Origin of the sequence: Mesobacillus sp. S13 (assembly GCF_020422885.1) — a bacterium.
In the GTDB taxonomy this organism is placed as follows: domain Bacteria; phylum Bacillota; class Bacilli; order Bacillales; family Cytobacillaceae; genus Mesobacillus; species Mesobacillus selenatarsenatis_A.
Genome location: NZ_CP084622.1, coordinates 692,963 through 923,648, shown reverse-complemented (window position 1 = coordinate 923,648; position 230,686 = coordinate 692,963). Strand labels below are relative to the sequence as shown.

Sequence of the window (230,686 nt, the reverse complement as noted above, 5' to 3'; positions counted from 1 at the left end):
CCTTCTGCCTTGCTTTTTCAAAAATCGCCAGCTCTTCAGCGTTTGCATCTTTTACCGGCTTCTGGCCGTCAAAAGCGATGTTCGCAATCCGTTTTACGTAATAATCTTCAGGTGTGTGTATCGCTGATCCGTCAGCCAATGCATTGTCTCCTACACCTGGAAGGCCTAAGCCTTTTAGCAAATCGATGTACACCTGTTCAGTTGGACGTGCGTCAGGAACGACTCTCGTCACCGGCTGGATGACACCTGCAAACTTATGCTTCAGGATTGGGAAGATGTCTTCTGCATTCCAGCTTTCCAGGTACGCAAGATCCGGTAAAATGAAATCTGCATACTTGGAAGTTTCACCGATGATCACGTCAGATGCGACGACAAGTTCAACAACTTTTGAATCCCTGATGAACTTGGCCTGCATTTCTGATCTTGGTGCAGACATGACCGGTGAAGTCCTGTTGATCAGCAATGCCCTGATTTTGTATGGATAGCCTTCAGCCGAGCTAGGCAGGACATCATGAATCAGTTTATTGCCGAACGGATACCATGGGCGTTTCGCTGGATATCCATCTTTAGCAAATAATGATGTTTTTTCATAAGGAACCTTATGCCTTGTGACCGGGATTCCCCAGCCTTTGTTGGCATTTGGCACTGTCGCGAGATCATATCGTCCCTCGGTTGCTTTATACTTAGCGCCAAGTACGGTATCGCCACCCTTCCAGTCATGGTTGCCGACAAGGTGGTTCAGCATATTGATGGCACGAACACTGTAATAGCCATTTGTGTGCATTGCCGGTCCTCGGTAAGAATGGATGCCGACCTTTTTACCATGCGAAGTGAACTCACGGGCAATCTGGACAATCTGGTCAACTGGCACATCTGCCTGCTTGGCGTATTCTTCGATTGATTTTTCCATGACTCTGTCTTTAAAAATACGGAAAACAGATTTCACTTTGATACCATTTATGGTTGTATCTACATCAAGCTCTCCGTTTCTTGCTTTTGCATGTGAGACCGGCTTGCCATTTTCGATGACCACAAACTCCTCGCCGCCGATTCCAAGGTCCTGTGCACGGACGAACGGGCGCTTCTTTTCCCCGACATTGACAAGGAAAGAAGCATCGCTCCAGGTTGTTTCGCCATCCTCATTCGCTGCTTCCTGGTTCGGGTTGCGAAGATAAATATCGTCATAACGGTTGTTCTCGATGATCCAGCGGCACATTGCCATAGCGAGCGCACCGTCACCGCCCGGTTTTACCGGAACCCAGACATGCGCTTTTTCGGCTGTTTTGCTGAACCGCGGATCGATCACCACCATTTTCATACCGCGGTCGATCGCATTTGTGATCTGCGGTGCGAAAGTGGTCGGCCCACGGTTTGCGACCATTGGGTTTGTTCCCCAGACGATGACCATCTCCGCATTGTCATAATCGGGAATCATCCGTTTCTTCGGCTTTTCTGCATCATGTGATCGGACATTTCCCATTACGCTTGTGATACCGCAATAGCCGCCGTGATCATAGTAGTTGGCTGTACCTAGGCTGCTAGCTGCGAGACGTTCGATGAATTCGCGTCTGTGCCCAGCCATGACAGCGATTTGGTTCGCCTTAGGCCCAAGGTCAGGATGGTTTGTATCAATTAGGACATCCTTGTATTTTTTATCGAATTCAGCCTTTGTCATTTCTCCAGCCTTCAGCAGATCCCAATCGGCCATGACCGCTTCTTCCGGTACGTATTTCCACATTTCTTTCAGACCAGGTGTGCGAAGATCCTTGCTGCCCTCGAGGATTTCCTTGTATGCCTCTTCCCAGCTGACCGTTTTCCAGACGCCGCTTCCTCTCTCGCCCACGCGCTTCAATGGCTTTTGGATCCGGAATGCATCATAGTTTGTCTGGATGCCGGCCTGCCCCTTCAAGCAAGTACGTCCGCCGCGAAGTCCGCGTCCCATTTTGGCAACATCTCCGGTTCCTTTTACAGCCTGTGAAACTGGAGTATCATAGTTGATATGGCCGATTTGCACCATATTGATCGGGCTGTACTGGTTGCCGGCAATCTTGCGGACGATGGAAGAATAAGCTCCGCCTGCCGCTCCAGCCGTAATATAAGTTTTGATTGTACACGTTGCATTACATTGCTGACATGACGTGAAGATAACATTTTCCGCTGTATAATCTTGATAATCGGTGCCAGTTCCGTGAGGTTCATCAATCCAGACACCGCCCATTACCTGCTTGACTGGCCCGACGAATGCCGGTCCGACAAATGCGACAGCGCCAAGCGTTCCGAGCGCTTTTAAAAATCCACGCCGTTTCATTGGTTTATTTTCCATTATGGCTCACCTCGTCAGAAGTTTCTTCGATTGGCAGCAGCAGCTCACCGAATGAGTAGATTAATAGCCCCATCGCGACAACGCCGACGCTGACCATCCATTCCTTGATCGTTGGCGCGTAATTGCCCCATGGCAGTTCGTGAAAAACAGGTGTGACTAGCGGCGGGACAACTATATTGAATCGGACTCCGATGATTCCAATGACGATCAGGACAGCAGCCGCAAGCAGTGCATTGATGTTCTGGCTTGTTTTTTTCCAGAAAACAATCGTGATCGGAATGACAGCTCCCAGGAACATTTGCACGAACCAGAATGACCAGGCTTTTTCACTGGCCATCATCGTTGCCAGGGTATCCAAATGTTCTGCCTCAAGACCGTACCACCCGATCAGATATTCATAGAATTGAAGACCAAGGTCGATGATCAGGAACCCGACCATCAATTTTGCGAGGGATACGACCATCCCTTGATCAATAGGCTGTTTCTGGACCTTTTTCTTGATGACATACATCGCTAAAAGCAATGCAGTTCCCGAAACCATCGCAGATACGACGAAAATGATTGGGAATAAAGCGGTATTCCATGCTGGTCTTGCTTTTACAACAGCGAAGATGGTTCCCGTTCCGCCGTGCACTCCAAGGATCGCGAGCGGAATCCCGATGGTGCCGAGGATTTTCATCCACATATGATCGCGCTTCTTCGTAGCTGCATTGATGGTTGCGTTTTTAAATGTGATCAATTTTGCGACAAAGCCTTTCAGCGAATTGGTTTTTGCCGCGCGGACAAGGTCTTCTCTCATCGCGATGTATAACTCGACTGCCAGTAGTCCGATGTATACGAGGTAAAAGTGGACTTCCCAGGCAAGCGGTGACGTGACATTCCAGTAGATGATCGCATTGAGCATGCGCTCCGGACGGCCAAGGTCCATCAGGACGAAGGTCAGTGCTACGATCATACAGACTATCGCGGTAAAAAGCGCCGCCTTTCCGACTCTCTCGTACTCTTCCATTCCGAAAACATAGATCAAGGTTGACAGCAGGAACGATCCCGCACTCAAACCAACGAAGAAGATGTAAAAAGCGATCCATGCTCCCCACGGGGTGATGCTTGATAGATTCGTAGCCGCCAGCCCCGTGAAGAAGCGCTCTACGATAAAATAACCGCCGATCAAAAAGGCAACAGTTAAGGCTGAAACCCATATTTTAAAAGCTTTCGATAAGGTCACATTAATTTTAGCTTTTGATGTGCTTTTCTCTTTTAAATCAACAGCAAGATTGGCCATCGCCAGTCCCTCCTATCTTAGATAAATGACATTCGGATGTGTTCCAAGCTCTTCCTTCAGGCGGAATGCTCTTGGACTTGCAGCAAGCTTCGATACCACGCTGTTCGGGTCGCTGATGTCACCGAAGAAGCGAGCATCGCCAATGCACGTTTCCACACATGCTGGCTCTTCGCCTCTTTGCAGGCGGTGGAAGCAGAAGCTGCATTTTCGGACTGTGCCGATCGGCGTCTTGCCTTTTTCACGATTGCCGCGTTCGACGCCGTATTCAGGACTCGTTACATCATTCGCGCCTTGCATTTCCTGTTCATAGCTTTCGCCGAAATCGAAGGAGCGCGCGCCATAAGGGCAGGCAACGATGCAGTAGCGGCAGCCGATGCAACGGTCATTATCAATCGCGACAATTCCGTTTTCCATTTTATAAGTCGCTCTTGTCGGACAAACCTGGGCACATGCCGGTTTGTCACACTGCATGCACGGCCTAGGCAGGTTGACCGCCTTGATGTTCGGAAACTCACCTTCTAGTGATTCCATGACCACGTTGTAGGAAATTCCCGGCGGCGTCCTGTTCTCGGCCTTGCAGCTGACCGTACATGTATCACAGCCGACGCATTTTTTCAGGTCGATGACCATTGCCCATTTCGGACCGTCACCCTTCCTGATGTCAGGTCCATCGCCAGAAGCATAGTAGTTGCCAAATTCCTTTGTCAGTGATGAAGAATAGACTTTATGGAAGTCTTCAATTTTCAGTTTGCCGCTGATGACCTTCCTTGCATCCCGCGCCATGTTCAGGCCAAGCTCTGTGTCATACTGGGATTCATCCATTTCCTTCTTGGCATCTGGAAGCATCTTGTCGACCATTTTATCGTAATCCACCTTTTTCTCATTTGAAAAAAGACCCATTTTCACTCACCTCTTTTTTATGCGTTTAGATTTCTTTTTTGATTTCCTTGATGTCATCCGCAATGTCATCGGTAATATCACTTGTCAGCTCACGAGTCGATTTCTTGAATTCCTTCAACGTCTGGCCGAACGCCCTGCCGATTTCAGGCAGCTTTTTCGGACCGAAGATGATCAACGCCAAAGTCAGGATTAATATCAAACCAGGAATGCCAATATTGGATAGCATGTCGCCACTTCCTTTTTTAGTTTTCTTGCTTATTTATAATGCAAGCTGCGTGCCAAGTTTTTTGGCATGGTGGATTCTTAGGTGTATGGACTGGTGGAGCGCTTGTGGGAGTAAGGATTGAGGAAATCGTGACACTTTTGTGAACGCGAAAAAGCGGCTGAAATCGAATTTTCGAATTGATCTCGGCCGCTCGTTATGTGACATTTTGGCATGGTGTTGCATTTTTGGCATGTGACATTTTGGCATGGTGGGTAGGAATGGCATGAGACATTTTAGCGTGGTGTGCAGGAATGGCATGAGACATTTTAGCATGAGGCTCCAATTTTGGCCTGTGACATTTCAGCTGGGTATGTTGGATTCTCGTACACTTCGATGAGTAAATTTTGGATTAATCGATCATTCCCATAACTGAAAATTCTTGCCTGGAGTGTAGATCCGTCCTTTTGTGGATCCGGTGCTATCAAGGTCCAGTGCGGATAGCAGCCTTTTTGACTGGTGGATGGATGAAATGTTGAGGAAATCGCTGAATTGCGCGTTGGAAATCGACGGCCCATTGATGAGAAAGAAATCTTTCAATGCTGTAACATGTGTGTCCTTTGATGTATGGCCACATTTCTTGCAACCCCATAGACCATGAAATCTTTCCATGCCGATTGTATGGCATTTGGGACACTCCACTCCTTTCTGGAATTCACTATAAGGAAGTTCCTTTATGTCCGGAAGATATGGTGTATTTTTACGCAATAGAAGCTTGACCATTTTCTTTATATCTTGATTTGTGATTACATCCTTTTGATATTTGTCATGAAAAGGGTTGATTTTATAAAAAATGCCAGGGGACTTGAATACTCTTTGGCTGACTTCTTTATTTTGAGTTGGATTTTTAATCAGGGCTTGTGAATTGGTGATGGCAACGAGCGGTTCAAACGGAGGTGGGGAAAATTGATGACTAGTTAGGAAGGCTTTGAGTTGGCGTCCTTGTATTTTCGTCTGGAGGATTGGATCAGGGTATACCTTTTCAATTCCGTTTAAATATTGGATCATTTGGTTGAATTCAGGGTAAAATTCGAGTGTCCCGGCGTAATACTTGGAGTCAATTGGAATGATGAAGGAATTGGAGATGAATAGAGTGTCAATTTGGAAATGAGTATCATTGTAGGGGATTCTGATATCATGAAGGACTGTGAATTTTGAGTGGTCGATTTGTGAGATATGGTAATCTAATTCTTTTTCACCTTTGTAGCCTGCGCGTTTCCGGGATAATTTGTTCTCGAATTCTGTTTTTCGTGGATGATTTACCGGTAATCGTCTTACGATTGCCTCATAAATCTTTATTTCTTTTGGTATGGATCGATTTTTCGCTATCAACTGTTTCACTCCTTCTATATAATTCTCCTAATCATTCGATATTTTATCTTAAATTACCTTCTGTTTTAATTGTGAAAATTTTTATTGGCGAAGTTCACAACTTTATTGGCGATAATTTCATTTTATTGGCGAAAAAATTATTTTATTGGCGATTTTTCACTGTTTATTGGCGAAAATTAAAATCTATTGGCGAACTGGAAATTCCACTCGTTTTTTTCCAGTTCGCGCACTCCAATTCACTTCTCTTTCAACCCGTATTGATCAATTTTCCGATAAAGATTCCGGACGCTGATGCCCAGCACGTCCGCTGCCTTTGTTTTGTTCCAGTTCATCTGCTTCAAGGCGTTTTCGATGTGTTCTTTTTCGACTTCTTCCAGTGAGCATAGCCTGGTTCCCTCACCAACGATAGCAGCAACAACGGCAACCTGTTTCGGCAAAAGCAAATCGTCCGCTTCTATCAAGCTTCCCTTTGATAGCAGGACGCCGCGTTCGATCAGGTGACTCAGCTCGCGGACATTTCCCGGAAAATCGTATTGCTCTAACGCGGCCTGAGCTTCCGCCGACAACTGCTTCGCCGGGTCTTTGGTCTTCACGATAAAGTGTTCAATCAGCGCGGGTAAATCACCCTTCCGTTCACGAAGCGGCGGAATTGTCAGCTTCACAACATTCAGCCGGTAATAAAGATCTTCGCGAAAACGTCCTTCGGCGACTTCTTTTTCCATGTCGCGATTCGTTGCAGCGATGACGCGGACAGTCACATGGCGCTCGCGGACATCACCGACCCGACGGAATTCGCCAGTCTCGAGGAAGCGCAGCAATTTTACCTGAAGAGCAAGCGGCATTTCGCCGAGCTCATCCAAAAACAGCGTCCCGTCTTTCGCTGCTTCGACCAGCCCCTTCTTCTCCTGGCTTGCTCCGGTAAAAGCACCGCGGGCATGGCCGAACAATTCGCTTTCCAACAGATGTTCAGGGAGTGCACCGGAGTTCACAGGCACGAATGGTTCATCCGCACGGCAGCTCCAATAATGGAGTGCCTTCGCGAACAGCTCCTTCCCGGTGCCGCTTTCTCCCTCAATAAGGACAGGCACATCGCTGTCAGCAATCCGCCTCGTCATCTCGAGCACTTCTTTAAAATTGGCGCTGTCGCCGATGATGTTGAATTCATTATGCTGGGCGATGATTTTTTTCATCGAATCATTTTTCTCTTTGAGCGCTTTATTTTCAACAGCCTTTCCTATCGTCAGTTCCAGTTCTGATAGATTATAAGGCTTGGTGATGTAATCGAAGGCACCCACCTTCATCGCTTCAATCGCGGTATCAATCGTCCCATGCCCTGTCAGGATGAGCACTTCGATATCAGGCTGGATCTTCTTGGTTTCTTTTAACAGCTCGATGCCATCCATACCGGGAAGGCGAATGTCATAGACGCCGATGTCATATTCATTCTTTTTCACAAGTTCGAGGGCGTCCTCTGCCGTACCTGCGCTGTCCACGTCAAAACCCTTCCGCTTCAGCCTCCTCACCAAAAGCTCAAGCAAATCCTGTTCATCATCAACGACCAACAATCTTGTTACTGACATCGTAGCCCACCTCCGTTGTATCTATTACTGTGTTTCCGTAGACATCTGCATGACCTGATTTGGAAAACCTTTGTCCACTCGCTTCTGCTAAGTCTGCCACACCAAGCCCCGCTTTCAGCGAACGCTCTGCCGGCAGCTGGATTTCCACTGTTGTCCCTTCTGCAGGTTTACTGTCAATTGCAATCGTCCCGCCAAATTGCTGGATGATTCCATAACAAACGGACAAACCAAGTCCTGTTCCTTTGCCGATTGGCTTTGTAGTGAAAAATGGATCAAACAGTTTATCCATCGCCTCGGCTGGGATTCCGTGGCCGCTGTCGTTCACTTTGATCAATACTGCTCCGTTAACACTTTCAGTTGCTGAAACGACCAAACTTCCTTCGCTTTCCATCGCATCGATCGCGTTATTGATCAGGTTGACAATGACCTGCATCAGCTTCAAGCCGTCGCCGCTAACGAGCGGAAGCCCATCCGCGATCCGTAACACAAGCTGGATTCGCTGTTTTTTCAGCTGGTGCTCGACAAGGCTGATGCTGTTCTCGATGATTTCCCTGATGCGAATTCGATCTTCTGTCCAATCGTTCTTACGCGAAAAATTAAGCAGGTTCCCGGTGATCCGTTTGCAGCGCTCGGTATTTTCCTTGATTTTACGAAGATAATGTTCCATTTCTTCTTCATCGAGGTCCTCATCACCGGCCTGGATCCTGTCAATCAGATCCTCTGCATACACATTGATCGTCGCCAGCGGATTATTGACTTCATGCGCAAAGCTCGATGCCATGATTCCCAGTGCGCTCAGTTTATCCGTCTGGATCATCGTTTCTTCCATTTGTTTTTGCTCGGTGATATCCTCAAGCACGACGAGGAACTCGCCTTCTTCCTCAATCGCGTGATTCAGCGGGAACACCCTGTGCCTGAAAATCCGCTCGCCATTGGCGCCGTCCTTGAACTTCATGACCTCGTCAGCGATTTTATCTAGGTCCGGGCAGGTAATAGGACAGTTCAGACACGGCGCGTTCTCCCCGCCGATCACCGCGTAACAAGGCAGAGTCAACCGGTCCTCGTTCAGCCACCCTTTTAAAATCGGATTCATCCAGGTGATCCGGTATTCTTTCGTCACGAGCGCTAACCCAGCGCCGATCCCGTTCACCACCACATCGAGCCTTTCCTTCTCCTGCTCTAGCAATCTTGATTTTTCAAGCAGTTCCTTGCTCATGTCGTTGAAGGAATCAGCCAATTTCCCCAGTTCATCGGTGCGCCTCATTTTCACCGGGCTGATTTTCCGTCCCTGCTTCAATTTGTTCATTTCCCGGTCAATCGAAACGATCGGCCTTGTAAAATAAAGCCCAGCCCAAACACTGATCAGGCTGACGGTTAAAATCAGCAGCGCAACCGCACCAATTCCGCTCTGGAGCATCCTGTTAATCGGAGCGAACGCCGTTGCTTTCGGTTGCTCCATCACAAGCACCCAGTCGAGATCTTCGATTTCTGCGGTAACGCCAAGTTCATCCTCGCCTCCAGAAGTCTGCTTTTGCCAGAGCTTGCTGTAATCCTGATGGGCGATGACGCGTTCTTTGTCATCCAGTAGATAAATATAAGAAGAATGATCCTGTCGCATCGAAGAAATTTTCCCGATGATTTTTTGAAGCTGAACAGTCACTCCGATTGCTTTCTTGCTGTCGTCTTCATAAAAAGGGATTGCCAGTTTCATGACAGGCTGACCATATTGGTTGAATGCCACCTGCCCATATACCTTGTCACGCGATTGCAGCTGGAACCACATATCGTCCGTAAACCACCGTTCCATGTCTCCAGCAATATTGAGTTCGTAACGGGATACCCTACTTTCGACAAAGCCTTTCTCATCCGCGATGATGACTTCTTCGATCGATTCGCTTTGCTGCAGGAGGTCATACAAGGCGCTTTGTTCTTTGTCCAATAGATTAAGAGAAGCAAGGACATGGATCCGCTGAAATGTCTGGCTGAATTCGTATTGTATTTCCCGCGATAGATTCTCCAGTACCAGATGCTGTTTTTCAAGGATCCTTGTTTCAAGGTCTGCTTTTACAAAAGAGTAATAATACAGGCTGAGGAGCAGCAACGGGATTGTCGACATGACGACTCCGAACACGAGCACCTTATTGCGGATGGTCTGCGAATGCATGAAATCCATTAGATATTTCATCGCTTGCTCCCTCCCTGCACTTCAGGGTGGATCAGATCGGCGATATGCAGCAAATCCTGATTATAGCTGACTCCAAGTGCGTCCTTCGTCTGCTGGTTGACGACAAAACGGATGCCGTCTGGCAATTCAACAGGTAAATCCCCCGGTTTGTTTCCCTGCAAAATCAAGCTGACAAATCTTGAAGCCTGATATCCTTGCGAGTAAAAGCTGGACCCATAGCTCGCCAACAGTCCTTTTTCCGCTTCAAAGTCATACAGCCCCATGGCCGGAATCTTTTTCTCAGAAGTCAGCCTCACTATTTCATCTGTCAGTGACTCAATCCTGAAGCTCGGCAGGACGAGGATGGCCTCTCTTTTGCCGACCGATTTCCATAAAGTATCCAGGCAGTCCTTTGAAGCATCACAAGGTGCGATTTCCACACCCAATTGAATGGCTGCATTCCTTGTCTCATCAAGGCTTAATTTGCTGACATCAATCTTGCTGTCATAAATCACATGCACCCTTTCAACAGCGGGCACAAGTGAGGTAAGCATCTCGAGACGCTTGCCCGAGATACTCGCATGGTAATTATTGATACCGGTAAAAATTCCACCCGGAGACTTGTAATCTTTTATCAATCCCAGTTCTTTCGGAGCGGCAAGTCCGGCAAAAACAACCGGAATCTTGATACTGGCTTCATCCATTTTTTCCTTTAGTCGAAGTGTTTCAATCCCGCCAAGCGTCACAATAAGGTCAGGTTTCGCACTAAGCAGCTCATGTATTTGCCTGTCAATCAACCCTTCATCATCTTGTGCATTTTTCACGGTAAAATGGATGTTCTTTGTGTTGTAACCCAGATCCTTCAAACCCTCTTCCAGGCCAGTGAATTTCTCATAGCGGTTTTCGCCAATCATCAGGACGCCGATTTCAACAGACTCTTCCCCTTTCACTCCCAGAAAAGCATAAATCATCGCCGAAACGGCAACCGTCGTCAGGAAAAAGAAATACCACTTTGTTTTCACATTCCGCGCCCCCATTTTCCGTATTCACTTCCACTATAACGGAAAAAGCAATGTAGCCATCTTGCAAAAAAGGATAATTTTATGAACAAGAATAGTTATCCACAATCAAAACATTTATTAAATTCTACTAAACAAAAAAGGTCCCCCTCTATTCGAGGAGAACCTGATTTCAAGTTTTATTTCTTTTCGACAGCATGTCCGCCGAATTCGTTTCGCAATGCTGCGACAACTTTTCCTGTGAACGTGTCATCTTCAAGTGAGCGGTAACGCATCATCAGTGACAGTGCGATGACTGGTGCTGCTGTTTGCAGGTCCAGCGCTGTTTCGACTGTCCATTTACCTTCTCCTGATGAATGCATGACGCCTTTGATGCTTTCAAGCTTAGGCTCTTTGGAGAAGGCATTTTCCATCAGTTCCATCAGCCAGCTGCGGATGACGGAGCCGTGGTTCCATACACGTGAAACTTCTTTGTAGTCATAATCGAATGGGCTTTTTTCAAGAATGTCAAAGCCTTCAGCGATTGCCTGCATCATTCCGTACTCAATTCCGTTGTGCACCATTTTCAAGAAGTGGCCGCTTCCGACCTTTCCTGTGTAAAGATAGCCTTTTTCGATTGAGATGTCCTTGAAGATTGGCTCAACATGAGAAAAAACTTCTGCGTCGCCACCGATCATTGTGCAGGCACCATTGCGAGCGCCTTCCATTCCGCCGCTTGTTCCCACATCCATAAAGTGGATGCCCGCTGCAGACAGCTTTTCAGCACGTCTTAACGTATCTTTATAGTTGGAGTTTCCGCCATCAATCAGGATGTCGCCTTCCTCCAAGTATGGTGTGAACTTCTCGATCACCTGGTCGATCAATTCTCCGGCAGGAATCATCAGCCAAACCACGCGCGGCTTTGGCAGCATGTCCGCCATTGCCTGATAATCAGCTGCAATCTCGGCACCCTCTGCTTTGATTTTCTGCATTGCTTCTTCATTAATATCGTTCGCCACAACTTCATGGCCGTTTTCCATCAGATTCAGTACCAAGTTATAGCCCATTTTGCCAAGGCCAACCATTCCTAGTTTCACTTCGATGCACTCCTTTTCGTTGGGGCTCTTCGGATGAATTTTTATCATTCGAGAACTATGTTATAACATGATAGTATCAAATATTTTTTCATATGTATATCTATTATATGAAAATATTTTTCATAAAACTAAAATCTTTTAATCGAAATAGCTTCTCTTATCTTCTGCAGATTCCCTAGCGTTTGTTCCTGCCTCATTACAGATACCGCAACATGAATTACGTCAATAAGACTAAGCTGGACCAGCCTTGAAGCTAAGGCTTCGGACCTGAATAGCGTTTCACGTGATGTGGTATAGAGAACGAAATCCGCTTCTTTCGACAGCGGTGATTTGTAATGTCCGGTAATCGCGATGGTCGCTGCCCCATTAGCTTTTGCAATTTTCAACGCTTCTATGACATCTTTATTACTGCCGCTATGCGAAATGCCGATTGCTGCCTGCCCGGGACCGAGCAGCGCTGCTGAAATGATTTGCTGGTGACCGTCACTATGGGCATTGCAATGAATGCCTGTCCGCAGGAATTTATGGTAAGCATCAAGCGCAATCGCCGATGATCCGCCTGAACCGTAAAAATCAATCCTTGTAGCCTTGCCCAGAACATCGATAATGTTTTCAAGCACTTTGGCATCCAATAGATTCAGCGTTTCCTTCATTGCTTCAATATGTCCGGCGAACACTTTTTGCGCAAGGGTTACGACCTCATCTTCTTCCTTTATTTCTTCATGGATATTCTTGATCGGTTCCACAAGCTCACTCGCCAGGGCGATTTTGAAAGCTTGATATCCTCTGAATCCAAGCCTTTTGCAAAAGCGGAAAATCGTCGCTTCGGCAACAGAAGCATGCTCCGCAAACTCGGTGATCGAAAGATGGATGATTTCCTGCGTGTTTTTCAATATGTAATCTGCGACCGCCTTCTCCTTGGAGGAAAGCGATGAGTAGATAGCGTTAATTTTCACGACGACATTTTGTCCATTTAGTTCACTGGCCATATTTCCTCCCCCTTTTCTGACGACTTTATCTTACCAATAAAATTTCACCTTTATTTGCAGAAGATGAAAATTTTTTTCACCCTGCATAAAAAAGTCGGGCCAAACTTTGGTTCAGCCCGATGCTTATTCTGTCCTGGCAGAATCGTAACTAACTATGATTCGATACAAAGCATTTTTATTAATACAACCAAACTTTTATTCACTGGATGCAGTTATTAATCCTGTTCTGTTAAAATGACGGGACCATCCTTTGTGATCGCAATCGTGTGCTCATACTGGGCAGACAGCTTGCCGTCGACCGTTCTTGCAGTCCAGCCATTGTCATCCATCTTCGTTTTCCACTCCCCAATATTGACCATGGGTTCAATCGTGAACACCATGCCCTCCTTGAGCCGCGGCCCTTTTCCAGGCAGACCATAGTGCGGGATATCCGGCTTTTCATGGATTACAGAACCGATTCCATGTCCGATGAATTCACGTACAACAGAAAATCCCTCGCCTTCCACATAGGACTGGATCGCATGGCCGATATCCCCAACACGATTTCCCGGTACAGAAGCAGCAATCCCGCGATATAAAGCTTCTTTTGTCACATCGAGCAGCTTTTGCGACTGCTCGCTGATATCGCCGACTGCATAGCTCCAGGCAGAATCGGCAAGAGCCCCGTTCAGGTTGACGACCATGTCGATCGTCACAATGTCGCCATCCTTGAGAGCGTCTTTTCGGGGAAAACCGTGACAAACCTCATCATTGATGCTTGCGCATGTAGCATATTGATAGTTCCGATAGCCTTTCTGTTCGGGCGTGGCTCCATGCTTTTTCAAGTAATCCTCAACAAACTGGTCAATTTCCCAGGTCGTAACCCCAGGCATAATCCTTTTGCGCAGCTCTTTATGAACAGAAGCAAGCAATTTTCCAGCTTCCTTCATATTGTCAATCTCTCGTGCCGACTTTAAAACAATCATTCCTTCATCTCCCTGATTCATTTCATCCTCTATATTATCTTATACGTAAAATTTCTCAAAATGAACCAGTTCATCACAAGGTAAAAGAAAATAGCCATTTTCACTGGATTTTTTCATGGGTAATAGATTCTTAATCAAATCTCAGAAAAGATTTTTCAGCTAGTATTTGATTTTATAGCGACTTTTTCGTTTATATAGCGAGTTTTTCATTTATATAGCGACTTTCTCGTTTATATAGCGACTTTTCCTTTTTTAATACCGACTTTCTCGATTTTATAGCGAATTGGAAATTACACTCATTTTTTTCCAGTTTCCGCACACAGTAAAAAACCCTTCTGCCGCAGCAAAAGGGTTCTTACTGTTATTTTTCCAGCACTTTGAGTGACTCGCGGTTGAATGCTGGGATATCTTTCGGCTCTCTGCTTGTTACCAGCTGGTTGCAGCAGACGACGACTTCCTTGTCCTTGTATTTCGTTCCAGCATATTCCATATCGACGGCGATGGATTTGTATCCGGTTGCGCTTCGGCCTTCTAGTGTCTTGGCTGTCAACAACAGCTGTGGACCATGGCAAATCGCTAATACCGGCTTCTTTTCATCCATGAAGTATTTGGCGAATTGCACGAATCGATCATCCCCGCGCAACTGGTCTGGCGAGAAGCCCCCAGGTATGAACAGTGCATCGAAATCCTCAGGCTTGACGTTGTCGATGCTTTCGTCAATCTTGACCTCTGCTTTGCCCTGCTTGCCTTTTACTGTCTTGCCTTTTTCTTTTTCGATTGTCATAACTTCATGCCCCGCTTCTGTAAAAGCGCGTGAAGGCTCTAGATATTCCACATCTTCAAATAGATCGGTTATTAAACAGGCAATTTTTTTACCCATAGAATCAACATCTCCTTTTGTGTGTAAAATTCTACCCTATATAAAATTCCCTGTCTGCTCCTGATGAAACATCTTGTTGACACTTCCATATTTTTGTATAAACGCATGTAATTAGACCTATCTTATAAGGATAATAAAAAAAACATTTTATATTTTCGTCATTCAACTATAATTTAACTTAGGACATCAATAGGGAGAGAGGCATCATGAACTTTAGTTATGTCAATGTAATGGAAGAGGTCGTTTCGACTCTTGTCAATGTGCTGATGCTGAGCCCGGATTACCAGACTTTCTGCAGTTGCCAGAAATGCCGGAACGATATCATCGCCATCAGCCTGAACACTCTTCCAAGTCACTATGTCACGACAGAGGACGGCCGAAAGATGGTATATGAGCAGCTTAATACCCAAGAAAACAGATCCTGGATCAATAAAAGGATCATCAGTGCCATCCATCTCGTCGGGAAGTATCCGAAGCATTAAACCGGAAGAGCACAGAGTCTTCCTGGAACTGGAGTATTTAATCAGAAAAACGAGGCGTCTTTTGATGAGCAATGGGCGGAAATTAAATAAATAAAAGCTGCCATGATATTGCCTGGTTCATCCGGCATCCATAATGGCAGCTTCTTATTTATATAGACTGTGTATCCATACGTCTTGCAAAATCCACGAATCGGAACTTGTCGGGGCGGTGTCTTGACTCAGTATATTGGAATAGGGTGGCATCATCAAAATGAATATAATTTTTCACTATGACGATTGCATGGAACCCTTCCATGTCAAGTAGCTCTCGGTCCTCGGGGCTCGGTTCCTCCACCGTGAATTCTTTCTTCGCAAAGCTGATTTTCTTCTCAAGCTGCCCTTCAATATACTCGAATATCGAGTTCTCGCATTTCTGGCGGGACAGCCCTGGCACATGCCTTTCTACCAGATAATCCTTATCGAGGATCACTCGTTCTTCATCAATGTGCCGGACCCTTTTCACCTTCCAGACCTTCTCATCATTACCAACATTCAATTCCCTGGCGATTTCCTGGCCGGCCAGCTCGAGAGTGAAATCCTCCACTGTCGTTTTCGCCTTTCCACCCATATTCTCTGCCAGTTCTTTAAAACTGATCAATCCGGTGATCGGAAACTGATGCCGTTTCAAATCGAGGACAAGTGAACCTTTGCCGCGGATTTTTTGGATGAAGCCATTTTGGGCAAGCAGATTCAGTGCTTTGCGGATGGTTTCCCTCGAAGTTTGATACATATCCGCAAATTCATTTTCAGATGGCAAAATCGTTTTTGCTGGATAATCTCCTTCCTGGATCTGTTTCGCAATTTCTTCATAGATCAATAAATATTTTTTTTGCATAACACATCACCGTACCTTGTCTGATTGCTACCATTTTACCTTTTTTAAGTCCGTTTGGATACAATAGACAATCGTGTTTGTCTTTTTCAAAAAAACTTCATAAAATCTTCTACAACTTCAAATGCAATCGCCGATATAAAAGCTGCGAGTTTTTTCCCAATAAGTTTTTTTCTAAAAGTGAACCAAAAAATCTTGGTGTTGGTTATAATTGTTCTATAAGGTGTTCTTAATATGGAACTATTTTATCAGATTTGTTATGATATAACTATAAATTGATAAGGTGTGTGGATAACAGTGATTGGTGAACGCGTCAAAAAACTTCGACAAGAGAAACGAATGTCCTTATCCGAATTGGCAGAACAAGCTGGCGTGGCAAAATCATATTTGAGCTCACTCGAGCGAAATCTTCAGACAAATCCTTCAATCCAATTCTTAGAAAAGATCGCTGGAGTACTGAATGTGCCAGTGGACCATCTCATTCATGAACAACCCGATAAAGAAAACATGGATTCAGATTGGGTCAATCTTGTAAAAGAAGCAATGGATTCTGGGATCACAAAGGATCAATTCAAGGAGTTTCTTGAATTCAATAAATGGCGACTTCATAATAAATGATATCCAGGACGGCTAAGATGGCTGTCCTTTTTTGTGCAAAATAAAAAGCACCTCCATAAGAGCTGCCCGATTGCACTTCTAATCTCTATGTATAAATTCCTCAGCTATTTTTCGTCTGCGTTAAAAACTCCCTGATTTCTTCTTTGTTAATTCCCATTTCTAATGCTTCCATTATAAGATGCATCCATTCTGTATCCAGTTCTTCGAAAACTACCTGCTCTTTAATCAAGTTCTTCCCCCCAAAATACAGTTAGTATTCCAGGCAGCCCGGCCATCATAGTACATTGCACCTTAGATCCGTGACTTTGCGTCCTAGTTTTTCAACAAGTTTGCCTTTTTCTGTACCTTTTTACTCACTTTTAAGTCCCAATGTCATTGTACCGTGTTCTATATATTTAACATGTAAGTATTTGTCGCCTGCAATAGAAGGTTTTTTTCTTTTTTCTTCCAAATGATTACAAAATCATAGCTAGTAAGAGTATTTTTCTGAAAATTACAATGATTTTGATAAGACTTTTTGTCAAATAATATCTCTAATTGTTGAACTCTTTTTATTTTTTTACCCCCATAAACTTAAGGGTTGACCATTTTTTTGTACTTTTGCTTTTTCCAGTCCGACATAATGGCCACTTTTTCAAGACTGATGGCATTAAAAAATGGATATCTCGTTAAATCATTTCCGCAAATCGGGCAGATCCATTCTCCTGCCTCACTGCTGCTAAACGAAGGGCGATTGCAACGATCACAATTCTTTCTGTACACGACATCCTGCCTCCTTTTTAAGTGGCTTACTGCCTCATTCCACTGAAGTATAGTTCATTTGTACCAATCTTGAAAAAGTCTAAAATATGGCGAATTTTCTTAAAAAAGAACAAAAATCGTTCTTTTTTAAGAAAATACTCCGTTTATCTCAGTTTCTTGTATTTTTAAAAGAACTAATTTGTTCGTTATAATGAATTAATAGATGAATTTAAAGGAGATTGCCATATGACTGTTGGCGAAAAAATAAAAAACTTAAGGCTGAAGAAGAAGTATTCAATTAGTGAGCTCTCTGAAAAAGCGAAAGTATCCAAATCCTATCTCAGTTACATTGAAAGGGGAATACAGGGTAATCCCTCACTTCAGGTGCTTTCCCGGCTCGCAGACAATCTAGATACAAGTGTTGAGTATTTGATGGGACAACAAAATACGAAAACTTTCCAGAAGCCTGTTGATGAGGAATGGGCTGGACTCGTTGATGAAGCCATAAAAAATGGAATAAGCAAAGAGGACTTTGCTTATTATGTGGATTTCATGAAGTTTCAAAGCAGGAATAAACAGTAAGCTTATATACTAAAATACAAATTAAAATCGCTCTTTAGACCAAATATTTCACGATAGTATCGCTTATCTTTTTTTGAGCCGACAAAATACATAGTCACTCCCCCATGCACTGTGACCTGGCATATTTACGATGCCAGAAAGCTGTCACAAAATATTCATAAAAACAAAGTACTTCTCACGTTTTCCCCATTATTTTTTCGTATTTTAATCACAACTCCTTGATAGGATTAAATTCGATCAAAGGAGGAGAATGGAATGAAGAAACTATTTGCTGTCATGATAGCATTCTTATTAATGATCATTGTTACTGCTTGCGGAGATGAAGCGGCCGAAAACGAACAGAAAGACGGACAGGAAACTGCGGCAACAGAAGTGAAGCACGAGGAGAATGATCACGACCATGGTGATGGCCCTCATCAGCCTGGTGCCGATGATGTTTGTGCCTTCTGCAATATGAAGGTATACGATGAAGCTGACCCAATGGGTGTATTTACAGCCCAGGCTAAAACGAAAGACGGCGAGTATGTATTCTTTGACGACTCCGGATGTCTGTTGAATATCGCACGGCGTGATGATGTGGAATTCGAGGAAAAGTGGGTACGTGATTACATTACATCTGAATGGATTGACGCCGACTCCGCTATTCCAGTAAAAGCAGATCTTAAAACACCTATGAAATACGGCTACGCATTCTTCAAGAATCCAGAAAGTGCCGAAAAATTCATTTCAGAAAACAACGACAAGAACCCTGCTACCGCAACATGGGAGCAGATCGACCAAATCGCAAAAGAACGCTATATGAAAAAAATGAAGATGAACAACGATAGCATGGATAAGGATAGTAATATGGATGGCGACAGTGAAATGCATGACGACAGTGAAGAGGAAAGTGGCCATTAAGTTGTGAAATTATACTTAATAATAGGCTCTGTTAATGCAAAATGTTGTTTACAATCCTGTTGATTGTAGTGGAAGGCGCGTAGACTCCTCCGAAAATGCTAACGCATATTCATCGTACGTGGGCAGGTTCGAGGAAGTAACTCAATGTCCTGCGGACGTTCAGATGAGACCCCGCAGGAACAAAGCGACGAGGAGGCTCATCGCCAGCCAGGAAGAATTTGTACTTTGAAAAAGCCGGCAGTTGGGCTTTTTCATAATTCTTCCCCGCGAAAAGCGAAGCGCCTGGAACGAAAATCAACAGTCTAGTTAAACAGAGCCTAATAATAAAATCCCGGTGCAGATATCAGCACCGGGATTTTTCACATTGTAAGATTTTCATGAACTATGAAAAAAACTTTTTCAAGCGGTGTATAAACACCGTCTTTTTGTACGAGTGATGATACTGAATCACAATACTGCAATTGCCCCTCCTGCATGAACGCTGCCCTGTCTGCCAATTCCTCAACAAGACTAAGGATATGGGTAGTAAAGAAAATCGTCCTGCCCTGCTTTTTCTCTTCCTGGATCATTTCCTTAAACCGATACACCCACAATGGATCCAGTCCATTGGTTGGTTCATCGAGGATTCGCAGCGGAACATCCGGCAACAGTGCCTGTGCCAATGAAAGCCGCTGCTGCATTCCTTTAGAATATTGTTTGATTTGCATGTTTTTCACATCATATAGCCCAACCTGCTGCAGGGTTGCGATTACTTTCTCATTATTTATTCCTCGTAATCTCGCAAAAAAAGTCAAAACTTCCAAACCTGTCAGCTGGCGAGGAAAGAGCATTTCATCAGGCATAAAGGAAAATAAGTTCTTGAAGTCCTGTTTTTGCGGGTCGATGACCTGTCCGTCCATCAAGACCTTGCCAGCAGTCGGTTTCATCATTCCTGTGAGCATCTTGATCAACGTACTCTTCCCCGCTCCATTGCCGCCGCAGAGAGCAAAGATTTCGGGCTTTTCAATGGTAAAGGTTAGGTCAGTAATCTTTTTCGTTTCACTATAATGCTTGGCCAACCCTTCAATCCTGATCCATTCTTTGCTATTCATCACCAACCCCCCGTGTCGTCCTGTACACAGTGTAGAGGACTGGCAGTATCATCCAGAGCAAAACAGCCAGAATAAACATCATTCTTCCTGTCCAGCCATCTGCCCAGATGGTTAAATCATATAATCGCGGCCCGAATACAGAAGCTCCGTCCAGTGACAAAATTGACTGGACGCGGATTAACTCTACCGGATTCAGAAAGATGGACACAGTCAGCATTGGCAGTAGCCATTGCTTCATCAGGAACATGCTTAATCCCATAATGATAAATTCATAGAAAAGCACAAGGAAAGCCCAGACAATCAGGCTTATGCCCAGTGCCTGGAATCGCGTCTTGGCGATTATGCCAATCATAATTGCCAGCGACAGGAAAATCGCCGAGAGAAGGATCGAATACAGATAAAATAATATCAGCAAGGAAACAGAGACTCCTCCGCCGACGAAGAAGATGACGAGCAATGCTGCACCATAGCCAAACGTCAAAACAGACCAGATGGCAGCAAACAGTCCTGCATACTTTCCAAGGATAACGGCCCATGGCGAAAGCGGATAGGTCATCAGCAGCATTAGCCCGTGATCTTCCTTTTCACCTGACAGAAACAAGCTGCCGATCAGCAATGACAACAAGGGAATCAGCAGCAAGTTGATATTCAGCAAGCTGGCCGTCATCCTGTTAAATCCATCGAATCCAGTCCCTCCAGTGTTGCCAAGGAACGCGACCATTACGGCCAGGGATGAGAACAATAAGCCAAATCCGGCTAGCCAATGGCTTCTCATCATCAAGGTCATTTGCTGCCTTGCTATGTGCCTCATTGCTCCCAGCTCCACTCATGTTTCTTTAATGACTCATAATCCAGCACTTCTCCTATTCCTTGTTCTTTTACGTACTTCTCAGCGCTCTCTTTATCCTTGAAGCTGACAACACCATTTGCCATTGGTGTCCAGAAATCAGGGTGGTACGCATGGAAGGCTTTTTCCAGATCGACCCATTCCCCTGTATCCACATCACGAACGTAATGTTTTGCAGTATTTTCTTCCTTGAGTTCTGGCGCCATCTCCACGAATTCATCCATACATTCGATATCATCAAATTTATATACTTCACCATCCGCAGTGACGATCTCAGTGGCATAGTGCTCATGGGCAAGACCCATATTGCACACCTCGCACACATCAATTTCCGGGTTGATTTCCTCTGGTTCCATTGTGCTGTTTTGGCAGCCCGTTATCAACGCGACCGACATTAGCAATAGAGCTCCAAGCTTTTTAATCATGACAGCTTCCTTCCTTTCACAATGACAGTTATTGATAACAAAATGAACAGTATGCCTATTACACCCTGTATTATCCGGTCCTCGCTGCGCTGTTCGGTTTCCTGAAGCATGTCTACTGGTTCTACGAGCGGGCGGGAATCAAACACATCGGCTGTCCCAAATGAAGGAAACAATGCTTCAGCCTTTGTCCACAGCTTGATTGATGGACTTTCAAAAAAGAATTGCCAATACGGCTGTTTGCGCAATAGACGGTCGTACAGTGAACCTGCCTTGTATGCTTCTTCTCCCACACCATCACCTGAAAGGTCAAAACTGCTGTAATCATCCCAGTAATTTCCCTTCACTCCATCATCGAGTCTCATATCCTCTCCTGAAATCTTTGATTGAACGACATTTCCGATAAAATTGTTTTCTGAAAACGTGTTATTTTCGTTCTTGCCCATGAATTCCAGGCCAACTTGATTGGCGGCAATCTGATTCATTTTGATTAAGGTATCGCCCCCATCTTCCAAGGACAATCCGGTGCTGTTCCGAAGAATTTCATTTCCCTCTACGAGTACGTCTTTTGTTTCATAAATCAAGATCCCGTAGCCACGAAAGTGAAAGTGGTCGGTCACTTTGTTTTTAATAAATTCAATACCAGCAGAATCCATCACCATAAACCCTGTCACATTTTTTTCGACATGGTTCCTTTCAGCCTGGATCCCTTTACTGAACATAAAGTGCATGCCATAGCGTGATTCGCTGATGTGATTATCAAGCACCTTGATGCCTTGGGTAAAATCAAAATACAAACCATCCTGGACATTGGCAATCTCATTTTCTTTCAGTGTATGGCCGCCACCTTTGAACATATGGATGCCGTTCCCACGCTTGGAAAAGTGAGATTCATAGCTTGTAATGCTGTTTCCAAGCAGCAGATTTTCATTGCTGTTTGCTATATAAATTCCATTCTGAACATCTTTTACTGTATTGTTCTGGATTACATTTCGGTCAGCTTTATTAATGTAGATTCCACTATCCTCCTGAGCAGAGCCGCTATTCTGGATCGTGAGCCCTTCAATTACCACATTTGAAGCTGTGACCATGATGACATTCCCATTTCCACCGCCATCAATGGTGGTCCCCTCTTCTCCTTTTATCGAAACTTCCTTATTGATTACTAAACTTTCTTTATATACTCCAGGAGCAACAAGGATGGTATCCCCATTTCTGGCACCTTCGACAGCTCTCTGGATTGTTTGGCCGCGCTCCACTTTGAGCTCCTCAGCAAAGGCATTCATAGGAATGAATAATAGAAGCAAAAAGAAAATGATGGCAAGTGGCTTTTTCAGGCTCCACATACAGCTGTCTCCTCCCGGCAATAATCTCTTTTTAAAATTAGCAAAAAAATGTGAGGAAACCTTGAAATATTTGTTGGGAAACCTTGAAGTTAGTGATGAGATTTACTGTGTAAATAGTGGAAAACTCATTAGATTTGTTGAGTTTTCAGAATAATCAAAAGTCATTGTGTCTATTTTGTGACAAATCCAATATAATGTTATTAATATGCAAACCTTATTAAGGTTAAGGGAGGACTTGGACATGACCATTGTTCATCTATTAAACTTCTCCATTCCCATCGCAATGATGCTCGTAATCGGTTTCGGCATCGATAAAATGTGTCAGCCTGATACACCAGAGCAGGAAGCCGAGTAATAATTGCGGCTTCCTTTTTACATATTGGTGGTAATTATTACAGACAATTACCATTTCGCTATAAAAATGAGAAAGTCGCTATAAAAAGTATATTCTCGCTATATAAATGAAAAAGTCGCTATAAAATTACAAAACTCGCTATATAAAAAATAAAGTCGCTATATTAATTTCTTTTTACTTTGTACACCTCACTTTCACTTTAAAAAAAGAATCATAATCTACCCAATTCATCCTCAACTTAATTTTCCGAGGCAATCATACCTAACATTCAGGCGAACCTGCACAAAAAAAGCAAGATTCCACGTGGAATCTTGCTTTTTTCTCATCCTTTAACAACTGTCGGTGCTGTTTTTACGAATATTTTATTTCCTTGAATGAAGAATAGGATACTACCAAGGACTGCCAGGGCGATGAACGAGAATAACACAGTTCCTCCTGCTTCATTCAATAGATAACCTCCTGCAATCGGGCCGAGAAAATGGCCGATTTTCCTGAACTGTGCGGCTCCGAAATAGGTTCCCCGAAGCTCATCTGTTGCGAGCTGGTCGACGAGATAGCTGCTTGATGGGAAGATGAGAATTTCCCCTACTGTGATAAAGACAATGGCCAATATGCCTGTGTACCATCCGGTTACAAACCCGAATGCCAACATGCCCACTGACAGGAAGACGGCACCGGCCATCATGACCTGCATCGTCTTGAATCTTTCTGCAAAGTGGCTGATCGGCATCTGCAGCAAGACGACCATGACTGCATTGATGGACAACATCACGGAATAAACGAATACTCCGTTCGCAATCGAAGACTCGAGATATTGCGGGACATTTGATTCCATTTGGGAATAGCCAAAGTTAATGATGATGGTTCCTAGAATCAAATACCTTAATGCTTTATCTTGGCTAATGATCTTAAGCGAGCTGGCGATCGTTACTTTACTGCTCCCTCCAACTACCTGATTACCCAGGTCGTATTTTTTCATCATCAGTGCCAAAATCAGTACATAAATGAAATACATGATTCCTGTTACCATGAAAGCAGATTTAGCTGAAACCACTGCGAGATAGGCGCCCAGCAAGGGTCCGACCGATGCTCCGATATTGATCGCCGTATACCTAAGAGAGAATGCTCTCATCCGCTTGCTTTTTTCCGTCAGGTCGGCAATCAGCGCCTGGCCGGTCGGTTCGAAAAATGAACCGCTCAAACCATTCAATGCATTCAAAATAATGAACCAGCCTGGTGTCTCTGCGATCATAAAGCCGAAATAGACGAGTGACATCGAAAACAATGAACCGAGCATGACTGGCTTGCGTCCAAATTTGTCAGATAAATGGCCGCCCAGGAAACCGCCGACCACTCCTGATAATGGGCTGATTCCGATTGTCAATCCGATCAATACAGGGTGCAAATCAAGATTCCTTGAAAGATAGATGGCAAGGAATGGCAGTGTGGCAAACGCTGAACCCCTTGCAAGAACAGTTCCGCTTAGCAGAACCCATACAATCGGATGGAATTGCCGGTAATAGTTTTTAAGTTTATTCATTTTGGTTTACCTCGTAATTTTAGATTATTAAATCATAGCAAATATCCAAAATTATGAAAATACCCTATGAAAAATAAATAAACCGCCGCCAAATCTCATTGGCAGCGGTCCATCGTTTATTGTCCCGGATTATTGCTTGTCCGTGGAAGGATCAAAATTTCTACCCGGCGATTCCTTGCCTTGCCTTCTGCTGTGTCGTTCGTAGCAACTGGCTGGAACTCACCAAATCCTTTTGCGCTGAACCAGCGAGGGTCAAGCTGTTCATTTTTCAAGATGATTTTCATGAACTCAACCGCCCTCATGACGCTCAGTTCCCAGTTCGACTCATATCTTGCGGTCCTGATTGGCACATTATCAGTATGGCCGCTGATGATGATATTCCTTGGGGGCTCCATGACCAGCAAGTCGGCTATTTCATTGGCAATGTTGACATCTGTATTACGTACTTCTGCCCTGCCCGATTCAAACAGGACATTGTCGCGGATCGTCAGCAGCAATCCCTCATCCGTAAGCTTTGTATCCAGTTTATCTGTCAGCTTTTTATCTTCTATATAAGAGTTGACCTTCTGCTGGATTGCGAGAAGCTCCATCTGATCTTTGACTGCATCGGTCTTTTCCTCGTCATTCTTTTCAACATCTTCCTTGCGTTCATCAGGCGATTCCATCTGGCCTTCCGGCATCGGACTCTGGAATTCAAAAACTCCTGTCCCTCCGGAAAATACATCATTGAATGCCTTTGAAAGCTGTTGGAATTTGACCGCATCGACCGAACTCATCGCAAACAAAACGATGAATAGTGCCAAAAGGAGGGTGAGCAGATCCGCATACGGAATCAGCCAGGATTCGTCCATATGGTCTTCGTGATGCTTCTTCTTCCTTTTCCTACTCATCTTTCTCCACGCCGCTTTCCTCAAGGATCAGCTTCCGTTCGCCAGCTGGCAAATAAGAAGCAAGCTTTTGCTCGATCACTCTTGGTGCTTCCCCTTCTAGAATGGAAAGGATTCCTTCAATCATCATGTATTTTACTTGTGCTTCTTGCTTTGATTTACGCTTTAATTTATTGGCGAATGGATGCCACAATACGTAACCAGTGAAAATCCCCAATAATGTAGCGACGAATGCCGCACTAATTGCTCTGCCCAGCTCATCAGTATTATCCATATGGCTTAGCGCCGCAATCAAGCCAACTACCGCTCCAAGAACACCAAGTGTCGGTGCATATGTGCCAGCCTGTGTAAAGATGGCTGCTCCAGAAAGGTGGCGTTCCTCCATCGCTTCCACTTCTTCTGTTAAAACATCCCGGATGTAGTCAGCGCTCTGGCCATCGACAGCCAGTGATAATCCATTTTTGAGAAATTCATCATCGATTTCATTTGTTTTCGCTTCAAGAGCAAGCAGCCCCTCTTTACGGGCTAGCTGGGCCCAGTCAGAAAACAGGCGGATCAGAGAGGGTAAATCAGCGCTTTCCTGCTCCTTGAATAGAATTTTGAAAAGCTTCGGTACTTTCTTCAGTTCTTTTGCGGGAAAGGCAATTGTTACCGCCGCAACCGTACCCACCAATATAATCAAGATCGCTGCCGGATTGGCAAGGGCACTTGGGCTGACACCTTTGAACACCATTCCCACTCCTACCGCAATGATCGCTAATATGACACCAATGATCGACGACTTATCCATGTACGACTCCCCTGTCTGCTATACTTCTATTTCTGTCTTTAGTTTTAACTGTCATAATATCTCTTTTTATTTCGACATGTTTTAAAAAATCTTAAGTGATGGGCACGAAAAATAAATTTTCATAAACAATAAAAATTCAGTTTTTTTATGCCGATATAATATATGCAACATTTAAAAAGACAATCTAAGGAGGCTATTTCGTGGAGGCAATTCAAAATCTCCGCAAGCAGGATACGAAAAAGAAGAATATCTTGATGCTCAGTACTTATTCAGTATCCTTGGTTGCGACATCTGCCTATACAATTATTGAAAAAGAACCATTTTATAAAACAATGGTTTATGTAAGTGAATTATCATTTTTTATCCTGTTCTTCCTGATTTTCCAACTCTGGCTTAAGAAGGAGTCATTATTCCCTTATGCCGCTATTGCTGCTATTTTCATCCACCACTTCTTGTATATCGGGATGTTTGGCGGCAACGGGGCCTTCTTGCTCGTCCTGCTGTTCCTGGCCGTTTTTTCAGCCATTCATTTTGATATTAAAATCTTTGTTACCGGGTACAGCCTCGGACTTGTTGCCATTGTCATGAACACCATGTTGGCGACAGAAAACCAAGACTTTTTAAGCAGTACCTTCACCGCAATTTTACTTTGTTATGTTTTAATCGGCGCAGTGCTGTTCGTCTTGATCCGTTTGAACAAAGCTGCATTTAAATCGCTGGAGACCTTCCTGGCGGATTCAGAAACTGAAAAAGTCCGTAAAGAACAGCATAGTGCATTGCTGCATGGTGAACTTCTAGTCGTTACTGAAAGCCTTGGCAAAATCAATGACCAAATCCAAACCCACCTTTCTTCGCAAACGGAAATGAAAATCGCTGTAAATGAAATTTCTGCCGGAAGCCAGGTGCAGACGGAACAGATCAACCAAATTTCCGAAAATGCAGAAATGACAAAGCAGAGAATGGATGAAATGTCCGATATGTCCGTCCTGCTCTCAGACAATACTTTACAGGCTGCCAAGGCGTCTGAAAGCGGCTCAGTAAAAATAGCCGAGCTTCAAGGTGACATGAAGGACCTTGCTTCTTCTATTTCTGAATTGAGCCAGACATTCTCCATGCTGACGAAGAAAATCGAAGAAACGAATGGCTTCATCGTCAACATCCGGAATATCACCGAGCAAACCAACCTGCTCGCATTGAACGCTTCAATCGAAGCAGCACGAGCTGGAGAAGCTGGCAAGGGATTCTCAGTTGTAGCCAATGAAATCCGCAAACTGGCGGAAATGACGAAAGAAACAGCCATCCAGATTACTGAAAACCTTACTTCTGTAAATGAAACGAACTCAGCGGCTCTGGAAAAAATGACCGATAGCAGCGAAAAACTGACCGAAAGCCGTACCGCTGTTGAAGAGGTTTCCGGATTCTTCGCAGAAGTAAGCAGTACATTGCGTGAGCTGACGAACCAATTCGGTCAATTTGAATTGACAGTCAGTGATGTTAAAAATCAGTCAGGCGATGTCGAAGCCTCCACACGTGAGCTTGCAGCCATTATCGAACAGGCAACAGCAGGCCTGGAAGAAATGAACGCCACGATCGAAACCTTGAATGACGATAACCAGACCATCGCAGCGTATGTCAGCCAAACAGCAGCCGCTGCTGAAAAAATTAAAACGCTAGGCGCTTAAGCGTGTGATTTATCCCATAAAAAATGGCCAGGCTGGATTTCTCCGCCTGGCCATTTCCTTTATAACAACTTCTTTTCAATTTTCCGTTCGTAATTCTTAAACAGCGAGGAGTTTGTTTTAGCTCCCCTGCAGGACATCATCTTATTGTATCTGAGAAGCTTCTGGCTTAGTTCCTGGTTCAGTCTGTCTTTTTCTTCCGGATTTTCACACGTGCGGATCAGGCTCTCGACGGTCATCACTTCCTGCCTGAGCTTCTGCTCTTCAGGAGAGAAACCGGCATTCTTCATCATCTTGTAGGCCATTCTCAGTTCTTCTGGAACGGCTGACAGGTCCTCCAGATTCAAAGGCTTCCCGTAGCCAGGCAAATTTTCAAACTCCCCGTCCCTATAGGCTTTTTTAATCCGATCCTCCGACACTACCATTGAAAAATCCATCTGAACCACTCCAGTTCATTATTAGTATTTATACTATCATTATATTACTTTAACCCAGTATTTTCTAATTTTAATATTTGGAAAAGTGATTTTATCACGTTAAAGGTTTAGAGAGTTAGCGAGCAGGTTATTTAGTATGTAAAATAATTACACAACAAGGGGTGTCATAAAATGATTTTTGGGGGTATAGGCTTCACGCTGATTTCAGCCGCCTTTTTCATGGGGCTGGTCGCTTGGTATTCGTATGTAAAAACAAAGGGGGAAGTCAGTGATACTGCAGGGTATTTCCTGGCAGGACGCGGACTGACAGGCGGTTTCATTGCCGGTTCACTGCTGCTTACCAACCTATCTGCAGAGCAGCTTGTCGGTTTGAATGGACAAGCCTATCGCACCAATTTATCGAATATGGCTTGGGAAGTAACCGCTGCTTTTGCCATCATCATCATGGCAATTTATCTGCTTCCAAAGTATCTGCGCGGTAATTTTACAACACTTCCGGAATTTTTGAGCAAGCGATATGATGAAGGTGTCAGACAATATACCGTCCTATTATTCATGCTAGGATACATACTCGTCACAGCCCCGTCTATGCTTTATTCGGGAGCACTTGCTGTATTGCAGCTTTTCAACTTTCCTGAGCTGTTCGGGATTTCCTATGAAGCTTCCGTTTGGATAGTCATTTGGATCATTGGCATCATTGGCGCTATCTATGCTATTTTCGGCGGACTGAAGGCTGTTGCGATTTCCGATACATTGAACGGGATTGGCTTGATTATCATCGGCCTGCTTGTCCCCATCCTGGGCCTGATCACACTTGGTGACGGCAGTATCGGCGATGGAATGAAACAAATTGCAACAACGAACCCTGAAAAAATGAATTCAATTGGAACAAAGCAAGATTCTGTACCATTCGGCACCATTTTTACCGGGATGATTTTCGCGAACTTATTCTACTGGGCTTCAAACCAATATGTCATCCAGCGTACACTTGGGGCAAAAAACCTTGCCGAAGGCCAGAAAGGCGTTTTGATTTCCGGATTTTATAAACTATTAGTGCCATTGACGATGATGATCCCCGGCGTGATTGCCTTCCATATGTATGGAGATGGGCTGAAGTCTGTCGACCTGGCATATCCAGCGCTGATTTCCGATGTATTGCCTTCCTGGATGTCCGGATTCTTCCTGGCCGTCCTGCTTGGCGCCGTCTTAAGCTCCTTCAACTCATTATTAAACAGCGCAGCAACCATGTTCGCGCTTGATATTTATAAAGCACGCTTCAACCCTGGAGCAGATGATCAGAAGTTGATTTCAATCAGCAAAATCGCCGGCACCCTTCTCGCGGTTGTTTCATTGTGCATTGCACCACTGCTAATGAATGCTCCAGAAGGATTATGGGATTTGATCAGAAGGTTCACAGGCTTTTTCAATATTCCCATCATCGTCATACTGCTAGTCGGGATTTTTACAAAACGTGTACCTGCGCTTGCAGCCAAAGTCGTGATCATCTTCCATGTGATCACTTATTATATGCTCGTTTGGGGCACCCAGCATCTATTCGACTTTGTTGTACCGATCCATTTCATCCACATTTACGCCATCTTGTTCGTCGTTGAAGCAGCGATCATGATCGCCATCGGTATGTGGAAACCAACAGCCAAGCCATATACATTCCGGTCTGAGGCAGCAGTCGACATGGTCCCTTGGAAATATTCCCTGCCAGTATCCATTATCCTGCTGGCACTGGTAGCAGTCATATACGTCGTCTTCTCCCCAATCGGGTTAGCGTATGCTGGAGGTTATGTATCAACAGTGTTTTGGCCGGTCATTACCGGAATACTCACTATTACAGCCATACTCTCCTATCTGGCAATCAGAAAATGGAACAAGGCTTATGCAGGTTATATTTTAAAAGAAAATCCCATTAAGAAAAGCAAGGAAATATCAACTGCTAAAACCAAGCTTAAGCCAAGAACCACAGAATACTAAACACTTAATGAGGCGCCTGGAAAACCAGGCGCCTCACATTATTGATACCCCTTCGCGCTTTCTTTTACTATTTTGTCCTTGAAAAGTGTGTAGCTCCAGGACTGGTAAGCGATGATGATTGGCACGAAGATGACGGCCACGACGAACATGATGGTCAGGTTGAGCTTGCTGCCTGCAGCCTCATAAAGTGTCACGCTGTAGGCGTTGTCTATGCTTGATGGCAGCATGTTCGGGAACATCCCGACGAAGCCAAAGGCCATTTTCGTAAAAATCGTCACGCAGACAGCGGTAAAGGCATAACCGATTTTCTTTTTAAAAATAAAGTACACTGCCGTAAGCATCGCAGCTAGTGCGAGCATCGGCACAATCCAAAGGACCGGCTGCTGCGAGTAATTATCGAGCAATGGTGTCCTGTTCACTGTCGCCAAAAAGAACAGCGACAGCATGGCCGGAGTCACACCTGCTAAGATCCTTGATATTCTGTAAGCCCGCACGGCGGTCTGCCCCGCTGTCTTCAACTGAATCCATAGAGAGCCTGACAGCAGGAATAATGATACAAACAGCAATCCTCCCACTATGCCATAGCCATTCAGCAGGCTGAACAAATTGCCTTCATAGCCATTGGTGCCGATCAATAATCCCCGGTACAGATTGGCGAAGGTGACTCCGAATAAGAAAGCGATCAAGAAGCTTCCGGTAAAAAACCCCCATTTACACGCTGCCTGCCATAGCGGGTTGTCGTCCTTATGCATGAATTCAAGTCCAATCGCCCGGATGAACAAAGCGATCAGAACCAGGAATAATGGTGTATACAAAAAGCTGAACATATCGGCATAAACTGCCGGGAAAGCAGCGAATGTCGCTCCGCCTGCGGTGATGAGCCAGACCTCATTCCCTCCCCAGAACGGTCCGACTGCCTCCTGAAGCTGGTTGCGTTCCTGGCGGTTTTTCGCAATGAACGGAAACAGCATTCCAGTACCAAGAGTGTATCCATCGAGGATGAAATACACCGTCCAAATCAATCCCCACAAACCGAACCAAATGATGGCAAGTGTATCATGAGACATGCTTTACGCCTCCTTCAAGGCCATATTTAATCTCTGATTCAGGACCCTTTTTTGCATATTTGATGATTAAATAAACATCCGCGATCAACAGGATCGTATAGAAAATGACGAGAGCTGCCAGGGAAAACACCACCTGGGACATAGCGATTGGCGATACTCCCTCCGATGTTTTCATCAATCCATATACAACCCATGGCTGTCTCCCCGCCTCAGCCACCATCCAGCCGGCATTGATCGCCAGGTACGGCAGCAGCACAGAATATAGTACGAGCTTCAGGTATCTTGGTGAGTTTTCCAGTTTGTTTTTCCGGTAAAGGTACAAGCCGTACCAGGATACAGCCAGAAAAAAGATTCCGAGCGCGACCATTACCCTGAAAGCGTAAAAGACCAGTTCGACATTTGGCCGTTCATCTTTAGGAATATCATTTAATCCGGTCACTTCTCCATCAAAGGAGTTTGTATAGAAGAAGCTGCCCAGCTTCGGTATGCTGATTGCCTCAAAAGCATTGCGCTCATTTTCCTGATCCGGGATCTGGATCAGGTGGAAGGGCATGTCTTTTTGTGTTTCCCAGACAGCCTCCATCGCTGCCCCTTTTGCCGGCTGCATTTTCGCCGCGAACACACCTGACTGGTGCCCAATGAAAGGTGTCAATGTGGCTGAGAACAGGGCCATGGCCAATCCGTATTTGAATGATTTTTTATAAAAAGAAGTTTCATTCTTCCTTAACAGATGGTAAGCACTGATGGCCATCATGAAGAAAGCTCCGACAATATAGGCACTTACAACAGTATGTATAAACATATACCAGGCATAGGGATTGGTGACGAGCTCTGAAAAGCTATTCAATTCTACTCGGCCATTTTTCAGGACATAGCCGACCGGGTTTTGCATGAATCCGTTGGCGGTAATGATCCAAAGAGCCGAAATATTCGTGCCGAGAGCGACCATCCAGATCGAAAAAGCCCTCAGCTTTGGTGACAACTTATCCTTGCCGAACAGCCAGATTCCCATAAAGGTCGATTCTAGGAAAAAGGCGACCAGAGCTTCAATCGCGAGCGGCGATCCGAAAATATCTCCCATATACTTAGAGTACTCAGACCAGTTCGTGCCAAATTGGAATTCCATCGTAATACCTGTAATCACGCCAAGCACAAAATTGATAGCGAACAGTTTTCCCCAATAATCCGCCATACGTTTGTACGTCAGGTCGAGCGTACGCGCATACTTTGTCTCCATGATGGCAACGAGGATGACTAAACCAAGGGTCAATGGAACGAATAAAAAATGATAAAAGACAGTGACAGCAAACTGGATCCGGCTTAATATCAGGACCTCATCCATCTTCAGTTCCTCCTAATTTCGTTTGTGAAATTCTTAACATAATCTCAATTCTATTTTAAAAAAACTTTGTGAGTGATATCGAAGATTTTTGTAGAGAATTTGTGACATTTTTATCCACCAATTGTGATGCTGGTCACAGACAAAAAATAAAGCGGACAAGCCTGGATATAAAAAACAGGCCCTGTTTAACAGAACCTGCTCGCATTTAAATATTTCCTATATTGGATGGGTCCGTACTGACTCCTTGCTGGCCGGGCACCCAGTTCGCCGGCACACCTTTGCCCGTTTGCTTGGCATATTCAAAAGCCTGCAGCATCCTTACATGTTCAGGAAGATTGCGGCCGACATTCCCGGGATAAGTAAGCTTTGCCCTGATAATCCCCCCTGGATCAATGAAAACCGATGTCCTGAAACAGGCCCCTGTTGTTTCATCCAGGACCCGGTAAGCACGGCTGATAACCTGTGTCCTGTCGCTTACCATTGGATACGTTACATTCTTCAAAGATGGAGAGGTTTCCTTAAAAACCTTGTGAGAGTAAACACTATCCGTGCTGATGGCCAGCAACTCAGCTCCCAGCGCCTGGATATAAGGGTAAACAGCGGCGACCGCCGCCAGTTCTGTCGGTCAGACAAAGGTAAAATCGCTTGGATAGAAAAATAAAATGACCCACTTTCCCCGATAATCCTCAAGGTTAATCTTTTGAATGTCACCATTAATCAAGGCATCTGCTGTAAAAAGCGGAGCCTGGTCATCACGATTCGCACAAAAAACAGTCGGGCACTCAACCAAATCTTGAGCGTACAATTTTTCGTCCATTTAAGCCGCCCTTTCTTTCTAAAAAATTTGTATCTATACAATCATATGCAAGAGATTTTTTATATTTCAGGTCCCATCAGGAAAAACTACTTGGGACAAGAAAGGAGGGTTCATGAATGAGCAGAGGCAAAGAATTCAACCACAAGAAAAAGGGCCATCCCGGAGACCTGCCTGCAGGTGCACTGAAAGCAAAGCGACCTGAGACAGAAGCCCAGGAAGATGAGGAATTCCTCGTCGTCCAGGAAGCGTTCAAGAATCGCGTAGAGGAAGACGAAGTGTAATGTTCCAGGACTCGGCTAATAATTGCCGAGTTCTTTTTTGATTGAAACTTTTCCCCAAAAAAATCGTATATGTTGTTATACACAGTTTTTTACTAGCCATAAACTTTCTGAGGAGGAATATGTACATGATCGTAACAACTACTTCAACATTGCAAGGCAGAGAAGTCGAGAGCTATATGGGGATTGTATCCGGTGAAGCAATCATGGGTGCCAATGTGGTGCGTGACTTTTTGGCAAGTGTCACCGATGTGATCGGCGGCAGAAGTTCGGCATATGAGAACAAACTTGCCGAAGGCCGTGAAATCGCGATTCGCGAAATGGAAGATAAAGCACGCCGCATGGGCGCAAATGCCATAATCGGGGTCGACCTCGATTTTGAAACATTGCGAGAAGGCATGATGATGTGCATCGCGACAGGAACGGCTGTTAAAATTAAAGAATAATGCTGAAAGGACCAGGCTTGCTGCCGGGTCCTTTTGTCTGAGATTAAATTTTCACTTTTTTAAAATGGGCAATCACCAGTCCGTCACCCACCACTGAATCATGCTGGCGCTCGAAACCAAGCTTCTCATAAAGCTTCACTGCAGGTGTATTCGCAGCCCCGGTTGAAACGATTATCTCAGAGTAACCAATTTGTTCTAGTTGGGAAATCAACTTGTTAGCAATTCCCCTACGGAAAAAATCAGGATGCACCATCATGCGATGGATATCGATTACTTCTCCTTCTATTTTAAAAGAGATTGTCCCGGCAAGCCTGCCTTCGATATAACAGCCAATGAAAGTCTCGCCACAATCTTGAAGCTCCTCGAATGTTTCTTTTAACGGCGGGATTTCATCTGTACCAATTAGCTCTGCTTCTATTTTGTAGGATTTTCTTTGGAGATCCAGAACTTCGGCACACTTCATGATTTCATTAAGATTAAGTTCCTTCAATTCAGGCAGGATTCCGCTTTCTTTTACCTTTTCAATTATCAGCTCTTGCCTTTCTGTTAGCGAAGGCAGACTGTTTAACGGGAAAAAGCGGAGATCCTTGCTTTCCCCATCATTCACCTTCCAATCCCCTTCCCAATCGTCACACGCATACAAAGCGATCGCATTATGAATTTCATCGCCATTAGGGTATTGGAAATAGTACTCTTCACCAGCAGCCACATCCAAAAACTTCAGAGCCTTGAGATGAAGGCCTGTTTCCTCGAACAATTCCCTGCGAGCACTTTCCTCGAAGCTTTCTCCAGGCTCCATCGCCCCTCCGGGAATTCCCCACCTGCCAGTATCCGTCCTTAGCTGCAGCAGCACTTCATACTCCCTATTAAAAACAAGCACAGCAGAGCCAACCAGAATGAAAGGCCTGCTTCCAATAAGTGCACGAATTTCTTTTATATAATCGCTCATGGTCTCCCCCATTACAAAAAATCACTTATTTCTATTATACTAAGTAAAGCATACGTAAAATTGTTGTGTTTTGAAAGGAGCAAACATGAAATCATTAGTACTTGCAGAAAAACCAAGTGTTGCCCGCGAGCTCGCGCGTGTCCTTGGCTGCAATAAAACGCATAAGAGCTATTTCGAAGGAAATCAATATATTGTCACATGGGCGCTCGGCCACTTGATCGAACTGAAAATGCCGGAGAATTATGACCCAAAATATAAAGTATGGAAGCTTGAGGAGCTGCCGATCATCCCCGATAAAATGGGACTGAAGGTGATCAAGCAAACGAGCCACCAGTTCAAGGCCATTGAGCATCTAGCTGAACGCAAGGATATCGGCGAATTCATCATTGCCACTGACGCTGGGCGTGAAGGTGAACTGGTAGCCAGATGGATTCTCCAGCGCATCAACTGGAAAAAGCCAATAAAGCGACTGTGGATTTCCTCCCAGACCGACCGCGCCATCAAAGACGGCTTTAAGAACCTTAAGCCAGGCAAGCAGTTTGAAGACCTGTATGAATCGGCTGTCTGCCGCGCCGAAGCCGACTGGCTGATTGGATTGAATGTTTCGAGAGCTTTGACAACAAAATTCAAGGATCCTTTATCTGCAGGTCGTGTCCAGACACCAACCCTCGCGATGGTCCTCGAACGCGAGGATGAAATCAATAAGTTCGTGCCGAAGGAATATTGGACCATCCAGGGTAAGGTCGGATCATTGCATGCAGAATGGGAACATAAAGGCGAAAAGCGCATTTTTTCAAAGGAAAAAGCAGAGCAGATTCAAAAAAAGCTTTCCAACAAAAAGGCTGTGCTGAAATCGCTGGATCGCAAGCAAAAATCAGAACCACAGCCGCTGCCTTATGACCTGACAGAACTGCAGCGTGACGCCAACAAACGTTTTGGATTCTCAGCAAAGAAAACATCCAATGTCCTGCAGGGATTATATGAACAGCACAAGCTCGTCACCTACCCAAGAACAGATTCACGATATTTGACGACCGATATGGAAGCGACAATGGCGGACCGCCTTCAGGGAATCATGTCCGGCTATCGTGACGAAGCGAAGCCTGCCCTTGCCCAAAAAGGAAAAGTCCAGGCGCGCCGCGTGTTCAATAACGAAAAAGTCACTGACCACCATGCGATCATCCCGACAGAGGAGCGGCTTCATCTTGCCGATTTGTCACCGGATGAACGAAAGCTGTATGACTTAATCGTCCGCCGATTCCTTGCTTTATTTTACCCGGCTTATCAGTATGAAGTGATTCATGCTAATTTCGATGTCGAAGGAGAATCACTGTCAGCTCGGGAAACGAATGTTCTTGAGCTCGGTTTTAAAAAGGTTCTCGGAAAAGACGATGATGATGCAGCCACCCAGTCTTTGGGTCATCTTGAAAAAGGCAAGAGCTACTCAGTCGGCCAGGTTAACATGAATAAGAAAATGACCGAACCGCCGCTTCGTTTGTCTGAATCCGATATTCTTGCAAAAATGGAGAAATTCGGGCTGGGCACTCCGGCAACGCGTGCTGAGATCATTGAACGGATCATATCATCAGAGGTCGTGGAAAGACAGAACGGCCGCCTGTACCCGACTAAAAAAGGAAAGCAGCTCATCGACCTGGTGAACGATGAATTGACATCCCCTGAATTGACAGCAAAATGGGAAAAAGAACTTGAAGAAATCGCCCGCGGCAAGGGGGATCCGAAGGCCTTCAAGAAACGAATCCGCGAACAGACAGCCCGCCTTGTATCCGAGATCAAGACGAGCGACAAAACCTACCGCGCCCATAACCTGACAGGATCAAAATGCCCTGAATGCGGTGAGTTCATGAAGGAGCGCAAGACAAAGGAAGGACGCATCCTCGTCTGCTCAAGCCCAGAATGCAGCTTCCGCAAGCATAAAGATCCAAAGCTTTCACAAAGACGCTGCCCGCAATGCCATAAGCGAATGGAAATCCACAACGGCAAGGCTGGCGCCTACTTCCAGTGCCGCCGCTGCAATGTTGTGGAAAAAGCCGAGGATAAAAAGAAAAAAGGCGTATCCAAGCGTGAGGAGCGCAAGCTGAAGGAAAAATACTCACCATCCCAGGAGAACTTCGGCACCAGTCTCGGAGACTTGCTGAAAGCTGCGATGGAGGATAAGGATTAAAACAGAACCTAAAGCGGCCCTCGTGCCGCTTTTTTAATTTCCATAGAGATAATTTAACTTGTAAAAAATTCCTATGGAGTAGTATGATATTCGTTGGTGTCATTCAAAGATATAAAAGGAGAAGCATCATGAGGATAAGAGATTGGGATCGAAACTTGAAGATTCGCTTGTTCGGCGAAGCTTTAATGAATATAACATTTTGGATGTTTTTCCCGTTTTTAACGATTTACTTTGCTGAAAGCTTTGGTAAGGACAAAGCTGGATTCCTGCTGATTTTTTCACAGGTGTTCTCGGTGTTTGCCAATTTGCTTGGAGGATATACGGCGGACAGGTTCGGGCGCAAGCGAATGATGGTCATCTCAGCATTTGGCCAGGGCATCGCCTTCCTAGTTTTTGCCTATGCCGTATCACCATGGTTCACCTCGCCGATGCTCGGTTTCATCTGCTTTACCCTCGTTGGGATGTTCGGCTCGATCTATTGGCCTGCCAGCCAGGCGATGGTAGCCGACGTGGTTCCTGAAAAAGACCGAAGCAGCGTGTTCGCTATTTTTTATACACAAATCAATATCGCCGTGGTTGTCGGTCCAATTCTCGGAGCGATTTTTTATGTAAAATACCGGTTTGAACTGATGATTGCCGTCGCGATCATCTCCATTTTGCTTGCACTTGTCCTCGCAAATTGGACGCGTGAAACGGTCCCTGCTTCAGCCAGGCAAGCACGTGCAGAAAATGGCAAATGGTATGACTTTCTTAAAGATCAAATTGCCGATTACAAGGTCATTGTCCAAGATAAAGTATTTCTCATGTTCATCATCGCAGGGATTTTAGCGGCCCAAACATTCATGCAGCTTGATTTGTTATTCCCTGTTTACACAAAGGATACGGTGCATAATCAAACGGTGCTAGAACTCGGCAGCAAGGTATTCACCGTGAATGGAGAGCAGGCTTTTGGATTGATTTTATCCGAAAATGGATTGCTGGTTGCCCTCTTCACTGTAGTTGTTACGAGATGGGTGACCCGCTTCCGGGAACGGAATGTGTTTGTATTGTCATCGCTCATCTATGCAGTGTCGATATTGATGTTCGGTGCGACCAATTGGATTTGGGGCCTGATCGGGGCAATGGCTGTGTTCACACTGGCTGAACTGATGACAGCCGGGCTGCAGCAAACCTTCATTTCCAACCTGGCACCTGAAAAAATGCGCGGCCAGTATTTTGCCGCCGCTTCATTGCGCTATACGATTGGCAGGACGATTGCCCCAATCAGCATTCCGTTGACTGTTTGGATCGGCTATGGCTGGACATTCACCATCCTTAGCATTCTCGCCGTTTTGAGCGCCGTGCTGTTCTGGCTGATGTTCAGGATGTATGAGAGTAAGAAGGCTGCCGGGATTTGAGTGTAATTCTTCTAATTCGCGGATCTTCTAATAGTGGAAATATGAAGTTGGTCGATATATTGGAAAATGTGGTCGATATAATTAAAAATCCGCTGATATATTGGGAAATGTGGGCGATAAAATTAGAAATCCGCTGATATATTTGTATTTTCGCCAATATATTGATTAGAAAGTGAAAATGTTAGGGTGATGAGCATTATTTAAAACCCAAACACACAAAAAAATCCATGCAGAAGCTTGATTCTGCATGGATTTTTCCATTATTTTACCTTCGCATCGCTATATTTAAATGTCATGAATACAAATAGCAGGAAGCTGAGAAGCAAAGTGGATCCGCCAACGATGTAGAACACCATTGTGAAGGTTTCAGGCAGTGGGAATGGCTTCACACTATAAAGCCACATGCCTAAAGTCAATCCGAAGCTGCCGATAATTGCTGTCCAGACATGAAGCAATGCTAGTTTTGAAGTCTTAGGTACCACATAAGAACGGTAGTAGCTGGAGAAGGCAAACAGACTCAGCCAGCCGACAACAAGGATATGTGCATGGACTGGTCGGATAGCATAACTGCCGGCACCTGCCATATGCGAACCGAGGAATGCCCCAATGAAAGCGTAAATCGCTGATAACCGTAATAAAACTACATCATATTTCATCTTTAAAATATCCTCCTATACCCCTTTTTATACCGCTCTATTTTACATTAGGCCGCTGTCATGTGCTAGTTTAATAGGATAGCAAATTTAGACAGATAAGAACTGAACCTGCAGTGCCGCTTGTGTGTCTAGTTTAGTCGAATGTCTTAAGTTTCTTTTTTCCTATAAAATCGTTACAATGTAAAAGAAGATTCTGAAAAGGGGCGAAATAGATGAGTGATTTTCAAACGAATTTAGAAAAATATGCAGACCTTGCTGTCAAGGTTGGCGTGAACATCCAGAAGGACCAGACGCTTGTCGTCAATACGACGATCGACTCTGCTGAATTTGTCCGTCTTGTTGCGAAAAAGGCATACGAAGCCGGCGCTAAAAACGTCGTCGTGAACTGGAATGATGATGTCGTAAACAGAACGAAATACGATCTTGCACCAGATGAGGCGTTCACAGAATACCCTGAATGGCGCGCACGCGAAGTGGAAGACCTAGCTGAAAACGGTGCAGCATTCATGTCAATCGTTTCTTCAAGTCCTGACTTGTTGAAGGGTGTGAAGTCCGAGCGCATCGCAAACTTCCAGAAAGCTGCTGGAACAGCACTTTCAAAGTATCGCAAATACATACAATCCGATAAAGTTAGCTGGACAGTCATTGCTGCTCCTTCTGAAGGCTGGGCAAAAATGGTGTTCCCTGAGGAGACTGCTGAAACAGCTGTGCAGAAGCTTTGGGATGCGATTTTCAAGGCAGTCCGTGTGGACACTCCAGATCCTGTCGCTGCATGGAAAGACCATGACTCTTCCCTTCATGAGAAGGTTGATTACCTGAACGGCAAGCGCTACAAAAAGCTTCACTACAAAGCACCTGGCACTGACCTGACAGTCGAGCTTCCTGAGAAGCATATCTGGGTTGGCGCTGGCAGCGTGAACGAGCAAGGCAATGAATTCATGGCAAACATGCCGACTGAAGAAGTATTCTCTGTTCCGTTGAAAACAGGCGTAAACGGTTATGTTTCAAGCACGAAGCCACTTAGCTATGGCGGAAACATCATCGACAACTTCAAGCTTACTTTTGAAAATGGAAAAATCGTTGGAGTTGAAGCTGAAGAAGGCGAAGAAATCCTGAAGCAGCTTGTGGCTACTGATGAAGGTTCACACTATCTTGGTGAAGTTGCCCTAGTACCATTCAACTCGCCAATTTCCCAATCAAATGTGCTGTTCTTTAACACACTATTTGATGAGAACGCGTCAAACCATTTCGCAATCGGAAGCGCTTATGCATTCTGTGTAGAAGGCGGAAAGACAATGTCTTCAGAAGAACTGGCTGAGAACGGCCTGAACGAAAGCATCACGCACGTCGACTTCATGATCGGCTCCGATAAAATGGACATCGACGGCATCACAGCAGATGGAACTGCTGAGCCAGTATTCCGCAATGGAGACTGGGCTCTATAAGATTGGATATGTTTTTAGCAGCAGCCGGACAATTTGTTCGGCTGTTTTTGATGTGCTGGGAGGACTTCTCTATCAGAAGCTGCTCTGCTTCGGACAGCTTTTGCTCCTCACCCTCAAAGCTGTCTGAACTTGACTCTTCTTCGGACAGTATTTGCTCTCTTCCCTTCAAAGCTGTCTGAACTTGGCCTTACTTCGGACAGCTTTAGCTCACTTCCTCTAACTGAACTTGAATCTTCTTCGGACAGCATTCCTTTTTTCCACTCAAAGCTTTTTTAATTCCGGGCTGAGCCTGTCACTTTACATCCATCTTCATTTAACTTGTCCAGTTTCTGCTTCCTCACCTTTCGTTTCAGCACTGCTGTAAAACAAAATATAAACTCCCATTTCCCTTATGCCCCCTAATCTTGTGTGATATAATGAAGTTACTAAGCAATCATTACATATAACATTAGATATATTGTTAACCTATTTGTTTATCTGGGGGCGACGTCTTGATCCAATTACAAATTATTGTGACTGGTGAGGTTCAGGGTGTGGGGTATCGGTATTATACTCAAATGAAGGCAATCCAATTTGGCATTACAGGCTGGGTGAAGAATCTGCCGGAGGGCGGCGTGGAAATCCTTGCTTCTGGTTCCAGGCCTGACCTTGAAAAATTCACCGATGAAGTACGAAGGGGCAATCCATTCTCTACTGTTAACCATATTGAAGTGAACGAAACAGAGAAAATCGAAACCTATAAGTCATTTGCGATAAAATATTAGAAAGGCAGAGGAATCATCCTCTGCCTTTCTTGTGTTAAATGTTAGAAATTGATGATTGATCCATCCGGTTCTTTTAAAATAGCCTCCCTCATCTTTTTCAGCTGCGCATCCTCGCTTGGTTTCACCCCTAGAATGGACAGAAGTCCGAGAGAATCCATTACCCCTTCTGTCCATTTTTCAAGCTGAGCTGTCAATGTGGAGTCTGTGGGGCATAATTCATCAAGCATTTTGTTTTCGGACAGCGCCTTGTCGATCAGCTCCAGAGCAAGTTCCTTTGTGATCTCACCATTTCCTGCTTCCAGTTTTTCGCACGCTGTTTTGGCTGTTCCATCCACAACTGACTTCACTGGTTCGGTTACCTTCTTTGCTGTGTCTGTCGTATCCTTGACGACCTCTTGTACCGGTTCCGCCACTTCCCCGACCGTTTTTTCAACTGGAGAGACGACCTTGTCGACCGTTTCTTTGACCGGACTGGTGACCTTAGCAACCGTGTCCTTAAGCGGGTCGGTCACCTTTCCGATGGTGTTCTTCAGAGGATCCGTTACCTTCCCAATTGTTTCATCCAGCGGGTCGATCACTTTGCCAATCGTGTCATCAATTGGATCTGTCACTGCGCCAATCGTGTCACCAATCGGATCTGTCACTTCTTCCAGCAGGTCGTCAGCTGGATCTATAATCGTCCCTACTGTATCTTCAACTGGATCTGCCAGTTCTGCATCCTCTTCACCTTCACATGTCAACGGGAGCTGGCCGCTGGTGATTTTCTCGATTTCTGTCTTCATCTGGCCTAGAGGCATATTCCCGAGCTCCTGTAAAATTTCCAGAGTGCCTGGCTTCTGTACTCCGTCAGTGCCATTCACTGTCTGCAATTTTAGCTTGTCGAGACTGCTGTTTTCTGCGTTCATTGAATGAGCAACCATTGTTACACCTTCAAGGGCGGCATTCGGGATGATTTTTGCAGCATAAACGCATGCACCCTTGAAGGAAATCGCGCTGGCGTCGACCTGCATCCCTTGTATAGTAACTGGTCCACTTGCTTTCATCGTTAGGCTGACCGTCCCTCCTGATGTCTGGAACTGTTTTGTCAGCCTCATGCCGTAAATCTTTGCTGAATCGTAGGTGATCCGCAGCATCGGCCTAGCACTGGTTGAGGAAGTTTCGCCAGCAACCAACGTTGCCTTCATATTTTCGCCAACAACCCGGTCAGCCTGGATGATGAATCCTTCTGCCTCATTGCCGGCTGCATCCGCTTTTTCAATAAAAGGGAAGAATGATAATGCAGCTAGCTGAAGGCACATCACTACTAAAAATATCCGATTCTTCATTTTTTCTCCCCTTTATCCTGTTTTAGCTGGGTGCGTAGCGGCATCTGAAACGGGTGCTCCTGCTGACTCTTCTGCAGGCACCATCCGCCATGCTGTCAGCAAGGCCCCGCCGATGATTCCAAATATCGTTCCGAACAGGAAGCCGCCCAGTGCGCCGATGACAGAAAGAATGGACAAAAAGATGACGATGATGCCCAGCGCTTTAGAGGCACTTGGCAAAAAGAAGGACATCAATCCCATCAGCGTGATCAATCCGCCAAAAAGCAAGCCGATGACGGCCACCGATCCTGGAAGAAAGGTGCTCAAATAGAGATTCAATGGCACCCATAAAATCATCAATCCGCTTAACACGGTTAAAATTGCCCCAAAGAATGGCCGTGTATGTCTCCACTTTTTAAATACCATATTTGTCACCTCGATTATTTCTTATCGATTTTTTCCACTGTCAATTTCATGCCAGCCATATTGATTGTTTCCTGGAATAAGTAATGAGTCTTCAATTTGGCATTTTCAAGGATGATCGTGCTTGATGTCTGCTGGAACTGCTTAGTCCAGTCCGTGCTGTTGTTTTCTGCAAGCGCAAGGTTTTGGAACTTGGCGTTTGCCTCAATCAAGCCAGCATCATGCTGCAGTCCGGAAATCTGTACAGGTTTTGATGCCTGTATTTTGACGCGGATCCACTCCCCGCCTACCTGAAAATCCTTGTATAATTGCAGATTGTCGATGGTCAGTTTCTCAATGATATTCGTCCCCTGTGGTGTAGCGTCTGAACTGCTCGTTTCACCAAGTTTTGGATAGAATTTGTAGCCTTCTCCTTCAAGCTTATCGAACTCAACATAAAAATCTCCTACACCGGCAATCGGGACTGCATAGGCCACACCCGATAAACCGAATGACACCAGTAAAATTCCAAGCGCAAGAAGTCCAGCTGCCAGTGCACCCCAAAAAACCTTCTTATTCGTCTTGCTTTCCATTACGACAGCTCCGTTCAATGAAGCCACCTCCGATTAAATATTTTTAAAATTCTAAATTAATTCCTACTTATAACATATCCCCGAAAAATCAAGCATACAACTCCGAAAAATATCGTTAACAGCGTGTTAACCCCGTTAAATGTCGGGTAAAAAGAATAGACGTACATAAATCTGAATTTTTAAACGAATTATATTTTACCAGAATTTGAGAGTGAGGTTGCCTAATGGAACATAAGATTGAGGATTTGGCCTATAGAGGTTTAGTTCTTTTAAAAGATTGCGAGAAACCGTTTCTAAAAGAATGGGGCCATTTAAAAAAAGACATGAAAGCCTGGCAAAGTGATCTTATATCTGACTTTGAGAGTATGATTGTCTATGGCTTCAACCACCTTTCACGGAACACCTTCGAATCTACAAATGATTTCATTCAGCTATTAGTCCATAAGTGGCAGACACGCCACCCCGAATTCGTCAATGATTTTGACGCCATCTTTCTGGTCAGTGCAGTAGAAAATTTATTTCATAAAATCTTAAAGAGAAAGAATGCCGGATTCCTTGAGCACCAGGCGGTACAGGTCTTTTTTACAAGAATCCTTGATAAGGTCCTGCGGACGCAGCAGCTGGAATACCAGGATGACAAATGGCTGAAGACGATGTTGAAACTTCGTGCTGTACCAAGCAATTGGCTTGCTGTAATCCGCAATGATCAAACGCAATACAAAGTAAACAAAGTCGTCTGTGCTGATGGTGTTACCGTTAACGAACAACTGGTCACCATGTGCGAGGGACTACAAGCTCAACATCCAGCAGACCTGGCAATTGGCCTTTCGAGATTATTGTCACCAGGCGAAGCTCAACCACAAATCATCACCATTCCTTGTCTGACTGAAACGTTGTTAATTTGTATCAAGGATAAAGCGGAGGCCGTCACAGACGAGCAAAAAGAGACGCTGCGAAAAATGTATCTGAAGCAAATGAAGCTGAACCACCTGGAAAGCGAGCTTGAATGGAAGGATGCCACCCTACTTTTTCAACAAGTGCTGATTCAATCTCAAAGTGCTTCCGAAGCTGTTAAAATGATTACCCAGGGCTTGGTTGATTACCTGCCATTTTCACGCTGTGCCCTTTTCATCTATTCCCCTGGTGAGCATAGCGGTGTCGGCGTCCATGCACATAATGTCCATACAGGATCGGTGCAGCATATAAAAGAGAGCATTGCCGAGTTTCCGCTGCTCACAAAATACTTAAAGCATTTCAGTCATTCCAAACCAATATTCATTGAAGATGCAGCTGAAATTTTGCCTGGAAAATACGTCCGCGATTACAGCTTGAAATCATTAGTCGTCCTGCCAATCTATGTTCCGGCTGAAAATAAACTCATTGGTCTCGCCTTGCTTGACCGTGGAGAAAACACATCATTTACCGTCAACAATCAAACGCTCACTGCTCTTATCAAGTTCGGGCAGTATGGCGGTGAATTATTAAATCAATATTATGAAGATGCCGTTCAGCTTTTCGGGGTCCAGCGTGCCGTCCTTACCATTCGGGAGCGCGAGGTGCTGAAACTGATTGCCGAAGGTGCTTCCATCAATGAAGCAGCCGATGCCCTTTACCTCAGTTCTTACACAGTACGGGACTATATTTCCGCCATCATTCAGAAACTTGATGCTAAAAATCGAACCGATGCAGCTGTGAAAGCATTAAAAATGAGATTAATTCAATGAGTAAGAACCTTTGGGCCTCGCCTCACCTAGATGGGCAGGCCCTATTGCTTTTTCCCTGACAATCTCGCAGAATATAAGAGATATCATTTTAGGGGGTACATATAAATGTGGAATGAGTTCAAAAAATTCGCCTTTAAAGGAAATGTGCTGGACCTCGCTGTCGGGGTCATCATCGGGGCCGCGTTCGGGAAAATCGTATCATCACTCGTGGCTGATATTATTATGCCCATCGTAGGACTTGCTACATTTGGTGCTGACCTTTCGGATCTTAAATATAAAGTGATTGCATATGGATCGTTTCTCCAGGCTGTCGTTAACTTTTTCATTACCGCTTTTGCTATTTTCGTGTTTGTGAAGATTATCAACCGCTACAGGAAAAAGGAAGAGGCAAAGCCTGCAGCTCCAACACCTGATGTAAAAGAAGAGCTTTTGAAAGAGATTCGCGATCTTTTAAAAGAAAAAAAACATATTTAAAAATTTTTTCGCAGAGGATGAAACCAGTAGTGCCTGTCACCCGTATACATAATCAAATAACTTGATGAGGTGACATATTAGATGTACGCTTACTCAGATCACTCAATGATGCCATCGGTAATGAGAACTTTCGCTTTTTCCCTGGCAATTGCCTTCATTGGCACAATGGCCGGAGTGTTTGTTCCGCCAGCGCTGTTCCTTCCGCTCGTCATCATTGAAATTGGGATGCTGATAGGAGTGTTCTTTTTACGTAAGAAAAAAGCGATCTCCTATGCATTCCTTTATGCTTTTACGTTCATTTCTGGAATGACGATGTATCCGGTGATTGCCCATTACATTGCGGTATCCGGTGCTAATGTCGTGATCAACGCGCTGGGAGCAACTACTGTTGTTTTCACTGGACTCGCGATTTATGCGACAAAAACGAAGCGTGACCTAAGCTTCCTTGGCGGCATGCTGATGGCAGCCTTGCTGGCCCTGATTGCTGTCAGTATTTTCAACTGGTTCTGGCCGCTTAGCTCGACAGGAATGATGGCATATTCCTTTATTGGAATACTCGTTTTCAGCGGGTATGTATTGTTTGATTTTAACAGGATGAAGCATTATGGCGTTAGTCCAGAAGAAGTTCCTTTGATGGCTCTGAACCTGTATCTGGATTTCATCAATCTTTTCCTATATATCCTGCGTTTCTTCGGGATTCTATCCAGCAATGATTAATACAGTTTAAAAGGCAGCCCCTGGAGGCTGCCTTTTCGCTTATACCAATAATTGGATTCAATACCAACTTTTTATTGAGTTTAAGAAGTTTTCTGTCATTTCACCCGGGTATATATATAGTGCAAGGCCAATACAAAACAAAGAAGGGACTGGTTAAGTTGAAAGACTTTACGGCGACTTCGGAAAATGTCATTGGCTTAGCAAATGGAGGAAGATTTGCGTTGCTATCTCAAGGAACGCTGGTCTTGAATCGATGGACTTAACATCGATTGACACCATTGTTTTTGAATAGCTTGAGCAGGACACTCCTCTAAGTTAGTCCGCAGGATAGAGCAAGGCCAATATTAGTAAGGAAGGGACTGGTTAAGTTGAAAGACTTTACGGCGACTTCGGAATACGTCATTGGCTATGCAAGCGGAGGAAGATTCGCGTTGCTGTCTCAAGGCACGCTGGTCTTAAATCGATACATTTAACATCGATTTACCCAATAGCGCAAATTGAATAGCAACAGAGGAAGACTCCTCCCATCGTCCGTATGTCGGACTCAAAAAAGGTGCAGGCCTAGTGGCCCGCACCTTTTTTGATACAAACGAATAGGAACGCTAAGTTTCATACTTTACGTGATTTACGAGTAAGGGAAGAATTTGCAATTGTATTTTTGTCTATCTTTGAATGTGCTCCCTAAGGTTTACTAGATTCAGACTTCAGGGTATTTAAAAGATATCTTTTACAAGGAGGTTTTAACATGGAAAAAGATCATATGATTAATAAAAATGGCGAAGTGGATACTAGTAAGGTGGATGAAACGCTTGAAAGAATTGATACACAGGAAGCAGATGAAATCCTTGGTGACTTCAATGAGTTCAGAACTTATTTAAGCAAGCGTATTCAGTTAGGCAAAACAGCCGGGTTGAGTGAAGAGCAGCTTGCAAAAACAGCGGAAAAGGTTGCCGATTACCTTGCTGATAACGTAACGCCACGCAATAAAGAGGAGCAGCTTCTTCAGGAGCTTTGGAAAGTTGGCACAAAAGAACAACAGCACGGACTGGCACATATGCTGGTGAAATTGGCTGAATAACTCTCCTTTTTCAGAAAAAAATCCAAAAAAACTGCACCTATCAGGAGGGTGCAGTTTTATTTTGGGCACTTCACCTAGAAGAACCTATCTTTCTTTTTCACTCGCAAGATGTCTCCCATCCAGCCCTTGACCTTCAAATAATAATACAATCCTGCTGTTGAAGCGATTATCAGCACACCTGCGAATACATAGCCAAATTTCCATTCCAATTCTGGCATGACTTTGAAATTCATGCCCCACACCGCGCCCCAGGCGGTAACAGGCGTAAACAGGATGGTCATGACCGTCAGCGTCTTCATGATTTCGTTTCCGCGGTGGGTAGAGACGACTTCTTCAAGATTGATCATCGTATCGATTGCCTGCTGGTATTCACTAAGCAGTGTGCGGATTCGATCGACGCGGGTTACCACCCGGCTGAATTCTGCTTTTTCATGAATGGATTTCCCATAAGCTTCCTCAGCTATGAATTTCAATTCCACAATTGGGATGACTAGGTTTTTCCAAATAAGAAGTTCATGACGACTTTCATAGATTCTCTCGAGGATTTCGAGATTATTATGTTCCTTCATTTCCCATAATAGATCATGAAGCCGCTCTTCATATCCATCTATTTTCTGCAAATAGCTTGATAAAATTTCACCCAGCAGAATAAAGAAGCCCTCAATAGCATTTTCTGCCTGGTCCATTTGTTTATGCACACCTATTGAGTTCGTGTTGAGGATGGTAAAATCAAAATCCACAGTGATGAAAAAGTCTTTGCTAATATAAAAATGGAAGATGTTCTTCTCGCCCTTCTCCTCGATATCCTGTTGATATATCAGTGAGCCCCAGATATACTCTTCTCCCCTTTCCTGTGTGTTTAACTCAAGAAGGTTCGATTTATTGTCTTCTATATTTTCGTACCATTTTTCACAGGAAGGTTTTCTTGAGACGAACTCTTTAATCTCCTGCTGGTCTTCTTTCCCAGATTCAAACCAAGTCCATTTTTTATCATTAAATGTATGCCGCAATGGCCTCAGACCTTTCATAGGATAATCAAATATTACTCTTCCCTCTATATACTTGTTTGAAACCGTCACACTAATACTTGCCAGGCTTTCCATATTAAAAATGTTTTTGATTTTTATAGAGCGGGTAAATAAAAGTAGAAGCAATAACAAAGGTGAAAACACTTAGGAGGTTTTAATGATGCAAACCAAAACTAAAAACGCAGTCATGTTGGGAGTAGGAGCCGCTGCATTATGGATGGCCATGAAACCAGAAAATAAAGCGAAACTTACCGAGATGGCAACACAGGTAAAAGAAAAGGTCATGCCATCGAAAACCGATGTGATTCCAGTACAAAAAGCCGGAAATCCTGACCCATTGGACGTTGAAGACAACAAAATGGTCAGCGAAGGCGCAATGTACGGAGTCAACTACTACAACGAGAATCTTCAAGAACAACGATAACCATGTCCGGGGAATGGCTTCCCCGGTCTATTTTTTGTTTAATTCATGTCTTCACAATCAATACTAGATAGTGAGAGGAGGAATGGAGATCATGGGTATTCTCTTTATATTCATCTACCTGTTCATCGTGTTTACGGTCATCGAAATTAACACATCGATATTTGTTGCGACTGGCCTGGAACGTAAAATCGCCCGGTTCCAGGTCATTTCCATGCTCACCGGCACAGGTTTTACCACTGGAGAATCCGAATTGATCATTGACCACCCTGTCAGGAGAAGGCTGGGTGCCTTTTTGATCCTGTTTGGAGCATTCTCGCTTGCGGTAATCATTTCTGCCATCAGCAATCTATTGACAGATAATTTTTATACAATGGAAATCGCCTATATTGCCGTAGGGCTATTGGTCTTGTTGCTAACTTTAAGGGCGCCTGCGGTCCAGCATCTGATGGGCGGGAAGATGAAAAGTGAGTTAAAGGAAAATTATGAGCTGGCAGACCTGCCAATCAGTGATGTACTTCTCATGGATGAAGAAGATGAGGTTAGAGAGATTGTGATAAGTAAAGACTCTTTTTTTGCAGATAAGACATTCGAGGAAATTGTGGAAAAAGAGGATGATATCATTCTTTTATTCATAAAAAGAGGGGAAATCAATATCCGCAACAAAGCTTATGAGACAAAAATTGAGCCTGGTGACAAACTGATTGTCTACGGAAATAACCCTCAAATTGAGGAAAAATTCAAAAAGGCCTGACCTTATGGTTGTTGGTATCAACCACGGGTCAGGCATTTCTTATTTTCGCGAAGCTCCGCAATCCCTTCCTTGCATACTCCATATTGCAGCCATGAACAGTTCTTGCAAAGCTCATCCAAGTCATTGGGTTCAACCTTTGCTGCGGTCCAATTTACCAACTCAGACTTCAAATAACGCTCTCCAGGCACGAGGCCCAAATGGCGGATGACTTTCCCATCCATCGATAGAACATGCTCATTGGATCCTTCGCTTGCCTCACAAATCTCAAGGCCCCGATGAGGACAGGACATGCATGCATCATCGAACGCAGCAACTACCTTTATGTAAAAATCCTGCTCCGGGTCACGTATATGATTTACGATGCTTTCCATCTTCTTCACAAACTCTGGACTGTAGCCCATCCCCCTGAAACCATGCACGCAGAGGAGATGGTGCCCTCTCAAAACTTTTTCCACACCATCACTCCTGAAAAATTAATCTGTTTTATTAATTCTGCAAAAGTCCTTGTAATCCTTTTAATATCTGGAATCTTTGATTGGGCTCTTAGCAAACCAGGTGATGCCGATTTTCTTGCAAATCGTCAGGTAATGCAGCATCAGGATCACCATACTGCCTGTATTCATGCCGACAATGACTCCTTCCATCCCCCAATCCGGCCTTGAGCCAACCAGATAGATCAGCGCAAAGGTAACAATCGTTGCATAGACAGAATGGATAAAGGCATCCTTCACCAAACCGAGGCCGATTAAATAAGCCTGCATTGGGATGGTGAAATAATGAAACAGAAAGTATGGCGCAAGCAGCTGCAAAAAAACGGCCGCTTGTTTCGAATGGAAAAAGGTCATTGTCAATGGCTCGGCCAGAAAATAAAAGGCCGTGACCGCCGGCAATCCATAAAGCAATGTCAAAAGCATCACCTGCTGCAGCAATTTTTGCAGCTTGAAGAATTCTTTTTCTGCATAGGCCTTTGACACAGTTGGAATCAAGATGATCAGGAATGAATGAGCAATGAATGCCGGGAAGAATCCAATCGTCATGGCAATTCCCGCCATCATCCCGAATTGTTCTGTCGCCATTTCAGAAGATAACCCTGCACTGACAATCGCAAATTTTATCAGAAATGGCTGAACGGCATGCGTCAGTGAATGAAAAATCCTCAGTCCTGTCGTCGGCACAGAGACCTCAACAAGACTCTTCCTTACCTCCCGCCCGCTAACATGCTTACCTGGCACACGTTTGATGCTTTGATAGGACATAATGAAGTAGTGTAATAGATATAGAAAGACGACGAGTTCACTTCCGGCCAGTGTGCAAAAAGCAACAAGGAGAGCCGTTTCACTGCCAAACTCAAAGAACTGAAAAAGAGCTGAAAGCAGGATGAGCTGGACAGCTCTTCTCACAAAATGGGATATCGCGATTTTCCCCATATCCTGTTTTCCCATGAAAAATCCCCTGGCGATCGCGGTAATCGTCATCACGGGTATAAGCGACAGCACGACCCATTTGAGCAAAGGATGGTAATCATTGAACACTGGAATGATCGGAAGCACAATCGCCGCGGCAATCAGCAAAACCGTAGTGAATACCACTGCCAGCCTGATGGCATGGCTGATCATGCTCCGGTGGTACGACTCATCCTTCTCCGCGATCATCTTGGAAATCGATACCGGCAGCTCAAAGCTCGCAAGCATCATGATCAAGAAAATCGTCGGCAATATCGTCATGTAATGCCCCATCCCGCTTTCCCCGAGCTCCCTTGCCAGGATCATATTGACGAGGAACTCTACCACCTCTCCAAGAAAAGTAGCAACCACGAGGATCGACATCCCTTTTAAAAAAGTATTCATAGCTTCTCTCCCAATCCGACTCATTTACTCCTATATACATATGAGACAAGTCCGGACAATATGTAGAGGTAAATTTTGAGCTGTTTGTTGAGGCTCCTTCATCATTTGGGGAGTGGAATTTTAAAGCGGGATTTTCTTATTTATGTTGGTAGCAAAATTCCTCTTTATAGTGAGTTTTTCATTTTAAATGTGTAATTCTTATCGTTATATAGCGGGATTTTCAGTTTTATAATGAATTTTCAATTGTTTTAATATGGGGATTTCTTTTTATATAGCGAGTTTTTCATTTTTATAGCGACATTTTTTCTTTTATAGCGAGTTTCTACTTTTTATAGCGACTTTCTCTTTTATATAGCGAGTTTTCAATTTTTATAGCGAATTGGAAAATCCAGCGTGTTTTTCCCAGTAAAATAAAGGAAGAACTGCCTTATAAGCAGTTCTTCAACTTTTATTTATGATATTTCCTCGAGCTTGGAATACAGCTGGTTTCGTTTTGTCTCTAGAGCTTCTTTTTCCGCATGGAGCTCCTGGAGCAATGCGAGATCGGTCATTGCGGACATTTGCTGATCGAGCGCGGCAATGGATTGTTCATGAATTTCAATTTCTTCGAACAAAGCTTCCTCGTTAGGAGCAGCAAAAGGTTCTTTAACTTTTTCCTGTGTAATTGCAGGCTTTACAGGTTGCTGTGGAGCTGGAGCCGCAGCCCCGGAGTACTTCCGTTTCTCCGCCAGCTTCACTCTGGCACGGTCATAATCCCCTTCGACTTCCGTCAACTCTCCGCCCTCCAGCCAGTAAATTTTATCAAACAGCTTATTCAAGAAATAACGGTCATGCGAGACAGCCAGGAGTGTACCTTCGAAACCGTCCAGCGCACTCTCAAGTACTTCTCGTGAATCAATATCGAGATGGTTCGTCGGCTCATCAAGAATCAGGAAATTGAGATCCTGGTGCATCAGCTGGGCAAGGCGCAGCCTCATTCGTTCGCCCCCGCTCAGCTGGGTAACTTTTTTGAAAACAGATGGGCCATAGAACAGGAATCCTGCAAGAACATTCCTGGCCTCTCCCTCATTCATGACCACCTCGTTCCGGAAGGCATCAAGCACTGTCCCATCCTGGCTGGATAGCTCCATATGCTGTGACAGGTACCCAATTTTAACATTGCTGCCTTTTCGGACTTCACCCTGGTCTGGTGCAAGGTCATCTTGGATAAACTTCAGCAATGTCGTCTTGCCTGAACCATTTTCGCCGACTATCGCTGCACGATCCTGATAATGAAGCTGGAGATTGACTTTGGAGAACAGCTCCCTTCCGCCAAATGATTTCTCGACATCCTTGAAGACCAGTACATCTTTACCACTGCGTGCTCCTGTCTCCAGTTCGAAATTCATTTTCTTCCTGTTTAAAACTGGACGGTCCAGCTTTTCCATCCTGGCAAGCGCCCTCTCCATGTTCGTAGCCCTTTTATGGAGAGCAGCACTCGGCGGGTTCGCTCTATTCGCCCAGTCACGCAGACGCTTGATTGCCTCTTTCATTTTCTTGATTTTGCGCTGCTGTTCCTCAAACGCCTGGAATTCACGCAGTAATTTAGCCTCTTTTTCTTTGATGAAACCTGAGTAATTGGCATGATAAAGATCGATCTCGCCATCCTCCAGGTCAAGGATTTTCGTCGCCGTTTCGTCGAGGAAATAACGGTCATGTGAAATAATCACAACAGTACCATCGTATTCCTTCAGAAACTCAGCCAGCCACTCGGCTGCCATAATATCAAGATGGTTGGTCGGTTCATCAAGAAGCAACAATTCTGGATTTCGCAACAAACTCAACCCTAGACCTACCTTGGTTTTCTCGCCGCCGCTAAGGCTGTTGAAGTTCGAGTCGAGCATGCCCTCTATGTTCAAGCCGTTAGCTATGCGGTCAATATTGGCGTCCATTTCATAACCGCCACCGAGAGAAAACTTCTCCTGGAAAACACCATACTTTACAAGCAATTTTTCTAGCTTACTTGAATCTTCGCCCGCTTCTGCCATTTCATTTTCAAGCTGCTTCATCTCAGCCTGAACCTCCAGCAACTCGTCAAAGGCCGTTTGCAGAACATTTCTGGCGGTCATCCTTTCACCATAATTCGGAATCTGAGCAAGATAGCCGATTTTCAAGCCTTTCTTCCAGTGAATCTTTCCTTGATCCGCTTCCTCTATGCCAGCAATCAGCTTTATTAACGTTGTCTTGCCGCACCCATTTGGTCCTACCAGCCCCACCCGGTCCTTCTCGTTTATTTCAAAAGACAAATCCTCAAAAATCAGATTGCCTCCGTACATTTTGCTTATATGGTTAATGCTGCATGCTATCATTATAATTTCCTCCTATTAACGATCCCCCTTTTCAGCTAATGCACCCGGTCTAAAAAAAACACAAAAAAGCCAGGGCAGATGGCTCTGCTCCTGGCTTTTGCAACTTGCATGAATAGAAAAGGAGGGCAAAGAGCCCTCCCCATTCACCGTAGCTTGCAATTAAGCGGGAAAAGAGATGATCCTACCGTTTGTATTTGATATTGAGCTGTTAAAAAAGGGCATACGTGTCCCGTTGGCAGCTGCAATCGCAAATTTTGCACGACAAAAATATAGGAATTCATTCCAAAATCCGCGTACAAAAACAGTCTGGATCATCTCTTCTCACCTCCGTTCAATAATAATTAGTTTTATTTTACAACCATCATTATATTTTAGCAAGTTTTTCCTAATACGATAATTTATCCCTGTTAATCAAACGTTTGATTGTATCCTCTTCAAAACTGCCACAATAGGCTTTTATCAATTTTTCCCATACTGATATTCTTGTGGATAAAGCGTTTAAGCAGGCTTGACCCGCGGGTAATGGATAACTAATGAAGGAGTGGGTGACAAATGCTTAAACAACTGGAACTTTCTGATTACCAGCTCTGGATGTGCAAAAAGATAAAAGAAAAGTTAGCTGAAAAGCATAACTATATAAATAGCGCTTCCCATTATCCAAATGAGTTTGAAGAACGGGAAGTCATATCCATAGCCTTAAGCGAAATGCTTATGAAATTAGATGTAATCGACAAAAAAGCGAATTAGTTTGACCGGGGGCCATTGGCCTCTTTTTTGTTTTATGAATCAAAATGAATCCTTTTTTCTCAACTCCGCAAGGATCTCAGTCAGTAATGCTTCCTGTCGTTTCGTGCTCGTTACAAGCATGACAAATAGCACAATAAGGACGATTGGCAATCCTACCGACAACAAAATACCTACCAATCCAAACACACCAAATAACGGCTCCATGCAGAAAACCTCCCCGTGTTATTTTACGATTGAATGCCTGAATGCATAGATGACTGCCTGGGTGCGGTCCTGCACCTGAAGCTTGCTTAGTATATTGCTGACATGTGTTTTCACGGTCTTCAAGGCGATGAATAGTTCGTCGGCGATTTCCTGATTTGTCTTTCCTTCGGCAATCAGCTTCAATACTTCCATTTCTCGCTCTGTCAGCTCTTCATGCAGCTCAACATTGTTTTTCTGGCGCATTTTCATCATCATTTTGCCTGTCACTTCCGGTTCGAGAACAGGCTGACCAGAGTATGTAACTCTTACCGCATCTGCTATTTCACTGGCTTTCGATGTTTTCAGCATATAACTCGTCGCCCCAGCTTCAAGCGCAGGATATACCTTTTCATCATCAAGGAAGCTCGTTACAATGATGATTCTCGCTTCAGGCCACTGCTCGATGATCTGCTTTGTCGCCTCGATTCCGTCCATCTCTTTCATGACCAGGTCCATCAGGACGATATCAGGCCGCAACTCAAGAACCATTTCGACACCTGTTTTGCCATTATCCGCCTCTCCGATCACTTCAATATCAGGCTGGGCTGATAAATACGACGAAACTCCAATCCGCACCATTTCATGGTCATCCACAAATACAACTTTAATCATTCTTCTCACCCGCCACCATTAAAATTGGAACCTTAACCTCAAGCCTGGTCCCTTTATTTTCTACACTGACAATCTTCAATGTCCCGCCGATTTCCCCGGCACGCTCGTGCATATTCTGGAGGCCATATGATCCTGCTTTTGCTTCTTCTACGTTAAAACCGATACCATCATCGACAACGCGCATGATCACCTTATCATCGCGCTTGATCAACAATACTTCCAACTCTTCTGCCTTACCATGGCGTAGCGTATTAGAGACAGACTCCTGGAGGATGCGGAATAGATGGTCCTCGACCCCCTTATCCAACGGGAATGGCTCCACCTTCCACTTTATATTCATGGTGACTTTCTGTCTTAATTCGATTAATAGTTCCTCGATTCCTTCCTGCAAGCTTTTCCCTTTCAAAGCGACTGGCCTCAGGTGCAGAAGGAGCGCCCTCATTTCAAGCTGCGATTGATGGATCATTTCCTCGACCATTTTCAGCTGCTTTGTTTCACGCTCATTCTCGGAAGGTGCTTTCGTTTCATTGATCGCAGACATCAGCATCGAGGCGGCAAAAAGCTGCTGGCTGACAGAATCATGCAGTTCGCGCGCTAGCCTGTTGCGCTCCTGAGAAATAATTTCCTGAATGCGCGACTCTTGTTCCTCTGCTTTTTCAGTCGCAAGACGCTGTGACAGCATCGCTTTTTCAGAAATCTGCTTATGAAGCTTGCTGACTCTTTTCGAAATCGAAGAGATTTCCGCGTATGCCTGATTGAGTTCAATTTCGGGTTCCTGACCTTCCTCCAGCTGAAAAAGCCAGTTGTCGACAGTCCCGAATTGCTTCCTCCAGTACGTGCCTGACGCCATACCAAAAGCAACGCCCAGCACGACGCTAATGCTGAACGTGAAAATGATGAACGGGATATCCATCAGTTCCCGATACCACAAATCAGAAAGCTTCGCGACCGGAAAAACGAGTACAAAAGACAAAGTCACCGCGATGAATAAAATAATACCGAGTGTTAATCCCCATAAGATTTGGCGCATGGCTGTCGTCATATGCGTTTCACCTCGATATTACCAACAAGCATCGAGGTGAAAATTTTCACTTTTTGCTCTGCCTCTTCATAGCCTGGAGTCTGCACATATAAATTCTGGTTCAGCGCCCTTCCTTCCTCATGCTCAAATACTTCAGCAGACCCTAGTACTGACGAGTGTCTGAGGGTGACTTCCAAATCATATGGGACATACACTTTTACATTCCCAATAACATTTCGGATGAAAATGACGGTTTCATCCTTAGGCAGCACGGTCAGGCTTAGATCGATCACACTATCGCCAACCCCCGTCTGGATATTGACATCATTCCACTCATACACATGTGATGGTGTTTCCTGATGTCCAAACAAACGATTTTTAAAAAGAGGAGTCTTTTCAATCAGCATTTCCTTCCTGTTCTCTATTTCAGGCTCCTGTAAAACTGGCGTGATCACTTCAGGCTTCTTTTTCGACTGTGCGAATTGATAGGCAAGATAAATCAGGACGGCCAATAAGAAAAACCGGAACGTCATCATACTGAAGACACTGCTCAGGAAAAAGAACAAACCTGCCCAAAATAAGAATTTCCCGGATTTCTTCGGCATTAATGAGCGGCCAAAGTAAACCATCGCTCCGCTTGCCAGAAGGGAGAAAATCAGTCCTTCGTTAAAAAATGAAACTTCGAGCAATAGCAATATAAGTCCAGTAATCACAATCCAGCTGACATAATCATTTTTCATGTTGTTCAACATGCTGTTTCCTCCCTTCCTCTAGCTTTTTAAAAATTGGAATACATGATAGAGGATTTTTATTATGAAGTCTTTTCGAGGTGATATCCCAAAAGGCGCAGCTGCCTGCGCCTCTTAAGAATACCATGTTTTGCCTATTAAATAGAATGTGTTTCTTTACTTTTAAATTCTTTTTCCAGCTGGGCAATCCTGCTGTCGATTGTATTGCGGTTGTAAGTGCTGTTCACTTTCTCCTCTAGCTGGTCAAGATAAGTTTCCATCTCTGTGAATCTTGAGTATGCTTTATCGGAGTACGCACCGTTATCCAGTACCTGGTCCATTCGATGATGGGCTCTTGTTACATTCTCACGGCCCATCAATTCAAGACGGCGGATGTGCATATCTTTCAATTTATGCTTCATCTCTTCATATTTCCGCTCGAGCTCGAGCTGCTGTTTCACACCATTTTCCATGGCTTCCTTCAGTCTGGCTGCGCGCTCTTCATACTGTGCCTGCTCCTGCTGAGCAAACTCCTGAAGATCATTTTCACCTGCTCGCATCGCCACCTCTGATTGATACTTCCTTTTTTCAGCCATTTCAAGGGCTTGCTGATGTTCCCGGGCAAACTGTTCCTTTAACTGTCCCTGGCGCTCAAGCAGCTTTCTGACCTTTTCTGTTTCGTTTTCACATTCTCGAAGATATTGATTCAGCAGAGCAATCGGATTTTTCTTTTCCTTCTGATCAAGTGCCTCGTGAAGGTCTGCCATTACTGTGTTTTTGATTCTTGTCAATAGATTTGCCATTTAAGATCTCTCCTTTTTTGATAAGCGCAAGCGCCTTGGTCAGCTCCGACAAGCGCTGGAGGGCCGACCAGTGAAGTCGTTCTTTGACTTCATTGGGCGGACCGAAGCGACTCGAGGGGCTAGGCGCTGGAGCTAGATAGTTTTCAAATTGAAGTACATTCATTTTATTTTTGTGGATTTATTTGTTATTTGTTATTCAATTGTGCCCATTGCTTTTCGAAGTTGACGAAAGGATCGTCGTCTTCGCGAATCACATCTTCTTTTTTATCCCAATTCTTGTATACAAGGTACAGGACATAAGCAGCTGCGATTGCCAGGATGGCTGGTACGTTTGAAGCAGTCGCCATCAGGATGATGAAGCCCGCGATTCCCCAGCCGACTTTCGCGGCAGTTGAATCTGTCTTTAAAAATTGCTTGACGACGAAGTATAGCACCAGCAAGCTGACCCCAAGTCCGACAAGCGGGCCAAGGTTTGATATCAGTACCATGGCAGCAATGAAACCGGCAACCAGTAAACCAAATTTTTTCATGTTCAATTCCTCCTTATCTCTTATGATTACATCTTACCTTTCTGGCTAAAATTCAATAACGTGCCTGAGCTTGATTTTGGAGTAGGACCTGAGGCTTAGCTGCGTACCGGTCCATGGGATTCAACCGCAGCAACAAAAATAACCCGGCGTCCATCGACCGGGTTATTTCCATTCGAACTATTTATTTTGCGATGAACATTTGCGTCCAATAGTGGCCATAATTGCCGCCCGTTGCATGTCCAACACCGATATGTGTGTATGTAGGACTAAGGATATTTTTACGGTGGCCTGGACTATTCATCCATGATTGTACTACTTCATTTGCTGTCCGCTGGCCGGCAGCAATGTTCTCTCCAGCACTGCGATAGTTGATTCCGAAATTCTTCATCATCGTGAACGGGCTGCCGTATGTTGGGCTTGTATGGGAGAAATAATTTTTGTCTCTCATATCAGCAGATTTATATCGTGCAACCCTGGAAAGCTGCCAGTCAGCAGCTAGCGGTTTCAGGCCATTCTTGGCTCGCTCCTGATTAGTCAGCTGGATTACCTGGCTTTCAATACTCTTCGTTGCTCTTATAGTAGGGATATTTACCTTCTGTCCAGGATAAATCAAATCCGGATTTTTAAACTGCGAGTTGGCAGCGATGATTTCAGAAAGGCCAATCTGGTACCTGACTGATATTTTCCATAAAGTATCACCTGGCTGTACTGTGTGGACCTGCTGTGCGGACGAAAGGGTTGGAAGAGCCATTACCATCAATAAAAGAGCTAAAAGTATTTTCTTGAACATATTCAATCCTCCTCACCTGATAGGATGAGAAAAACCCAAGAAATTATACTTTATTAATTTTTCATAAGAAAACATCACAAGAACGCTGCATATAGTTTATTCAAGGGAGGAATGCAAAGTATGGGCTATCTTTGGGTGATGACCATTGGTTTTGTCATTTGTCTCGGTTTAATGGGCGGTACGTTAATGTTCTTTATAAGATCTGCTTTTAATTACGATGATGTGAGCCGGGTTGATTTGCTGGATAGCAAGCGAGAAGAGTAAGTTGTAGAATACCAAAAGGCTGCCAGGATGAACTGGCAGCCTTTTTACAATGGCATGGTTTTTAAAAGTTAAAAGTCGCGTGTGTTATCAAAACGAGTGTTGGCAGGGTTGTCCGAAGTCAGTGGTGCATCGACTGGGTCTACATTCCTTGTGCCGTCAATCGCTGTAGCATTATCATTCAGGCCGACTCTGTTTTCGTCACGTTCGACAACTACAAGAATCTTACCTTCTTTTACATAGCCTTCGTAACGTTCCGCTTCATCTTCCGGAATGCCCATACCGATCAGTGCTCCGGCTAATCCGCCTGCACCTGCGCCTACTGCTGCACCTGTAAGTGTCGCAGCGATTGGACCCGCAGCTACGATTGGACCAATACCAGGAATCGCTAGCGCACCGATGCCTGCCAATAATCCAGTAAGGCCGCCTAGTACGCCGCCTGTTGCTGCACCTGCAGCCAGACCTTCCTCCGTCTTTGTACCGGTTGCTTCATTGACATCGTGAATCTCATCTTCATTCTTGCTGATAACAGAGATGTCATCAGTTGAGTATCCCTGTCTTTTCAGGTCCTCAACAGCCTGGATTGCGTCTTGCTCGTTATCATATACTCCTACAAGATGTTTTTCATGTTCAAACATAATAAAAGCCTCCTTTAGACGAGTAGTCCCTTTAAAAATACCCGCATACAAGAGGCGTAAACCTTATGTCGAACGATAAATTGGACATTCTCTTTCATCATTAAGTTGGTTTTTGTGTAGGCATGAGAAATCATAAGCGGAGTTTTTCCGGCTTTGTCTAAACAAGAGGCTTATAAATGATAAATAAAAGGAGGTATTCCGGTTAACTGCTACAAATAAGAAAGAATCCAGTGTTTTTGGTTAAATAAACAGAAAAACGACCCTTATTCATGTGAAAATAAGAGTCGTTTCCAATTTAAGCGAAAATTTTCCGTTTATTTTTCAGAAACTGTAAAATCATCATTCCATTTACATAGCCTATTATCAACATTATATGGAGCTCATGTTATTTTTCAACTGCCGCAGACAGTGCTGATTCAAATTGCTGAATGATATCCTCGCTATTTTCGATTCCAACTGAAATCCTGACTAGTCGATACGTGATTCCAAGCTCTGCCTGTGCCTCCGGCGGCAGCGCGCGATGGGAAGTTTTCAGTGGATGGGAGACAGTCGTTTCGACTCCCGCAAGTGTTGGTACAATTTTAACCCAACCTAGCGATTTGAAAAATTGATCTGCATCCACATGTTCTGCGAGTTCAATACTTACGATGGCACCGAATCCTTTTTCACCTTCAGTGAATGGATAATAAACCTTTGCGACATTCTTATTTTCTTTCAGACTGTCAGCCAGCTTTCTGGCATTCTCTGATTGAGCCTTCATCCTCAACCCAAGGGTTTTCAGTCCCCTGCAGGTGAGCCACGCTTCAAACGGACTGAGGTTCGCACCGAGGTTCACGATTCTTGCGCGTGCTTCCGCAATCAGTTCCTTCTTGCCAACGACTACACCCGATGTGACATCACTGTGGCCGCCAATGTATTTGGTCGCACTGTGGACAACCAGTTCAGCTCCGAGTGTGAACGGGCGGACATGCAGCGGCGTAGCGAATGTATTATCCACCAAAACAATGAGATTTCTTTGCTTGGCAAGCGAGATGACCTCCTCCAATTTTTCCACACGAAGAAGCGGATTTGTGATGGACTCAGTATATAGAAGCTTCGTATTCGGTCGGATTGCCTGTTCTACATTTTGCAAATCCGCAAACGCTACAAAAGTCGTCTCGATTCCAAAGCGTTCCAGCTCAGCCTTCAGCATATGGAAACTCCCGCCATAAACATCATCAGCCGCCACAATATGGTCACCGCTTTTCACCACTGCCAGGACACCCGCTAAAATGGCAGCCAGCCCTGATGAAGCCGCCACTCCATCTTCTGCATACTCAAGCGCTGCTACAGCTTGACCCAGTTCATCCGTATTCGGGTTGCCAACCCTGGAATACAAATAATTCCCTTCTCCCTGATAAAAGCCCTCCAGCTCATCAAGATCATTGAATGTAAAAGCTGACGTCTGATAAATCGGGGTAGCCTTGCTTTTAATACCCTGTTGCTTCGTATGTACTGAATGCAATACTTCTGTTTCAAACTTTTTAGCCATCTTGTCACCTGCTTTTAGAATTCGTAGTCGTATGGTAAAACATTATAAAAAAACCTCTCCATTTAGGAGAGGTTAAGTTCAATCAGCCTCTCTTATCTTCAGACTGCAATCTTCAGGACTCAGCACTTTTCATCTAAAAAGATGAGGTAGCCGCGCTTCAAAGGGCCTGTCCCTCCGCCGCTCTGGATAAGAGTTATTTCGAGTTTGAAAATAATTTTTTAATAGCTGAAGTATACCAGCATCGCCGGCTTTCCGTCAATGAGGGTTCACACAGTGTGTCTGATGGATTAACCACTGACATTGTATGCTTAACCCTTGCGTTTCAGTTGCACTCAGCTAATCAATCTTCCGGATCGCTGTCAAGCAAGTCCCACGGCGTGATCACGCCAATTGGCTTCCCGTGCCGGTCACCGGTTTCCGTGATGATGACGGCCTGCAGTTTTTTCCCTCTTGTATGGTAACGCTCAAATAACTCTTCAATATGATACAAAGATGCATCCTCATCGACAAAGGTCACAAAGTAATTTTTCCCCTTCGTCAAAAGCTCTTTGACCCTCACGTCCTCAAAATGCACGACGCTATCTGAAAAATGCTTCGCCATCCACTGGATGATTTCCGTTGAAGTCAGCAAGGCAATATATTTATCATCCTTGTCATAGACAGGGAATCTTGTGAAATCAAACTTATTGATCACCTTTAGAACATCTTTAAGATACGCATCTTCATAATAATAAAACACAGGGCTGGTCGCGATCGATAACGCTGTCTGCGGCTTCTCGAACTCCCTGCATATCTCCTCGATCCGTTCAACCACTTCGATATGAGGCTCGGCGATATAATAATCCGCGTTCACCCGCTCATGGACAATCGCATTGCGAAGCTTCGCAAACTGATGAAGCTCACTTTTATATTTACGCACTAATGAATGATTTTTATAGCCTGAATACAGCAGCTCGACAAACGCATCACTGTCCGTTCCCTTCACCATTTCTTTCAACGCTTTATGAATCCTGTTAAAAGCTGTCTCGAACTTTCCGGATTGCTCCTTATGTTTTACCTCATGCTCCTCAGAAGCATTGGTGCCTGATTCGGGATTCCTTCCATCATCATTTCCACGCTTTTTCCCATTCCCATTATTGGATTGTTGAGAAGATGGTTTCCCATTACCGTTTTTGCTTTTGGATTGATTGGAGGATGAGTTACCATTACTGTTTTTTAATTGTTCTTCAGATGAGGAACTCTTCCCGCGGCTGGTCTGCTTGTTGTCTGATTTAGCTTTTGACGGCGAGTTGCCGTTTCCTTTTCCAGCTGAATTGGATGAATCCGCACTTTCGTTGTCTTTTTTACCAGGGTGCTTTTGTTCCTTTTCATCAACTCGCTTCAGCCTATTTTCATCTGACACTTGCTGCTTAGGATTTGTACGAAGATATGACTTTTTATTTTTCCCAGCCTGTTTTTTTGAACCTGACTGATGATTGGATCTATGTTTATTCTGAGTATTTTTAACCAAGATAGCCCCTCCGTAATTTCAAATAACTTCCCCTTCTCCTTACCCCATTTACCACTTTTACTAATCATGGATATATAATGTAAAAATTCCAGATGAACTTTAAGTTTGATACAATAAGTATAGTACATACATTACTAATTCATAGATGTTTATTTTTTATAGAAAAGGGATTGATATTCAGTGGCAGCAACGAAGAAAAAAAGGGTAGTCAAAGAGGTCACACAGCTTGTGACTATTACAATTGGGGCGATTATCGCGGCTTTTGGGCTCGACCTGTTCCTGGTTCCTAATGCGATTCTTGATGGAGGGGTCATCGGGCTTTCCATCATCGCAGCAGAACTGACGAACATTTCGATGAGTATTTTCCTGATTGTGTTCAACCTCCCATTCCTGTATATCGGATATCGGAGGATGGGATTGAAATTCACGCTTCGCACTTTGTATGGAGTCATCATTTTATCAGGCGCGACCGCTTATTTACATCACTTTGAACCAGTTACGGATGATTTGTTTTTGGCAACGATCATCGGCGCAGTTATCTTAGGTACAGGTGTCGGTTTGGTCATCCGCGCAGGCGGAGCACTGGACGGAACGGAAATCATCGCAATCCTTGTCAGCAAAAAGCGCACCGTCTCTGTCGGACAAATCGTCATGATCATGAACCTATTCATCTTCATTTTAGCCGCCCTGCTCGTGTTCAGCTGGGAAACAGCCATGTACTCTATCATCACCTATTTCATCGCCTTCAAGATGATCGATGTCGTCGTCGAGGGCATGGAAGAGCTAAAATCCGTCACGATCATTTCCGATGTTCCTGAAGAAATTGCCGAAGCCTTGCTTAAGCAATTAGGCCGAGGCATGACCTACATCCAGGGCCAGGGCGTTTTTTCAAGTGAGCCTAAGAAAATCATCTACACCATCGTCAGCCGGATTGAATTATCCACACTGCGCTCCGTTGTCGATGATATTGATCCGAATGCTTTAGTCGCGATTGAAAATGTCGCTGATGTTTCCGGAAGCAACTTTGATAAGAGCGGCGGGCATTGATTAAACATGATGGATGAGCGGTTGGTCGATAAAATCTGAAATGTGGTCGATATATCCTTAAAAGTGGTCGATATATCTTAAAATGTGGTCGATATATCTTAAAATGTGGTCAAAATAATTAAAAATCCGCCAATATATTTCGAAATGTGGTCGAAATATCTTCAAATGTCGTCGCATAATTTATTTTTTCGCCAATAAGTTCTTGATTAGTCTTTGTCTACGAGTGTTTCTCATGCAATTGTTAGTATTTCCACCAATATTTGATGTGATTTTATCGATTTTCAATGTAAAAAGTGCCCTGGCGAAGAATCGCCGGGGCACTTTGCTGTTAATCAATCGGATTGTTGAATTTCTTTTCTTTCTGGCCAGTTGTGAATTCTACTAGTTCTTCAGGAGTATTGTTGCCCTTTTTCTTGTTGTTGTTGCGCTGGGCGTTTCCGTTGCCTAGCTTTTGTTTGCCCATTCTACCTCGCTCCTTTTGATGGATTCATGAAGTAGTATGGATTTTTTCCTCGGCGTTTATTCCAAGTTCAGGCGCCCGGCGCACCTTGGTTGCCTGCTCGTATGCATAGGCGAGTTTAATCAGCAATGGTTCGCTGAAGGCCGTACCCGAGAAGGTGATGCCGACCGGCTCTCCTTCTTCTGTGAAAGCAGTTGGGACTGTAACGGATGGGTATCCTGCTTTAGAACCGATCGTTGAGCCATCCATCGGGAAAAGCACCGCATCAGCATCATATTCTTTCAATGCATAGTCAATTCCCTGCTCCCTTGCCATATAAAGATTGTATTCAAGTTCTTCGAGGTACTCAGCCTCGGTCAGGGTCCCGCTTGTTTTTTCCGACTCAAGCAGCACTTCCTGGCCATACTTCAGCATTTTTTCACCATGCTCATTATTGAAAGCAATCACGTCAGCAAGCGTCCTGACCGGTACATTCGGTGCAAGACCGTTCAGATAAGCATTCAGGTCCGCTTTAAATTCATAGCTCAAAACCTTATAACCCCAGGTCGCCTTCGCTGCTGGTACCTCTGCTTCAACTACCTCGGCACCCAGTTCTTTCAATTTCTCAACCGCTTTTTGAAAAATTTGCTCCTGTTCTTGAGTCCACTTGCCAATATACTCTTCTCTTACAACAGCAATTTTCGCTCCATTTAATGCTTTTTCATCGAAAAGAGAGTCATGATTGAACTGTGGTAAATTGACCATCGTTGCCGGGTCTTGCGGATCCTGTCCAGCAATCGCTTCTAAAAGGTAAACGGCGTCCTTCACAATTCTTGCCATCGGACCGGCGGTATCCTGAGTGTGGGCAATCGGGATGATGCCGCTGCGGCTGACAAGGCCGACTGTCGGCTTGATGCCTACCAATGAATTTTGCGAAGCTGGGTTCAAAATAGAGCCATCCGTTTCCGTTCCGACGGCAACTGCAGCCAAGTTAGCGGCAATTGAAGCGCCGGAGCCAGCACTTGAGCCGCCAACATCAAATTTCCCGGGACCGTACGGATTCAGTACCTGGCCTCCGCGCGAACTGTAGCCGCTCTTCATGCCATTTGCCATGAAATTTGCCCACTCGGTCATATTCGTTTTACCAAGGATGACAGCACCAGCTTCCCTGAGCCTTGCCGCGACAAAGGAATCTTTTTGGGCAAAAGAGTCCTTCAATGCGAGCGATCCAGCACTTGTATGCATTTTATCATTGGTATCAATATTATCTTTTACCAGGACCGGAATGCCGTGCAAAGGGCCTCTTGGACCTTTCTGTTTTCGTTCAGCGTCCAAGGAAGCCGCGATGTGCAGAGCATCAGGATTGAGTTCAAGCACAGAGTTGGTTATTGTATCAAAAGCGGCGATACGAGCCTGATACATCATGACTAGGTCATGTGAAGACAGCTCTCCCTTCTCCATTTTCTCCTGCATTTCATCAATCGTCGCTTCCGGCAGCCACTCTTCCATCAATGTATTTAAATGTGGATTTTTCACGTTCAACCATCCCCTTTCAAAAAGGCAACCTCTTTTACAGAGCCTTCAAAAATTAAACTATGGAATATATATTCTGATGTCTTCCTGAAAACTCCTTTATTCACAGGAAAAAAGCTATAGGAAAAGATCCTATAGCTTGGATAGTTGTTATTCAGGGTCGACGATTTTTCCGCCGTAAAATTCTTTTTGCACCGGCGTGATATTAAGGGCATTGCAGAATCTTTTCAAATCGCGTTCTTCACGTTCGTTGACGATTGAGATGACGGTTCCCTCTGCGCCAAAACGGCCTGTACGCCCGGAGCGGTGGATATATTGATCATGCTCCCTTGGCAAGTCATAGTGGACAACGTGAGTGACACCTTTGATATCTAAGCCACGAGCTGCGACTTCAGTCACAAGCAGCATTTCGCTGTTGCCATCGCGGAACTTGTTCAAGTATCGCTGACGATCTTGCTTGTTGAGCTCACTGTGCAGCTGGCCAACGTGGATGTCCTTGAACTTCAATTTTTCAGCGGCGATGATCAGGTTTGGAATGTCCTTGATAAAAACAAGTGACTTCGTTCCATCCAAACGGGCAATCTTCTCAAGGACTTTGATTTTGTCACGCTGCTCGCTGAGGAAATAAATATGCTCAACTTTTGCAGCATCGATCGTTTCGTCCCTCTTTACATTGATAATCTCCGGATCCTTCGCCAATCTCTTGATCGATTTTTCAACAGTCTCTGGTAGAGTTGCTGAAAATAACAGAAGCTGTCTTTGATCAGCAAGTGTCGCTTTGACAATGCTTTTAACCGTTTCATTGTGCTCCGGGGTAAGAAGCTGGTCGCCTTCATCAAGGACGACGGTATGGACCTTATGCATTTTCAGCTTTTTTTGCTTGATTAGTTCATTTGTCCGGCCAGGAGTCCCTACGATGATATGCGGGCTCTTTTTCAGCTTGTCGATCTGGCGCTTCAGATTCGCACCACCGATCAGGCTTGCCGATTTGATGCCGCTGCCTTCTCCCCATTTCTGGATTTCGGACAGGATCTGCATGACAAGCTCCTGTGACGAAGCCAGAATGACAGCCTGTGTATTCTGCATTTTAGGGTCGATTTTATTTAAAACAGGAAGTAGGTACGCCAAAGTTTTACCAGTACCAGTCGGTGATTCTCCGACAACATCTTTTCCTTCTATAATTAGAGGAATGGCTGTCGTCTGGACAGAAGTCATCGTCTCGAATCCAGCCTTCTCCCAGGCCTGCTGCAGGAACGGTTGTAGTTGTGCAATAATTTGTTGAGTTTCAGACATGATTTTCTCCTTCAGTTAAACATTCTAGTATTGATACTAGCTAAAACATGATTATAAGTCCAGTATTCCCTAGAAAATTAGCGTTTTGCACCTTTTATTTGTGATAGTTTTTTGCTCGAATCCGTTTTATTGGCGATTTTGTTTTTTTATTGGCGAAGTTCACAATTTTATTGGCGAAAACTTGATTTTATTGGCGATTTTCACAACTTTATTGGCGAAAATCCGATCTTATTGGCGACTTGGAAATTCTGAACGATTTTTTCCAATTCATAAAAAAGACATCGGACGAGTTACCGCCCGATGTCTCTTGATTCAAACTTATTTACGGATCCAAACTGCGCCAGCAGAGTTATCCTTCGCTTCACCGATGACTTGGAACTTTAATCCGTAGTTAGGCAGCTTTTTGCCTGCATCCGGAATCAATTCGTTGATATACTTTTTAGAATCATCAAACGTTGTCACACCTGGAAGTCCTTCGTATTCGAACACTCCACGAGATGGTGAATCAACAGTCCAGGCAGGTGCCTTGTCTAATGAGAATGCTGCGTCAGCAATTTGGTAACGCGTGCTGCTCTTGACAGAATCCTCTCCATTCAACTCACCGACGATTGCTTCTGGGTGAGAGTCAACAACACCGATGAAGCCTTCACCTGGGTGAACACCTACCCAGTTATCAGTGAAGCTGTCGTCACCGTACCAAACAACCAAACCAGTGTTGTACTTCACGCCGCGGCCTTCAATCAATCCTTTGTCAGCACCAGCGTAGTTTCTCCACTCAAGGTAGTAGTAGTGGTCTTTATCAAACAGACCGTTTGTTGAGATAAATCCATCAAGAGTCACTTGCTGAGTGCCTTCTGCATCATCAGCAAATACTTCTGTGCCGTCAACAGTCAGGCTGAGGTTGTCCATTGCGAAACCTTCCGGAGCAAGACCTCCGTCTGTTACATATTCAAACACAAGCTTCACTTTCTGGCCTGCGAACTGGCTTAAGTCATAAGACTTATCTTTCCATTCGCCTTGAGTAGTTTCCATGCCGCCAGCCGTGTTTTCATCACCAATAACGTCTAGCTCAACTTCTGTGCCATCTTCTGTTACTGCATTTACAAATACATAGTCATAATCGTATTCAACTTCAAAGAATGTTTTGTAATTGAATACCGCTTCAGTTGCAGCTGTCAGGTCGAACACAGGTGTTTCCAATGCAGTGTGCAGGTCATCGCCTTTTGTGCTGTAGTAATATTTTTCACCGAAAGCTGGCTTGATGCCTTCTACCTTTTTCTTAGGAAGGTTCACTTTTACGATACCGTTATTCTTTGACTTCGTGACGCTCTGGTCGATGACTGCTGTCAAACCTTTTCCATCAATTTCGTCGTAGTTAACTTCTGTAATGTTTGCCCAGTTGCCGCCCATGATCTTTTGGAAGTACTCTTTGTTCTGTGGAGAGAAGCTTGTAGGCTCTGTTCCTGCTACTGCTCCATTCCAGCTGCCGCCGCTCATGATTGACCATGATGCAACAGGCTCGCCTTGTCCAGTGTACTGTGTGTCATACTCATCTGGAAGACCTAGGTCATGTCCGAATTCGTGTGCGAATACACCAACCGCTCCATCTTCAGGCTCGATTGTGTAATCGTATGCAGCCATCGATCCGCCCCAGTATGGTACTTGAGCAGTTCCTTCAGTGCCAGGAACTCTATGAACTCCATCCAATACCCAACGGTGTGACCAGATTGCATCGTCACCAAGTGCTCCCCCGCCAGCTTCCTGGCCGACACCAGCATGAAGGACCATCAAGTGGTCAACAAGTCCGTCCGGCTCATTTTGGTTTCCGTCGCCATCCAGGTCGTAAAGGTCAAACTGGTCGAACTCAGATAGATCAAGTCCGCCCTCAACCGCTGCTTTTAATGCATCCTTTACAAAATCACGCGGTCCTTTTGGATTCAAGTTGTCATGCCCGCCTTCTGGATCGTCATCACCATAGTCAGCTGCATTTCCAGGTACTGTCACCCAATCAGTGACATGTCCGTCAACTGTGTAGCTGCCACCAGACTGCTCTTCATAGTACTGCTTGAACGTCTGGACCTTTTCACCATTGAATAATGTGAACTCTTCATCACCGAAAAGCATTTTTTCGTAGTGCTCGCGGCTGAAGTCGTCGGAATACATATAGCCTTCTTCTTGTTCGATGTTATTGTGCTTGAAGTCTGCGAATTCCGCTAAAAGAACAAGAACCTTGTCCTCCCTGACTTCGCCATTGTAAGGTGCCTGTTTCGCAGGATCCACTTTCGCGTAACCTGTTGGCTTTCCTTTTTTATAATTGTCATGGCCTTTTTCAAGCTGTTTTGTCAGCTTGTCCTTCTGCTTTGTCAAAAAGTCCTTGGACTTCTTGGTCATTTCATCTTCAGCAGTGTGCTTGTCAGCCTTGCCCGCTTTACTACCCTGCTTCTTCTTGATATAGTCTGTTACCGCTTTGTTGACTTCTTCCTGTGAAGCACCTTTTGCAATCAGGCCACGCTCCTGCAATGCTTTTGCCAGGCGATCCTGGTCAACGATGTTCAGGTCGATCGGCGCTGATACCGGCGCTGTAGAAGCTTCCACAGACTTAGTTGCTACCGGAGAACCTGCAAATGATCCAGCAAACAATGTTGATGCGAAGACAGCACTAGCTGCCACACTAGAAAGAACCTTTAAAGAATTTTTCTTCTTCAAAAAGATAACCCCCTGCTATATTCTAAGTTTCGAATTTTCATATTTTCTGAAGACTCTGATTGGAATTGTAGCAAGGTTTTTAAATATTGTAAATTTTTATAATATAATAATATTTTCCTATAAAATTACACCCTTTTTAACAAAATCACCCTTTATTAAAAATAAACTGAGTCTATCATCCTGTTTTTATCTCAAAAAGAAGGGTATTTAAAACTATTTTAATAAACCTTTCTATTGGGAAAATTCCTTCGGGTCTCTAAATTTGATTCGAAGGAACTAGCAGAATACAGGGGATTTTTTTAAAAAAATAATGTACGAACTAAATTTGATTGGTACTATTTACATTAATGATTGAACTCGATTGCTAGTGGTAATGTATTGTAGAACCTTTTCAAGGAGTGCATGTACGATGAAGGAATTATTGAAAGAATTGATCTTGATTGACAGCTCCACAAAGGAAGGGGCCAATCAGGCGGTTGAGTTTTGCAGACAGTGGCTGATTGAGCACGAATTGCAGCCTAGTTTGATTGAAAATAATGGATACAAAATGCTGGTCTGCGAGATTGGCGAGGGGGATAAAACAATCGTTTGGAATGGCCATGTAGACGTTGTTAGCGGGAAAAAGGAACAGTTCGTCCCTGTTGAAAAGAATGGCCGGATCTACGCCAGAGGTGCGGCTGATATGAAAGCGGGCGTTGCCGCGATGATGATTGCAATGAAGGAGTTGCGCAATCAAAAAATCGGGGTGAAAATCCAGCTGCAGATCGTTTCCGACGAAGAAATTGGCGGGATGAATTGTACCGGTTATCTTGTGGAAAATGGTTATCGCGGTGACTTTGTGATTGCCTCTGAACCGACCCAGCTAGGCATCGCCCTGCAGGCAAAGGGTGTTTTGAGAATCGAAGTAGAGGTTACTGGAAAATCCGCTCACGGCAGCAGGCCTTGGGAAGGTGAAAACGCGATTGTCAAAGCCTATCAAATTTATGAAAAGCTGCTGGAGTTGCCTTTTACAAAAGAAAGCTCAGAGTTTTATCGGTCACCCTCTATTAATCTAGCGATCATCTCGGGCGGTGAAGTTTTTAACAAGGTTCCTGATCACTGTGTCATGTCTCTGGATATCCGCTACCTTCCTGGACAGGACGCCGATGTGATTGTGCAGCAAATTGAAAGCATCTCAGATGGTAAAGTTACCGTCAGCCTTAAAGGAATCCCTGTGGCGACAAAGCGGGATGATTCATTTATCACTCAGTTGAAACCAGTTTTGGAAAAGCATGTTGCCGGTGAAGCAGTGATGTTCGGCCAGCACGGAGCAGCCGATACCCAGTATTATGCAGCACACGGAATCCCGGCAATTGAGTTCGGGCCGAGCGGAGCAAACTGGCATGGCGATGACGAATTTGTCGAGCTGGAATCGCTTGAAAAGTATAAAGAGATTTTAATCGATTACGTGAAATCGTATTAAAAATTAAAAGACAGCCACTCGGCTGTCTTTTTAACTGCTAAAACGATATTTCTTTGACCAAGAATATAGCAATAATCCTAAAACCAAAACAATTTGCAGCAAAAAGACAACCGAATCCCAAAAACGAATGCTGCTGATTGGTTCCAAGAATCCTGGCAGCATGATTTCATTCACAGCGAACATCATTTGTGGAATGTAGTAGTAAGCGGTGATAAAAAGTGTGAGCAGGATGCCTGCAAGGTAGAAATAGGCGTATCTGCGAACGACCCTCTCTTCCCCAACGAATGTTTCTGTTTCTGGCACCCCTAGAAATGGCAGCCATTTCGCTAAGAAGTTTCGGCCGTTTTCCATTAGATTGTAGCAGCCAGTTTTGTTTTCAAGGACATAGTATAGGTCCGTTTTCATGAATACGGCAGCTTGAAAAACTAGACGAATGAAAGTGTTCAGTACGATTAATTTTAAAAGACCCATTATGATAGTATCCTCGCTCACAAAAACCTGGGCAACCAATGCCAGAAACAATACCAAGATATCAAAATACATCCCAGCAAGAAATAACTTATTGCGCTTTTCAGCCACCAATTTCCAAACTTGGGACATATCCGTCTCCAACACCACAAAAAACAGGCGGTGCCCAACTTCTATTTTTGCCGGTAAACCTTCAGAGCGGACCGCTAGCACATGGCCGAATTCGTGTAGAATCACAAGGAAGAAGCTGATCCCTAGAAACGCCACAACATTTTGGAACATCAGGTCAAAAGCAAATAGATCCGAGTAGCGCGGGAATAGATTCAAATTAAACAAAATCAAAATTGTGCTTACTATGAATAAAAGAATATAAAGCTTTGAACTGAAAGTGTTGAAGAAGAAGCGGCCTAGGGATTCTGGAATCCCGGAGAAGCCGGAATGTTTTTTGTGCACTGAACTACTCGACATTTCTTCTCCATCTAACTCGCTAATTAAGTTGAGTTCCAGGAGTTGAGAGACAAACTTCAATATATCTATATCTTCATCTGGATATCTAACAACCAAAGCTTTTTCCACAACATCAAGTGGCTTTTCTTGATTAATCAGCTCGATGGCGTGAATACATACTTCTGGCATTTCGTAAAAATCGCCATTCAATACGTCTTCTACGATATAATATTTTGCATCCCTTTGAATAATCAATTGTTTTAATACAATTTGGCTTTCATAGGTAATATTCATACCTTCACCTTATCTAGAGAATAGAAAGGGATGCTTAACTGACTTACATCCCTTTTTATAATCATATCGTTATAAAAGCACACCACCAGCAAGTCGTTTTGATTTTTTTCAGTTTACGAACTTTCACGATGGTCACCTCCTCTCAACCAATATAATTATTAACAGGAAGATCATGATTCCATTTATAATTCTTATGGAATGTAGTCCACTCTGGGTAAACCTCTTTAAATTTCCCAACTAATTCCGGGTCGAATTGTGTGCCTTGGCCTTCAATTATTCTATTAAAAGCTTCTTCAACAGACATGGCGGCTCTGTAAGAGCGGGATGATGTCATTGCATCGAATGCATCTGCAATAGAAACTATGCGAGCCAGATAAGGAATTTTGTTAGCTTTAAGCTGTTCTGGGTACCCTTTGCCGTCCCATCTTTCATGGTGAGATTTTATAATTTCGAGTGTGTCTCCTAATCCATGCACTTTAGTTATAGCCTCAGCACCTACTTCTGGATGTGTCTTTATAATTTCATATTCTTCTTTTGACAATTTTCCAGGTTTCATAAGTATCGAGTCAGGGATATTCACTTTTCCAATGTCATGAAGTAAACATGCATTTGTAAAAGACCGAAGTTCATCTTTTGTAAACCTTCCAGTGGCTTCAGCAAGTGAGTTAGCATAATAAGCTACCCTTTCACTGTGCCCTTTAGTATATGGGTCTTTTAGTTCAATAGTGGCTATTACCCCTTTAACAATCCCTGAAAGCTGATTATCATATGAGATTTTAATCGCATTAAGATAGCCTTGATATCTCTTTAAAATAGCAAATCCTAATAAGGAGAGAACTAAAATCACAGCAATAGGGAAGAAAACCACCGTTGTTTTAAGAAGAAGACCAATAAATAAGTATTTGAATACCGTCCCTAATGAGACAGTCCAAAAAAAGGGCGTATTCACAAAAATAGGTGCAAATAAAATCATGAATACTTCAACAATATTGCCACTGCTATAAACTAAATCACTGTTTAAATATGTAACAGAATCATAGAGAATCGTTATAAAAATGATTCCTAGAAAAAAAAGATACTTTACTATGTACAGCTTCCCCCTCTTAATCATCGCTATTACTAGTGGTAATAACAAAAAAATTAATAGGTGATAGTAATACCTCGAATTTTCAAAAATCAAAATATCTCTATTCAAAACAAATTTCGGGTGTAAATAATAGTAAAAGATCTCGAACGAAACAAATAGAATATAGAATAAAGTTATAAACCACTTTATTGCTCTTTTTTCCTCAAGATGCAAAGAAGGGTCTTTGAAAGAATTTTGCATGTTAATACCTCGTTTTTCTGTCTATAAATGAACATTGTTTATTCTTCATATCGCCATTATTTTTTGCAAATTAAGATTTTTGATAAAACAAGAATAAAAATGAATAATTAGACCTAGTTTAAAATGGCAACATTCGACATTTTTCTTCATTATAAATCAAAAGGACTATTATAAAAATAGTCCTTTTGATTTATTTATTATGATATTTTCCAGAGAAAGGCTAATCCTCGAAAGGAACCGATATGGTAACAGTTGTTCCTTTATCCAATTCACTTTGAATGTTAAAGGTACCTTCATGCTCTTCTATAATCTTTTTGGTTACCATCAATCCTAAGCCGTTGCCGTTTTGCTTGGTTGTATAAAAAGGCTCTCCTAACTTTGCGAGTATTTCCGGAGGAATCCCACAACCTTCATCCGTAACAGAAATTAAAGCCAGGCCTCCATCAATTTTAGATTGAACGTACACCGTTCCCCCATTGGGCATTGCCTCCATGGCATTTTTAATTAGATTGATAAACACTTGCTTCATCTGATTTTCGTCACACAATAGCACTGTTGAATCATCTACATCATACTTTATTTGAATTTCCTTCCTTTGTGCATGCGGATCGATAACTGATATAACATACTGGATGATATCAATAAGTTTTTTAGGTGTTTTAACTCCTGTATTAGGTTTTCCAAGTATCAACAGATCATTTACAATCGCATTGATCCGGTCGATTTCATTTAACATAATAGGATAATATTGTTCGTCACCCTTATCCTTTTCTTGCTGTAACTGAGTGAAACCCTTTAATGAAGATAAAGGATTTTTAATTTCATGGGCAATTGCCGTTGCCATCTGGCCTATGACCGCAAGTTTCTCCTTCTGTCTTAAATCTTCAAAGATCGATGTTATTGCTTTAACATAAGATTGGAAACGATTAAGCAGGATCCAGGCAATTGCTGAAATGAATATAATCAATCCCATTGGAACAAGTACTTCTCCAGATTGAAAAATCAGTCCGGTTATAGTGTATTTAAGGAAAAAGCCTATGGTCATTGTCCAAAAGAAACGACTACTTACGAAAATCGGAGAAAACAAAATAAAATAGATTTCGAGAACATGTCCGCTGCCAAACTGCTCTTTAGTTCCCCAATAAATCATAAAGTTGTTCACAACATCCAACATCACAAATGCAATGAAGTAAATATATTTAATTTTTTCAGGCTGACCTTTTTTCACTAAATAGATCGCTAAGGGGATTAGAGCAAATAGGAATATATGAAAGAAAAAACCTAGTCCACCTAAAGGCAAGCCCACTTCTTGCTTATTAAAATAGGGTACTAAATAATAATAGACAAAATCATAGGGTACTAGGATTATATAAAAAGTCCACAAAAAGAACTTTACTGCTTTTACTTCTTCATAAACTAAAACAGAATTTTTTTTGAATGTTTCCATACGGAATCTCCTTAAATCTGAAAACTTGATAGCCTTATTATAGCAGGATGTGTCACATCTTGTTACATTTTGTCTCATTGTGCATTGAATTTTTAAAGAAACTTTTTTATGGATGGAAAGGAATTTTTTATGAAAAGAAAAATGGACCAGGCGATTAGATGCCTGATCCATTTTTTTATGCTGTTTCGCTTAGGTTGTATTCGTTGAGGATTCCTTCGAGTTTGAGTGCGAGTCCCATGCTGCCTTGGATTTTCAGCTTTCCTGTCATGAAGGCGGCTGTTCCATTCAGTTTCCCCATGATCATCTTCTTGAAGTTTTTATCTGACAGTGTCAGGGTACAGTCTGGTGTTGATTCTGTTCCCTCCACAACCTTGGCAGTTCCATTTGTGATCAACAGCTGGAACGTCCCGCTCTCATCTCCCGTGATGTCATATTGATAGACCGTATTCATGCCTTGAATCGGTTCAGGCCTCTCTTTCATGACCCTTTCGATTTCTTGCCATACTTCTCTGACCGACTTATTTTCCAACATCAACGCCACCCCTATCAACCTATTTATTTCCATCATACCCGACGGAAGTCCTATGGGCAATCCGAAAATGAACGTATTATCTGATAATTCCCTATATTCGTCGGGTTCTTTTGATTAACTGCCCGTACTTGCGAAAGCCTTCAAGCCTCTGTTCCAGAATGTATAGGCAAGGACACAGCAAACAATCGCTGCAACAGGGGTCCAGAGCGCAAACTCCTTGTAGCCGGACTTGTCGATAAAATAGGCTGCCGGATAGAATGCCGTGAAACCGTAAGGAATGATCCATGTCAGGAACATGCGGATTCCTTTGTGATAGATGGTCAGCGGGTATCTAGCAAAGTCACTCAGGTTGAAGACTGCCCACACAATCGGCAGGCTATCGATCATCCAGAAGCTGAACGTCGCAAAAAATAAGTTAATCGCCACGAAAATCAATCCGGATGAGATGATCATGACAACCAGCATGGCAATTTCCGCTGCTCCCCAAACAAGGTCAAGCTGTGGAATGGCTGTTCCCAAAATAATTAAGCCTATGATCAGCTGGCCAAAACCGTCTTGATGCAATCTGTCCGCAACGACATGGAATAACGGATTGACCGGCCTGATGAGTAATCGATCTAACTTCCCAGGCCGGATATACTGCCAGCCGAGCGTCCATAAATTATCAAAGAAAATCTGGTGAATCGAGCGGCCCGTTGCCGCGATTCCGTAAATAAACAATATTTCATAAAACGACCAGCCATTGATTTGCTCAATATGGTCGAACACTACTTTCACAAAAAAGATCGAAGCAAACTGCTCAAGCATGACCGAGGCGACACCGATCAAAAAGTCGATACGGTACTCCATCATCACCTTCATATGGCTCTTCGCAAACTCCCAATATAATCTCGTATAGCGACGCATAGAATCGCCTCCTAACCTCCAAAAATCGTAATCTGTTTAATCGCCTGCGACCAGATTACCCTTACCAAAACATATAATGAAACAAGCCAGAACAACTGGATTCCGAGTGCCATGTAAGCTTCTGTGCCGCTGATCAATCCAGAATAAATCGAAACCGGCAGATAAACCATTGCCTGGAAGGGCAGGAACTCAGTGATGGTTCTTAACCAATCCGGAAAAAGCGTGATCGGCACGAGTGCCCCTGAGAAAAAGGTGATCAGTGATTCCTTCAGCACTCTGACACCCCAGACATTGACGGTCCAGAACGCGAGGACACCGACGAGGAAATCGAAGAATGTCCCGATCCAGATTCCCACCAGCGCACTCACTATGAATAGCAAGATGGTCTCAGGTGATTTCGGAAAGCTTAAGTCCATAAAAAAGTAAGCTATCAGTACCATTGGAAGTGTACCCTGGATTAAGTACATGATTTTCTCTCCAATATCCACCGCGAACATTTTAAAAATCATATCGTAAGGACGCATCAGCTCAATCGCTACCTGGCCCTCCTTGATATTTTCCGCAAGCTCATTCCCGACACCGCCGACAAAACCTTGAAGCAGCATCGCAATGACGATATACGTTATCATCGTTTCCAGATTGATATTTTCAATCGTTGTCTGGTTAGCGTAGACCGCCTGCCAGAAGAAATAAATAATCAATAGCTTCATCACCGCAGAAACAGTGCCGGCCCAGTACCAGGCCGAATAGGCCGTGTTCTCCTGCATCCGCCCTTTAGCTATTTGCCAATACTTTTTCATGCTCTCCCCCCTGTTCCTGCTTGTTGTACAGCTCCTCAACGATCTTCTCGATCTTAGGGTCCGCGATATTCAAATCGCCAATTTCATACATGCTCATCATTTCCGAAATGACGAACGAGCTTTTTACCGTCTCATGGTCAAACGATAAGCTAACCTTCGTTTCTTCTTCATTCGGTAAAACTTCTGCCTGACCGATGAGTGACCCAGGCAGTACGAACTTTTCCTTATCTGCCAGTTCAAAATGAATTACCCTTTGCTGGCCGAATTGCTTTTTAATCTGCTCAAGGCCACCATCGTATAAAATCGTACCGCCATCAATGATGATAATCCGGTCGCAGATTTCCTCAATGTCCTGCATGTCATGTGTAGTCAGCAACACTGTTGTGCCCCAGCGCTGATTCATTTCTTTGATAAACTTACGAATCTTTACTTTTACCGCAATATCAAGACCGATCGTCGGCTCATCCAGATAAACTACTTTTGGCCTGTGAAGGAAGGCAGCAGCTAGTTCACAGCGCATTTTTTGCCCGAGCGAAAGCTGTCTGACCGGAATTCCTAGTAATGGTTCCAGGTTCAGCACCTCAGTAAACATCGCGATTGTTTCCTGATACTCCTGCTCCGGAATCTCGTAAATATGTTTTAACAGATTATAAGATTCACGAACCGGAATGTCCCAGAACAGCTGTGTCCGCTGTCCAAAGACCGCTCCAATGTTCACCGCGTTTTTCTGGCGGTTTTCATATGGTACCAATCCATTTACCGTCACCTTCCCTGAAGTAGGTGTCAGGATCCCCGTCAGCATCTTGATCGTCGTCGACTTACCGGCACCATTCGCGCCAATATAGCCAACCGTCTCACCCTGCTCAATGGTAAAATTAACTCCCTTTACCGCATGCTTCGTCTCATACTTCCGGTTAAAAAGCGACTTGATTGCCCCCTTAAGACCTGGATCGCGCTTTACCAATTTATATTCCTTTTTCAAATCCTCAACTGTAATCATCTAAATCATCCTTTCATTAAGAAAAGTACACACTCCCTGTTCAATCCTGACAAACGCTTGCATTAAACAGCACTTCAAAACCCAGGAACATACATTCGCTTTCCAGGCACAAAAAAACCACAGACATCCCAGTCCGTGGTTACGCAGTTATTTTAACCAGACAAAAATAAGCGCTACTACACACAATACAGGCAGGCCGAAGGTATACCATATGAAATTGTTGGTGCTGTTCCATTAGTTGTGTTAATCATTTCGACTGCCTCCTTAGGTTAGTTGAGTACTTTCATATTGTACCTCTATATGAAAATAATGTAAAATGTTTTTTGGGAAAATTGGTAATAAATACTGCACACTCTAATCCATAACACCTGTTTCACTGCTTAATTTAGACGTTATACTCTTAACATCTTTGGGATGTAGCAACCGTTGCCTCAAAGCAGAACTTATCGGTTTTTCAATGTATAAATAGACGATGCTGCACGATCCTGTTGTGAGAAGAATCACCAGGGTCATCATAACTGAAGTATTTATGGTTAAAAATGTTTTCGCCGAATCAAGAACCTTGATATATAACATGAGCAATGGACCATGTGCGATATAGATTGAGTAAGAAGCATCACCTAAAAACGATAACAGCTTAGGCACTTTTATTGGTTTTTTATCTTTCTCTGCGATTCCAAGCATAATTAGAATGGAAAACACACAATAAAACAGCGGGGAATGTATGGCATAGAGTGAATAGATGTTATTCATCCAAATCAGCAGAAATCCCAAACAGCCTAAGGTCAGCCAAAGGGAAGAAAATCTAATGTTATAATGCAAGATAATATAAGCAACCACCGACCCCAGCAAGACTTCCAAACTACTGAAACTGAACAAAAATGAATCATAGAACTGCAGAATTTTTATTTCAAAAAGAATAGTAGTGATCACCCAAACGATAACTATTGGTTTAAAAAATCTTGGTCTATAAATCAAACCTGCAAACAAAATATAGAAAAACAATATATGCTTCAGTGACCATGCGGATCCTATTAAAGGCTCATTCACTAGAAAAAACATTGATTTCATAATATCTGTCGCTGAATAATGCTCTCCAAGAACTGGTACAAAATAAGCCATTAACCCTAATGCAAGTGTGAAAATCCAGTAAAGAGGCAGGATGCGAATGGCCCGTTTCTGCAAAAATTCACTTGCCTTCTTTGGATTTCCAATATGCTTATGATACAGATAATAAATCATAAAGCCTGTTACAATGAAAAAGAAATCTACGCCACCAGTTCTTTCCCATTCCCCCATATTAAACCAATCAAATCCATTCAAAGCATAAAATTCTGTATTAACATGACCTATTAAAACGAGTAAAATTGCGACTGCTCTAGAAATCTGGACGTAAGAAAGTGTTTTTCTATTATTTTGCATTTTTATCCCCCATTTGCGGATATTAAGCCATGTAATACATTTGATATGTTATTAGATTGTTTTAGTATGTTTTTTCAATGCGTTAATGGAATAATGAGCAAAGTACCATAAAGCAGTTGGAATATTGATATGCCTAACTTTTCGGTAAGTATTCCAAGTTTTCTTAGCTGATTTGAATTTATTGCTTGAGAGGGATTTCTCACATTTCCGATAAACAGCTAAGTCTTCGTTTAAGCCATAAGCTACAATTCCGGAAGATAAAATATGCAGCCAAAGACCGTAATCTTCTGAACAATCTCTATAGAGCGGCATTCTGAACTCTCCAACCATATTTTTATCAATTACGACCGTCAATGTGCCAATCATCGTGTTCTTAAGGAGTGACTTATACTCCAATTTATTAGGTACAGAAAAGATGACATCCGTTAACTTCCCATCATCAGTCATCAGGCGGTAGTCCGTATATGAAAAAGCGATTTTATTCCTTTTCATAAAATCCAGCTGTTTCTCAAGTTTTTCCGGCAACCAGATATCATCACTGTCTAAAAATGCCAGATAGGTACCATTCGCACAGCCCAAAGCGGTATTACGGGCTTCAGCAGGGCCGCCGTTTGTCTTAAGTTCGATTAATTTAATCCTAGGTTCAGATGTCATTTCATGTTTAACGATTTCAACGGTACCATCTGTGGATGCATCATCAACAATGATCATCTCCCAGTCCTGATATGTCTGTGCTTTTACAGAATGAATCGTTTCGCGTACATACTTGGCTGCATTGTAAGTTGGGGTGATAATTGAAACAAGGGTGTCACTCGATTTCTTCATACTTCACTCTCCCTCCCAAACCAGGTTCAGCAGCTTAAAATCAGCGACTGATTGCACTTCCCTTTTTCTCCAACTTAACTAACTTCAAATCCCTGTTAGGTTCCGTTATTCCTCGTGCCTTTTTTGGCTGTATGACAACCCTGATTGTTTGAAGCAATATCTTCACATCCAGGATCAATGAGTAGTTTCTAATGTACATCAAGTCATAACGCAGTTTATCTTCAACTGAAGTAGAATAATTTCCCTGAACCTGTGCAAAGCCGGTTATCCCTGGCTTCACGGTCAATCTGAGTGAGTAATCTGGCAATTGTTGTTTAAACATTTCAATGAAAAACTCTCTTTCTGGCCGGGGTCCGACTAAGCTCATATCTCCCTTTAGGACATTTAGGAGCTGCGGAAGTTCATCCAGACGAGTGGCTCTCAAGACCCTTCCCAATATAGTGACCCTTGGGTCTTTTTCAGAAGCTAAGACAGGCCCTGTCTTCATTTCTGCATCCTGGATCATGCTCCTGAACTTATATATCCAAAAAGGTTTACCGTTCCGACCGATCCGTTCCTGTTTAAAGATTGCAGATCCTTTTGATGTAAGTGGTATGCAAATATAAAGGAGAATGATGAATGGGCTTGAAAAGATCAATAAAATAACAGAGATGGCAATATCGAATATCCTTTTTATTACCTTCCCTCCTAAACTTAAACTTGGAGGAGAAAGAGAGATGACTGGCATATCATCAATTTGCTGTGTAATCGCACCATGAACTGTCAAATCAATGACTTCAGGGACAACCATTACTTCTTTTTCCTGTCTTAAACAGTAGCTGATTATTTGAGCTTTTTGGTCTTTATGGATCTCAGAACTTAGGACGAAAATATCATATTGATGAATGGAAAGCTCTATTTCTTTCAAATTTTCAGCAGTCAAGAATCCTTCAATATCAAACCAGCCCTGATTATGATTTTGGAATTTTTCAACTAATACTGCGATAGATTGTTCATGGTCACCTATGATGGCAACTTTTCTCTTGCCGAACATTTTTTTATCAATAAACCAAACACACAACCGTAATAACACAATAAAAACCGTTTCAATTGTAAAAAGAAAAGCGATAGAAATATCATTAATATAAGAGTCGGTAGATAAGAAGGTAAATAAAGTAAAACCTATATAAACAACAAGCATAGATAAAACAATGGAGTAGACCGAGTTTTGAATATCTTTTCGCCGCCAGTCCGTGTATAAGTCAAAAAGCGAAAATACGAACAGGACTGTCACGGCTAATATCAGCAGCAAAATTTCTGTATTCATACGCTGAGCTAGTATGCCGTTAAGATTAAACAGTTCATAACAGAGGATGAATCCTAGTATTAAGGTGGCTAAGTCCATTAACATGACATTCCACTTAAAGACATTCCCTCTCACATTCAAGACAATTCCTCCTTTACTAACCATTCTCTTTCTTTATAAAGAACAAAAGAGTTAAAAAAAATCATTGAAATCTAGTCTCTTAAAATGAGATTCTTTGGATTAGTCCCTTTGATCTTCGTCCTTACACGTTCAATGTCAACTGGTTTAAACTTGTATAGCTTTCGTAAAATGTGCAGAGGATGATAATCAAATCGCTTGCTATCGATAATGGTCATCTCACCTGCAGAAGAAATTGTATGAAGCCCATCAGGATAAGGACTATCCAGGTTTGGCTCAACAAATTTAACAGTTTCTTCATTAAATTTACTTGGAGTAAGCTTATTTATTCTATTAAGGGCTATTCTCCCCCCATACGTTTTGGAGCAATCCTGTGCCGGCCGGTATAGATGCCCCTCATGTAAAAATGGTGTGCCGGCAGACCTTGACGATTGAATATCTGTTTTGACAGGATTCATTAGATGTTGCTTCCACTCTCCCATTAGGTCTGAAGAATAAAATAGATATAGTTCATAATTATGACTTTGAATGGCTGAGTTGGCTTTCGTACAGAACAGCCACCAATAATCTCCATATTGAATGATAGTTGAATCTACCGCAGGAAAATCATTAATTATAGACTTTACCCTATGCCACTTTCCTGAGTCCCGGTTTAGCTTATAAATCGAAACCTCACCTGCTTCTGAAGTTTCAGGGATACAATAAACTTCCCCTTCATGTTCAATTATAAAAGGATAAGACATATGAGCTGGAGAGCTAATAGTAGCCTGTGAAAACTTGAACTCCTGTTTGTTTCCAAGCTGGAGGATGGCTGCTTCGCTGATGAATCCTTTCACTACCTTATAGTTCAGCTCTTCCATAATAATTTTGAGTTCCTCTCCATTTTTATAAACGAAAGGATCCGCTATATACATGTGTTTGTTTTCTGCCAGCCACTGAATCTCCATTTTCCCGCCATTTGTTAAAAAGCTCTCTATTGGCCTCTTCATGACTCCGACATTCCAATATTCATAACAAAATAGTTTTGTATACACTTTCCGAAGTTTATGCTTGAGCATTTTCAGAATCAAAGCCCATTTCTTTATCTTTTGTTCTGTCTCTTTTACTTCATCTCGAGGAACATCAAAAAAGTAATCTGCAGTCCCATTAAGAATATCCCTGCAAACCAGTGCTGGCCAATTCGTGGATGCTTTCATTACATGAGATCGATTTTGGTAGAAAGAATCTTTTAAGGTTGAAAAGTGACCTTGTTTCAAAGTAATGAATCTATTCCCAACAGTGATTCTACGAAGAGAAGCTGATGTAATATGTTCTTCATTCACGATTTCCCAATAAAACGCTGGCTCGTTTTTGCCGAATTTAAAGGACCATACTCCAAACTCAGGAATAGTAAGAATCTCTCCTTCCAACTTTTTTGAACTTAGATTCAAAATCACATCCAATCCCATTTCCTTGATGATGTTAAAGTCCTCTTCAGCAAAACTGTATTCTCCATCTATGAATGATGCTTCACAGTTTATCCTGGTGATGCGTTTATGAAATTGATCCATGACAGAGTGATTCTTATTAAAAACTGAATGTTTTCCTGTAATGTTGATTACTGCACTAAATTCTACATTTTCTTGTTCCTCCATCCTGCTAATAACATCGAGATCCCAATCACTCATCTCGAAATAATTACATATTACCGCGAACCTAAGCGGCTTTTCTCTCATTGTTTCCACTCCTAAACATCACTTCCTGCAAAATGATTGATATGTTGATACCTTACTGGCTGCAGTTCAAGTATTCTTTAAGGGTTTGATGAATCATCTGATTAAGTGAAAAGTCTTTTTCCACTTTTCCCCTAGCGCGTTCAATTAATTGCAGCCGTTGCCTATGGTCTGATTCCAAACGTAAAATTTGCTTACAAAAGTCAGTAGTAGAATGACTTTTTATCAGAAAACCAGTCTCTCCATCAATGACTGCCTCTTTAATTCCACCTTGATTAATTGAAATAATTGGAGTGCCGACAGCCATTGATTCTATGATCACCATCGGAAAAACTTCTCTGTATGAGGTTAATAGCAGTACATCCATCTCTTTGATAAAGGTTTCTGGATTTTGAACTTCTCCTAACATCTTCACTTTATCTGTTAAATTTCTTGCCTTGATTTGATCTGCAATTCGCTGTTTTTCTGGACCATCTCCAGCAATATGAAACAATATATTGGGCCTATCCCTTAAATGATCAGCGATATCAATGAACAGCTCATGATTTTTCTCTTCGGACAGTCTTGCCAGAATTCCTATATGAAACATTTTTCGTTTCTCTTTCAGCTCAAATAAAAACTGCTCCAAGTCTACCCCGTTATAAATTGTCTTGATTTTATTTTGGTCAATACCGGCTTCTTCAAGGTTTTCTTTTTCAAAATCACTGACCGTAATGATCCGGTCTACATGTTTATTCAATAAGTATCGGAACAGATTTGGAACTTTCCTTTCTAAAATGGTTACATTATGTTTCGTATAAACAATTTTCAATGGCCTGTGGATCATTTTTTTCACGCACGTACTATACATCACCATCCGCAAACTATTGGCATGGATAACGCTAATGTTCTTATCATGTATGAGAGAAATCAACCTCTTGAGGTTTTGAAGGTGATTAGACCTGCTCAATTCAATGAAATGCTGTTTATTTTTGATTTTTTTGTATAGGTCACCAGTTCCTGCAGCGTAATAGAATGTTAGACCAGGATGATTTAGATAGTTTTCCAGCTTGCAGAAATACATTTCCGCCCCGCCCATAATCAGTTTATCTGTTAAAATTAACACGTTCATAATATGCGGCAGCTCCCTTTAAAGAGTTGTCTTTCTTCCCCGCTTGAATCTCTAGTTCCTTAACGACGTGGACGTGTTTCTTGTGATACTCTTTATGCAAATAGGCCGACAAGATGGCAATATACATAAAAAACATGTCGTTAATGATGACGGAAAGGAATGCCATCTGAAGTACTAGACCCAAGAATGTTAAGAACAGGTAAGGATTTTTCTTATGGATTCTGCTATTAAGTAATTTAATGAAAACGAGTAAAAGGAACAGCAAGTAGGTGACGATTCCGATTAGTCCTGATTCTGCCAGGATATCCAAATACGTATTATGAGCTGTAAGCGGATCTCCATTTTCAAACATGTTATAATCTGAAAAATTAAAAGCCCCGATCCCGACCAGAATATTGGTATTAAAGTACTCCCAGGCCCTGCCCCATAATGTAAACCTACCGCTTCCGCCATCCTCGGAGAAATCATTGATTCTTGATTGCAAGATCGAATAAACATCAAATTTCATGACAGTAATCGCGATATAGCCGGCAACAGCCAGTGAAGCCGTAAGCCCGAGCAACAGCTTCAGCTTTTTTAATGGGTTATTCAGAAATATATTCAGTACGACCAAACATACAACGACTAACAGACCGCCTCTTGAGAAAGTCAGTAAATTCGTTAAGATTGTCAAACCCAAACCGACTTTATTCTTTGAGGATTGGAAGTTGCTAAGATAATAGCAAAAGAAAATTGTGTTATAAAAAACAAAGAAGTTAGGATCCTGCACTAAACCAATCAGCCTCGGGTAATGACGATCTACCATGACGCCGAATTCAGACACCCTCTCACCTTCAAACATAAATTGAACGCTTTTCAATCCTGCAAAATAAAGGGCCAGACTTACTGAATTGAAAATGATGCCTACATTTGCTACGGCACTATGGACAGCATCTGTTTCAAACTTTTCAATGATATTTTTCACAATAAAATAACATGATACGTAAAGGATGATTCCAAAGATGATTCGAGCGCTGGATGCTGGATATAACGAAAACGCTCCAGTAAAGCTATACATTAGATAAAATATCAGCATGCCCATTTCAAATAGGTACAATCTTTGAAAGTAAAAGGAGCCAATATGGAACATAAAAAATAAAATGCAAAAAAGCATGTAAGGCTTTAATGCAAAGCCGATGTATATATTGAATTTTGCTAACATCAACAATAAGAAAAGCCAAAATACTGTCGAACCATATCTTCCGGATATTGAAGCCACCTTATAGTCCATGATGAACCCCCTGGTTTTTCTCAACCTCCCAAGTTTTCCGCTTACGCTTTGATTGAATAAAGGAAGAAATTTTGCCCCTCAGTTCCTTATCTAAATAGAACAGTGATGACACAAGGAGAATATTTACTGCTCCGGCTAGGAACTGCCATTCGTTTAGAAACAGATCCGTACCGGCAAGGGTCAAGATAAAGAAGATCATATATGGCAAAATCGTTTTTTTTGCAATCACCCATCTGTTTGGGGTGCAAAGCCAAAACCCAAGAAGAGTGATTACTTCAATGATTCCCCCCGTATATGCCGCCCCTATTACTCCGTATGCCCTGCTTAATAAAATATAGAAAACAATTCCGGCGACCAATCCAATTGCCTGGACAACCATCCTGTGAAATTGTCTCCTGCTGGTGGTCAATCCATCTCCAAGTGCGATACTGATCGACTGCAAGAGAAGCAACACGGACAATACTTTAAGAGGCTTGGCGGCATCAGCCCATTCTTCCCCGAAAAGGATCGTGATGAGAAACCCTGAAAGGTGAAAAAAAGGAATGGTCATCATGATTCCAACGATTGCCATCATTTTAATTTGAAAAAGTAAATGCTTTAAATGTTCATCTCTTAAATCGTTATTAAAAGCCTTAAATAATACAGGATAGTAGGCTCCGGCGACAATAAAAGGAATTTGCTGCAACGCTTGTGGAATTCGGTAGGCAATAGCGAAAAGGCCAACTTCCTTCAATGATATGGTCTTTTCCAAAAGGATGGGACCCAAATGAGGGAGCATAACGAACAATAGCCCGCCTACTGTAAAAGAACCAAGGTTTTGCAGCAGACCTTTATGAAATGAATCTTTTAAATTGAGTTTAATATTTTTCATCAATAAAATAATGGCAAAAGCCCCAGCTATTAAATAGGACATCCCATATAAGACAGTGATCAAAAATGGATTCAAATGAAGATAAATACCTAAAGCTAAAGTCGAGACTAAACATACTGCAGATACAATTCGAATAAGTCCAGAAAACTCCATTCTCTCTCTCAGCTGAAAAAAGGTAATTCCGATACTTTGGAGTGCGACCCCAGTGACCATCGGGATAATCAAATAATAAGTCGTCTGAATCAATTCTTTGTTCCCGGAATTTGATAGATGGATAAGGAAAAAACCGCTGACAAACGTGATGACAAGCAGAACTCCTCGCATTTTTATATAAGAGGATATGAGAACAGAGATGTTCACCTCTTTTTTTGAACCTTCCCGAAGCACGATCTCACTAAGCCCTGCATCCGTAAAATATCCCATAATCATCGCTAACGCTAACGCAACACTGAAAAGTCCATAATGATGAGACTGTAAATAAGAAGCCAGGACAATAAGTGCGATTGCATTTAAGGCACTGGATATAGCTGTACTGTAGAATAAATGGATGATATTCTTTGCAATCGAGTTCTTCCTTATTTCCCCCATAAATGTCCCGCCCTTGTTTAGAGAAATGCTCCTGGATTTATCATTAACCCGTCTGATAAATCACTCCCATAATATGGTTATTAGTCCTATTTAAATATTCCTTCGCCTTCAATGCCGCTTCTTTTTTTGTTTTATTGCCTTCGACAACTAGAATAATGCCATCACACTGGTTGGCGAGGACAAGCGGATCTGAAACGGTCAGCAATGCAGGGACCTCGAAAATGACAAGATCAAACTCTTCCCGGCAGGAAGTGGCAATTTTTTTTAGTTTACTGGTCACCCAAAGTTCGGCAGCACTGATTGAAAGTGCCCCTACTGGCAAAACAAATAGCCCAGGGGTAGAGGTCTCTTTACAATTCATCAATAATGGCTCTTCATTTAAAATTACATTTGTCAACCCAGTTGTGTTACTAATGGTAAATAAACGATGCAGTGATGGCTTTGCAGTATTCACATCCACCAATAAGACTTTTTTTCCCTGCTCTGCAAATGCCACTGCAAGGTTGGAAGAAATGGTTGGTTTTTGTTCCATCTCGTCCGGAGATGTGACCATTACCAGCGCAGGACCTTCTTGAAGAACTTGATCCAGGTTCGTACGAATCATCCTGGTTTGTTCGTTACTCACAGATTCAGGAATCAGGTGGGGAGGAATTTTATTTTTGTTCTTTTTCCTAAACACTGAATTCCCCTCCTTTTTCCTGCTTCAAGACTACAACTCGATTGTCCACAGATCTGTGTTTCTTTCGCTTCATATCATTCTTAAGGTTGATGCTTCCCAATACTGGCAAGCCAAGGAAGGCTTCAATTTCATCCATACTCTTGATGGAATCATCCAAGTATTCTCTGATCATTGCCACCCCTATCCCCATGAATAATCCTATAAGCCCGCCGATAGCGATATTCAACGCATTACTTCCCACCCTTTCAACTTCAGAAGAGCCGTCAATGGCTGTAAGAACTTTAAGGTCTGATATTTCAAACAGACTTTTCATTTTCTGTACAGTTGTTCTTACAATGGTTTCCGATATTAACTGTGTCCTCTCCGGATCATGATCCCTAACGATCACGCTGATAATTTGTGAATCCTTATTATTTTGAACAACGATTTTTTCGTCGAGCTTTTTGTCCTTGAATTTTAATTCTTTTTGTACAGCGTTAAGCACTGTAGGACTTTTGATGAAATCTTTTGTCGAGGCCAGCAGCATATATACTTCCTGCGTTTCACCATAATAGCCTTCCTCTTTCTTAAACTTGCCAACAACAATATTCTGGGTAGCCTCATAGGTTGGTTTTATTAAAAAAAACGACCCAATAACAGTCATGATTAAAACACAGAATAAAGTGATGATCACTGTCCACTTTCTTCTATTAATGATGCTGAAGAATTTTTTCAAATCTGTTTTTTCGTCCATGATACCCTCCTAGGAAACATGTTTATTTGATACTCAAGTGTTCTGACTGGCAGTAATCGACCGTTTTTCTCAAACCAGTTGAGAAGGAGTGTTCAGGATTCCAATTCAGGGTTTCTTTTGCTTTGTCATTTGATAGTATGCTGTGTCTTATATCACCGGGTCTCTCATCAAGGTAAACTGGTGAAATGCTGGTTGCCTGTATTAGGCTTAATTCACCTATAATATCCTGAATGGATATTCTCGCCTGAGTACTAATATTAATCGTTTCATTGTCCCCTCGAGTCAGTGCAGCGACATTTGCTCTGGCCACATCTTCGACAAAGATAAAATCCCTCGTCTGCAGTCCATCACCATGGATATTAACCACCTCCCCATTTAACAATTTCTCTATGAAGATCGCGACAACACCCGCCTCCCCATTTGCATCTTGGCGAACGCCATACACATTTGCATATCGTAAAATGGTATAAGGCAAACCATACAGTCTGGAGAAAAGCTGGATATAAAGTTCGGCACAATGCTTTGACAGTCCATAAGGAGAAACAGGAGCTACAGGGTGTGTTTCATCTACAGGCAGAAACTGAGGATTTCCATATAAAGCAGCGGTTGAGGCAAAGATGATTTTTTTCGTTTTATGCCTGACACAAGTTTTTAATAGATTAATTGTACCGACAATATTCTCGTCACCATCATAAACAGGGTCACCGATGGAAGATGAAACGGATACCTGTGCCGCTAGATGAATGACATAATCAGGCTGTTCTTCCATAAAGATCTCACCCAAGTTGTCACGGATATCAGCTTTATACAGTACCGCTTCTCTTGGAACATTTCTTTCCTTGCCTGTAATCAAGTTATCTACGATTACAACTTCTATGTTTTCTTTTAGAAGCTCTTCAGCAATGCTGGATCCGATAAATCCAGCTCCACCCGTAATTAGTACCTTCATGTAATATCAGCCCTTCCCTTCTATATAAAGAACGTTTTCATGAAAATTTTTTACCTAACCGAGTATAGGTAAAGAACGTTCTCCTTAAATAAAGAAACATGGTCTATTAATTTTCATCTCGTGGGGAAGTGTAATAGTTATAAATCCCTTCATCTTTTATATAGGTTGATTCAAGGTTAGAAAATAGAGAATTTCCAGTGGATTGGCTTGTAAATGAAATCAGGTTACGGTTTCGGTCCCCCAATAAATGTACATCCCAAATCATTGCCTCAATCTGATTATCAGATCCATTGACTTTAAAAACGCTTTCAGTATCCTTAGTAGTCTGGACCTGTATCCCTTTAAATTCATTTCCGGAACATTCATTTGGGATTGTAATGGATCCTATGATGTCAATACAATTGATACACCCATCCAGAGTCAGATTGGTAAAACGGTTGCCATTAATAAAGCTGTACCCTTTTTCATCTTTTGGCGGCGGCTTAGCTTCCATTCTTACACCCGTTTTCAATCCAGATATATTAATATCTTGGAAATTCACAAAACTGATGAATTGATCCGCCCCTCCTGAAAAAAGAGAGATTCCTGTCCCCTTTTTTGAACCGCTGGAATTGATAATCGCAACATTGTTGATCCGTGTTCTCTCCCACGACCAGAACTTTTGCTTTCCATCCAAATAAATCACTTCAGAATCAAAATTCTTATTTGTTATTTCGAAAATTCCATTTGTAATAGAAGCATCCTTCTCTACCTCAATCACCCTGAAATCACCATCTATGAATAGTCTAGTACTCTGTCCGAGTTCAAGTTCAACTTCCTCCTTTAAGATTAAGCCCTTTTTTAAGATATAATTTTTATTTCCAACTAATTTCACCTTTCCAATCTTCTCCGTATGACTGTAATCAATCGCCCTTTGGATTGCTTTTGAGTCATCCTTTTGGTCATCTCCATTCGCTCCGAACTGCTCAGCATTTACATATTCTATGAAGTTTTGGTTCTCTGTAGAAGCATTGGAGGATTCAAAATTCAAAAAATAAAGTACACTTATAATCGCGGTGATGATGGCTCCGGTAAAGAGCATACCTTTAAACTTCATTGTGATCTCCTTACAGAATTATTTGTTCTATATAAAGAATATACATTATTTTCAATTTGTGCAACTATAGTTTAAGGTAAAATATTTAATCGGTAATTTACTAAAATTGCAGAAAATTACTTTTACACCAGGCCCATCGTTATGTTTAAACTATTTCCCTTTTAAGGGTATCTAACAAAAGATGCCTGAATCCCACTATTATAAGCCGTGGAAATCAGGCATCCTACTTTAACTTACTGTTTGATCAGCGCCATTCTCTAATGAATAGTTCGAATATCCCTGTGGCGGGTAACATCCATTGCGTCCTATCTTTTCACATACCTTCATTCTGTGAAGGGTCGATTCGACATTAGGTTCAGCCCCAAACAAGTACAACTCTTGATTTCGTTCTCTTAGATATTCATAAAGTTGAAGCAAAATCAAAGCTCCTGAAGCATCAATAACTGTGACCTTTCGCAAGTCGATTGCAATTCGAGGACTATAATCTCCTGTGATCGTTTGTGTGATGAGTTCAACCGCTCCGAAAAACAGCGGTCCTTCAAGTATATAAACCCTAACATCATTTTCCTGCCTGCTAGTAATCTTGAAACCTTCCTCACTCATTATCTTCATAAAAATAATTGCACTCAACAACACGCCTACACCAACCGCAACCATAAGGTCAATTGCAACAGTTAAGACCATAGTTGCTATCATCACGGCAGCGTCCGAACGCGGCTCACTCTTGAGGAGTTTAAAGCTGTTATAATCAAACATTGTGATACCCGTCATTATTAAAATACCCGCTAGCACTGCGAGTGGAATTTCTTCAGCCAGAGGTCCAAACACAAGCATAAACAACAGCAAAGCTAAACTATGAACCATCGCTGATAAAGCAGTCTGTCCCCCGCTGCGTAAATTGACTACTGAACGGACAGTCGCACCAGCACCGGGCATTGCGCCGAATAGTCCAGCTATGGTGTTACCAATCCCCTGGCCAATTAACTCTTTATTGCTCTTGTGCTTCGTACCTGTCATATTATCCATGACAACCGATGTTAGCAACGAGTCAATCGATCCAAGAACAGCGATGCTTAATGCAGCCGGAATCAATTGGATGATGACACTCAGATCAGCAATTGGCAGATGAAGTTGCGGCAGTCCTTTTGGAATCTCGCCAATTCTCTCTGCGGTGTCAAAGAAAATGAAGTCGTTTATAAATGGCATTGTAAAATGAACGGCAGGAACCACTTTTTCAAGAAGGATCACCGCAACTGTTCCTAAAATCAGCGCCATCAAGCTTGGCGGGATGATCTTAATCCACCTCATTGCAACCAGCATAAAAACAATCGTCAACAGCACGACTAAAAAGCTGCCCGTCACATACTGCAGCTGCCCCATGATAATGATGATGGCAATCCCGTTCATAAAACCGCTGACGACCGGCAACGGAATGAACTTTAAATAATTGCCTGCTTTAAGTACCCCAAATACAATCTGAAAAAGGCCTCCCATGAACGCGGCAATAAACGCATACTCCAGCCCCTGAGTTGCCACAATCCCCGTAAAGATAATCGTGATCGGCCCAGTCGGACCCGTCACCTGCCCCTTCGTCCCGCCGAACAAAGCAGCAAAAAAACCAGTAATGATGGCACCATACAACCCAATAATGGCCCCATCCGAATTACCCGTCGCCTGCATCCCAAAAGCCAACGCAAGCGGCAGCGCAACAACCGAAACCGTAATCCCGGCCAGCAACTCACGCTTCAGGGTTTGAAACATGTTTGATACGCCTTCTTTCTTATGTAATATAAGAAAATTAAACTCCTGCTATCACTAATTTTGAATATAGCTTAATATGTTTTAAATGAAATTTTATGGAACCATTCAAATTATCTTTTTTAAAAGATGTGAACCAGCCAGAAACCGTGCATGAAGACGATAGCAGTGTAGGAAACTATGGCAAAAATAGTTAGACCTTTGATTAGTGGAGATTGAGGGACTTTTTTTAAAAGAATGAATAATAGAAGGAATATGGAAAGAGAGGTTTTCGTGAGAACAAAAAGTAACGGATTAATCTCATATATTGCGTACATAAACGGATTCAATTCAGAGATGAAGGCATGTTCTAATCCAAACCATGTAACGCCTGCATCAAATATATTTAAGATTGTTAGGTAAAAGAAAAGTTGTGTCATGAGTATCACCTAAAGAAAATAGAGATATATGATTAATAGTATTCCAAACAGAAAAATAATTAACTAGAAATTAATGAAAAAACCACAAATAAATAAACAACTGACCCTGATCATAGTTCATATCAAGGCCAGTTTTATGTTGATTTTATATCCTGACTTTTCTTTTTCAAGAAGGAAATTAAAGTAAACCCACCTATTATTAGAGCAATCCCTATTGCCATTAGATTAAACATACCAGTTGCTGTATTGGGGAGTTTGGGTCCATCAGCTGGCAAAACTCCGCCTAAGGTTCCTTCTACGTATACTTTAAATTCAAATTGGCACTTTAGACCTTGAAAATCGTTGTTTAGTTCCATTGGAATCTTGATTAGAAAATATAGTTCATCAGTTGTCTTACTCTTCAGCACACTATTACTGGTTTTTTTAAAATCTTTAAGATTTCCTTTAAATACTATATTTTTTTGGGAGTCTTTGATTTCAAGAAGAAGTTCGTTATAAAACTTTTCAGACCCTGACCTAAATGAATTATTTATAACATAGTTAAAATCTTTATTTCCCTTATTCATTACCTTAAAATTTCTGACAACCGAATCACCCGGTTTTACGTTGGTTAGATCGAATAAAACCTTACCTGGTTCAACAGAAAGATCAATACTATTTTCATTACTAGTTACTGCATTTACCGCAATAGGTGTAAGAAATACTAATATAATAATGAAGAATATTATTTTAGTTATTCGCATATTAGGCCTCTATTTATAAGTTTTTTAGAAAGAAAGGTGAGAGAGTCCCACCTTTCTTTTTTTAATATTAGTTTTGGTTAGCTGGTTCTACAACTTCATTATCACCATGTTCACGAAGATCAGCTCCATTCGCATCCGTCTTAATTGAACGCGGATTTGGATCAGATGTTCCATCAGCAGAGCCTTGGACTCCATTGTTAATTTCTCCATTACCATTAGAGCTGTCAAGTGTTCTTCCATCCCACTGAGTTGCTTCTAAGTTAAAGAAGAAGTTAGCAGCATTTCCTTGGTATTTATTCTGTACAAACTCACTGTATGCTCCACCAACTCTTGTGTTATCCTCTTTAAATTTAATTACAAACATTACGGCATCACTGTCTACTGGTGTTACAGGAATCCCTCTATAGGCTTCTTGTCCAGTTGGTACTACAAGTGGGGCAAGATTAATTCTTTGAGTACCATCATCTGTAATGTAATCAGACTTAATTTTGCCTGAGTATGCTGTTGGACCATTTACTAAATCAGCAAGAGTAAGTGTCTGACCTGACACTACTATGCTTGCTCTTGGTTCAAAAATTCCTGTGGTGTTTTCAGAATCAACTTTGAATGCATTAATTTCAAATTGTGACAGGAATGCATTCATGTCAGCATTTGTTCCTACACCACTTGAAAATCCACTAGCTGTAGTGTTTAGTAATACTTCCTTTATAGCCAAAGAACCATTATTATTTAACGTAAATACCCTCTTCACTGAATCTCCAGGCTTCATATTACCCAAGTCAAAGTTAGCAGCTTGATTCACTTTACCCACTACTAGATCCAGTGTACCTGCAGCAAAATGGTTATTAATCGTTGCAGTATCGTTGAATGCTGCCCAAGTTCCTCCACCTACTAGTGATAACCCTAGTGCTGCTGATGCTACGCCTAATCCTAATTTCTTTTTTACTGACATTAGTATTTCCTCCTCATTTTTTGCCTCGTTTAAGAGGTATGTAAATTTTATATATTGAACCCCTTAAGGGATTACAACCACGTTAAGCTGTCTTTTCTTCACTGTTCGTTGTCTTTGGATCAATCTCTTTTAACGCTGACCAAATTGTGATTCCTGAGTAACCTAACAGCAGGATGCCTGGAAGAATCAGTGTGATGGCCATGCCCTTACTTGACTTAGCGAAATCTATAAAATATCCAAGGTAAGGTATTGTGACATCAGTATATTTAGCTACAACATTCTGAGATAGTACTAGTTGTGAATCGAAGTCTTTGTTGTTATCTCCCTTTGTCTGATACATGGTTTGATCTGTTTGTTTAATTACATCTGTAATTCTATGAGTAACTAGATTCCCATCTTGCTGCATATAGGTGATAACATCACCTTTCTTCAAAGCTGTTGCATCCTCTACTGGTTTAACTGCTATAATCGAACCTGTTTTAAAGGTTGGTTCCATTGATCCTGATAACACTGTTTTCAACTGGTAGCCCAAAAACTGTGGCTCTCCCCCTGATGCCTTGGAGGATATGACTACAAAAACCATGAATATGAGCAGCAGGAACAATATGGATGTTACAAGACTACTAAATATATTGAGGACTTTTTTTGCATTCATAGATATCAACCTTTCATTTAGACTGTTATTTATGCCAAGTGACTTCGATAGGTACTCCTGGAGATTCATTTCCGGAAGTGTCAACGGTTGTTATTTTATAACTGTGATTTTTTTCTGAAACCTGATCTGAGTAATTGTTACTTTTCACATTGTCTGCAACTAACTCCTCATCCCTATATATTCTGACATGGCTAAAATCAGAGTCAGATGGAGGAGTCCAGGATAATTCGACATTGCCGCTATTCCCTGTTTCAGAGCCACTTGGACCTATTACCTCTCCCGGAGATTGTGTATCTTGTTCAGGTTCGGTTGGGTTAGCTTCAGCTTCAGTTGGCTTGGCTTCAGATTGAGGTTGCTCACTATCCTGTTCAGGATTCGTAGAAACTTCAAAAATAGCAGTTCCTAAATTGTCACCCTGGTTATTTACTTCTACTATGTAGTAGATATATTTTGTATCAGGTAATAACCCTGTATCTTCAAACTGACTACTTGTGATGTTTTCAGCGATTGGAGCAGGCTCTCCATTTCTATAAACCTTTATGGATTTAAATTTATTGTCACTAGGATTGGTCCAAGTTAAGGTGATGGTGCTGCTAGTTTGGGTAGCGTTTATATTTGATACCCTGCTGCCTTCCGAACATGGGGCACTGGTATGATCACCGCAAGTTTCCCGATTGTGACCAGGGTTATCTTCATCCTCTCCCTTTTCAGAATCACAGTCATCTCCAGGTTCACAACCATTTCCTATTCCCGCATTGTCTTTACAATATTGTTTATGCTCATTCGCCCATTCCTCATCTGCACAAAAGTTATCTGCTATAGTTATTGTTTCGCTAATTGTTTCAACATCATTAAAATAAGCCCCGGTATCTGCCGTAAGGTAAGAACCTGTAAGAACTAATAAGTACCACAGGGCCAGAATCTTTGCTGCAATCAGGAGCCCTCTTCCTTTTTTCTTAAACTTTCTCAGCCTGGTATATCGAATTGTCCTTCCCTCCCAACCAGCCTTTTGTTTAGCAATGGCTATCGTATGTATAAAATTGAGAACGAAGTTGGTGATTGTTTTTCTCACTTTTATCAACTTCCTTAGAGAACTTTTTGTTCTTTTTAACGAACTTTATATTGTGAGTATATTCTAACCAGCTATCTTTGAAAAACCTCAAATTCGGCTGTTTTTTCTTAATAACGCACAACTATCGTTCGTTTTCTCTTTTTATCTCTAGTTTTCATAATTTTTTGTAATTTAAATAGAATATTTCGTTATATATATAGAACGATAAACATATAGAAAACGCCTCCTGCATAGGGAGACGCTTTGATATGGCTATTTTACTAAAGATTTTTCTTGAATTAAGGGTTTGCTGACTATCTCATAAAAATAATCAACTGGCTTTAATTGATTAACGAATTCATGTCTAGATTCCCAGGTTTCTTCTATAAAGACCTCCATCACCTTCTCTGCCCGTTCATCCCCACCAACACCATACTCCAAAGCATTCACACTCTCAAATATCTTCACCATCAATTCAGCCACCCTCTTTGAGTGAAAAGTCTTATGATCGTGTGAAGCCGTTTGTAAAGACAACAGCAGTTTCTCTAACTGCTCAATCCCTCCATGTACTTGGTCTACATACTCACCTTCCATCCCAGCAATACGCTCTTTCATCTCCTCTAAAAACAGTCCTCCTGCATTAAACTTCTCCATCAACCTCAACACTTCAAGCCCAAGGATATTGGCTGTCCCTTCCCAAACAGTCAATACCTGTGCATCTCTCAGTAACCGCGGTGTAACAAAATCTTCGATATACCCATTCCCTCCGTGCATTTCGATGGCTTCGTGCGCAAAGTGGACGGCTTGTTCTGCGGTTTCTTTTTTCAGGAGTGCGATGTAAAGTCTATTGATGACGACGTCTTTTTCTGATACTCCTGATTCGTTCCTCATGACTTTTTCGAATAATGGCAGGTACTTGAAAACGGTTCGGGTTTCAACTTCAAGTTTGACGGCCATTTTAACCAGGGAGTCTTTGATCATTGGAAAATCGGCTAGCTTTTTGCCGAAGGCGTCACGTTTCAATGCATACTCACGTGCTTCGCGATAGGCCCGTCGCATGATGCCGAGTGAGGCGACGGTGTTGCAGACTCGGGAAAGGTTCAGTGCTTCCATCATGTAATAGAAGCCTTTTGCTGGGTCGCCTACTACAAAAGCTTCCGCTCCTTCGAATTCAACTTCGGCGGAGGGGACGGCGCGTACTCCGAGTTTATCTTTGAGCCTGCGGATTTTGATGCCGTTGAGTTTTCCGTCTTCTTTGCGCCATGGGACGGCGAACAATGTCAGTCCTTTTGTGCCGGATGGGGCTCCTTCTTTCCTCGCTAAGACCATGGCGACTCCGCACATTCCTGCGTTGGAAGCGAAGTATTTTTCTCCGTATATCTTGTAGCCATCCGCTGTCTGAACTGCCTTTACCACGTTGGCACCGACGTCGGATCCGCCCTGGCGTTCGGTCAGGAAGGTAGCGCCTTCGTATAATGTTGTTTCTCCTGTTGATAATACATGGGGAAGGAATTTCTCTTTTACCTCTGGTGATGCGTACTGGTCCAATAAATAAGCGGTGGCCATCGTCAATGTGACCGGGCAGTAAAAGCCTGCCTCTGTTTGAGAAAGCAGATAACCCTGAGCATACGAATAGATATAATTCCCGCGGCGTCCTAGTTCAGGAATATCCTTATGAACATAGCCGACAATTCCGGTGTTGTAGGAATCTTCAACTGTTTTCCGATAGCCGTCATTTACCCAGACTTCGGAGATATCATCGCCATAGGCATCGAATTTAATCAGCTTCGGCTGGCCTTCGCGATCTGTGAATCTGGCGCGCTCGTCAATTTCGTTGGCGCATTTTTCACCGAATGCCAGAAGCTCCCGGTCTGCGTATTCGTAAAACTCTTCATCCAATAATTCCTTCAGCAATGCTCGAAACTGCGGTTCTTCACTGTAAAAGTTCATTCAGTTAGCCTCCCTTTAAATTCAGTTAATAGCCTTTCGATTTCCTCCCTGATCTCAACCAGTTCACAAATCCTTTCATTCACTTCTGCGAGCTTTTCCTCTCCATACTGAATTGTTACCTTCAATTGTTTTTCACCAGTTCGATCCTCATTGAAGAGTAATACCATTTCCTTGATTTCATCAAGAGAAAATCCAAACCGCTTCCCGCGAAATACGAGTTTCAAGCGTGTTACATCGCTAGCAGTGTAAATTCTCCGTCCTCCTTCAGTCCGGGATGGCAGCAGCAATCCGAGCTCTTCGTAATAGCGGATGGTACGGGTTGTGACCCCAAACTGCTCTGCCAAGTCAGAAATTGTGTACATCAGCAAAACCTCTTTTTTAACAGAATAATCAGTAAATAAATTATACCATTGACGTTAACGTAAAGAGCAAGCCAGATTTCCAATGGAAACCTGGCTTATTTCTTTACATATTGAAGCGGGTCAACGCTGTTTGATTTCTCATAGTTCCACTGGCCTTCATGGATTTCAAAATGCAAATGCTTTCCCTTGCTGTCACCGGTATTTCCCATATAGCCCAGCAACTCGCCTTTTTTGACAGGCTGACCTGTTGCGACTGTGCTTTTTTCCAGGTGGGCGTAAAGGGTGGTGAAGGTGCTATCGTTGATTTTGTGGGTGATCAGAACACAGTTACCGTAGGTTACGGAATAATAGGAGCGGATGACGGTTCCGGATGCAGCCGCGACCACTTCGGTTTCGGCCGATTCATCAGCAATATCGATGCCTGCGTGCAGCCTACCCCATCTCGGACCATAACCAGAGGTCAGTTCTCCCTTTGTAGGCATGATAAATACGTCCTCAGATTCAGAGAGCTGATGCTCCACTCTCTGATTTTCTTTTAAAATCGCAATTTCCTGGGAGGCGAGGTTGACATAGACCTCATACATATCCATCAGCTGTGATTCACTTTCCTCCTTAGTGGCATGGACAGTTTCAAGCAGGCGCTCCTTCTCCTCCGTCTTCTTCTCCAAGTCAGCTTTCAATAACAGCAGTTCCTGTTGGTCTTTTTCCAGCAGGACCACCTTATCCTTGAGCGCTTCTTGCTGTTCCTTCAGTGACTCCAAATCAGCTTTTTGTTTTGCCAGCAAATCCTTATCAGCCTTAATGATTGTACTAACGGCGATTGCCGCATCAAACAACTGGGACATGTTTTTCGAATCAAAAATCAAATCTACATACATTCCCAATCCATCATTGCTCTGCATCAAACGCAGTCGTTTTTTGATTAATTGCTCCCGGTGTTGGATGTTGAAACTAAGTTTTTGAATTTCCATTTCCATATCCTCTGCAGCCTGTTCGGAATCACTCAGAACTTCTTGCAGATCCCTGATTTTCTGATTCAGCTCTGACATCTCATCATCGAGCGACTTCAGTTCAGTTAGATATTTTTCCTCAGCCTTTTCCAACGTTTGGATTTGATTTTCTTTTTCATTGAAATTCTGCTTTAAATCAAACCGTTTCTGCCGAATTTCTGGCAGACTCTCTGATGATTCGGCGTAGGCTGCATTCATTCCAGTCAGCCCAATCGTCACTGCGAGGAATACACTACGTTTAAGCACCCTTTCCCTCCATTATTCAAGTCTGCATGACTGATTCTATGTATTCTTTAACTCAGTATATAATGCCAAAAATAATAATGTTGTCGAGTTCTGTTGCGAATCGTGGGAGAAATCTATTGCTGTGCTATTATTTCTCAGAAACGAATTAATATTTTTCACTTAACCTTAATTTTAATCACCCTTCTATATACATTAATCAGGAACATCAGTTAATCTCTCAATTATCAGCAATATTCTCCCGAAAGTGTTCAATAATCTCTCGAACTTCAGAAATATTCTCTCCAAACTTACCAATATTCTCTCGCTCAACACCGATAATCTCTCAATCTTCCAAAAAAAGCAAAAAATCCACCCTCAAATTAAGGATGGATTCACATACATTATTTCTGAATCAAATAATCTACCAGCTTTTCCTTTGGCTTACCAAAAATCTCTTCCTCTAATCGCTTGCCTGTTGGTGTTGCCGCGAGTCCGCCTTCTGCTGTTTCCCTTAGTGCGGATGGCATGGTCTGGCCGATGGCGTACATCGCGCCGATGACTTCGTCGCATGGGATTCGGCTTGTGATGCCGGCAAGTGCCATGTCGGCCGCAGTGATGGCGTTCGAAGCACCCATTGCGTTTCTTTTTACACATGGAACTTCAACTAGTCCAGCTACCGGGTCGCAAACCAATCCAAGCATATTTTTCATCGTTATCGCAAATGCTTCAGATGACTGCTGTGGTGTTCCGCCTGCCATTTCGACGATTGCCGCCGCGGCCATACTTGCAGCTGAGCCTACTTCTGCCTGACAGCCACCCGCAGCTCCGGAAATCGACGCATTGTTGGCAACGACAAAACCGAATGCCGCAGTCGTGAACAGATACTCGATCATTTCCATGCGCGTCGGGTTGAGCTTTTCTTTTACTGCAAAAAGTGTTCCCGGAACGACGCCTGCTGATCCAGCGGTTGGAGTCGCGCAGATAATGCCCATCGCTGCGTTCACTTCATTGGTTGCAACTGCCTTGCTGACGGCATCCAATAATAGATTCCCAGCAAGCGATTTCCCGCTGTCGATGTATTTTTGCAATAGGACTGCATCCCCGCCGGTAAGGCCGGTCTGGGATTTAACGCCAGCCAAGCCTCTTTCCACAGCGCGTTCCATGACCTGGAGGTTATTGTCCATCTGGGCAATGATTTCCTCGCGGGAACGGCCTGAAACTTCTATCTCCTGCCGAATCATGATTTCGGCTATTTTCACTTGATTTTTTTCAGCTAATTCAACAAGCTCCGCAACATTACGAAACATGGCTAGCCCTCCTGATGTCACTCATATTTAGTCAACGAGACGGATAACTTGGTCAACGCCATCAAGGGCTGTTAACTCTGCATAGACTCCGTTTTCGATTTTGTGATCCATTTCGATGACCATGACTGCTGTATCTCCCTTATCTTTGCGGGAAACCTCCATATGGCCGATGTTGATTTGGTGCTTTGATAAAACCGTTGTCACGGCTGAAATCAGCCCGAACCGGTCATGATGGACGACGAGGATAGCCGGGTTGCCGCCGGACAGCTTCAGCTTGAACGAATTGATTTCAGTGATCTCAATCGTTCCGCCGCCGATGGATATCCCGACGATTTCAAGCTCCTTGCCCTGTCCATCGTAAAGATTTATTTTTACCGTATTCGGATGCTCTGTGACGGCATCCTCGGTTATGAATTCAACTTCGAGCCCGGATTGCTCCGCGATTTTCAAAGCGTCTGGAATCCGTTCATCAAATGTATCAAAGTCCATGATCCCGGCAACGAGTGCCAGGTCGGTTCCATGTCCTTTGTAAGTTTTAGCAAAAGAACCGTACAGGGAGATGACGGCCTTTGCCGGCTGCTTCTCGAACAATGTGCGCGCCACGCGGCCAATCCTTGCAGCGCCGGCTGTATGCGAACTCGATGGCCCGATCATCACCGGACCTATAATATCAAATGCAGAACGATATTTCATGGTGCACTGCCCCTTTACCTATCTATTGAAAGCGATTTCATATATAAATAATTTACAATAGTCCTAACCATAGTTATCTTACCACATTATCAATATAGTTTAATCATATATTTAATGGAATTTAAAAACCACCCCAATCAATCAGGATGGTTCATTCACGCTCACTTTATTTCTTCCGGAGTTTTTCGACTTATACAATGCTTCATCGGCACGGTTCAGCAACAAATCGATATTGTCACCGTGCTGGAACTCTGTGACCCCGAAACTCGCCGTCAAACTCCCGGCTCCTTTAAAGCAGTGGTTCTCGACGAGTTTCCGGAAATGCTCTGCTTTTTCAAAGGCTTGTCCACCGTTACTGTTGGTGATCAGGATGAATTCCTCTCCGCCCCAGCGGCCGAACTGGTCACCCTCCCCAAGATTTCCAGAGACGATGGCAGATAGCTCCTTCAGCACACAGTCGCCAATTTTATGGCCGTATACATCGTTGACCTTTTTAAAATGGTCGATATCGAAAAAGATGATGGAAAACGGTTTGCCTTCTTTTCCCGCAGACTCGAGCCTTTCTTCGAGCCAGATATCAATCTGGTGCCGGTTGGCTATGCGGGTCAGGGAATCGAGATAGGCGTACTTTTTGAGCAAATCTCTTTCTGTAAAAGCGCGGAACATATTTTGCGCGTAATAGAGCACCAAGATATAAACGATATTCGCCGCATGGAACTGCGTGAGTGAATCGATTGATTCAGAGGTCAACTGCCCGCTGTAAATCATTCCGATCGTCATTGTGACCATGAAAATAAAAATCGAATAGTACAGGCCTTTTTTTATACCGAGCGCTAAAAAGAAAAACATGATGATAAGTGGCATCCAGACAATGAAATCTCCTAATGAGCCGCCTGTTTCTGCAAGATCATTGTATACGACATCAAACATCGTGAAGGTGTGGTACACACTCACCAAAAAGAGAGTGACATATTCCGCTATGCGAATTCCACGGTTTGCATAGGCTATAACCCAGCTGATGGAAAACCAGATAATCAGCGTTGTATTAACGACTGTATCGTACAGGCTGTTATCATTTAAAAAGCTATTGATGATTAGCGCAACCGTAATGATCGGGAGCAGCCACATATATACGCTTCGTTTAAGTTCCTCAATCGTTTCAAATTTATGGAACACTGTTCTCATCTCCCCAGCCGCCATGCATTAGCAACGTGTCTTTAACTGTAAGAACGCATTGCCTGATCCGCAGCTTTTTAGGCTCAAGATTTTCCCTCAAAAATAAATATTTCGAATTTGAAATATATAGCTATGGAAAGGCGACAATTACTGCATGAACAGCGGTCCACCTTCTACTTCCATTGTACTAGAAAACTCTATTTTAGTATATTTCCAAAAGTAAAAGAAGAAGCGAAAGTCCCAGAAAAGACCTTGCTCCTTCAAAATTTTTTATCCCTATGATCCTTTATTCTTCAGACCAGTTCCAATAAGACATATCCCCAAGGTTGGCACCCTGGATTTGTTCGTTTTCCTTCAACTTCAGCAACTCTTTTACCGGACCGGTCACGACAGCACCGTAGACCTGGAAACCTTCCTTCATCAAATAATCATAGCGCTCCTCAAGGTGGGAGAGCCCGAGGAAATTCTCCCTGTAGCTGGTTGATTCATTTTCCAGCAGTTTTTTCATTTGCTTCAGCATCATTTTCTTATTTTGCTCAGTGAATTTCTCGTCGAGGCCATACTTGCTCTGAGAATTATAGTCATCACCAGTATCGCGCCCGCCCGTGAATCCAAAAGGGTCGACAGACATTGAATTACCGCCGCCGCTCCAGCTTCCAGGTTCAAATCTCTTCATCTCTCCTGTATACAACGGCATCCATAGAACATCGAGGTCATATGGCTTCAGAAATTCGAGCATTTCCTCAGGTGTCATATACTTCTTCGTCGAAAAAGACAGTTCGGCAACTGTGCCTTCATGAACTTTATCCAACTTCGTCCAAACTCCTGGATTTTCATTAGCTTCCAGCTTATTTCCTGTCTTCGGATGTTCTGGCAGGTAAAATCGATATTCTTGCTCGTTTTTAGGCTTAAGATATTCCGTCTGATTTGTTGAGTACATTGGAACCAACCGTTTGGCCAATTGCTTGGTGCCTACAAGCTCAGGCTCTTTCCCAACCATCTTGAAGACCGGATAGGAAATTTTCTGCGTTAGGAACGGAGTGATCTCGGCTGAATCGATGCCTCCAAAATCGTCCCACATATTCGGCTGCGTCCAATCCATCGCCACCCGGCTGTAAAATATATGCTTTTTGTCAAGACCAAGAGAGTGGTAGCTGATCGAAACGACCATCATATACAGCCAAAAGAAAAACAGCGTGGCGAGGATGACCCTAATCACCTTCACCGTCAATGCAAATCGATATTTAAAAAGGATTTTCTTTTCCTTGTCCTTAGTCCATTCCATGTTCATCGTCCTTCCATCCTTGTTTTTCCGCTATTTGTGCTAGCCTTTTACGCGCCCGATGAAGCGTGACCTTGACCTGGTTTTCTGACAGTTCTAGCGCTTCCTGTATCTCCTGATAGCTGAACATCTCGACCTCGCGCAGATACAGGATCGACCGGTACTGCTCCGGCAAATAGGCCATCAGCTGCTGCAAGTCATCAGAGGTTTCCGCCTGGATGGCCTCATCCTCCGGCAATCCATATGGACTCGCCATTTCATCCTTCGCAAATAAATAATCAGCAAACGGAACCCATTTCCTCCGCTGACGCCGGCGCCATTCATCCAGATAAGCATTCCGTGCCACCTTGAACAGCCAGGCCCTCACATCCTCATTCTGGTAAAAGGAAAGCGAAATCGTTGCCCGCACAAAGGTTTCCTGCACCAAATCCTCGGCCAGTTGAGGCGACCCCGAAAGCTTCAGCAAAAAATAATAAAGGGGCTTCGTGTACTTTCTATATAAATGTTCGAGTTCATTCCTTCTGCCTTCGTCCATACAACTGCCCCTCATTTTTAAAATCTCGATACTAAAACGATGAACTATGTAAAATGTTACACTCAATCTAACTGTTTTTGTAAAAAAGTTTTCAAAACACTATTTTCACTGTGAACGCCTTGGCTTTCTTTTTTCGAAGTATGGTACATTTATATAGGAGCAAAACGAAGGGAGTTTTTTCAATGACAGAACAGAACAATACTTTACCGCCAAAAACATGTGAAATCGAGCGTCTTGTTACAATGGAAGACGACGTCAATAAGGTACTGGAAGGCAAAAAAACTGCGACTCGCCGTAACGGCCGTTATGCTGATGTAGGCGAAGTCATGGAGTTAAAGGGGAAGAAATTCGTGGTGGATCATGTCTACTCACAATCTCTTGGCGAATTGACAGACGCTGACGCACAGCGTGAAGGCTTTGAAACAGTCGAGGAGTACAAGCAGTCAATCCTGTCTTACCACCCAGGAATGCCATGGCTGCCGCAAATGCGCGTTTGGGTACACGAATTCAGCCCTGTTGAAGAATAAAAAATGAATCTGGCATATCGAATCATTATTTATCTTCACGTCGCAAGCGTGGTCATGTCGATTGGCCCATTCTTCATACTGATGCCAATTGTAAGAAAACTGCCTGATGCAGTGGGAAAAGAACTGGAGGCTTATCTCGCAACATTGAAATCAGCTGTACGGCTGTCAAAGCACGCCGGACATGTACTGATTGGAACAGGAGTGCTGCTCGTGATTCTCGGGCCATGGACATGGCAAACACCGTGGATCATTGCAACCCTGGCCTTGCTGTTTGCCTCACTCTTTTTCCTCGCAAGGGCATTCTCGCCGACACTCCGGAAATTTGCCGAAGAAGGCGCGAATAAACTAGAACTCTCTGCAAAATTGAAGCGCACCATCTGGACATACATCATCCTATTGATGTCGATGCTCTGGTTCATGGTCGTGAAGCCGAATTTGTGGTGAGAAAGCGGAAGCCCGGGCCGTGGTGCCCGGGCTTTTTTACACTTGGTCGATATATTTTGAAATCCGCCGATATATTCAGAAATGTGGTCGATATATTTCAAAATCCGCTGATATATCCGGGAATGTGGTCGATAAAATTTAAAATCCGCCGATAAAATCGAAAATGTGGTCGATATATTTTGATTTTCGCCAATAAAATAATCAGCTTTGATCATTTTAGCCAATGAACTACTAAATCTGCCGGTAAATTTCCTTAACTGAAGCAAAATCCCTTTGCATGTTACTCCATTTCTCAAAATTAAGCAGGTTTTTACCATAAAAAAACTGCCATCCCAAAAATGGCAGCCAAGCGATCATTTCTTCGCTTCCTTCAGTGCTTCTTTTTCCACAGTATCCATAAAATCCGTGACGACTTTTTTGTTATTCTTTTCTCCGCCCAATTTCAGCAAGGTCTTGCCCAGGAAGTTCAGCCCCGTATTCTGGCCCTGGTAAATGAACCTGGTTTCATTGTCTCCGATCTTGATCAGCGTGTACGCTGCTTCAATTTGAAATGCTTTGGCTAGCGTGAAACCGATTTTGTGGTGTTTTTTATCAGGAGTGTTTTCGTGCTCGAGGTCTTCGACGATATACGTCTCGATTCGCTTGCCTTCTTTATATTTCTGCTCATATTTCGACCCGACGACTCCTTCTTTCTTTTCGATCACCTTGTTCTCTATCACATTCGGCATGATTCGCTGGATGTTCTCCAGCTGAAATAATGTCCAGATTGTCTCGCTATTGACCGGAATGATCCGTTCTTCGTGCCACTTAATCATTTTCTGCATCCTCCATTCCAAATTCGAAGAAATCATCCATTTCTTCAATGAGTTCATTCAGTTCCTGCACCTGATTGACGAGTCCCTGTCTTTTCTTCCATAAGATTTGTTCCAGGTTTTCAAAAGATTCATCGTTCACAACGGTCAGCATTTCCTGAATGGTAAAATTGAAGCGTCTCAGATGCACCAATAATCTTGCAACCAAATAGGATCCGTTGTCATAATATCGATACTTATTATTCGGGTCGATGAATACTGGCTCAAGCAGCTTGATCTCCGCATAATACCTGAGCGTCTCCTTGCTGAGCCCCGTCATTTTGGAAAATTCGCTTACCTTGTACATGTCGGCCCCCTTGTACAACCATCATAAACTATGTAGTGCACCACAAAGTCAAACAGATATAGAAAAACAGCCACGAAATAGTTTGTGGCTGCTCTAGCATGATTCTCTATTGCTTCTTGTTAAAATAAAATCATTATTAAAATCTATCGTCAAATCTTTTACTTCATATTCAATCGAAGGATCAACAGCAACTTTGATTCCATAGACCAGCATGATTTCATCATCTTCCTCCGGCTCATCCAGAGCCAGTCCAATCTTGGAGCTCCTTCAGCTAATGCCGGCGAAATATAGCCGGATACCAGGTATCTGGTCATTCATTAATTTTTCGCGTGCTCGCTTTGTAATTTTCATTTCTTTTCAGGAAAAATCCTTTCAAGAGATGTAATCAATTTTGAATCAAGATTCAGCACTTCGCGGACTTCCCTTGCTTTTGTCTTTGCTTCCTCAATGCTATTTGCTTCATTCAGCTTTAGCAAAGTTCCAGCTGCCAGCGTGCCTGTCCGGGTTCTGCCTGTTGAACAGTGGAAGTAAATGTTTTTTCCAGAATCATATGCCGCTGCTACCTCATCCAGAGCCTTTTTGACCGACTCATCCTGCTGGGAATCGTCATCATACATCGGCAAATGGGTTCGAGGATACTCAAAATCCCCCTCTTTGTTTTCCGCACGAAGGTCATAAACCATATCGATTTTTTCATTCTCAAGCAGTTCGGGGATCGCATTTTCGCCTCCGATAAAAATCCTGCCTGAAATCAGAGCCTGATAGTTCTTGCTCATGTACTACTCCTCCTTTTAAAAAGGCCAAGAGTTTCCCCTTGGCTTCGAATTATTTTCCTGTTTCAGCAAAAGTCTTGATTCTGTCGCTGATCTGGTCGCGGACGCGCTGGAACACGGCCCACTTTTCTTCTTCTGTTCCCTCAGCTTTTGCCGGGTCGTCAAAGCCCCAGTGTTCGCGTTTCACATGTGGAGGTGTTACAGGGCAATGCTCGTCTGCGTGCCCGCACAGTGTGACGACAAGCTCTGAATTGTTCAGGATTTCCGGATCGATGACATCTGATGTGTGGCCAGTGATATTGATTCCGACCTCATTCATCGCCTTTATAGCGTTAGGATTCAAGCCGTGCGCTTCAAGACCTGCACTCTTTACTTCCCACTCGTCTCCAAGATATTTTTTTGCCCATCCTTCAGCCATTTGGCTTCTGCAAGAGTTTCCAGTACATAAGAAGTAGATTGTTTTTTTAGCCATAGTCGATTCGCTCCCTTATTAGATAATTAGCAACCAAATATATAGACCTACCAAAGTGATGAATAGAGTAGGAATGGTTAGAATGATTCCTGTTTTAAAATAAGTGCCCCAAGAAATCTTGACACCTTTCAATGAAAGAACGTGAAGCCATAATAGTGTTGCCAGTGATCCAATTGGCGTGATCTTCGGACCTAAATCAGATCCGATGACATTTGCATAAATCAGTGCTTCTCGAACAACACCTGTTGTGTTAGTATCCGCAATCGCTAGTGCATCAATCATGACAGTTGGCATATTGTTCATGATTGAAGAAAGAACCGCGGCAATGAAGCCCATTCCAATCGTTGCGACAAATAATCCCTGATCAGCCGCTGCCTGAATGACATCCGCAAGAACGTTCGTCAAACCAGCGTTACGGAGACCGTAAACGACCACATACATCCCAATCGAGAAGAACACAATCGCCCATGGTGCGCCTTTTACAACGGTGGTCGTATGAACAGCTGGGCTTTTCCTTGCCATCAACAAGAAGAAAATCGCGACAATACCGGCAATGAAAGATACCGGAATGTTCAGGAATTCACTTCCGAAGTAACCAACAAGCAGGACTCCCAACACAATCCAAGATAAGCGGAACATCTTCATATCCTTGATCGCTTCAGCCGGCTTTTTCAAATTAGACATATCATAGTTCTTCGGAATGCTCTTTTTGAAAAATAAATACAACACCAAAATACTTGCACCTAATGAGAAAAAGTTCGGCACGATCATGCGGGATGCATATTCGACGAACCCAATATCGAAGAAGTCGGCAGATACGATATTGACAAGGTTACTGACAATCAGTGGAAGTGATGTCGTATCGGCAATGAACCCGCTCGCGATGATAAAAGGAAAAACCATTTTTTCCTCGAACTTAAGATTGCGTACCATCGCCAGCACGATTGGTGTCAAAATCAGTGCAGCTCCATCGTTTGCGAACAATGCCGCTACCGCTGCACCAAGCAAGGTGACATATATGAACATCTTAACTCCGTTACCCTTTGCGGCCCGTGCCATATGTAAGGCGGACCATTCGAAAAATCCGATTTCATCCAAAATAAGTGAAATGATAATTAGTGCGACAAATGTAAGGGTTGCGTTCCAGACGATACTAGTCACATCAACCACGTCCTGGAAATCGACCACCCCAAAAATCAATGCTAAAACAGCTCCACCAACTGCTGAATAGCCAATGCTCAGCCCTTTAGGCTGCCAGATGACCAGTGTCAGCGTCACAAGAAAAATCAGTGAAGCGATAATCGGTAAAGACAAATCCACACACCTCCGTTATTCACAGGAAATCCGTTTTCCCTGCTTTTCAAGTTCTGTTAATTTTTCTTCCTGGCTTGGCAGTGCCTCCAAGAGCAATTGAACAAATTCAAAATGCTCATACTGCACGTTCAGTGAATAAAATACCCACTGCCCCCTCCTGCTCTCTTTTACCAGACCTGCATCCTTCAGCTTGCGGATATGCTGGCTGATCGCCGGCTGGCTGGCTTCGAAAATCGCTACAAACTCACAGACACAGCAATCGTGGTCCGCAAGAATTCTCATCATCGTCAAACGCGTCTTATCACCAAGCAGCTTAAGTACTGCAGCAGCCTGATCCATTTCAATAGTTTGTTTTATCAATTACCCTCCACCTCCAAATACTGTATTATCATATAATGATTTGCTTATATGTTCAAGAACGATTTATAAAGTTTACATGATCTTAATATTTCTTGTTGCAGGTGATTTTATTAAAAATCAATTTTTTTTGATTTAACAGTTGCATTATGGTTAGGGAGGAAATATAATACAATATATCAAGAAATTTTGATTAAGGAGAGCTGAGAGTGGAAAAATTCATTCCTTTAACAGACCTGACAACTGACACTAAAGCAGCCAAGGAACCGCCGCTTCAAAGCACTTTTGAAAAATACGAAAAGAAATTCAAAGCCCTTGCCGACCAAAAACGCCTGCACATCCTCAATCTTCTTTGCCAGCAAGACTCCAGCTGCGTTTGCGATCTAAGTGAACTGATTGACATGCCCCAATCAAAATTATCGTATCATCTGAAAATTTTGCTTGATGCCAATCTGATCCAGAAAGAAACGAAGGGAACCTGGAGCTACTACACAGTAAACACCGAAGAAATCAACCATCTATTATCTCCAGAGCTTTGCTGCCTTTTCAGACCTAGCAACTGTTGTTAAGCTCTTTTCAAACACTTGTAGATTTTGTTTCCTAATTAATCTAACAACCATTCGAAAAGAGCATATCCAGCAAGGTCTCTTTTTTCAACCAATAAATCAATTTTTTTTGATTAATAAATCAATATATTTTGATTAAGGAGAGGATATACATGTTTTATCACGATTATCAAGCATTTGCACAGTTAAAACAGCAAGACGTTGAAAGGAAAGCTAGACACGCATGGAAGTTTTTTGAACAGCCGGAAACGAAGCGAACCCCTGCAATCGCCCGTAAACAAACTCAGCAGCCTAAATGCTGTCCAATTCCAGCTAGTTGCTAAAGAAAGAAAGAAGGTAGAGGACAATGATTGAATTTCTAAAAAGCTTTTTATGGATAGCTCTAGAGTTAACGGTGCTTTTTATCGGGATTTCCTTTCTGATCAGCTTGCTCCAGGGATATATTCCTTATGAAAAAATCGAAAAGAAACTGACAGGACGCAATAAATTGCTTGCCAGCTTTGCCGCCATTCTGTTTGCGTTTATCACACCTTTTTGCTCCTGCTCCACGATTCCAGTAGTCGTCAATATGCTGAAAAAGAAAATCCCTTTTTCAATCGTCATGGTTTTCCTCTTCGCTTCTCCGGTGCTGGACCCAACGATTTTAACGATCATGGGTGTCGTGATGGGTTGGAAAGTTACCATCATTTACACCATCATCACAAGTGTTTTCTCGATTGTCATTGGCTTTACACTCGATAAGCTGGGATTCCAGCGCTACGTCAAAAATGTCATCATGTCTGGATACGAAGAAAAAAATCAGAAATTCAATTGGAGATTTGCCTTAGAAGAAACCTGGTCGCTGATGAAAAGTGTCTACCCTTACTTGCTGATAGGTGCTGCGATTGGCGCGGTCATTCATGGCCTTGTTCCAACAGAAATCATTACGAAATGGTTCGGGCATGATGCATGGTGGCTGATCCCAGTAGCGGCAATCGCCGGGATTCCTTTGTACATCCGCCTTTCTAGCATGATTCCGATTTCGCAAATGCTGATTCTAAAAGGAATGGCCCTTGGTCCCGTGATGGCGATGATGATCAGCTCAGCCGGCGCCAGCTTGCCGGAAGTCATCTTGTTAAAATCAATCTTCAAAAAGCAGCTCGTGATTGCCTTCATCGCTTCTGTCATCACGATGTCCACTGTATCTGGATTTGTGTTCTATTTCGTCTAATAAATCAAATTTAATTGATGAAAGGAGGTGAAATCAATGGCTAAATTTATCAAAATCCTGATGGGCAGCAACTCGAAGTCTGATTGCTGCAGCGTGGAAATCAAGGAAGTCCAGGAAACAGAAGAGAAAAACGAAGCTTGCTGCGGCGGCGATGCTACTTGCTGTTAGTATTTTCACAATAAAAGGAAGACGGTGCAATTAGCAGAGTTTACCGTTCAATTAGTTTTATTTTCCGTGCAATTACATGACTTCACTGTGCAATTACAGGCCATCTTCGTGCGATTATCGCCCATTGTTAAGAGAATAATTTTTCCAGCAAGCAAAAAAGGTGGAGCCAGGCACCTAAACGCCTGATTCCACCTTCTTTTTTATTCTTCTACCTCAAGAACGGGCATGATTTCCACTTTTATATTACGAATACGGTGATTTTCTACTTCCTTGACGATGATTCGCAAGTTCTGGTAAACGAATGTATCGCCGTTCACCGGGATGCTTTCTAATGTTTCAAAAATCCAGCCGCCGAGGTTATGGTATGATGTGTCCGGCATTGGCACATGGAACAATTCGGAAAAATCATCGAGATCGTAGGCCGCATCGAACTCATACGTGCTCTCATCGATCTTCGTCATGATATTGACCTTTTCATCGTGCTCATCCCAAATCTCACCGACCAGCTCTTCGAGGATGTCTTCAAGCGTAATCAAGCCGCTTGTTCCCCCGAATTCATCAACGACGATCGCCATATGGCTCTTTGTCCTTTGCAGCTCAGGCAGCAAGGTCGCGATTTTCATCGATTTCACGACGAACATCGGCTGGCGCAGCATCTCGCGGACATTCACTTCTTTATTCTGGATCATTTCTGCAAAAAACTCACGTTCGGACAAAAATCCGATGATATTATCTATATTGTCCTCATAAACCGGAACTCGAGAGAAACGTTCTTCTATGAAAATCTGCTTGATTTCCTCGAGTGACTGGCTTACTTCGATTGTAATCATGTCCATTCGATGTGTTAAAATTTCGCCGACAAGAACATCGTTAAATTCCAGGGAACGGTGTACCAGCTCCCTTTCCTCATTATTGATGACACCCTCTTCTTCACTGATGTCGACCATTACCTTGATTTCTTCTTCAGTGACGGACGGTTGAACTTCCCCATCCTTCGAGAACATCCTGGATACGGATGCCTTCAATTTACTGAACACGAAATTGATCGGTGTCAGGATTTTGATCAGCAACAGCAGGATACCGGAAATTTTTAACGAATAAGCTTCTGCATTTTCCTTTGCGATAGACTTCGGCAAAATCTCACCAAAAATCAGGATCAAAATCGTCATACCAAATGTACTTACGATCAGACCTGTGCTCGCTCCGAAGATATCAACAGCTACCTTCGATGAAATACTCGCCGCCGCAATATTGACGATATTGTTACCTACTAGAATGGTAGACAGCGCGTCATCGAAATTCTCGGAAATATACAAAGCATTCTTGCTTCCAACGCGGCCTTCAGACTCATAGTTTCGCAGCCTGATTTTGTTGACGCTGGAAAAAGCGGTTTCTGCCGATGAAAAGAAGGCAGACAAAAGAATTAAAACACCTAATAAAATGACTAAACCTATGGGAACTTCCAAAAAAATTCACTCTCCGAAAAAAAATTTGTCAGAATATATTTTACTGGTCTAGAGTAAATAAATCAAATACTCTATCTCAGCTTCATTTATGTACGATTTACCCGGCACAAAGGTTTCATAATCAGAGATTTTTCATTTCCCTGCCTGTCAATTTATTCTTGTTTAGCATATCGATGTTTGGAATCAGGCGATAGCCTAGGTAGGCAAAACCCGATCCTAGCAATGCACCAACAAGGATATCTGCTGGATAATGCACGCCGGCCCAAATTCGCGAAAAACCAACCATTCCGGCAAGCAGAATCCATAAATATGTATGCTTTCTTTTAAAAAGCCAGAACGTGACCGCCATCGTGAAAAAGATAATACTATGGTCGCTTGGAAATGAGTTGTTCACTTCCATCTCAATCAATTGATTCACATTTTCAAGCGTTGCAAACGGCTGGTGATTGGAGTGGAACATGCCCGCAATTTTCCCGGCCACTTCTGCTAAAATAAGTGACACTAAACCGCTCACTATCATCATTCGGTTTTCCGGCTTACGACTGAACAAGTATATCAGGACGGCCGCCGCTAACAGGTAAATCGCATTGTTGGCGATAAAGACAATGATCGGATTAAAGGCCTCGAATTCCTTTCCAGTGTCATTAATCATTCTGAAAAGCTTAATATTCATTCCTACAAAACACTCTCCCCCAGACAAATTACTTTGATTATACAATAATTTCCGCTGGCAAAATGAAAAAATCGAAGGCTCAGGAAGCCCGCGATTTTTAGACTGGTAAATACTTATTATTTCTATTAAAAGATTCCGCAAATTCGTTGATCGATACCAAGTCGAGATGAGAAATTTCTTCTGTCGACCCGCTTACGCTTTTCGCAATGATCTTCTCGAAGAAATTCATCTTCGAAAAAATGAATTCACCCCCGAATAACCCTTTTGCGATTGCCGCTTCCCTCAGGTTTGAAGGGAATGCATTCTCAAACTGAAGGTGTGCCTCCTGCCCTTCCCTCATGCAGCAAAGAAACAAACCGAGATTTTTTCTTTTGAGCACATCTTCATGCTCCTTCATGAATTTCTTGATTTTCCCCTGGATGCTGCCGGCGTGAATCGACCCGCCGATCATCACCGAATCAAACAGCTCCAAATCCGAATGAAGCTTCGTCTTATCCAGATTGATGGCAATGACATCCCCTTCAATCTTCTTCCGCAAAAGATGTGCCGCTTTAGCTGTCGTACCATGTGTTGAGCAGTAAACAATCAAACTCTTCATTCAATCGCCCCCATCAGCCCTCTGGTATTCCAGACCACCGTGCATAGTCCATTTGGATTCATTATAGCTTTTGGGTAAAGAAAAAGTGTGAAAGATGTATGGCAATTTTCTAACAATTCATGTTTTGCAGGATGAGGTGATTCCCAGATGCATTTTTCCACTGTAACACATCGCATAAATTATTTTATGTGACCCGTTTCCTCTCCACACACCAAAACCGGGAACATTTATCCACTTTATGTCCCCCGTTTCCTCTCCGCACACCAAAACCGGGAACATAAACTCTTTTTATGTGCCCCGTTTCTTCTCCACACACCAAAACCGGGAACATAAATCTACTTTATATGCCCCGTTTCTTCTCCACACACCAAAACCGGGAACATAAATCTACTTTATATGCCCCGTTTCTTCTCCACACACCAAAACCGGGAACATAAATCTACTTTATATGCCCCGTTTCCTCTCCGCACACCAAATCCGGGAACAATATATATGACCAGTTCTCCTTCAATCCATTAGCTTCTACAATGTGTTTTCTCCAATTCCAACAAATGCTGCTTCATGGCAATTCCACCGCGGTAGCCCGTGATCGCTCCGTTTTTTCCAATGACGCGATGGCAGGGTACGGTGATCAGAACTGGATTGGCTCCGATTGCAGTTCCTACTGCCCTCACAGCAGCCGGCTTGCCGATTTTCGCCGCGATATCCGAATATGTATAGGTTTCACCATAAGGTATTTCCCCCAATGCTGCCCAGACCGCTTCCTGGAATGGGGTTCCTTTTACATCGATGGGGAGGGAACATTGTATAAGCTTTCCTTCTATATAATCTAGCAATTCTTGCTTATATGGCTTCATGATTTCTTCATTTTTTTCAAAAACAGCCCCAGGAAAACGTTTAGCCATAACTTCATAGTCTTCTTCCGGCGATCCAACATAGCATAAGCCTTTTTCCGTTGCCGAGATATAAATTTCGTTGTGATTAAAATCAAGAATATCCCAATAGATTTTTTGCTCCACCACTCATCGCTCCTTCTAACCTTCTTTTCCTCATTATACTAAAAAGAAAGCCAACGTTTTAATATGAAAAAACATTAAATTCTAAATTTTCTTTACTCTAGTAAATTTTCCCTTTACGATGGATATGGAGTGCAAAACATTCCCATCAAATCAAAGGAGGTTGAACAAAATGGACAATTCAAAAAAGAAGCTTATTTTAACGAAAAAGGAAGATGGCCCATAGTCAGGGAGGAGAATTGTAATGGCACAATTGAACAAGGTAATTCAAATCGAGAAATACCATGAAGGATTGGCAGCCGGTGTCGCCAGGATGTGGAATTTGAGTCGTGACGGCTGGGGCGGCGATACGCGCGTCATGACGGAGGAACAGGTGAAAAAGAAGGAAGCCAACTCCGATAATATCGAGCTCTATCTGGCGCTGGACGGTGAAGAAGTCGTCGGGTACTGCGGTTTGTCTGAATATAAGGAGGATACTGGATCGCTCTATATCCCGCTCCTCAATGTCAGACCCGATTACCAGGGGCATAAGATTGGCAAAAAGCTTCTTCTTCAGGCGCTGGAAAAAACAGTGGAGCTGGGCTGGCCGCGCCTTGACCTATACACCTGGGCCGGAAACACAAAGGCCGTTCCGCTTTATAAAAAATGCGGCTTTTTCTGGGAGGACCGAGATGACTCCACACATCTGATGAATTTCATCCCCCAGGTCCTGAACACACCTTTGTTAAAACCGGTCTTTGAAAAATTGGATTGGTATGGTGACAGCACTAGATTAATAGAAGTGAAGCCAGACGGCTACAAGGAAAACGGCTTTACTTTCTATGAATATAGCTGGCAGAACGCTGAAACGTCAGCACGAGTACAATTTGAAAGAACAAGCCGCGGCATCAGCTTAATTGAAAATGATGAGTTCATTTTGCAACTGAAAATCGCGGACCATGAAGTGATTCAGGAGGAAGAACGGGAATTCGAAATCAAGCTCGTGAACAAGGGCGCAGCACCGCTCAGCTTCAAGGCAAGCGGCATTGGCAATGAGCGAATTAAGTATGATTTTGCAGCAGAGCAATTGGTAGTTGATGAATCTATTATACCCGCTGCCTTTACCGTTGAAAAAGGAGAAGAACCGAGCAACTGGCATACGCATCCTAGCATCAGTGCGACTGTTTGGATCAACGGTCTTGAATGCGAGTTGAAGCTTGGTGTCTTCCCAATCAATCCGGCAAAAATAGAAGCCAGCTACTCTGGCAATCTCTCTTTCCTGGACAAAGAAACGTCTATTGATGTTGAAATAACCAATAACCTGAGGGAGAACGCTGATTTTCAATTAAGCTTCCCGGAGAATGAACAGGTCGTTTTAGAAAGGAACATGGTCACCACCCACATTCCTGACCGCGGCCGCAAGACGGTATCTTTGCCATTAACGTTAAAAAAGCATGGTTTTTACAAGCCTGAGCTGACGATTACTGCAACAAAAATGGATGGACAAAAGCTAAGCTTCAAACAGGATGTTTCGGTTGCCTTCAAAGGTTCTGGAGCGAAGTTCGGTGGTGAATCGAAGGATTTCTGGCATATTTTCAACGGTCTTGGACAGATCAATGTCCGTAAACGGGATTTGGTGACGAATGTTGCGAAAAGTAAGCAGAACCTTCCTTTTGCCTTCTTGACACCAAAGCTCGGAAAGCCATATTCGCTCGAGTTTACCAAGAAAAAGCCTAATTCCGTTACTTGGGAGGTCCATGATTCCTCGGTTGATTTAAAAATCTGCCTGGATTCAGCCGATATGGAAGGCTTGCGTTTAACACAGACGTTCCGTTTATTTGGTGATGGAATTCTCGAAACACGGGCAGAGGTTGAAAATAAAGGTAAAAGCACCCATCCTGATGTGGCCTTCAGCCAGCCTGTTCACCAGGACCTGGAGCAAGTCTACTTCCCTCTTGATGGCGAGGTTGTTTATTTTTCCGAAAATCGAATCATGGAAATCGGCGAGCTGGATCCAGAGAGAATCACAGGGAACTGGTATTTTTCCGAAGGACATTCCGGCCCGATTGGATTGTCGTGGTCAAAAGACAGCAACGCCGGCCCCGAAAGCTGGCAGTTCATCATTGAGGACCAATTCGGAAGACTGGAGCCAGGCGCTAAAGCTGTATCCGGAACCATTACCCTTTCACTTGGTGCTTTTCAGACTGTCGACGATTTCATCGGCTACGCAGAGCAAGCGCCAGTACTGAAGAAACCTGACAGAACTAGCGAACTGAGTTACCAATCAGACCAGCTTGTGATCAAGCCAGATTCTGATCCGGAATTCACGTTAAAAACCTACCGAAACAGCTATCTGAATGGAACTTTAATCATCGGAAATGAGATTCATGAAATTACGTCAGAAATGGAGAAAACTTCTCATTCCGTGACAGTTCCGGTAACAGCTTCACAGCCCGTGTCTGTTTTCGAGGCTGCATATGAAGGCAATGGAACAGAAGCTAGATTCAAAGAATTGCTGCTCTCTCCTTCTGGAAGGGTAACTAGCAACTGTGAAGATGACCGTTTCATCGTCGATAACGGTGTCATCACCCTGAAGTCAGATCCGGCTTTCTATCCTGGAATCTATTCTATGGAAGTGAATGGCCACGAATGGCTCGCCAACTCCTACCCAGAGTTGACGGCGAAGAGCTGGTGGAACCCTTGGGCCGGCGGAATGAAGACCGCACCAAGAGGAATCAACACCTTCTCACTGTTAAAAGAAAACAGCCATGCTGAAGTGGTTGAAAAGAAAGACTGTGAAGGAAACACGTGGAGCGGACTGGCAATCACTACTGAGTTCGAAGAACATAAGCAGTGGAAAGGCGTCCAGTATGTGCAATATTATTTTATGCTTCCAGGCGTGCCGGTTCTCGCATCTTTTGCAGAAGTTACGGATGCTGGAGGGAAAAATCTTGCTGATGATGTTTGGATTACAGACCTTTTCGTCGGTGGCAATCAGCTGACCGATGTGAAGATTTCAGTCAGTGACAGCCAGCAGGGCCATGCTTATCACGCAGGCAGTGAGGAAATTCCTCTGCTGATGGATGGAGATTCGTATTTTACCTCTAACTGCTCTGACGATAAGTTTTACATGATTCCGAACAATGATGCATATCCAACAGATGCGTATACTAACAAAGAGGTTTTGCAGCTCGTCTCAAGGCACCAAGGCGAATTTGCAAAAAGCGCTCCGCTATTCCTGCTTTTCGATGAGCGAAGGCTGACCGGAGACCTGCTGAAAAAACTGAGAAGAGTCCAATTTTAAAAGGAGAAACTATGAAAATCATCGATGCCCATATTCATCTATCAAACATTAAATCCTTTTATGAAACGGCAGAGAAGCTGTCATTCGTCGACTATTCCACAGCTGGCATCCTAAAAGAGTTCAAGGAAGCTAATGTGGTTCTCGGAATCGGAATGGGCCTGACGGAAACCGATAAAATGGGCTTCCCGGATTATGAAGCCCGGACGCCGATGGGGCTCGATATGGAAACAAAGCTCCCAGCCAACATTTTTTGCTGCGCCGGGGTCAACCCATATGACTTGGATGAGGCAGCCCTTGTCCGACTTGAAGAAGAATTGCAAAAGCCGAAGACTGTCGGGATCAAGATCTATCTGGGGTACTATCCTTTTTATGCGTATGACGAAGTGTACGAACCGGTCTATAAGCTGGCCGCGAAATATCAGCTTCCTGTCGTATTTCATACGGGCGACACCTATTCGGAGCGAGGATATTTGAAATATTCCCATCCGATGGCGATTGACGAGGTTGCCGTCAACTATCGTGATGTGAATTTCATGATGGCCCATTTCGGGGATCCGTGGACATTGACAGGAGCGGAAATCATATACAAAAACCCGAATGTTTTTGCCGATTTATCCGGGCTTATTGTCGGGACAAAGGCCGAGCTGGATAAGCGCAGCCAGGGACGTTTCCTCGACCATCTGCGCCATGCGCTTGAGTTCGCCGATTCCTACGACAAGCTGCTGTTCGGCACAGACTGGCCGCTGATTCCAGTCGGTCCGTATATACAGTTCATCAAGGACCTGATTCCGCCCGAGCACCATGAAGATGTATTTTACAATACCGCTCTGAAGGTGTTCCCGAAGATCAAGCCATTCTTGGAGTAGAGTCGAGTTGTTGTAGAGAAAGGACAAAAAGCGCAAGCGCCTTGTCCAGCCCCGACAAGCGCTGGAGGGCCTGACAGTGAAGTCGTTCTTTGACTTCATTGGCAGGACCGAAGCGTCTCGAGGGGCTAGGCGCTGGAGCTGGATTAACAAGAAGAAGTCCCGTTACCACTATGGTTATGGGACTTCTTCTTTTTAAAATAGTCTATGAAGCCAGGAAGTTATTTTAAAGATATCTCTGAAGCCAGGAAGTCAGATGCTTTGCCGCCTCAGAATGTATCGGCTTTCCGATTGTTTTTAAGTAATCCTTTTTGTAGGATGATGGTCTCAGCGGTGTAAGCTGTTCCTTCAGACCGTGATCCATGTTTTCGACGACGTGGATTTCATATTCTCCCTGGACAAACTGTTCAATGCGCTTCAGCCTTTCAGGGTTGGCCTGAAAATCTTTTGCCCCATTGATGGCCAGTACCGGGCATGTTACTTTGGACAGCGCCTCTTCTACATTGAGCGCAAAATGCTCCCTGAAGTACTTGGCCGGCATTTTGATGAAACCCAGCGTTTTCGTTACATCTTTATCAGAATCAATCATTTTCTGATAGGTACCCTGTGCTTGTTTTTCAGCTTTATCGAGGGTGTTGAACTTATTGATGATAAAGCCCTGAAGTCCCTTCTTTTCTCTCATTTCTTTATAAAGCAGTTGTCTTTGGTGATCCAGTGCTTCTTTCAGTGTTTCACCTCCGCCTGAAAGAAGAACCAAACCTGCTGCCGGCCTGATTGCGTTCAGGGCAGTTCCGACCATGCAGCCTTCGCTATGTCCAATGATGATGAGTTTGCTTCCATCGACTTTTGGATGAGCTGCGAGCAGATCCAGCGCTGCTTCCCCATCTTTTAACGCATCAGAAAGCCCGGCTGAATGGAAATTCCCTTCACTTTCACCCACACCTCTTTTATCATAGCGGAACGTAACAAATCCAAGTGATGTACACAGTTCAGCCAAATCCTTATATAGATCAAATTTAAATTTTCCATTAGGAGTGCTGCCATCACGGTTCAATTCTCCTGACCCTGGAAGGAATATAATCGTCGGGTACCTCTCCTTCCCTTGATCCGGAATCAACAAAGTCCCTCTTAACTGAACATCACTCTTAAAAGAAATCTCCTCTTTAACCATCTGGGCGTTCATCATCCTTATTCCCCTCTTCAATGTTATGGTGAGTTGTCAATATATTGGTAACTGTCCGTTTCTTCCTGTCTGGTGTTTCTTCATTGTGAAGAAGCGGTGTGATCAATTCGACGTACTTCTTGATAAACTCACTATATTCCTCATCACTGGCATATAATGTTGCTGTCCTGAAGCTCGCCATGTCTTTTTGGAAATCGTAGTTGTGCTGGCGGATATATGACTCAAAATCCATCAATACATTGGCCATGAACTTTATAAAGTAATCCAGATGCTCATCAGGTCCAGCCTTAAGCACTTCATCCCTTGAGACGACTTCATTGTTTTTCGGCAAAGCGTAGACTTTTTCAACCGTCCCGCGCACCTGGTTTTCCTCAACCACTTCAATGATCTTTCCATCAAGCAGTTTTTTCAGATGGCGATACAAAGTCGCCTGTGGCACTTCCGGCAGTTTCTCAGCAATCTGCTGTACTGTCTTCCTCCTCCCGCTGGATAACGTGTGAAGAACCTTCATTCGTACCGGGTGTAAAATCAAATCTGCTTTCGTTTCCTTCATCGTGATCACCTGCTGTGTATTAGTTTGTGATTATTATCATTATCAATAATGATAATATAATTCCTTTTGAAAATATTGTCAATGATTATTGGTAAAATTTTTCTTTGGATGGTCACTTTCCTGATTCTGTCCGTCATGACCCTGATGATGGACACTTTTCTTCTTTTCCAGCCAAGTTTTGTCCGTCATAAAAAAACTCCCGCTGGAATTCCTTCCTGCCGGAGTTTTTTATGTTATAAAAAGAAAATTAAAATCTGTGACGCCACGGCAACTGAGATGAGCGCGAATGGGTACGCTGCTGCGTATGCTATGGCGGGGTCTTCGGAATCCATCAGCTGGTTGGTTGCGCCGAGTCCGGGTGTACTGGTCATTCCGCCGCACAATGCTCCTAAAGAGTGAATGATGCTTAATCGGAAAAGCTTTCTTGCGATAAAAAAGCCGGCTACGACTGGCAAAATTGTAATAATCGCGCCGCCGATGACAAGGTTGAATCCTTCCTGCTGAATGACCTGCACGATTCCTTTTCCAGCAGTAGTACCAGCGCCGGCAAGGAATAAAACGAGTCCGATATCTCGGATGACCTGGTTTGATGGCTGGTAATAGCGCGCATGGATGGGACCGAGTTTTCCGAAATGGCCGATGATCAAGGCGATGAACAACGGTCCGCCAGCAACACCAAACGTAATTGTTCCAAGCTTTGGGAAATGGAATGGAATCATACCGGCCAGCACTCCCAGCAGCAACACTAAGCTTAGCGACAGGATATGGATATTCGTGACCGTCAGCTTCTTCCTGCTGAACAGCTTTTCGGCGTCATCCAAACGGTCTTTACTGCTGACGAGTGTCAAAACATCCCCTCGTTCCAGCCGCCATTTCGAGTTCTGGTTGAATTCAAAACCGCCGCGTTCAATCCGCGTAACTGTCACTCCGTATGTCCGCCTTAATTCAAGCTCCCTGATCGTCTTCCCTATCAATTCCAGTGAATCGACTGTGACCTTGCGAAGCTCAACATGATCATGGTTCTCGAAATTAGTATCGACCTCTGTGCCGATATCTTGGCATAAGCGTTCTAAGTCACTCCTCAGACCGACGGCAACGAGCCTGTCCCCCACTAAAATAACCGTATCATTGAGAGCGATGATATTCCGGTCCCCGCGGATGACGCGGCTGATGACAACAGTATTATATTGATTGAACTCCAATTCTTTTAAGGTTCTTTTATTGATAGATGGATTCGTCACCTCGATGGTGATGACTTCAGGTGATTCATCGTTGCGAACTGGGCCAGATTTCTTTTTCAGATCCTCCGCTAAATCCACCTTGAGCACGCGTGGCAAAAGCTGTACGAACAGCACAACCGCTAGCACGCCGAATGGATAGGCAATCCCATAGCCGACCGAAGCGAGCGGATCTCCAGTTGCCTGCAGTGCCGCCGCAAGTCCAGGTGTACTCGTCAACGCCCCGGTCATGATTCCGATGCTTAGGGCCGGAGACAGATTGAACAGCTTGGACACAGCAATCGTCGTGACTGATGCAACGAGAACGATTAACAAGCTGATGATTCCAAAGACGATTCCGCTCGTTTTCATCATCCGGAAGAAGCGCGGTCCAGCGGATAAGCCAACTGCCACGATAAATAAGCCGAGGCCAAGCTGCTGGATGACCGGCGACACCTGGTAGCCGAAATGGCCGAATACCATTGCCGCCAGCAAGACACCTGATGTTCCAAGACTTAGTCCTCGTATTTTAATTTCTCCCAGCGCCGAGCCAAGAAATAATATGACAAATAGTAAAATTAATGGTTCCTCTAGCAAACCAATTATGCCGTCCACAGATGGTTCCTCCAATGATCGTGATTGTGATTGCGATTGCGATAACGATTGTGAAAATCTATACAATCTAGAATATCATGATGCCAAAACTTTTCCTAAACAGTCAGTGACGAATTTAGCACAAAACAACATCAAGCTGATGGAAACGCTCTCATATTCAAGCCTTTATGCGTTTTCCTCAAAAAAGGTATCTGTAAACCGTATTTTGCCGCTTCAACGTTGGAAGATTGGCATTTTCAATGCATAATTTATTAGCGGCGAACTTCAAAAATATAAATTGGTAAGCTAAACCCTCTATTTTTAGAGTAAAATATCCCTTGCAATAGAGACCTTTTAATTAATATAGCGGTTTTTTCGATAATATAGCGAGTTTTCCTTTTATATAGCGACTTTTCTTCTTTTATAGCGAGTTTATCTTTTATATAGCGACTTTTCATTTTATATAGCGAATTGGAAAATATCGCTCTTTTTTCCCAATTGAAAAAGAGACCCATTGCTGAGTCTCTTTCCGTTTACATGACATCATAGATATCTTGGGAGGATTCAAGGATATAACCTGGTTTTGGCTGGCCGATTTTTGCTTTGTGCCCGGCGATATGGTCGGGATGCTTCTCCCAATTCTTCCAGTCTTGCTCTGATTGCCAGCTGATCATGACCATGATTTCTTCATCGCCACGGCGGCTCTTTTTAACGAGAACCTGTTTATCTAAAAATCCGGGCTGCTGCTCGATCAACATGCCTTTTTTCGAAAAGCGTTCAATTACCTGGCTGGAATGTCCTTCTTTGACTAGTATTCTCTTAATTTGATAGAACATTATAGTGCCGACCTCACTTCATCGATCATGGACTTCATAGACTGCAGGCCGCCGCCGCTCAAGTACCAGTTTGTGCCGTCAAGGTAGATGATTTTTCCGTTTTTGAAGGCATCCGTCTTTTTCACTAGTTCATTTTCGATAGTTTCCTTCGCGCCGACTTCGCCACCTACTGCTGCGGTACGGTCGATGACGAACAGGATACCAGGGTTTTTCTCAAGGATATATTCGAAAGTGATGCTCTGACCGTGAGTGGATGCTTCGATCTTTTCATCTGCTGCCTTGAATCCGAATACATCGTGAATGAACCCGTATCGGGAACCGGCACCGTAAGCACTGACCTTACCCTCATTCGCTAGCACAAGCAATGCTTTCTCTTCCGCAGCAGAAGCTTCCTTATTGATTTCATCAATGCTCTTATTGACTTCCGCTAATTTCTCCGTCACGACCTCTTCTTTTTCAAAAATCTCACCAATCAGTTTCATGTTCTTTTCAAAGGATTCCATATACTTTGTATAGTCCATGCCAACAAAAACGGTAGGTGCGATCTCCGCGAACTGGTCGTACAATTCAGCCTGTCTTGCAGAAATGAAGATGACGTCTGGCTTCATCGCGTGAATGGCTTCAAAATCCGGTTCTTTCAAGCTTCCGACATTTGTGTATTCCTTGCCAGCGTATTTTTCCAGGTATTCAGGAACGATGGCCTGTGGCACACCGGTAACCTCTACACCTAGCTCATCAAGAGTATCAAGAACACCAAAATCGAATACGACCACTTTTTCAGGGTTCTTTTTGACCGTTGCTTCTCCGTATTCATGTTTGATGGTCATTTCATTTGCTTCTCCGGCTGATGCAGTTTCTGCTTTTTCCTCTGAGCCACAAGCTGCTAATGCAAAAATCATGGATAAAACTAAAGTAAATAAATAGAGTTTTTTCATGGTATTTCTCCCCTTTTACTAAGAATTAAAATAAACACAGATCCGGCAATTGTTCATTTCCTGGATTGGGATATCCATATCGTAAATTTCTTTTAAGGCGTCAGATTGGATGATTTCCCTCGTTGGGCCATCCTTGACGACTTTTCCATCCTTTAGTGCGACGATGCGGTCCGAATACACGGAGGCAAAGTTGATATCATGCAAGACGATGACGACGGTTTTGCCAAGGTCATCGACAAGCTGGCGGAGGATTTTCATGATCTGGACCGAATGCTTCATATCCAGGTTGTTCAACGGTTCATCGAGCAGGATGTACTCTGTATCCTGGGCAATGACCATCGCGATGAACGCACGCTGCTTCTGACCGCCTGACAGCTCGTCGAGGTAACTGTCCTGCATCTCGGTCAGATGCATGTACTCAATTGCCTGGTCGACGAACCGCTCATCCTCCTCGGTCAGCTTCCCTTTTGAATAAGGGAACCTTCCAAACGAAACGAGCTCTCGGATTGTCAGGCGAACATTCATGTAATTCGACTGCTTCAAGATCGAGACGACCTTGGAAAATTCATTCGACTTCATCTTCCGGACATCGGTTTGGTCAATGAGAACTTCCCCGGAATCGGCATCGAGCAGCCGGCTGACCATCGAAAGCAGCGTTGACTTTCCGGCGCCATTCGGCCCGATGAACGAAGTGATCTGGCCTCTCTGGATGTTGACAGTCACATCTTCAACGACACTCTTTTTTCCGTAATATTTGGACAGTGAACGAACTGAAATCATGAGGATCGACTCTCCTTCAGCAGTAAGTAGATGAAATAGACGCCACCGACGAAGTTGATGATGACACTAAGCGTGGTGGAGAAGGTGAAGACTCTTTCCACGACCCATTGGCCGCCAACTAGGGAAATCACACTGATTAAAATTGCTCCGCTGATCAGGACGCTGTGCTTGTATGTTTTGAAAGCTTGATAGGATAGATTTGCAACAATCAAACCTAAAAAAGTAAGCGGTCCGACAAGGGCGGTGGAAATCGAAATGAATACGGCAACGAGCACGAGCATTTTTTTTACAATAGAATCATAGGAAACTCCCAGATTAATCGCATTCTCCCTGCCGAGCGACAGCACGTCGAGATAGGCTGTGAACCTCCAGGCATAAATGATTAGCAGGACAATCAGGGCAATTGCCAGCCACACCAGGTCGGTGTTGATGTTGTTGAAACTGGCAAACATCCGATCTTGCACAATCTGAAACTCATTTGGATCAATCAGCACCTGTAGGAATGTCGAAATGCTGGAGAAAAAGGTTCCAACGATGATTCCGACTAGCAGCAGAAAGTAGATTGGCTGACTTCCTTTTTTAAAAAGAAGCCGGTAAAGCAGCAAGGCAAACACAACCATGATAGCCACTGTTAAAATGAAGTTCACCTGTTTATTGACGACAGTCACATGGCCGGAACCTAGGAAGAAGATCAGCACAGTCTGCAGCAGCATGTAAAGAGAATCCAGTCCGATGATGCTTGGTGTCAGGATGCGATTGTGGCTGATCGTCTGGAATACGACGGTTGAATAGGCAATTGCTACTCCTGTGATCACCATCGCGGCCACCTTCATCGCCCGCTTAGGCAGGGCATAATCGAAGCTGCCATTCAGGTCATGGAACAAATACAACGCGCTCGCACCCATTGCGATTAAAACTAGGAGGATTAATTTGACTGAATTACGCATATGCCTTCCTCCTAAACAACAGGTACAAGAAAATTCCGCTGCCGATGACGCCGACCATCAAGGAGATTGAAATCTCGTAAGGATAAATCAGCACACGGCCAAGGATGTCTGTGACCAGTAGAAAATTCGCTCCCAACAAAGCCGTATGCGGCAATGTTTTTTGCAAATGGTCGCCTTTGAAAATCGAGATGATATTCGGGATGATCAGCCCGAGGAAAGGAATCATTCCAACCGTCAGCACGACTGTAGCCGTAATCAGCGCGACAAGAATCAATCCGATGTTGACGACCCGTTTGTAGGCGAGTCCCAGGTTCTTCGAAAAATCTTCTCCCATTCCTGCCACCGTGAAGCGATTGGCGAATAAATAGGCAATCACGAGGATCGGAATGCTTATGTACAGCAGCTCATAGCGCCCCTTCATGATCATCGAAAAATCACCCTGCAGCCACGCGGACATGTTCTGGATGACATCGGCTTTGTAAGCAAAGAATGTCGATACGGATGATAGGATATTACCCAGCATCATTCCGACAAGCGGAATGAAAATCGCGTCCTTGAACTTAATCCGGTCAAGGATTTGCATGAACAAAAATGTTCCTGCCAGTGCGAATACGAACGCAATCAGCATTTTCTCCATCGTGGACGCGTTTGCAAAAAACAGCATCGAAACGAGAATGCCCAATCTCGTCGCATCGAGCGTGCCCGCCGTTGTCGGTGATACGAACTTATTACGGCTAAGCTGCTGCATGATCAAACCGGCAATGCTCATCCCCGCACCGGCAAGCAGGATGGCAATCAGCCGCGGTACCCTGCTGATCAGGAAGATTTCCGTTGCTTCCAATTGAAAATCAAGCAGTTCCATCGGCGTTATGCTGCTCACTCCCACAAACAGGGAGAGCAATGAAAGGATAATCAAAGATGTAATCAAGTAACGCTTTTTCATGGCCATGCTCCTAATCTCTATCGATAGATAATGATAATCATTATCAGTTAACCTATTTAAATAATAAATCTTCTTAATAAAAAAAGTCAATAAGTAATTGAGAATTTTTATCATTTAGTTTGGATATTATAACCAATTAAATTAGAAAAGCTCCTCTTATAAACAAGAGGAGCTTCCTAACTATTCAAGGGAACCAACATATTCGGCGATCTTCGTGATCTCCCCTCTCGTTAAACCTGACAACTCTTTCGTGTTGTGGCGAGAAATTGCATCTTCCAATGTTTTCGCACTACCATCATGGAAATAAGGTGCAGTCGCCCACACTCCTCTGAGTGTCGGTGTATCGAAACGCTTCTGATCACGGGGATTTTTCATCGCTGCTCTTGCATCTCCTGCTGATTCTTTATCCAAAGTGTTCGAGGTGCCGATATCGTAGAGAAAATCCTGATTGTCTGTGGTCAGCTGGCCATTTCGGTCCACTGCTTTGACACTATCGGTGAAATTGTTGCCTCCATGGCAGGAAAGGCAGCCTGCTTTGCCTTCGAACAATTCCTTGCCCTCGAGCGCTGCTTCAGACAGCTCTCCATCCTTCAAACGGTATGGACTTTTTGGAGGCGGGAATGACTCCGGGTTATCCAAAAAGGCAAACATCGCGTCATACATATGGGCAATATCTTCAGGAAGCGGGTTGCCTGCATCGTACTTCATCATTCCGCCCATTTCCCCCTGGACCGTCAAAAGATAATCCTCAAAGTCATCACGGCTGCCATCCCACATGAAAAGTCCCGTTTTTGTAGTCAGCACATTGCTCGGAACATTCCGCGGGCCTTTAGGTGTCAGCAGCGTCAGACCATTCATGTCCCCATCTGCATGGCAGGAGGCACAGCTCATCCAGTTATTCCCGGTAATTTCAGCGGCATATTCATCACTGTTTGCACTGTAAAAAATCTTTTTGCCTTCCCGTTCAAGCGGGTCCATTGGGTCGTTAGAGACTAATGCAATATTTTCACCAGCTGCTTTGACTCGTGAATAGGTGCCTCCACCAGCTTTTAGAACAGACATGTCATGACTCATGGCGTTATGGACAAACAGGCTTTCACCATCTGGAGAAACGACCGCTCCCCTTGGGTTGTCCCCGTTGATTCGTCTTACAATCTGTGTTGCATTACCGCCTCGATTAAGATCAAACACTACTAAATCCTCGCTGCCCGACATGACCGCATACGCTTTGCTGCCATCTGGTTTAAACACAATATCATACGGATTGGATACAATGATTGTTTGGTTTTTGCTGTCAGAAACGTTGATTTCATCAAACAGCTCTTTCCTTTTATCAATTATTTCCTCATCACGTTCTAGATCAATGACGGAGATCGCCGGAAAAATGGTTTCCTCAAAGTGGATCGGTGTATCGATATTGGTCAGCATGTGAGGTACCCATGCTGTTTTCCCGTCAGGGCTGATGACGAATTGTTCAAGAGAGTTGGGTATACCCTGGCTCTTTTTGACATCGCTTTTATCAGGAGATTGGGCTAGCTGGATTTCTTTCACCACTTCATTACCAACTGTATCAATGACCGTAATGCTGCCGTTTAAATACTGCGGCACATAAATTTTGCTGCCATCAGCCGTTATTGCCAGCGAACGCGGGCGGTCTCCCACTTCAATCTCTTCAACTTGCTTCTTTTGCTGCAAATCGAAAACTGAAACGGTACCAGAACGGTAATTTGCAACATAAAGAGTTTTACCGTCCTGGCTTGTTACGACGCCAAAGGGTTCTATTCCTGTTTCAAGCGACCCGATCACTTTCTTATCCTTAATCGAAACAATATCTATTTTGTTATCATACATGTTGGCTACATAGAGATAGTTTTCATCCGGACTAAGTGTCATTTGCCTCGGTTCTCTCCCTACCTTGACCTCAGCCACTACCTTTTGTTTCTTCGTGTCAAAGAATGAAACAGTACTTATATCGATGTTAGCCGTATAGATCATCGTGCCTTTTTTATTCATGATGATATTATTGCTGTTCACCGCATAATCACGAGTGATGTCAAACTCCATCGTGCCACTCGCTTTTTTTGTACAGCCTGCGATAGAAACAGCAATCAGCCCGGCTAAAAGGAACAGAATCAGCTTTTTCATAGGAACGCCTCTTTATTTAGTAATCTATTTCTTGATTTCAACCGGCAACAGAACAGGTGAAATACCGTATTTTCCGTGCCCAGCCTGAATTTGCGGAACATGATCTTTATCTGTGTTGCCTAACTTTCCTTTGTTGAAATAAAAATCACCAGTATCCCAGAATTCGCTTGCCTGCATGCCTTCTTCAAGACTTGGACCATCAATGACAGAATCAAAAAACTCGGTGTAACGAGAAGTGATTGTATCGATTTCTAAAGCTTCAGGCTGCTCCTTGTCGCTTTCATTATTGCTTAAATTGTTGATGGCAACCCTGAACACAGCCGCTACTCCTCCGGCAGTATAAGCATCATACTTCATTTCATCCTTGCCGGTTTTATAAGCATTCACATCTTCATCCCAAAGTTTTTCATCCATTGCCACATAGATATTACGCGCAGCATCACGATACTTCTCATCCTTTGTCGCAAGGTACGCTCCGGTCAGGCCGCGGATGGCGCCAAGCTGTGCCTGTAATGATTCTTCGCTGTCTTCACCCTCGCCAATGGTATAACCTTTTGCAGCCAATCCATTTTCCATGATTAGTTCATCGATGATAAAATCTGCCTGGGACTTGATCAATTCAATCGCACGCTGTCCTTCCTCAGTGCCCAGTCCGTCTGCGCTTTCTCCGCTTGCGTAGCCAACCGGCAACCCGTCAATCGCTCTTTGGAAGATTCTTAGAGATTCAATTGTGTATCCCGCCTGGAATGTGTCTACATAGTTCCCCTGCTTGCTTCCATCATGTTCAGTGATAAATGTTCCTTCATCGTTATTGAAGTGCATTGCATCGATGTTTTTAAAGACGTGAAGCAGGACATCCTTATTGACAGAATACGGATCAGTCGACTCTATATCATTTTGATTCTCTTTATCTATGTTTTCTTTTGGAGCTGAAGGATATGGATTGCCATCCAATAGTGCCCTGAATGAAGGGGCAACATTTGGATTCTCTGCCCGCTGGTCCGTCATACCGTAAAATTCAGCTGCAGGCCAGAGCATCAGCCACTGGTCATTCAACAGGCTTCGGCTGTCTGCAAGTTTCATAGACTTGGCATTCGGCATTAGGTCATTTCCATCTTCCTCAACCTCAATTTTATGAGGCAGGTAGACAAAACCTTTAGCAGGATCGTACTGGCTTCCAATGCCCGCTGAAGTCAGCTCTTTTCCATTGTAAAAAAGTCCTTGTTTAATAAAGTTGAGCTTATTCCAGATTCCCTCAACAAGGAACATTCCCTGCATGCCGTCTGGTGAACTTACACCAAGCGCAACATTTTCATCCTTATCGTCATTCGGTGTTTCCCCTTCAAGCTCCTCATCCTGGTCCACTGTATGGAAACCGCCAAGGAAATCCCCTGCCCACAGGGCCTGCTTTAAAAACGTTCCTCCATAGGCAGCCGGATTCAACACTTTATCCATTTTTTCGCGATCCCAGCGAAGAGACTTGAAGTTTACTTGATAGTTAGGAACATATGTATCTCCATCACCAGAAGCATACTCTTCTGTATCCACTTCCGTGATATAATGCGGGTCACCATTCGAATACTCGATCAGAGTCGGAAACATATTCGAGAAAATTTCTTCACGCGGATATCCTACTGCATCAGCAAGCTCATAATAACGCTCCGCCAGAACCTCGTGATTTTCTTGGCCTTTTTCCTTTGCCATTTCACTGACAACCGGACCATTAATCAGGTGCAGCCCCAGCCCTGATTTTTCCGTTACTTCATACATCGCTTCCTCGGAATATTCATAGGCTTCGATACCGGCAGTGTAATCAAATTTTGAAGGCTGATCGACTTCCTTAGGATCCAGGATATCCAAATCCACTCCCAGCCCTTCCAGCAAAGGTTCTCCGGAGAGTTCGAACTCCGCATAGGCAAACATGTTTGCCGCAGTATCGAAATGATAATCGGTTACTTTGACGGAATACTCTTTTTTATCTTCAGCGGCTTTTGGAGACAAACTTTCTTCTTTCGCACTTTCCTCAGTACAGCCAGCAGCAAAAAGCAGACTTCCTGCTATTGAGATTGATGCGATTTTCTTCAATGTTTTCTTTTCCATATGGATAGTACCTCACTGTAGTTGATAATTATTTTCAATGATAACGATTCTCATTATACAGCAGGTTAACAACCTAGACAACTTAATATTGTTTTATTCATAAAGTTGTAACAACTCTAGTTAAATAGAAAAAGCTCCCCATTCCAAGGAAGCTTCAGCTCATTTCCAATGACTTTTCAAGCAATTTTTGATGCCTGATTTCAAACTTGTGAATTTGGTTCAACTCCTCCAGCAGGTCGTGAATCGAGACGAGCTCATAATAGATGACCGTTTCTTCGGAAAACCGGTGAGATTTTGCTTCCCGCTCATCTACCTCATGTCTCAGTAGTTCCAGCAGTTTTTTGACGATGGCATCATGAGATTCATCCATTGCGAAATCAGGATCTTGGAAGGCTGACTTGATCGATTTCACCATATTTTCGACGACCTGAGCTTTGGTCTCGGGCAGGTGCAACGAGGGGAGCGAAACGAGATTTCCAACATGATAATGGACTTGTCTCATAATCGTCAGTTTCTTGAATTCATAATGGATGTTCCGCATATCCTTCCGATCGAATTGGTGCAGCTTCCATTCTTTCTTTTGGTATTTGCATAGTGTTTCAATCGCTTCCATGTCCTTCAGGATTTTCATGAAGTCAGCTCGTGTCTCTCGGTGCAACGGCTGATGCCTCGTAATTTCCGTTCCCCTGCCTTCTATCAAGTCCCCCGTTTCCACAATCAGGCGCTGGATTTTTGCCTTGATTGATTTTGAATAATCAGGTCGTATCACAAGCAGGTTCACCAGGGTCGACACCGTCAATCCGGTCAAAGTTGTTCCAAGCCGGATGAAAAAGCTGGACAGATAGTGGTCATGGACAGTAGAAATCATGGCGACGCCGGTCAGGACTGCTACGAGTGCTCCATCTTGAAGTCTCAGCCTGTGGCAGGCAATAATCGTCGCGACAGCAACGAGCATATAAGTTAGCGGACTGTCGCCGAAGGCAAAGTTGAAGACGACCGAGAAAGCCGCTCCTATCGCTGATGCCGGGAATCTCACATATGCTTTTCTTATCGAATCTGCCGCGGTAGGTTCAATTGTCACGATTGCTGTAATCACGGCGAACATCGGCGGCCAGCCTAAAAGCTCGCAAATCAATGCCGTAATAAACACAGCAATCCCCGTTTTCAGAACCCTTCCTCCGACAAAATTGAATTTTTTCAGTATGGACATTTTGCATTCCTCATTTATCATTACATACACTCATTATACCGTATGGCCAGCAGATGTGAAAAAGAGCCCCATTATGAGAGGGGCTCCTTGATTAATTGACCACATATCCATCTCCACTGACCTCAGTACCAGCCGGGACAGTGATATAGATGAATTCCAATCCTTGCATCATGCCATATCCACTGGTGAATTGTTCTCCATCTTCACTGAATTGGGTAAATGGAAAGGCGTTCGTAAACTTTACGAGTTTTATATTCACATGATCAGTCGGCAAGATTTTTAAAGTTGATTCACTTAGTTCTATAACTGGTGATTTGAAGCGATCGGTTATATCAATATTATCAATATAGGAATAGGTTGAGTAATGAGTCGCTTCGACTTTCCCCTCAAGAGAATCAACCTTCTCGATAAAAATCATGATATTCTGACCCATGAACTCTATGTCCAGTTGCTTGCCGTTGAGCGGAAAATCCCATTTCTCTTTTTTGGTCAGACCTTCAGCCTCTTCAATCCTTCCCGATTCGACTATAGAATAAATATCGCTATTCAACCGATCGTTTTCTGCTAATTCCTCATCAGTCAAATACTCAGCTTCTAAAGTCCCCTCCACAGGAACCATGGATGATAGAATTCCCGCTGCCAGCAGAACAACCAGGTATACAGTAAAAACCTTTGTGATCCCGCTTCCGTTTAGGAATCTTGAACCTGCGAATCCCTTCGAGAAACTTCCAAAACTCACCATAATAAGCAAGACGAAAAATATCAAGATGAAAAAACTCATTTTCTCACCTCCAGGCTATTCGAGATCCAGGCCGCTACGCCATAAAGAAGCGAGGATGCTAGGAGCACTTTGATTAAAAACAGCACAAATGACGTTTCTCTCACAAAAATTTGGCCAATGTCAATCACAAGGGTAGACTCACTTTCTAGTAATACATTCATAAATATACTGCCAAAAAGGAGTGCAGGGAGAATAATCATGAAAATTCTGTTTCTTTGGACTAGCATCCCGACCAGATAACCCAACGCTGTGAACAGGAACAAATATAAGATCGTCGCACCCAGACCCTCTCCCATTTGCAGCACGGTCATTGGCTGGCTTTCAATGAATTCCCGGTTCTGCTGAAATAATATTGCAAGTTTCAGTGATTGGCTTGCTAGTAAAAATGTAACTCCACCGATGATACTTGCCCAGCCTAGGAACAGGATATTCGATAAGTGGCTGCTGAGCCTGTTGGCCACAAAAGAGTAATCATCATAACGATATGCCTGGGTAGTGACGACAATTGCTGAGATGAAAGCCCAGATCATCATAAAAGCAAGGATGAAGTTGCCAGAGTAATAGTTTGTATCATAACTGAAAGTCTCAGATCCTCCTCCGCTGCCTCCTTCTCCTCCTAGCGAAAAAAGAAGTCCGATGACTTGCAGCATCATTAAGGAAGTGAATACCCCACGGTAAGATTTCAATTTAAAGCGAAACTGTTTTTTTACAACATCCCAAAGACTAACCTTTGTTAAATACATCATCGATCCCGCCTTTCTCCTGGCTCGTCAAGTACAGACAGAGGTCTTCGTTAGAAATCGTCGAGAACTCAAGGCCGTTTTTCATCGCTGTGGCGATCTGGTCATCGGATAGATCATTGCGAATCACTGCATAGATCCTTCCGAATTCAGCATTGCTTTTGTGAAATACCTCGTGGCCGCGCAGCCAGTTTTTCATACCTTCCTCTTTTCCGCTGACAACCACCGCATATTCACGCAGTTCTTCAATTGGCATATGCAAAAATTGCTTGCCATCCTTCAGGAGCAGGATGTCTTCGAGGATATCCTCCACCTCGTTCAAGTGATGGCTTGAAATGATGATCGTCCGGGGATTGGCGATATAATCTTTCAAAAGCGCCCGGTAAAAATCCTTCCTGACCCCCGCATCCATGCCGTTCGTCGGTTCATCGAAAATGGTCAACGGGCATCGAGCCGCCAGGCCTATAATTGCATTGAAGGTATTCCTCATACCCTTTGATAACCCGGCATGTGTCTGCTTCGGATCGAGGCGGAAATAATCCAGCAGATTCCGCGCCAATTTCATATCCCAGTTATGATAAAAATCACCCGCTGTTTCCAACAGCTCCCCAAGATTCAATGCAGCAGGCAGATTCATGTCATTATCAACCATGATCATGTTGGCAGACACAGTTAGATTATTGAATGGATTCTCTCCAAACACTCTGACCTCGCCTGAACTCTCAAGCATGAAACCGGCCGCGATTTTCAGCATCGTCGTCTTTCCTGCCCCATTCCTGCCGATCAGGCCAGTAATCTTATTTTCACCGAGGGAAAACGAAAGGTTATCCAAGGCGTTTTTCTTTCCATATGTTTTGGTTACATTTTCGAACTCCAGCACACTCATCACGATTCCCCCTTCATATCCCGTTTGGCTTCCTGGATCATCTGTATCAATTCCTCTTCCGTCACCTTGAGATGTTCCGCTTCCCGCACCAACTCAGCCACCAATGACTTCAATGTCTGGTTCCTCCGTTTCGCCATGATTATCTTCTTCGCATCCTCCGATACGAACATCCCGAGACCACGCTTTTTATAAACAATGTTTTCATCCGCCAAAATATTCAACCCTTTTGCTGCTGTCGCCGGATTGATATTCAGCATTTCCGCAAGCTGATATTGTGAAAAAACCTTTTCATCCCTTTTGATACTCTCGCTGAGAATCTCCGTCTCCAGCCACTCAGCAATTTGGACATAAATCGGCTTCATGCTATCTGAATTAAGGATCAATCCCGCACCTCCTTTAACAGGCTATATAGTGCATTACTGTTGTAATGTACTATATAACATATTATGCAAGATCACAAGGGATATTTAACCAATTCCAAGAAATTTTTCAGATGTGGACTTAATTGGGTGAATAAATGAAGCCGGTAGAAATGGGTAATATCCTTCCGCCAACAAAAAGCTGGTTAAATAAATGCTATTAATCCATTAAGGGTGGTAATTAAGGGAATTAGTTGACGTTCCCCCTCCTATTTGAACGGCCTACGGGTTATTGCACCGATAACTGCGATAATTGCACCTTCAAGTGTGATAATTGCACAGTTGATCGGCGTAATTGCACGGTCACGGATGTTAATTGCACCGTTTAGTAAGATAATTGCACCTTCATCCTAAATTTGGATAAAACGATGACCTCTCCCACATAAAAAAAACCCCCTCGCATTTCACGAGAGGGCAAATTCTATAAAACTTTTTTGTCCAAAGGGCTTTCCATCTTCATCAGTTCCAGCTTCATTTTTTCCGTTTCAAGCAGGTAGTTTTCATGCTTCAATCTTTCAAGCTCGATTTCGTCTTTAATCATGTTGTGTTTGATTTTGGCTACTTTTTGATAATGGCTAGTGATGATTGCGACAAGCGGAATCGAGAATACCATAATGATACCTAAAGCCCCTGTTAAAGCTCCTGTCATGAAACTTCACTCCAACTCTATCATGATTTTACTTTTATCATATCAAATACAGGAAAAATAAACCAACCCTAAATGGATGTTTCGAATTGGACCTTGTGCAGGTTCGCGAAGATGCCTCCCTGTTGAATCAGCTCATCATGGCTTCCTTCTTCGGCAATCCCGTCCTCCGTGACGACGACAATTCTGTCGGCACTTTTGATCGTTGCCAGTCTGTGCGCGATGACTAGCGTTGTCCGGTTCTTCGATAATTCTCCAAGCGCTTTTTGAATGATTCTTTCCGTCTCGGTATCAAGTGCAGATGTCGCTTCATCGAGGATCAAGATCGGCGGATTCTTAAGGAACATACGCGCAATCGCAATTCGCTGCTTCTGTCCACCCGACAGTTTCAGGCCGCGTTCCCCAATCTGCGTCTCATAGCCTTCTGGCAAAGCAGCAATGAAATCCTCCAAGTGCGCTTGTTTCGCAGCTCTGACGATATCCTCGTGCGTTGCCCCCAGTGAGCCGTAAGCAATATTCTCACGCAGCGTTCCTGTAAAAAGGAACACATCCTGCTGGACGATCCCGATTTGCGAGCGCAGCGATTTCTTCGTCATCTCGCGGATATCGATGCCATCGATTGTTATGCTGCCTCTGTTCACATCGTAAAAGCGGGGAATCAATGAACAAATCGTCGTTTTCCCTGCACCAGAAGGGCCGACAAACGCGACTGTTTCCCCATGTTTGATTCTCAGATCGATTCCTTCCAAAACCGGTTTATTTTCATCATAGCTGAAAGTAACATCGCGGAATTCAATATTCCCTTTCAAACTAGTGACCTCAATTGCATCTTCCCTGTCCACCACATCAGGACTCTGATCCATCAGCTCGGTAAACCGTTTGAAACCTGCCATCCCTTTTGGATACAACTCTAGTATTGCACTGATTTTATCGATTGGCTTAAAAAGTACGTTCACATACAAGACGAACCCTACCAGTTCTCCATAACTCAAGGTCCCCTGGAAACTCAGCCACGCACCATACACGAGAACAACAAGGACAATCAGTCTTGTCAGCATATAAATACTGGACGAACTAAAGGACATTACCTTATAGGCACTCAATTTGGCACGGCGGAACTTGCGGTTATTCTTTGTGAATCTCTCAATCTCGAAATCTTCATTTGTAAAAGACTGGACCACTCTGATTCCGGAAACACTGTCCTCCACCCTGGCATTCACATCAGCAATGTCTGTGTACATATTCTTCCACGCTGCGTTCATTTTCAGATTGGAATAGGTAATTAGCCAGATCAGGAATGGCACGATGATCATCGTAGTCAATGCCAGATTGACATTGATTGTCAGCATGATCCAGAACGCGCCGACGAAGGTCATCACTGCAATGAATAAGTCCTCGGGTCCGTGGTGCGCCAACTCTCCCAGGTCAAAAAGATCATTGGTGATCCTGCTCATGATATGTCCGGTTTTCGTATTATCGAAGAAGCGGAATGATTGCTTCTGTACATGCTGGAACAGCTGCTGCCTCATGTCTGTCTCAATGTTGATTCCCAGCTTGTGGCCCCAGTAATTGACGATGAATTGCAGCAAAGTGCTGATGATGTATAACAGTAGCAATCCGACGCTTACACTCACGATCATATTCCAGTTTCCGCCAGGCAATAAGGTATCGATAAACCATTGCACTGCGAGCGGAAAAGCAAGCTCCAACAAAGCAACAATCACCGCACTGCTAAAGTCAATGATGAATAGCCGCCGATGAGGGCGGTAATAAGTAAAAAATCTCCGTATCATTTTCGTTTCTCCTTTAATATCTTCAAGTGATTATATGCCAAACAATGCTACTTTTTCAATAATTACGAAAACTTTCTTTCAGAAGAAAACTCTATCTCGTTTATTTTATTCACGGTTAATTTTACTAATTTATGGATAGTTTATAGATAGAATTGAGTAGTTGAGGTGAGGACATCGGATGATTTCAAAGAGGCACTTCCTTTTCAATCTTGTAATGATTTTTGTCCCATGGCTATCGTTATTGTTCATCGGCAAAAGAAGCTTTAAACGATACTCTGCTGCCGGAGTTTTTATCATTATTTTTGAAATCATCAACCATATGTATGGGCACAAGCGGAACTGGTGGAAATTTTACAATAAACGAAAGTCATTCCTCAGGGATGAACTACCATTCAGCATCGGACCTTATATGCCACTATCAATGTGGCTATTGAAAAATTCTTATGGGGATTTCAAAAAGTTCATCAAACTGAATGCCATTGCAGACGGCATTTTCGCATTCTTTTTCATTGATGTGCTAAAAAAACTCAAGATCGTAAGACTGAAAAAGCTAAGCCATTTCCAATTCTTTTTCTATCTCCATTACAAAGCGTATTTATTGTATGGCTTTCAGTACCTCTACGAAAAATGGCGGGGTTACCGTTTGTATATGTAAAAAGCTCCCGGCTTCATTAGCTGGGAGCTTTTGCTTTATAATTTAAGAATTGATTTGTTATGAAGGAACAAGTACACCTTCGAGTTCTTTATTGATCTCTTTCGAGCGGTTCGCCGCATGGTTGACGGCCTGGGAGATCGCCATACCGCCATTGTATTTCCTTAATGCGTTCAGACCCGAAGCTGTCGTTCCATTCGGGGAGGTGACGTTTTTCCTGAGCACCTCTGGCGTTTCGTCTTTTTCGATGATCATTTTCGCCGCACCAAGGATGGTCTGGGCAATGATTTCACGGGCCATTTTTTCGTCCATGCCGTTTTCCTTGCCGACACGCTCCATATGCTCCATCAAGTAGTAAAAATAAGCAGGTCCGCTTCCGGCAAGGCCTGTGAAGATATCCATCTGCTCCTCATCAATCAGGAACACTTTGCCCATGCTGCTTAAAAGCTCTTTTACATCCTCGATGTTTTCGTCCGTTGTGTGCATTCCTGGCGAAATAGCAGTCGCTGATTCCTGGATCATGCTTGATGTATTCGGCATGACGCGAACAACCTGCTGGCCACTCTTAAGGTTTTCTTCCATGAACCCTGTTGAAATGCCTGCGAGTACCGAAACAACCACCTGGCCGGGCACTAATTGATCCTTCAAAGCCTCAAGAGCTCCTGCTGCTCCTTTTGGCTTCATCGCTAAAATAAACATATCTATATCTGCATATGGCAATTCATTCTGAGGCATCGCATTGATTCCGTATCTGGATTCGAGACGCTCCAGTTTCGCTGCATTGCTCTTGTTCGTCACATAAACATTTTCCGCACGCATCTTGCCTGATTTGACCACACCTGAAATCATTGCTTCCGCCATTGACCCTGCACCTAAAAATGCTACTTTTTTATGTTTTAACAACCGCATTCACCTCAAAATTTTTATTTCCGTTCGTATTTTATCAACGTTACCTATAGTAACATCCTCAGAATCAGATTCAAGGAGATCGAGGTAATTCGGGAGCATACGGGCGAGATAGTGAATGAAAGCGGAAACATTTTAAAGAATTCCACCTTTATATGCTTCTAAAGAGCCCTAATCCCCTCTTATGCTAAAATATGAAGATATATAAGGATTCAGAAATAAGAGATAATTGAGGGATTGGACATGAATATAAAAGAAAAAGTCAAGAACCTTCCTTTGACTCCTGGTGTTTACCTTATGAAAGACTACAAAGGTACAGTGATTTATGTCGGGAAAGCGAAAAGCCTCAAGAAGCGGGTCCAATCATATTTTCAAAACTCTGCAGCCCATCCGCAAAAAATCAAGAAGATGGTCGCTAACATAAATGATTTTCATGTCTTGCATACTGATACGGAATTTGAGGCATTCATGCTTGAATGCAAACTAATCAAAGAATTAAAGCCACTTTTTAACAAGAAAATGAAGAGCCATCTTTCGTACTCATATATTGCCATTAATATGGACGGGCCTTTCCGGAAAATTTCAATCGTATCTGAAAAATCCGTTGATGGCGGAACGATTTATTTTGGACCCTATACCAGTCCCATTTATGTAAAAAAAGCAATTGAAAACTTTAAGGAGTATTTCAAAATAGACTGCCTTCAGCCACTCAAGGGTTCTCCTTGCCTGAACTATACCCTGGGGAAGTGCAGTGGTCTGTGTTTAGGCAGATCAGGGGTTGAGCAATACAATAGGATTGTGGAAAGGTTCATTACATTTCTCCAGGGATCTCATGCAGGGATTTTGGACGAATTAGAGCAGAAGATGAATCATGCCTCCGAAGAATTCCAATTTGAAGAAGCAGCAAAATACAGGAATTACATGAAGTCGTTCTCCATCCTTTTGTATAAGGAAAATATGATTCAATTCACTGGAGGAAATAAGAATATTGTCGTGGTTGAATGGATCAACGAACGCACATTGAAGATTTTTCGGATCAAAGGGCATAAGGTCATTTTTAGTAAGGAATACCGTCCAGAGAAGTTTAGTCAGCTAACAGTGGAGATCAGGGACACCATCTTAGAATCTTTTCAGCAGTGTGAGAAAAGAAAATCTGCCGTCATCGGCAAGGAGGAACTTGATGAAGCCCAAATCATTTATAGTTATTTAAATGGGGGCCATGCCAGATTCATCGTCATTCCAGATGAATGGCTGGATGGCAGTGAGAATGAGAAACTGGATGCATCTATTAATCAATTACTAAAAGCTTAAAAGGGCTGCAAAAATAGTTGCAGCCCTTTTCTATGTTTCTTTTGGCCACAGTATTGAAAATGTCGTACCGCTTGAATTGCTCTCCTTTAAAATCAACTCTGCCCCCAGCGAGCGGGCCAACATTTTGCTGAAAGGCAGGCCGAGGCCGAGACCCCTGACTTTCAGTTTTTTCTTCTCACCTCGGAAGAAACGCTCAAACACCAGCGCCTGCTCTTCTTCCGGAATTCCCGAACCGGTATCTTTCACATCAATCCTTCCCTCTGAAAGAATGAGGGATACGCTGCCATCATGCCCTATTGCCTGGTAGGAGTTATTCAATAAGTTAATCAGGATTTGCTGCAATCGTAAAGGATCCGTTTCAGCATGTATGGAGTGGTCAGGCGTGATGACCTTTAGATCAACAAATTCATTTTGTGTGACCTGCCACTGCCTCCCGATATCCTCAACGAGTTTATTCATATCACAATCTTCTGTACGAATCGTAAAAGCTCCGGCTGCCAATGAGTTGAATTCCAGCAGGTCTGAAATCATCGTTTGCAATCTTTGGATTTCTTTTAGGGTGATATCCAGAAACTCCTGGCGCTCTTCACCAGTCACGACTCCATCCCGCACAGCCTGGACGAGGCCGCTGATCGAGGTTACCGGCGTTTTCAGGTCATGGGTGACTCCCGCGAGCAACTCTGCTCGCATTTGCTCCAGCTGGGTCAGACGGCGGGTCATTTCTTTAAAAGAAGTGACCAGTTCATACATTTCAAGTTCCTTTTGGTTTGAATCCAGCGTGATGTCATAATCACCTTCCCGCACCTGTGCCGCTGCCCTCGCTACATCCTGGATTGGGTTCAGGATTCGTTTGGTAAGAAGATAAATGACAATCCATCCTAGCAAGCCAAGTCCCACCAGTAAAATCAGCAACAAACGGTATTCCTGGTCAACATCCGTCAAATCAGCAGCGTTCTGCATAACGACAACCCATCCGGCCTGAAGCTCATCGATGGTGATTGGCGCTTTAACAACATAAATAGCTGTTCCATTTTCCGTGACCCTTTGAATGCTGTCATCTCTTGTAAGGATTTCCGAGGGAACATTTCTTGAAAGATGACGAGGGCCGCCCCCGCCGTGCATTGGACCTGTATTCAGGACATTCCCATTCAAATCAGTAATGAAAAGCAGTGGCTGACTTTCCATTTCGAAAAATTTAGTCGGGTCTCCCATCCTTTTGTCAAAACCACCGAAATCGTCTGCCTGCGCGACCCGGTCGGCAGTTTCAACAGCCATGTACTCCATTAACTTCAGTCTGTTTTCTAGCGTTGTTTCCTTTATCCACCACATCGAACCGGCACCGAGCAAAAGCAGCCCGCCAATCAGGGTCAGCAGGTATCTGGTTGTCCAATACCTCAACAATGGAACGTGCTTTTTATTTTTCGTAAACACTGAACTGATACCCCAATCCTCTTAATGTCCTGATCTCTCCCTGTGAAGCGGGCCAACCCGCCAATGAATGGCGGATTCTTTTTATCGATAGATCTACTGCGCGATCGCTTCCGTCATAATCCATCCCCCAGACATTCTCAATCAAGTCTTCCCGGGTAAAGGTTCGATTGGGTCTCCCCGCAAGGAAAATCAGCAAGCTGAGATCTTTGGGTGTCAACACTACTTTTTCGCCATTGACGGAGACGACATGCGAATCCATATTGATCTTAAGGCTGCCAAATTGTTTCATGTTTTCCGTTTCAAGAACTTGGGAGGAACGGCGCAGCACGGCATTTACCCTGGCAACCACTTCTTCACCAACGAACGGCTTGGAAATATAATCGTCCGCTCCCTGGTTCAGCCCTTTTAAGCGATAGTCAATGTCCCCCAAGGCAGTCAGCATAATGACGGGACAGGAGCTGATGTTTCGGACTTCCTTCAGAACATCCCAGCCATCCATTTCAGGCAGCATCACATCCAGCAGAACAAGATCAGGCTGGTGCTGAGTAAATAAATGGAGACCTTGTTTGCCATCGTACGCCTGGAGTATCTCATATCCTTCATGCTTCAGGTAAACTGCCAGCACTCTTGAGATCGTTTGTTCATCTTCTACTATTAATATGCTTTTCATCGCCGCCCCTCCCATCATCCTATATATTTGAACTGTTCTACTTCCTATCTTACAGGAAAAACCCCCGCTTGATATCGGGGGACCCTTACTATTTAATGAAATTAAAATCCTCTTCCGCTGCCGCTATGGTGCATGCCGCCACGGCCACCTTCACCACCGAAACCTCCATGTCCCATTCCGCCTTTTCCACCTTTTCCGAAGCCTCCGTCATGTCCAAATCCGCTGCCCATTCCGAAACCTCCGCCATGGCCGAAGCCCATTCCATGGTTCCCGATTCCATCTTCGAACAGCTCATCAAGCTTGTCAGCATCCTTTGCCTGAATTTCTTCCATCAGCTGGCGTGTGTCTTTATCGGTAGTGGATATTCCCAATTCCTTCGCCAAGTTCAGGACTTTCTTTTCCTGCACTTCCTGGGCGATTTCACCTATTGTTTTGCCGTCAATCGTAATGTTCAGTTCTTTGGCATCTGCTTTTACTTTAGCAGACCGCACCTCCTGCGCAATGTCGCGGATATCCTTGCCATCTACTGTAATTCCATACTTTTTAGCCTGTTGATTGATATAAGCTGTATGAACTTCCTGCTGCAATGTCTGCAGGTCTTTGCCCTCAGTAGAAACACCCAGTTCCTTCGCTTTTTTATTCAAGTTCGCTGTCCGGATCTCTTCCATTAAAGTCTGTGCATCCTTGTTATCCGTTGAAACGCCCAGCTCTTTCGCTTCATCCTTAAGGTTCTCTAGACGAATCGCATCGTGGAGGGCTGCGGCATCTTTTCCATCAGCAGAAATACCCAAATCCTTCGCTCTTTGCTTAAGATTCGCCAATTGGACTTCCTCAGCCAGCGTTGAGATATCCTTACCGTCTGTCTTGATCCCAAGTTCCTTTGCTTCATTCTTAATTGTCGCTTCACGAATTTCACCCATTAATGTTTGAGCATCTTTTCCTGATGTACTGATGCCAAGATCCTTTGCTTTTTCGATCAGCGCCTCTGAGTTCCCTCCGTAATATCCTTTATGGCCAAAACCCTTTCCAAAAAAACTTTTAACAGTTGCTGCTGTGCTTGTGGTGCTGTCATCATTCGCCAACGATGTAGTTGCATACCCTCCAAGCAATAATGCACCTGCAATTGTGAAGCCAATAACTGATTTCTTTTTCATATCTGACATCCTCCTGTAATTCTTTCTATTTTTAGGTTCAAATTGGACATGAACCTTATACTCATAATTTACTCTGGTAATATGTCAGCAAAATGTCAGATGAAATATTTTATATAAAAATTTTCTAAACAAAATCTAGTGAACCTACTGGGGAATTCACTGTAAAACAGTGTTTCACATGTCAGGAAGACGTCAAAAGCAGGGAACGGCCAAGCCGCTCCCTTGCTCTCATTGCAAATTCACCTTAACTGTCTTATCCGACCAGAAGCTAGGTGTGTATTGAAGCTGCAGGCCAGGATCTCCTGCTGGCTGTTCAAAAGCGATTGTGCCAGTAACCGTTCCACCGGGTGCGAGTTCTCCGGATTGAAGTGCGGTATTTGTATCTATTGTCGTGAATGCCTGGTCAACGATTTGACCCTGGCTGTTCGACATCTTAAAATCAAAAGGATTATATGAAATGTTTTCATCGCCGGCATTCTCGATCAAAACTGTTACCACAACATACTCATGTCCATCCTTTGGCTGGTCAAATTCACCTCCGGCTGATTTCTCAACTTTGGTGACCGTCAGCACATTGTCTTCTAATTGGACCTTCTCCCCGACTGCGAATTCTTCCTTTACTGGCGGAGCTTTTTCTTCTTCTTTAGCGGTAGTAGAGGTTTCTCCAGCTGCCGAAGCTGAGGTTTCATCTGCTTGATCTACCTTTGTAGCTGTTTCCTCTTCCCCTCCGCCCCCAGCTAAGGCAAAAACGATAATAACTGCAATCAACCAGAACCACCATTTTTTAAAGATTTTCATCTTCAAACATTCCCTTCATTCTTTTCTCGGTAATGGATTCCGATACCATTTCATACATGTTTTCAATTCCTTTTTCAGAGGCTTCGAAGTTAAAGGAGTTCTCCATATTGATTCCGAGGCTGTCTGCTTCTTTGGCTACATCGATGTTGGCACCCATGAAGATGAATTCCCAGCTGTATTTTTCCTGCTGGTGCCGGATCAGTTCCTTCACCTTTCCATATGTGAACTCGCTGCTCGCGTTCTCCATGCCATCTGTCGTGATCACGAAAATGACTTTGCCAGGCCTCTTTTCCTCGCTGGTTCTGCCAAGACGGTAGCCAACATCAAGTATTGTTTTTCCGACTGCATCCAGAAGCGCTGTCATCCCGCGGACATAGTATTCATCTTCAGTGAGCTTCGCCTCCCGTGCATCAATCCCGTTCCAGAGCACTTCATATTGATCATCAAAAAGCACCGTTGTCAGGATTGTCTCGCCTTCCAGTTCGGTCTGTTTTTTTACAAAAGCATTGAAACCGCCAACTGTGTCTCTCTCCAGCCCTTCCATCGAGCCGCTCCGGTCAAGCAAAAAAATGATTTCCGTTAAATTATTCTTCATCACTATCATCCTCCTAAGCTGAATCTGATATAATCATATCTAGATTCATCCATATTTTGGTCGCCTGTTAAGCGACATTTTCAAGGAGGCTGGCCACATGCTGGATCAAAAAATATTGGCAGATTTACAAGAGTATATCGATCTTAATATGAATTTTGTTCTTTATGAAAAGTCCGCTGGACACATAGAGGATTATGTCCTTGAGAGCATTTCACCGCTCGAGATTGAAAGCTTCATAGCCGAGAAGAGAAAGCCGACTCTTCAGAAAGTATTGTTTGGCTTTATAGACAAAAAAGGCTGCAAGGACTCCGAGGTCTATAAGAAAGCTGGCCTTGACCGACGTCTTTTTTCAAAGATCCGCTCTAACCCTGAATACAAACCGAGTAAAAACACGGTCACAGCCCTTGCGCTGGCCCTTGAGCTCAACAAAAAAGAAACCGACAAGCTGTTAAGCTCTGCCGGCTACTCTTTGTCAGACAGTGAAACATCCGATCTTGTGATTCAGTTTTGCATTGAAAGAAAAATCTATGAAATCGACCAGGTCAATTATGCCCTGGATTATTTCAGCCAGAAGCCATTAAGCGGAGTCCTATAAAGCACGATGGTGCTAGCATTAGCTCCAAGATTTTTCCATAAACGAAGCCTGGAGGTACCACCTCCAGGCTTCGTTTATTAGTGAATGGCCTTTCCCCGCTCAAAATGATTCATGCAGGTCAATTCAATTATATAATCGTAGTTTGCAATCGCTCTCTGAAGCTCATTTTTTTCATCTATAGACAGGCTTGGATTCTGCATTTTATTTGCCAGCTGCATCTGCAATGCTTCTAATTGAGATTTGACTTCCTGATAGTTCATGTCCAACACCCTTTCAGAAAAATGAAATCGTTTTCTTTCTTATTTTTATTATATCCTGATAACCCCTTTGGGTATCATTTGAATTATTGATAATTTGTGAAACTTTTAGTGAAAATCCGCCTTTTTACATGTAGCTTTTGATTTCTTTTCAAGGCTCTGTTAAAGCCCAATGTTGTTTTAAAGCACTGTTGATTGTAGTGGAAGGCGCGTAGACTCCTCCGAAAATGCTAACGCATTTCCATCGTGCGTGGGCACATTCGAGGAAGCTCAATCAATGTCCTGCGGGATGAGCAAGTCATGGGGAGACCCCGCAGGCGCATAAAGCGCCGAGGAGGCTCCCCTACTGCAAGGAAGAATTGGTTTATGAAAAAGCCGGCTTTTGGGATTTTTCATTATTCTTCCCCGCGGAAAGCGAAGCGCCTGGAACGAAAATCAACAGCCAGGTTTAACAGAGCCATTTTCTAAAAGCTTCATCAGCTGACTGAAGGAACACCTAGCTTTCCTTTTCAAATAATAAAAGTCGATTAGTCAGACGTTTGCAGTATAATGAATACTATTCAGTTTATGCATATCATGATTCTTTGCGAGAATCCTATATAAATAAGTGGAATAATAAAATAAAAAGAGGTTTTCACATGAGTAAAAGAAGTTTTGACGAGTACAACTTAAGCGATGAAATTAAACGCGCCCTCTCAGTGTTGAAATATGAATCGCCGACAGAGGTCCAGGGAGAAGTCATTCCGTTAGCATTGCAGAAACAGGATCTTGTCGTAAAATCCCAGACTGGAAGCGGCAAAACTGCCTCCTTCGGCATTCCCATTTGCGATATGGTTGATTGGGAGGAAAGAAATCCACAAGCGTTGATTCTTACTCCAACCAGGGAGCTGGCTGTACAGGTTCGTGAAGATATTACAAATATCGGCCGATTCAAAAGAATCAAGGCTATGGCCGTTTATGGGAAGGAACCTTTCGCAAAACAAAAAGAGGAATTGAAACAAAAAATGCATGTTGTTGTTGGTACGCCAGGACGTGTGATCGATCATATCGAAAGAGGAACACTTGTATTAGATGAAATCAAGTACCTGATCATAGATGAAGCGGATGAAATGCTCAATATGGGTTTTATCCATGATGTGGAATTCATTATCGAAGAACTTCCATCAGACAGAGTAACGATGGTATTTTCTGCGACATTACCTAAAGACGTTGAAAATCTCTGTCATAAATATATGAAAGATCCTGTTAATATCGAAATTGCTTCCACTGGGGTCACAACCAATACGATAGACCATTTGCTGATCGAAGTGAAAGAAGAAGATAAGATTTCACTGCTTAAAGACATTACCGTTGTTGAAAACCCGGAGAGCTGCATCATTTTTTGCCGAACGAAGGAAAATGTTGATACTGTGTTTGAACAGCTGGAGGATGCTAATTATTCCTGTGAAAGACTTCATGGCGGATTAGAGCAGGAAGATCGCTTCGCCGTAATGAATGGCTTCAAGATGGGGAATTTCCGTTATCTAGTGGCCACCGATGTTGCTGCACGCGGGATTGACGTCGATAACGTTTCGCTCGTCATTAACTATGACGTTCCGATGGAAAAAGAAGGCTATGTGCACCGGACAGGCCGAACTGGGCGCGCTGGTAATAAAGGAAAAGCGATTACGCTTGCTACACCTTATGAAGATAAATTCATCAGGGCCATCGAACGATACATTGGCTTTGAGATTCCTATGACAGAGGCTCCGAGCAAGCAGGAAGTTACAAGAAACCAGACTGCGTTCGATGAAAAAATCAGTGGACGCCGTGGCGTGAAAAACAACAAGACAGCCCGCATCAACCAGGACATTATGAAGCTTCATTTTAGCGGCGGGAAAAAGAAAAAGCTTCGTGCTGTCGACTTTGTTGGAACGATCGCGAAAATTCCTGGAGTAACCGCAGACGATATCGGCATCATCACGATCCACGACACTATGTCATATGTCGATATCCTGAACGGAAAAGGCTCGCTTGTCATTCAGGCAATGGAGAATGGGACAATTAAAGGAAAGAAGCTTAGAGTGAGCAAGGCAATTAAATAGAACAAAAAGCGCAAGCGCCTCGTACAGCCCCGACAATCGCTGTAGTTGGATTAAGATCTCGAGAAAAAAGGACGATTATGATATGCATAATCGTCCTTAAATTTATCTTATTTTTTACAGACAATGATCTCGCGTTCGAAGGTCCCTTTTTTCACGACACAGCGATCAGCAATGACAAAACCAGCATTAGCGATGATAGAGTCGATTGATTCAATCGTGACGATAACCACTTTATCAGCAAACTCGTATGTGCTTTGAAGCATTTCAAGCTGCTCTTCCGGTGTGATGACCGAGCACAGATTGTACGGCATATCAATAATCGCCACGTCGTAGCTCCCAGTGACTTTGCGGATGTCCTTGAACGTAACTTCCGTTTCATATCCAAAATGTGCGATGTTCTCCCTTGTTCCAGGCAGAATGAGCGGGTTGATATCACTGGCAACAATGTCAATCCCCATCGATAATGCTTCCACCACTACCGTTCCAATTCCGCAGCATGGATCGATCGCTTTAACTCCAGCTGGATTAGGAACTGCGATATTGGCGACCGCTCTTGCGACACGAGTACTCAATGAAGTTGAGTAGCTATGCGGCTTTTGCTGGTGATGCAGCCAGACCTGTTCGCTGCTGTGGTATTCACCAAATACCCAACGCTCATTCACATTCATGATCCCAAACAGCAGATCAGGATTTACGAGCTCCGGCTCCCCGGGAATTTCCAGACCCACTACTCGTTCGATTCTGCGTCTCTCTTCAAAATCCACCTTTTCAGGACCTGTCACTTTTACATACATCACTTTAAAAGTAGCGCCATTCAATTCTAATTTTTTCACTTGCTCAATTAGGTCCTCTAATTGCTCACCGTCAATAATGACATCCATACGTCCCCTTATAAAAGGACTTCGGCTTGGATCGATTTTCAAAGTGCTCTCCAAGACGCTGGATTCTGTATCCTCCCCAAAAAACGAGCGCATTTCCAATGCACACAACTCTTTTTCCTCAGATGGAAATGCGTAATTATATATAAATGACTTAGGCTCAAAGTTAGTGAATTTCACTCAATGTCAAATCCTTCCCTGTGCAAAACAGCATTTCTCCACTCCATATCATATAACTTTCCTTGTGGTAATCGAAATAAAAATGACTTACCCCTTAGGTAAGTCAAGTGATTGGTATGCACTCTGATACTTTCCGCCTTCAGCTACTTCAGAGTGATACAAAGCTTTTAATGCAAAGCTTTTCTCCAGGTCATGTTCTTTTATCAAACTAGATAAGCGCGTTTGCAGCTCTGGATTATCTTTAATCAATTGTTTCATCTGCGATTTTACAAACTTCATGAATCATTACCTGTACCCTTCTAAAATAATTGACCTGCTAAGTATGCATTAACATCTTCAGTCGCTCATATCTTTTTCCTTCTCAATCCGGCTCTACATGGACATGGACGTCATATATATCGTATTCTTCCATAAGTTTCTCTTCGACCATTGTGGAGATATCATGTGCGGTGCTGATGTCGAGGGTCGGATTCACGGTGATGACGCAATCAACGACAATATTGTTGCCGTAGCTCCGCGCCTTTAAATCCTTAATTCCTTTGACACCAGGAATATTACAGATGGTATCGTTATATTCTTTAATTAGGTCTACATCAAAGCCGTCTGTCAGCTGGTGGGATGCTTCGCGGAAGATGTCCCAGCCAGTTTTTAAAATCAGTGCACCAACGATGACTGCGGTTACGGGATCGAGCCATGGCAAACCAAATTGGGAGCCGATGATTCCGACAGCCGTACCGATACTCACCCAAGAATCGGACAGGTTATCTTTAGCCGCGGCCATGACCGAATGGCTTTTTATTTTGTTAGCGAGGTTCCGGTTATAACGATACACAAAATACATAATGAGTGCGGAAAATAAACCTGTCCAGGCAGCAACCAGATCTGGTGCTTCCTGAGTTCCTTCAAAAACGGATGTGAAAGCGCTGGTTAAAACCTGGAATCCGACCACAATGATGATAAAAGATGCCACCATCGAAGCGACCATTTCTGATTTCCAGTGGCCATAAAGATGGTCATCATCAGCAGGTTTTTGCGATAGCCTTAACCCGATAAGGACGGAAAGCGAGGCTAAAATATCGGTCGTGTTGTTCAAACCATCTGCCTTCAATGCTTCGGAATCGCTGATATAACCTACAGAAAGTTTCAAGGCAGAAAGAAGTATATAAGCGAGGATACTTATAATGGCTCCACGTTCGCCTAATTTCAAATTGGAATAACGTTCTTCATTCATGGACTGGCCTCCATTCAAGTGCTAGAACATTTTAACAATCAAGAAGTGAGTAAGTCTATAGCAACCTTTTTACCCTTGTCCATATAATTGACAGGACTCCAAAAAAGTTTCCTATGGCAAAAAAACAAAAGCGCCTGACGGATACGATTATTAGGACAAAGTTAAATGAATATAAAAGACTTGAAGTAATTACCAGAAACTTTTCCCTGCTTTTAAACGTATAATTAATATCGGAAAATTACGCGATTATCGGTACAGCTACAAAACTATTTTCACTTGTGGTAAAATGTAAGCTTCAATAGATTCCTAGGAGGGATTGCATGGGGACTAAAAAGAATATGTCCGTAAGTTTTGTTTTGATTGCCATTGTTCTATTATGGCTAAAAACCTACACCGTTTATAAGTTCAATTTTGATATAGATATTGAAAATAAAATGCAGGAATTCATCCTGTTCATTAATCCATTGAGCTTCCTTATGTTCGCTTTGGGACTAGGGATTTTCATGGCAGGCAGGAAGCAGAAAATTTTTGTCATTGCGACAAGTTTCATCACTTCCTTTATTCTTTACGCCAATGTTGTTTACTATAAGGAGTTCAGTGATTTCATCACGATTCCCCTGTTGACACAGACAAGCAATATGGGCGATTTAAAGAGCAGTGTCGGGGAATTGATTAGCTGGACTGATATCATTTATTTTGCCGATACCTTGTTGATTCTAGCGCTAGCTTTTGTAAAAAGTTCTAAGATTTCTTTTAAAAAGTACAAAAACGTATATGCAGCAGCGTTTTACTTCAGCGCGATTGGTCTTGCCTTTTTCAACCTTGGGCTTTCTGAGTCTGAACGTCCTGAATTATTGACTCGTACGTTCGACAGGGAAATCCTAGTAAAGAATATCGGGACGTACAATCACCATATCTATGATGCGTACCTACAGACAAAGACAACAGCACAAAGAGCCATGGCAGATGGCAACCAGTTGACCGAAATCGAGAACTATACTCGTGCTCAATATAAAGAACCATCTAAAGAAATGTTCGGTGCGGCAAAGGGCAAGAACCTTATTGTCATCTCAATGGAATCTACCCAGAACTTTGTCATCGGACAGAAGGTGAATGGCCAGGAAGTCACGCCATTCTTGAATGAGTTCATTAAAGACAGCTATTACTTTAATAACTTTTACCATCAGACTGCACAAGGTAAAACGTCTGATTCAGAATTCCTATTGGAAAACTCTTTATATCCGCTTGGCCGCGGAGCCGTATTCTTCACCCACTCAGGGAATGAATACATGTCACTTGCTGAAAGGCTGAAGGAAAACTCTTATTACACTGCGAAGCTTCATGCGAACAACAAGAGCTTCTGGAATCGTGACGTAATGTACAATAATTTCGGTTATGACCGTTTTTACTCATTGCCGGATTATGAAGTGAATGAAGAAAATTCTGTTGGCTGGGGTATGAAGGATATGGATTTCTTCGACCAGTCAGTTGAACATTTAAAAGCAATGCCAAAGCCGTTCTTTGCGAAGTTCATTACGCTGACAAACCACTTCCCGTTCGAACTGGATGAAGAAGATAAATTCATTGATGAATTTGATTCAAACAGCGGCACTTTGAACCGCTACTTCCCAACCGTTCGCTATACGGATGAAGCATTGAAGCTATTCATCGAGGATTTGAAAGCAGAAGGACTTTACGAGGATTCAATCATCGTGATCTACGGTGACCACTATGGTATTTCCGAGAACCATAACAAAGCAATGGAGCAATACCTTGGCAAGGAAATCACGCCATTTGTTTCTACACAACTGCAGCGTGTGCCGATGATTATCCATATCCCTGGTCACGAAGGCAAAACGATTTCAACTGTAACTGGTCAAATCGATCTTCGCCCAACATTGCTGAATCTCGCTGGAATCGATACTAAGCAGGATATCCAGTTTGGAGCAGACATGTTCTCCGAAAAGCAGGATAACTTTGTTGCCCTAAGAGACGGAAGCTTCATTACCGAAGATTTAGTTTACACAAAAGGTGTATGTTATGATAAAGCCACAGAAGAACCGACTGACGGTGCAAGCTGTGAACCATTCATCGAGCATGCGAAAAACGAACTAAGTTACTCAGATCAAATCATTTACGGAGACTTGCTTCGTTTTTATGAAAAAGATGATCAACAACAATAAGATTGCAGAACCCCACTGGTGATTCAGTGGGGTTTTTTGTGTGGAAATGAAGCTTGGTATGATTGTTTCACCTGGTGTGGCTTCAGACAATATCTTGTGGAAGTGACTTTGTTTTGTCTGAACCTGGGGTGGCTTCAGACAAAATTTTGTGGAATTGACGGGGTTTTGTCCGAACCTTGTGTGACTTCAGACAAAACCTCGGGGAAGTGACTTTGTTTTGTCCGAACCTTGTGTGACTTCAGACAAGATCTAGTGAAAGTGGCGATGTTTTGTCTGAACCTGGTGTGACTTCAGACAAAATCTCGGGGACGTGACGCTATTTTGTCCGAACCTGGCATCACTACAGACAAAATCTCGGGGACGTGACGCTGTTTTGTCCGAACCTGGCATGACTTCAGACAAAATCTCGGGGACGTGACGCTATTTTGTCCGAACCTGGCATGACTTCAGACAAAATCTCGGGGACGTGACGCTATTTTGTCCGAACCTGGCATGACTTCAGACAAAGTCTCGGGAAAGTGACTTTGTTTTGTCTGAACCTGGTGTGACTTCAGACAAAATTTTGTAGAATTGACGGTGTTTTGTCCGAACCTGGTGTGGCTTCAGACAAAATCCCGGAGAATTGGCGTTGCTTTGTCTGAACATGGCGTGACTTCAGACAAAATCTCGGGGAATTGGCGCTGCTTTGTCCGAAGCTGGTGTGACTTCAGACAAAACCTCGGGAAAGTGACTTTGTTTTGTCTGAACCTGGTGTGACTTCAGACAAAATCTTGTGGAAGTGACGCTATTTTGTCTGAATCTGGTGTGACTTCAGACAAAATCTCAGGAAAGTGACTTTGTTTTGTCCGAACCTTGTGTGACTTCAGACAAAACCTCGGGGAAGTGACTTTGTTTTGTCCGAACCTTGTGTGACTTCAGACAAGATCTAGTGAAAGTGGCGATGTTTTGTCTGAACCTGGTGTGACTTCAGACAAAATCTCGGGGAAGTGACGCTATTTTGTCCGAAGCTGACATGACTTCAGACAAAATCTCGGGGAAGTGACTTTATTTTGTCTGAACACAAAAAAAACGCCCCATTAAGGAGCGTTCTTAATTTATACTTCCATGATAATCGGCAAAATCATTGGTCTTCTGCCTGTCTGGCTGTATAGGAATGGGTTGACGACGTCGATGACGGCCTTCTTGATGCTTGACCAGTCCTTCGTGCCTCCTGCCAATTCAGTCACAATTTTATCCTTGATCAGTTCTTCTACATTTTTCATCAGGTCGCCTGACTCCCTGACATAAACGAATCCTCTTGTTACCACAGTCGGCTTGTTGACCAGCTGCTTTTTCTCGCGATCGATCATCATCGTGACGATCACAAGTCCGTCCTGTGAAAGTACTCTTCTGTCTTTTAAGACGATATGTCCGATATCGCCGATTCCGCTGCCGTCAACATATACTGGCTGAGCTGGAACTTTTCCGGCAACCTGCCCGCCGTCTGCAGACAATTCCAGGACATCCCCGTTATCTAAAATAAACGAGTTTTCACGCGGGATTCCGCATTGTTCCGCTAATTTAACATGCTGGTCCAGCATACGGTATTCACCGTGAATCGGAATGAAAAACTTCGGATTCAGAAGCTTGATCATCAGCTTCTGCTCTTCCTGCTTGCCATGCCCTGAGGTATGAACCTCACTGATTTTATGATGGATGACATCGGCGCCGATTCGGTGCAGCTTATCAATTACGCGGTTTACGCTGATTGTGTTGCCGGGAATCGGTGATGACGAAAAGACAATCGTATCTCCAGGTATGACTGAGATTTGTCTGTGTGTTCCATTCGCAATCCGCGCAAGAGCTGCCATCGGCTCGCCCTGGCTACCCGTACAGATGATCGTCAGCTGATGGCTTGGAACCTGTCCGATCTCGTTAACGCTTACGAAAGCATCATCTGGCGCAGAAATATAACCCAGTCTGCGTCCGATTTCGAAAGTCTTTTCCATGCTTCGGCCAACAATCGCCATTTTCCGGTTATACTTGAGGGACGACTTCACCACCTGCTGTACGCGGTCAATATTGGAGGCGAAGGTAGCGAAAATGACGCGGCCATCCACTGTCTGGAAAATATCCTCGATAGCTTCTCCGACACGTCTTTCAGATATCGAGAATCCTGGCTGCTCACTGTTCGTACTGTCCGATAACAAGCAAAGTACACCTTCACTGCTGATCTCAGCGATTTTTTGAAAATCAGTGCCCCTTCCAACCGGTGTTAAATCAAATTTAAAGTCACCTGTGTGAACAATATTCCCTTCCGGAGTCGTAACCACGACACCGAATGAATCCGCGATACTGTGCGTTGTCCGGAAAAAGCGAACCTTGATATTCTGGAACTCGACGACCGTATCATTGTTGATCTGGTGGAACTTGACACCCTTGATTTTGTGCTCCTGCAGCTTGGACTTAATTAGCTCAACTGCAAAATCACCTCCATAAATCGGCGCCTTCACATCCTGCAGCAAAAACGGCAATCCGCCAATATGGTCTTCGTGGCCATGAGTGACGAAAATACCTACCAGCTTGTCCTGGTTTTGCTTCAAATAAGTGTAATCCGCTAGCACATAATCAATTCCGAACAACTCATTATCCGGAAACTTAATTCCGCAATCCACTAACACCATTTCATTTTTATATTGAATTACATACGTATTTTTACCGATTTCACCAAGACCGCCCAAAGCGAAAATCTTGAGATCCTTTTTCAATTTCGTTTCCATAGTTCAGCTCCTGTTTCTTAGTGTAAATGTATTTATCAATTCCCATGGGAATCATATCTCTTAATAAAGAATAGTGAAGAAAGTGGCTGGAGAAAATAGGGGGTTGAATTCTTAAAATATACCATAAATTTAACGGTTCAACAAATATTGCAATCCCTTGTAAAGATTGAGACGCTAATTATAGGGGAAAAGTTGCTGTGGTTTGGTAAATTTCGAATCCTATGAACGGATTTATACGAAAAAGCTTCTGCTTTTACCGTTACGGCTCTCTCCCCTCTTTTTCGGGAAATGCAGGTGCTCTGCTTTTACCATTATGGCTCCTTCAACTCTTTTTCTAGTAATGCAGGAGCTATGCTTTTACCGTTCTGGCTCTTGCGACTCTATTTCGGGCAATGCAGGAGCTAAGCTTTTACCGTTTTAGCTCTTTCTACTCTTCTTCGGGTAATGCAGAAGCTCTGCTTTTACCGTTTTTACTCTTTCTACTCTTTTTCGGGCAATGCAGAAGCTCTGCTTTTACCGTTTTTACTCTTTCAACTCTTTTTCGGGCAATGCAGGAGTTCTGCTTTTACCGTTTTTACTCTTTCAACTCTTTTTCGGGCAATGCAGGAGCTATGCTTTTACCGTTTTTACTCTTTCTACTCTTTTTCGGGTAATGTAGAAGCTCTGCTTTTACCGTTTTTACTCTTTCTACTCTTTTTCAGGTAATGCAGAAGCTCTGCTTTTACCGTTCTGGCTCTTGCGACTCTTTTTCAGGTAATGCAGGTGCCTATACATTTCTTCTATACGACGTTTTGTCGCTATTTCAATCCATTCGGGATCATAGAAAATTTCTATATGCCCTTTTTGTGACATTGCAATCCATTTGTGCTCATAGAACGTTCCTCTCTCACATTTCAACAACAGACCACTCCTCTTGGTCACATAGACGAACTTTTTGTTTCAACATCCTCACCTCACTCTACTCCAATCCAAAAAAACACCGCCATAATCATCGCGGTGTCCGTTTTCCTTATAAGATTTCTTTGAATGTTTTTGCTTGCTGGTCCAGTTCGTGGGCGGCACTGCCGATTTCTTTGAAGGCGGCGACTGCTTGTTCATTGAGGTTCTTGTTGTTAGTGATGCCATTTTGCGAGCGCTGGGTGGCTTCGTTGATTTTTGTGATTTCGCTTGCTATTCCTTCGATGTGTTCATTGACTTCCTGGATTGAATCCTGGACGCGTGTGGCGAGTTTCCGGACTTCTCCTGCAACGACGTTGAAGCCTCTCCCATGTTCTCCGGCTCTTGCCGCTTCAATGGCTGCGTTCAGGGCAAGCAGATTGGTTTGTGCGGCAATTTCACGAATGGTCTGGACGATGCTGCCGATCGATTTGGCCTGCGATTTCAGAGATTCGAGAATTTCAAGATTTTCTTTTGACTCTTGTACAAGCTTGCTGGCGGCCGTGGCTGCTTCTTCACTTCTTGTAATCCCCATTTCCGCGCGTTCGTTCAGGTCTTGGGACATTTGCTGAAGCTCCCTGGCAAGTCTTGTCGTGTTCAATTCTCGCTCCGTGATGTCAGTTGCCACCTTCACCACACCAGCAACTCTGCCTAAATCATCATATACAGGTGTGTATGTAGCCTCAAGCCAGAGAAGATTGCCTCTCTTCGTGACTCGCTGGATTTTCTCCTGAAAGCTTTTTCCGCTGCGCAGGTTTCTCCATAATTCTATATAGGCTCTGCTTCCTGCAAATTCGGCTGTACAAAACTGTTTATGCAACAGTCCCGGCATTTCATCTACTCGATAGCCCATCGTCCGTGCAAAGTTCTCATTTGCCCAGAGCACTTGTCCATCAGGATCGAATTCGATCATCGCCAAAGACCTTTCAATAGCTGCCAGGACGGCGTCTTCCCCAAAAACCTGTGTGCTCTTCTTTTCCTTACCAATCTGCATATTGTCTCCTCTTTAATATGTAATAGGGATCTTTATTACTATCGTACTAATGTTTATGCATTACCACAATTTTAAGTATGCTATTGTGCTCAAAAAAGCCATCTGTCTCCATAGAAAACTTCAAGCCACTCATGTTAAGATAATGAGTAATTAAATGTAAGGATGGGATTCTTTTGGATCAAAAAATCTTGCCCGCATCATCGAACATGAAGGAGTTTGAACAGTTCCTTGGAAGCCCTTTTGAAATCGGAGTCATGTTGGAAGTGCATATCGCCCAATTAAAAAATATTAACGCTATGGCAAAACGTCATGGAAAAAAGATGATCTATCATGTGGATATGATTCAGGGACTGAAGAGCGATGACTATTCGACCGAATACCTCTGCCAGGAATACAAACCGTATGGCCTGATTTCAACGAAGTCGAGTGTCATTTTAAAGGCAAAACAAAAAGGAGTGCTCGCTGTGCAAAGGGTGTTCCTGATTGATTCGCATGCACTCGAAAAAAGCTATAAACTTATTGAAAAAACGCGCCCTGATTATATTGAGGTTTTACCAGGAGCAATGCCTTGGATGATCAAGGAGGTCAAGGAACGAGTTAACATTCCGATTTTTGCAGGCGGGCTGATCAGGACTCCTGAGGAAGTGAAGAACGCATTGAATGCAGGTGCTTCTGCCATCACCACTTCTAAAAGGGAGTTGTGGGAAATTACAGAAATATAATTTAATTGTTGACATCGCTTTCATCTCAAGGTAGTATAGGTTTACAAGTTAACTATGGTGGAGATATGGAGACCCATGCTTTATGCCCTCTTTTCTGTAGAGAGGTGCTGTTAAGCATGGGTTTTTTCGTGTTTTCTGCTAATACTAACAAATAATCTTAAGGAGGACTTATACATGCTTAACTTATTCAAGCCGGCTCCCCATGTGGAGAGACTGTCTGAAGAAAGAACCGAAGCCGAGTATAAGAAGTTAAGGTTCCAGGTTTTCATGGGAATCTTCATCGGTTACGCAGCTTATTATCTTTTGCGTAAAAACTTCTCAATCGCCATGCCTTATCTTGTGGAAGAGGGATTCTCAAAGGGTGAATTGGGACTAGCATTATCCGCGATCTCCATTTCGTATGGAATCAGTAAATTTGTGATGGGGACGGTGTCGGACCGGAGTAACGCCCGGTGGTTCATGACCGCAGGACTTGTCCTCTCTGCCATTGTCAGCTTATTGATGGGCTTCATACCATTTTTCACATCTTCTGTTGCTATTATGTTTATCATGCTTTTTATCAATGGTTGGGTTCAAGGTATGGGTTGGCCTCCTGCTGGCCGCGTGTTGACTCACTGGTTCAGTGTTAGTGAGCGTGGCGGTAAAACCGCAATCTGGAACGTTGCCCACAATGTCGGCGGCGGTTTGATGGCTCCACTTGCAGTTGCCGGAGCAGCGATATTTGCCGGAATACTTGGTTCATCTTACGCAGGATATGAAGGTGTTTTCATACTGCCGGCCATCGTGGCACTTGCTGTAGCACTTGTGGCCTTTATGCTGATTCGTGATACTCCTCAATCAATGGGACTTCCGCCAATTGAAGAATATCGTGATGATTATCCAACAAAAAAGAAACAGTTATTCGAAACGGAATTGACGACAAAAGAGATTCTTTTCAAGTATGTTTTAAACAATAAATGGATTTGGATCATTGCCGTTGCCAACGTCTTCGTTTACTTTGTCCGTTATGGAGTATTGGACTGGGCACCAACTTATTTAAGTGAAGAAAAAGGCTTCTCAATGAACGAATCAAGTGTCGCCTACTTCCTGTATGAATGGGCTGGTATCCCTGGTACATTGCTGGCTGGATACCTATCGGACAAGCTGTTTAAGGGACGCCGCGGACCTGCTGGATTCGTGTTCATGCTAGGTGTATTGGTTGCCGTCCTTGTCTACTGGTTCAACCCGCCAGGAAATACATTCGTCGATATGGCTGCTCTGATCGCAATCGGGTTCTTGATCTACGGACCTGTTATGCTGATAGGTCTTCAAGCACTTGACTATGTACCTAAAAAAGCTGCCGGAACAGCTGCTGGCTTGACCGGATTATTCGGTTACCTTGGCGGATCTGTTGCAGCCAACGCTTTGATGGGTTACCTGGTTGACTTTGCTGGCTGGGACGCTGGTTTCTTGCTGCTGACTATTTCTTGCGCGCTTGCAACATTATTGTTTGCTGTGACATGGAATGTCCGTGGACAGGAAGTTGTTAAACACTAAGCTTTCTTTGTAAAAAATCCGACACATGAAAATCCCTTGTGTCTGTGATATAATGATTACAAGTTAATAAATCGGGTAGGAGAACTGGAGAGACCACGATAACATTACGGCTTTTGGGCGATAATGTTGTTTGTGGTCTCTCTTTTTTTCATATTCAAGGAGGCGTATCGTATGAGATTTTCAAATCTCGATCGTAAAAATATAGTATCGAAACTGAAAAATGGAACATTCGATGTTCTTGTGATTGGCGGCGGCATTACCGGTGCTGGAATCGCCCTTGATGCTGCAACTAGAGGGATGAATATAGCTTTGTTGGAAATGCAGGATTTTGCGGCAGGTACCTCAAGCCGTTCCACAAAGCTCGTGCACGGCGGCCTTCGTTATTTAAAGCAATTCGAAGTGAAGATGGTGGCTGAAGTCGGCAAGGAGCGGGCGATTGTGTATGAGAATGGCCCGCATGTCACGACACCAGAATGGATGCTGCTCCCCTTCCATAAGGGCGGAACATTCGGAAGCTTCAGCACCTCCATTGGCCTTAGGGTGTATGACTTTTTAGCAGGTGTCAAAAGGTCGGAGCGCAGGAAAATGTTCAGCGCTACTGAAACTTTGGCAAAAGAACCACTTGTGAAAAAAGACGGCTTGAAGGGCGGCGGCTATTATGTTGAATACCGCACCGATGACGCCCGACTGACAATCGAGGTCATGAAACAGGCTGTGGATAAAGGCGCAACACCATTGAACTATTCCAAAGTTAAAAACCTTATATATAAAAACGGTATTGTTGCAGGTGTCCTGGTTGAGGATCTTTTAACAGGTGAGGAGTACGAGGTCCACGCTAAAAAAGTGGTCAATGCCACCGGACCATGGGTGGATGGCATCCGTGAAATGGATGATTCGAAAAAAGGAAAAACACTGAAGCTATCAAAGGGTGTTCATATCGTCATCGATCAATCACGCTTCCCGCTCAAGCAGGCGATCTATTTTGACACCCCGGACGGACGGATGGTATTCGCGATCCCTCGCGATGGCAAGACCTATGTCGGTACGACCGATACTTTTTACAATGAAGATCCAATTAATCCTGGCATGACGGAAGAAGACAGAAGCTACCTGCTTAAAGCGATCCGATACATGTTCCCAGATGTGAATGTCACGGAAAAAGATGTAGAATCCAGCTGGGCAGGCGTCAGGCCGCTGATCCATGAGGATGGCAAGGCTCCATCTGAAATCTCCAGAAAAGATGAAATCTGGGAATCCGATTCAAAACTGATCACCATTGCTGGCGGAAAATTGACTGGCTACCGCAAAATGGCGGAAACGATTGTTGACCTGCTTGCTGAAAAATTCGCTAAAGAGGATGGACTCAGCTTCCCTGGCTGCCATACGAAGAATTTGCCGATTTCAGGCGGAGATGTCGGCGGTTCTGCCAACCTGGACTCTTTTGTAGAAAAGCAGCTTGAAGCGGGCATTAAGGCTGGCTTTACTAAAGAAGAAGCCCGCCGTCTGGCATACCAGTATGGATCGAATGCCCCGATCGTATTCCAGTTAGCATCTGAACACAAAAAAGAAGCAGACCAATACGGCCTGCCATTGGAGTTGTTCGCAAAGCTGATCTATGGTATCCAATATGAAGCGGCAGCAACGCCAGTCGACTTCTTCAACAGACGCACAGGAGCAATTTTATTCGATATCCACATTGTGCATAACTTCAAGGAAAATGTGATTAACTTCATGCGTGGCCAATTCAAATGGAACGAGCAGCAAATAGAAGCCTATACTTTGGAGCTTGAAGGAGCTTTAAATGAAGCGGTCATTCCAGTAAAATGACCTATAAACCCCTGAACACATCAGAGTGATCAGGGGTTTTCGTTTGTACTAATTCTCCTGTGGGAATATAGGAACCAGGAGATGATTTATATGCCACAGGATTCAAAGACCAGCAAGAGAATGGGACTGGCATTCTTTTTGAATGCAGGTTTTACAGTCATAGAAATAATCGGCGGCATCCTTACTGGCAGTATTGCAATTGTTGCGGATGCAATACATGATTTCGGCGATACTTTGTCACTCGGTGCCTCCTGGCTGCTGGAGAAAAAATCGAATAAAGGAGCTACGGAGAAATACCCTTTCGGCTATAAACGCTTTTCCCTGCTTGGGGCTTTATTGAGCGGAACCGTCCTGATTAGCGGGTCATTATATATTTTTTATGAAGCAGGGAAAAGACTGCTTGACCCTGTTTCGCCTCATTCAGATGGAATGATGTGGCTGGCAATCCTCGGAGTTCTCGTGAATGGATTTGCCGCGTTAAAATTAAGGCATGGAGAAGGCTTGAATTCCAAGATGCTAAGCTGGCATTTACTTGAAGATGTGCTAGGCTGGATTGCTGTCCTAGTGGTCAGTATCATTTTACAATTCAACAATATTCCGATTCTGGATCCTCTTTTATCCATCGGTATCACGATCTACATTTTGTTCCACGTCGTTAAGAATTTGAAGAAAACCTTATTGATCTTACTGGAATCTGCGCCCGCGGGTGTGGACCTGGATGCGCTGAAAAGTAAAATCCTAAACAAGCCACGTGTGATCGACATTCAGAAAATGAAGCTGTGGTCTCTGGATGGGAAAGAAAATGCTGCGATGATCCATTTACTGGTTGAAAACATGGAGCCAGAGGAGTCAGACCAGTTGCGGTCAGAAATCCGCAAATTTTTAGAGACCGAAAAGATTTCTGACTCTACATTGGAATTGAATTATGAAAAAAGCTGATTGACTTTGGAAACATGTCTGGACAAATGAAAAAACCTAATTCCCGGCGGATTAGGTTTTTTACCCGTATTCTCTCTGATGTTCCTTTTTCAGCACGAGATACTCTTTATCGGTTCTGGCCTGTTTCCATTTTTCCATGAAGATTGCTGCTGATTCGGCCTTTACCGGATCATTCTGCCGTTCCTTCACCTTGCCGTCCTCATCATATTTCCTGCCGCCCTTATAATTCGTATAGCGGCGGGCGCGAGTGTAGCCCATCTGCAGGAACTTCCTCGCCATATCCATGCCGACAAAATCATTTTTCGCTTTATAATCCATGAACATTTCATATATTTTTTCGGATGACTCCCTGGCGATGTCCGGTGTCTTGAACCGCCAATGCGGCAGGATTTCACTTTTATACGGCTCCACCAGCAAAACCCCCTGTTCGCCCCTTCCCACCCGGTACAGCTCCGGCTGCTCACGGAAATCAATCTCATCAAAATCAAGGTCATAATTGAAAGGCATTTTACCATTCCTTTTTGGATATTGTTTACCCTTTTATATCGATGAATAACAAGCACCGATGTGACCACGGCGAATAGACTATAGGCATGAGTACTATGAGGGAAGTGAGGGAAATGGTGAAGTACCTGCCTTTCAGGGGAGTCGTAACGATGATCAATGATTTTTCGATTACACCTTCCGGAGAAAATGAAGGTTGCTATACATTGATGTCGGTCATCGATGGAACAGGAAGACAAGTGAATTTTGTGATTGAACCGAAAACCTATTTCGTCGACCAGGCAATGGTCAGGGTTGGCGATCAGGTAACAGGCTATTATGACGCTGACGCACCTGTGCCGCTTATTTATCCGCCACAATACAGGGCTCTCGTCATGGTAAAAGAAACTCCCGGCCAGAATGTAAAGGTAGATTTTTTCAATAGCCAGCTGATCAGCAGTGATGGCATGCTCAAGCTTAATCTTTCACCAGGAACACCAATTTTATTGGAAAATGGGCAAAGATTCACAAAAAGTATCGCAAACCGGAACTTGATTGTGATTTATGGTCCCTCGACTTTCAGCATCCCGGCGCAAACAACACCATACAGGATTATTGTTCTATGTTAAAAAAGAGGCAGCCGAGGCTGCCTCTTTTCAGTATTACCGGGGGATTGACCTCGTTTAATCAAACGTTTGATTAAGAATGGCTTACCTCCCGCTGGCTCAAATATCCATGTAAAAAATTCAGATTCCACTCATAGACATGAGGACTATCCATCTTGCTGTACTTTTCCAACATGTGCTCAGCCATCAGTTCTTCCACCGATTTTCCTTTTTGGTTCATTTCTGAGACAAAGTGAATCATATCTTCTATATATTCCTTCGTGTTTTGAAGATCCTCATGGCTGCCTGCATTACCGTGGCCAGGAACTATGCTGCTGACAGCAAATTTTTGCATCTTCTCCAGTATAGTTAGCCACTCATGAGGGTTGCCATGACCCATCCACGCATGGTTATTAACAAACACTAAATCACCAGCAAATAATACTTGCTCATCTGGCAGGTACATAAAGAGGTCACTTTCGGTATGGCCTCCCCCGAAATGATAAAGCTCCACTGTCCTTTCACTGCCTTGAAGCACAAGTTTATCTTCAAATAATACGGTTGGGAGGACTTCTTCTATCAGATCTAGCGATTCCGCGTACTTGCGCTTATCTGAGAGATCATATTCAAGCGCAATGCGCAACTGCTCGTTTTGTTCTTTAGCGATTCGCTCTTCAAGCTGAGCAAAATAGGAATCCATCCCTGCCTTCATGGCTGGGATATCACGATTCTCGTAACTTTCCTGCATTTTTTGCCTGGTCAGTGCAGTAGAAATGATGACGGCATCTTTGAAGATGACATTGCCATTTGTGTGGTCACCGTGATAATGGCTATTCACGACATATTTTACAGGTTTGCCAGTCTGCTCTTCAGCCACACGCCGCAGCTCCGAAGCAGCCGCCGGAACCATGAAGGTATCAAAGATTAGAATCCCATCGCCGAGATCAACAAATCCTGCATTGCCGAGTGCTCCCTGTCCGTCCTTTACAATGGCTGCATATACTCCCTTATGAATTTTAGTACATGTGAAAAATTGATTTTCCATGCATAATCCCCCACTCTGCTTCTTTTTTAATCGCTGAACAAAATTTAAAACAAAGGATTCCTCTTTACATCAATCCAGTTCTCAGATTCCTCTAGCTCCCCTGCCAATTGGAATAGCAGGTCCTCTCTTCCTCTTGCAGCCATCACCTGCACACCGACTGGGAGTCCATCTTTTGTTTGGTACAACGGCAGCGACATCGCTGGCTGGCCTGTCAGGTTGGCGAGCTGGGTGAATGGCGTTCGCGCCAGATTCTTTTGTGCGATTTGATCCACAATCCCTGCTTTCTTTAAAACTCCGCCGAGCCCCAGCTTGCCAACAGTACTAATCAGGAACTTTTCAGACGAAGATGGTTCAAGTTCCCCGATTTTCGCTGGTGGATAAGCAGTTGTAGGCGTGATGTAAAAATCATAGGTTTCATGAAAGGTTTCCATTTGCAGGGCAGCCCTGTCCCACTCTCTTAAACTTAAAACAAATTCTTCTGCGGATGTCGCTTTGCCAAGCAGGCCGAGCAGCCAGGTCGTTGGCTCCACATCAGCGGCAGTTGCTTTCCGGCCAAGCACTTCCTCTAGAGAGGCTAATAGTGCTGCTGTTTCTCCGAAGTACATCGTCAAATAGCTTTTCGCGATTTTGTCACCGTCTACAGGCGCTTCCACCTCTTCAACTCTATGCCCCATTGCTTCGAGCAGCCGGACCGTTTTCAGGACAGCCTCCTTGCAATCTGCATCAACCTCTGTTCCAATCGGCGATTCTAACGAAAAAGCGATTCTTAGTTTTTTTCCAAGAGGAGTGCCTGCCGCTGTTAAGTAGCTGCCTGAATATGGAAGAACAGAAAACGCGCCGGCTTTTTCATGGCCGTGAAGAACATCAAGCATGGCTGCGCTGTCCCTGACTGTACGTGTAAGGACATGTTCAGCGGAGGCTCCCTGCCATGCCCGCCCATAATTCGGGCCAACCGGGGTGCGGCCGCGGGTCGGTTTCATCCCGAATAACCCGCAGTAGGCAGCCGGGATCCGAATCGATCCTCCACCATCATTGGCACCGGCGATCGGAACGATTCCTGAGGCTACAGCCGCTGCCGATCCCCCGCTGGACCCGCCTGGAGTATGGTCAAGATTCCACGGATTGCGCGTCGGTCCGTAATGAGCCGGCTCTGTCACCGCTACCAGTGCAAACTCAGGCACATTCGTCTGGCCTAGAAAAACGACACCAGCCTTGCGCAAGCGTCTAGCATACTCAGAATCTGCTTTTGCCCGGTAGGTTAAAAATGCTTTGGAGCCAGCCGTGATTGGTTCTCCTTCGATTTCCTGCGAGATATCTTTAAGAAACATAGGCACACCTGCAAAGGCGCCAGTCGATTCTCTTTCTGCCGCCTTCCTCGCCTGCTCGTACATTTTGTTGATGACTGCATTCATTTTCGGATTCAATGAATCTGTCAATGAGATTGCTTCCTCAACCAGTTCGATTGGCTGAATCTCTTTCTTTTTTACCAGTTCCGCAAGTCCAAGCCCGTCATAGTGTTTGTAATTGAAACCCTCCATCTCCCTCACCACCGCCTCTATTAATATCTACTTTCTCTAAAAATATTTAAAATCTTCATAGGTTAGACCTTTTACTCAGAACGTATTTTGATATTTCTGGGTGTAAAAGACGCCTGACTCAAAAGCATCAGGCCCCATAAAAATCTATATAAGAATATTTTTCAAGTTTTCCCTATGCTTATCAAAGTCGAATTGTGAATTATTCAGGATATGCATAGGGATTGAAAGTTGATTAAGAATGCTTTTCTCGAGTTCCTGCCTTGCTTTGAGTATTTCAATTGTGCCATCCAGCCCGCTCAGTTCTTTTGCAAGCCCGTACCCTTGAGACGTGTAGTAATGGACAAAACCATTAAACCAGTCACCAGGCCTTTCCTCCACTGCTTTGCGGAATGATTTTTCAATGTCTTCCTGACTTACATAGACTAGCAAAGGGTTTAAGACTTTTACGGCCTCAGCCAGCTTGTTTACATATTCAATGGTCACTTCTGCTTCTGCTCCATACTTGACCATGCCCACAGTAACAGGGTTTTGAATAAAACAGCATTCGAAAATATAGACTTTATGTTGTGAAGACGCCAGTTTCGCAAACTCTTCCCAGCTTTCCGAAATGACTGCGATATTCTCTTCCAGTGGCAGTTCATACACATCTTTTTTGGAAATGGGGGCACACAATTCATCCGGAAGACCATTGCCTATTTCATTCTTCATTTTCATATATGGCAGCAGACGGCGCCCTCTCTTTACAGTTACCCATTTCTCGATAATCGTGCTGAGACTGCCGCTCTCTTCTAGAAGATTTTCAAACTCTTCTTGTGTAAAATGAGCCACACCCTCATAGTCGGCCGGATGATCTAAGTTCCCTTCCATGAAAAGATCGGCATCCACCCCATTCTCGGTGAGGATTTCATGAATTAATCTCGCGGTTGTCGATTTCCCTGAGCCAGGAAGCCCTTCTACTAAAATTAACTTCGTCTTCATTTGATACACTCCTAAAAATTATCAACTCTCTCGATAATTCTCCACCACTGGCAAGTTTTCCTTTTTGGACGCAAGAAAAGAGACTAATCCAGATGTTTGGACTAGTCTCTTTTGAAAATTCCTATTCGTCTTCTTCCTTCTCTTCCAGGTCCTTAATCAGCATCTTCATTTCGCCGATTTCTTTACGCTGTGCCTTGATAATCTCGTCAGCAAGTTTTCTCACGCGAGGATCCTCGATTTCGGCACGCTCACTTGTCAGGATGGCGATCGAGTGGTGCGGGATCATCGCTTTCATCCAAGATTCGTCATCAACAGTTGTCTGGCTGCGTACAAGGAACAGCGAAACCGCAATCAACAAGGCGCTTCCGGCGAATATTCCGATGTTCACTTTCTTGTTTGTATACATTTTCATCATGAAAGATAGCATGACAATTGCCATCACACCGCCCATGATCAAGGCCATGTAAAGTCTTGTTTCACTGAAGAATACATGATCAATACTATAGGCATTCAAATACATGAGAATGAACATGATAACCGTGGAAGTCAGCACCATCAGGGCAAATTTGCCGTAATTGTTCTTCATCGTCTATCTTTTCCTCCCTTTTTAAAATTCTGTTATTCTTTGAATACCCTAATGGCTAATAAATATTCATTTTAATTGCTGGTTTGTCATTCTGTAAAAGGGGGTAAATATGGCTTGGTGCACCATGGTAGATTTTTACTAATTTACCTGATTATTTAATAAATTCTTATTACTTTTATAATTTTTAATACACTTTCTTTTTGTGTGATAATCACTAAAAACCCTTATATATCAACATTTTAGGATATTCCTTCCTAATATTGTTTTTGACAATTCACACATCAAAAAGTATTCTAAGATAGAAAAATAGGGAGGGGTAACCATGTCAAACCTAAATAGGCAGAAAATTGTGGAGAGTGTCCCGCAAAGTGGATTCTTCGGACATCCTAAGGGACTTTTCACTCTTTTCTTCACAGAATTCTGGGAGCGTTTTTCTTACTATGGAATGAGAGCGATCCTCGTATTCTACATGTATTATGAAGTTTCAAAAGGCGGATTGGGCCTTGATGAAACACTCGCATTATCCATCATGTCCATTTACGGATCACTAGTATATATGTCTGGTGTCATTGGTGGATGGCTTGCTGACCGTATTTTCGGTACTTCTAGAGCTGTTTTCTACGGTGGAGTCCTGATCATGCTTGGACATATTGCGCTAGCGATTCCTGGAAGCGTAACCATGTTCTTTGTCTCCATGATCCTAATTGTAATCGGTACAGGTCTATTGAAGCCTAACGTATCGACTGTCGTTGGTGAAATGTACAGCGAAAATGACGCTCGTCGCGATGCTGGTTTCACGATTTTCTACATGGGCATCAACGCTGGTGCATTCCTTGCGCCACTGATCGTTGGAGCAGTTTCTGATGCTTATAATTTCCATTACGGCTTTGCCATTGCTGCAATCGGTATGTTCGTTGGATTATTAGTTTTTGTTTTTACAAAGAAAAAGAATCTTGGTCTTGCTGGGACAGCTGTTCCAAACCCGCTTTCACCTTCTGAAAAGAAGAAAACTTTCACAATCTTTGCTATAGCAATTGTCGCAATCGGTATTTTAAGTGCTATTTTAATTCCTGCTGGACTTTTAACATTCGAAAGCTTTATTAACCTTGTCACAATCCTTGGTATCTTAATTCCGACTGCGTACTTTATCATCATGTACCGCAGCCCGAAAACAACAGAAGTTGAACGTTCACGCGTTCTAGCTTATATTCCTTTATTCCTGGCTGCTGTCATGTTCTGGGCAATCCAGGAGCAAGGTTCAACTATCCTTGCAAACTATGCGGACAAGCGTACGCAATTAGAATTCGCTGGAATCTCCATTTCTCCAGCATGGTTCCAGTCATTGAACCCATTATTCATCATTATCTTTGCACCGATTTTCGCAGGATTCTGGGTGAAGCTTGGGGACCGCCAGCCATCTATTCCTAAGAAATTCTCATTCTCATTGATGTTCGCTGGTCTTTCATTCCTTGTCATCCTGATTCCTGGATACTTCACAGGTTCAGATGCACTTGTCAGCCCGTTATGGCTTGTACTTAGCTACCTGATCGTCGTATTCGGTGAATTGCTGATCTCACCTGTTGGTCTTTCAGCAACAACTAAGCTGGCACCTGCTGCATTCTCTGCACAAACAATGAGCCTCTGGTTCCTTGCAAGTGCTGCAGCACAAGCAATTAACGCACAAATCGTTAAATTCTACTCTGCTGAAACAGAGATGGCTTACTTTGGTACAATCGGTGGAGCATCCATCGTGTTAGGTATCATCCTGTTCATCATGTCTCCAAAGATTCAAGGATACATGAAAGGTATTAAATAATTTTTAAAAAGCAAGAAGACGGTTCCTCCAATAGGAGGGCCGTCTTTTTTGGCGTTTTACCTATAAAAATTTTTATTTGGATTCTTTTTTTGTTATGTTGTAAGCAATAATCTTTCGTGGAGGGATGGGAAGTTGACTTATATCCTTTTAGCTATCGGTTTTGCCTTACTCATAAAGGGAGCGGATTATTTCGTCGAAGGCTCTTCTAAAATTGCCACACTGCTCCGGGTTCCTCCCCTGTTGGTTGGTTTGACGATTGTCGCTTTCGGAACAAGTTCACCAGAAGCCACTGTCAGTATCATTGCCGCGATGGAGGGCAGCAGCGAGGTTTCTCTCGGGAATGTCATCGGGAGCAATATCTTCAACATCACGCTTGTTGTCGGAATCACAGCCATGATCAACCCGCTTGCTGTGGAAACGATGACGATCCGGAAAGAAATACCGTTCACCCTCCTGGCAAGCGTAGCGCTGGCAGCAGTGGCCAATGATATAGCACTCGATATGGCAAACATCAATTTAATTGGCAGAAGCGAAGGCATCATCCTGCTTCTCTTCTTTATGATTTTCCTTTATTACATCATCGAAATTGCCTTGAATAATCGGGAACCAGCATCGTCCGTGGCTGCAGATGCCGGCAGAGGAACCTGGGGAAAGAATATTTTCTTTACGCTTGCCGGGCTCGCTGCGATTATCTTTGGCGGTGACCTGGTAGTTGATAACGCAACGGAAATTGCTCTTTCCCTCGGGATGAGTGAAACTCTTGTCGGCCTGACGATTGTGGCCGTCGGTACCTCATTGCCAGAATTGATTACATCCATTACCGCCGCGCTGAAAAAGAAAAGCGAAATTGCACTCGGCAATATTGTCGGAAGCAATATCTTCAACATCCTGTTCGTCCTGGGGACATCAGCTACCATATCACCGCTGGCTGTTAATGATAAAATCTTCACCGACATTGCCTTAATGATCATTCTGACAGCTGTCCTGCTGATTTTCTCAAGATCGAAGTTCAAGATTTCAAAAGTTGAGGGAGCCATCCTCGCAGCCGGTTATATCGTATATTTGATTTATATTATTTTGCGCAATTAAAACAAGCAAAAATGCCTGACTGAATTCAGTCAGGCATTTTCGATGTATTGAAGTATGTATATGGCTACCTAGATACTCACAATTTTGGATACGTTGAAGTCTTTACGATAACGGATAATCGTCAGGTCTTTATTGATGACTTTGGCTTCCCCGGTTTGTTTATAGCCCATCTTTTCATACAAGTAGCAGTTGCGCTTTTCAGTAAGTATGGTATCCAGCTCCCATGCATCTGCTTCAGGGTACATGATTTCCAGCCGTTTCATGACGGCCTGGGCAATCCCTTTATTATGGTGTTTTTCCAGGATGTTGATAATATGCAGCCTCATCAATCCAGGGGATTTTTCATACACTAAGACGCTTCCTGCGAGTTCACCATCAAAGAGAATCTTAAAATAAGTGCCCCTTTCGAACCTAGCCATGAATCTCTCCATCGTTTGGGTCACCGGGCTGGTTTCATGGTCCTTGTATTTTTTATACAAAGGCATGAAAACTTCTCGCTGCAGAGCCAGAAGTTCCTCTGCATCCTCAATGGATGCCTTCTTCAGACTGATGCCTGAATGAATGATTTCAAATAACTGATCGAAATAGTTAAACGGAATGAATTCACCTTTTTTGACCATTTCCTTTATTTCCTCTTCACTTGCCCATCTCGCTTCAGCCACTTCCTCTTCTTGGAGTTGCAGCTCTTCAATCGCGACATTTTGCCGGACCAGCCAAATATCATCGAAACCCTGTGAAAACCTCACCGTAAAAATCCGTTCACCCTTTTCGATGTCCAGGTCGATTCCAATCTCTTCCTTGACCTCCCGGATGGCCGCCTGCTCACTATCATCACCCATGACCGCAGAACCTGCAGCCGAGCAGTCCCACATATTCGGGAAGCCGATTTTCCAAGGCTGCCTCCTTTGGATCAGAAACTGTCCATCATCATTCACAATCCAGACATGGACCACAAGGTGATAATCCCCCGCCTTCATCTCTTGCCCTCTTTCATGAACCCGATCCGTCATATGCCTGTATTGGTCGTAAATATTCCAAAGTTCCATGGAAGATCAACTCCCTTTCGAATTTGTTCTATTATTATACATGTCAAACAAAAATTTTGGCAGTTTTTTCTAGGCGAATTAAAGTGAATGGAGTAATTATCGAAGTGGTGAAGCAGCAGTAGAATGAGGGCATCATGTTGGTGAAAGCCTGTACGAGTCCAGGATTCGATAAAAAAAGAAGCATGTTCGCCATGCTTCTTCATTCTCTATTTCACGCTTTTCCTTCTCATCCACTGCGTCGCTGCCCATTTGTCACCGATGACGACTGGGGCTCCGCCATGCAATGTCAAGTCGTTCAAGTCTTGGTTGTCATAGAAATATTCAAAATAAACGGCCATGCCCTTTTGCGGGGACACCGCAAAATTCAGTTTAGGGAAGTAAGTTTCTCCTCCCTGCTCGACATCATTCAAATACATGACCAAGGTGCTGATCCTTGGGTTGCTGACATTTGACGAGAAAAAGTCAAAATGTGCCTTGTACTCCTGGCCGATTTTATAATTCAAGATTTGCAGGCCTTCACCATGTTCATTCGGGATGCCCATGATTTGCGAAATCCTTTTTTCCACTCTAGCCACAACGTCATTTTCGGCTTCTTCAATGAACGTACTGCTGCTAGTCCTCAGTTCATCCACTTCGCGGGAATTCCCGATTTTTGACCGCTGCAGCTTGTCCTTGGACAGCTTCATGAGCTCATCGCATTCCTCGTCACTCAATACATTACCCAAAATGACGATTAACGGTTCTTCAATCTTAGCAATTATGTTGATTTCACGATCCTCGGTTTTGATTTTGTTCCCGATATGATTAAAAATCGTTGGTTCCTTAACAGTTAAATCAACAGCATCCATTATCAACTTTCATCAACCTCTTATAATAAATTTTCCCAAAAATTAGATTGATATATAAACGAAAGCATCATTCATTCTCTGTGTCCCTTGTTTCCTCCTGTAATTCAAAATGGATGACAAAACCGAATCTTAAACTCTATTCAATTTTTCAATTTATTTTACAACGGGGGAAGGTGATTTACTATCATTTTTTATGAAAAAATCTCCCATGGTCCCCTGAATCAAAGATATGTGAAAAGCGCCGCAAATTTCTGCAGCGCTTTTTACACCATGATCACCCATAAGCCTGGGATGCGATCGTAAATAAAGTTTGGTTTCTGGGCGGCATTTCTCTCGTATGGATTGCCATCACCGGAGGGGTATTGACCTTTACAAACCCGCGTTGTTCCAGAAAAGCCATCAGATTCTCCTGGCCCGAGGGCACATCTACTCTTAATTTACCCTTATGATCACAAGCAAGGCAGTCGATGATTAATTCTGCAATTCTTGTATTAGGCGCTACTATTGGACCAAGAACCAGATTTACTGGTCCCAATACGGAAAGGCCGAATCCAATTATTCTAGAATTCTCATCCTTTACGACTAGACATTGATGGGACTGTTGAATCCTGTTTCGGAGGAAGATGCTTCTTTTCTCCCCGAAAGCTGTACCATCCAACTCAATCACGTCTACTAATTGCTCTTCCTTAAATGCTTCAATTGAAATATCGCTTTTTTTTTCAAGTTTGGGTGGAGCATACTTTTCACAGAGATATTTATGGACAGAGTCCACCACCGTAAAACCCAATTTCTCATATAAAGGTTGTCCTTCAGCCGTTGCAATGAGCAGTATAGAGCGATCACGAGCACACTCGATACACTTTTTCATAACGTCTTTCCCCAGACCGAGGCTTCGATAATTGTTATGAACAATCACCATGCCAATCCAAGCAAGTTTATGGTCATAAGGAATGATTGCGGCACTGGACACGAGCTTTCCGTCACGATTTTTGTGGCCAAACATTTTATAGGATGAGGAAAGCAGTGTTCCAACTTCACCTTCGTCATAATCCCAGCCGACGGATGCTGACAGATCCACCAATCCTCTCGTATCTTTTTCATTCAATTCGACTAATTCTACTAACTCCATAAAGGTTCTCCTTTATTTGATCAAATTCAACTTCCGATGGTGATTTGAAGGAAGCCAGCATCCGAGAATGCCTTCCGAAGAAGTTTCCTTGCTTCAGCATGCTCCCAGAACAATGCTGTATCAAGAGTAATAGACCCACTCTCCAATGCGTCTGAAATATCCCATAATTCCTGTTTGATCTCCAGATCTTCCGCCTCTAAAATTATACTTTGGATAGAATCAAGCAAGTCCTTGCCAGACGGCTGTATCAGCATTTCGAATCACCGCCTTTTACCTGCGCCAGGCGTTTAGCTTCTTTCAGGAATTCTTCATTTGTCATTTCCTTCATCAGAGCCTTCCTGACTAATTCGGTATTCTCTTCCGTCACCTTGAACCCTGAAATTTCAAGCGAGGCCTTTGCATTCTTCATTGCCTTTTCTATCGCGTCAGCCATGAGACTGCCTCCCCTCCGGTATCTCCTGAAAACCACTGTATGAACTGGGTAACCAACATAAATATAATGGAAGCCAAAAGCATACTAATCAGATGGCTGGAAACGTTTTTCACAAACTTTATTCGATCCAATGCAAGCTCTCCTGTCTATTTCACTCAAAAATAAAGAGAATCCCAGCTTTATCAGGATTCTCCCTTTATCCTACATCTTTATATATCTATCATATAATCTGCTGGCTACATCGGCAATCAATTCTTTCAGCTCCACTTGTTGAGCCCAATCTTCCGGTATTGCTTCGATACCATAGCTCGCACCGAGAATATTGCCGCAGATCGCACCGGTTGAATCACTGTCTCCATCATGATTGACAGCCAGGATCAAAGCCTTCTTGAAATCAGATTCTTTCATTGCACAGTAGAGTGAAACCGCGAGCGCTTCTTCTGCTACCCAACCCTCGCCAAGCTTAGTAATTGCCTTTACTGGACTTTCGTCACTGCCAGCAAGTTCGGTCGCATTCTCCATCGCCGACAAGGTTTCTTCATGCTGAGGATACTCTTTTAAAATCGCCATTGCACTGTGAGCACTTTCTGCAATACTTTTACCATTGAGCAGCTCAGCGATTATGACAGCCAGCGCACCAGATGCTAAATATCCCGAAGGATGACCATGAGTAATCGCCGCGATATCCGCAGCCACCTTGAATGCCTGAGCAGGGTCTTTATGCAAAAATAACCCCACTGGCGCAACACGCATGACGCCGCCACAGCCCTTGCTGTCGTTGATTGGCCTTCCCATCGTTCCCATTTTATTGCTTTCAAGCGCCGACAAGCACGTGTTTCCAGGAGCTCTTGCCGAGAACAATTCCTTATTAGCTAAAATACTTCCGTTCTTCTCATGAGGCTGGGGATCAAGCAGCCAGTCATAGTGCTCATCCGGCAAGCTCTTCGTCTGCGTATAAAGCCAGCGCAGATAAGATTGATAGACTCCACTCCCTGCATAGCTGCCAATCCCGCGCTCTCTCATGCGTTCATAAGCCCAAATCATGCCATCCGCTGTGAACAACGTCATCTGAGTATCATCGGAAATCAGCGCTTTCCCAGCATAATCATCAAGAACTAAATCATTTATTCCTTCATCACCGAACCTCGACTTAATCTCATGGAGCTTCATAAACTCCACTCTATAACCAAGAGCATCACCAATAGCGCCTCCAAGCAAGGACGCTATGAAAGTTTCTTTTTTCAACATAGGGACTCCTTTGGTATTGTATTTATTTTCTTATATTCGGTATTGTGACTAACAGTTCCTCCCGGCATATTCAATTGAGTGATTATACTGAAACAAAAGCACCAGACCAAGTCTGATGCTTTCGCATTTATACTGATTTGCTATCCAAATCCACTGGTATAACAGTTTGCTTTTTCTGGTGCAGATAATACGATAATGACAGCAGTAATAACCAAGGTATTCCTACAATCAATGTCGCTTTGAAGAATGAGACGAACCAGGTTGTGATTAGCAAGCTGACCATGAGTGCAGCTCCAAGAATTGTTAGATATGGATATCCCCACATCCGTACTGCAAGAGGCCCTCCATTATACTTTTTCCGGAAAAAGTAGTGTGTCACGAAAATCATGAACCAGGTGAACATCGCTCCGAACATGGCGATTCCCATCATTAATAAGTAGGCCTGGTCCGGCACGATTGCATGGATCACTGCTGCTGCTGCGATCCCGATGGTTGAAAGGATCAATGAATATACAGGTACATTCTTTTTGTTAAGTTTGCCAAAACGAGCTGGTGCATAGCCCGCTCTCGATAACGAGAACATCATTCTGGTTGTGATATACAACTGACTGTTCATGGCTGAAAGTGCCGCAACCAAGACGACAAAGTTCATGATACCTGCAGCTGCTGGTATGTTCATTAATTCCATGACCACTACGAATGGACTCTTTTCAATGCCAGCACCTGCCCACGGTACGATAGCAAGCATTAACGTTAAAGTTAAAAGATAGAAAAGGATCAAACGGAATACTGTTGCTTTTAAAGCTCTTGGAACAGCAGTCTGCGGATCTTTTGCTTCACCCGCAGTAACCGCGATCATTTCGATACTCAAGTAACTGAACAGCGCAATAACAACCGCTACCCACATCCCTGACCATCCATTAGGCAAAAAGCCGCCGTCATTCGTGAAGTTTTGGAATCCAATCGATGGATTGCTTCCACCGAATACGACATATGCTCCAATGAAGATAAATCCGACAATTGCAACAATCTTAATCATGGAGAACCAGTATTCAACTGAACCGAATAGGTTGACACTTGTTGCGTTGACATAGATTAATATTGCGGAAAATATCAATATCCAAACAGTTCCAGAAACGTCCGGGAACCAATAGGACATATACACGGCGACGGCAGTTACCTCAGTCCCGACTGCGCCTACGATACAGGCCCAATAAGTGAAACGGACAACATAGCCTGCCCAGGGATTTATGTAATGCTCAGCAAATGCACCGAACGATCCTGATGTTGGATGTGCTACTGTCATTTCTGCAAGGGCGCCCATAAGTAAAAGTGAAATAAGTGCTCCAATCGCATAGCTGATGATCACGCTGGGTCCAGCTTGCCCAATGGCAAAGCCACTCCCTAGGAACAGTCCTGTTCCAATTGCACCACCAATGGCAATCATTGAAATTTGCCCAGTCGTCAAACCTTTGTTAAGGCCTTGCTCACGATCAACAATTTGTTGAAAGCTTCCTTTTTGCTTCATATACATCCTCCTATGCAATATTATTTTCACCCATAAAGGGTATTCCGCGGTTGATGTGAGTTCTGGCTGATTGACTATTCTAAGCCACTACATTTCTGGTATTCTCGAATTTTTTGTATTCTTCATTCTCCATAATTCTTTTTAAAATCTGTACTGTCTTAAAAATATCTTCATAGCTCGTATATAAAGCGATTGGCGCGAGCCTAATGACATTTGGAGCCCGGAAATCAGGAATGACATTAGATTCTTTAAGAGCTTTACAGATTCTAGCGGCCTCTTCGTGCTCAAGGCACACATGTCCCCCGCGACGCCAATCTTCCCTAGGGTTCCCGATTTCAAAACCAGCTTTTCCGAGTTCATGTTCGATGAGCTGCATCATATATTCAGTCATTCGCAAGGAAGATTCTCGTATATTCTCAATGCCTGCTTCTTCAAACATCTCAAGTGAGCCTAACAACGGGGCAATGCTTAAAACATGTGGTGTTCCAATTTGGTAGGCGCCTGCTGTCTCAGCATGTTCAAGATCATGCTTCATATCAAACTGTTTGTCTTTTTTGGAACTGAACCAGCCTGCAAGACCCGGGGCTGTCCCCAAATGATTTTGGTGTACAAACATACCTCCAACACCACCTGGACCACTGTTCAGATATTTATAGTTACACCATACGGCAAAATCAACTCCCCACTCATGCAAGGAATGCGGAATCGCCCCAATGGAATGGGCAAGGTCAAAGCCTGCCAATATACCTCTTTCGTGTGCAGCCTCTGCTATCATCTTCATATTAAGAAGCTGCCCGCTTCGGTATAAAACGGATGGAAGCCAGACAATCGCGATTTCCTCCGTCATAGCCGCAATTACATCTTCTTCTTCAATGGTGCGGCCGTCCTTACTTTTCACCTGGACTAAGTGTTCCTCCGGATCAAGGCCATGCAACTGTAACTGTGCTTTTATTGCATAGATATCCGAAGGGAAATTAAGTTCATCAGCGAGAATCTTCGTTCTCTTTCCAGCAGGTTTGAAAAAAGTGCTCAATACCTGATGGATATTCGTTGTAATCGATCCAGTCACAACGACTTCTTCGGCTTTAGCTCCAATAAGCGGTGCTGTCAGGGCACCCAGCCTTTCTGAAAAATGAAACCATGGCTGAGTTCCAGACATCCACCCATCGATGCCGAAATTCTTCCAATCTTCCAGGGAATTCAATAATGTTCGTTCCGCTCGCTTGGATAGCAGCCCTAAAGAATTTCCGTCCATGTAATAGGTATCTCTCTTTATGTAAAACTCATCACGGAACCTACTAAAGGCATTTTGCTGGTCTAATTGGCGAGCATAATCTATAGTGTTATCAAAAGATGTATACGCTTTCATTCTCTTTCCGAACCCCCCTCTACTGGTTTAATCAATATCCTAACTGGAATATTGACACCGTGTCAATATTATATTATAAAAGTATTGTAAATTTTCAGAAAAAGGGTGAGCCTATGACAGAACAAATAGATGGCAGACTACTAAGGTCAATAGAAACCAAGGAGAAGATTCTTTCTGCGGCAATAGAGATTTTTACCGAAAATGGTTTTGAAAAAACAACCATTAAACAAATCATTTCGAGAGCACAGATTGGTTATGGTTCTGCGTACACTCACTTTAAAGGAAAAGATGAAATCTTAATAACCCTCATGGAAGATGTCATGGACAGATTTTACACAATCGCAGAAATGGAGTATGAGCCCGTCAATCTAGCAGATGCCCAAGCCCGAATTACACTTCAAGTGAGTGAATTTTTACATCTAGCAGAACAAAATCGCTCCATCCTGCAAGTATTTCATGAAGCCATGGGGAAATCCGAAATCGCCCAAAAGAAATGGAAATTGATCCAAAATAAATTCATCGAACGAATATCAAGGGATATATCTTATGTACAAGATAAGGGTCTCGCTAAAAGCACACTAAACATTGAAGTAGTCGCCCGAAGCTGGTTTGCCATTAATGAAATGTATTTATGGGAACTTGTTAATCAGGAAAACTGTTCATTCAAGGTTGAGGAAATCGCACAAACAGTGACAGAGCTTTATACGAAGGGGCTTTATACAGATTAGTTAAAATGGCTGCCTGATTTGGCAGCCTTTATATTTCTCCGAAGCCATTTTGTTAGAAATCAATTTAATTCTGGGATGTTCACACTGTCCGTCCCATCATGGTTAAACACCAGTTCCCCCTGTAATATTTGCTCTTAACGCAAAAAAGGAAAAACCCCGGTTAAGGTTTTTCCTCTTTTTCATTTCAGGTCTGAAGAATCATAATCATAGCGGAAGCCGTCTGTTTGATTAGGAGATTGTTCGTTCTTTGTGTTCTTCAAGTCCTGTTCCATTTGCTTCTTGTCTTGCCGTTTTTTTTCAGAGTCCAACGAATTTGCCTCCTTTTTGCTTCCTATTATCCCAACTCATTCTGCTTATATTCATAAGTCTCAATATAGTGGAAAAGCTAGGAGTACAAATCTTGACAACTCTGAGGCCAATCATGCAGCGAAACTACGCAATCGACTTTATCAAATTCTTCGCCATTCTGGCGGTCGTCATCATTCATACATTTCCCGGCAATGACCAAATTGGATATTTCGTTCTCGATAACTTATCCAGGTTCGCTGTCCCTTTTTTCTTTGTCGCTTCCGGCTATTTATTCAGTCTAAAGGTGAGTGATAATCCTCAGTCCTTTGCTTACTTCAAAAAATATGTCACAAAAATACTGAAGATTTATGTTAGCTGGCTCCTATTTTATGCGAGTTATGATGTAATAAGGATTTTATTGAAAGATGAAAACGTCAAAGCTGAACTAATCAAGTATAAGGAAAACCTGACTGTTCTTAATCTCCTCTATTACGGCCAGGGAACAAGCGGGTATCAGCTGTGGTTCGTCATTTCCCTAGTATGGAGCATCGTCATTTTATATCTCTTTTACAGGTTAAAAAAAGTAAGGCTGCTTTTGGTGATCGCCTTTTGTTTCAATCTCCTTGGCCTCTTTGGACAGTCTTATTCCGTATTTGATGAGTTGCCTGTCAGCACAACCCGGGCCGCTCTCTATATCAGCCTGTTCTATACAGTCATGGGATTCTGGCTTGCTTTAGTTCAAACATGGCAAAAGTATACTGCCAGGACCTACTTTTACTTGTTTTGTATCTTTACTATTTTACAGGTTCTAGAAGGTCTCTGGCTTCAGAAGGGACTGGATTCACAACATGGCGAATACTTCTTTTCGACGATTTTCCTTACCTTACTTCTGTTCCTTTACGCCTTACGCAGCCCCGATCTTGGCAAGGGTTTGTTCATCACCAAAATAGGCGGAAACTCGCTCGGTATTTATGCTATTCATGTATTCTTCATTGATATGGTCGATATCTTGTTTGAAAAAATTGGTTTGGAGGACAGCACGCATAATTTGCTGCAGAACCTGGTGGATACCTTTCTTGTTTTTGTTTTATCGTATGTGGCGTATAATCTGATACAGTCAGTAAAGGATGTATACAAAAACAAAACGTGACTCCACTAGGAATCACGTTTTTTTTGTATTCTATTTTTCCTTTGCGGCACTTCTTATCTTTCTTCAATCAAATTCCTTTCCAGCCTCTCCATAATTCTCCGCTTCTGATAAAGCATCGTCGCGGTTTCAGCAAGGTCGCTCACCATGGATCGGTTAGCAAAAGCTCCGAACACGATTCCTGCCACCGGGACCATTTGGAGCAGCTTTTTCCAGCCGAATGATTCTGTATACGTCAATGTCACCTCGCGCCAGCCTTGAAGCTGCGAGATGACTTCTCTTGATTTATTGTCATTGTTAAAATCGCTCAACTCATTCAAGATGGCCTGTTTACCGACGACATCCGCTGAGGAAAACTGGAGGCACTTGATGATGAACACCCGCTCCATTTTATCTCTCGGGTCAAAACCATGGATGATGGCGATATCCTGGATTGTTTTTAGCGAGAGTGCCAGCACCGCAGGAATATCAATCGCCAGCGTAAAAATCCCCCCAATCCCCGTACTTGCTCCCTGGATTGTCGCCGCCTTCTTCCGCTGTTCGCCCAGCGCAAATGATGCCTGCTTCATTTCTTCCACCGGAATGGTTTCCATATCGGTAAGATGGCTGACTTTCCTGCCAGTCTTTTTCTCGAAAAATTGAAACACAGACTTCTCACTGGTCAAATACTGTCCGCCTGTTTGTATATAGCTGCCAAGCTCATCCAGCAGGAGACCGACCTTTTCCTGGATGAACTTCGGAGTAAACCGGTCTAGCATCTTGAAAGGCAGACGAGTCAGCTTCTCCCAAAACCATAACCCTTTCTGGTCCTTCTCCCATTTTTCAATTTGCTCCAGCTCTTTCAATAAGTAATCACGTGAGTCCATCTGCATTCATCCACCTGTCATTTTTGATACTATATTAACGGTTTACACTATAGGAAGGTTTCATTTTAATTCGATGTTATAGAATTCTTTTGCCAAAGCCTTGAAACGCTCAGAGTCTATTTCCTCTTTCCTAACCCCAGCTTCCGTCCAATAGGTAAAACTGGTCTCACTCAACACCATGCTTCCATCGGCAGTCACTCTTGTCAGCAATGGCTTCTTATTGAATGGCGACTGAGGATGCTCTGTAATGATGTTCTTCATTTCAGTCAAATTACTGATATTCTCCACCAGCTCTCTGGAATCAAAAGCATAGCCGATTCTCCAATCAGGATCCTTATGCTTTAGCTTCATCTCCAAAAAGTAATCACCGAATTCACTATCTTCTTTTCTCACGCGAAACTCCCCGTTCGGAGAATGTATTTCAGTCCCATCCATCGGCACCGGCCTTAGCGGCAGATTACCGCCAAATCCGGTATCAACCAAATATCTTTCCCCATCGTCATTCAGTAAAATCGCAGCATGCGTCCTTCCCGTCGGACTGAACCCTCCTAAATCCGGAACATAAACAGCCCCACGGACCAGCTCAACATCAAGCCCATTCTCTTTTAAAAACAAATAAAGGATGCCGTTTAAGTCATAGCAGAGGCCGCCTTCCTTTCTATGGATGATTTTTTCCACTAGATGAGCTTCATTCAACTCATTTGAATCTCCAGAAAGTGTGCATAGGTTTTCGAAGGGTATTGCGCCAGCTGTCATCTCAAGTAGTGCGCCCAAATTAAAAATTGTAATTCTTTCATTCTCAGGAAAACCAATTCTCTTCCGAAATAAATGACTTAATTCCATCAAAGTTTATCCTCCTAATCTTTCATGCTTTATGATTTTAGTCCCATTTTTGCTAACCATTTGATATAATTATCAATATTCATAATATTGAATTAATTATAATATTATTATTTATATACACAACCACCATGATTATTGCTTTTATCCATTTACTATATTTCAAATAAGGTGGGAATGCCAGATGAGTGTCATGACCAAGAATGCAATAGAGAAAGAATTCGCGAACTTTTTAAGCTACTATATTAAAGAAAATTTAGGAAGAGGGCCCCGTGAGACGAAAATCAAAATTACCGATAATGTCCTGATCTTTTTCATGAAAGGGATCCTGACTCCTATGGAAAAGAATATCCTAAAGTCGAGCGATGGACTTCCTGTTGCCCTTGAGGCCCGCCGACTTTATATTAAAGGAGCTGGCCAGGAAAGAATTGTTGCCTTCGAAAAGATTGTCGGCAAGAAAATTGTTGAGCATTATGAAGCCTGGAAACTGGAAGAAGATGCAGCGGTCGGAGTACTGGTATTTGAAGAAAACATCACTTAAATGTTAGAAAAGTATTGATTTTCCGAAAGGAGTCATATATATTTATTATTAACTAAAAATTCTAAATTATAAATAAACTAAGCTGTAGTGAAGAACTACGGTCGTTTATTTCTAAACAATGGGTGGGTCTTGAAGAACAGTCAAGAGCAAACCAAAGTTTATCTTTTATCCCGTCTTCTTTGGCGTGGATTCTGGGTAAATTTTGGTTTGCTCTTTTTTCTTTGAGGCTTGTCCTTAGCTTTTTTTAAGGAGGTGAACATGTCTGCCCATTTCATGAAGGAGGAGATAATAATGGATCAAAACTTTGAATTGCACCCTCAGAAAACAGCGTTGCTCATCATCGATATGCAAAATAGTTATTGCCATAAGGCTGGCAGTATCGGCCGTGCCGGTTACAATGTCGAGGCAATGAATGCAACCATTCCAATGGTAAAACAATTACTTACGGCATGCCGTTCAGCAGGGATTCTCGATATCTGGACAATTCAGAATCACTACCCTGATGACCTGACGCGAAAGACCCACCGTCTTACCCCACACACCCATCGTTGGTCGGCAGGACCTCCCGCTTTAAAAGGAACTTGGGATGCAGAAGTAGTCGATGATTTGAAAGCGTTTACAGGTGAACCGGCAGAATTGGTGACCAAGCATCGTTTCAGCGCTTTTTACGATACACGGCTTGATACTTTACTCCGTATGAAAGGGATTGATACCCTTCTTGTTTGCGGTGTTGCCACCACACACTGTGTAGAAACAACCATCCGCGATGCGTACCAGCGGGATTATGATGTCCTCGTCGCAAAAGAGGCTGTCGGCGGGTTAACAAAAGAAAGTCATGACGCAAGCTTAAGGCTAGTGAATGAAACCTTTGGGGCAGTCATTTCTGTGGAGCAAATGTTGAATTTAATAAACGGACATTCACAAAAGCTGAGCATGGAAACAGTAAAAAAGTGAGCATCTGAATATTAAAAGCTTTTATTACAAGATTGTACGGGGGGAAGAATATGAAATCAATAAATAAGAAGTTGGCCGGATTCTATGTACTGATCGCTTTAACTTTAATTCTTGGGGGCTGCGGCTCTTCTGCAGGGAGCGGTTCAGCAGAAGAAGCTCTGACCATCGATATCTCTATTTTTCACACTGAAAATGATCCATTTAATGATATTTTCAAAGAATGGTCCGAAACCATTGAAAAAGAGACAGACGGACGAGTCAAATTCAAACCGTATTATTCTGCTTCATTGGTCTCCCTATTTGAGACGCTCGATGCTGTTCGAGATGGATCCGTTGAAGCTGGCATCCTCTCTGCCGGGGCAATCTCCGGGCAGATACCAGAAATGGGGCTTTTGGAAACCATCGGCACCTTCAGCTCTGAAGATCAGTATAAGAATATCTACAAAGACGTCACTTCTGAACTAGAATCCCTCTTTTCCAATCACAATGTCGAAATCCTGATGTGGGCTCCTGGCGCGACAGAAACACTAGTCCTACACCAAAAAGACTTCATCACAGATTTAGGCCAATACAAAAACCTCAGTATGAGAACAGCGGGAAGATGGCAAGGAGAACAGGCAAAACTGCTCGGTGCCCTGCCGATTACGATGGACCCAAGCGAACTTTACCTGGCCTTGCAGAATGGAACCGTTCAATCTACCTTCCAGACAGTCGGATTGACCAACTCTCAAAACTTACATGAAGTCACTCCAAAAATGACAGCACTAGGTCTTTCCATCAATACAATCCAATACGTTGTGAACCCTGATGTTTGGAGTAAAATCTCTGAAAAAGATCAAAAGACGATCAAGAAAATTTCCGACCAGGTTGGACAATCTTCGTACAGCATGTTAAAAAAACGTGAAAAAGAAGCCTTAAAAAGCATGGCAGAAAAAGGTGCAGAATTTTACCATCTGACCGATGACGAACGCGAAGAATTGCTCAAGGTGATTCAGCCAGTGAATGACCAAATTGCCAAGGAATCAGAAAAAGCCAAATCCATTCTCGAAGTCATCGATAAACATGAATAATTTGTTAGGAGGTCTTACTCCATGCCTCAAGAACCCGCATTTTTAGCGAAAACAGAGAAAACAATCACGAAGATTAACCATCTATTTACCTTTGCAGCCGGAATATTTATTTTAGCGATGGTCCTAATCATTACCTATGATGTGATCATGCGCAACTTCTTTGATTCACCATCATTATGGGCGCTGGACCTCGCTAGGTTCTCGCTTGTCTATATCTTCTTCCTGGCACTTGCGCCCGCTTTACAGAGCGGGCAGCACGTGTCGACAGATATTTTTTTGGCAAAATTCTCTTTAAGAACTCAGTGGTACTTAAAGTTAACAGCTTTGATAATCACCGCCATCTATGGAGTGATACTGTTCTGGCAAGTGACGGAAACTACGCTGAAGGTTTTTGAAGATAATCGCATCTTCCCCGTAGCCATTGAGCTGCCGATGAAATATGTGTATATGGTTGCACCGGTAGGAACATTGCAATTCATTATAACTGCGTTGTTCTGTCTGGCCATTGTATTTTTCCGTGAAGCACCGATTAAACAGGTCCAGACAGAAGCCATTCCCAGAAAACGTGTCATCAACCAGTGATCCCGCTAGTTTGAATAGGAGTGAATCTTAATGGAGTCATTTTTGCTATTTTTCGCCTTTATCGTTGCCCTGATGCTTTTCTTGACAACTGGCATATCTGTGGCTGTAGCGATGGGCATGATTGGAGTATTGGGTACGATATTATTCATCTCACCTAACGCCCTTGCTCAGTTATCGAGCATTACTTTTTCCAACTCAACCAGCTTCGTCCTGATGGTCGTTCCGATGTTCGTTTTGATGACGGAGGTTATTTCCTCTTCCCCAATTGGCACACAGGTATTCCGAACGACCCAACTATGGCTGGGGCGTTTCCCTGGTGCACTTGGAATGGGAACCGTACTGACGAGTACAGGATTCGCAGCCATTTGTGGGTCAAGCCCAGTTACAGCAGCAGCCATAGGTAAAATCGCTGTACCTGAGATGATCAAGCAAGGATATTCCCAGCGACTCGCGATTGGCGCAACAGCAGCGGGAGGTACTTTAGGAATACTTATCCCCCCAAGTGTGGCACTAATCCTTTATGGAGTCATTACCGAAACCTCGATCGGCAAACTTTTTATTGCCGGATTTTTGCCCGGGGCTCTGATTGCCGGCCTCCTATGCCTCACCTTCTTGATTATCGCCCTGGTAAAACCAGAAATGGTTCCTGTCACAAGAACAAAGGTCAAGTGGAGTGAGAGGTTTCTTTCATTGAAATCAGTACTTCCCATCCTCATCCTTGTATTTTTCGTCATGGGTTCGATTTATACCGGGTTTACTACCCCTACTGAATCAGCAGCAATCGGAGCCTCGACAGCACTGGTTATTGTTGGCGCAATGGGCTACTTGGGCAGGAAAAATATCCTCCAGATTTTAAACAACACAGTGAAAACAACGGGGATGTTCCTCTTTCTGGTTATTGGCGGCGTATTCAGCGCTTTCGTTTTAAACCGTCTCGGGATTCCGCAAAGCATGGCCACTTCCCTTTTAGGTCTCGATATACCCGGATGGGTGATCATCTTGCTTATCAATATTCTGTTGCTCGTACTTGGAATGTTTTTGGACCCAATGAGTATCCTCGTCATTGTCATCCCATTGTTCTTCCCTACTGTCACGGCACTGGGTTATGATCCAGTTTGGTTTGGAATCATGGTGACCATTAATATTGAAATTGCAGCGATATCACCACCCGTAGGATTTAACTTATTCGTGTTAAAATCTGTTGTCCCAGACGTTAGTTTAGGGGAAATCATCAAAGGTGCGTTGATTTTCATTATCCCGTTATTAATTGGGTTGATCATCATCATACTTTTCCCTGAGATTTCCTTATATTTACCTAACCGAATGTAGAGTATAGGAGGAATTGGCTTGATTACCAATATTCGTGTTGAAAAAGACCAGACCTTTAAATTATCAGAAGGTAAAAATCTGCTGGCAGATGTTTACTTACCTGTCACAGAAAGCCCCAGAGCCTTTCCTGCTTTGATTCTAATCCATGGCGGCGCATGGCAAGCCGGCTCAAAAGAAATGTATCAGGATTGGGGACCCTACCTTGCCGAGAACGGACTAGCAGCCATGTCGATTGATTACCGGCTATCTTCTAAAAATAATCCGACATGGCCGGGAGTAATGGAAGATGTTCGTGACGCGTATAAATGGCTTGTTGCAAATAGTGAACACTACCATATTGATACCAGCCGAATCGGCGCAATGGGCGATTCTTGCGGAGCCCAGCTCGCCCTTTTGCTTGCACTTGACCAGCCAGGTATCAAATCTGTGGTCAGTGTCTACGGAGTCTATGATGTAACAGCCTGGTGGAAGTACACCCAGGTGACACGAGACGACGATCCCGTCGGCAACCTTTTTGGAAAAACACCAAGCCAAGCTCCTGAATTATATAAAGAAGCATCCCCAACTGAACACATTTCTAGATTCATAGAGCTGAACGATTTTAACTGCCTCATGCTTTGGGGCGAACAAGACACAATCGTACCCGCAAAACAATCAAGAGATTTTTTCGCCCAACTCGCTGAAACACCAGTGAATGTTGAAAAACTAGTAATACCAGACAAAGGTCACTTCTGGTTCACCATCTTCCCGGGAATCCCTGGCGGAACGTTGAAGGATGAACCCAATAGAAACGTTGCACCGCAAGTTTTAGAGTTTATTAGGAAGACGTTGTGATGAATTAAGATTCCTTGTATGCTTACCTCGACTACTCAAAAGCTGACAGGTACAATCCTTCCAGATGGTACCTGTCGTTATTTTTGCCTTAATAGTTTACTGAAAAGGCTATCAAGGGTATTATTAATTGACACAACTAGATCGGCTAAAAGGAGAATCGGATGCTGGATTACAGATTATATAAAGGTCAAGGCACGGAGTACATCGTGTTGTTGCATGGGATCGGCGGAAGCTCGAATATTTTTTACAAGCAGCTTAAACCTTTTCTTAAAAAATATCATATCGTCGCAATCAACATGCCTGGCCATGGGAAATCACCTGACATAGATTCCTATAAGGAAAGGTTCTCTTTTGATTCAATTGTCAGGGAGATACTCAAGACGCTGGACCACCTTTCGATTCGCAAGGCTCATTTTGTCGGAGTTTCGCTAGGAACAATCATCGTCCACCATCTTCTGCAAACGGAACCTGGACGAGTGAGATCAGCAGTCCTTGGCGGGGCGATTACCCGATTGAACCTATTTGGCAAATCATTGATCAAGCTCGCATGGTTAGTAAGGAACTTTATTCCTTTTATGTGGCTTTACCGTATATTGGCCTGGATCCTGATGCCTCGTGGCAACCATAAGAGTTCCCGGAGATTTTTCATCCAGGAGGCTTATAAGATGAAACGGAAAAACTTCCTTGCATGGTATCCTCTTGCAGGTGATGTGAAAGCAACCTACAGCAAGGTCCAGGAAAAAAGCGAGGACGTGCCGAAGCTCTATATCTCAGGTGCCGAGGACCATATGTTTGTCAGGGAACTGGCAGAGGATCTGCGTGGGGATGCTAGCTCTGAGCTAGTGATTCTTGAACAGTGCGGCCATGTCTGCAATATTGAAAAAGCAGATGAATTCAACCAGCTATCAATCGAATTCATGGATAAACACGAAAGCAAACAAGCAAACATCAGTTAATTAGAAAAGCGCAAGCGCCTTGGTCAGCCCCGACAAGCGTTGGAGGGCCGACCGGTGAAGTCGTTCTTTGACTTCATTGGGCTGACCGAAACGTCTCGAGCTGCTCAAAGCTGACGCTTATCGCAAGATACTCAAGGAAGCACTTTCCGGGACGAAAACTGGATAGGCGCTGGAGCTGGACACAAATCTAAGTGAGGAAATTTATACTTACTTATCCATTAAAAGAGGGAATGAGCTAAGCAGCTCATTCCCTTTGTTTGTTGACGATTTAGTAGTAATAAAACGGATATCTAGGCGGCGGGCAGCACGGATAAACTGGCGGGTAAAATCCACCATAGTAAGGGCGCGGATAGAACAAAGCGCCTCCCAATAATCCACCAGCCAAACCACCTAAGAATGGCAATCCAAAGCCCCAGCCGAACCTCTGATCGTACGAACGATAAGGATGTCTGTATGCATGCATACGGCTTACCTCCCTCTTCTCTTTTTATCTTCATTAATTTTATATGCGTTTATCATGGTTTTGGCTTGGGCGAATGCACATGGGAAGTGGATTTCAGGGGTGTAGGCTTGTGCTGGAGCATTGGTATTTCTATTTCCGAATCTATTCCTAAATGGGCCTTTCCGGATGAAAAAATGCCCTCCAATCAAAAAAAGAAGCATGAAAGCCACTTTGGGCTTCCATGCTTCCAAACTATTAGACTTTAAACTTCGCGACCATTTCTCTCAGATTCTCTGCAAGCCGTGCAAGTGATGCGGATGATGAAGCGACTTCTTCCATGGAAGCCAGCTGCTCTTCTGTTGCGGATGCGATTTCTGCAGTGCTTGCGACTGAGCCTCGGGCGATTTTGGTCACCTCATCGATTGAGGCGTTCACCTGCATGACGCTCGCTGACATCTCTTCTGAAATCGCGGAGACTTCCTGGATTTCCGAACTGACATTTTCAATCGATCTTAGAATCTCGTCAAATGTCTTTCCTGTGTCTTCTACCAACAAAGTTCCCTCGGAAATTTCCGCTGTTCCTTTGTTCATCATTTCAACGACCTGGTGGGTTTCTTTTTGAATCACTTCGATCAAGCCGGAAATCTGGCTAGCCGACTGTCTTGAGAGCTCAGCAAGCTTTCGGACTTCATCGGCGACGACCGCAAATCCTTTTCCATGTTCACCGGCTCTTGCTGCTTCAATGGCAGCGTTCAGGGCCAGCAAGTTTGTCTGGTCGGCGATTCCGGTAATAACCTCAATGATTTTGCCAATTTCAGCTGATTTGTGATCCAAATCCTTGATGACAGCATTCGTTTCACTTGTCGTATGATTGATTGTCTTCATCTTCTCGATTACTTTTTCCAGAGAATCATGTCCGAGCATTGCCTGTTTCGTTGTATCAGCCGCAGACTCAGCGACCGTGGATGTCGTAACGGCAACCCTCTGGATTCCTTCCGACATTTCGCCTACGGCCCTCGCACTTTCCTCCGTATTTTTGCTTTGGAGTTCTGCACCGCCGGCAACTTCCTGGATGGCTGTTGCTACCTGATTCGTAGCCGAGTTGGTCTGATCCGCACTTGCCATCATTTCTTCAGCAGATGCCGCAACCTGCTCGGATGTACTGCTAACTTGATAAATCAGATTCCGCAAGTTTGTTGCCATTTCATTGAAATCGGCTGCCAACTGGCCAATTTCGTCGTTATTCTTCACATTGATTTTTTCAATAGCCAGATTTCCGTCAGCCATTTGCTTAGCTGCATGTGATACAAGCTGGACAGGCTTTGAAATGATCCTGCTGATATAGGTAGCAATCACTGTTCCGATGATAAAAGCAGCTGCACTGAGCAAAATGATGAGCAGCGCTACTTTCTGTACTTGTCCGGATAAAGTTTCACTCGTAGCATTCAACGCATCCTGCTGGTACTCGATTGCATCCTCTGCCGCAGAATTCAGGTTGAAGATGAGTGGATTCCCTTCTTTCTGCATAAGCAATCGGACCTTGACCGTCTGTTCATCTCTTATTAAAACAAAGGCCTCTGAAGCGACTTCATAATATTGCGCTTCTGCTGCAATCAGGTTTTCCCCTACCTTTTTCCCCTCGGAGGATTCTGTTGTGCTCATATATTTCTTAGAGCTTTTCTTAAAATCCTCAACAGCTCCCTCAAATTCGATCAGACTTTCACCATCGCCATTTGCCATATATTTTTGAAGTGCAAGCTGCTCCCTCATGATGGCATCCTTCATCTCGACAATCAGATTCAGCTTTTCCATCCGGTCTTCAATAGATGAAGAGTACTGGCTGTTCATTTTGTTAAACTCAAAGTTCGAGATAATGGCCACTAAAGCCAACAAGGCCAATACTGAAAAAAAACCCGCCAATAACTTGGCACGGACACTGGTTTTCATTTGCGGTTTTGCGAATCTTACCTGTGGTTTTGCGAATCTCTTTTTGAATTTCATTTTCCGCTCTCCTGTCCAGTAATATAAATTACCCCTCTTACCTTCTATTTCGGCTAAGATTCAGAAAATTTTAGGACTTTAGTTATAAAAACTCAAAAAAAAAGAAGGCTCTATGTAAGCCTTCGATACTTGATTTCCCCGCCAATGATGGTCATCTCGATATTCATCGATAAAAGCTCATCCGCATCCTTCATTTCAAATGGATTTTTCGAATAAAGTGTCAAATCAGCTAATTTCCCCCTTGAGATCGTGCCTTTTAACGTCTCTTCGTTTGTTGGATAAGCTCCTAATTCTGTAAATAGACGGAACGCGTCGACCATTGACAGTTTCTGCTCTGGCACGTAGCCATCGTGAATTTCGCCTGGCTTTTTCCGGGTGACAGCAGCATGGATTCCGAGAATAGGATCGACTGGCTCAACCGGAGAATCAGAACCCCCGGCACAAATGACGCCTGCATCCATCAAAGTTTTCCAGGCGTATGAAAGCTTGATCCGCTCTGCACCAAGGCGCTCCTGAACCCAAGGAAAGTCACTCGCAATGAAGCGCGGCTGAATATCGGCAATCCGGCTTGGTGATTTCAGGCGAGGAATCAATTCCTCCCGCAGAACTTGGGCATGTATCAGCCTGTCACGATAAGCTGCAGCCGGGAACTGGTCCAGCACATCAAGGACATTTTCTAGCGCCTGGTCACCAATTGTATGGACCGCAATCGGCATGTCCAGTTCGCGTGCCCCTTTCACGATTTCATAGAGCTGCTCCTGGTCATACATCGCATCACCATAGTGACCCGGCGCATCGCTATAAGGCTCCGACAACAAAGCTGTCCTTCGTCCAAACGCCCCGTCGGCAAAAATTTTCACCGCACCGATTTGCAGCGTGTCATTGCCATAGCCCGTGTACATTCCCGCTTCTTTTAAGTTTGGTAAAAATTCATGGTTTATCAGGAGATTACTTCGTAAGCCAAGCTGCTCTCCATTTAATAGCTCATTGAATAGATCCCATGTTTTTTCCAACCCGCCAAGATAGAGCGGGTCATTCGTATGCACGCTGGTCAGCCCTTTGCTCATCGCAAAATTCATCGTCTGGCGCATCGCTTTTTTCCAGTCATCGTATGAACGCTCAGGAATGTAGGCCCTGACCAGATTCGCCGCTGACTCAAGGAACAGGCCAGTCGGCTGTTTCGTGATTTCATCGAGTAAGATTGTTCCGCCCTCCGGCACTGTGATCGCCGGATGATAGCCGCTCACTTCCAAAGCTTTACTGTTGACCAAGGTCGCATGCAAGCAAGTCCTTGTTAAAAATAACGGGTTGGCTGGCGCCACATAATCCAGCTCAGCCATCGTCGGAATTCCTCCATCGGTAAAAAGATTCTCATCCCAGCTTGAGCCGACAATCCATTCACCAGGCTCAAGCTGACTAGCTTTTGCCTTAATTTTTGCCAGCATCTCATGCCTTGACGTGACGCCCACAAAATCAAGGTTGATGAAGCTATCCGCCATGATGGACAGGTGAAGGTGGCTGTCGATGAGGCCTGGCGTGGCCGTTTTCCCTTCTAGGTCAATGATTTGTGCCTGGCTTCCCCAGTGCAGCACCATGTCCTCGGTAGTTCCCATATCAATAAAACGGCCATTTTCGATGACCACTGCTTGTACAATTGGATTGCGTGAATTAAATGTATAGATGATTCCATTTTTGTAGATGGTTCTCAAGAAGATTCTCCCCTTTGGATAAAATGTGAATGCCTGGGGAGTGCATAAGGAGTTTGATAGAAGGGGGATAGTTGGTAAGCTCTGGCATGCAAAAAAGCAATGGCAGAAAATAACCTACCATTGCTTTTACAATATACGTTATCCTCCATTTCGATCAGTAGTTCTCCATGCACAAAACCCCGCATGACAGTCTGCTCCTTGTTCAGAAAGCAGCCCAGCAATAATCAGTCTGACCCTGATCACGCTTCGGCAAACAACCCTTTCAGCCACCATCAACGATTGTCGATCTCCGATGGACTACTCTTGTTATTCGCTCCTCTACCTCACCGATCTGATAAGATCATATGAAATTAGGTTAATAGTATCATAAATGTCCAAGAATGTTCACTGATTTTTGCTTGACATTCTTTTACAATGAAAAAGAAAGGAAGTGGAATATGATAGTAAAAGAACGAACCAAACCAGAAGAACTAGTATTGTTGCATGCTCTGAAGCCTAGAATGGAATTAGAAGAGAAAGATGCGCAAAACCTATGGACACTGGAAAAAGGATATGAAGGTGAAGTCCAATTCGACCAATGGTTTACGGGATACCAAGTTGAAAGTTTAATTCTCAACGACCTGTTACTAGAAGTGAATGGCACCCTTTTTCAAATCGATTCGTTTGTGATCACACAGGACCGGTTGCATCTTTTTGAAGTGAAGAATCTTGAAGGGGACTATTATCTGGATGGAGACAAATTCAAGACTGTCGCCGGCAAAGAAACCAAAAACCCCCTCCACCAACTAAGCCGCGCCGAATCACTGCTAAAACAACTGCTAAAGGAACTTGGCTTTTACATTCCTCTTGAACCTCACCTCGTGTTCATTAACCCAGAATTCGCCCTTCTGCAAGCACCATTGAAATCACACATTATTCTACCCAACCAACTCAACCGCTTTATGGATAAAATGAACAGAACCTCTTCCAAGCTGAATAACAAACATACCAAATTGGCCGAAGCTCTATTGTCTTTGCATATAACGAAATCACCGTATTCAAGAGTGCCGAGTTATGATTTTGGAATGTTGAGGAAAGGCGTTATTTGTGGAGGTTGCGGGGGGTTTTTGGAGAGTTTCAGGCAAAAAAGAGCTGTATGTAGTTATTGTGGCACAGGAGACTCAATTGAATCTCTTATTTTGCAAGCGTTAAAAAGTTTTCTAATACTATTTCCAGGTCAAAAAGTAACCACAACCGCTATTTACGATTGGTGCAATGGAAATTTGCCAAAAAAATCAATAAGACGAGTATTAAAAGACAATTTATCAGCCAGTGGAGAATGTAAGTCTACTTATTACGAGTAAAATATTCTGCAAGACTTGGGCCTAGATCGTGATTTCTTCCATCTAGGCTTTTTTATGTGCTCAGTTGTTCTCCTTCTACCCATAACGGGGAACATATCTCCTCTTTATGTTACCGGTTTTTCCTCTCCCTCCCATAACGGGGAACATATTACCTCTTTATGAGCCCAGTTTTCGCTCTCCTCCCATAACCGGGCACATATCTCTTCTTTATGTTACCGGTTTTCGCTCTCTCTCCCATAACGGGGAACATATCTCCTCTTTATGTTACCGGTTTTCGCTCTCCCTCCCATAACCGGGCACATATCATGATCTTCCTTAACTTCCTTACCCCTTCCTCGAATAACAACAAAAAAATTTGCCAAAATAATCATAATAGAAAACGCTTGCAATTTTTCATATTCGTTTTATAATACTTGTATACAAGTATACTTGATTAACCAGGAAGGTGAGGAAATGACGGAAAATAGTAATTTTCTTTATCCGCAAAAATGGCTTTCTAAGGCTTCAACGGGTGACCGGGTTGCGAGTGAGCTCCGGATGCAAATTATTTCGGGCTTGATTGAAAGCGGTGCCATCCTTTCGGAGAACAAACTAGCTGCTGATTTTAACGTAAGCCGTTCGCCGATCCGTGAAGCGCTTAAAATTCTTTCAGCTGAAAACCTGATCCGCCTGGAAAGAATGGGTGCCGTGGTCATTGGCCTTACAGAAAAAGATATTGAAGAGATTTATGATGTCCGCTTATTGATTGAGTCATTCGTTTTTGAACGACTTATCAAAATAGATACAACCAACCTAGTAGTTGAATTGAGCAAAATTCTCGAGATGATGAAGATTGCCATCAAGTACAAGGATGCCGACGAGTTCAGCCTCCAGGATGTTCTTTTTCACGAAACGATCATCCGGGCCATCAACCACTCTTACATCCGAATGATCTGGGATAACACGAAGCCCGTCATGGAAGCTTTCATTCTTTTATCGATGCGAGCAAGGGTTGAAGAAAAGTACGAAGACTTCGATCGCATCCTCGAGAATCACGAGCTTTATATTGAAGCCATCAAAACGAAGAATCGCGACCTGATGATTAAATCCTTACACCAAAATTTTGATGATGTTCAAGGTAAAGTAGATGACCTTTGGATATCGCAGCAAACGCTTTCCAAGGGAGTGGAGAAAAGTGACTGAATATATGCTAGGGGTCGACATCGGTACGACGAGTACCAAGGCTGTCCTTTTCAGCGAAAAAGGCGAAGTCATCCAGCAGGAGAACATTGGCTACCCGCTCCATACGCCGGATATATCAACAGCCGAGCAAGATCCTGAAGAAATTTATATGGCGGTCCTGACTGCCATTACGAAAATCATGAAACACAATCAGCAAAAAAAGCTGGCGTTTATTTCCTTCAGCAGCGCGATGCACAGCGTCATTGCCATTGATGAAAATGATGAGCCGCTTACACCCTGTATCACCTGGGCCGATAACCGCAGTGAAGCATGGGCGCATAAGATCAAAACAGAACTCAACGGACATGAGATTTACAAGCGCACCGGAACGCCGATCCATCCGATGTCACCATTAAGCAAAATTGCATGGATTGTGAATGAGCGTCCTGAAATTGCCGCTAAAGCGAAGAAATACATCGGCATCAAGGAATTTATTTTTAAAAAGTTCTTTGACCAGTATGTGGTGGACCATTCGCTTGCGTCAGCGATGGGAATGATGAATCTTAAAAAGCTCGAATGGGATGAAGAGGCTCTGAAAATTACCGGAATCACGAAAGACCAATTATCAGAGCTTGTACCGACAACAAAGACCTTCACGAACTGCAATTCAGAATTAGCGAAGCAAATCGGGATTGACCCTGAAACTCCTTTTGTCATCGGTGCTAGTGACGGTGTCCTTTCCAACCTCGGCGTCAATGCGATTGGCAAAGGCGAGATTGCGGTCACAATTGGGACAAGCGGTGCAATCCGCACGATCATCGACGAGCCGCAAACCGATGAAAAAGGACGGATTTTCTGCTACGCCCTGACCGAGAACCACTGGGTCATCGGCGGTCCTGTCAACAATGGCGGAATGGTCCTTCGCTGGATCCGCGATGAATTCGCAGCATCTGAAGTCGAGACGGCCAAGCGTTTAGGCATCGACCCTTATAACGTTTTAACGAAAATCGCTGAACGCGTAAGACCCGGTGCGGAAGGTTTGCTGTTCCACCCATACCTTGCAGGTGAGCGTGCTCCACTTTGGAATCCAGATGTCCGCGGATCCTTTTTCGGACTGACTATGTCCCATAAAAAAGAGCATATGATTCGTGCAGCATTAGAGGGGGTCATTTTCAACCTTTATACCGTTTTCTTAGCGCTTACGGAAGCTATGGAAAGCCCGGTTACAAGGATTCAGGCTACCGGCGGTTTTGCTAGATCGGATGTGTGGCGCCAGATGATGTCCGATATTTTCGACATCGAGGTAGTCGTACCTGAAAGCTATGAAAGCTCTTGCCTTGGTGCTTGCATCCTCGGCCTCTATGCAACAGGGAAAATCGACTCATTTGAAGTCGCTTCCGAGATGATCGGCAGCACCCACAAGCACACGCCGAACGAAGAAGCCGCAAAAGAATACAGACAGCTAGTGCCGATTTTCATCAGCTTATCCAGAGCACTGGAACAGGATTATTCAAGAATCGCAAACTATCAAAGAAGCCTGATTAAATAAGGGCTATCCAAGAAGTTGATTCGATAAGGGCCTTCAAAGGAGTCTGATCAGATAAGGGACTACTAAAGAAGCCTGATTAAATAAGGGCTATCCAAGAAGTCTGATTCGATAAGGGACTATCAAAGTAAATAGTTTGATTAAATAATGGCCTATTAAAGTAGCCTGATCGGGTTAGGTATTACAAAGAAGTTTGGTTAAACAAGGGATTATCACAAAGGGGACACTAATCCCCGCTCAAAAATGGCAGCGCTTTATTTTACAGAGGGAAACACCCGCGAATAGCGGATCACAAACATCTTAGGGGGAAATTACAATGCCATTGGTTATTGTAGCAATTGGTATCTTAGCTTTACTATTATTGATCATGGGCTTAAAGCTCAACACATTCATTTCCTTGATTATCGTATCGTTTGGCGTAGCATTGGCGCTTGGAATGCCACTTGGCGAGATTGTTAAAACAATTGAAGCTGGACTTGGCGGAACTCTTGGCCACTTAGCACTGATTTTTGGTCTTGGTGCGATGCTTGGTAAATTAATTGCGGATTCCGGCGGTGCCCAGCGAATCGCCATGACACTTGTGAACAAATTCGGTGAAAAGAACATCCAATGGGCAGTCGTTGCTGCTTCATTCATCATCGGTGTTGCTCTATTTTTCGAAGTAGGTTTAGTATTATTGATTCCAATCGTATTTGCGATTTCAAGAGAATTAAAGATTTCTATTCTGTATCTTGGTATTCCAATGACTGCCGCTTTATCTGTCACACACGGCTTCCTGCCTCCTCACCCGGGTCCAACTGTAATCGCTGGTGAGTACGGCGCAAACATTGGTGAAGTATTGCTATACGGATTCATCATTGCGATTCCAACTGTCATCCTGGCTGGTCCAGTTTTCACGAAAATCGCGAAGAAGCTTGTCCCAGAATCTTTTAACAAAACAGGAAACATTGCTTCTTTAGGAGAACAAAAAACTTTCAAACTTGAAGAAACACCTGGTTTCGGAATCAGCGTTTTCACAGCACTTCTACCAGTTATCTTAATGTCGATCGCAACAATCATTTCTTTACTACAAAAAACGATGGGATTCGAGGATAATGCTTTTCTTGCAGCCATCCAGTTCATCGGTGATGCAGGTACGGCGATGTTACTATCCCTGCTTGTAGCCATTTACACAATGGGTATCGCACGTAACATCCCTATTAAAACAGTGATGGATTCTTGTACAACAGCGATCTCTCACATCGGCATGATGCTTTTGATCATCGGTGGCGGCGGCGCCTTCAAACAAGTTTTGATCAACGGCGGCGTTGGCGACTATGTAGCTGAACTATTCAACGGTACTTCCCTATCACCAATCCTGCTGGCTTGGATCATCGCAGCGATCCTGCGTATCTCACTTGGATCAGCAACGGTGGCAGCATTGACGACAGCTGGCCTAGTCATTCCATTGCTTGGCCAGACAGATGTGAACCTTGCCCTTGTCGTACTGGCAACTGGCGCAGGAAGCTTGATCGCTTCACACGTGAACGACGCAGGCTTCTGGATGTTCAAAGAATACTTCGGCTTGAGTATGAAAGAAACATTCGCAACATGGACATTGCTTGAAACGATTATTTCAGTAGCAGGATTAGGATTTATCTTATTGCTTAGCCTGTTCGTATAATAGGAAAAGGTCAGCCCTCATAATCGGGCTGACCTTTATTCTATTATCACTACACAAACCACTTAATATAAATTCCCACTGCCAGAAAGGATAGCAGAATGACCACAATATAAATCAGAGAAAGATTCGTCGTGTTTCTTTTCGTGGCTTTGCTATACTCCTCGTCTCCCTTGCCAGAGAGTAACAATGTTGCCAGCAGTGCTCCAATGATAATGATGAATACCAATATAAGGCCAATGGTCATACTAACACCTCTTATTTAGGAAAAATCCTCTCGTTATCATTATAGCAAACTAGAAGTTCGATTAACCCCGTTCCATTCCATCTTTCAGGAAAAAGTCACCAGCATTATTATATAATTAAACCATCAAATGGAATCGAGGTGCTGAAGATGAAGCCTTGGTCTGAAAAAATGCCTGCGGTCCAATTCCGGATTGCCCGGCCAACGGATCAATTGGAAAAGGTTGTTGAGTTTTACCGCGATGGAGTTGGGCTGGAAGTGGTGGGCGGTTTTGAAAAGCATGATGGGTATGATGGCGTGATGCTTGGCCTGCCTGATTTGAGCTATCATCTTGAATTCACCCAGCATGAAAATGGCAGTCCCTGCCCTGCACCGACGGAAGACAATCTGTTAGTCTTCTATATTCCGAATAAAGAAGCACGCGATGCAATCGCAGAGCGCCTCCATACTATGGGATATCCTGAGGTCGAACCGGAAAATCCGTACTGGAAAAGATCCGGCATAACGATTGCCGATCCTGATGGCTGGAGGATTGTGCTGCAGAACACAGAGGGATTAGGGTAAATTTCGCTGCAAAAAAATAGTGGAGTCTGGCCGCAACTGACAGCCTGACTCCACTTTTATTTTGAGCGGAAGTTCTTCTAGTACTGAACAGAAGTCCGCTCCTAAAATTCCAGCTCTCCTAGTATTGAATGGGAGTCGTTCGATTAAAGCTCCCTTTGTATTAAATGCCGGCCAATCCTAAATTTACAACTCTCCTTGTTTTAAGCATCAACCCAATCCTAAAATCCCAGCTCTCCAACCTTCTCATAACTGCCCATTTTATGGCTCGTGATTTTATCTGCCGACAGGGCGTAGAGTGTGTCTCCGATGTAAAGCAAGCGCTGGATTTGGTTTTCCCATTCTTCGTAATACGGCATTTCGCCGTTGATATGGGTGATTTTCGTCTTCAAGTGAATACCGGTTGCCGGATCGATATCGTAAACGTATGCTCCCTGATATTCAAAAATTTGTTCGTATTCGTTCTTCTCGCTGTTTTGGTAAACCGAGATCGGGAAGGCGAAAATGTCTTTGTCTTTATTGAATAGCAGGGCTTTATGGTCATGGTTCAATGGTGAGTAAGTTCCTCGCCCACCGATGATTTCGGTGAATTTTTCTTTCGGATTGGACATATCGCTGACATCGAACAGGGAAATCTTGACTCCGTCTGTCAGGATCCGCGGCTGTGACGCTCCTTTTTCAGCAACGATTTTCGTATCCTGGCCGAATCCGATAATATGGTTTTCATCATAAGGATGCAGGTAATTGCTGAAGCCAGGAATTTTCAGCTCGCCAAGCACTTTCGGGTTGGCCGGATCGCTTGCGTCAAACACAAACAGCGGGTCGGTTTCTTTAAAAGTAACCATATAAATCCGGTCACCCATGAATCTCGCGGAATAGATTCTCTCCCCGCGCGCTAACTCCTCGATTTTCCCGGTTTCCTTCAAGTTTTTATCCAGTATATATAAATGGTTGGAAGATGGGCGCTTCTCGTCCCACGCGTAGCCTTTTGTCGTCACAACACGGAAATAGCCGTTGTGCTCATCCATCGAGAACTGATTCAGCACGGTTCCCGGCACGGTAGCAGAGCTGTGGTATTGAACGTCCATTCCGCTGATCGCAAATTTATGGACATCCGTGTCAGGTGCGATCACACCGCTCTCTTTCAGGTCCATATCTCCATAATTCTCGACTGCGAGGTAGAGGTTTTCTTTTGACATATAAAGCTGGTTGCCGCTGCCCAGATAAGTCGTCATCGAAACTTCTTTTTTCGGCTGCTCAAGGTCGAGTGCGGCTATGAGTGTATAGTTCGGCTGGCGCGATTCCGGAAAATAGTGAATATCGTCATAATCAATCATTCTCTCTTTCGAACTCACTGCTGAGTCGGTGAACTTCGGCCGAATATCAATCTTCCTGCTTTCCTTCAGCAGCCAGTAATCCGGATAATGCTGCGTGATCAGGTAAACAAGGTTATCCACCTTCCGGGCCGAAACATAGTGACCCTCCATCTTCACTTCACGAATCTGTTTTGGGTCGGCTGGATTTTTCACATCATAGATAATGATGGTCGTCGACTGCATCATTGGAGCAATCAGCGAATCTTTGGCAACATCTTCATAAGGTCTGTACATCTCATTGTACTGGTGCCCAATGACCACAAGCTGATCCTTTTGCAAGAACAACTGGCTAGGTGAAAAATTCCCTTTATAAGGAATCGTCGACAATACCTTCATCTGCGCACCTGGCACAGCCTGAATGATCCGCACCTTATCATGCTCCGCCTGGAAAATGCTTTTTCCATCTGTTTTGACAATATCCGCTTCATCGACACCCTGGACCTGGACATTCGTTTCGGAAACATCCCCGCCGCCTCCGGATTTATCAGCAGCCACTGACTCTTCCGTCGCTTTATCCTCGCCAACAGAGAAGGATTCCTTCAACCCGCCAAACCAGCCCCGAGCCTTTTTTTCTTCCTTGATGATTTCTTCAAAATAACTCGCCAGGTTTTCCTGCGTCCCAACGGTCGGAAGGGTTTCTTTTACAACGAACTTCCAGCTATGCTCAGAGTCCAGCTCTTTGCCCAAAGCTGATTTGATCCCTTTTTTAAAATGAACACTATATCCCGCCTGTGGGTCATATCCTTCTTCCGGAGGATGGATGAAAATGGTTTTTCGGTCGTCACCCAGCTCCAGCTTCGTATCAAGTTTCTCTCCCTTGTCATTCGTCACATACATCAATTCATGATCAAGACTTTGTTCAGAAATCTTCTCCGAAAACTGCAGCTGCCATACCTTGGTCGGCAAGACGATATGCTCCTCTTCCAAGGCATTGACCACCTTGAACTGGGAAAAAGAATAAAAAGCCACTGCTGCAATAGAAATGAACATCAACCCGATTATCAACCACCATTTTTTCATCTTTTTCAGCCCCTTTGAAGAATTAGACGGAAATTCATTCCAGGTGTTTCAACATTTATTGTTAAAAACGAAAAAGCTCTTCCAACTCAAGAAGGAATAATTAAGCCTTCTTCATTTCAGAACTAAAAATGAAAAAGCCCCTTCGTATCACGAAGGAACCTTGATCTTAATAAATTCTTCAGCCGGAACAGGCTTGCTGAAATGATAGCCCTGGGCTTCGTTGCAGTGATGCTGCTTCAGCAATCGTAACTGCTCTGCTGTTTCAACGCCTTCTGCAATGACAGACAAGCCAAGATTATGAGCCATCAAAATAATGGTCGTCGCAATGTTTTCGTCGCTTTTACTCTCGGCGATGTCCTTCACAAAGCAGCGGTCAATTTTCAAATCATCAATCGGAAATCTTTTCAGGTAGCTTAGTGAACTGTAGCCTGTCCCAAAATCATCGATGGAAATATTTACTCCAAGCATTTTCAGTTCTTGGAGAATGAAGCTGGCTTTTTCCACGTCCATCGTCATGCTTTCGGTGATTTCAATGGTAAGGAAGTGAGGTTGTACTCCGGTCAGCACAAGTGTTTCCTTCACCATCGTGATTAAATTAGGCTGGTAAAACTGGCGAATCGATAAATTCACTGACACCGTCAGCCCTTCCATTCCGTTTTCGTGCCATTCCTTAAGCTGCAGCAGGGCGGTTTTCAGCACCCATTCTCCAATGTGAATGATCAGCCCTGTTTCTTCGGCAATCGGAATGAACTGATCGGGTGATACAAAATCAACTCTGTCATTCTGCCAGCGAATCAGCGCCTCGGCTCCTGTGATTTCATTCTTGCACAAGTTCACAATCGGCTGATAATGGAGCTCAAATTCCTCCCGCTCAAGTGCTTTCCGGAGTTCATTTTCAACCTGGAGCTTTTCGAATGCTTGGCGGTCCAGCATCACATCGTACATCTGGAAATTGTTCCGCCCCTGCTTTTTTGCCTGGTACATCGCCACATCCGCTTTGCTCAACAATATGTCAATCTTTTCTCCATCATCAGGGTAAAAGCTCATGCCAATGCTCGTTGTAATGAAAATATCTGTACCATCAATCGAAAAAGGCTCCTCCAATGTTCTCAGGATCGTACGGGCTACGGCTTCCGCTTTTTCTTTCGTCGTATGCTCTAGTAAAATTGCAAACTCGTCCCCACCCTGCCTTGAAAAAACCACTCCGTTCCCTAGGCTTTTTTTCAGCTTCTCAGCCACATACACCAGCAAGCGGTCTCCTATTGAATGGCCCAGTGAATCATTGACATACTTGAACCGGTCAAGATCCAGGAACACGAGGCTCAGCTTTTCGCCTTTATCCACTTTTGTTTCTGCAAACGCCTTTTGAACCCGATCATCAAACAGGCGCCGGTTCGCCAGCCCTGTCAGCGCATCATGATACGCCATGAAATTAATTCTTTCTTTTGCCCTATAATGCTGAATCACCAGGCTTGCGAGATCAGTTGCTTTCTGGATGATCTCCCTGTCCTTTTCACGCGGAGATCTTGCACGGCAATAATAAAGGCCAAAAGTGCCAATCACTCTTTGATCATCATCAAAGACCGGAGTTGACCAGCAGGCCTTTAAACCATACGACAGTGCCAAGTCACGGTAACCCTCCCACAGTGGGTCAGAGGCAATATCCGTTGTGACCACAGATTCCTTTAAAAAGGCGGCACGGCCACAGGAACCAATCGTAGGACCGATTGGTAACCCATCCACTGCATCATTGTAGGCTTGCGGCAAGTTAGGCGAGGATCCATGTAATAATCTCTTCCCTTCCTGGTCAGCAATCAGAATGGCACAGTGCGCTCCGTCCGTGAAACTCTCGATAAAGAGGACCATCTCATCCAGGACCTCTTGAAAGGAGGCTCCCTTCGCCATCATTTTAAGGACTCTATTCTGGCCCCTCAATAAAGCCTCGAGCTCCTTTTTTTCAGTAAGATCCTGTGCACATCCGACAATGCCCAAAACCTCTCCATCGACCGAAATCGGGACAGCGGTGATCATCAAATCAATTCGTTCACCGCTGCCATTTTTAACAATCGCTGTTTCAAATTTCGTTCGCTCTCCTGATATGACAGACTTAAACTGCTGGATCGTATCATCCACAAACTCATCATGAATCATCGAGATGAAGTTCATTTCCAAAGCCTCTTCCAGCGAGTAACCCGTAATCACCGCAGCCTCCTCATTGAATGCGATGAAATTTCCTTGCACATCAAGGGCGTAACACCCATCATGATTGAAATTAAATAACGACTTATAAACTTCAAAAAGAGATCTGCTGTTTAAATCTGGCTGCATTAAAGTCACCCGCCCCTCTAACTTTCAGTATATACATGTTATATCGACACTCCCTGACTCTGACTGTAGAGGTATATTTTTACAATAGGGGTTAATGAACAAATACAATAGAAAAAGGCCCTTAATTCAGGGTTGGTTATTTATAAGATTGTATACCTCATTTCTCCTCCTGCATATGGGTGCCTTTCTTCCTCTTAGAGACCCTTTTGGACGCTCTTCCTCCTGTATAAGGGTCTCTTTCTCACTCTTAGAGACCCTTATAATCGTTCTTCCTCCTGCATAAGGGTCTCTTTCTCACTCTTAGAGACCCTTATGATCGCTCTTCCTCCTGCATAAGGGTCTCTTTCTCACTCTTAGAGGTCCTTATGAACGATCCTCCCTGTTCATAAGAGATACCTTTCTTCTTAAATGGGCTTTTGCCAAATTTCAAAGTTTCTTCTCTGGTTGAAAAGCGAATTCCGGTCCGTATTTTAGCAAGAAAAAAGACCGGAGCCGTAAACGGCGCCCGATTCAAATTTCCACATTTATAGCACTTCTGTTTTTTCCTTCTTCAACATCCCGCTCATCTGTGACCATTTGAATTTTTCACCATAAACCATTACGCCTTTTACATAGATTCGTGAAGCTAAGTATGCGATCAACAGGATCGATGCGACCAAAACTGCTCCGCTTAATAGCAGTTCTCCAGTCGTTAACTCACCCATTACATACTTTGAGAAAGCGACGATCGGTGAAAAGAATGGGAAATAGGTTGAGAATGTGACCAATGCACCTGTTGGATCCATCATGGTCTTGATTCCTACCATCAATGCACCCATGACGAGCATGATGACTGGGCCCATGACACTGCCGAGGTCTTCCGTACGAGAGATAACAGAACCAAGTGCGGCAAAACAAAGGGCGTATACCAGGTAACCGCCGGCAAAAAAGAAAACGAAAGCGAATATCAAGCCAGGTCCAACTTGTGAGAGATCAAAGGAGAATCCGAACACACTGAATTGATCCGTGTTCATCCACCCCAGCAGGTAAGCCAGATAGCCGGCAAGGAAAAAGATTGATACCTGGATAAGACCCGCAGCAAGGTTGGAGAGTACCTTGGCAAACAGCATGTAGATCGGCTTGATTTTTGTGATCATGACTTCCATTACGCGTGTGGATTTTTCACCTGTAATGCTCATGGCAATTCCCTGGCCGAACATCAGGATGAAGGTATACATCAAGAAGATGAAGACATATACGATTCCGAGGCTGCCATTGTTTTCGGCAAGCATATTCCTCTCCACAGGTATTTGCGTGAACAAGTCAGCCACCACATCGCCAGAAAGATTATTTTCGCTTGATACATTCTGCAGGTATTGCTGCTGCAGCTGGGTTGAAAAAGCAAAGATTACGTTCGGATCAGGCATCCGGTGATAGAAATACTCCACTGTTGGAAGGGTGTCTTTTTGGTCGATGATGACGAGATGATCGAGGTCCTGCTCTTTGATTTTCCCCTTTTCTGAATCGACATCGCCCGCATCCTTTACTGATAGCTGCAAACCCTCAATCATGCCTTTCAGCCCGTCTTCATCCACTTGAAAGTCCGAATTGTTAATAACAGAGACACGGACTTCTTCTTCTTTTGACATGAAATGATTGTAGGCGAAGAATCCAAGAATCAACAAAGAAAGAACGATCGAGGTAATCCTGAATCCTTTGGAGCGAGTTTGCTCCTTAAAATGAAAAAGAAACGCAGTTCCGAGCGCCTTCATGTTATGACCCCACCTTATCGATAAAGATTTGATGAAGGGTTGGCTGCAGGTAAGTTACCTCACTGACTCCCACTCCTTCTTGTTTTAATTGTGAAAGAATGATTAAAGGATCTTGTTCTTTTTTCAGCGAAACAATAATTCTTTTCGCTTCTTCCGCAAATGGATAGTCATGAGCTGCACAGAACTTGGCCAGCCCAGGAAGATTTCCGTATAGTGATAGATTCATCATTCCATACGAATCTTTCACAGCAGCCAAATCCCCAGAGATGACTGCTTTCCCATCCTTCATAAGCACCACATCTTTGCAAAATTTCTCAACCTGGTCCATCTGATGGCTGGACATGATGATGACTTTTCCCTTTTCCTTTTCTTCCAGAATCACTTCAGTCAGTAAGTTTGTATTAACTGGATCGAGCCCGCTGAAAGGCTCATCAAGGATGATGAGATCCGGATTATGTAAGAGGGTCGCAACTAATTGAACCTTTTGCTGATTACCTTTCGATAAATCGCCGGCAAGCTTATTCTTGTACATGCCGATATCGAATCTCTCAATCCAGTAATCTATGCTTTTCTTGATATCGTTTTTTCCCATGCCTTCAAGCTTTGCAAAATAGGAAAGTTGCTCCACAACCTTGGTCTTTGGATACAAACCTCTTTCCTCTGGCAAATAGCCATATGACGCATGCCTCAATCCCTTTTGATGATCCCAGCTGACGCTTCCGCTATCAGGTGCGACCAAGCCTAACATCATTTTGATGGTTGTCGTCTTTCCCGCGCCATTTCTTCCCAAAAGTCCAAATACCTCCCCTGGAGAAACGGTGAAGGAAAGCGAATCCACAGCTACTTTCGAGCCATATGTTTTTGATAACCCCTTAATTTCGAGCACGATAACCCCTCCTTTATACCTACGAATACCAATCTTTATACTATGTTATCCCTCATCTATCTTACAACCACTTTTTAGTAAAATAAACCTCTTTTTACCATATCATATAGTTTACTTTCTAATTTTTTAAAAAACAAATGTTAAAAATCATTTACAAAATGCAAAGGATATATTACATTTTAAGTATAAAAACAAATATTTCCAAAGGAGTAAACATGTAAATGCTGAAAAACTCTGTTCGTGAATACCGTGCGAGATTCCGTTTTTCACAGCAAGACTTGGCGGACAAGATTGGCGTGACGAGGCAGACTATTGGACTAATTGAAAAGGGCGATTACGCCCCATCCGTCACCCTTGCCTTAAAGATCGCAGCTGCTTTCCAAGTGCCTGTGGAAGAAGTATTTCGCTTAGAAGGAGAGGAATGACCGTGTTAAAAAGAACGTTTCAATCACCGTTATTCAACGTTGTCCTAATATTAGGGCTGGGCATCATCATGATTGGCAACTATTATAGCGAGCATGTACCGGCATGGCTTAAAATCGACCCAATGGTGCTCGGCATTCCGATTCTCATCATGATTGCCGTAATTCCGCTTTATAACAAACGTAATCCTGAAGATCCGATAAAACCACAGATCATCCCGATGGAAATGCGTGAAGAAGACGAAGGGATGCAATGGCTGACTTTTAAGGCGACGAGAAAGGTGTACATCTTCTTTGCTCTATCCATTCCGGTCGCGATTGCCCTTACCGCTTACTTCAGTCACATTCCATATTTGCCGATCATTCTGTTCATCGTCATGGGAGTTGCGCAGTACTTGATCTATTGGTTCCAAATGAAACGATACTCGTAAACGGGGGGATCTTTATGGAAACGCGCCTGATTGTGACGGGCATCATTGTTGTTGTGCTTCTCGAAGGCTTTCTTGTGCATTTGTTTCTTTTATATAGGAAGGGAAAAATTACGGAGAACCCCTTGCTGTTAATCTATAAAAAAGAAATGATGATCCTGTTTTATGCTTTTTTTAAATGGAAACTTCCGTCCCGGGGTCGGGAGACTTTCTATTATCATAAGAATTCCAGCTACTTCTGGCTATATCTCGCCCTCGTCCATGAACAGGTCATCGAGATGATTGTCTTCCATATATATTTGAGAAAAGAAGCGCCGGAAATTGCCCTGGCCATGCTGCTGCTTCATATTTACAGCGTCTTTTACATAATGGGAGATTATAATCTGTTGAGGAATACACCGATCCTGTTGAAAAAGAATGCTGTCCACATCCAGATTGGCGCTCGCAGGCGATTGAGTTTCACCTTAAATGAAATTGAAACCATCCAGCCAGCAAAACTGAAATACAACAATAGCGGCGGGATCATCCATGAAAAAGGGGTATTCCACGCCACCGCCTTCCCCCGGGCACTCACCCGGATTTTCGGGATGAGCGATGAAGCAAAATATGAAATCGTCTTCAAGCAACCCGTCATCGCAAGAGGATATTTTGGCCAGGAAAAAGAAGTGCAAAAAGTGCTTTTGTACATTGACCAGCCTGATGAATTCGCTGATTTAATCAAAGAAAAACTAGATCGTATCCATGATGATCGATTGGTAACGGTATAACAAAGGCCACTTGGAACTCTCTCAAGTGGCCTGAGGGCTAGATTTTATATGATGCGTGTTGGATGATGTTCGATACATTGATGAGACTCCGCTTCGAGGTTCAACATTTCATGAATGTAATGATGCCACGCTTCGAATTTCAATATTTCACAAATGTGGTAATGCACCGCTTCGAATTTCAATATTTCACAAATGTGGTTATGCCCCGCTTTGAATTTCAATATTTCACGAAGGTGGTAATACTTCGCTTCGAAGCAATCGTTTTTCTGGCGAGCTGTTCTTTCCATTCTTTCTCGTCCAGCTGGTATTCCCCATATTCATCTCTATAGGTCTTTTTCAATAGATTAATTGTCCGGGCTTCTTCGGGAAGATTGAGAGACAAAGGCCTCCCCCGCTTCCCTTCTTCATATATGTAAAACTCAACAACATCGCCAAACTCCATGAAGTCATCCAGAAATGAGATAAATTCGACATCTTCGCCTCCGAATTCATACACATATGGAAGAGAAAGCGGAAGCTCCTTCTTATAAGCCTCACCACTTATAAAAGGATAATCCTGGCCTTTAACATGGAATTCCTCAATCGGCCTCATTGTTGCAATAAAATGATGGCAAGTCATTGCGTTCACCCACTTTTTTTAATGAAATCCATTCTTCATCTGGCGCAAAAAGCTATACATATGAAACCATGAAACTGATTTTTCAGAGAAAAGTTTTTTATATAGCGACTTTTTTATTTATATAGCGAGATTCTCTTTTTTATAGCGACTTTCTGAGTTTTATAGCGAGTTTTTCCTTTTTATAGCGACTTTTTGAATAATATAGCGAATTGGAAATTATGCTCGTTTTTTTCCAGTTAAAAATGCAGCGAGAACCTTTTTAGGCATCCGCTGCACTTTTTCCAAATCTAACAGATAGCTGGACCTCGAAAGGGCACCCGCTTCATGTCTATTCATACCTCAATGCCGCGATTGGATCGAGTCTTGATGCTTTGTTGGCTGGAAGCAGTCCGAAAACGACTCCGATGATCATCGAGAACAGCATGGCTCCGGTGACAACCTGCCAGGAAACGAGCGACGGCCAGCCAGCGAAATAGGAAATCAACGAAGCTGATCCCCAGCCTACCAGGATGCCGATCACTCCTCCGATCAGCGTCAGCGTGACGGATTCGATCAGGAACTGGGTCATGATTTGCGACCTGGTTGCGCCAAGCGCTTTCCTTATACCGATTTCTCTCGTTCGCTCGGTTACGGAGACGAGCATGATATTCATGACACCGATGCCGCCGACAAACAGGGAGATCCCGGCGATGCTGCCGATGATCAGGGTCATCACCTTGGTGATTTTGCCGATCCCCTCAGCCATTTCCTCCATGTTGATGACCATGTACGATTCCTCGGTACCATGCATTTTATTCAGCAGGTCTGCTGCCTTTTTGCCAGCGATCTGCAGCTCATCGGCGGACGCGGCCTGGAGTGTTACCTGGTTAAAATCGCTTTTGCCGTAAATGACCTGCCAGGTTTTGCTTGGAACGTATATTTGCATGGTCCCAAACGCGAACAGTCCAGTCGGTTTTTCCAATACACCGACGATTTCGATCGGTTGGACACCGATGCGGATCACCTTGCCGATTGGTGATTCCCCATCAAATAATTCCTCCTGCATCGAATAACTGACAATCCCGACCCTTCTGCCACCAAGGAAATCGGCTGCGGTGAAGCTTCTGCCTTTTTCAGCCTTGATATCATTCATTTCGAAAAAAGCCTGGCTCACTCCAGTTGTGGAAGCATCCACTGTATGTTCCCCAAAGGAAGCTTTGGAAAGCTGGGAGCTCGATGCTACCACCTGCTTGATTTCTGGTATTTTTTCCAATGAACGGATATCTTCCTGTTCAAATGGAGCTTCATTGAAAATATTCGGATTGGCCTGAATTTCTTCATCAGACGGCTGGTAAAACAGTTCAATTGTGTTGCCCGGACCAGTCAGCTGTGTTTTCAGCATTGCTTCCCCGCCCTGGCCGATGGCAACAACGATGATGACTGCCCCAACGCCAATGATGATGCCGATCATCGTTAAAATCGAGCGCATTTTGTGTGCTTTCAGTGAGCCGAGTGCCATGCGGAGATTTTCCATCATATTCATGAGCGCATCCCCCTTCCAGCTGGTGTGGAAGAAACAATAAGACCATCCCTGACCATGATGGTCCGCTGCGCATATTCCGCGACTTCCGGTTCGTGCGTGACCATGACGATCGTGGAACCTTCCTCATTCAATCCTGTGAAAAGCTCCATGATCGTCTCGCTCGTTTTCGTATCAAGAGCGCCGGTCGGTTCATCGGCGAGTATGATTTTCGGCTCATTCACGATTGCCCTGGCTATAGCGACACGCTGCTTTTGACCGCCGGACAAGGCATTCGGTAGATGGTCCATCCGGTCCCCAAGCCCAACCTTTTCGAGGGCAGCCCTTGCCCTTTCCAGTCTCTCCTTTTTCGAAATGCCGCTGTAGATCATCGGCAGCTCGACATTCTGGACCGCAGTCAGCCTCGGCAACAAATGGAACTGCTGAAAAACAAATCCGATTGATTGGTTCCTCACCTTGGCTAGTTCAGCATCCAAATAGCGTGAGACGTTCTCACCAGCCAGTTCATACTCACCGGCTGTTGGTTTATCGAGGCAGCCGATGATGTTCATCAAGGTCGATTTGCCCGAACCCGATGGTCCCATTATGGCGACCGCTTCACCTGCTCGAATGCTTAGATCGATTCCTTTTAAAACTTCAATTGTTTCCTTGCCAACTTCAAAGGATTTCTTAATTTGTTTCAGCTCAATCACTTTACACTCACTTCCATTCCATCCTTCAAATTGTCGGACGGATTGGCTATAACCTGAACTTCCTCGATCAAACCACTGATGACTTCCATTTTGCTGCCAAAAGCGATTCCTGTCTCAATTTCCTGCTTGTGGCTTTTGCCTTCTTTTACAATGAATACATAGACAGTATCCTTGTCGGTGAGGACGGCCTCAGCGGGAACAGTCAGCGCCTCTTTCCGTTCTGTCTCGATTTCCATGATTAGCTGGAATCCTGGCTTCATATCCATGCCGCTAACTTTCACCTTGATGGGATATTGCGCGGCAGTCGTCTCGACCAATGCCTGTGCCTGCGTCTCTTCAGGAAAAACAGCAATTTCCTCGACGACACCATTCCATTCTTCATCTGGCAGGACATCTGAATGAAGCTTGACCTTCTGTCCTTCTTTTACCTTCATGCTGTCAAACTCGGATAAATACCCGGTGGCTCCTTTTGCATCAAGATTCCCAATATGAATTACTGGCTTCACTGCTGCTGCAGGATCTGCTGGGTTTTCCTCATTCACCTGGAGGACCACGCCATCTATCAAACTCTTAATCTCCAAATCCTTTAACCGCGATTCTGCATCCTTCTGTTGGAGCAGCACCTGTCTGAGGTCAATATTCGCCAGTCTTTTTTCAGCATCAAGCTGGTCGACTTCTGCTTCAGTCTGTTCTTTCGCAGCTTTTTTTCCAATTTGCTTGCTGAGCTCAGATTCCTTTTCCCATACGTTTTTTATCTTTTTATCCAGCTGATTGATTCGCAAGTAGCCTGATTCCGCTTGAAGTTTTACTCGCTCCAGTTCCAGGTTCAAGGCGCTGGCATCATACTTTGCCAACACATCACCTTTCTTGACCGTTTCGCCTTCTTTAACCAAAATCTCAGCCAGCTTGCCTTTCTCAGGTGAAGCGTAAACCTTCTGTTCTTCTTCGAGTACGACGGTTCCGGGGATCATGATTTCATCCGCAATTTCTTCCTTCGCCGGATTTACCACCTTCACTTCGGGTCCCTTTGCAAAGGCCTGCCTGTAAATGCTCACCCCTGCCATCAGCAGCACCAGGCTGGCTACGCCAATGGCAATCCAAATCTTCTTATTCATCGTTAGACACCCATTGTGTTAGAGAACATGGCTCCAATAATGGCAAAGCCGATTCCAATCAAGAAGAATGCGATGGCAATGCCCCATGCCCATCCTTTTGACAAGCCCGCAACACGGTGAAGACCGATCGCTGTCAAAATCGACTGCCAGATGGAAAATACCTCGATTGATCCAAGGACACCAGGCTTGTCACTGTTCATCAATCCAGCCAGGCTGGTTATGAAAATTTCCGGATTTCCGCCAATAGCTGCCCTAAGGAGCATATTCAGCAACAAGCCAGCAGCACCGATGATCATGATATGTGTGTTCATTGAAAATAACTGTTTGAACGTTACATCAGATCCAGCGATTTTTGTGAAGATCATATAAATCGCACTTGATATCAGCACTACGAACACGGGTGTAAGGATTCCTGTAATCGCAACTGTAATCTTAGAGAAAGCCAACACCATGGCGGCTTCTTCTTCACTCATTCCATCAAGCCCAAGGTATGAGGCATCCATCGACAATGTCATCAGATACATGCCAATGACATAAAGAACACTTACTAAAATCAGAGGAACCCAGATCTTCGGGTTCTTTCTAATCCGGTCAAACTGCTCTCCCGGACTCCAGAACATCCCTATTAAACTTGGTTTCTCGATTTTGCTTTTCATTTCTTGTTCCATTTCATTACACTCCCATTCTTTTTAAGCCTTTCGACTTACCTTTTACGAGACTGATATATGAAAAGTTTCAAAATTAACCAATTTTATAATTTATTGGGAGTATCTCCTTTAAAAAAGTCCTTCTCGTGCATGGAAAAGCCAAACGAACAAAAAAACAGCCTCAAATAAGAATTTGAGACTGTTTCTTCAATCTACCTTAAACGTTTAGCACCGTCCGCCAAAACAACAACGCCATAACCTTCGTATGATGCAGTAGGCAAACAGGATGACCACGATTAAACCAATTACTCCAATGATTGTACCTATAGTAGCAGCCACTGGGCCAAGGAATGCCAGGATTCCCGCGACTAGTCCAAAAGTAGACAATAGAATCAATCCTACGCCTACCAAGACTCCAAGAAACAATTCGAACACGCTGCATGCAGCATGAACACCGTTACTCATATGCTTCACCTCCAAATGATTGTTCACCTTCATCATATGCATGTACCAGAATGCTTGTTTATTTTTAAAGGTAAAAGAGGCGATTATCATATCTATTTATGCCTTACACCCATATTTCCATCTATGCTGAAAGTGGTTTATGATGGAATTATCCAGAAGAACAGGAGAATAGTAATGGAGAAACAGCATACAAGCTTAAAACCTTTCCTCAATCTGATTTTATCGACGAATCTTCCGAAGGCTGCTCTTTTCACTGGACTAGCCGCGAGTATCATCACTACCCTGGCTGGCCTGGTGGTCCCGCTCTTGACGAAAAACCTGGTTGATGGTTTTTCTGTTGAGGCGATCAGTGTTCCGCTTATGATTGCCATCGGCGCTGCCTTTATCATTCAGGCATTGATCAGCGGGATTTCCATCTACCTGCTCAGCTATGTTGGGCAAAAGGTCGTTGCGAGATTGCGCGAACGGATGTGGTCGAAGCTGATTCGAATGCCTGTCCGCTATTTTGACAAGCAGTCGAGCGGGGAAACGGTCAGCCGGATTGTCAATGACACGAGTATTGTCAAAGAGCTGATCACCAATCATTTTCCAAACTTCGCAACGGGGATCATTTCCATCATCGGTGCTGTTGTGATCTTGCTTGTGATGGACTGGAAAATGACTTTGCTGATGCTCATTTCCGTTCCGCTTACGTTCGCCATCATGATGCCACTTGGCAGGAAAATGGCCAAGATTGCGCGTGGATTGCAGGATGAGACCGCCATTTTCACCGGGCATATCACCCAGACACTCGGTGAAATCCGTTTAATGAAAGCTTCAACGGCTGAAAAAATTGAAGAAGACAATGGCTATAACGGAATTGATAAGCTATTCAACTTTGGTTTGAAGGAAGCGCGAATCTTCGCGTTGATCGGTCCCGTCATGCAGCTGATGATCATGGTCGTCATCGTCATCATCATTGCCTACGGAGGTATGCGCGTCGTAAATGGAACCATGTCGACAGGATCGCTCATCGCTTTCCTGCTTTATTTATTCCAAATCATCATGCCAATCACTTCGTTCGCGATGTTCTTTACGCAGCTGCAAAAAGCAAAAGGCGCGACAGAACGAATCATCGAAATTCTCGACCAGCACCTTGAAGAAGGACAGGATGGCATCGAAACAGATATTAGCAACCTGCCGATCACCATTGAAAATGTCAGCTTCTCCTACAGTGAGGAGGAGCCGGTTATTGAGGGAGTTTCGCTGGACGCGCAGCCTGGCCAGATGGTGGCATTCGTCGGACCAAGCGGCGGCGGCAAGACGACCATGTTCGGGTTGATTGAACGCTTTTACGAACCGACAAAAGGAGAAATCCGGATTGGAGACACTCCAATCCAGCAACTATCGCTTAACTCCTGGCGCAATCAAATCGGCTATGTGTCCCAGGAAAGCGCGATGATGGCCGGAACCATCCGCGAAAATCTATATTACGGCCTGGAAAGTGGAAATCAGATTCCGGATGAACGCCTGTGGGAAGTTGCAAAAATGGCCTATGCAGACCAGTTCATTGCAGATTTTCCAAAAGGGCTTGATACCGAAGTCGGCGAACGCGGGGTCAAACTTTCTGGCGGACAAAGGCAGCGCATCGCCATTGCCCGCGCCTTCCTGCGTGATCCGAAAATCCTGATGATGGACGAAGCCACCGCCAGCCTCGACAGCCAGTCAGAAGGCATCGTCCAGCAAGCCTTGACCCGCCTGATGGAGGGCCGGACAACATTCGTCATCGCCCACAGACTCTCCACCATCGTCAATGCCGATAAAATTGTTTTTATCGAAAAAGGAAGAGTCACTGGTATCGGCACACATCAGGAGTTAATCCAGACACATGATTTATATAGGGAGTTTGCTGAACAGCAGCTGGCATAAACATCAAAAAGGAGGTCCGCCGTCATGGCTGGACCTCCTTTTCTAGACTCTTCCTAAATAAAAATAATCTCCTCAGTCGCCCTATAGTCCCTTGGTGACAGGCCAACGTATTTTTTAAAAGTCCCGCTGAAGTAGTTTGGGGTATTGTATCCCAGTTCTTCCGCTATTGCTTCTACCGTGTGGTCGGTGTGCCGCAGCATCCAGACAGCTCGCTGCATACGGACGAAGGTGACATATTCTACGAAGCTTCGTCCGGTTTCTTGTTTAAAAATGCGGCTGAAGTATGGCACGCTCAGATTGATTTGGTCAGCAACCTGCTTAATTGACAAATCGTCCGTGCAATATTGGGAAATGTAATCGGCGCACTTTTGAATTTGGGTGTCCATCGTGATGTCCTCAAAATAGCGCAGCTGCAGTCTTTCGTACGGCGATGTCCGTCTTGCTTTACAAGCTTCTTTGTATGAATGGTGCAGCAGCAGAGGCTCGCGATAAACGGAGCCTACACCAATATAAAGCTGGATCCCATATTCTTTTTCCAGAGATTCAATCGTCTCAAGGATTCGCTCCTCTCTCTCTTTCCAATGCTTCAGTGAACCATATTCGGACGGCACCTGAAGGAGCATGAGAAGGTGTTTCCTGTATGAAAGGAAGGTAAGCTGATTCCCCTCAAACTGCTTTTTAAAATAGTCCTGGATGACCATCGGCGCCTGCCAGCCTTCTTGCATTCGTTTAGCGGGGCAGCGGACGAAACCCTGAATGAAACAGACTACATTCGGCACAGCCTCCCCCGGCAGGAAAAAACGGGATTGCAGAAGCTCCTCCTCTGTCTTCACTTCCCCTGACAACAATCTCCGTAAAAAAGCCTCCCTAAATGGCAAGGTGTTGCGCCCAGCTGCCTGAGCTGCATCGAAAAATTGGAACACTTCCTCGCTTTCTATGTATCTGGTATTCTCACTTTCAATCTCTTCGACCGCTCGCTTTAGAGTACGTATAAAAACCCGTTGTTTCACCGATTTCACCAACAGGTAGGTCAGTTTGAACTCGATGGCCAGCGGAGTGGTGTGCAAAAGTGAAGGGTCCAGCAGCGGAATGATCCTGCAGTTCTTATTTCGTTTGCGGAACCGATGGATTTTTACCCAATCATGCCATTTGTTCACTTCAATGATCGCGATCTGTATATCATTCTCTTCATCTACTAGCTTGCAATTCTCCTGGCATTCTTCCAGAATCCATGCAGCCAGCTTCCTATACTCCCCTTCATCTTCAACCCCAAGCCAAATTGAATGCAACCTTACCACCTCCTTGTCTCATTCACATGAGTGAATAAAAATTTAAATCACATTAAATATTTGTATATTTCTGATAATTTATTGTAAGGTATTGGACAATTCTCTATCGTACAATCAATTTAATCATATCATGGCTTGCCTAAAGGAGGGAAATCTTGATAACGGGTTGGGCCATAATTTTAACTAGGGGGAATCATATTTGGCAGGGGAGTATCGGGAGTATAATTATGTAGCGGCTGATACAATTGACGTCAGCGAGCTGAAGCCGCTTGATCCGGAAACAAAGCAAATCATGAAAAGTGAATTCAGTACAGGTATTAAACTTACGCTCTTTTATTATGTATTCATTCTTTCCATTCCTATTTTGAATTGGTATGCAGGAGATTTCATGTTCTCCCGGATGTGGGGCGGCATGACCTACAGCTGGTTCTTTACAAGTATCGTCGCGATGGCGATGGCGTTTGTCATTGCACTCATCCATACGACTTTGTATGAGAAACGCCTGAAAAACCAAGCAGAACAACCCACATCTCCTGCTGATGAAAGGAGGATAGGCTGATGTCGACATTCCTTGAGCCGAAATTCCTTTTAACAATGATCCTGATGGGGACCATTGTCTATATCACCTATCTGACAAAAAGAAACGCGACAGCTTCAGACTACTTCGTCGGAGGTCGCAGCTTCGGCTGGTTCACAAACGGATCAGCAATAGGCGGCGATTATTTGAGCGCAGCCACCTTCCTCGGGATTGCCGGCTTGACCTATCAGCTCGGCTATGACGGTGCTTACTATGCCTTTTGCTTCTCGATCGGCTTGACCCTCCTGGCGATTTTCGTCGCTGGACCTCTTCGCCGTTTTGGAGCCTATACAGTCGCTGACTTTTTGGCGTACCGCTTCCACAGCCGACGCGCCCGCCTTGCTGCCGTCGCTGTCGTACTAGCCATTTCCGGTTTTTATGCAGCCCCTCAGCTGCTTGGTGCTGCCCAGATTCTTAGCATGTTTTTTGGCACCAGCTATGAGTTCGGAATCATTTTTACCTGCTCCGTCATGATTTTCTATGTGGGGATTGGCGGCATGAAAGGAACAACCCTTAACCAGGCGCTTGAATTATGGATACGCCTTGGCGCTTTCCTCCTCATGGTCGGCGCAGCCATCTGGGGCGGGCTTCATTATCAGGATATCCTTGCCTCGATCAATGAGTTCAAAGGAACGATTACTGGCACAGCAAGCCTCACAGCTGATGGAAAGGACATTCCATTCGATGGTTCTGTCTGGACTGGAACAGGCAACTACTTCCCGTCATTCTGGCAAACCATTTCGATGACAATCGGCCTTTCACTTGGCACGATCGGTCTTCCGCACATCCTTTTGCGCTTCTACACGAACCCAAGTGCGAAAGCTGCCCGCCGTTCTGCCTTGATGGCGATCGGAATCGCGAGCGCGTTCTTCCTGTTCGCTGTTTACCTTGGAGTAGTAGGACGCTCAATCTTCTTGACTGGTGAAGCTGATCCCGCAGTCATGAAAGATCTGATTACCGGCGGGAATAACATGGTTGTCCCGTCAACAGCACAGGCCCTTGGCGGAGAATGGCTGCTTGGCCTTGTCATCGCCGGTGCTTTCGCAGCCGTGTTCTCGAATCTTTCCGGGCTGTTCATCGCAAGCTCCGGTGCCCTGGCCCATGATTTGTACGCAACCTTCTTCCGTAAAAATATTACCGAAAAAGAGCGCGTTATCGCTGGAAAAGCATCCATTATCGTGCTCGGTGTCTTATACGGAATCCTTGGCCTGTTGGTAAAAGAAGCATCCATCGGCCACCTGGTCGCCCTCGCTTTCACCGTTGCGGCCAGTACGTTCACACCTATCTTCATCCTTGGCATCTGGTGGAGAGGAATGACCGAAAAAGGAGCCATCGCCGGCCTTGTTCTCGGCCTCGTGGCTTCCATGTACATGATCTTCTTCAAGACGACACTGCCAGAGTTCCTGCAGTTCAACGTACCAGGAATCATCACCGTGCCAATCGGATTCCTGTCCGTATACATCGTTTCAAAGCTAGACCGAAAAGTACCTTCTGACGTGAACGAATTCATGAAACAAGTTCACTCCAAAGAGTCCGAAGCAGCGTAATCGTTCTGATTCAGGTTAAATGACAATCGAAATGGCGTGTAAAACTGATATCAGTTTTACACGCCATTTTCTTGTTTTATGTGCAATATAGAAAGTATTTTGTTCCTACCAGTGTACTTGAAGTTTATTACCATTTGGATCATAAAAGTGGAAATACGAATGACCGTTATCTTCTTGTATATCCTCGACCTCAACTTGATGATTCATTAGGTGCTGATGAAATTCGGATAGTTTCGGGCTGGTAAAGCCGATACTAAAAGCTGGTTCCTTATTAACGGTAAAGTGTGCAAATGTTTCATCGTCAGTTGGAACCAAAATCAGTAAAAAAGCTCCCTCATTAACTTTAAAAATCGCAAATGGATCATCAGTAATGTTTAATAACTGAATCCCTAATACATCTCTATACCATTGTACAGACTGTTCCAAATCTTTCACAGGAATTCTAATATAATGTACTTGTTCAATAAATGATGAACTCATATCTAACTCTCCTTATCTTTAATCGGGTCTATCAAATAATTCTCTTCTTTGTGTCTGTCTCCTTCCAAAATATAGAATTAAATCACTCTGGGAATCTACATTATCTTATATTTACTTAATATTTCTTCTGGAATATGGCAATAATCATCGGGACATCTAGCTAATCGATCTTGATGTTCTTCTGCACTTCTCACATAGTTTGTAAGAGGTAATACTTCAACCACTATAAGGTCATAATCATTTCTCTCTTTAAGAAACGCCTTCGCCTCTATTAAGTGTTCAGGATTTTCACTATATACTCCTGTCCTGTATTTCTTGCCAACATCCTGCCCTTGTTTATTCAAACTGTAGGGATCAATAATTTCAAAAAAATAGCCCATTAATTCCTTCATTGTTACTACCGTTGGATCAAATCCTGTTTTCACACATTCGGCGTAGCCATCATAATCACCATCAAGTGTTTGACTTGTTCCATTCGCTCTCCCCGCTTCTGTAAACTGAACTCCAGGTAAGGTTTTTATAAAAGCTTGAACTCCCCATAAACATCCACCAGCAAAATATACTATTTCCATATTGATTCTCCTCTTTGTAAAAAAGAATAACTCCAGTTACTATGAAAACTACTGTTTTAAACACCTACGTAGTAGTATTCAATTAAAAAAGCATGAATCCCTTCTAAGATTCATGCAGTTAACAATTGTTCACACAAAGAGAAGCCAGAATTTTCTCCCTGGCTTCTCTTTCCGCTATATAGACTCCGCAACCCTTCCAGCAGATTCTCCCTGTGTCTCCACATAGAGTGTCCTGCTTGGGAATGCCACGGAAACTCCCTCTTCTTCAAGGATTTCCATGATGGCGAAGTTGATTTCTTCCTTAACTGTCAGGTATTCTTCCCAGACAGTGGTTTTCGTGAAGAAATACAGGAAGATATCGAGGCTGCTGTCATTGTACTCGTCAAACTTTACAAAAATCGTATCTGGATGAATGTCTTCGTTTGACATCAGCATCTCTTCAATTCTGTGAATCGTTCTTTGCAGCTTCATTCTTGGTGTGTCGTACGTAACGCCAAGTTTAAAGGTGATTTGCCTCTTGCCCATCTTGCTCCAGTTTGTAATCGATTCATTTGCTAAAATGGCGTTCGGAACCGTGACCACAGCCTGTGCGAAAGTGCGGACCCTCGTGCTTCTGAAGGAAATATCCTCAACTGTCCCCTCGACACTCGGTGTCTTGATCCACTCACCAATCGTAAAAGGTTTTTCCGTAATAATGATGATGCCGCCAAATAAATTCCCGATTGCGTCCTTTGCAGCCAGCGCAAACGCCAGGCCGCCCAGTCCAAGCCCTGCGATAAATCCGTTAACATCATACTCAAACACCTGCGCGATAATGCTGATGCTAATGGCAACGATGATAAACCGGATTGCCTTCGAGAAAAACGGAATCAGAATCTGGTCAATTTCCATATTAAAACGATCATTGATTTTCATGAACAATAGCGATGAACCCGAAGATAGATTATACAGCCCCCATGCAATCAGCATGATGATCGATGCTCTGATAATCTTTGAAAATAGCGGATTCGATTGCTCCATAAACGGAAAATAATCCGCGGCAACATAGATTCCTATAATGATAAATAACCATCGGATCGGCTGCTCAAATGCGACGGTCATACTGGAGAAAAGCTCAGTCGGCGTTTTCTGTCCCAGCTTCAACATCAGCTTGAACACATATTTTGTGAAAAGCTTCCTGAACAAAAGGAACAAGAAGAAGATTCCTATGGAGATCCCCAGATTTTTCAGCACTTCGTAAGACAAAAGATATTCCCACCAGGTCATTTCGTCATTCCCCTCTCTATTTTTTGCTCGTTCCATCATAACATTGAATTTCTATGAAAAAAACGCCAATTAATGATTTGTATCACTACTTTGTGTTTTGATAAGTGTTATTTTTAGCATGAGAAACATTATCAGTTATTACCTATACACACTCTAGGAGGAAAGATAATCATGAGTGAAATGATAAATAACCGTGAATTGAAAGCTATGGATCCTGCCAAGCGAAAGGCGACTTTGAAGCAGCTTTTCAAAGATCTGCATGATGGGAAAAATGTGAATGAAGTTAAAGCTCATTTTGATGCTTTTATTGGAAAAATCACCATCGAGGAAATTGCCGGCCTCCAGCATGTCGAGTTGATTGATGGCGATATTTCCGTTACCGAAATGCAGCGTATTTATGCGGCTCACACCGACCTTTTTAAAGGTGCAATCGAAGAGAATGAATCCGTGTACGGACCAGAAAACCAGCCAGGACACCCGGTCCATACATTCGAGATGGAAAACCGCGAGATTGAACAGCTTTTACAAAATCGATTGGCCGTTCACCTTGAGCAATTTGCTATGGAAGACAGTGCTGAAAACATCAATCTGCTTCTGGAGGATTGCAACCTTCTCTATGACATTGACAAGCACTACAGCCGCAAGGAAAACCTGATCTTCCCTTACCTGGAAAAGTACGGAATCTACGGCCCGACGACGAATATGTGGCGCATCGATGATTTCATCCGTGACGGCATCAAACTGGCAAAGAAAAGGCTGTCCAACTATGATGGTAATAAAAATGGCGTGATCGAGGAGGTCCAATTTGTCCTCAGGGAAGTGAGCAGCATGATTTACAGGGAAGAAAACATCCTCTTCCCGATGGCTTTGCAAAACTTTACGGAAGATGAATGGGTAAAAATCGCCCATGAAAGTGATGAGATCGGCTATTGCCTGACGTCACCGACTGAGGAATGGAAGCCGGCCCGAAAACACCTTGACACAGACGCCATCTCTGAAGGCTATATCAAAATGGAAACAGGCATCCTGTCATTGAAGCAACTTGAACTGCTGCTGAACCACCTGCCAGTCGACATCACGTTCATCGACCAGGATGATGTAGTCCGCTACTTCTCACATGGAAAAGAAAGGATTTTCGCACGGACAAAGGCTGTCATCGGCCGCACCGTCCAGAATTGCCACCCGCCAAGAAGCGTCCATGTCGTTGAGGATTTGTTGAGGGACTTTAAGTCAGGAAAAAAAGATACTGAGGATTTTTGGGTCAAAGTGCGTGATAAATTCGTATACATTCGTTACTTTGCGGTCCGCGATGAAGACAATCAATATATCGGCACGCTCGAATTCACACAGAACATCAACCCGATTCAAGCCCTTGAAGGTGAAAAGAGGATACTGTCATAACAAGAAAAGGAGGCCCTTATAAACTGGGCCTCCTTTACCTTATACTCCCTCTTCCAAGCTTACCTTTGGATTCTTTTTCATCAAAGGAACCAAAACCATAATGCCGATAAAGAGCAGAATTGCTGCTGTTTCATAAATGTAAACAATGGAAAGATGCGTTTTAAGCCAACCCGCCACTGACATGGTGATGACCATTGCCCCCATGAAGACTGGGTTAAGGATGCCATTCACCCTGCCAATGAAAGATTCTTCCGTGTTTTGTAAAATCATCGTATTGATGCCGATGTGAATGCATGGCATAAACAATCCTGAGAAAAATTGCGCCGTCAATGTCAGCCAGAATACGGTTGATAATCCCATTCCGACAAACCCTATTGCACTGGCAGCCATACCAATCGCAAGCAGCACCTGCGGCTGAACCTTCCTTGATATCGCAACTGTGATGCCTCCTCCCAGAATCATCCCAACTCCGAATGCAGCCATTAGCCACTGCAACTCTTCCTTAGGAAGTCCTAATCTTTCTGTAATCAGGAAAACGCCAAGCGGCTGGGTCAAACCAATGGCGAGACCTGCTGCCGCGAAACATCCGCCTAGCAATGACAACGCCCTGCTGTTCAATACATAGCGGAATCCTGCCTTCATCTCTTCCATCAGGGTTGTTTTTGATTTTTCAGCAGTCGATTCCTTGTCTGCCGGCAGCATCAGCAAGACAGCTGCCGAGCAAATGAAGGCAATTCCCATAACAGCGACAGCTGCGAGAATGCCGAAACGCTGATAGACAAAGGTTCCGAGGATAGGCCCAAGAATCATAAATAGCGCAAATACGGTCTGGTACATCGACATCCCCATCTGAACAAGCTCCATCGGTACGTGCTGCTTGAACAGCTTCATTCCCGACGGCTGTGAAAATTGCGATAGAATGGATGAAACCAATGTCGCGAAGAAAATCATTTTCCAGCTGCCAAAAAACAACGTCAGCAGCACCGCGAAAACAGATACTGCACTTAAAACATCACACCAAATCATCGTCCGCTTCGGCCGCCAGCGATCCGCAAATGTCCCGCCTATAAACGAAAACAAGAAAATCGGCGCAAATTCAGCAACGGATATCAAAGAAACCGCAATCGCGTTACCATTCGTCTTCTCAATCACATACAAGAGAATGGAGTAATTCCGGACCCAGATCCCGATCTGAAGAAACAGCACTGAAAGCAAAATTGTTCGGATTACCTGATTTTTAAATAATGCCCCCATGCCCACATTTTGATCATGCGTCATTTCCGACATAAAAAAAGCCCCCTATTCCTGACTGGATAGAGAGCAGCACTTCAACCATAAAAGAACACAGAACATGCCAAAGCATGATCATATAAAACATGGAGTTCTTAAAGGCAAGCCTAATCCTATCCAGAAAAATTGTGTATTTCAATTCATTCTCAAACAGGATTAGTTATGCATCGCCCCAAGTCACCCTTCCACAAAATAGTATTACCATACTACCTGAAAATAAAATCCAAATCAATACGGTAGGAAGCATGAGAATGTCTTTAGGAAGATGTTCCATATTGGTAAGGTATTTTTTTGTCTATTGGAAGCCCTTCTATCGGACACTTTCACCTTCTTTCCCTCTGTGTTTGACCGATAGAGCCCTTCTATCGGACACTTTTCCCTTCTTTCCCTCTGCGTTTGACCGATAGGGACCTTCTATCGGACACTTTCACCTTTTTTCCCTCTGTGTTTGGCCGATAGAGCCTTTCTATCGGACACTTTCCTCTTCTTTTCCTCCGTGTTTGTCCAATAGGACTCTTCTATCGGACACTTTCCCTTTCTTTCCCTACGCGTTTGTCCGATAGAGCCCTTCTATCGGACACTTTTCCCTTCTTTCCCTCTGCGTTTGACCGATAGGGACCTTCTATCGGACACTTTCACCTTCTTTCCCTCTGTGTTTGGCCGATAGGACCTGCTACCTTCAAATGAAGTCCTCCAATAATTTTTTCACTCACCCTGTCCTTTCCCCTTCCCCATCTGTATATAGAAGGTGAAAGGAGGTGAGGCAAATGGCAATGGCGATGTTGAAGGATTCTAATATCAGGCTGATGTTTGAGGCTGGTGTGGATGAGAAGGGCGAGTCGATTTTCAAGCCTAAGACTTACCGTTATGTGAGAAAGGAAGCTACTGCTGATCAGGTTCAGCAGGCGGCTCTTGCACTTGGTGGCCTTAGCGCGAACTTGTTAAGCTCTGTGGAGCGTAACGACAGCTTCGATATCATCTAATCTGGCAATCTACTCTTTTAATAGGAGGTGAAAAACATGGCAAAAACTCTTGAGTTGCAATTCACTACGGCTCTTGGCAAATACGCCAAGCTGGCGGTTGATAACCCGAAGGAGCCAGTTGATCCAGCAGCAGTCAAGCTGGCAATGGAGCAGATCATTGCTTCCAACGCATTCCAGCCGACGAATGGAACCCTTGTTGCTGTTCACAGCGCACGTGTTGTCGAACGCAACATTACCGATTACGAACTAGTGTAATAAGCTTGGGCCGGTCTTTTTCTATAGACCGGCTCTTATTTTAAAAATGCAAGGAAGGAGGAAGCGCATATGGAGCAGCTGATTCCATTCATCAGCGATGTTGGGTTCCCGATTGTCGTGACACTGTACCTGCTTCACCGAATCGAAGCAAAGTTGGATACCGTCGTCCAATCAATCCAGGGCCTGCCCGCGAGATTACAGGAAAAGCCTGAAACGGACGCCGTTCATTCCGCCAATATTGCTCAACAACAAATCCGTGAAATCAATTAACATCAGAACCATCTCTCTTTTAAAAGAGGGATGGTTTTTCGCTTTAAAGGCTTAAGCAGCTGGAATACTTATTAATCAAACGTTTGATTAAGCAGTTTAAACATGCACTCTATCAAGAATTTTTTCTGAGAGGACGCCTTCAAATCACCCTCCCGAAGCTCTTACTTAACCGGTATCCATACTTCAGAATAATAATCTGGGTCAGCTGAATCCCCTGCTGGATAAACCTCCAGCTCTGGTGTCCCAGCATGTTGGAATCCGCTGGCGGGAAACCATTCTGTAAAGATTTGCTTCCATACCTTTTGCATGGCATGAGGCATTGGACCGTGAACTTCAAAGATCGCCCACTTGGACGCAGGGATTTCCATTTTCAGATAGCCATCCGGTGTTTCCCCATTATATGCTGCCGCAACCCAATAATCCATCTGCTTTTCCCGGATCTTGCCTTGGTCCACACATACACCAAGAACTCCTTTTAAAGGGCCATTGTTTTTACAGATCAAAAAATCACAAGTACCATCCTGATTCACCTGATCCCACATCTTAGGAATACCATCCAGATTCTCCCCATTACCATAAGAAAATCCCTGCTTAATACCCATCACTTCAAAACCATCTTGCTCTACCACTTTGTATTGCATCGGTTCCGCTCCCTTCAAACTCACCTGGATTCCCAGGCGGCTGTATGATTTCAGCTTTCCGGTGTACTTCCGTGCTTCAGTTGGAGAAATGCCATGCTGCCTGCGAAAAGCTTTCGTAAATGCTTCAGGAGTGTCGTAGCCATATTTCAGCGCAAGGTCAATGACTTTTGCATCGCTGTTGCATAATTCACCCGCTGCCAGCGACAAACGCCTCCGTCTAATGTACTCGCCAACAGATATGTCCGTTAGAATGGCAAATGTCCGTTGAAAATGAAACGGAGATGAACTCGCCTTTTTCGCAATGTCCTCCACTGTCATATCGTCAAGTAAATGCTCCTCTATATAGTCAATTGCCCTCTGCAAGGATTCAATCCACGCCATACAGCTCACTCCCTTAAAATCATCCTATCAAGATTCCATGGTGCAATCCGGTCATTTTTTGCTAATGTTTGTCAGTAATTTCTATATAAAAAGGCATAATTCCTGTTTTAATAAGTGATCTTTATTCCTTTTTAAATCGTTAGCTTAGCAGACTCTAAAATTACATCTTTAACTAAATAGGTTATGATGTTACAAAATACATATAGAAGGAGAAAGTGATGAGCGAACATGATATCGAGCTTTATGCACGTTTGCAGGCAAAAGATAAACGGGCACTTGAACTCTTATATGACCGATATGAAAAGCTTCTCTTTTCGTTCGCATACAGGATGACTGGCAGGCGTGATTTGTCAGAGGAAATCGTACAGGATGTTTTCCTTAAACTGTGGACGAAACCGGGAATGTATGATGAAACGAAAGGGAAATTTTCTTCATGGATATTGACCGTTACCAGATATGCTGCAATCGACTGTCTGCGTAAAAAGGATGAGAACCATGTCGAGCTTGAGGACCGCGATGCATTGAAATCGACTGAACCTTCAGTGGAAGAAGTGGCAGAGTGGAAAGAAAAACGAAGTGAGATCAGGGTGGCCATCAATCAACTGGCAGAAGAGCAGCAGCAAATTGTTGAACTTTTTTATTTTAAAGGACTCTCACAGCAAAAAATTGCAGATACATTTCAGATCCCTCTGGGGACGGTTAAAGGACGAATACGATTGGCTCTTAAGCATCTCCATAAAACAATAGGCGGTATCAGGGAAGGGAGGGATCATAGCTATGACCGATCATAAAGCATGTGAATGTTTACTGGATTATTTTAACAACACACTGACTGATGAGGAAAAATCATTATTTGAGAACCATTTAGCCACCTGCAAAGATTGCCGTGAAGAGCTGGAGGAACTGACTATGCTGACAGCTGACCTTCCTTTTTCAGCAGAATTGGTCGAGCCGAATAAAGGAATGAAGGACCGAATCCTTGCTTCTGTTTTTGAAGAGAAAGAGCAAGCTGAGCAAGCTGAGAAATTTGAGAAGCCAGCAGATACTGAGGAAGTTGAAAAACCAGCAAAAACTGAGGAAGTGAAAAAACCAGCAGAAATGAAGGAAACCAAACGCCGAAATTACAGTTGGCTTCAACCCCTTCTGGCTGCGTCATTGCTTCTCTCCTTATCCGCTAACGCATACTTTTATTTAAGCCAAAATGGCCAGGAAATCAGCGAACCATCCCGGGAAGGAACGGATGAAATCGTAAAGCAGGTTCAATTGGCAGTTTCGGAAGGATATGAAGGAAATGCTGAAGCAGCCATGATCAAAAAGGAAGAAGGAATGGCCCTAGTTGTCCAGGCAAGCAACCTCAAGCCATTAACCGGCAATGAAGCCTACCAGGTTTGGCTGATTGATGAAGCTGGCGAAAAGTTCAGGGCAGGAACTTTCCGTACCAACTCTGAAGGCAATGGTGCCGTCACATACTCGGTTAATTACGAAGGCGAGCACAACTGGACCACCATCGCAGTTACACTCGAACCGACCCCTGACAGCAAACAGCCAAAGGGTGATGTTGTTTTAGCTTCACAGTTATAAAAATGAATTTGAACCTGACCCGGTTTTGGAACTCCGGATCAGGTTTTTTTCATTTTTTTTAAATTTTTTCAAAAAAAAGTGATCCATCTTCAAATTTCTCCCGTTAGCATAGTGAAAACCAAAAACAAAGGAGAGATTTCATAATGAATTTTAAAAAAGCAGCGATTGCCGTGCCACTCAGCCTATCCCTCTTACTTCCTGTTGCAGCAAACTCAGCAGCAGCCCATGATCACGCAGTTCCCACAGTATCCGATTCAGCAGTCGATTTAAGAGCTACCCTTGACCAGCTCCTTAGTGAACATGTTTATTTAGCGGTTGAAACGATGCGTAAGGGCGTCGATGGCGCGAAGGACTTTGAACAATCCGCCGCCGCCCTCCAAGGAAACACCGATGATTTAAGCGCAGCGATTGCCTCTGTATACGGTGATGAAGCAGGTGCAAAATTCAAGGATATGTGGTCCGCACACATTGGCTTCTTTGTGGACTATGTCAAAGGAACAGCAGGAAATGATGAAGCAGCAAAGAATGCGGCCCTAGACGAACTGGCACAATATAAAGAAGACTTCTCGAACTTCCTTTCCACCGCAACCGAAAAACGCCTGGAAGCCGATGCCCTGGCTGAAGGCCTGCAGATGCATGTTGACCAGCTGGTCGGCGCCTTCAATGCCTACGTTGCAGGGGATTATGAAAAAGCCTATGAATACGAACGTGAAGCGATCCACCATATGTACATGGTGAGCAAGGGACTTTCCAATGCGATCGTCATGCAATTCCCGGATAAATTTGAAAACCATCAGGCAGTCACTCCTGCAGCTGATTTACGCTCCGACTTGAACTACTTGCTATCAGAGCATGCCGGCCTGGCCGTGACAGCGATGCAAAACGGCATTGACGGCTCAAAGGATTTTGAGGCATCTGCCGCGGCTCTTTCAGCCAATACCGAAGACTTAAGCGCAGCTATTGCTTCAGTTTATGGAGCAGAAGCTGGCGAGCAATTCAAACAGATGTGGGCAGACCACATTGGACACTTTGTCAATTATGTAAAAGCGACAGGCGCAAACGATGAAGACGCAAAAAAAGCAGCCCTGACGGCACTTTCCCAGTACAAGGATTCCTTTGCGAAGTTCCTGGAAAGTGCAACC

At 43.7% G+C, this 230,686-nt stretch carries 226 protein-coding genes, 1 pseudogene and 3 riboswitches (2 of these 230 cut by a window edge); of the genes and pseudogenes, 68 read left to right on the top strand and 159 right to left on the bottom strand.

The features are described 5' to 3' along the window. The 12 genes from LGO15_RS04710 to LGO15_RS04655 all read right to left on the bottom strand — a co-directional run. A protein-coding gene (locus LGO15_RS04710; protein WP_226086935.1) for a molybdopterin-dependent oxidoreductase crosses the window boundary here: on the bottom strand, positions 1-2,323 show its 5' portion. It extends 776 nt beyond the left edge of the window; 2,323 of the gene's 3,099 nt are visible here — the first part of the coding sequence; its start codon is at positions 2,321-2,323; its stop codon lies beyond the left edge, outside the window. Beyond that, the gene (gene nrfD, locus LGO15_RS04705) at positions 2,313-3,605 is read right to left on the bottom strand and encodes an NrfD/PsrC family molybdoenzyme membrane anchor subunit (protein WP_226086934.1); all 1,293 of its coding nucleotides are present in this window, start codon (positions 3,603-3,605) and stop codon (positions 2,313-2,315) included. The genes LGO15_RS04710 and nrfD overlap by 11 nt, the downstream gene beginning before the upstream one ends. 12 nt (positions 3,606-3,617) lie before the next feature. Continuing rightward, positions 3,618-4,505, bottom strand: a complete 888-nt coding sequence (locus tag LGO15_RS04700; protein ID WP_226086933.1) for a 4Fe-4S dicluster domain-containing protein — start codon at positions 4,503-4,505, stop codon at positions 3,618-3,620. A 25-nt stretch (positions 4,506-4,530) separates the two neighbouring features. After that, positions 4,531-4,731 (bottom strand): twin-arginine translocase TatA/TatE family subunit, encoded by a 201-nt coding sequence (gene tatA / locus LGO15_RS04695; RefSeq protein ID WP_079505480.1) that lies wholly within the window; start codon positions 4,729-4,731, stop codon positions 4,531-4,533. 396 nt (positions 4,732-5,127) lie between these two features. Then, entirely contained in the window at positions 5,128-6,099 is a 972-nt protein-coding gene (locus LGO15_RS04690) for an NERD domain-containing protein (protein WP_226086932.1), read from the bottom strand. Between the two features lie 236 nt (positions 6,100-6,335). Then, positions 6,336-7,679 (bottom strand): sigma-54-dependent transcriptional regulator, encoded by a 1,344-nt coding sequence (locus tag LGO15_RS04685; RefSeq protein ID WP_167833263.1) that lies wholly within the window; start codon positions 7,677-7,679, stop codon positions 6,336-6,338. Then, positions 7,651-9,864 carry an ATP-binding protein gene (locus LGO15_RS04680; protein ID WP_226086931.1) on the bottom strand — a complete coding sequence of 738 codons (2,214 nt, stop codon included), beginning with the start codon at positions 9,862-9,864 and terminating at the stop codon, positions 7,651-7,653. Before LGO15_RS04680 ends, LGO15_RS04685 begins: the two co-directional genes overlap by 29 nt. Continuing rightward, on the bottom strand, positions 9,861-10,865 hold the full coding sequence (locus LGO15_RS04675; RefSeq protein WP_226086930.1) for an ABC transporter substrate-binding protein: 1,005 nt from the start codon (positions 10,863-10,865) through the stop codon (positions 9,861-9,863). The genes LGO15_RS04680 and LGO15_RS04675 overlap by 4 nt, the downstream gene beginning before the upstream one ends. Positions 10,866-11,041: 176 nt before the next feature. Next, a complete protein-coding gene (gene gnd / locus LGO15_RS04670) occupies positions 11,042-11,938 on the bottom strand; it encodes a phosphogluconate dehydrogenase (NAD(+)-dependent, decarboxylating) (protein ID WP_226086929.1) in 897 nt (298 codons plus the stop codon). A 128-nt stretch (positions 11,939-12,066) separates the two neighbouring features. After that, positions 12,067-12,927: a MurR/RpiR family transcriptional regulator gene (locus LGO15_RS04665; protein WP_226086928.1), complete on the bottom strand. Its 861-nt coding sequence runs from the start codon at positions 12,925-12,927 to the stop codon at positions 12,067-12,069. Between the two features lie 215 nt (positions 12,928-13,142). Then, positions 13,143-13,892, bottom strand: a complete 750-nt coding sequence (map, locus tag LGO15_RS04660; RefSeq protein ID WP_226086927.1) for a type I methionyl aminopeptidase — start codon at positions 13,890-13,892, stop codon at positions 13,143-13,145. Between the two features lie 361 nt (positions 13,893-14,253). Then, positions 14,254-14,772, bottom strand: a complete 519-nt coding sequence (locus LGO15_RS04655) for a type 1 glutamine amidotransferase domain-containing protein (RefSeq protein ID WP_167833257.1) — start codon at positions 14,770-14,772, stop codon at positions 14,254-14,256. 206 nt (positions 14,773-14,978) lie between these two features. On the opposite strand from LGO15_RS04655, the gene LGO15_RS04650 reads away from it, so the two are divergent. Further along, the gene (locus tag LGO15_RS04650) at positions 14,979-15,254 is read left to right on the top strand and encodes a late competence development ComFB family protein (RefSeq protein WP_167833256.1); all 276 of its coding nucleotides are present in this window, start codon (positions 14,979-14,981) and stop codon (positions 15,252-15,254) included. 148 nt (positions 15,255-15,402) lie between these two features. On the opposite strand, the gene treR is transcribed toward LGO15_RS04650, so the two are convergent. Further along, complete coding sequence (gene treR / locus LGO15_RS04645; protein WP_167833255.1) at positions 15,403-16,128, bottom strand: trehalose operon repressor; 726 nt, start codon at positions 16,126-16,128, stop codon at positions 15,403-15,405. A 294-nt stretch (positions 16,129-16,422) separates the two neighbouring features. Between treR and LGO15_RS04640 the strand changes: the two genes are divergently transcribed. Further along, positions 16,423-16,743 (top strand): helix-turn-helix domain-containing protein, encoded by a 321-nt coding sequence (locus tag LGO15_RS04640; RefSeq protein ID WP_167833254.1) that lies wholly within the window; start codon positions 16,423-16,425, stop codon positions 16,741-16,743. 100 nt (positions 16,744-16,843) lie between these two features. Here the strand turns inward: LGO15_RS04640 and LGO15_RS04635 are convergent, their stop codons facing one another. Further along, the gene (locus LGO15_RS04635; RefSeq protein ID WP_226086926.1) at positions 16,844-16,972 is read right to left on the bottom strand and encodes an anti-repressor SinI family protein; all 129 of its coding nucleotides are present in this window, start codon (positions 16,970-16,972) and stop codon (positions 16,844-16,846) included. A gap of 29 nt (positions 16,973-17,001) precedes the next feature. Further along, positions 17,002-17,087: riboswitch (cyclic di-GMP riboswitch) on the bottom strand. A 229-nt stretch (positions 17,088-17,316) separates the two neighbouring features. Next, entirely contained in the window at positions 17,317-17,505 is a 189-nt protein-coding gene (locus tag LGO15_RS04630) for a hypothetical protein (RefSeq protein ID WP_226086925.1), read from the bottom strand. Between the two features lie 225 nt (positions 17,506-17,730). On the opposite strand from LGO15_RS04630, the gene LGO15_RS04625 reads away from it, so the two are divergent. Next, positions 17,731-18,066: a helix-turn-helix domain-containing protein gene (locus LGO15_RS04625; RefSeq protein ID WP_226086924.1), complete on the top strand. Its 336-nt coding sequence runs from the start codon at positions 17,731-17,733 to the stop codon at positions 18,064-18,066. 255 nt (positions 18,067-18,321) lie between these two features. Then, positions 18,322-18,966, top strand: a complete 645-nt coding sequence (locus LGO15_RS04620) for a nitrous oxide reductase accessory protein NosL (protein WP_167833251.1) — start codon at positions 18,322-18,324, stop codon at positions 18,964-18,966. Between the two features lie 359 nt (positions 18,967-19,325). Here the strand turns inward: LGO15_RS04620 and LGO15_RS04615 are convergent, their stop codons facing one another. From LGO15_RS04615 to motA, 7 genes are all read right to left on the bottom strand, one after another. Continuing rightward, positions 19,326-20,057, bottom strand: coding sequence for an ABC transporter ATP-binding protein (locus LGO15_RS04615; protein ID WP_226086923.1), 732 nt, complete (start codon positions 20,055-20,057; stop codon positions 19,326-19,328). After that, positions 20,050-20,868, bottom strand: coding sequence for an ABC transporter permease (locus tag LGO15_RS04610; protein ID WP_167833250.1), 819 nt, complete (start codon positions 20,866-20,868; stop codon positions 20,050-20,052). Before LGO15_RS04610 ends, LGO15_RS04615 begins: the two co-directional genes overlap by 8 nt. After that, the gene (locus LGO15_RS04605; RefSeq protein WP_226086922.1) at positions 20,865-21,329 is read right to left on the bottom strand and encodes a nitrous oxide reductase accessory protein NosL; all 465 of its coding nucleotides are present in this window, start codon (positions 21,327-21,329) and stop codon (positions 20,865-20,867) included. The genes LGO15_RS04610 and LGO15_RS04605 overlap by 4 nt, the downstream gene beginning before the upstream one ends. After that, positions 21,326-22,672 (bottom strand): nitrous oxide reductase family maturation protein NosD, encoded by a 1,347-nt coding sequence (gene nosD / locus LGO15_RS04600; protein WP_167833248.1) that lies wholly within the window; start codon positions 22,670-22,672, stop codon positions 21,326-21,328. Before nosD ends, LGO15_RS04605 begins: the two co-directional genes overlap by 4 nt. Positions 22,673-23,349: 677 nt before the next feature. Continuing rightward, complete coding sequence (locus LGO15_RS04595) at positions 23,350-24,567, bottom strand: MDR family MFS transporter (RefSeq protein WP_167833908.1); 1,218 nt, start codon at positions 24,565-24,567, stop codon at positions 23,350-23,352. Positions 24,568-24,683: 116 nt separating this feature from the next. Continuing rightward, positions 24,684-25,457 carry a flagellar motor protein MotB gene (gene motB / locus LGO15_RS04590; protein ID WP_167833907.1) on the bottom strand — a complete coding sequence of 258 codons (774 nt, stop codon included), beginning with the start codon at positions 25,455-25,457 and terminating at the stop codon, positions 24,684-24,686. Further along, positions 25,450-26,244: a flagellar motor stator protein MotA gene (gene motA, locus LGO15_RS04585; RefSeq protein ID WP_167833906.1), complete on the bottom strand. Its 795-nt coding sequence runs from the start codon at positions 26,242-26,244 to the stop codon at positions 25,450-25,452. The genes motB and motA overlap by 8 nt, the downstream gene beginning before the upstream one ends. A 200-nt stretch (positions 26,245-26,444) precedes the next feature. Between motA and LGO15_RS04580 the strand changes: the two genes are divergently transcribed. Further along, positions 26,445-27,926 carry a methyl-accepting chemotaxis protein gene (locus LGO15_RS04580; RefSeq protein ID WP_167833905.1) on the top strand — a complete coding sequence of 494 codons (1,482 nt, stop codon included), beginning with the start codon at positions 26,445-26,447 and terminating at the stop codon, positions 27,924-27,926. Positions 27,927-27,985: 59 nt separating this feature from the next. Here LGO15_RS04580 and LGO15_RS04575 read toward each other — a convergent pair whose 3' ends face one another. Then, positions 27,986-28,360 carry a DnaJ family domain-containing protein gene (locus LGO15_RS04575; protein ID WP_167833904.1) on the bottom strand — a complete coding sequence of 125 codons (375 nt, stop codon included), beginning with the start codon at positions 28,358-28,360 and terminating at the stop codon, positions 27,986-27,988. Positions 28,361-28,531: 171 nt separating this feature from the next. Here LGO15_RS04575 and LGO15_RS04570 point away from each other — a divergent pair, with 171 nt between their 5' ends. Continuing rightward, entirely contained in the window at positions 28,532-30,346 is a 1,815-nt protein-coding gene (locus tag LGO15_RS04570; protein WP_226086921.1) for a solute:sodium symporter family transporter, read from the top strand. 38 nt (positions 30,347-30,384) lie between these two features. On the opposite strand, the gene cydB is transcribed toward LGO15_RS04570, so the two are convergent. The 3 genes from cydB to LGO15_RS04555 all read right to left on the bottom strand — a co-directional run bounded on the left by cydB (position 30,385) and on the right by LGO15_RS04555 (position 33,572). Then, the gene (gene cydB, locus LGO15_RS04565) at positions 30,385-31,413 is read right to left on the bottom strand and encodes a cytochrome d ubiquinol oxidase subunit II (RefSeq protein WP_226086920.1); all 1,029 of its coding nucleotides are present in this window, start codon (positions 31,411-31,413) and stop codon (positions 30,385-30,387) included. Then, a complete protein-coding gene (locus LGO15_RS04560) occupies positions 31,403-32,755 on the bottom strand; it encodes a cytochrome ubiquinol oxidase subunit I (RefSeq protein WP_226086919.1) in 1,353 nt (450 codons plus the stop codon). The genes cydB and LGO15_RS04560 overlap by 11 nt, the downstream gene beginning before the upstream one ends. 205 nt (positions 32,756-32,960) lie before the next feature. Further along, on the bottom strand, positions 32,961-33,572 hold the full coding sequence (locus LGO15_RS04555) for a peroxiredoxin (RefSeq protein ID WP_226086918.1): 612 nt from the start codon (positions 33,570-33,572) through the stop codon (positions 32,961-32,963). Positions 33,573-33,688: 116 nt separating this feature from the next. Here LGO15_RS04555 and LGO15_RS04550 point away from each other — a divergent pair, with 116 nt between their 5' ends. After that, complete coding sequence (locus LGO15_RS04550) at positions 33,689-33,853, top strand: hypothetical protein (RefSeq protein ID WP_167833900.1); 165 nt, start codon at positions 33,689-33,691, stop codon at positions 33,851-33,853. A gap of 125 nt (positions 33,854-33,978) precedes the next feature. Next, complete coding sequence (locus LGO15_RS04545) at positions 33,979-34,296, top strand: YbjQ family protein (protein WP_167833899.1); 318 nt, start codon at positions 33,979-33,981, stop codon at positions 34,294-34,296. A gap of 43 nt (positions 34,297-34,339) precedes the next feature. Here LGO15_RS04545 and LGO15_RS04540 read toward each other — a convergent pair whose 3' ends face one another. Continuing rightward, positions 34,340-34,759, bottom strand: coding sequence for a GNAT family N-acetyltransferase (locus LGO15_RS04540; RefSeq protein WP_226087817.1), 420 nt, complete (start codon positions 34,757-34,759; stop codon positions 34,340-34,342). A 54-nt stretch (positions 34,760-34,813) separates the two neighbouring features. Then, positions 34,814-35,245: pseudogene (locus LGO15_RS04535) on the bottom strand (NUDIX hydrolase); the annotation flags it as partial. Between the two features lie 85 nt (positions 35,246-35,330). On the opposite strand from LGO15_RS04535, the gene LGO15_RS04530 reads away from it, so the two are divergent. Both LGO15_RS04530 and LGO15_RS04525 read left to right on the top strand, forming a co-directional pair. Next, on the top strand, positions 35,331-37,427 hold the full coding sequence (locus LGO15_RS04530) for a DNA topoisomerase III (RefSeq protein WP_226086917.1): 2,097 nt from the start codon (positions 35,331-35,333) through the stop codon (positions 37,425-37,427). A gap of 128 nt (positions 37,428-37,555) precedes the next feature. Then, entirely contained in the window at positions 37,556-38,824 is a 1,269-nt protein-coding gene (locus tag LGO15_RS04525) for an MDR family MFS transporter (protein ID WP_226086916.1), read from the top strand. 260 nt (positions 38,825-39,084) lie between these two features. On the opposite strand, the gene LGO15_RS04520 is transcribed toward LGO15_RS04525, so the two are convergent. Continuing rightward, positions 39,085-39,480, bottom strand: coding sequence for a hypothetical protein (locus LGO15_RS04520; protein ID WP_167833896.1), 396 nt, complete (start codon positions 39,478-39,480; stop codon positions 39,085-39,087). Between the two features lie 212 nt (positions 39,481-39,692). On the opposite strand from LGO15_RS04520, the gene LGO15_RS04515 reads away from it, so the two are divergent. Then, the gene (locus LGO15_RS04515) at positions 39,693-40,925 is read left to right on the top strand and encodes an aminopeptidase (RefSeq protein ID WP_167833895.1); all 1,233 of its coding nucleotides are present in this window, start codon (positions 39,693-39,695) and stop codon (positions 40,923-40,925) included. A 491-nt stretch (positions 40,926-41,416) separates the two neighbouring features. Next, complete coding sequence (locus LGO15_RS04510) at positions 41,417-41,689, top strand: acylphosphatase (protein ID WP_226086915.1); 273 nt, start codon at positions 41,417-41,419, stop codon at positions 41,687-41,689. A 41-nt stretch (positions 41,690-41,730) separates the two neighbouring features. Here the strand turns inward: LGO15_RS04510 and LGO15_RS04505 are convergent, their stop codons facing one another. From LGO15_RS04505 to LGO15_RS04495, 3 genes are read right to left on the bottom strand one after another with little or no spacing between them, the layout of a single operon-like run. Next, positions 41,731-43,014: a hypothetical protein gene (locus tag LGO15_RS04505; protein ID WP_226086914.1), complete on the bottom strand. Its 1,284-nt coding sequence runs from the start codon at positions 43,012-43,014 to the stop codon at positions 41,731-41,733. A 12-nt stretch (positions 43,015-43,026) separates the two neighbouring features. Beyond that, the gene (locus LGO15_RS04500; protein WP_167833892.1) at positions 43,027-43,419 is read right to left on the bottom strand and encodes a DUF6114 domain-containing protein; all 393 of its coding nucleotides are present in this window, start codon (positions 43,417-43,419) and stop codon (positions 43,027-43,029) included. 14 nt (positions 43,420-43,433) lie between these two features. Next, entirely contained in the window at positions 43,434-44,006 is a 573-nt protein-coding gene (locus tag LGO15_RS04495) for a DUF6230 family protein (RefSeq protein ID WP_167833891.1), read from the bottom strand. A 206-nt stretch (positions 44,007-44,212) separates the two neighbouring features. Between LGO15_RS04495 and LGO15_RS04490 the strand changes: the two genes are divergently transcribed. The 4 genes from LGO15_RS04490 (at position 44,213) to LGO15_RS04475 (ending at position 47,981) form a co-directional block, all read left to right on the top strand. Continuing rightward, positions 44,213-45,712 (top strand): LuxR C-terminal-related transcriptional regulator, encoded by a 1,500-nt coding sequence (locus tag LGO15_RS04490; protein ID WP_226086913.1) that lies wholly within the window; start codon positions 44,213-44,215, stop codon positions 45,710-45,712. Between the two features lie 105 nt (positions 45,713-45,817). Further along, positions 45,818-46,186, top strand: coding sequence for a large-conductance mechanosensitive channel protein MscL (mscL, locus tag LGO15_RS04485; protein WP_167833889.1), 369 nt, complete (start codon positions 45,818-45,820; stop codon positions 46,184-46,186). An 81-nt stretch (positions 46,187-46,267) separates the two neighbouring features. After that, positions 46,268-46,903: a Bax inhibitor-1/YccA family protein gene (locus LGO15_RS04480; RefSeq protein WP_226086912.1), complete on the top strand. Its 636-nt coding sequence runs from the start codon at positions 46,268-46,270 to the stop codon at positions 46,901-46,903. Positions 46,904-47,648: 745 nt separating this feature from the next. After that, positions 47,649-47,981 (top strand): DUF3243 domain-containing protein, encoded by a 333-nt coding sequence (locus LGO15_RS04475; protein WP_167833887.1) that lies wholly within the window; start codon positions 47,649-47,651, stop codon positions 47,979-47,981. Between the two features lie 74 nt (positions 47,982-48,055). Here LGO15_RS04475 and LGO15_RS04470 read toward each other — a convergent pair whose 3' ends face one another. Then, positions 48,056-48,991 (bottom strand): magnesium transporter CorA family protein, encoded by a 936-nt coding sequence (locus LGO15_RS04470; RefSeq protein WP_226086911.1) that lies wholly within the window; start codon positions 48,989-48,991, stop codon positions 48,056-48,058. Positions 48,992-49,166: 175 nt separating this feature from the next. Here LGO15_RS04470 and LGO15_RS04465 point away from each other — a divergent pair, with 175 nt between their 5' ends. Both LGO15_RS04465 and LGO15_RS04460 read left to right on the top strand, forming a co-directional pair. After that, the gene (locus tag LGO15_RS04465) at positions 49,167-49,433 is read left to right on the top strand and encodes a hypothetical protein (protein WP_226086910.1); all 267 of its coding nucleotides are present in this window, start codon (positions 49,167-49,169) and stop codon (positions 49,431-49,433) included. A gap of 91 nt (positions 49,434-49,524) precedes the next feature. Further along, positions 49,525-50,184, top strand: coding sequence for a TrkA C-terminal domain-containing protein (locus tag LGO15_RS04460; RefSeq protein WP_167833886.1), 660 nt, complete (start codon positions 49,525-49,527; stop codon positions 50,182-50,184). A gap of 17 nt (positions 50,185-50,201) precedes the next feature. Here the strand turns inward: LGO15_RS04460 and LGO15_RS04455 are convergent, their stop codons facing one another. The 4 genes from LGO15_RS04455 to LGO15_RS24290 form a co-directional block, all read right to left on the bottom strand. Beyond that, a complete protein-coding gene (locus LGO15_RS04455; protein ID WP_413231391.1) occupies positions 50,202-50,585 on the bottom strand; it encodes a DUF1284 domain-containing protein in 384 nt (127 codons plus the stop codon). A 114-nt stretch (positions 50,586-50,699) separates the two neighbouring features. Further along, positions 50,700-52,031, bottom strand: coding sequence for a polysaccharide biosynthesis protein (locus tag LGO15_RS04450; RefSeq protein ID WP_226086908.1), 1,332 nt, complete (start codon positions 52,029-52,031; stop codon positions 50,700-50,702). Between the two features lie 452 nt (positions 52,032-52,483). Further along, on the bottom strand, positions 52,484-54,379 hold the full coding sequence (gene abc-f, locus LGO15_RS04445; RefSeq protein ID WP_226086907.1) for a ribosomal protection-like ABC-F family protein: 1,896 nt from the start codon (positions 54,377-54,379) through the stop codon (positions 52,484-52,486). 159 nt (positions 54,380-54,538) lie between these two features. Next, positions 54,539-54,694 (bottom strand): RAxF-45 family protein, encoded by a 156-nt coding sequence (locus LGO15_RS24290; RefSeq protein WP_318999822.1) that lies wholly within the window; start codon positions 54,692-54,694, stop codon positions 54,539-54,541. Positions 54,695-54,931: 237 nt separating this feature from the next. Between LGO15_RS24290 and LGO15_RS04440 the strand changes: the two genes are divergently transcribed. Next, positions 54,932-55,126: a hypothetical protein gene (locus LGO15_RS04440; RefSeq protein WP_167833882.1), complete on the top strand. Its 195-nt coding sequence runs from the start codon at positions 54,932-54,934 to the stop codon at positions 55,124-55,126. Between the two features lie 39 nt (positions 55,127-55,165). Here LGO15_RS04440 and LGO15_RS04435 read toward each other — a convergent pair whose 3' ends face one another. The 7 genes from LGO15_RS04435 to safA form a co-directional block, all read right to left on the bottom strand. Then, a complete protein-coding gene (locus tag LGO15_RS04435) occupies positions 55,166-55,330 on the bottom strand; it encodes a hypothetical protein (protein WP_167833881.1) in 165 nt (54 codons plus the stop codon). Positions 55,331-55,348: 18 nt separating this feature from the next. Next, entirely contained in the window at positions 55,349-55,981 is a 633-nt protein-coding gene (locus tag LGO15_RS04430) for a response regulator transcription factor (RefSeq protein ID WP_167833880.1), read from the bottom strand. Beyond that, positions 55,974-57,023, bottom strand: a complete 1,050-nt coding sequence (locus LGO15_RS04425) for a sensor histidine kinase (RefSeq protein ID WP_226086906.1) — start codon at positions 57,021-57,023, stop codon at positions 55,974-55,976. Before LGO15_RS04425 ends, LGO15_RS04430 begins: the two co-directional genes overlap by 8 nt. Further along, positions 57,020-57,754 carry a cell wall-active antibiotics response protein LiaF gene (gene liaF / locus LGO15_RS04420; RefSeq protein WP_226086905.1) on the bottom strand — a complete coding sequence of 245 codons (735 nt, stop codon included), beginning with the start codon at positions 57,752-57,754 and terminating at the stop codon, positions 57,020-57,022. Before liaF ends, LGO15_RS04425 begins: the two co-directional genes overlap by 4 nt. 134 nt (positions 57,755-57,888) lie before the next feature. Beyond that, on the bottom strand, positions 57,889-58,533 hold the full coding sequence (locus LGO15_RS04415; RefSeq protein ID WP_167833877.1) for a PspA/IM30 family protein: 645 nt from the start codon (positions 58,531-58,533) through the stop codon (positions 57,889-57,891). Positions 58,534-58,718: 185 nt separating this feature from the next. Further along, positions 58,719-59,063 (bottom strand): lmo0954 family membrane protein, encoded by a 345-nt coding sequence (locus LGO15_RS04410; RefSeq protein ID WP_226086904.1) that lies wholly within the window; start codon positions 59,061-59,063, stop codon positions 58,719-58,721. 181 nt (positions 59,064-59,244) lie between these two features. Further along, the gene (safA, locus tag LGO15_RS04405) at positions 59,245-59,853 is read right to left on the bottom strand and encodes a SafA/ExsA family spore coat assembly protein (RefSeq protein WP_226086903.1); all 609 of its coding nucleotides are present in this window, start codon (positions 59,851-59,853) and stop codon (positions 59,245-59,247) included. A gap of 120 nt (positions 59,854-59,973) precedes the next feature. Between safA and LGO15_RS04400 the strand changes: the two genes are divergently transcribed. Continuing rightward, positions 59,974-60,117, top strand: a complete 144-nt coding sequence (locus tag LGO15_RS04400) for a hypothetical protein (RefSeq protein WP_226086902.1) — start codon at positions 59,974-59,976, stop codon at positions 60,115-60,117. A gap of 68 nt (positions 60,118-60,185) precedes the next feature. Here LGO15_RS04400 and LGO15_RS04395 read toward each other — a convergent pair whose 3' ends face one another. The 3 genes from LGO15_RS04395 to LGO15_RS04385 all read right to left on the bottom strand — a co-directional run bounded on the left by LGO15_RS04395 (position 60,186) and on the right by LGO15_RS04385 (position 63,793). Then, entirely contained in the window at positions 60,186-60,752 is a 567-nt protein-coding gene (locus LGO15_RS04395) for a YflT domain-containing protein (protein ID WP_167833874.1), read from the bottom strand. Between the two features lie 385 nt (positions 60,753-61,137). Further along, positions 61,138-62,283 (bottom strand): trans-sulfuration enzyme family protein, encoded by a 1,146-nt coding sequence (locus LGO15_RS04390; RefSeq protein ID WP_226086901.1) that lies wholly within the window; start codon positions 62,281-62,283, stop codon positions 61,138-61,140. An 89-nt stretch (positions 62,284-62,372) separates the two neighbouring features. Then, positions 62,373-62,476: riboswitch (SAM riboswitch) on the bottom strand. Between the two features lie 147 nt (positions 62,477-62,623). After that, on the bottom strand, positions 62,624-63,793 hold the full coding sequence (locus LGO15_RS04385) for a CBS domain-containing protein (RefSeq protein ID WP_226086900.1): 1,170 nt from the start codon (positions 63,791-63,793) through the stop codon (positions 62,624-62,626). Positions 63,794-63,973: 180 nt separating this feature from the next. Here LGO15_RS04385 and LGO15_RS04380 point away from each other — a divergent pair, with 180 nt between their 5' ends. Beyond that, positions 63,974-64,840, top strand: a complete 867-nt coding sequence (locus LGO15_RS04380) for a YitT family protein (RefSeq protein ID WP_226086899.1) — start codon at positions 63,974-63,976, stop codon at positions 64,838-64,840. Between the two features lie 328 nt (positions 64,841-65,168). Here LGO15_RS04380 and LGO15_RS24135 read toward each other — a convergent pair whose 3' ends face one another. The 4 genes from LGO15_RS24135 to LGO15_RS04365 form a co-directional block, all read right to left on the bottom strand. After that, positions 65,169-65,303, bottom strand: a complete 135-nt coding sequence (locus LGO15_RS24135) for a hypothetical protein (RefSeq protein WP_260983522.1) — start codon at positions 65,301-65,303, stop codon at positions 65,169-65,171. Between the two features lie 24 nt (positions 65,304-65,327). After that, the gene (locus LGO15_RS04375) at positions 65,328-66,815 is read right to left on the bottom strand and encodes an amidase family protein (protein ID WP_226086898.1); all 1,488 of its coding nucleotides are present in this window, start codon (positions 66,813-66,815) and stop codon (positions 65,328-65,330) included. A gap of 147 nt (positions 66,816-66,962) precedes the next feature. Next, positions 66,963-68,105, bottom strand: a complete 1,143-nt coding sequence (locus tag LGO15_RS04370) for a DEAD/DEAH box helicase (protein ID WP_226086897.1) — start codon at positions 68,103-68,105, stop codon at positions 66,963-66,965. 318 nt (positions 68,106-68,423) lie between these two features. After that, on the bottom strand, positions 68,424-70,811 hold the full coding sequence (locus LGO15_RS04365) for an immune inhibitor A domain-containing protein (RefSeq protein ID WP_226086896.1): 2,388 nt from the start codon (positions 70,809-70,811) through the stop codon (positions 68,424-68,426). Between the two features lie 409 nt (positions 70,812-71,220). On the opposite strand from LGO15_RS04365, the gene LGO15_RS04360 reads away from it, so the two are divergent. Further along, positions 71,221-72,273 (top strand): M20 family metallopeptidase, encoded by a 1,053-nt coding sequence (locus LGO15_RS04360; protein WP_226086895.1) that lies wholly within the window; start codon positions 71,221-71,223, stop codon positions 72,271-72,273. A 30-nt stretch (positions 72,274-72,303) separates the two neighbouring features. Here LGO15_RS04360 and LGO15_RS04355 read toward each other — a convergent pair whose 3' ends face one another. From LGO15_RS04355 to LGO15_RS04200, 32 genes are all read right to left on the bottom strand, one after another. Next, positions 72,304-73,482, bottom strand: coding sequence for a hypothetical protein (locus tag LGO15_RS04355; protein ID WP_226086894.1), 1,179 nt, complete (start codon positions 73,480-73,482; stop codon positions 72,304-72,306). Positions 73,483-73,624: 142 nt separating this feature from the next. Beyond that, positions 73,625-74,809: an HD-GYP domain-containing protein gene (locus LGO15_RS04350; RefSeq protein ID WP_226086893.1), complete on the bottom strand. Its 1,185-nt coding sequence runs from the start codon at positions 74,807-74,809 to the stop codon at positions 73,625-73,627. A gap of 220 nt (positions 74,810-75,029) precedes the next feature. Further along, the gene (locus LGO15_RS04345; RefSeq protein ID WP_226086892.1) at positions 75,030-76,256 is read right to left on the bottom strand and encodes an ATP-binding protein; all 1,227 of its coding nucleotides are present in this window, start codon (positions 76,254-76,256) and stop codon (positions 75,030-75,032) included. 175 nt (positions 76,257-76,431) lie between these two features. After that, complete coding sequence (locus LGO15_RS04340) at positions 76,432-76,788, bottom strand: SCP2 sterol-binding domain-containing protein (protein WP_226086891.1); 357 nt, start codon at positions 76,786-76,788, stop codon at positions 76,432-76,434. Positions 76,789-76,902: 114 nt separating this feature from the next. Continuing rightward, entirely contained in the window at positions 76,903-77,694 is a 792-nt protein-coding gene (locus LGO15_RS04335; RefSeq protein WP_226086890.1) for an ABC transporter permease, read from the bottom strand. 11 nt (positions 77,695-77,705) lie between these two features. Next, the gene (locus tag LGO15_RS04330) at positions 77,706-78,494 is read right to left on the bottom strand and encodes an ABC transporter permease (protein WP_226086889.1); all 789 of its coding nucleotides are present in this window, start codon (positions 78,492-78,494) and stop codon (positions 77,706-77,708) included. Beyond that, positions 78,469-79,494 carry an ABC transporter ATP-binding protein gene (locus LGO15_RS04325; protein WP_226086888.1) on the bottom strand — a complete coding sequence of 342 codons (1,026 nt, stop codon included), beginning with the start codon at positions 79,492-79,494 and terminating at the stop codon, positions 78,469-78,471. Before LGO15_RS04325 ends, LGO15_RS04330 begins: the two co-directional genes overlap by 26 nt. Positions 79,495-79,848: 354 nt before the next feature. Beyond that, positions 79,849-80,916 (bottom strand): acyltransferase family protein, encoded by a 1,068-nt coding sequence (locus LGO15_RS04320; protein WP_226086887.1) that lies wholly within the window; start codon positions 80,914-80,916, stop codon positions 79,849-79,851. Positions 80,917-80,967: 51 nt separating this feature from the next. Next, a complete protein-coding gene (locus LGO15_RS04315) occupies positions 80,968-81,741 on the bottom strand; it encodes a glycosyltransferase family 2 protein (RefSeq protein ID WP_226086886.1) in 774 nt (257 codons plus the stop codon). Between the two features lie 40 nt (positions 81,742-81,781). Next, a complete protein-coding gene (locus tag LGO15_RS04310) occupies positions 81,782-83,161 on the bottom strand; it encodes a sugar transferase (RefSeq protein ID WP_226087816.1) in 1,380 nt (459 codons plus the stop codon). A 77-nt stretch (positions 83,162-83,238) separates the two neighbouring features. Further along, positions 83,239-84,879, bottom strand: a complete 1,641-nt coding sequence (locus tag LGO15_RS04305; RefSeq protein ID WP_226086885.1) for a glucosamine inositolphosphorylceramide transferase family protein — start codon at positions 84,877-84,879, stop codon at positions 83,239-83,241. Between the two features lie 52 nt (positions 84,880-84,931). After that, positions 84,932-85,987, bottom strand: a complete 1,056-nt coding sequence (locus LGO15_RS04300; RefSeq protein WP_226086884.1) for a glycosyltransferase family 4 protein — start codon at positions 85,985-85,987, stop codon at positions 84,932-84,934. Beyond that, entirely contained in the window at positions 85,962-87,257 is a 1,296-nt protein-coding gene (locus LGO15_RS04295; RefSeq protein ID WP_226086883.1) for an O-antigen ligase family protein, read from the bottom strand. Before LGO15_RS04295 ends, LGO15_RS04300 begins: the two co-directional genes overlap by 26 nt. Beyond that, positions 87,247-88,716, bottom strand: a complete 1,470-nt coding sequence (locus LGO15_RS04290) for an oligosaccharide flippase family protein (protein WP_226086882.1) — start codon at positions 88,714-88,716, stop codon at positions 87,247-87,249. Before LGO15_RS04290 ends, LGO15_RS04295 begins: the two co-directional genes overlap by 11 nt. Before the next feature lie 43 nt (positions 88,717-88,759). Then, a complete protein-coding gene (locus tag LGO15_RS04285; RefSeq protein ID WP_226086881.1) occupies positions 88,760-89,395 on the bottom strand; it encodes a CpsD/CapB family tyrosine-protein kinase in 636 nt (211 codons plus the stop codon). Beyond that, positions 89,388-90,128 (bottom strand): YveK family protein, encoded by a 741-nt coding sequence (locus LGO15_RS04280; RefSeq protein ID WP_226086880.1) that lies wholly within the window; start codon positions 90,126-90,128, stop codon positions 89,388-89,390. Before LGO15_RS04280 ends, LGO15_RS04285 begins: the two co-directional genes overlap by 8 nt. A gap of 22 nt (positions 90,129-90,150) precedes the next feature. After that, complete coding sequence (locus LGO15_RS04275; RefSeq protein ID WP_226086879.1) at positions 90,151-91,077, bottom strand: NAD-dependent epimerase/dehydratase family protein; 927 nt, start codon at positions 91,075-91,077, stop codon at positions 90,151-90,153. A gap of 106 nt (positions 91,078-91,183) precedes the next feature. Beyond that, a complete protein-coding gene (locus LGO15_RS04270) occupies positions 91,184-92,173 on the bottom strand; it encodes a glycoside hydrolase family 55 protein (RefSeq protein ID WP_226086878.1) in 990 nt (329 codons plus the stop codon). A 228-nt stretch (positions 92,174-92,401) separates the two neighbouring features. Then, positions 92,402-93,934, bottom strand: coding sequence for a SulP family inorganic anion transporter (locus LGO15_RS04265; protein WP_226086877.1), 1,533 nt, complete (start codon positions 93,932-93,934; stop codon positions 92,402-92,404). 119 nt (positions 93,935-94,053) lie between these two features. After that, on the bottom strand, positions 94,054-94,350 hold the full coding sequence (locus LGO15_RS24325; protein ID WP_226086876.1) for a DUF5658 family protein: 297 nt from the start codon (positions 94,348-94,350) through the stop codon (positions 94,054-94,056). A gap of 134 nt (positions 94,351-94,484) precedes the next feature. Continuing rightward, entirely contained in the window at positions 94,485-95,093 is a 609-nt protein-coding gene (locus LGO15_RS04255; protein ID WP_226086875.1) for a TasA family protein, read from the bottom strand. A 67-nt stretch (positions 95,094-95,160) separates the two neighbouring features. After that, a complete protein-coding gene (locus LGO15_RS04250; RefSeq protein ID WP_226086874.1) occupies positions 95,161-96,045 on the bottom strand; it encodes a TasA family protein in 885 nt (294 codons plus the stop codon). Positions 96,046-96,127: 82 nt separating this feature from the next. Further along, a complete protein-coding gene (gene sipW, locus LGO15_RS04245) occupies positions 96,128-96,700 on the bottom strand; it encodes a signal peptidase I SipW (RefSeq protein ID WP_226086873.1) in 573 nt (190 codons plus the stop codon). A gap of 25 nt (positions 96,701-96,725) precedes the next feature. Continuing rightward, positions 96,726-97,772, bottom strand: coding sequence for a fibronectin type III domain-containing protein (locus LGO15_RS04240; RefSeq protein WP_226086872.1), 1,047 nt, complete (start codon positions 97,770-97,772; stop codon positions 96,726-96,728). Positions 97,773-98,024: 252 nt separating this feature from the next. After that, positions 98,025-99,701, bottom strand: a complete 1,677-nt coding sequence (locus LGO15_RS04235; protein ID WP_226086871.1) for an acyl-CoA dehydrogenase family protein — start codon at positions 99,699-99,701, stop codon at positions 98,025-98,027. Continuing rightward, positions 99,698-100,063: a MerR family transcriptional regulator gene (locus LGO15_RS04230; RefSeq protein WP_413231370.1), complete on the bottom strand. Its 366-nt coding sequence runs from the start codon at positions 100,061-100,063 to the stop codon at positions 99,698-99,700. Before LGO15_RS04230 ends, LGO15_RS04235 begins: the two co-directional genes overlap by 4 nt. 95 nt (positions 100,064-100,158) lie before the next feature. Continuing rightward, positions 100,159-101,319: a murein hydrolase activator EnvC family protein gene (locus LGO15_RS04225; RefSeq protein WP_226086869.1), complete on the bottom strand. Its 1,161-nt coding sequence runs from the start codon at positions 101,317-101,319 to the stop codon at positions 100,159-100,161. Positions 101,320-101,699: 380 nt separating this feature from the next. Further along, a complete protein-coding gene (gene sdaAA, locus LGO15_RS04220) occupies positions 101,700-102,605 on the bottom strand; it encodes an L-serine ammonia-lyase, iron-sulfur-dependent, subunit alpha (RefSeq protein WP_226086868.1) in 906 nt (301 codons plus the stop codon). A gap of 27 nt (positions 102,606-102,632) precedes the next feature. After that, positions 102,633-103,298: an L-serine ammonia-lyase, iron-sulfur-dependent subunit beta gene (gene sdaAB, locus LGO15_RS04215; RefSeq protein WP_226086867.1), complete on the bottom strand. Its 666-nt coding sequence runs from the start codon at positions 103,296-103,298 to the stop codon at positions 102,633-102,635. Between the two features lie 141 nt (positions 103,299-103,439). Beyond that, positions 103,440-104,474 (bottom strand): GGDEF domain-containing protein, encoded by a 1,035-nt coding sequence (locus LGO15_RS04210; protein ID WP_226086866.1) that lies wholly within the window; start codon positions 104,472-104,474, stop codon positions 103,440-103,442. 286 nt (positions 104,475-104,760) lie between these two features. Then, positions 104,761-105,765 carry an anti-sigma factor gene (locus LGO15_RS04205; protein WP_226086865.1) on the bottom strand — a complete coding sequence of 335 codons (1,005 nt, stop codon included), beginning with the start codon at positions 105,763-105,765 and terminating at the stop codon, positions 104,761-104,763. Next, positions 105,746-106,291: a sigma-70 family RNA polymerase sigma factor gene (locus LGO15_RS04200; RefSeq protein ID WP_226086864.1), complete on the bottom strand. Its 546-nt coding sequence runs from the start codon at positions 106,289-106,291 to the stop codon at positions 105,746-105,748. Before LGO15_RS04200 ends, LGO15_RS04205 begins: the two co-directional genes overlap by 20 nt. Before the next feature lie 182 nt (positions 106,292-106,473). On the opposite strand from LGO15_RS04200, the gene LGO15_RS04195 reads away from it, so the two are divergent. After that, entirely contained in the window at positions 106,474-106,818 is a 345-nt protein-coding gene (locus LGO15_RS04195) for an ASCH domain-containing protein (protein WP_167833846.1), read from the top strand. A 3-nt stretch (positions 106,819-106,821) separates the two neighbouring features. Continuing rightward, positions 106,822-107,262: a hypothetical protein gene (locus LGO15_RS04190; protein ID WP_226086863.1), complete on the top strand. Its 441-nt coding sequence runs from the start codon at positions 106,822-106,824 to the stop codon at positions 107,260-107,262. Between the two features lie 353 nt (positions 107,263-107,615). Here the strand turns inward: LGO15_RS04190 and LGO15_RS04185 are convergent, their stop codons facing one another. The 6 genes from LGO15_RS04185 to LGO15_RS04160 all read right to left on the bottom strand — a co-directional run bounded on the left by LGO15_RS04185 (position 107,616) and on the right by LGO15_RS04160 (position 111,339). Further along, positions 107,616-108,077, bottom strand: coding sequence for an SRPBCC family protein (locus LGO15_RS04185; RefSeq protein ID WP_167833844.1), 462 nt, complete (start codon positions 108,075-108,077; stop codon positions 107,616-107,618). Continuing rightward, positions 108,070-108,420 (bottom strand): MerR family transcriptional regulator, encoded by a 351-nt coding sequence (locus tag LGO15_RS04180; protein WP_167833843.1) that lies wholly within the window; start codon positions 108,418-108,420, stop codon positions 108,070-108,072. Before LGO15_RS04180 ends, LGO15_RS04185 begins: the two co-directional genes overlap by 8 nt. Before the next feature lie 347 nt (positions 108,421-108,767). Continuing rightward, entirely contained in the window at positions 108,768-109,196 is a 429-nt protein-coding gene (locus LGO15_RS04175) for a protein-tyrosine phosphatase family protein (protein ID WP_167833842.1), read from the bottom strand. A gap of 49 nt (positions 109,197-109,245) precedes the next feature. Further along, positions 109,246-109,665, bottom strand: a complete 420-nt coding sequence (gene arsC / locus LGO15_RS04170; RefSeq protein ID WP_167833841.1) for an arsenate reductase (thioredoxin) — start codon at positions 109,663-109,665, stop codon at positions 109,246-109,248. Between the two features lie 18 nt (positions 109,666-109,683). After that, entirely contained in the window at positions 109,684-110,979 is a 1,296-nt protein-coding gene (locus tag LGO15_RS04165) for an arsenic transporter (protein ID WP_226086862.1), read from the bottom strand. A 15-nt stretch (positions 110,980-110,994) separates the two neighbouring features. Further along, on the bottom strand, positions 110,995-111,339 hold the full coding sequence (locus LGO15_RS04160; RefSeq protein WP_209438049.1) for an ArsR/SmtB family transcription factor: 345 nt from the start codon (positions 111,337-111,339) through the stop codon (positions 110,995-110,997). Between the two features lie 233 nt (positions 111,340-111,572). Between LGO15_RS04160 and LGO15_RS04155 the strand changes: the two genes are divergently transcribed. The 3 genes from LGO15_RS04155 (at position 111,573) to LGO15_RS24130 (ending at position 113,280) form a co-directional block, all read left to right on the top strand. Continuing rightward, on the top strand, positions 111,573-111,905 hold the full coding sequence (locus LGO15_RS04155) for an ArsR/SmtB family transcription factor (RefSeq protein ID WP_226087815.1): 333 nt from the start codon (positions 111,573-111,575) through the stop codon (positions 111,903-111,905). 343 nt (positions 111,906-112,248) lie between these two features. After that, positions 112,249-113,112, top strand: a complete 864-nt coding sequence (locus tag LGO15_RS04150) for a permease (protein ID WP_226086861.1) — start codon at positions 112,249-112,251, stop codon at positions 113,110-113,112. Between the two features lie 36 nt (positions 113,113-113,148). Next, the gene (locus LGO15_RS24130) at positions 113,149-113,280 is read left to right on the top strand and encodes a hypothetical protein (protein WP_264163880.1); all 132 of its coding nucleotides are present in this window, start codon (positions 113,149-113,151) and stop codon (positions 113,278-113,280) included. Between the two features lie 200 nt (positions 113,281-113,480). Here the strand turns inward: LGO15_RS24130 and LGO15_RS04145 are convergent, their stop codons facing one another. The 4 genes from LGO15_RS04145 to LGO15_RS04130 all read right to left on the bottom strand — a co-directional run bounded on the left by LGO15_RS04145 (position 113,481) and on the right by LGO15_RS04130 (position 117,036). Continuing rightward, a complete protein-coding gene (locus LGO15_RS04145) occupies positions 113,481-114,746 on the bottom strand; it encodes a hemolysin family protein (RefSeq protein ID WP_226086860.1) in 1,266 nt (421 codons plus the stop codon). 121 nt (positions 114,747-114,867) lie between these two features. Continuing rightward, the gene (locus LGO15_RS04140; protein ID WP_226086859.1) at positions 114,868-115,419 is read right to left on the bottom strand and encodes an undecaprenyl-diphosphatase; all 552 of its coding nucleotides are present in this window, start codon (positions 115,417-115,419) and stop codon (positions 114,868-114,870) included. 97 nt (positions 115,420-115,516) lie between these two features. Then, complete coding sequence (locus tag LGO15_RS04135) at positions 115,517-116,017, bottom strand: flavodoxin domain-containing protein (RefSeq protein ID WP_226086858.1); 501 nt, start codon at positions 116,015-116,017, stop codon at positions 115,517-115,519. A 515-nt stretch (positions 116,018-116,532) separates the two neighbouring features. Further along, positions 116,533-117,036: a methylated-DNA--[protein]-cysteine S-methyltransferase gene (locus LGO15_RS04130; RefSeq protein WP_226086857.1), complete on the bottom strand. Its 504-nt coding sequence runs from the start codon at positions 117,034-117,036 to the stop codon at positions 116,533-116,535. Between the two features lie 241 nt (positions 117,037-117,277). On the opposite strand from LGO15_RS04130, the gene LGO15_RS04125 reads away from it, so the two are divergent. Both LGO15_RS04125 and LGO15_RS04120 read left to right on the top strand, forming a co-directional pair. After that, on the top strand, positions 117,278-120,316 hold the full coding sequence (locus tag LGO15_RS04125; protein ID WP_226086856.1) for a GNAT family N-acetyltransferase: 3,039 nt from the start codon (positions 117,278-117,280) through the stop codon (positions 120,314-120,316). Positions 120,317-120,327: 11 nt separating this feature from the next. After that, on the top strand, positions 120,328-121,182 hold the full coding sequence (locus LGO15_RS04120) for an amidohydrolase family protein (RefSeq protein WP_226086855.1): 855 nt from the start codon (positions 120,328-120,330) through the stop codon (positions 121,180-121,182). A 223-nt stretch (positions 121,183-121,405) separates the two neighbouring features. On the opposite strand, the gene LGO15_RS04115 is transcribed toward LGO15_RS04120, so the two are convergent. The 17 genes from LGO15_RS04115 to LGO15_RS04035 all read right to left on the bottom strand — a co-directional run bounded on the left by LGO15_RS04115 (position 121,406) and on the right by LGO15_RS04035 (position 139,887). Further along, entirely contained in the window at positions 121,406-122,365 is a 960-nt protein-coding gene (locus LGO15_RS04115) for an alpha/beta hydrolase (protein WP_226086854.1), read from the bottom strand. Further along, a complete protein-coding gene (locus tag LGO15_RS04110) occupies positions 122,343-122,915 on the bottom strand; it encodes a helix-turn-helix domain-containing protein (RefSeq protein WP_226086853.1) in 573 nt (190 codons plus the stop codon). The genes LGO15_RS04115 and LGO15_RS04110 overlap by 23 nt, the downstream gene beginning before the upstream one ends. Before the next feature lie 233 nt (positions 122,916-123,148). Beyond that, entirely contained in the window at positions 123,149-124,747 is a 1,599-nt protein-coding gene (locus LGO15_RS04105; protein WP_226086852.1) for an aspartate:alanine exchanger family transporter, read from the bottom strand. Between the two features lie 512 nt (positions 124,748-125,259). Then, positions 125,260-125,562 (bottom strand): antibiotic biosynthesis monooxygenase family protein, encoded by a 303-nt coding sequence (locus LGO15_RS04100; RefSeq protein WP_226086851.1) that lies wholly within the window; start codon positions 125,560-125,562, stop codon positions 125,260-125,262. Continuing rightward, entirely contained in the window at positions 125,562-126,497 is a 936-nt protein-coding gene (locus tag LGO15_RS04095) for a siderophore ABC transporter substrate-binding protein (RefSeq protein ID WP_226086850.1), read from the bottom strand. Before LGO15_RS04095 ends, LGO15_RS04100 begins: the two co-directional genes overlap by 1 nt. 18 nt (positions 126,498-126,515) lie before the next feature. Next, positions 126,516-127,277 carry an iron ABC transporter ATP-binding protein gene (locus LGO15_RS04090; protein ID WP_226086849.1) on the bottom strand — a complete coding sequence of 254 codons (762 nt, stop codon included), beginning with the start codon at positions 127,275-127,277 and terminating at the stop codon, positions 126,516-126,518. Next, positions 127,274-128,224, bottom strand: a complete 951-nt coding sequence (locus LGO15_RS04085; protein WP_167833525.1) for an iron chelate uptake ABC transporter family permease subunit — start codon at positions 128,222-128,224, stop codon at positions 127,274-127,276. The genes LGO15_RS04090 and LGO15_RS04085 overlap by 4 nt, the downstream gene beginning before the upstream one ends. Next, positions 128,217-129,167 carry an ABC transporter permease gene (locus LGO15_RS04080; protein ID WP_226086848.1) on the bottom strand — a complete coding sequence of 317 codons (951 nt, stop codon included), beginning with the start codon at positions 129,165-129,167 and terminating at the stop codon, positions 128,217-128,219. Before LGO15_RS04080 ends, LGO15_RS04085 begins: the two co-directional genes overlap by 8 nt. A gap of 180 nt (positions 129,168-129,347) precedes the next feature. Next, complete coding sequence (locus LGO15_RS04075) at positions 129,348-131,312, bottom strand: beta-propeller fold lactonase family protein (protein WP_413231369.1); 1,965 nt, start codon at positions 131,310-131,312, stop codon at positions 129,348-129,350. A gap of 24 nt (positions 131,313-131,336) precedes the next feature. Further along, positions 131,337-133,412 carry a hypothetical protein gene (locus tag LGO15_RS04070; RefSeq protein ID WP_226086847.1) on the bottom strand — a complete coding sequence of 692 codons (2,076 nt, stop codon included), beginning with the start codon at positions 133,410-133,412 and terminating at the stop codon, positions 131,337-131,339. A 154-nt stretch (positions 133,413-133,566) separates the two neighbouring features. Beyond that, a complete protein-coding gene (locus LGO15_RS04065) occupies positions 133,567-134,622 on the bottom strand; it encodes an aromatic acid exporter family protein (protein ID WP_226086846.1) in 1,056 nt (351 codons plus the stop codon). Positions 134,623-134,713: 91 nt separating this feature from the next. Continuing rightward, positions 134,714-135,403 (bottom strand): hypothetical protein, encoded by a 690-nt coding sequence (locus LGO15_RS04060; protein WP_226086845.1) that lies wholly within the window; start codon positions 135,401-135,403, stop codon positions 134,714-134,716. Continuing rightward, a complete protein-coding gene (locus LGO15_RS04055; RefSeq protein ID WP_226086844.1) occupies positions 135,400-136,149 on the bottom strand; it encodes a hypothetical protein in 750 nt (249 codons plus the stop codon). The genes LGO15_RS04060 and LGO15_RS04055 overlap by 4 nt, the downstream gene beginning before the upstream one ends. Then, positions 136,127-137,029 carry an ABC transporter ATP-binding protein gene (locus LGO15_RS04050; protein ID WP_226086843.1) on the bottom strand — a complete coding sequence of 301 codons (903 nt, stop codon included), beginning with the start codon at positions 137,027-137,029 and terminating at the stop codon, positions 136,127-136,129. The genes LGO15_RS04055 and LGO15_RS04050 overlap by 23 nt, the downstream gene beginning before the upstream one ends. Continuing rightward, entirely contained in the window at positions 137,029-137,412 is a 384-nt protein-coding gene (locus LGO15_RS04045) for a GntR family transcriptional regulator (protein ID WP_167833517.1), read from the bottom strand. Before LGO15_RS04045 ends, LGO15_RS04050 begins: the two co-directional genes overlap by 1 nt. 457 nt (positions 137,413-137,869) lie before the next feature. Continuing rightward, the gene (locus tag LGO15_RS04040; RefSeq protein WP_167833516.1) at positions 137,870-138,097 is read right to left on the bottom strand and encodes a hypothetical protein; all 228 of its coding nucleotides are present in this window, start codon (positions 138,095-138,097) and stop codon (positions 137,870-137,872) included. Between the two features lie 68 nt (positions 138,098-138,165). Continuing rightward, the gene (locus tag LGO15_RS04035) at positions 138,166-139,887 is read right to left on the bottom strand and encodes an ABC transporter ATP-binding protein (protein WP_226086842.1); all 1,722 of its coding nucleotides are present in this window, start codon (positions 139,885-139,887) and stop codon (positions 138,166-138,168) included. Between the two features lie 178 nt (positions 139,888-140,065). Here LGO15_RS04035 and LGO15_RS04030 point away from each other — a divergent pair, with 178 nt between their 5' ends. Further along, the gene (locus LGO15_RS04030; protein ID WP_167833514.1) at positions 140,066-140,542 is read left to right on the top strand and encodes a hypothetical protein; all 477 of its coding nucleotides are present in this window, start codon (positions 140,066-140,068) and stop codon (positions 140,540-140,542) included. A 57-nt stretch (positions 140,543-140,599) separates the two neighbouring features. Here LGO15_RS04030 and proC read toward each other — a convergent pair whose 3' ends face one another. Then, positions 140,600-141,448 carry a pyrroline-5-carboxylate reductase gene (proC, locus tag LGO15_RS04025; protein ID WP_226086841.1) on the bottom strand — a complete coding sequence of 283 codons (849 nt, stop codon included), beginning with the start codon at positions 141,446-141,448 and terminating at the stop codon, positions 140,600-140,602. Between the two features lie 240 nt (positions 141,449-141,688). Between proC and LGO15_RS04020 the strand changes: the two genes are divergently transcribed. Continuing rightward, positions 141,689-142,756 (top strand): GIY-YIG nuclease family protein, encoded by a 1,068-nt coding sequence (locus LGO15_RS04020; protein WP_226086840.1) that lies wholly within the window; start codon positions 141,689-141,691, stop codon positions 142,754-142,756. A 30-nt stretch (positions 142,757-142,786) separates the two neighbouring features. Here LGO15_RS04020 and LGO15_RS04015 read toward each other — a convergent pair whose 3' ends face one another. The 5 genes from LGO15_RS04015 to LGO15_RS03995 form a co-directional block, all read right to left on the bottom strand. Beyond that, positions 142,787-144,187, bottom strand: a complete 1,401-nt coding sequence (locus LGO15_RS04015) for a HAMP domain-containing sensor histidine kinase (protein WP_226086839.1) — start codon at positions 144,185-144,187, stop codon at positions 142,787-142,789. Then, entirely contained in the window at positions 144,171-144,857 is a 687-nt protein-coding gene (locus tag LGO15_RS04010) for a response regulator transcription factor (RefSeq protein ID WP_167833510.1), read from the bottom strand. Before LGO15_RS04010 ends, LGO15_RS04015 begins: the two co-directional genes overlap by 17 nt. A 101-nt stretch (positions 144,858-144,958) precedes the next feature. Then, the gene (locus LGO15_RS04005; protein WP_226086838.1) at positions 144,959-146,011 is read right to left on the bottom strand and encodes an ELKS/Rab6-interacting/CAST family protein; all 1,053 of its coding nucleotides are present in this window, start codon (positions 146,009-146,011) and stop codon (positions 144,959-144,961) included. 228 nt (positions 146,012-146,239) lie between these two features. Beyond that, positions 146,240-146,809 (bottom strand): DUF4352 domain-containing protein, encoded by a 570-nt coding sequence (locus LGO15_RS04000; protein WP_226086837.1) that lies wholly within the window; start codon positions 146,807-146,809, stop codon positions 146,240-146,242. Further along, on the bottom strand, positions 146,796-147,404 hold the full coding sequence (locus LGO15_RS03995; protein ID WP_226086836.1) for a vWA domain-containing protein: 609 nt from the start codon (positions 147,402-147,404) through the stop codon (positions 146,796-146,798). The genes LGO15_RS04000 and LGO15_RS03995 overlap by 14 nt, the downstream gene beginning before the upstream one ends. 97 nt (positions 147,405-147,501) lie before the next feature. Between LGO15_RS03995 and LGO15_RS03990 the strand changes: the two genes are divergently transcribed. Next, positions 147,502-147,999: a hypothetical protein gene (locus tag LGO15_RS03990; protein ID WP_226086835.1), complete on the top strand. Its 498-nt coding sequence runs from the start codon at positions 147,502-147,504 to the stop codon at positions 147,997-147,999. Positions 148,000-148,076: 77 nt separating this feature from the next. Here the strand turns inward: LGO15_RS03990 and LGO15_RS03985 are convergent, their stop codons facing one another. Continuing rightward, positions 148,077-148,259: a DUF3896 family protein gene (locus LGO15_RS03985; protein WP_167833505.1), complete on the bottom strand. Its 183-nt coding sequence runs from the start codon at positions 148,257-148,259 to the stop codon at positions 148,077-148,079. A gap of 635 nt (positions 148,260-148,894) precedes the next feature. Between LGO15_RS03985 and LGO15_RS03980 the strand changes: the two genes are divergently transcribed. Further along, complete coding sequence (locus tag LGO15_RS03980; protein WP_226086834.1) at positions 148,895-150,340, top strand: DEAD/DEAH box helicase; 1,446 nt, start codon at positions 148,895-148,897, stop codon at positions 150,338-150,340. Between the two features lie 107 nt (positions 150,341-150,447). Here the strand turns inward: LGO15_RS03980 and LGO15_RS03975 are convergent, their stop codons facing one another. From LGO15_RS03975 to LGO15_RS03965, 3 genes are all read right to left on the bottom strand, one after another. Further along, positions 150,448-151,398 carry a TRM11 family SAM-dependent methyltransferase gene (locus LGO15_RS03975; RefSeq protein ID WP_226086833.1) on the bottom strand — a complete coding sequence of 317 codons (951 nt, stop codon included), beginning with the start codon at positions 151,396-151,398 and terminating at the stop codon, positions 150,448-150,450. Between the two features lie 87 nt (positions 151,399-151,485). After that, entirely contained in the window at positions 151,486-151,677 is a 192-nt protein-coding gene (locus LGO15_RS03970) for a hypothetical protein (RefSeq protein WP_167833503.1), read from the bottom strand. Positions 151,678-151,759: 82 nt separating this feature from the next. Next, positions 151,760-152,629: a cation diffusion facilitator family transporter gene (locus LGO15_RS03965; RefSeq protein ID WP_167833502.1), complete on the bottom strand. Its 870-nt coding sequence runs from the start codon at positions 152,627-152,629 to the stop codon at positions 151,760-151,762. Between the two features lie 320 nt (positions 152,630-152,949). On the opposite strand from LGO15_RS03965, the gene LGO15_RS03960 reads away from it, so the two are divergent. Beyond that, positions 152,950-154,812 (top strand): LTA synthase family protein, encoded by a 1,863-nt coding sequence (locus tag LGO15_RS03960; protein ID WP_226086832.1) that lies wholly within the window; start codon positions 152,950-152,952, stop codon positions 154,810-154,812. 1,094 nt (positions 154,813-155,906) lie between these two features. Here LGO15_RS03960 and rnjA read toward each other — a convergent pair. The 3 genes from rnjA to LGO15_RS24285 all read right to left on the bottom strand — a co-directional run bounded on the left by rnjA (position 155,907) and on the right by LGO15_RS24285 (position 159,501). Beyond that, positions 155,907-157,571 (bottom strand): ribonuclease J1, encoded by a 1,665-nt coding sequence (rnjA, locus tag LGO15_RS03955; RefSeq protein WP_226086831.1) that lies wholly within the window; start codon positions 157,569-157,571, stop codon positions 155,907-155,909. A gap of 687 nt (positions 157,572-158,258) precedes the next feature. Beyond that, positions 158,259-158,468, bottom strand: a complete 210-nt coding sequence (locus LGO15_RS03950; RefSeq protein WP_226086830.1) for a hypothetical protein — start codon at positions 158,466-158,468, stop codon at positions 158,259-158,261. Positions 158,469-158,580: 112 nt separating this feature from the next. After that, positions 158,581-159,501, bottom strand: a complete 921-nt coding sequence (locus tag LGO15_RS24285; RefSeq protein WP_167833500.1) for a methyl-accepting chemotaxis protein — start codon at positions 159,499-159,501, stop codon at positions 158,581-158,583. Positions 159,502-159,674: 173 nt separating this feature from the next. Here LGO15_RS24285 and LGO15_RS03935 point away from each other — a divergent pair, with 173 nt between their 5' ends. From LGO15_RS03935 to LGO15_RS03920, 4 genes are all read left to right on the top strand, one after another. Beyond that, a complete protein-coding gene (locus LGO15_RS03935) occupies positions 159,675-160,223 on the top strand; it encodes a glycerol-3-phosphate responsive antiterminator (RefSeq protein ID WP_167833499.1) in 549 nt (182 codons plus the stop codon). Positions 160,224-160,397: 174 nt separating this feature from the next. After that, the gene (glpT, locus tag LGO15_RS03930; RefSeq protein WP_167833498.1) at positions 160,398-161,759 is read left to right on the top strand and encodes a glycerol-3-phosphate transporter; all 1,362 of its coding nucleotides are present in this window, start codon (positions 160,398-160,400) and stop codon (positions 161,757-161,759) included. Between the two features lie 171 nt (positions 161,760-161,930). Beyond that, positions 161,931-163,586: a glycerol-3-phosphate dehydrogenase/oxidase gene (locus LGO15_RS03925; RefSeq protein ID WP_226086829.1), complete on the top strand. Its 1,656-nt coding sequence runs from the start codon at positions 161,931-161,933 to the stop codon at positions 163,584-163,586. 90 nt (positions 163,587-163,676) lie between these two features. Beyond that, on the top strand, positions 163,677-164,525 hold the full coding sequence (locus LGO15_RS03920) for a cation diffusion facilitator family transporter (RefSeq protein ID WP_226086828.1): 849 nt from the start codon (positions 163,677-163,679) through the stop codon (positions 164,523-164,525). 60 nt (positions 164,526-164,585) lie between these two features. On the opposite strand, the gene LGO15_RS03915 is transcribed toward LGO15_RS03920, so the two are convergent. After that, positions 164,586-165,032 carry a DUF4385 domain-containing protein gene (locus LGO15_RS03915; RefSeq protein ID WP_226086827.1) on the bottom strand — a complete coding sequence of 149 codons (447 nt, stop codon included), beginning with the start codon at positions 165,030-165,032 and terminating at the stop codon, positions 164,586-164,588. Between the two features lie 113 nt (positions 165,033-165,145). Here LGO15_RS03915 and LGO15_RS03910 point away from each other — a divergent pair, with 113 nt between their 5' ends. Then, positions 165,146-165,637: a hypothetical protein gene (locus LGO15_RS03910; RefSeq protein ID WP_226086826.1), complete on the top strand. Its 492-nt coding sequence runs from the start codon at positions 165,146-165,148 to the stop codon at positions 165,635-165,637. A 70-nt stretch (positions 165,638-165,707) separates the two neighbouring features. On the opposite strand, the gene LGO15_RS03905 is transcribed toward LGO15_RS03910, so the two are convergent. The 4 genes from LGO15_RS03905 to LGO15_RS03890 form a co-directional block, all read right to left on the bottom strand. Beyond that, entirely contained in the window at positions 165,708-166,658 is a 951-nt protein-coding gene (locus tag LGO15_RS03905; RefSeq protein ID WP_226086825.1) for an MBL fold metallo-hydrolase, read from the bottom strand. 44 nt (positions 166,659-166,702) lie between these two features. Then, positions 166,703-168,196 carry an amidase gene (locus tag LGO15_RS03900; protein WP_226086824.1) on the bottom strand — a complete coding sequence of 498 codons (1,494 nt, stop codon included), beginning with the start codon at positions 168,194-168,196 and terminating at the stop codon, positions 166,703-166,705. A gap of 144 nt (positions 168,197-168,340) precedes the next feature. Next, entirely contained in the window at positions 168,341-169,174 is an 834-nt protein-coding gene (locus tag LGO15_RS03895) for a P-loop NTPase family protein (RefSeq protein ID WP_226086823.1), read from the bottom strand. 121 nt (positions 169,175-169,295) lie between these two features. Beyond that, on the bottom strand, positions 169,296-169,760 hold the full coding sequence (locus LGO15_RS03890) for a DUF305 domain-containing protein (RefSeq protein WP_226086822.1): 465 nt from the start codon (positions 169,758-169,760) through the stop codon (positions 169,296-169,298). Positions 169,761-170,082: 322 nt separating this feature from the next. Between LGO15_RS03890 and LGO15_RS03885 the strand changes: the two genes are divergently transcribed. Together LGO15_RS03885 and LGO15_RS03880 are read left to right on the top strand one after the other, a co-directional pair. After that, positions 170,083-171,576, top strand: coding sequence for a peptide MFS transporter (locus tag LGO15_RS03885; RefSeq protein ID WP_226086821.1), 1,494 nt, complete (start codon positions 170,083-170,085; stop codon positions 171,574-171,576). Positions 171,577-171,708: 132 nt separating this feature from the next. Next, positions 171,709-172,665 carry a calcium/sodium antiporter gene (locus LGO15_RS03880; protein WP_226086820.1) on the top strand — a complete coding sequence of 319 codons (957 nt, stop codon included), beginning with the start codon at positions 171,709-171,711 and terminating at the stop codon, positions 172,663-172,665. A gap of 68 nt (positions 172,666-172,733) precedes the next feature. On the opposite strand, the gene LGO15_RS03875 is transcribed toward LGO15_RS03880, so the two are convergent. The 8 genes from LGO15_RS03875 to kynU form a co-directional block, all read right to left on the bottom strand. Continuing rightward, positions 172,734-173,711 (bottom strand): bifunctional NUDIX hydrolase family protein/GNAT family N-acetyltransferase, encoded by a 978-nt coding sequence (locus LGO15_RS03875; RefSeq protein WP_226086819.1) that lies wholly within the window; start codon positions 173,709-173,711, stop codon positions 172,734-172,736. A gap of 206 nt (positions 173,712-173,917) precedes the next feature. Continuing rightward, positions 173,918-174,559 carry a 2OG-Fe(II) oxygenase gene (locus tag LGO15_RS03870; protein WP_226087812.1) on the bottom strand — a complete coding sequence of 214 codons (642 nt, stop codon included), beginning with the start codon at positions 174,557-174,559 and terminating at the stop codon, positions 173,918-173,920. Positions 174,560-174,833: 274 nt separating this feature from the next. Further along, entirely contained in the window at positions 174,834-175,688 is an 855-nt protein-coding gene (locus tag LGO15_RS03865) for a GNAT family N-acetyltransferase (RefSeq protein WP_226086818.1), read from the bottom strand. Positions 175,689-175,714: 26 nt separating this feature from the next. Beyond that, positions 175,715-175,942 carry a hypothetical protein gene (locus LGO15_RS03860; protein WP_226086817.1) on the bottom strand — a complete coding sequence of 76 codons (228 nt, stop codon included), beginning with the start codon at positions 175,940-175,942 and terminating at the stop codon, positions 175,715-175,717. Beyond that, positions 175,936-176,121 (bottom strand): hypothetical protein, encoded by a 186-nt coding sequence (locus tag LGO15_RS03855; RefSeq protein WP_226086816.1) that lies wholly within the window; start codon positions 176,119-176,121, stop codon positions 175,936-175,938. The genes LGO15_RS03860 and LGO15_RS03855 overlap by 7 nt, the downstream gene beginning before the upstream one ends. A gap of 201 nt (positions 176,122-176,322) precedes the next feature. After that, on the bottom strand, positions 176,323-177,369 hold the full coding sequence (locus LGO15_RS03850) for an ADP-ribosylglycohydrolase family protein (protein ID WP_226086815.1): 1,047 nt from the start codon (positions 177,367-177,369) through the stop codon (positions 176,323-176,325). Positions 177,370-177,496: 127 nt separating this feature from the next. Next, positions 177,497-178,897 (bottom strand): amino acid permease, encoded by a 1,401-nt coding sequence (locus tag LGO15_RS03845; protein ID WP_226086814.1) that lies wholly within the window; start codon positions 178,895-178,897, stop codon positions 177,497-177,499. A gap of 79 nt (positions 178,898-178,976) precedes the next feature. Next, positions 178,977-180,266, bottom strand: a complete 1,290-nt coding sequence (gene kynU, locus LGO15_RS03840; RefSeq protein WP_226086813.1) for a kynureninase — start codon at positions 180,264-180,266, stop codon at positions 178,977-178,979. Between the two features lie 113 nt (positions 180,267-180,379). Between kynU and LGO15_RS03835 the strand changes: the two genes are divergently transcribed. Further along, positions 180,380-180,994 (top strand): TetR/AcrR family transcriptional regulator, encoded by a 615-nt coding sequence (locus LGO15_RS03835; RefSeq protein WP_226086812.1) that lies wholly within the window; start codon positions 180,380-180,382, stop codon positions 180,992-180,994. A 179-nt stretch (positions 180,995-181,173) separates the two neighbouring features. Here LGO15_RS03835 and LGO15_RS24125 read toward each other — a convergent pair whose 3' ends face one another. Next, positions 181,174-181,302, bottom strand: coding sequence for a hypothetical protein (locus LGO15_RS24125; protein WP_264163878.1), 129 nt, complete (start codon positions 181,300-181,302; stop codon positions 181,174-181,176). Positions 181,303-181,394: 92 nt separating this feature from the next. On the opposite strand from LGO15_RS24125, the gene LGO15_RS03830 reads away from it, so the two are divergent. After that, the gene (locus tag LGO15_RS03830) at positions 181,395-182,432 is read left to right on the top strand and encodes an acyltransferase (protein ID WP_226086811.1); all 1,038 of its coding nucleotides are present in this window, start codon (positions 181,395-181,397) and stop codon (positions 182,430-182,432) included. Positions 182,433-182,485: 53 nt separating this feature from the next. On the opposite strand, the gene LGO15_RS03825 is transcribed toward LGO15_RS03830, so the two are convergent. Next, on the bottom strand, positions 182,486-183,301 hold the full coding sequence (locus tag LGO15_RS03825; protein ID WP_226086810.1) for an EcsC family protein: 816 nt from the start codon (positions 183,299-183,301) through the stop codon (positions 182,486-182,488). Positions 183,302-183,355: 54 nt separating this feature from the next. Then, on the bottom strand, positions 183,356-184,138 hold the full coding sequence (locus LGO15_RS03820) for an arylamine N-acetyltransferase family protein (RefSeq protein WP_226087811.1): 783 nt from the start codon (positions 184,136-184,138) through the stop codon (positions 183,356-183,358). 181 nt (positions 184,139-184,319) lie between these two features. Here LGO15_RS03820 and LGO15_RS03815 point away from each other — a divergent pair, with 181 nt between their 5' ends. From LGO15_RS03815 to LGO15_RS03785, 7 genes are all read left to right on the top strand, one after another. Next, complete coding sequence (locus LGO15_RS03815) at positions 184,320-184,676, top strand: Na-translocating system protein MpsC family protein (RefSeq protein ID WP_167833479.1); 357 nt, start codon at positions 184,320-184,322, stop codon at positions 184,674-184,676. Between the two features lie 291 nt (positions 184,677-184,967). Then, the gene (locus tag LGO15_RS03810) at positions 184,968-185,630 is read left to right on the top strand and encodes a cysteine hydrolase family protein (protein WP_226086809.1); all 663 of its coding nucleotides are present in this window, start codon (positions 184,968-184,970) and stop codon (positions 185,628-185,630) included. 50 nt (positions 185,631-185,680) lie between these two features. Next, a complete protein-coding gene (locus LGO15_RS03805; protein WP_226086808.1) occupies positions 185,681-186,700 on the top strand; it encodes a TRAP transporter substrate-binding protein in 1,020 nt (339 codons plus the stop codon). A 21-nt stretch (positions 186,701-186,721) separates the two neighbouring features. Next, positions 186,722-187,282, top strand: coding sequence for a TRAP transporter small permease (locus LGO15_RS03800; RefSeq protein WP_226086807.1), 561 nt, complete (start codon positions 186,722-186,724; stop codon positions 187,280-187,282). 30 nt (positions 187,283-187,312) lie between these two features. Further along, on the top strand, positions 187,313-188,611 hold the full coding sequence (locus LGO15_RS03795) for a TRAP transporter large permease (protein ID WP_167833475.1): 1,299 nt from the start codon (positions 187,313-187,315) through the stop codon (positions 188,609-188,611). 18 nt (positions 188,612-188,629) lie between these two features. Continuing rightward, positions 188,630-189,445: an alpha/beta hydrolase gene (locus LGO15_RS03790; protein WP_226086806.1), complete on the top strand. Its 816-nt coding sequence runs from the start codon at positions 188,630-188,632 to the stop codon at positions 189,443-189,445. A 161-nt stretch (positions 189,446-189,606) separates the two neighbouring features. After that, complete coding sequence (locus LGO15_RS03785) at positions 189,607-190,401, top strand: alpha/beta fold hydrolase (protein WP_226086805.1); 795 nt, start codon at positions 189,607-189,609, stop codon at positions 190,399-190,401. 268 nt (positions 190,402-190,669) lie between these two features. Here the strand turns inward: LGO15_RS03785 and LGO15_RS03780 are convergent, their stop codons facing one another. The 3 genes from LGO15_RS03780 to LGO15_RS03770 form a co-directional block, all read right to left on the bottom strand. Next, positions 190,670-190,864 carry a hypothetical protein gene (locus tag LGO15_RS03780; RefSeq protein ID WP_226086804.1) on the bottom strand — a complete coding sequence of 65 codons (195 nt, stop codon included), beginning with the start codon at positions 190,862-190,864 and terminating at the stop codon, positions 190,670-190,672. Positions 190,865-191,098: 234 nt separating this feature from the next. Further along, positions 191,099-192,844 carry a methyl-accepting chemotaxis protein gene (locus tag LGO15_RS03775; protein ID WP_226086803.1) on the bottom strand — a complete coding sequence of 582 codons (1,746 nt, stop codon included), beginning with the start codon at positions 192,842-192,844 and terminating at the stop codon, positions 191,099-191,101. Between the two features lie 110 nt (positions 192,845-192,954). Further along, a complete protein-coding gene (locus tag LGO15_RS03770; protein WP_226086802.1) occupies positions 192,955-194,553 on the bottom strand; it encodes an amidohydrolase in 1,599 nt (532 codons plus the stop codon). A 150-nt stretch (positions 194,554-194,703) separates the two neighbouring features. After that, positions 194,704-194,882, bottom strand: a riboswitch (Lysine riboswitch). A 108-nt stretch (positions 194,883-194,990) separates the two neighbouring features. Between LGO15_RS03770 and LGO15_RS03765 the strand changes: the two genes are divergently transcribed. From LGO15_RS03765 to LGO15_RS03750, 4 genes are all read left to right on the top strand, one after another. Continuing rightward, a complete protein-coding gene (locus LGO15_RS03765; RefSeq protein WP_226086801.1) occupies positions 194,991-195,896 on the top strand; it encodes a nuclease-related domain-containing protein in 906 nt (301 codons plus the stop codon). A 453-nt stretch (positions 195,897-196,349) separates the two neighbouring features. Next, positions 196,350-197,078 carry a GntR family transcriptional regulator gene (locus LGO15_RS03760; protein WP_167833469.1) on the top strand — a complete coding sequence of 243 codons (729 nt, stop codon included), beginning with the start codon at positions 196,350-196,352 and terminating at the stop codon, positions 197,076-197,078. Beyond that, a complete protein-coding gene (gene gntK, locus LGO15_RS03755; RefSeq protein ID WP_226086800.1) occupies positions 197,071-198,606 on the top strand; it encodes a gluconokinase in 1,536 nt (511 codons plus the stop codon). Before LGO15_RS03760 ends, gntK begins: the two co-directional genes overlap by 8 nt. A gap of 313 nt (positions 198,607-198,919) precedes the next feature. Continuing rightward, on the top strand, positions 198,920-200,266 hold the full coding sequence (locus LGO15_RS03750; protein WP_226086799.1) for a GntP family permease: 1,347 nt from the start codon (positions 198,920-198,922) through the stop codon (positions 200,264-200,266). A 49-nt stretch (positions 200,267-200,315) separates the two neighbouring features. On the opposite strand, the gene LGO15_RS03745 is transcribed toward LGO15_RS03750, so the two are convergent. Further along, a complete protein-coding gene (locus LGO15_RS03745) occupies positions 200,316-200,510 on the bottom strand; it encodes a hypothetical protein (protein ID WP_226086798.1) in 195 nt (64 codons plus the stop codon). Positions 200,511-200,657: 147 nt separating this feature from the next. On the opposite strand from LGO15_RS03745, the gene LGO15_RS03740 reads away from it, so the two are divergent. After that, entirely contained in the window at positions 200,658-201,071 is a 414-nt protein-coding gene (locus LGO15_RS03740; RefSeq protein WP_226086797.1) for a VOC family protein, read from the top strand. A gap of 218 nt (positions 201,072-201,289) precedes the next feature. Here LGO15_RS03740 and LGO15_RS03735 read toward each other — a convergent pair whose 3' ends face one another. The 4 genes from LGO15_RS03735 to LGO15_RS03720 form a co-directional block, all read right to left on the bottom strand. Beyond that, on the bottom strand, positions 201,290-203,464 hold the full coding sequence (locus LGO15_RS03735; RefSeq protein ID WP_226086796.1) for a beta-propeller domain-containing protein: 2,175 nt from the start codon (positions 203,462-203,464) through the stop codon (positions 201,290-201,292). 147 nt (positions 203,465-203,611) lie between these two features. Then, on the bottom strand, positions 203,612-205,792 hold the full coding sequence (locus LGO15_RS03730) for a sensor domain-containing protein (protein ID WP_226086795.1): 2,181 nt from the start codon (positions 205,790-205,792) through the stop codon (positions 203,612-203,614). Between the two features lie 524 nt (positions 205,793-206,316). After that, the gene (locus tag LGO15_RS03725; protein WP_226086794.1) at positions 206,317-207,543 is read right to left on the bottom strand and encodes an ABC transporter permease; all 1,227 of its coding nucleotides are present in this window, start codon (positions 207,541-207,543) and stop codon (positions 206,317-206,319) included. 1 nt (position 207,544) lies between these two features. Next, positions 207,545-208,429, bottom strand: coding sequence for an ABC transporter ATP-binding protein (locus LGO15_RS03720; RefSeq protein WP_226086793.1), 885 nt, complete (start codon positions 208,427-208,429; stop codon positions 207,545-207,547). A 221-nt stretch (positions 208,430-208,650) separates the two neighbouring features. Between LGO15_RS03720 and LGO15_RS03715 the strand changes: the two genes are divergently transcribed. The 3 genes from LGO15_RS03715 to LGO15_RS03705 are packed head-to-tail and all read left to right on the top strand — an operon-like array spanning position 208,651 to position 210,046. After that, positions 208,651-208,854, top strand: a complete 204-nt coding sequence (locus LGO15_RS03715; protein WP_167833464.1) for a helix-turn-helix transcriptional regulator — start codon at positions 208,651-208,653, stop codon at positions 208,852-208,854. A 2-nt stretch (positions 208,855-208,856) separates the two neighbouring features. Continuing rightward, entirely contained in the window at positions 208,857-209,282 is a 426-nt protein-coding gene (locus tag LGO15_RS03710; protein WP_226086792.1) for a hypothetical protein, read from the top strand. Positions 209,283-209,296: 14 nt separating this feature from the next. Continuing rightward, entirely contained in the window at positions 209,297-210,046 is a 750-nt protein-coding gene (locus LGO15_RS03705) for a hypothetical protein (RefSeq protein WP_226086791.1), read from the top strand. 217 nt (positions 210,047-210,263) lie between these two features. On the opposite strand, the gene LGO15_RS03700 is transcribed toward LGO15_RS03705, so the two are convergent. From LGO15_RS03700 to LGO15_RS03675, 6 genes are all read right to left on the bottom strand, one after another. Further along, entirely contained in the window at positions 210,264-210,665 is a 402-nt protein-coding gene (locus tag LGO15_RS03700; protein ID WP_226086790.1) for a hypothetical protein, read from the bottom strand. Positions 210,666-210,993: 328 nt separating this feature from the next. Continuing rightward, positions 210,994-212,187: an ABC transporter permease gene (locus tag LGO15_RS03695; RefSeq protein WP_167833460.1), complete on the bottom strand. Its 1,194-nt coding sequence runs from the start codon at positions 212,185-212,187 to the stop codon at positions 210,994-210,996. Beyond that, positions 212,184-212,876, bottom strand: a complete 693-nt coding sequence (locus LGO15_RS03690) for an ABC transporter ATP-binding protein (protein ID WP_167833459.1) — start codon at positions 212,874-212,876, stop codon at positions 212,184-212,186. Before LGO15_RS03690 ends, LGO15_RS03695 begins: the two co-directional genes overlap by 4 nt. After that, the gene (locus LGO15_RS03685; protein WP_226086789.1) at positions 212,873-213,991 is read right to left on the bottom strand and encodes an efflux RND transporter periplasmic adaptor subunit; all 1,119 of its coding nucleotides are present in this window, start codon (positions 213,989-213,991) and stop codon (positions 212,873-212,875) included. The genes LGO15_RS03690 and LGO15_RS03685 overlap by 4 nt, the downstream gene beginning before the upstream one ends. Positions 213,992-213,993: 2 nt before the next feature. Beyond that, positions 213,994-214,659: a YknW family membrane protein gene (locus LGO15_RS03680; protein ID WP_226086788.1), complete on the bottom strand. Its 666-nt coding sequence runs from the start codon at positions 214,657-214,659 to the stop codon at positions 213,994-213,996. A gap of 204 nt (positions 214,660-214,863) precedes the next feature. Further along, on the bottom strand, positions 214,864-215,103 hold the full coding sequence (locus LGO15_RS03675; RefSeq protein ID WP_167833456.1) for an ABC transporter: 240 nt from the start codon (positions 215,101-215,103) through the stop codon (positions 214,864-214,866). A gap of 174 nt (positions 215,104-215,277) precedes the next feature. Here LGO15_RS03675 and LGO15_RS03670 point away from each other — a divergent pair, with 174 nt between their 5' ends. Further along, positions 215,278-217,011 carry an ABC transporter ATP-binding protein gene (locus tag LGO15_RS03670; RefSeq protein ID WP_226086787.1) on the top strand — a complete coding sequence of 578 codons (1,734 nt, stop codon included), beginning with the start codon at positions 215,278-215,280 and terminating at the stop codon, positions 217,009-217,011. Between the two features lie 53 nt (positions 217,012-217,064). On the opposite strand, the gene LGO15_RS03665 is transcribed toward LGO15_RS03670, so the two are convergent. After that, positions 217,065-218,300, bottom strand: coding sequence for a helix-turn-helix domain-containing protein (locus LGO15_RS03665; protein WP_226086786.1), 1,236 nt, complete (start codon positions 218,298-218,300; stop codon positions 217,065-217,067). 199 nt (positions 218,301-218,499) lie between these two features. On the opposite strand from LGO15_RS03665, the gene LGO15_RS03660 reads away from it, so the two are divergent. Beyond that, complete coding sequence (locus LGO15_RS03660) at positions 218,500-218,859, top strand: hypothetical protein (RefSeq protein ID WP_167833453.1); 360 nt, start codon at positions 218,500-218,502, stop codon at positions 218,857-218,859. Beyond that, the gene (locus LGO15_RS03655; protein WP_226086785.1) at positions 218,859-220,424 is read left to right on the top strand and encodes a sodium/solute symporter; all 1,566 of its coding nucleotides are present in this window, start codon (positions 218,859-218,861) and stop codon (positions 220,422-220,424) included. Before LGO15_RS03660 ends, LGO15_RS03655 begins: the two co-directional genes overlap by 1 nt. A 105-nt stretch (positions 220,425-220,529) precedes the next feature. Here LGO15_RS03655 and LGO15_RS03650 read toward each other — a convergent pair whose 3' ends face one another. The 3 genes from LGO15_RS03650 to LGO15_RS03640 form a co-directional block, all read right to left on the bottom strand. Beyond that, positions 220,530-220,904 carry a VOC family protein gene (locus LGO15_RS03650; RefSeq protein WP_167833452.1) on the bottom strand — a complete coding sequence of 125 codons (375 nt, stop codon included), beginning with the start codon at positions 220,902-220,904 and terminating at the stop codon, positions 220,530-220,532. 95 nt (positions 220,905-220,999) lie between these two features. Further along, positions 221,000-221,476: a peptide-methionine (S)-S-oxide reductase gene (locus tag LGO15_RS03645; protein WP_226086784.1), complete on the bottom strand. Its 477-nt coding sequence runs from the start codon at positions 221,474-221,476 to the stop codon at positions 221,000-221,002. 174 nt (positions 221,477-221,650) lie between these two features. Next, positions 221,651-222,742, bottom strand: a complete 1,092-nt coding sequence (locus LGO15_RS03640) for a mechanosensitive ion channel family protein (RefSeq protein ID WP_226086783.1) — start codon at positions 222,740-222,742, stop codon at positions 221,651-221,653. Positions 222,743-222,913: 171 nt separating this feature from the next. Between LGO15_RS03640 and LGO15_RS03635 the strand changes: the two genes are divergently transcribed. After that, positions 222,914-224,143, top strand: coding sequence for a DUF438 domain-containing protein (locus LGO15_RS03635; protein ID WP_226086782.1), 1,230 nt, complete (start codon positions 222,914-222,916; stop codon positions 224,141-224,143). Between the two features lie 39 nt (positions 224,144-224,182). Here LGO15_RS03635 and LGO15_RS03630 read toward each other — a convergent pair whose 3' ends face one another. After that, the gene (locus LGO15_RS03630) at positions 224,183-225,430 is read right to left on the bottom strand and encodes an MFS transporter (protein WP_226086781.1); all 1,248 of its coding nucleotides are present in this window, start codon (positions 225,428-225,430) and stop codon (positions 224,183-224,185) included. 770 nt (positions 225,431-226,200) lie between these two features. On the opposite strand from LGO15_RS03630, the gene LGO15_RS03625 reads away from it, so the two are divergent. From LGO15_RS03625 to LGO15_RS03615, 3 genes are all read left to right on the top strand, one after another. Beyond that, positions 226,201-226,416: a DUF1659 domain-containing protein gene (locus LGO15_RS03625; RefSeq protein WP_167833449.1), complete on the top strand. Its 216-nt coding sequence runs from the start codon at positions 226,201-226,203 to the stop codon at positions 226,414-226,416. Between the two features lie 36 nt (positions 226,417-226,452). Further along, complete coding sequence (locus tag LGO15_RS03620; RefSeq protein ID WP_167833448.1) at positions 226,453-226,671, top strand: DUF2922 domain-containing protein; 219 nt, start codon at positions 226,453-226,455, stop codon at positions 226,669-226,671. A gap of 69 nt (positions 226,672-226,740) precedes the next feature. Continuing rightward, the gene (locus LGO15_RS03615) at positions 226,741-226,941 is read left to right on the top strand and encodes a YvrJ family protein (RefSeq protein ID WP_167833447.1); all 201 of its coding nucleotides are present in this window, start codon (positions 226,741-226,743) and stop codon (positions 226,939-226,941) included. Between the two features lie 161 nt (positions 226,942-227,102). Here the strand turns inward: LGO15_RS03615 and LGO15_RS03610 are convergent, their stop codons facing one another. Beyond that, positions 227,103-227,963 (bottom strand): AraC family transcriptional regulator, encoded by an 861-nt coding sequence (locus LGO15_RS03610; protein WP_226086780.1) that lies wholly within the window; start codon positions 227,961-227,963, stop codon positions 227,103-227,105. A 218-nt stretch (positions 227,964-228,181) separates the two neighbouring features. Between LGO15_RS03610 and LGO15_RS03605 the strand changes: the two genes are divergently transcribed. The 3 genes from LGO15_RS03605 to LGO15_RS03595 form a co-directional block, all read left to right on the top strand. Then, positions 228,182-228,754: an RNA polymerase sigma factor gene (locus LGO15_RS03605; RefSeq protein WP_226086779.1), complete on the top strand. Its 573-nt coding sequence runs from the start codon at positions 228,182-228,184 to the stop codon at positions 228,752-228,754. After that, on the top strand, positions 228,741-229,544 hold the full coding sequence (locus tag LGO15_RS03600) for an anti-sigma factor (protein ID WP_226086778.1): 804 nt from the start codon (positions 228,741-228,743) through the stop codon (positions 229,542-229,544). Before LGO15_RS03605 ends, LGO15_RS03600 begins: the two co-directional genes overlap by 14 nt. Before the next feature lie 143 nt (positions 229,545-229,687). Continuing rightward, positions 229,688-230,686, top strand: partial view of a copper amine oxidase gene (locus LGO15_RS03595; protein WP_226086777.1) — the 5' portion only. The gene runs 348 nt beyond the window's last position; only the first 999 of its 1,347 coding nucleotides appear in the window; it begins with the start codon at positions 229,688-229,690; its stop codon lies off the right edge, out of view.

What these genes read in the sequence shown, in the direction of transcription:
- nrfD (WP_226086934.1), bottom strand. Translation starts at nt 3,605, where the DNA reads ATGGCCAATCTTGCTGTTGATTTAAAAGAGAAAAGCACATCAAAAGCT.
- LGO15_RS04700 (WP_226086933.1), bottom strand. Translation starts at nt 4,505, where the DNA reads ATGGGTCTTTTTTCAAATGAGAAAAAGGTGGATTACGATAAAATGGTC.
- tatA (WP_079505480.1), bottom strand. Translation starts at nt 4,731, where the DNA reads ATGCTATCCAATATTGGCATTCCTGGTTTGATATTAATCCTGACTTTG.
- LGO15_RS04685 (WP_167833263.1), bottom strand. Translation starts at nt 7,679, where the DNA reads ATGTCAGTAACAAGATTGTTGGTCGTTGATGATGAACAGGATTTGCTT.
- LGO15_RS04680 (WP_226086931.1), bottom strand. Translation starts at nt 9,864, where the DNA reads ATGAAATATCTAATGGATTTCATGCATTCGCAGACCATCCGCAATAAG.
- LGO15_RS04665 (WP_226086928.1), bottom strand. Translation starts at nt 12,927, where the DNA reads ATGGCCAGTGAACTAAATGGACAAAATGTCGTCGTGAAAATTAACGCT.
- map (WP_226086927.1), bottom strand. Translation starts at nt 13,892, where the DNA reads ATGATTGTTTTAAAGTCGGCACGAGAGATTGACAATATGAAGGAAGCT.
- LGO15_RS04655 (WP_167833257.1), bottom strand. Translation starts at nt 14,772, where the DNA reads ATGGGTAAAAAAATTGCCTGTTTAATAACCGATCTATTTGAAGATGTG.
- LGO15_RS04650 (WP_167833256.1), top strand. Translation starts at nt 14,979, where the DNA reads ATGAACTTTAGTTATGTCAATGTAATGGAAGAGGTCGTTTCGACTCTT.
- treR (WP_167833255.1), bottom strand. Translation starts at nt 16,128, where the DNA reads ATGCAAAAAAAATATTTATTGATCTATGAAGAAATTGCGAAACAGATC.
- LGO15_RS04625 (WP_226086924.1), top strand. Translation starts at nt 17,731, where the DNA reads ATGACTGTTGGCGAAAAAATAAAAAACTTAAGGCTGAAGAAGAAGTAT.
- LGO15_RS04620 (WP_167833251.1), top strand. Translation starts at nt 18,322, where the DNA reads ATGAAGAAACTATTTGCTGTCATGATAGCATTCTTATTAATGATCATT.
- LGO15_RS04615 (WP_226086923.1), bottom strand. Translation starts at nt 20,057, where the DNA reads ATGAATAGCAAAGAATGGATCAGGATTGAAGGGTTGGCCAAGCATTAT.
- LGO15_RS04610 (WP_167833250.1), bottom strand. Translation starts at nt 20,868, where the DNA reads ATGAGGCACATAGCAAGGCAGCAAATGACCTTGATGATGAGAAGCCAT.
- LGO15_RS04605 (WP_226086922.1), bottom strand. Translation starts at nt 21,329, where the DNA reads ATGATTAAAAAGCTTGGAGCTCTATTGCTAATGTCGGTCGCGTTGATA.
- nosD (WP_167833248.1), bottom strand. Translation starts at nt 22,672, where the DNA reads ATGTGGAGCCTGAAAAAGCCACTTGCCATCATTTTCTTTTTGCTTCTA.
- LGO15_RS04595 (WP_167833908.1), bottom strand. Translation starts at nt 24,567, where the DNA reads ATGAATAAACTTAAAAACTATTACCGGCAATTCCATCCGATTGTATGG.
- motB (WP_167833907.1), bottom strand. Translation starts at nt 25,457, where the DNA reads ATGAGTAGGAAAAGGAAGAAGAAGCATCACGAAGACCATATGGACGAA.
- motA (WP_167833906.1), bottom strand. Translation starts at nt 26,244, where the DNA reads ATGGATAAGTCGTCGATCATTGGTGTCATATTAGCGATCATTGCGGTA.
- LGO15_RS04575 (WP_167833904.1), bottom strand. Translation starts at nt 28,360, where the DNA reads ATGGATTTTTCAATGGTAGTGTCGGAGGATCGGATTAAAAAAGCCTAT.
- LGO15_RS04570 (WP_226086921.1), top strand. Translation starts at nt 28,532, where the DNA reads ATGATTTTTGGGGGTATAGGCTTCACGCTGATTTCAGCCGCCTTTTTC.
- cydB (WP_226086920.1), bottom strand. Translation starts at nt 31,413, where the DNA reads ATGTCTCATGATACACTTGCCATCATTTGGTTCGGTTTGTGGGGATTG.
- LGO15_RS04560 (WP_226086919.1), bottom strand. Translation starts at nt 32,755, where the DNA reads ATGGATGAGGTCCTGATATTAAGCCGGATCCAGTTTGCTGTCACTGTC.
- LGO15_RS04550 (WP_167833900.1), top strand. Translation starts at nt 33,689, where the DNA reads ATGAGCAGAGGCAAAGAATTCAACCACAAGAAAAAGGGCCATCCCGGA.
- LGO15_RS04545 (WP_167833899.1), top strand. Translation starts at nt 33,979, where the DNA reads ATGATCGTAACAACTACTTCAACATTGCAAGGCAGAGAAGTCGAGAGC.
- LGO15_RS04540 (WP_226087817.1), bottom strand. Translation starts at nt 34,759, where the DNA reads ATGAAGTGTGCCGAAGTTCTGGATCTCCAAAGAAAATCCTACAAAATA.
- LGO15_RS04530 (WP_226086917.1), top strand. Translation starts at nt 35,331, where the DNA reads ATGAAATCATTAGTACTTGCAGAAAAACCAAGTGTTGCCCGCGAGCTC.
- LGO15_RS04525 (WP_226086916.1), top strand. Translation starts at nt 37,556, where the DNA reads ATGAGGATAAGAGATTGGGATCGAAACTTGAAGATTCGCTTGTTCGGC.
- LGO15_RS04520 (WP_167833896.1), bottom strand. Translation starts at nt 39,480, where the DNA reads ATGAAATATGATGTAGTTTTATTACGGTTATCAGCGATTTACGCTTTC.
- LGO15_RS04515 (WP_167833895.1), top strand. Translation starts at nt 39,693, where the DNA reads ATGAGTGATTTTCAAACGAATTTAGAAAAATATGCAGACCTTGCTGTC.
- LGO15_RS04505 (WP_226086914.1), bottom strand. Translation starts at nt 43,014, where the DNA reads ATGAAGAATCGGATATTTTTAGTAGTGATGTGCCTTCAGCTAGCTGCA.
- LGO15_RS04500 (WP_167833892.1), bottom strand. Translation starts at nt 43,419, where the DNA reads ATGGTATTTAAAAAGTGGAGACATACACGGCCATTCTTTGGGGCAATT.
- LGO15_RS04490 (WP_226086913.1), top strand. Translation starts at nt 44,213, where the DNA reads ATGGAACATAAGATTGAGGATTTGGCCTATAGAGGTTTAGTTCTTTTA.
- mscL (WP_167833889.1), top strand. Translation starts at nt 45,818, where the DNA reads ATGTGGAATGAGTTCAAAAAATTCGCCTTTAAAGGAAATGTGCTGGAC.
- LGO15_RS04480 (WP_226086912.1), top strand. Translation starts at nt 46,268, where the DNA reads ATGTACGCTTACTCAGATCACTCAATGATGCCATCGGTAATGAGAACT.
- LGO15_RS04475 (WP_167833887.1), top strand. Translation starts at nt 47,649, where the DNA reads ATGGAAAAAGATCATATGATTAATAAAAATGGCGAAGTGGATACTAGT.
- LGO15_RS04465 (WP_226086910.1), top strand. Translation starts at nt 49,167, where the DNA reads ATGATGCAAACCAAAACTAAAAACGCAGTCATGTTGGGAGTAGGAGCC.
- LGO15_RS04460 (WP_167833886.1), top strand. Translation starts at nt 49,525, where the DNA reads ATGGGTATTCTCTTTATATTCATCTACCTGTTCATCGTGTTTACGGTC.
- LGO15_RS04455 (WP_413231391.1), bottom strand. Translation starts at nt 50,585, where the DNA reads ATGGGCTACAGTCCAGAGTTTGTGAAGAAGATGGAAAGCATCGTAAAT.
- LGO15_RS04450 (WP_226086908.1), bottom strand. Translation starts at nt 52,031, where the DNA reads ATGAATACTTTTTTAAAAGGGATGTCGATCCTCGTGGTTGCTACTTTT.
- abc-f (WP_226086907.1), bottom strand. Translation starts at nt 54,379, where the DNA reads ATGATAGCATGCAGCATTAACCATATAAGCAAAATGTACGGAGGCAAT.
- LGO15_RS24290 (WP_318999822.1), bottom strand. Translation starts at nt 54,694, where the DNA reads ATGATCCAGACTGTTTTTGTACGCGGATTTTGGAATGAATTCCTATAT.
- LGO15_RS04440 (WP_167833882.1), top strand. Translation starts at nt 54,932, where the DNA reads ATGCTTAAACAACTGGAACTTTCTGATTACCAGCTCTGGATGTGCAAA.
- LGO15_RS04435 (WP_167833881.1), bottom strand. Translation starts at nt 55,330, where the DNA reads ATGGAGCCGTTATTTGGTGTGTTTGGATTGGTAGGTATTTTGTTGTCG.
- LGO15_RS04430 (WP_167833880.1), bottom strand. Translation starts at nt 55,981, where the DNA reads ATGATTAAAGTTGTATTTGTGGATGACCATGAAATGGTGCGGATTGGA.
- LGO15_RS04425 (WP_226086906.1), bottom strand. Translation starts at nt 57,023, where the DNA reads ATGACGACAGCCATGCGCCAAATCTTATGGGGATTAACACTCGGTATT.
- liaF (WP_226086905.1), bottom strand. Translation starts at nt 57,754, where the DNA reads ATGTTGAACAACATGAAAAATGATTATGTCAGCTGGATTGTGATTACT.
- LGO15_RS04415 (WP_167833877.1), bottom strand. Translation starts at nt 58,533, where the DNA reads ATGGCAAATCTATTGACAAGAATCAAAAACACAGTAATGGCAGACCTT.
- LGO15_RS04410 (WP_226086904.1), bottom strand. Translation starts at nt 59,063, where the DNA reads ATGAAAAAATTTGGTTTACTGGTTGCCGGTTTCATTGCTGCCATGGTA.
- safA (WP_226086903.1), bottom strand. Translation starts at nt 59,853, where the DNA reads ATGTTCAAGAAAATACTTTTAGCTCTTTTATTGATGGTAATGGCTCTT.
- LGO15_RS04400 (WP_226086902.1), top strand. Translation starts at nt 59,974, where the DNA reads ATGGGCTATCTTTGGGTGATGACCATTGGTTTTGTCATTTGTCTCGGT.
- LGO15_RS04395 (WP_167833874.1), bottom strand. Translation starts at nt 60,752, where the DNA reads ATGTTTGAACATGAAAAACATCTTGTAGGAGTATATGATAACGAGCAA.
- LGO15_RS04390 (WP_226086901.1), bottom strand. Translation starts at nt 62,283, where the DNA reads ATGGCTAAAAAGTTTGAAACAGAAGTATTGCATTCAGTACATACGAAG.
- LGO15_RS24135 (WP_260983522.1), bottom strand. Translation starts at nt 65,303, where the DNA reads ATGGGCAAACAAAAGCTAGGCAACGGAAACGCCCAGCGCAACAACAAC.
- LGO15_RS04370 (WP_226086897.1), bottom strand. Translation starts at nt 68,105, where the DNA reads ATGTCTGAAACTCAACAAATTATTGCACAACTACAACCGTTCCTGCAG.
- LGO15_RS04360 (WP_226086895.1), top strand. Translation starts at nt 71,221, where the DNA reads ATGAAGGAATTATTGAAAGAATTGATCTTGATTGACAGCTCCACAAAG.
- LGO15_RS04355 (WP_226086894.1), bottom strand. Translation starts at nt 73,482, where the DNA reads ATGAATATTACCTATGAAAGCCAAATTGTATTAAAACAATTGATTATT.
- LGO15_RS04350 (WP_226086893.1), bottom strand. Translation starts at nt 74,809, where the DNA reads ATGCAAAATTCTTTCAAAGACCCTTCTTTGCATCTTGAGGAAAAAAGA.
- LGO15_RS04345 (WP_226086892.1), bottom strand. Translation starts at nt 76,256, where the DNA reads ATGGAAACATTCAAAAAAAATTCTGTTTTAGTTTATGAAGAAGTAAAA.
- LGO15_RS04340 (WP_226086891.1), bottom strand. Translation starts at nt 76,788, where the DNA reads ATGTTGGAAAATAAGTCGGTCAGAGAAGTATGGCAAGAAATCGAAAGG.
- LGO15_RS04335 (WP_226086890.1), bottom strand. Translation starts at nt 77,694, where the DNA reads ATGCGTCGCTATACGAGATTATATTGGGAGTTTGCGAAGAGCCATATG.
- LGO15_RS04330 (WP_226086889.1), bottom strand. Translation starts at nt 78,494, where the DNA reads ATGAAAAAGTATTGGCAAATAGCTAAAGGGCGGATGCAGGAGAACACG.
- LGO15_RS04325 (WP_226086888.1), bottom strand. Translation starts at nt 79,494, where the DNA reads ATGATTACAGTTGAGGATTTGAAAAAGGAATATAAATTGGTAAAGCGC.
- LGO15_RS04320 (WP_226086887.1), bottom strand. Translation starts at nt 80,916, where the DNA reads ATGCAAAATAATAGAAAAACACTTTCTTACGTCCAGATTTCTAGAGCA.
- LGO15_RS04315 (WP_226086886.1), bottom strand. Translation starts at nt 81,741, where the DNA reads ATGAAGAAATCGAGTGACACCCTTGTTTCAATTATCACCCCAACTTAC.
- LGO15_RS04305 (WP_226086885.1), bottom strand. Translation starts at nt 84,879, where the DNA reads ATGAGAGAAAAGCCGCTTAGGTTCGCGGTAATATGTAATTATTTCGAG.
- LGO15_RS04300 (WP_226086884.1), bottom strand. Translation starts at nt 85,987, where the DNA reads ATGAACGTGTTAATTTTAACAGATAAACTGATTATGGGCGGGGCGGAA.
- LGO15_RS04295 (WP_226086883.1), bottom strand. Translation starts at nt 87,257, where the DNA reads ATGGACTATAAGGTGGCTTCAATATCCGGAAGATATGGTTCGACAGTA.
- LGO15_RS04290 (WP_226086882.1), bottom strand. Translation starts at nt 88,716, where the DNA reads ATGGGGGAAATAAGGAAGAACTCGATTGCAAAGAATATCATCCATTTA.
- LGO15_RS04280 (WP_226086880.1), bottom strand. Translation starts at nt 90,128, where the DNA reads ATGGACGAAAAAACAGATTTGAAAAAATTCTTCAGCATCATTAATAGA.
- LGO15_RS04275 (WP_226086879.1), bottom strand. Translation starts at nt 91,077, where the DNA reads ATGAAGGTACTAATTACGGGTGGAGCTGGATTTATCGGATCCAGCATT.
- LGO15_RS04270 (WP_226086878.1), bottom strand. Translation starts at nt 92,173, where the DNA reads ATGAAGTTTAAAGGTATGCTCTTTACCGGAGCCATCATCACCGCGATT.
- LGO15_RS04265 (WP_226086877.1), bottom strand. Translation starts at nt 93,934, where the DNA reads ATGTTTCAAACCCTGAAGCGTGAGTTGCTGGCCGGGATTACGGTTTCG.
- LGO15_RS24325 (WP_226086876.1), bottom strand. Translation starts at nt 94,350, where the DNA reads ATGACACAACTTTTCTTTTACCTAACAATCTTAAATATATTTGATGCA.
- LGO15_RS04255 (WP_226086875.1), bottom strand. Translation starts at nt 95,093, where the DNA reads ATGCGAATAACTAAAATAATATTCTTCATTATTATATTAGTATTTCTT.
- LGO15_RS04250 (WP_226086874.1), bottom strand. Translation starts at nt 96,045, where the DNA reads ATGTCAGTAAAAAAGAAATTAGGATTAGGCGTAGCATCAGCAGCACTA.
- sipW (WP_226086873.1), bottom strand. Translation starts at nt 96,700, where the DNA reads ATGAATGCAAAAAAAGTCCTCAATATATTTAGTAGTCTTGTAACATCC.
- LGO15_RS04235 (WP_226086871.1), bottom strand. Translation starts at nt 99,701, where the DNA reads ATGAACTTTTACAGTGAAGAACCGCAGTTTCGAGCATTGCTGAAGGAA.
- LGO15_RS04230 (WP_413231370.1), bottom strand. Translation starts at nt 100,063, where the DNA reads ATGTACACAATTTCTGACTTGGCAGAGCAGTTTGGGGTCACAACCCGT.
- sdaAA (WP_226086868.1), bottom strand. Translation starts at nt 102,605, where the DNA reads ATGTTTCGTAATGTTGCGGAGCTTGTTGAATTAGCTGAAAAAAATCAA.
- sdaAB (WP_226086867.1), bottom strand. Translation starts at nt 103,298, where the DNA reads ATGAAATATCGTTCTGCATTTGATATTATAGGTCCGGTGATGATCGGG.
- LGO15_RS04205 (WP_226086865.1), bottom strand. Translation starts at nt 105,765, where the DNA reads ATGAACATGGAATGGACTAAGGACAAGGAAAAGAAAATCCTTTTTAAA.
- LGO15_RS04200 (WP_226086864.1), bottom strand. Translation starts at nt 106,291, where the DNA reads ATGGACGAAGGCAGAAGGAATGAACTCGAACATTTATATAGAAAGTAC.
- LGO15_RS04195 (WP_167833846.1), top strand. Translation starts at nt 106,474, where the DNA reads ATGACAGAACAGAACAATACTTTACCGCCAAAAACATGTGAAATCGAG.
- LGO15_RS04190 (WP_226086863.1), top strand. Translation starts at nt 106,822, where the DNA reads ATGAATCTGGCATATCGAATCATTATTTATCTTCACGTCGCAAGCGTG.
- LGO15_RS04185 (WP_167833844.1), bottom strand. Translation starts at nt 108,077, where the DNA reads ATGATTAAGTGGCACGAAGAACGGATCATTCCGGTCAATAGCGAGACA.
- LGO15_RS04180 (WP_167833843.1), bottom strand. Translation starts at nt 108,420, where the DNA reads ATGTACAAGGTAAGCGAATTTTCCAAAATGACGGGGCTCAGCAAGGAG.
- LGO15_RS04175 (WP_167833842.1), bottom strand. Translation starts at nt 109,196, where the DNA reads ATGAGCAAGAACTATCAGGCTCTGATTTCAGGCAGGATTTTTATCGGA.
- arsC (WP_167833841.1), bottom strand. Translation starts at nt 109,665, where the DNA reads ATGGCTAAAAAAACAATCTACTTCTTATGTACTGGAAACTCTTGCAGA.
- LGO15_RS04150 (WP_226086861.1), top strand. Translation starts at nt 112,249, where the DNA reads ATGATTGAATTTCTAAAAAGCTTTTTATGGATAGCTCTAGAGTTAACG.
- LGO15_RS24130 (WP_264163880.1), top strand. Translation starts at nt 113,149, where the DNA reads ATGGCTAAATTTATCAAAATCCTGATGGGCAGCAACTCGAAGTCTGAT.
- LGO15_RS04140 (WP_226086859.1), bottom strand. Translation starts at nt 115,419, where the DNA reads ATGAATATTAAGCTTTTCAGAATGATTAATGACACTGGAAAGGAATTC.
- LGO15_RS04135 (WP_226086858.1), bottom strand. Translation starts at nt 116,017, where the DNA reads ATGAAGAGTTTGATTGTTTACTGCTCAACACATGGTACGACAGCTAAA.
- LGO15_RS04125 (WP_226086856.1), top strand. Translation starts at nt 117,278, where the DNA reads ATGGCACAATTGAACAAGGTAATTCAAATCGAGAAATACCATGAAGGA.
- LGO15_RS04120 (WP_226086855.1), top strand. Translation starts at nt 120,328, where the DNA reads ATGAAAATCATCGATGCCCATATTCATCTATCAAACATTAAATCCTTT.
- LGO15_RS04115 (WP_226086854.1), bottom strand. Translation starts at nt 122,365, where the DNA reads ATGATGAACGCCCAGATGGTTAAAGAGGAGATTTCTTTTAAGAGTGAT.
- LGO15_RS04110 (WP_226086853.1), bottom strand. Translation starts at nt 122,915, where the DNA reads ATGAAGGAAACGAAAGCAGATTTGATTTTACACCCGGTACGAATGAAG.
- LGO15_RS04100 (WP_226086851.1), bottom strand. Translation starts at nt 125,562, where the DNA reads ATGTTCTATCAAATTAAGAGAATACTAGTCAAAGAAGGACATTCCAGC.
- LGO15_RS04095 (WP_226086850.1), bottom strand. Translation starts at nt 126,497, where the DNA reads ATGAAAAAACTCTATTTATTTACTTTAGTTTTATCCATGATTTTTGCA.
- LGO15_RS04090 (WP_226086849.1), bottom strand. Translation starts at nt 127,277, where the DNA reads ATGATTTCAGTTCGTTCACTGTCCAAATATTACGGAAAAAAGAGTGTC.
- LGO15_RS04085 (WP_167833525.1), bottom strand. Translation starts at nt 128,224, where the DNA reads ATGCGTAATTCAGTCAAATTAATCCTCCTAGTTTTAATCGCAATGGGT.
- LGO15_RS04080 (WP_226086848.1), bottom strand. Translation starts at nt 129,167, where the DNA reads ATGAAAAAGCGTTACTTGATTACATCTTTGATTATCCTTTCATTGCTC.
- LGO15_RS04075 (WP_413231369.1), bottom strand. Translation starts at nt 131,312, where the DNA reads ATGAAAAAGCTGATTCTGTTCCTTTTAGCCGGGCTGATTGCTGTTTCT.
- LGO15_RS04070 (WP_226086847.1), bottom strand. Translation starts at nt 133,412, where the DNA reads ATGGAAAAGAAAACATTGAAGAAAATCGCATCAATCTCAATAGCAGGA.
- LGO15_RS04065 (WP_226086846.1), bottom strand. Translation starts at nt 134,622, where the DNA reads ATGTCCATACTGAAAAAATTCAATTTTGTCGGAGGAAGGGTTCTGAAA.
- LGO15_RS04060 (WP_226086845.1), bottom strand. Translation starts at nt 135,403, where the DNA reads ATGAGTTTTTTCATCTTGATATTTTTCGTCTTGCTTATTATGGTGAGT.
- LGO15_RS04055 (WP_226086844.1), bottom strand. Translation starts at nt 136,149, where the DNA reads ATGATGTATTTAACAAAGGTTAGTCTTTGGGATGTTGTAAAAAAACAG.
- LGO15_RS04050 (WP_226086843.1), bottom strand. Translation starts at nt 137,029, where the DNA reads ATGAGTGTGCTGGAGTTCGAAAATGTAACCAAAACATATGGAAAGAAA.
- LGO15_RS04040 (WP_167833516.1), bottom strand. Translation starts at nt 138,097, where the DNA reads ATGACAGGAGCTTTAACAGGGGCTTTAGGTATCATTATGGTATTCTCG.
- LGO15_RS04035 (WP_226086842.1), bottom strand. Translation starts at nt 139,887, where the DNA reads ATGATACGGAGATTTTTTACTTATTACCGCCCTCATCGGCGGCTATTC.
- LGO15_RS04030 (WP_167833514.1), top strand. Translation starts at nt 140,066, where the DNA reads ATGATTTCAAAGAGGCACTTCCTTTTCAATCTTGTAATGATTTTTGTC.
- proC (WP_226086841.1), bottom strand. Translation starts at nt 141,448, where the DNA reads ATGCGGTTGTTAAAACATAAAAAAGTAGCATTTTTAGGTGCAGGGTCA.
- LGO15_RS04020 (WP_226086840.1), top strand. Translation starts at nt 141,689, where the DNA reads ATGAATATAAAAGAAAAAGTCAAGAACCTTCCTTTGACTCCTGGTGTT.
- LGO15_RS04010 (WP_167833510.1), bottom strand. Translation starts at nt 144,857, where the DNA reads ATGAAAAGCATATTAATAGTAGAAGATGAACAAACGATCTCAAGAGTG.
- LGO15_RS04005 (WP_226086838.1), bottom strand. Translation starts at nt 146,011, where the DNA reads ATGAAAAAGAAATCAGTTATTGGCTTCACAATTGCAGGTGCATTATTG.
- LGO15_RS04000 (WP_226086837.1), bottom strand. Translation starts at nt 146,809, where the DNA reads ATGAAAATCTTTAAAAAATGGTGGTTCTGGTTGATTGCAGTTATTATC.
- LGO15_RS03995 (WP_226086836.1), bottom strand. Translation starts at nt 147,404, where the DNA reads ATGAAGAATAATTTAACGGAAATCATTTTTTTGCTTGACCGGAGCGGC.
- LGO15_RS03990 (WP_226086835.1), top strand. Translation starts at nt 147,502, where the DNA reads ATGCTGGATCAAAAAATATTGGCAGATTTACAAGAGTATATCGATCTT.
- LGO15_RS03985 (WP_167833505.1), bottom strand. Translation starts at nt 148,259, where the DNA reads ATGAACTATCAGGAAGTCAAATCTCAATTAGAAGCATTGCAGATGCAG.
- LGO15_RS03980 (WP_226086834.1), top strand. Translation starts at nt 148,895, where the DNA reads ATGAGTAAAAGAAGTTTTGACGAGTACAACTTAAGCGATGAAATTAAA.
- LGO15_RS03970 (WP_167833503.1), bottom strand. Translation starts at nt 151,677, where the DNA reads ATGAAGTTTGTAAAATCGCAGATGAAACAATTGATTAAAGATAATCCA.
- LGO15_RS03965 (WP_167833502.1), bottom strand. Translation starts at nt 152,629, where the DNA reads ATGAATGAAGAACGTTATTCCAATTTGAAATTAGGCGAACGTGGAGCC.
- LGO15_RS03960 (WP_226086832.1), top strand. Translation starts at nt 152,950, where the DNA reads ATGGGGACTAAAAAGAATATGTCCGTAAGTTTTGTTTTGATTGCCATT.
- rnjA (WP_226086831.1), bottom strand. Translation starts at nt 157,571, where the DNA reads ATGGAAACGAAATTGAAAAAGGATCTCAAGATTTTCGCTTTGGGCGGT.
- LGO15_RS24285 (WP_167833500.1), bottom strand. Translation starts at nt 159,501, where the DNA reads ATGCAGATTGGTAAGGAAAAGAAGAGCACACAGGTTTTTGGGGAAGAC.
- glpT (WP_167833498.1), top strand. Translation starts at nt 160,398, where the DNA reads ATGCTTAACTTATTCAAGCCGGCTCCCCATGTGGAGAGACTGTCTGAA.
- LGO15_RS03925 (WP_226086829.1), top strand. Translation starts at nt 161,931, where the DNA reads ATGAGATTTTCAAATCTCGATCGTAAAAATATAGTATCGAAACTGAAA.
- LGO15_RS03920 (WP_226086828.1), top strand. Translation starts at nt 163,677, where the DNA reads ATGCCACAGGATTCAAAGACCAGCAAGAGAATGGGACTGGCATTCTTT.
- LGO15_RS03915 (WP_226086827.1), bottom strand. Translation starts at nt 165,032, where the DNA reads ATGCCTTTCAATTATGACCTTGATTTTGATGAGATTGATTTCCGTGAG.
- LGO15_RS03910 (WP_226086826.1), top strand. Translation starts at nt 165,146, where the DNA reads ATGGTGAAGTACCTGCCTTTCAGGGGAGTCGTAACGATGATCAATGAT.
- LGO15_RS03905 (WP_226086825.1), bottom strand. Translation starts at nt 166,658, where the DNA reads ATGGAAAATCAATTTTTCACATGTACTAAAATTCATAAGGGAGTATAT.
- LGO15_RS03900 (WP_226086824.1), bottom strand. Translation starts at nt 168,196, where the DNA reads ATGGAGGGTTTCAATTACAAACACTATGACGGGCTTGGACTTGCGGAA.
- LGO15_RS03895 (WP_226086823.1), bottom strand. Translation starts at nt 169,174, where the DNA reads ATGAAGACGAAGTTAATTTTAGTAGAAGGGCTTCCTGGCTCAGGGAAA.
- LGO15_RS03890 (WP_226086822.1), bottom strand. Translation starts at nt 169,760, where the DNA reads ATGAAGAACAATTACGGCAAATTTGCCCTGATGGTGCTGACTTCCACG.
- LGO15_RS03885 (WP_226086821.1), top strand. Translation starts at nt 170,083, where the DNA reads ATGTCAAACCTAAATAGGCAGAAAATTGTGGAGAGTGTCCCGCAAAGT.
- LGO15_RS03875 (WP_226086819.1), bottom strand. Translation starts at nt 173,711, where the DNA reads ATGGAACTTTGGAATATTTACGACCAATACAGGCATATGACGGATCGG.
- LGO15_RS03870 (WP_226087812.1), bottom strand. Translation starts at nt 174,559, where the DNA reads ATGGATGCTGTTGATTTAACTGTTAAGGAACCAACGATTTTTAATCAT.
- LGO15_RS03865 (WP_226086818.1), bottom strand. Translation starts at nt 175,688, where the DNA reads ATGGAGTTAGTAGAATTAGTCGAATTGAATGAAAAAGATACGAGAGGA.
- LGO15_RS03860 (WP_226086817.1), bottom strand. Translation starts at nt 175,942, where the DNA reads ATGCTGATACAGCCGTCTGGCAAGGACTTGCTTGATTCTATCCAAAGT.
- LGO15_RS03855 (WP_226086816.1), bottom strand. Translation starts at nt 176,121, where the DNA reads ATGGCTGACGCGATAGAAAAGGCAATGAAGAATGCAAAGGCCTCGCTT.
- LGO15_RS03850 (WP_226086815.1), bottom strand. Translation starts at nt 177,369, where the DNA reads ATGTTGAAAAAAGAAACTTTCATAGCGTCCTTGCTTGGAGGCGCTATT.
- LGO15_RS03845 (WP_226086814.1), bottom strand. Translation starts at nt 178,897, where the DNA reads ATGAAGCAAAAAGGAAGCTTTCAACAAATTGTTGATCGTGAGCAAGGC.
- kynU (WP_226086813.1), bottom strand. Translation starts at nt 180,266, where the DNA reads ATGAAAGCGTATACATCTTTTGATAACACTATAGATTATGCTCGCCAA.
- LGO15_RS03835 (WP_226086812.1), top strand. Translation starts at nt 180,380, where the DNA reads ATGACAGAACAAATAGATGGCAGACTACTAAGGTCAATAGAAACCAAG.
- LGO15_RS03825 (WP_226086810.1), bottom strand. Translation starts at nt 183,301, where the DNA reads ATGCAGATGGACTCACGTGATTACTTATTGAAAGAGCTGGAGCAAATT.
- LGO15_RS03820 (WP_226087811.1), bottom strand. Translation starts at nt 184,138, where the DNA reads ATGGAATTAAGTCATTTATTTCGGAAGAGAATTGGTTTTCCTGAGAAT.
- LGO15_RS03815 (WP_167833479.1), top strand. Translation starts at nt 184,320, where the DNA reads ATGAGTGTCATGACCAAGAATGCAATAGAGAAAGAATTCGCGAACTTT.
- LGO15_RS03810 (WP_226086809.1), top strand. Translation starts at nt 184,968, where the DNA reads ATGGATCAAAACTTTGAATTGCACCCTCAGAAAACAGCGTTGCTCATC.
- LGO15_RS03805 (WP_226086808.1), top strand. Translation starts at nt 185,681, where the DNA reads ATGAAATCAATAAATAAGAAGTTGGCCGGATTCTATGTACTGATCGCT.
- LGO15_RS03800 (WP_226086807.1), top strand. Translation starts at nt 186,722, where the DNA reads ATGCCTCAAGAACCCGCATTTTTAGCGAAAACAGAGAAAACAATCACG.
- LGO15_RS03795 (WP_167833475.1), top strand. Translation starts at nt 187,313, where the DNA reads ATGGAGTCATTTTTGCTATTTTTCGCCTTTATCGTTGCCCTGATGCTT.
- LGO15_RS03785 (WP_226086805.1), top strand. Translation starts at nt 189,607, where the DNA reads ATGCTGGATTACAGATTATATAAAGGTCAAGGCACGGAGTACATCGTG.
- LGO15_RS03780 (WP_226086804.1), bottom strand. Translation starts at nt 190,864, where the DNA reads ATGCATGCATACAGACATCCTTATCGTTCGTACGATCAGAGGTTCGGC.
- LGO15_RS03775 (WP_226086803.1), bottom strand. Translation starts at nt 192,844, where the DNA reads ATGAAATTCAAAAAGAGATTCGCAAAACCACAGGTAAGATTCGCAAAA.
- LGO15_RS03765 (WP_226086801.1), top strand. Translation starts at nt 194,991, where the DNA reads ATGATAGTAAAAGAACGAACCAAACCAGAAGAACTAGTATTGTTGCAT.
- LGO15_RS03760 (WP_167833469.1), top strand. Translation starts at nt 196,350, where the DNA reads ATGACGGAAAATAGTAATTTTCTTTATCCGCAAAAATGGCTTTCTAAG.
- LGO15_RS03750 (WP_226086799.1), top strand. Translation starts at nt 198,920, where the DNA reads ATGCCATTGGTTATTGTAGCAATTGGTATCTTAGCTTTACTATTATTG.
- LGO15_RS03745 (WP_226086798.1), bottom strand. Translation starts at nt 200,510, where the DNA reads ATGACCATTGGCCTTATATTGGTATTCATCATTATCATTGGAGCACTG.
- LGO15_RS03740 (WP_226086797.1), top strand. Translation starts at nt 200,658, where the DNA reads ATGAAGCCTTGGTCTGAAAAAATGCCTGCGGTCCAATTCCGGATTGCC.
- LGO15_RS03735 (WP_226086796.1), bottom strand. Translation starts at nt 203,464, where the DNA reads ATGAAAAAATGGTGGTTGATAATCGGGTTGATGTTCATTTCTATTGCA.
- LGO15_RS03730 (WP_226086795.1), bottom strand. Translation starts at nt 205,792, where the DNA reads ATGCAGCCAGATTTAAACAGCAGATCTCTTTTTGAAGTTTATAAGTCG.
- LGO15_RS03725 (WP_226086794.1), bottom strand. Translation starts at nt 207,543, where the DNA reads ATGAAGGCGCTCGGAACTGCGTTTCTTTTTCATTTTAAGGAGCAAACT.
- LGO15_RS03715 (WP_167833464.1), top strand. Translation starts at nt 208,651, where the DNA reads ATGCTGAAAAACTCTGTTCGTGAATACCGTGCGAGATTCCGTTTTTCA.
- LGO15_RS03705 (WP_226086791.1), top strand. Translation starts at nt 209,297, where the DNA reads ATGGAAACGCGCCTGATTGTGACGGGCATCATTGTTGTTGTGCTTCTC.
- LGO15_RS03700 (WP_226086790.1), bottom strand. Translation starts at nt 210,665, where the DNA reads ATGACTTGCCATCATTTTATTGCAACAATGAGGCCGATTGAGGAATTC.
- LGO15_RS03695 (WP_167833460.1), bottom strand. Translation starts at nt 212,187, where the DNA reads ATGAATATGATGGAAAATCTCCGCATGGCACTCGGCTCACTGAAAGCA.
- LGO15_RS03685 (WP_226086789.1), bottom strand. Translation starts at nt 213,991, where the DNA reads ATGAATAAGAAGATTTGGATTGCCATTGGCGTAGCCAGCCTGGTGCTG.
- LGO15_RS03680 (WP_226086788.1), bottom strand. Translation starts at nt 214,659, where the DNA reads ATGGAACAAGAAATGAAAAGCAAAATCGAGAAACCAAGTTTAATAGGG.
- LGO15_RS03675 (WP_167833456.1), bottom strand. Translation starts at nt 215,103, where the DNA reads ATGAGTAACGGTGTTCATGCTGCATGCAGCGTGTTCGAATTGTTTCTT.
- LGO15_RS03670 (WP_226086787.1), top strand. Translation starts at nt 215,278, where the DNA reads ATGGAGAAACAGCATACAAGCTTAAAACCTTTCCTCAATCTGATTTTA.
- LGO15_RS03655 (WP_226086785.1), top strand. Translation starts at nt 218,859, where the DNA reads ATGTCGACATTCCTTGAGCCGAAATTCCTTTTAACAATGATCCTGATG.
- LGO15_RS03650 (WP_167833452.1), bottom strand. Translation starts at nt 220,904, where the DNA reads ATGAGTTCATCATTTATTGAACAAGTACATTATATTAGAATTCCTGTG.
- LGO15_RS03645 (WP_226086784.1), bottom strand. Translation starts at nt 221,476, where the DNA reads ATGGAAATAGTATATTTTGCTGGTGGATGTTTATGGGGAGTTCAAGCT.
- LGO15_RS03640 (WP_226086783.1), bottom strand. Translation starts at nt 222,742, where the DNA reads ATGACCTGGTGGGAATATCTTTTGTCTTACGAAGTGCTGAAAAATCTG.
- LGO15_RS03635 (WP_226086782.1), top strand. Translation starts at nt 222,914, where the DNA reads ATGAGTGAAATGATAAATAACCGTGAATTGAAAGCTATGGATCCTGCC.
- LGO15_RS03630 (WP_226086781.1), bottom strand. Translation starts at nt 225,430, where the DNA reads ATGTCGGAAATGACGCATGATCAAAATGTGGGCATGGGGGCATTATTT.
- LGO15_RS03625 (WP_167833449.1), top strand. Translation starts at nt 226,201, where the DNA reads ATGGCAATGGCGATGTTGAAGGATTCTAATATCAGGCTGATGTTTGAG.
- LGO15_RS03620 (WP_167833448.1), top strand. Translation starts at nt 226,453, where the DNA reads ATGGCAAAAACTCTTGAGTTGCAATTCACTACGGCTCTTGGCAAATAC.
- LGO15_RS03615 (WP_167833447.1), top strand. Translation starts at nt 226,741, where the DNA reads ATGGAGCAGCTGATTCCATTCATCAGCGATGTTGGGTTCCCGATTGTC.
- LGO15_RS03610 (WP_226086780.1), bottom strand. Translation starts at nt 227,963, where the DNA reads ATGGCGTGGATTGAATCCTTGCAGAGGGCAATTGACTATATAGAGGAG.
- LGO15_RS03605 (WP_226086779.1), top strand. Translation starts at nt 228,182, where the DNA reads ATGAGCGAACATGATATCGAGCTTTATGCACGTTTGCAGGCAAAAGAT.
- LGO15_RS03600 (WP_226086778.1), top strand. Translation starts at nt 228,741, where the DNA reads ATGACCGATCATAAAGCATGTGAATGTTTACTGGATTATTTTAACAAC.